Raw genomic sequence first — 227211 nt, forward strand, 5'->3', positions numbered from 1 at the left:
GGTTCGCGCTGATCGTGGAGGGCGTCTTCGAGATCGTCGAGCGGCTGGCGCCCCGCTGGGCGAGGGGGACGCGATGAGGCGACGCGCGGCGACGGCCCTCGTCCTCCTGCTGACCGGCTGCTCCACGGGCCCCTCCCTGGAGAACCAGAGCGCGGTCACCGCCGCTCCCGGCGACAGCCACCAACTGACGGTGGGATCCGCCGGGTTCACCGAGAGCGACCTGCTCGCCCAGATGTACGCGCTGCTGCTGGAGCAGGCCGGGTACAGGACGTCGCTGCTCACCGTCGCCAACCGCGAACTGTACGAACCGGCCCTGGAATCCGGCCAGATCGACGTCGTGCCCGAGTACGCGGCCACCTTCGCCGACTGGCTCAACGCCAAGACCAACGGCGCCGACGCGGCCCCGGTCGGCTCACCCGACCTCGACGCCACGATGACGGCCCTGCGCCGACTGGCCGCGCCGCGCGGACTGACAGTCCTGGACGCGGGCAGGGCCGTCGACCAGAACGCCTTCGCCGTGAGCGCCTCCTACGCCCGGCAGCACGACCTGAAGACCCTGAGCGACCTCAGCCGCTCGAGCCTGAAGGTCCGGCTCGCCGCCGGTGACGAGTGTGTCCAACGGCCCTACTGCGAACCGGGGTTGAAGAAGACCTACGGCATCGACGTCACCGGCGTCGACCCCAAGGGCGTCGGCACCACCCAGGCCAAGAAGGCCGTGCAGAGCGGCCAGGACCAGATGGTGCTGACCACCACGACCGACGCCACCCTCACGGACTTCGGCCTGGTCCTCCTCGCCGACGACAAACACCTCCAGAACGCCGACTACGTCGTCCCCGTCGTCAACCGCTCCCGCGCCGGCAGCGACGGGGTCACCAAAGCGCTCGGCAAGCTGAACGACGTCCTGACGACGGCCGACCTGGCTTCCATGAACCAACAGGTCGACAGCTGGCGGCGGTTGGCGAAGGACGTGGCGCGGAGCTACCTGGAGGACAAGGGGCTGCTGACGTGAGATGTCAGTGGGGCGCCGTACATTGCGCGCATGGGTGTCTATCTGGTGAGTGTCGACGCACAGGACTGGCGCGGTGACCACGAGGGCGGCTACGGCGAGATCGCCTCGGGGCTCGACGAGGAGTTGAGCAGGCGCGGTCTGCCGCCGTACCCGTCCGTTCCGCGGGAGAGCCGCGCCCTCGAGTTCGGGGAGAAGCTGAGCCCTTCCATGGACGGCTTCGTCGAGCTGTGCCGTGCGCATCTGACGCGCGACGAGGAGGAGACGCTCTGCGGCTGGTCGGTCCTGGTGCCGGTCTCCCTGGACGAGGAGATACCGCTGCCGGTCGGCTCCGCCTACACCGACACGACCGTGGTCGCGGGAGCACCCCAGGTGCTCGCCCTCGCCCAACGGCTGGCGTCGGCGATCGGACTGCCTCCCATGCTGCCCGTCATGAGCGGCAATCTCAGCCTGACCTCCTGGTTCCTGGACGGATCGGCGAAGGAGACGGTGGCCGCCCGCCCCGGACCGTGGGGTCAGGACCTGGACGCCTCCTTCTACGTGGCGCTGTACCTGCGCGCCGCCCAGCACTCCCTGCGCCGCGGCTGCCCGATCGTCTACAGCTGACGTGACGGCTCCGTGACGACGGTGACCGTACTGGTGCGGTGGGGAGGCTTCCCGGGGCCCGGCCGCGCGGGTACACCCGGTTCATGGGGGACAACAACGGGGGAGACCGCCATCCGTGGTGGCGGGGAATGCGTGAATCGGTCGAAGGGGCGGACACCGAGCTGCGGCCCGGGGGACTCGTCGACGTGGTGCCGGCCGGCTTCGACCGTGCCTATGTGCAGTTCGGCGATCTGTATCCCGAGCACCAGCTCCAGCTGCAACTGCTCTACGGGGCCTCGCAGCGCGCCTTCGAACACCGGACCAGGGTGTCGGCGCGCGTGACCGTGGTGCGGGTGCTCGGCAACGCGCTGACGGACCCGCGGCTCGGCGACCAGAAGCCGAACGAACATCTGGCGGAGTACCTCGACCAGGAGATCGCCGACCTGCGGGGCCGGCTGGCGCAGGACAGCGCGACGGCCGTCAGCCGGGGCCTCAACATCGGACTCGGTCTGGGCTCCGCCCTCAGCCTGCTGCTGCTCGCCGCACCGCTGCTGTGGGGCGTGGACCTGCTCGGGGCGATGGGCGTGACGCTCAACTGCACCAACCGCTGGAGCCTGCTGGGCGCCTTCGTGTGCGGAGGCGTCGGCGCGTTCGGCGCCGTCCTCAGCGTCCTCGTACGGCTGCGCGGCAGCGCCGACCAGCTCGCGCGCCGGCAGACCAACGGGCGCGAGGGCGTGGTCGTCCCCGGCCAGATGGCCCGCGGCATGCGCCACGAGGGCCTCTACCGGGTCTTCGTCGGCTGGGTCCTCGCGCTGGCCGTCTACTTCCTGCTCAGCGGGGGCATCGTGCCGGTCTTCCAGACGCCCGCCACGGCGGCCGAGATCTGCCCGGCCCCGGGCAGCCCCGGCTCCGCCGTCAAGGGCACCGACTTCTGGGGCTTCTGGTGCGCCATCGGCTTCGTGGCGGGCTTCAACGAACGCTGGGCCTTCGGCATCCTGGGCCGCGACGCGACCCGCCGGCCGGGCAAGGGCTCGTGAGCTACGCGCCCGCGTCCACCTCGTAGTCGAACCACACCCGGTGCGTGCCGTCCTCGTCGACCGCCATGCCACCGGACCCGGTGATCCCGCTCAGCGCGCCCGTGCCGCTGCCCGGGACCACGACGAAGAACTCGTTGCGCCTGTCCGTGCCCAGGGTCGTCGCGGAGTGCGCGAAATTGAACGCGCCCGCCCGCCCGTTCAGCGAGCCCTCGAAGGACTCCATCGCCACATACGTGCCCACCCCGGAGCCCTGGTCGTACGCAGCCGTGAACAAGGTCGCCGACCGCCCGACGACCTCCCCCTCGTACTCCTTCTCCATCGTGGCGACCCCGACGGGCACGGCCGTCTCGATCGCCGGGGCCGGCACGGAGGCAGGCGTGAAGTCCGCAACTTTGAAGGTTCCCGAAGCTCTCATGCCGCAAGAGTAGGACGCCCCACTGACAACGGCTCACGGACGGCAGGCACCGCGGGGCCCGCAGGGCTCCCGCAGGGGCGCGGGGAACTGCGCGACCAGCCACAACGAACCCGCGGACGACAACCGACCCCCACAGCGCACCACCCCACCGCCCCACCCAGCGGAGCGCCTACGCATCGGCCACAGAGTCGAACCGCACCTGATCCCGCGCCACCCCGCGCGCATCCGCGTCCACCGACCTCCGCAGCGCCTCGTGCAGCTTCGCCGGAGTCAGCACCCCCAGGAGGCGCGCCCCGTCCAGCACCGCGACCCACCCCGCGTCGTGCTGGAGCATCACGCCGAACGCCTGCTTCAGCGGCGCGCCCACCGGCACCCAGGCGTTCATCCGGTGCGCGCGGTCGCCCACCGTGCCGCCCGCCCCGAGGTCGTCGACCCCGACCCAGCCGTGCAGTTCGCCCCGGTCGTCCAGGACGACGGCCCAGCGCGCCCCCTCCGCTCCCAGCCGGGCCGCCGCGGTCCCGGCCGGTTCGTCCGGGCGGGCCAGCGGCGGCTGTTCCAGGTCGTCGGCCTCGATGTCGGTGACCGAGAGCCGCTTCAGCCCACGGTCGGCGCCCACGAACTCGGCCACGTACGGCGTCGCCGGCGCCCCGAGCACCGTCCCGGGCGTGTCGAACTGCTCGATCCGGCCCTGCCCGTACACGGCGATCCGGTCGCCGAGGCGTACCGCCTCCTCGATGTCGTGCGTGACCAGCAGCACCGTCTTGCGCACCGCGGCCTGCATCCGCAGGAACTCGTCCTGCAACTGCTCCCGCACCACCGGGTCGACCGCGCCTGGGGGCACCTCCCACGCCCGTTCAGGGCAGTGGGGGAGGTTCGTCCATCAGCAGCACCGGCGGATCGGCGGCCAGCGCCCGCGCCACCCCGACCCGCTGCCGCTGTCCGCCGGACAACTGGTCGGGATAGCGGGGCCCGTACAGCTTCGGGTCCAGGCCCACCAGATTGAGCAGCTCGGCGGCGCGCGCCCGCGCCTTCGCCCGCTTCCAGCCGATCAGCGCCGGCACGGTCGCCGTGTTGTCGAGGACCGTGCGGTGCGGGAAGAGCCCGACCTGCTGGATGACGTACCCGATCCGGCGCCGCAGCCGCACCGGGTCGACGGCGGCGATGTCGTCGCCGTTCACGAGGATCCGTCCGGAGGTGGGTTCGATGAGCCGGTTGACCATCATCATGGTGGTCGTCTTGCCGCAGCCGGACGGGCCCACGAGCGTGACGAGCTCACCCTCGGACACCTCGAAGCTCAGGCCGTCCACGGCCGTCGTGCCATCCGGATACCGCTTGCTGACCTGCTCGAACCGGATCATGCACTCACGCTAACGGCGCCCGTCGCGCACCGCCTTCCCGTGCGGTCCCGCCGGCTGGCGACGTCACGGCGTGACGATGGCGAAGTCGGGGTCCGGATCGCTCAGGTGGCCGAGGAGTTCGGTCAGCCGTCCCGCGTCTCCGCTGACCTTGACACCGCTGCGGGCCGCGAGGTCGGCGGGGGAGACGGTGCCGAGCAGTACGGCGCGCAGATCGGCCTCGGTGAGGCTGATCTCGACGTCCGGGTCCGCCGCGGCCGGACCGGTGCCGGTGACATGGGTGAGCACGCCGTTGCACAGGCGCAGGGTGACGGGGTCACCGTCGGCGACGTTCCAGCGCACGGTGATGTCCGCGTCCCAGCTGCGCGGCCCGTCCACCCGGATGGCGAGGGCGTCGAAGAGCTGGTCCAGCGACAGTGCCGCCAGCAGGTCCGGCCCCACGGTCGAGGCCGGTGTGCCGACCGAACCGTGGCGCAGCTCCAGGGCGCCCATGAGGAAGAAGTTCCGCCACGTCCCGTTCTCGCTGCCGTAGCCGAGCTGCTCCAGGGCATCGGCCTGGAGCTCGCGGGCCGCGGCGTTGTCCGGGTCCGCGAACAGGACGTGGTGGACGACCTGGACGACCCAGCGGAAGTCACCGTCGGCGAAGGACTGCCGGGCGCGGCGCAGTACTTCGTCGGCGCCGCCCATGAACTCCACGTACCGCCGGGCGGATTCGACCGGCGGATGCTCCCACAGATGCGCCGGGTTGCCGTCGAACCAGCCGAGGTAACGCTGGTAGACGGCCTTGGTGTTGTGGCTGACGGAGCCGTAGTAGCCATGGGTGTGCCAGGCCCGCTCCAGTGCCGGGGGCATCTCGATCAGCTCGGCGATCTCCGGCCCGGTCAGGCCCTGGTTGAGCATCCGCAGGGTCTGGTCATGGAGGTAGGCGTACAGGTCCCGCTGTTCGGACAGGAACCGCACCACCCGGTCGCGGCCCCAGACGGGCCAGTGGTGCGAGGCGAAGGCGAGGTCGCAGGAGTCGGCGAACAGGTCGACGGCCTCGGTGAGATAGCGGGCCCAGATCCGGGGATCGCGGACCTGGGCACCGCGCAGGGTGAGCAGGTTGTGCAGGTTGTGCGTGGCGTTCTCCGCCATGCACAGCGCCGCGTGGTCCGGGAAGTGGATGTTCAGCTCGGCCGGCGCCTCGGTGCCGGGGGTGAGCTGGAAGACCATCCGGATGCCGTCGACGGTCTCCGTCTGCCCGGTACGGGTGATGTCCCTCGTGGGCGGGATCAGTCCGACCGCGCCGGTGGCGGTGGTCTGACCGAGACCCGCGCCGATCTGCCCGCGCGGGCCCTTGGGAAGCGCGGCGCCGTACATGTAGGCGGCGCGACGGTTCATGGCCGTGCCCGCGTACACGTTCTCGCTGACGGCGTGCTCCAGGAAGCCCTCGGGGGCCAGCACCGGCACGCCGGCCGCGACCTCCTCGTCGGTCACGACGCCGCGTACGCCGCCGAAGTGGTCGGCGTGGCTGTGGGTGTACAGCACGCCCGTCACGGGCCGGTCTCCCCGGTGGCCGCGGTACAGCGCGAGGCCCGCGGCGGCGGTCTCGGCGCACAGCAGCGGGTCGATGACGAGGACACCGCGCTCACCCTCGACGATCGTCATGTTCGACAGGTCGAAACCGCGCACCTGGTAGATGCCCTCGGTCACCTCGAAGAGGCCGTGGTCGGAGCAGAGCCGGCTCTGCCGCCACAGGCTCGGGTTGGCCGTGTCCGGGCAGTCCTGGTCGAGGAACCCGTAGGCGTCGAGGTCCCACACCGCACGCCCCTCGGTGTCGCGGATCACGTTGTCCCGGGCCGTGCCCATGAAGCCGCGCCGCGCGTCATCGAAGTCCTGGTTGTCGTCGAACGGAAAGCGCTGAAGCACCGCCTGGTTGGCCCGCGCCACCCCTGGTGCCGCGGGCTTGGACTCGGTGGTCTGGGGCATCTCGGTCTCCCTCGCGGACGACGCAGGACTCGGCCAGTGCCACCCTCACCCGGCCGCCTCCCGCCCACGACCCCGTGTACGCCGTACGGCTGAACGCCGGGCGGACCGGTCCGCGGTTCCCACAAGGCGCCGGCGGACGCCCCGGCGGGTGTCACACCGACGGCCCGCCACGGCTGGCCCGTGCGCCCGCCGCGTCCGACACTCGAGGTTCCCTCCGGTGAACCGGCGACCGAGGAGGCCGATGAGCACGCAGCACTCCGCGCGTCCGCCCCTCCCGGGCGGGCCCGGCGCCCATGCCGCGGCGACCGTCCTCCGGCACCGGCGCGGATCCCGCCCGCCCGGCTCCGGCCGCTCGTGACGCAGCCCCCGCGCGCCCGGCGCGCGCACAGCAGCGGCAACCACCGGGCCCGACGCGCCCGCAGCCCAGGCGCCGCACTCCTGGTGGTGGCCGCGGGGGCACTTCTGGGCCGGGTCCTGCCTCGCAGGGAACGGCACCGGCCCGCGGACGGCCTGAGCTTCGACGCGTCCTCCGCCCAGGCGACCCTCGCCGCGGTCTCCGGAGGCATGATCACGCTCAACGGCTTCGTCGTCACGGCCATCGCCCTCGTCGTCCAGACCGTCACCGGCGTCTCGAGTCCGCGGGCCGTACGACGACCGCGGGCCCTGCTCGACCGGTTTGCGGCGGCCGCACCCGCCGACCGGAGGGAACCCGTCGTCGAGCACCGCGATCCCCTGGACCGGTCGGCCGTCGGCATGCCGGCCGATCCCCTGCTGAGCCCGGACCGGAGGAGACTCGGCGGAGCGGCGGCCGAGGGCACGCTCGGCGACCGGCGTTTCTTCTCACCCTGCGCATGATCGGGAGGCGGCATGGCGTGGACCGAGCGGCTGGAACGGTTGCGTACCGGCGCCGAACGACGCTTTCCCGTCGTCGCCGAACTCACGAGCCGGCTGCTGTCCGGGAACCTGCTGGACGCCGGGACCAGACTGGCCGCACAGGCGTTCCTCGCCGCCGTGCCGCTGCTGCTCGCCATCGCCGCGTTCACCCCGCAGAGCGTGCGCGACCAGCTCGGCGAGTCCTTGCGCGCCATGTTCGGTCTGACGGGCCGGTCCGGCCAGGAACTGGACCAGCTGCTCGGCGGCACCACCGACCCGGGCTTCCGCGAGACCGGTGGCGCCATCGGCGTGGTGGTGGCGTTGATCTCCGCGACCAGCTTCAGCCGTGCCATGGCCCGGGTCTGCGAGCGCGCGTGGCGACTGCCGAAGGCCGGCACCCGCGTCGCCGCGTGGCGCTGGGTGGCGTGGCTGCTCGCGATGACGCTCGTGATCCTCATACAGGGCCCGGTCCGCAGCGGTTTCGGCGCCGGCCTCTGGCTCGGTACGCCGCTGCTGTTCCTGATGGGTATCGGCGTGTGGCTCTGGACGCAGCGTCTGCTGCTGGCCGCCCGGGTGCCCTGGCTGCCGTTGCTGCCCGGCGCCGTCCTGGCCGCGGCCGCGACGACCGCGCTCGGGCTGACCGCCCGCCTCTACATGCCCGCCGCGCTGAACCGGGCCCTCGGCACGTACGGCTCCCTGGGTCTGGTCCTGGTCCTGCTGTCCTGGTTGATCGTCCTGTGCGCCGCGGTCACCTTCGCGGTGACCATCGGCGCGGTACTGGCCGAGTCGCCGCCCCTCGACCGGTACCTGACGGCGGGAGACACCGGCGGGCCCGCCGCGCGCGCGGCGCCCGGGCCGACCGGCCGGTGAGTGCCTGGGGACCGCCGAGCGCTCAGCCCACCAGCACGACCTCCAGGGTGCGCGGACCGTGCACTCCCTCGACCCGGTCCAGCTCGATGTCACTGGTCGCCGAAGGACCGGAGATCCAGGTCGACGGACGGGTCGGGTCGAGGCGTTCGAGAGCCTGGGGCACGGAGGAGACGACCTGCTCCGGGACCCGTACGACACAGATGTGGTGGTCGGGGACGAGGGTGATGCGGCGGCGGCCCTGGTCGGGGGAGCCGTCCAGCACGATCGTGCCGGTCTCGGCCACGGCCACCGCGCACGCCGTGACGACACTGTCGATCCGGTCCAGCTCGTGCGGGGTGCTCTCGATCCGGTCCGGCACCTGCTCCGCCTCGGTGTCGGCGAGCCAGGACGGGTCGAGGCCCGGCGGCACGAGCACCGTCCTCGCGCCCCGCGCGGCCAGCATCCCGGCGATCGTCAGGGCCAGTTCGTCGGCGGTGCAACGGTGCACGATCGCACGGTAGTCGGCGAGGTTCTCGGCCAGCAGATCGACGGTCCGCGCGACGCTCCGGTCACCGTGCTCGCGCAGATAGTCCCGCGCGACCGCCTGGTCGTACGGTGTGTCGTCGTGCGGGACATCCGCCAGCGCGCGCCGCACCCGGCCCAGGATCCGTTCCCTGCTGCTCACTTCGCACCGCCCTTTCCACCGTTCGTCCGCTGCCACCAGTCCCGGAACGGCTCGGCCGGCAGCGGCGGCAGATCCCGGGTGCCGCTCCACGCCTTGCCGGGACCCGGCAGTTTGCGCGGGTGCAGACGGCGGGTGCGGGAGGCGAGGCGCTGGCCGGTGCGCAGGGCGCCGGGGTGGGCGAAGGCCCAGCGGGCCGCCCGCATCGCCGCCCGCTCGGCGGCATGCCCCTTGGCCGGCTTGAGGACGACCTTGTTGCCCTCGCGGACCACCGGGCCGCCCTCCACGATCCGTTCCCGCAGATGCACCAGGACCTCGGGGATGTCGATGGCGACCGGGCACACCTCGTAGCAGGCCCCGCACAGCGAGGACGCGTACGGCAGCGAGGCGTCGATCTCGCTCTGCGTGCCCCTCAGTTGAGGGCTGAGGATGGCGCCGATCGGGCCCGGGTAGACCGATCCGTAGGCGTGGCCGCCGGCCCGCTCGTAGACCGGGCAGACGTTCAGGCACGCCGAGCAGCGGATGCAGCGCAGGGCCTGGCGGCCGACCTCGTCGGCGAGGGTGTCGGTGCGGCCGTTGTCGATCAGGACCAGGTGGAAGGCGCGCGGACCGTCCTCGTCCGACGTGCCGGTCCACATCGAGGTGTACGGGTTCATGCGCTCGGCCGTCGACGAGCGGGGGAGTGTCTGCAGGAAGACCTCCAGGTCCTGCCAGGTCGGCAGGATCTTCTCGATGCCGACGACCGAGATCAGCGTCTCGGGCAGGGTCAGACACATCCGTCCGTTGCCCTCGGACTCCACGACCACCAGCGTGCCGGTCTCGGCGATCATGAAGTTGGCGCCGGAGACACCGACCTTGGCGCGCAGGAACTTCTCGCGGAGGTGGAGGCGGGCGGCTTCGGCGAGTTCGGCGGGCGTGTCGGTGAGGCCGTCGGGGGCCGGGCGCCCCCACTCGCTCATCTCGCGCTCGAAGATGTCCCGGATCTCGCCCCGGTTGCGGTGGATCGCCGGCACGAGGATGTGCGAGGGCCGGTCCTTGCCCAACTGCACGATGAGCTCGGCGAGATCGGTCTCGTAGGCGCGGATTCCCTCCTCCTCCAGCGCCTCGTTGAGCCCAATCTCCTGCGTGGCCATCGACTTGACCTTGACGACCTCCGACTCCCCGGTCTCCTTGACCAGTCGGGTCACGATCCGGTTGGCCTCGTCGGCGTCGGCGGCCCAGTGGACGATGCCGCCCGCGGCCGTCACCGACTCCTCCAACTGCACGAGGTACCGGTCGAGATGACGGAGTGTGTGGTCCTTGATGCGCTTGCCCGCCTCGCGCAGCTGCGCCCAGTCGGAGACCTCGGCGACGGCCTTCTCGCGCTTGCCGCGGATGGTGTGCGTGGCGTGCCGCAGATTGCCGCGCAGGGTCTGGTTGTTGACGGCCTCGTGCGCGGCTTCGGGAAAGGCCGGCATCCCTACGAACGTTCCGCTCATGCCGCCGGCTCCTCCTCTGTGCCCGCCAGGATCTCCGCGATGTGCACCGGCCGCATGTCCGTGCTCAGCCTGGCCATGGTGCCGCCGATGTGCATCAGACAGGAGTTGTCGGCCGCGCACAGCACCTCGGCGCCGGTCGACTCGGCGTTGCGCACCTTGTCCGCGCCCATCGCCGCCGAGACATCGGCGTTCTTCAGCGCGAAGGTGCCGCCGAACCCGCAGCACTCGTCCGCACCCGGCAGCTCCACCAGCTCCAGCCCCTTCACGGCCTGGAGCAGCCGCCGGGGCCGGTCGCCCAGCCCCAGGCTGCGCAGCCCGTGGCAGGTCGGGTGGTAGGTCACCTTGTGCGGGTAGTACGCGCCGACGTCCGTGACCCCGAGGACGTCCACCAGGAACTCCGTGAGCTCGTACGTCTTCGGGATCACGGGGGCCAGCGTGGTCGCGAGGCCGTCCCCGCGCCCCTCGGCCCGGGCCCGCTCACCCATACGCGGATACAGCTCCCGCACCATCGCCCCGCACGATCCGGACGGCGTCACGATCGCCTCGTACTCCCCGAAGACATCGGAGAAATGCCGGGCCATCGGCTCCGCCTCATGACGGTAGCCGGTGTTGTAGTGCGCCTGTCCGCAGCAGGTCTGGGCCATCGGGAAGTCGACCTCGACGCCCAGCCTGGTCAGCAGTTTCACCACGGCGCGCCCGGTGTCCGGATAGAGCGTGTCGTTGACACAGGTCAGGAACAGGGCGACACGCATCGCGGCTCCTTGGGGTTGATCATCGGATGAGTGAAGCGTAGTGGGGCCGGCGGGTGTGGGGGAGACCCCGCTCACCGGTTGGCGAGCCGGGCCTCCGCCTCGCGCCACGGGGCGGTGTCCCCCTGGGGCTCGTACCGGGTCAGCGGCTGCGTACGGGTGAGCAGCCGCCGTCCGTCCGCGAGGTCGCCGACGAGCCCGTGGGCCCGGGCCTGGACCAGGACGTTCCCGAGGGCCGCCGCCTCCGTCGGGCCCGCGACCACCGGCAGCCCGCAGGCGTCGGCGGTCAGCTGGCACAGCAGCGCGTTGCGGGTGCCGCCGCCCACGACGTGCACGACGTCGACCGGATGCCCGGCGAGCCGCTGTGCGTCGGCGATCGCCCTGCGGTGGGCGAGGGCCAGCGAGTCGAGGATGCAGCGTGTGATCTCGGCGGGGGAGGCGGGCACCGGCTGCCCCGAGGCACGGCACGCCTCGGCGATCCGCTCCGGCATCCGCCCCGGCGCCAGGAACGCCGCGTCCCCCGCGTCCACGACCGACCGCAGCGCCGGCACCTTCGCCGCGTCGAGGAGCAGCGCCCCCAACTCCGGTTCGCCCCAGGCCCGTACGCACTCCTGGAGCAGCCACAGCCCCATGATGTTCCGCAGATACCGGACCGTGCCGTCCAGCCCCAGCTCGTTGGTGAAGTTGGCGGCCCGGCTCTCCTCGGTCAGCACGGGCGCGTCCAGTTCGAGGCCCGCCAGCGACCAGGTGCCGGTGCAGATGTAGGCGAACCGCTCGCCCACCGCCGGTACGGCGGCCACCGCGGACGCGGTGTCGTGCGAACCGACGGCCGTCACCGGCACGGGGCCGGCGAGCCCGGTCTCCTCCAGCACCTCGGGCCGCAGCACACCGGCCCGATCGCCGGGCTGCCGCAGCGGCGCGAAGAGGTCCAGGTCGATCCCGAGCCGCGCGGCGATGTCGTACGACCACGCGCGCGTCCGGGGATCGATCAGCTGGGTCGTCGAGGCGTTGGTGAGTTCGGTGCCCTGCTCGCCCGTCAGCCAGTACGTGAGGAGGTCCGGGATGAGCAACAGCCGTGCGGCCTGCGCCAGTTGAGCCGACGAGCGGGCCGCCGTGAGCTGGTACAGCGTGTTGAAGGGCGCGTACTGCAACCCGGTGGCCGCGTACAGCTCCTCGGCCGGCACGGTCGCCCAGACCTTCTCGGCGACGCCGTCGGTCCGGGAGTCCCGGTAGTGCACGGGGTTGCCGAGCAGTGCCCCGTCCGTGTCGAGGAGCCCGTAGTCCACGGCCCAGCTGTCGATGCCGACCGAGTCGACCTGCCCTGCCGCCCGGAGTCCGTCCAGGACACCGCCGTGGAGCGAGAGAATGTCCCAGCGCAGCCCTTCCGGGGTGCGCACGGGCCGGTTCGGGAAGCGGTGTGCCTCGGCCAGCTCCAGGCTGTCCGGCCCGACGCGGCCGACCATGACACGTCCGCTGGACGCGCCGAGGTCGACCGCGGCGTACGACTTCACGCCCGTCACCGCAGGAAGGCGGCCGCGACGCCGGCGTCGACCGGGATGTGCAGACCGGTGGTGTGGGTCAACTCCCCGCCGGTCAGGGCGAAGACGGCGTTGGCGACGTGCTCGGGCAGCACCTCGCGCTTGAGGATGGTCCGCTGCGCGTAGAACTCGCCCAGCTTCTCCTCCTCCACGCCGTACACGGCGGCCCGCTGAGCACCCCAGCCGGCGGCGAAGATCCCGGAACCGCGCACCACGCCGTCCGGGTTGATCCCGTTGACCCGGATGCCGTGCTCGCCCAGCTCGGCGGCGAGGAGTCGCACCTGGTGGGCCTGGTCGGCCTTGGTGGCGGAGTAGGCGATGTTGTTGGGGCCGGCGAAGACGGCGTTCTTGGAGGCGATGTAGACGATGTCGCCGCCCAGCTCCTGCGCGATCATCACCCGGGCGGCCTCGCGCGAGACGAGGAACGAACCCCGGGCCATGATGTCGTGCTGGAGGTCCCAGTCCTTGGCCGACGTCTCCAGGAGCGGCTTGGAGATGGAGATCCCCGCGTTGTTGACGACGAGATCCACCCCGCCGAAGGCGAGCGCGGCGGCCTTGAAGGCCTCGGCGATCTGCTCCTCGGAGGTCACGTCCACGGTCACGGCGACGGCCTTGTCGGGGCCACCGAGCTCCTCGGCGACCGCGGCGGCGTTGTCACCGTTGAGATCGGCGACGACCACGCAGGCGCCCTCGGAGACGAGCCGATGCGCGATCGCCTTGCCGATCCCGCTGCCCGCACCCGTCACCAGGGCGACCCGCGTCGCGAGCGGCTTGGGCTTCGGCATCCGCTGAAGCTTGGCCTCCTCCAGTGCCCAGTACTCGATACGGAACTTCTCGGACTCCTCGATGGGCGCGTACGTAGAAACGGCCTCCGCGCCGCGCATCACGTTGATGGCGTTGACGTAGAACTCTCCGGCCACCCGCGCGGTCTGCTTGTCCTTGCCGAAGGAGAACATGCCCACGCCCGGGATCAGCACGATCGCCGGGTCCGCGCCGCGCATCGCGGGGGAGTCGGGCAGGGCGTTGCGCCGGTAGTAGGCGGCGTACTCCTCGCGGTAGGAGGCGTGCAGCTCCTTCAGCCGGGCGACGGCCTCGTCCAGCGGCGCGGCCGGCGGCAGGTCGAGGACGAGCGGTGCCACCTTGGTCCGCAGGAAGTGGTCCGGGCAGGACGTCCCGAGCGCGGCGAGCCGGGGGTGCTCGGCGGAGGCCAGGAAGTCGAGCACCACGTCGGAGTCGGTGAAGTGCCCGACCTGCGGCTTGTCCTGGGAGGCGAGGGCACGCACATAGGGCGCCAGGGCGGCGGCCCGCTCGCGCCGCGCCGAGGCCTCCAGCGCACCGTAGCCCTCGATCACCGGCCCGAAGGGCTCGGCCCTGCCACGCTCCTCCAGGAACGCCTCGGCGGTGCGGATGATGTGCAGCGAGTTCCGCTCGCACTCCTCGGAGGTGTCCCCCCAGGCGGTGATCCCGTGCCCGCCGAGGATGCACCCGATCGCCTGCGGGTTGGCCTCCTTGACCGCGGCGATGTCCAGCCCGAGCTGGAACCCGGGCCGCCGCCACGGCACCCACACCACGGTGTCCCCGAAACACTCCGCGGTGAGCTTCTCCCCGTCGGCGGCACAGGCCAGCGCGATCCCGGAGTCGGGATGCAGATGATCGACATGCGCCGCCTCGACCAGCCCGTGCATGGCGGTGTCGATCGACGGAGCCGCCCCGCCCTTGCCGTGCAGGCAGTAGTCGAAGGCGGCGACCATCTCGTCCTCGCGCTCGACGCCGGGATACACCTCCACCAGCGCCCGCATCCGGTCCAGCCGCAGCACGGCCAGCCCACCCTCGGTCAGCGTCCCGAGATCCCCACCGGACCCCTTGACCCACATCAACTCCACATCACCCCCGGTGACGGGATCGGTGTCGGTGCCCTTCGCGGACGCGTTACCACCGGCGTAGTTGGTGTTACGGGGATCAGCACCGAGCCGATGGGACCGGGCCAGCAGGGCGGCAGCTTCGGGATGGGTTGCCATGACGTTCAGTCCTTCTGAAGAAAGGGGAAGTGGAGACACCTAGGGGCGCGGGGCTGTATCAATTTGCGGCGCCGCCGCGTGGGCGCGACCAGCCACAAACGGCCCGCAGCCCGCGACGGACAGATTCCGGCAGACGCTTACGCACCCCATCCGGCCTGCTCGCCGCCAACACGCTCAGCAACGATCTTCTCGGCCCACCCGGACCGGGCGTACGCGGCGATGGGATCCGCATCCAGCCCCATCTCCTCACGCACCTCCCGCAGCAGCGGCCGCACGTCCGTGTTGTACGCGTCCATGATCACGGCGTTCGCCGCGAGCACGTCCCCCGCCGCCTGCGCGGCGGCCAGCGCCTCCCCGTCGACGAGCAACGCCTTCGCCGTGGCTTCCTGCACATTCATCACCGAACGGATGATCGCGGGAATCTTCGCCTCGATGTTGTGGCACTGATCGAGCATGAACGCCACGTCCGGCGTGAAGCCGCCACCACGGATCACCTCGTACATGATCCGGAACAGCTGGAACGGATCAGCCGCACCCACCATGAGGTCGTCATCCGCGTAGAACCGGGAATTGAAGTCGAACGCGCCGAGCTTCCCCTCCCTGAGCAGCGTCGCGACGATGAACTCGATGTTGGTCCCGGGAGCGTGGTGCCCGGTGTCGACCACGACCTGCGCCTTGGGTCCCAGCTTCAGGCAGTGGGCGTACGCCGTGCCCCAGTCCGGCACGTCGGTGGTGTAGAAGGCCGGCTCGAAGAACTTGTACTCCAGCAGCATCCGCTGCCCGTCCCCGAGCCGCTCGTACACCTCGGCGAGACCCTCGGCCAGCCGGTCCTGGCGGGCCCGGATGTCGTCCTGCCCGGGATAGTTCGTACCGTCGGCGAACCACAGCTTCAGATCGGCGGAGCCGGTGGCGTCCATGATGTCGACGCACTCCAGCAGGTGATCCACCGCCTTGCGCCGCACCGCGGCCTCGGGGTGGCAGATGCTGCCGAGCTTGTAGTCGTCGTCCTGGAAGGTGTTGGAGTTGATCGCGCCGAGCTTCACCCCGCGGTCCTCGGCGTGCTTGGCCAGCGCCGCGTAGTCGTCGACCTTGTCCCACGGAATGTGCAGGGCGACGGTCGGTGCGACGCCCGTGAGGGCGTGCACCTGCGCGGCGTCGTCCAGCTTCTCCTGCGGGGTACGCGGAACACCCTGTTGCGCGAACACCTTGAAGCGGGTTCCCGAGTTCCCGTACGCCCACGACGGCGTCTCGACTGCCTGTGTCTTGAGCGCGGCCTTCACCGCGGCGAGCTCGGTCACTTCGGGGCTCCTGTGACGTCGGGTCGAAGCGTTCTTGAAAGGTTCCAAGAAACGTTCCGAGAGAGCTTCTGTATGAAACGATTCAAGAGGGGAAGTTATGAGCCGCCCGCAGAGGTGTCAACCCCTGCGACCAAGCCTGTTGCTCGTGACCCGGCTGTGACCTATAGGCATCGAAAGTTTTTCGACACGAACCCATTGACGTGACATGCACTGCATGCCTAACGTCCCGGCAACCAAGTTGAAACCTTTCACGACGCCGTGAGGCAGGGCCCGGGCGTCGTCGAGGAGCCCCTCATGACCCACCCGTCCGACGCGGGTCCCGCCCCGGTGCTGGCGCTCAAGGACATCTCGAAGTCCTTCGGCGCCGTACGCGCCCTGCGGGACGTGTCCCTGGAGCTGTTCCCCGGCGAAGTGCACGCACTCGCCGGCGAGAACGGCGCGGGCAAGTCGACCCTCATCAAGACCCTCGCGGGGGTGCACCGACCGGACGCCGGTCAGGTGCTGCTCGACGGCGCGCCCGTCGTCTTCCACGGCCCCGGCGACGCCCGCGACGCCGGCATCGCCGTGATCTACCAGGAGCCCACCCTCTTCCCCGACCTCTCGATCGCCGAGAACATCTTCATGGGCCGCCAGCCCCGGCGCGCTCTCGGCCGCATCGACCACAAGGCCACCCACGCGGCGACAGCCGCCCTGATGCAGCGGCTCGGCGTCGAACTCGACCCCGACCGCCCCGCGCGCGGCCTGTCCATCGCGGACCAGCAGATCGTGGAGATCGCCAAGGCGCTCTCCTTCGACGCCCGCGTCCTGATCATGGACGAACCGACCGCGGCCCTGACCGGCAGCGAGGTCGCCCGGCTCTTCGGCGTCGTCCGCACCCTGCGCGAACAGGGCGCCGCGGTGCTGTTCATCTCCCACCGGCTCGAGGAGATCTTCCAGATCTGCCGGCGGGTCACCACATTGCGCGACGGGGCCTGGATCGCCAGTGAGCCGATCGAGGGCATGACCGAGGACGACCTGGTCCGCCGGATGGTCGGCCGCGACCTCGACGAGCTCTACCCCAAGCAGGACGTCGAGGCGGGCGAGGTGGCGCTGAGCGTGCGCCGGCTGACCCGGGAGGGCGTCTTCACCGACGTCTCCTTCGACGTGCGGCGCGGTGAGATCGTCGGCCTCGCAGGACTCGTCGGCGCCGGCCGCACCGAGGTCGCCCGGGCGGTCTTCGGCATCGACCGCTGGGACGCGGGGGAGGTCGACGTCGACGGCAAGGCCCTGACGAACGGCGCCCCCTCCACCGCCATGGCCTCCGGGCTCGCCCTCGTCCCCGAGGACCGGCGCGCCCAGGGCCTGGTGATGGACATGTCCATCGAGCGCAACATCGGCCTCACCGGACTCCGTACGACCGTGAAGGCCGGCCTGATGGACCGCGCCGCCGAGCGCAGCCGCTCCCTCGACTGGGCGGTCAAGCTCCAGGTGAAGTACGCCCGCATCGCCGACACGGTCAACACCCTGTCCGGCGGCAACCAGCAGAAGGTCGTCCTCGCCAAGTGGCTGGCCACCGGCCCCAAGGTGCTGATCGTCGACGAGCCCACCCGTGGCATCGACGTCGGCACCAAGGCCGAGGTGCACCGGCTGCTCAGCGAACTCGCCGCCGACGGAGTGGCCGTCCTGATGATCTCCTCCGACCTGCCCGAGATCCTCGGCATGGCCGACCGCGTGCTGGTGATGCACGAAGGCCGCCTCACCGCCGAGATCCCGCGCTCCGAAGCCACCGAGGAAACCGTGATGGCCGCAGCCACGGGGAGGGCCGCCGCATGACGGTGACCACCACCGACAAGACCCCCGCCGTCGAGGTGTCCAAGTCCAGCGGCACCCGGCTGGTCGACCGTGTCTTCAAGATGCGCGAACTCGCCATCCTGGTCGTCTTCCTGGTGATGATCGGCGTCACCCAGGCCGGCAACAGCGAGTTCCTGTCCGAACAGGGCATCAAGGACCTCCTGCTCAACGCGACCATCCTGGTGCTGGTCGCCACCGGCCAGTCGCTCGTCGTCATCACCCGCAACGTCGACCTGTCCGTCGGCTCCATCCTCGGCATCAGCGCCTTCGCCGCCGGTACGTACCTCCAGGGCGGCGGCAACTCCGTCGTGGCGATCGCGCTCGCGGTCCTGCTCGGCATCGGCTGCGGACTGGTCAACGGACTGCTCGTCAGCCTCGGTCAGGTGCCCGCGCTCGTCGTCACCCTCGGCACCCTCTACATCATCCGCGGCATCGACTCCATCTGGGTCGGCTCACGTCAGATCACGGCGGCCAACCTTCCCGACGGGTTCATCGACTTCGGCTCCGGCGGCATCTCGGCGGTGCCCTACCTGGCGCTCATCGCGCTGGCGGTGCTGGTGGCCACCGCGTACTACCTCAAGCACTTCGGCAGCGGCCGTGAGCTGTACGCCCTCGGCTCCAACCCCGAGGCCGCCCGGCTCGCCGGCATCCCCGTCCGCAAGCGGATCCTCGCCGCGTACACCTTCTGCGGGGCCCTCGCCGGACTCGCCGGCGCGATGTACCTGGCCCGGTTCGGCAACGTCGACTCCGGCACCGGCAACGGCTACGAACTCACCGTCGTCAGCGCGGTCGTGGTCGGCGGCGTCGTCTTCACCGGCGGCTCCGGCAGCGTCTACGGCGCCGCCCTCGGCGCCCTGCTGCTGACCTCCATCAACAGCGTGCTGCCCGCCCTCGGCGTCAGCTCCGTGTGGGTGCTCGCCATCAACGGCATCCTGCTCATCCTCGCCATCGCGGTCGACCGGGTCGTCGCGCTGCGCGTGGCCTCGGCCCTGAAGAAGAGGAACGCCCGCCATGCCTGAGTCCCTCAGCCGCGCGATCCGGTGGGACACGATCGTCGGCGCCGTCCTGATCGTCGTGCTCCTGCTGTCCTTCGGAACGGTCGACGGTTTCGGAAACGCCTTCAACCTGTCGTTCCTGATCGGCAGCACCCTTCCGATCGCCCTGATCGCCCTGCCGATGACCCTCCTGGTCGTCTCGGGCGAGATCGATCTCTCGGTCGCCTCCACCGCCGGTCTCTCCGGCGCCGTCATGGGCGCCCTGTGGAACCAGGGCATGACGATCGAGACGATCATCCCGATCTGCCTGTTGCTCGGTGTGGTCTGCGGCCTCGTCAACGGCCTGCTCGTCACCCGGCTCGGGCTGCCCTCCCTCGCCGTCACCATCGGCACCCTCGCCGCCTACCGGGGCATCGCACAGATCGTGCTCGGCTCCGACGCGGTGACCGACTTCCCCACCCAGTACCTGGACTTCGCGTCCGGACGCATCGGGGACACCTTCATCCCGTACGCCTTCCTGCCCTTCCTCGTGCTCTTCGCGATCGCCCTGGTCGTCCTGCACGCCACCCCGTTCGGACGGTCCACGTTCGCCATCGGCGCGAGCGAGGAGGCGGCGCGGTTCGCCGGCATCCGGGTCAAGCGGCAGAAGCTGATCCTGTTCACGGTGACCGGCCTGATGGCCTCGCTCACCGGGATCTTCTGGGCGTTCCACTACGCGAGCGCCCGCTATGACAACGCGACCGGGCTCGAACTGTCCGTCATCGCGGCGGTGCTGCTCGGTGGCATCGACTTCGACGGCGGCAAGGGGACGCTGGGCGGCGCGATCGCCGGAGTGTTCCTGCTCGGGGCGCTTCAGAACGTGATGAGCCTCCAGGACGTCTCCGCGCAGTCGCAGATCGTCGTCACCGGTGTCCTGCTGGTGCTGTCGGTGCTCGGGCCGCGCGTCGCCAGGCAGATCGCAGTCGCCAGGGCACAAAGGCTCACGTTGTAGGGCGACTTGAAGCTGCCGGTCCGTCGTGGCTGGTCGCTCCCACGCGGCCGAGCCGCACATTGATACAGCCCCGCGCCCCCAAGGGCGTTTCCGCTCACCCTCGTCAAAAGGAAACCGTCATGCGCAAGTCTTCCCTCCGCCGTAGCTGTGCGGCTCTCGCCGCCGGTACCTCGCTCGCCCTGGCCCTGACCGCCTGTGGTGGCACCACCAAGAAGGACGTCGCGGACGAGGGTGCCTCGGCCGCCTCCACCGCCAAGGCGGACCCGAACGCGGCCACCAAGAAGGGTCTGACGGTCGGCTTCCTGCCCAAGCAGGTCAACAACCCCTACTTCACCTCCGCGGACAAGGGCGGCGAGGCGGCCCTGAAGGAGCTGGGCTCCAGCTACAAGGAGGTCGGCCCGTCCAACGCCACCGACACCGCCGGCCAGGTGAGCTACGTCAACACGCTCACCCAGCAGCAGGTCGACGCGATGGCCATCTCCGCGCAGGACCCGGGCGCCCTGTGCACCGCGACCAAGCAGGCCATGAAGAACGACATCAAGGTCGTCACCTACGACTCCGACACCAAGGCCGACTGCCGCAACGCCTTCGTCTCGCAGGCCTCCGCCGAGGACCTCGGCCGCACCGAGGTGCAGCTGCTCGCCGAACAGATCGACTACAAGGGCGAGATCGCGATCCTGTCCGCCGCGCAGACGGCGACGAACCAGAACACCTGGATCGACTTCATGAAGGACGAGCTGAAGGACCCCAAGTACAAGGACATCAAGCTCGTCAAGACCGCGTACGGCAACGACGACGCCCAGCAGTCCTTCCAGCAGACCCAGGGCCTGCTCCAGGAGTACCCGAACCTGAAGGGGATCATCTCCCCGACCACCGTCGGCATCAAGGCGGCGGCCCAGTACCTGTCGGGCTCCAAGTACAAGGGCAAGGTCAAGCTGACCGGCCTCGGCACCCCCAACGACATGCGCAAGTACGTCAAGAACGGCACCGTCGAGGCGTTCGAGCTGTGGGACCCCTCCAAGCTCGGCGCGCTGGCCGCGCAGACGGCCGTGGCGCTGGTCTCGGGTCAGATCACCGGCAAGGAAGGCGAGACCTTCAAGGCCGGCGGCACCACCTACACCATCGGCAAGGACGGCGTGATCAACCTCGGCAAGCCGACCGTGTTCAACGCCAAGAACATCGACCAGTTCAACTTCTAGTCCCCTCTGTCCCGCTGGGAGCTGGTACTTCATGCAGCGCGTCTGTTTCCTGCTCAAGGTCCGTCAGGACAAGCTCGCCGAGTACCGCGAACGGCACGCCGCCGTGTGGCCGGAGATGCTCGAAGCGCTCTCGGCCACCGGCTGGCACAACTACTCGCTCTTCCTCAGAGACGACGGCCTGTTGGTCGGCTACCTGGAGACCGAGGACTTCCAGGCCGCCCTCGACGGCATGGCGGCCGCCGAGGTCAACGCCCGCTGGCAGGCCGAGATGGCCCCGTTCTTCGAATCCCTCGACGGAACCCGCCCCGACGAGGCGATGAAACCGCTCACCGAAGTGTTCCACCTCGCCTGATCCCACCCGCGCTTCCCGCTCGCCGACAATGGAGTCCCCCGAGATGAAGAGACGTACGCTGCTGGGCGCCGCCCTCGCCGGTGCCGTGATGACCCCCGCCCTCGGCGCCGGCACCGCCCGCGCCGCCGACCCCGGCCCCTCGGTCACCCGGACCGGCACCACCACGCTCGACAGCCAGGCCGTCTTCTTCGTCTCCTACGACGGCCTCGTCAACAACAACTCGTTCCAGAAGAACGGTCTGCTGACCTACAAGGGCTACCAGTACGCCGTCTGGTACACCGCCGACAAGAACGCCGTCGTCGGACGCCGCGTCCTCGGCGGCAGCACCTGGTCGACGGTCCAGGTCGGTCACACCCTCAAGGCCAGCGACTCCCACAACGTCATCTCCATGGGCGTCTCCAAGGTCGACGGCCGCCTCCACCTCAACATGGACTCCCACAGCGACGGCTTCACCTACGTCAAGTCGGTGGCCGGGCTCATGGACAACCCGTCCGGACTGAGCTGGACCGCGAGCCGGTTCGGCGCGCCGCAGTCCACCCTCGACGGCCTCGCCCTCACCTCGCAGTTCACCTACCCGCAGTTCATCTCCACCCCCGACGGCAAGCTCCAGCTCAGCTACCGCGTCGCCATATCCGGAAACGGCCGCAACGCCCTTGCCGAGTACGACGGTTCGACCTGGACGAACCTCGGCGAGTGGTCCAGCTCCACCGGCACCTACACCAGCGAGCACGGCTCCTCCACGGCCCGCAACATGTACCTGCACGGCATCGACTACGACGTCAACGGCCGGCTGCACTCCTTCTTCACCTGGCGCGAGCAGAACGGCGCCGTGATGTGCTCCAGCGGCGGCATCACCAACCACGACACCGGCTACGTCTACTCCGACGACCGCGGCCGCACCTGGCGCAACAACGCCGGCACCGTCGTCGGCACCACCGGCGGCTCCGACAAGGTCGCCGTCACCGACTCCGGCCTCGTCATCGACGCGCTCAACCCGGACCACTCCCTGATGAACCAGGAGAGCCAGGCCACCGACTCCGCCGGCCGGCCGCACGCGATCATCAGCTACGTGCCCGGGCGGTTCGGCCAGTGCACCACCAACTACGTGTCCGACCGGACCGCGAACGGCCGGGCGTTCCACCTCCGCAAGAACGCGTCGGGCACCTGGCAGAAGACCGAGATACCGGTGGTGCTCGGCTCCAGCCAGCGCACCAGACTCGTCCTGGACAAGTACGACAACGCGTACGCGGTCTTCCCGTTCGGCCGGATCGCCGGAGCCTCCGCGGCCTCCGGATACACCGACTGGAAGATCCTCTTCGACGGCAGCGGCCTCAACGCGTTCGGCGAGGTCGTGATCGACGAGATGCGGATCAAGGCCGACAACGTCCTGTCCGTCATGTACCAGGAGAAGTCCAGCGGAACCACGCCCTCGGCACTGCACGTCGTCGACTTCGCGCTGCCCGCCTGACCGAAGTCGTCCTGGAGCGGCGTGCCGGTACTGTGAAGGCCTGCCCGCCGCTCCTTGTTCACCTGGAGGTCCCTGCCCGATGGCCCAGTCGGTGGGTATCAAGGACGTCGCCCGTGCCGCCGGAGTCTCGGTGGGCACGGTGTCGAACGTGATCAACCGTCCGGACTCCGTCGCCACCGAGACCCGGGCCCGGGTCCTGTCCGCGATCGACCGGCTCGGTTACGTCCGCAGCGAGTCCGCGCGCCAACTGCGCGCGGGCCGCAGCCGGATCATGGGGCTGCTCGTCCTCGACATGGGCAACCCGTTCTTCGTGGACGTCGCGCGCGGCGCCGAACGGGCCGCCCGTGACGCCGGGCTCGGCGTGATGGTCTGCAACAGTGCGCAGAGCCCCGGCGAGGAGGCCGAGTACCTCTCGCTCTTCGCCGAACAGCGGGTCCGGGGCGTCCTGCTCACCCCCGCCGACGCGACCGGCCGCAACATCGAGAGCTTCCGGCGCCACGGCATCCCCTTCGTCCTCGTCGACCGCGTCGCGGAGGGGACCACGGAGTGCTCCGTCTCCGTCGACGACGTCGCGGGCGGCGCCCTCGCCGTACGCCATCTCATCGACGCCGGACACCGCTCCATCGCGTACGTCAGCGGCCCGCCCGGCTTCAACCAGGTCCGCGACCGTCGCACCGGCGCCCTCAACGCGCTCGCCGAGGCCGGCCTCGCCCCCGGCGTACTGCGCGAACTGCCCACCGAACGCCTCGACGTCGCCGCGGGACGGGACGCCGGCGCCCGCCTTCTGGGCCTCGCCGACCGCCCCACCGCCGTCTTCTGCGCCAACGACCTGCTGGCCCTGGGTGTGCTCCAGGCGATGTACGCGGCCGGGATAAACGTCCCCGACGACCTCGCCATCGTCGGCTACGACGACATCGAGTTCGCCGCCGCCGCGGCCGTCCCGCTCACCTCGGTCCGCCAGCCCGCCGTCACCATGGGCGCCCTGGCCGCGGAACTGCTGCTGGAGGAGACGGAGACGGAGACCGTGACGCGCCGGCACGAACACCGGCGAGTGGTGCTCCAGCCGGAACTGGTCGTACGGCGCTCGAGTCTCTCCGCCCGCTGATCCACCGGTCCGTACGATTTCATGATCCCGGGGATCGGATATCGGACGGCCATGTGCTGAACTGGGACGTGCCTGAAGTAGTCCGTCCGTCCCGGGAGCCCTGTTGACCGCGACCTACCGCCAGCCCGGCGTCGTCCTCACCGACCGCCGCTTCACCGTGCCGCTCGACCACGACGACCCCACGGGGGAGAAGATCGAGCTCTACGCCCGTGAGGTGGTCGCCGGGGAGAAGGCGCAGCAGAACCTGCCGTGGCTGGTCTACCTCCAGGGCGGACCCGGCTTCGGTGCGAACCGCTTCGTCGGCAGGCCCGCCTGGCTGGGCCGTGCCCTCAAGGAGTTCCGGGTCCTGCTCCTGGACCAGCGCGGCACCGGCCACTCCACACCCGCCAACCGCCAGACGCTCCCGCTGCGCGGCGGCCCCGCCGAGCAGGCCGACTACCTCACGCACTTCCGCCACGACTCGATCGTCCGCGACTGCGAGGCGATCCGCCCCCGGCTCACCGGCGGCGCCCCCTGGACCGTCCTCGGCCAGAGCTTCGGCGGCTTCTGCGCGGTGAACTACCTCTCCACCGCCCCCGAAGGCCTCGCCGCCGCCGTGATCACCGGTGGTCTGCCCTCCCTCGACGCCCACGCCGACGACGTCTACCGCGCCGCCTACCCGCGCATCGAGCGCAAGGTCGCCGCGCACTACGCCCGCTACCCGCAGGACGTCGAGCGCGCCCGCCGTATCGCCGACCATCTCCTCCACCACGAGGTGACCCTGCCGAACGGCTACCGCCTCACCGTCGAGGCCTTCCAGTCCCTCGGTATCCTCCTCGGCGGCGGCGAGGGCAGCCATCGGCTGCACTTCCTCCTGGAGGAAGCCTTCGTCCGCACCCCGAACGGCCCGGCGCTCTCCGACGCCTTCCAGGAAGAGGTCCAGGGCCTCCTCTCGTACGCGGGCCACCCGCTCTACGCCCTCGTCCACGAGGCGATCTACGGCCAGGACGCCCGGCCCACGAACTGGTCGGCCGAGCGTGTGCGCGCCGAGTTCCCGCAGTTCGACGCCGCCAAGACGCTCGCGGGCGACGGACCGCTGCTGTTCACCGGTGAGTCCATCCACCCCTGGATGTTCGAGACCGACCCGGCGCTGCGCCCGCTGCGCGAGACCGCCGAACTCCTCGCCGCCCGCACCGACTGGACGCCGCTGTACGACAGTGCCCGGCTCGCCGCCAACGAGGTCCCCGTCGCCGCGGCCGTCTACCACGACGACATGTACGTCGACACCGCCCACTCCCTGGACACCGCCCGCTCGATCCGCGGCCTGCGCACCTGGGTCACCGACGAGTTCGAGCACGACGGCGTCCGGGCCGGCGGCCCCCGCGTCCTGGACCGACTGCTGGCACTCGCGCGCGACGAGGCGTGACGCCGGGGGCGCGGATTAGTCTCGGACCATGACAGAGCCGACGCCCACTCAGCTTCTGCCCATGCCCGAGGACTGGGAGCGCGCCCTCGCGGTCGTGGCCCACCCGGACGACCTGGAGTACGGCTGCTCGGCCGCGATCGCCGCCTGGACCGACGGTGGCCGAGAGGTCGCCTACGTCCTCGCGACCCGCGGCGAGGCAGGCATCGACACCCTGGAGCCCGACAAGTGCGGTCCGCTGCGTGAACGGGAGCAGCGGGCCAGCGCGGCGGTCGTCGGGGTGTCGACGGTGGAGTTGTTCCTCGACCACGAGGACGGTGTGATCGAGTACGGCCTCGCCCTGCGCCGCGACATCGCCGCCGCGATCCGCCGCCACCGTCCGGAACTGGTGATCACCCTCAACCACCGCGACACCTGGGGCGGCGTCGCCTGGAACACCCCGGACCATGTCGCGGTGGGCCGCGCGACCCTGGACGCGGCCGCCGACGCCGGCAACCGCTGGATCTTCCCGGAGCTGCGGGAACAGGGCCTGGAGCCGTGGAACGGCGTCCGCTGGGTGGCCGTCGCGGGTTCGTCGACCCCCACCCACGCGGCGGACGCGTCGGCCGGTCTGGACCGCGCGGTGCGCTCACTGCTCGAACACCGCACGTACATCGAGGCGTTGACGAGCGAGGACCCGGAGACGTATGCCCGCGGCTTCCTGAGCGGGAACGCCGAGGCGACGGGCGAGCGGTTCGGCGGAAAGCCGGCCGTGGCGTTCGAACTGTTCAGTCGGTAGCGAGAACTGACACCCCTGTACGTGTGTGCGAGCGGCGCGGCTATCCTCGTTCGACCGATGAGCAGGGCGACCACGCCCGTGTGCAGGACGAGGGACCCGGAGTTGAGTCGGATACGTGTCGCGCTGGGGCTCGGCGCGGTCTCCATGGGCACGGCGTGGGCCATCGGTGGGGTGGCGGGTCTGCGGGAGGTCGTGGCCGTCCTGTCGGTGGCGGTACCGGCGGTGCTGGTCCTGGCTGGCGTCGTGCTGGTGCTGCGGGCGGCCGTGCCGCGCGGGCAACTGGGAGGACCCCTGGCCCTTATGGGCGTAGGCATCGCTGTCCTCGCGCTCAGATTCGACGTGCCGCACGTGCCGGACCTGTCGCGTCAGGCTCCGGTCGTACTCATTCTGGGGGGAGTCTTCGTGGCGCTGTTCCGTGGACGGCCCGGCACCGGCATCGACACCGGGGTCAGGCGATACACCTCGCTGCTCTACCCACCCGCCCGTCCGCCGATGGCGGGCACCGCGCCCAAGAAGCTCATCCTGCGGGCCCTGCTGTTCGGCACGGTACGCATCGACCTCTCGGGCAGCGACTTCCCTCTGGAGCCGCGCCTGGTCGTCGACATCACGGTCCTGTGGGCACGCGTCGAGATCAAACTGCCCTCCGACTGGACGGTCCTGGCGGGGCGGGTCGAGCTGACCTCCGGGGTGAGGTTCTCGGGGGACCTGTCGCAGCCGGACTTCGCGTCCCCACTTCCGGCCCAGGGCGAGGCGAAGACAGTCGTGGTGAACGTACAGGGGCTAGGCGGAGCCGTCTCCCTGACCCGTGGCGCCTGAGGCGGGGCAACTGGGATCCGGGTGATCGTAGGCAACGCCGAGAAGCTCGTCCTTGGCCAGTGTCTTGGGGCTGGCGAAGAACTCCGTGAGCACCCTGTTCCACTCGTACTCCTCAGCCGGAGTGGAAGGAAGCTTGAGGTGGAGCGCCGTCAGCATGTCGAACCGGTGCAGGTCGAACGCGGCGGCCAGTAGCTCCCCGTGATCGGCAGCCACCCGCATGGAGCCACGATAGGCCGCGACGCTCAACAATGCGGTCACGAACGGTGCCAGGCTCCAGGCGTCGAGTCGGCCCAGCAGGGGAGCGCCGGCCAGAGTGGCGAGCGCGAAGCAGACGCTCAGCGCGCAGGTGGTGTCGAGCAGGTCCAGTTGCTGGTTGACGGCGGTGGTGAGCTTGGGGGAGAGCTGCGGATACAGGCGGTGGGACACGCTTGCCAGATCCAGCCCGTACCGCCTGCCGCTCGTGTCCTCGCCCTCCCGCAGGATGTTGCCGAGCATGGTCGGCATCAGCCTGTCGTCGTCACCCTCGGCGGCGCTGGGGATCGGATGCGGACCGGTGGGATAGCGCAGCATCCGGTTCTCAGCCCGTGCCGCGATACGAGCGGCTCGGCTCCTGCGGCGCGCGAGGTCCACCACGTCGGCGAAGTCTGTTCCCGATGCGTCGGGTACCGCGATGTCGCTGACCACCACGGCCGTGTGCAGGCGTCGCCGGTGCCGCTCGGTGGCGAACGCCGCGGCCACCTCCGGGACCGCCCGTCCCTGCCAGTAGCCTTCGAGTATCTGCACGAGGGCGACCTGGAAGGGACGCAGCAACAGTCCGACGAGGAGGCACCCGAAGGCAGCGAGGGCGAGCCAGGTGGGATCCTGTTTCACCACGTGAGCCAGATGGACGGCGTCACCCGCGTACGCGCCGGAGGTGACCAGCGCGGTCACATAGCCGGCGAGGACGGCGACGGGCAACACGCTCACCACGGTGAAACGGGCGCCGCCGAGAGCCTTACCGGCAGCCTGCGAAAGCCCGGACAACACAGGTCTCATCCTCCAGACGGCGACTGCGGACCGGCCGAGCCGTCGGGGACCATCGGCGTGCCGCACCGCGGACAACTGGGAACGCCGGGACGCCCTTTGGGGGACGAGCCCGTACCGCCGCAGGCCGAGTCAGGGCAGCTGTAGACCCGACGGCCCGCCCCGCGCCGACCGCGCGACATGCTCGAGTCCCCGTACCTGAACACGAGCACGCCCAGCACCGCGACGAGGCGAATCCCCAACGTGACGCGGAACCGAACGCGCACCTCGTGCTCCCCCGGGCAGAACGGCAGTGCGCCCAAGTATGCGACGTGTACATGCCTCCCGGTAAGACGTTTCCGCGGTCTGACTCAGGCGGCCACGACCAGCGTCCCGACCGCACGCTGCGGGCTCACCACCCGGCCGTCCGGGAGGAGTTCGCCGGTGTCGTCGAAGACGATCGTGCCGTTGCACAGCAGGTGCCAGCCCTGTTCCGGGTGGGACGACACGATGATCGCGGCGTGGTGGTTCGTGCTGTCGGCGGTGGGGCACGCGGGCTGGTGGCTGCACATGACGTCTCTCCACGGTTTTCGGGCGGGGTGGTTCTCCTGGTTCCGTCGGCCTGCTTCTCAGTGGTAGCCGACTTTGTTTTCTCTTGTATGTAGAGACCCCCACAGGGCGAGAAATTCATCGGTGAGGTTTGTTCCGTATGCTGGAAACATGCAAGATCACATAGTCGGCCCCGCCGACCTGCGCGGCGACTGTGCGAGCTGTTTCGGGCTGTGCTGCGTCGCCCTGCCCTTCACGGCGTCGAGGGACTTCGCCGTGGACAAGCCGGCCGGCACGCCCTGCTCGAACCTCCAGGACGACCACCGCTGCGGCATCCACGCCCGGCTGCGGCAGAAGGGCTTCACCGGCTGCACGGTCTACGACTGCTTCGGCGCCGGACAGAAGGTCTCCCAGGTCACCTTCGGCGGCCGGGACTGGCGCACGCTCCCGCGCGAGGACGCCCGCCGCATGTTCGACCTGTTCCCGGTCGTCCGCCAGCTGCACGAGCTGCTCTGGTACCTCACCGAGGCCCTCACCCTGCCCGCCGCCGGTCCGGTCCACGCGGACCTGCGCCGCATGCTGGAGCGGACGGAGCGGCTCACGCGCCAAACCCCGGAGGAACTGGGAGCGTTGGACGTGGCCGGGCACCGCCAGGACGTCAATGTGCTCCTGCTGAGGACCAGCGAACTGGTCCGCGCGGGCACCCGCGGCAAGAAGAAGGACCGCCGGGGCGCCGACCTGATGGGCGCCCGCCTCAAGGGCGCCGACCTGCGTGGTGCCAACCTCCGCGGCGCCTACCTCATCGCCGCCGACCTCACCGGTGCCGATCTGCGCGGCGCGGACCTGATCGGTGCCGACCTGCGTGACGCCGACCTCACCGACGCCGACCTGACGGACGCGTTCTTCCTGACGCAGCCGCAGCTGAACGCGGCCAGGGGCAGCGCGGGCACGAGGCTGCCCGGCTCAGTCACCCACCCCGTGCACTGGGCACCGCGGCTCTGAGACCGGCGCCTCCCCGTCGGCCGCCGGCTCCGTCGCGGGGCCGGTGGTGGCGGACCCCTGCCGCCGCTCCAGTCGCAGCCGCAGCCCCTGCGGCATCAACGTCAGCCGCTCCGTCACCCGCAGCCGATAGTCCGGGTCGGCCCCCAGCTCGTACCGTCGCAGCAGCAGACCCAGCACCAGCGTGGCCTCGTGCAGCGCGAACTGCCGGCCGATGCACGCCCGGGCGCCCGTGCCCCACGGCTTGAAGGCGTGCGGGACCCGGGTCCGTACGGCCTTCGGGTCGAACCGGTCCGGGTCGAACCGCTCGGCGTCCGCACCCCACACCTCGGGATCGCGGTGCAGCATCGGCGTGAGGACCAGCGTCCACGCACCCCGCCGCATCGGATGCTTCCCGGCCAGCACCGTGTCCTCGAGCGCCTCGCGGGCGAAGGCGGGCGCCGTGGGCCACAGCCGCAGCGACTCGTCCAGCACCCGGCGTACATAGCGCAGCTTGGCCACCTGCTCGTAGCCGGGCACGGCCGTGTCGCCCCACACCCGGTCCACCTCGGCACGCGCGCGTGCCGCGACGTCCGGGTGCCGGGAGAGGTAGTGCAGGGCGAAGGAGAGCGCACCCGAGGTGGTCTCGTGACCGGCCACCAGGAAGGTGATCACCTGGCGCCGGACGTTCTGCGCGGACAGCCGCTCCCCGGTCTCCGGATGGGCCGTCTCCAGCATCCGGTCCAGCAGGTCCCCGTCACCGCCCCCGCTCGCCGCACGTCGCTCCTGGACCAGTTCGTCGACCGTCCGGTTCAGATAGGCGATGTCGGCCTCGTTGCGCCGCCCCGCTTCCCGCAACAGCCCCGGCCAGGGCACCGTGTTGAGCCGCTGCGCGTATGTCAGCGTGCCGACCATCGCCGTGATGAACGGATGCGGCCGGTCCCGCTCGAAGGAACCGAAGTCGTGCCCGAACCCGGTCCGGGCGATCGTCTCCAGCGTCAGCTTGGTCATGTCCCCGGGAACGTCCACCGCGCGGTCCGCCGCGGTCTCCCGGTCCCAGTGGTCGGTCAGCCGCTCGGCCACGGCCAGCATCATCGGGTGGTAGGCCGCCATCGCCTCACGGCTGAAGCCCGGTGCCAGCACGTCGTGTGCCAGCTGCCAGTTCGGTTCGTGGTTGTACGCCGTGAACAGCCCGTCCCCGGCGACCGGCCGCAGATTGGCGATGCCGAGCCCCACGTGCTTGGCGAAGCGCGTCTCGTCGGCGAGGTCGGCCGCGAGTTCGGCGCCCCACACGAACACGAACTCCCGGTTGAAGGCCTTGCGCCGGTAGATCGGCCCCAGCATGCGGCCGTACTTGAGGGAGTCCTGCAGCGGTGTGCGCCGGTTGGCGCCGAGTACGTCGCCGAGGAGGGGGAGCCGGCGCGGCGGGTGCGGGATGCGGTGCAGCTCGGGCCAGCCGTGCTCCGCGCTGCGGAATCCCCTGGGCAGAGCGGTCCCGGTCGTCGTCCTCGCCATGACGCCATCTCCCTTGCAGCACCGGCGGATCGAGCGTGTTGTACGTGAGTTCAATAGCGTGCCTCAGTCTGATCCCGTTGTTGAACCGGCGTCAAGTAAAGTGCTGCCATGGCCGCCGAGCAGGGCGCACGCACACGCCGTCGCCTCAGCACCGAGGAGCGCCGTGAGGAGCTCCTCGCCGTCGGCGCGCGACTGTTCTCGGAGAGTCCGTACGACGACGTGTGGATCGAGCGCGTCGCCGAGATCGCCGGGGTCTCGCGCGGGCTCCTGTACCACTACTTCCCGACCAAGCGGGACTTCTTCGCGGCGGTCGTCGAGCGGGAGAGCGGGCGGATGCTGCGGATGACCGCGGCCGTGCCCGGCATCCCCGTGCGCGAACAACTGACGGCCGGACTCGACACGTTCCTGGAGTACGTCGAGGCCCACGCGCACGGTTACCGTGCCTTCCACCGGGCCGACGCGGCCGGGGACCAGGCCGTGCGCAAGGTCTACCAGCGGGCACTCGCCGCGCAGGAGCGGCAGATCCTGGCCGCACTCGCCGCGGACCCGGAGTTCGGGGCGGTCCTCGAGACGCGGCCCGACACCAGGCTCGCCGTGCGCGGCTGGCTGGCCTTCACCACCGCTGTCTGCCTGGAGTGGCTGAGGGGCTCGGATCTCTCCCGCGAGCAGGTGCGCGACCTGTGCGCACGGGCTCTCTTGGGCGTCGTCGCCCCCTGACCGCGCCCGCGTACGCGGAATAGGACACGCAAAGGATCAGGCCGCTGGTTGGCGTACACCCCACTCTCGGATAGGTTAGGCAAGGCTTACCTAAGAGGAGGTTTCGGGATGGGTGCTGGGATGGATGAACACAGCTGGGCGGCCGCGCCCGCCGCGGCGGAGCGGGCGCGCTCGGTGCTGGCCACCGCGTGGTCCTGCGCGGTGACCGCGGACGGCGGCCGAGAGGAGTTCGTCGGCGCGCACACCGTGACCGAGGACGGCCGGCTGCGGCTGCGGGTGCCCGAGGACAGTGCCCTGCTCGCGGCCGCGATCTGCGCGCCTCGCGGAGAACCGTCCGCCGTGCTGGAGTTCGCCGACGTCTCGCCCGTCCCCGTGCGCAACCGTATCCGGGCCCGCCTCTGGCTCGCCGGCTGGTTCGTCCCCGAGGACGGCGACCTGGTGTTCCGGGCGACGCGGGTGGTGCTGCGCGAGGCGTCCGGTGCCGTGGTCGTCGACCTCGACGAGTTCGCCGCCGCCGCTCCCGACCCCCTCGCCACGGCCGAGGCCCGGCTGCTGACCCACCTCGCCGACTGCCACTCCGACGCGGTCGAGCGGCTCACCCGGCTCGTCGAGCCCGACAGCCTGCACGGCGCGGTGAAGGTCCAGCCGATCGCCGTCGACCGGCACGGACTGACGCTGCGCATCGAGCGCACCCGCGCTCAGGGCGACGTACGCCTGCCGTTCCACCGTCCCGCCGACGATGTCGCGCAGCTCACCGAGCGGATGCACGTCCTGCTCGGCCAGGCCGCCTCCGCCTCCTGCCCGCGCGCCCTACAGCGGCAGCGCACAGACGGCGACGGGTGACGCGAACGGCTTTCCCGCGAGCCGCAGTTCACCGTTGTCCTCGTCCACCCGGAACACGCTCACCGTGCTGGAGCGCTGGTTCGCCGCGAACAGCAGCGCTCCGTCCGGCGAGAAGGCGATCTGCCGTGGGAAGTCCCCGGACACCGGCACGGTGTCCAGCAGCCTGAGCCGGGCGCCGTCCGCCTCGACCGCGTAGCGCGTGAGGCTGTTGTGGCCCCGGTTGGCGAGATAGGCGTAGGACCCGTTCGACGTCACCAGGAGCTGTGCCGGGTAACTGGTGCCCGGCCCCGTCCCCGTGGACTGTGCCGCGCCGATCGTGAGGCGTCCGGTCCTCGTGTCGTAGGCGCAGACGGCGACCGTGTTGTCGGCCTCGTTGGCCAGGTAGGCGTACCGGCCCTCGGGGTGGAAGGTCAGATGGCGCGGTCCGGCGCCCGGCCGGGTGTGCGCCTGCGCGACCTCGGTGAGCTTTCCGGTCCGCTCGTCGAGGCGATAGGTGTAGACGGTGTCCGTGCCCAGGTCGACGGCGAGGACATGGCCGCCGTCGGGACTCGTCACGATCTGATGGGCGTGCGGGCCCTCCTGGCCGGGCCCGGGCTCCGGGGCGGAGTGGGTGAGGAGGTCGGCGCGCTCGCCGATCGCCCCCGAGGCCTCGATCGGGTGCACCGCCACGCTGCCCGAGCCGTAGTTGGCGCTCAGCAGCCAGCGTCCGCCCGGATGCACCGACGCATGACAGGGCGCACTGCCGCCCGTGCCCCGGCTGCCCAGCACCGTGCGGTCGGACAGCCGTACGGCGGTCACGGCCCCCTGCTCCCGCTCGTTCACCGCGTAGAGCGTGCGGCCGTCGGGATGCGCGGCGAGATACGACGGGTCGCCGACACCGGCGAGCGGCCTGCCGACGGTCACCTCGCCCGTCACCGGGTCGTAGGTGGCGAAGCCGATGCCGGTGCCGCCGCCCTCGACAGAGGTGTATGTGCCGAGGTGGAGCGGGCGGGGACCGGTCGGCGTCGGTGAGGCGCTGGGGGTGGCTGCCTCAGCTGTTCGGGGCGCCTCGGACGCCGAGGCCGTGGCGGACGTCGTGGGCGCCGACGCGGCGGGGCCCGGCGACTCGCCGCAGCCCGCCGCCGCGGCTCCCGTCCCCACGAGGGCGGCGACGAATCGCCTCCTGCTCCAGTCGCCCCTGCCCATGCACGCACCTCGGATGGTCGGTTGCCTCAGCCGTCACCACCTTGACGTGGACCACCCCGCACGTGCAAACGGCGCTACCAGTCACCGTCCCGCACCGGCGTGCCCGGCGCGTCCTTGAGCGGCAGCACCTGCGAAGGGTGCGGCGCCTGCCAGGGTTCGTGATCGTCGCCGAGCCAGTCGCCGACCGGCTTCACCCCCTCCAGGGTGTCCGCGGGGGCGAGATCCTCCGCGTCCTGGTCGTAGTAGTCGTACCAGGGCAGCCCCGCCTGCGTGTACGCCGAGCGGTCCACGGGCGACGGCGGGGGCTCCTCGCCGGTGATGCGACGCCACTGCGGAGGCGTCACCAGGTGCACGAAGACCCGGCCGCCGGGCCGCTCGGCCCAGTCGGACACCGGACGGTCGTCCTTGTAGACTTCCTGGCGCATCGAACCGCCGACACCGAGACCCATACCGGCCGCGGCGGCCGGCGCCGGGGCGGCCATCATCTGCGGGGCGGCCCCGAAGGAGAGCGCGTGCATCGGCGCCCTGGCGGTGCGCTCCCGCTCCCGCGACGCGCGCCACCGGGCCAGCGGCTCGTCCTTGAGCGGGAACGACTGCAGCTGTACGCCGCCCCACACCTCCTCGCCGGTGACCTGCCCCTCGACGGTCGCACCCAGGCCCAGCGGCACCGCCACGAACTGCTTGACCGTCCCCGTCCCGGAGTTGATGCCGTCCAGCCACGGCTGCCGGGGCAGTACGACGTAGTTCTGCGGCTTGCGTGAGAGCCGGTCGCTCCACGGCTTGCCCGAGACCGCGCACACCTTGCCCGCCCCGACCTGGAGCGCGGCCGGCTCGATGGTGCCGCCGAAGCTCAGCCACATCGCCTCGCGCAGATACACGGGCAGCATCACCCCGCCGCGCGCCCGCCATGCCTCGGGCACCCGGTCCGCGTGGTCGGCGACCCGGCGCAGCGGGAACTCCCCGAGCCCCGGCGGCAGTGGATGTGTGCCCGTCTCCGGCAGGCGCAGGGTGCGGATGAACCGCACCGCCACCCCGCCGGGCAGCCTCAGCGTGTTCCCGTCGATGCGTACGCCGGTCATCCTGCCCGCCCCCTTGGTCAGCCCTTGGTGACTACGTCACCTAGAACGACGGGCGAGGGCGGCACGGTTCCTGCGCAGCCGTTCCTGAAGCCGGGTCAGCCGCGGCATCCGCTCGCGCTGCTCCTGGGAGGTGCGGTCCAGCTCCTCCAGGAGCCGACGCGAGCGGTGCTCGGTGTCCAGCTCGTCGAGGATGCGGTTGACCTCCGTGAGCACGGCGCCGTGCAGCTGCCACTGCCGGGCGTCGCGCTGGACCTCCTCCAGGAGCAGCTGGGCGAGCTTGTCGCGGGTGGCCGCGGCGTGCCGGAGCTGGGAGGCGAGCCGCTCCTCCGCCGACTCGGCGCTGCGGGAGACGTCGGTGGTGACCAGCACCGCGAAGCTCACCACGGCGTCGGCGATCTCCGACAGCAACTGCTCCACGGCGGCGCCCGCCTGTCGTGCGAACAGCCGCTCGGACTCACGTTCCTTGGCGAGGTCGGTCAGGGTGCGCGCGAGCACCCGCAGGACGACCGTGCAGATCTCCAGCGTGTCCAGACCGGTGCGCAGCACCACCCGGTGCAGCAGCCCCTCGCGGACGCGCGGATTGAGCCGCAGACTGTCCTCTGCCTGCTTGAGGGCCGCGTCCACCTCGACGATGTCGTGGTCCAGACGCCGCGCCTCGTACAGCCGCTCGGTGGCGCGCTCGACCGGCGTACGGCCCGCGGCCTCCTCGCCCATGCTCAGCATCAACTGCCGCACCCGCCGGGCGAGTCCCTCGATCGACTCGCCCGCCTCGTCCACCCACACGGGCGGCGCGAACAGCAGATTGCAGCCGAGCCCGACGACCGCGCCGATCAGCGTCTCCAGCACCCGCGCCCACGCGGTGTCCCCGACGGTCGTGACCCCGAGGACCAGCATCGCGCTGATCGCCACCTCGGGCACGTACTCGTTGACCTTGACCAGATGCCCGACCCCGAGCGAGGCCAGGATCAGCAGTCCCAGGCTCCACCAGGTGAGCCCCACCAGCAGGCTGAAGGCGATGGCGACGAGGACACCGGCCACCACGGCGTTCACCCGGCGGACGCCGTTGGTGAGCGTCGCGTAGAGGGTCACCTGGACGACCAGCAGCGCGGTCAGGGGCGCCGTGAGCGGGGCGGCCTCGGGACTCAGGCGCAGCGCGATGACGTAGGCGATCGTCGCCGCGGCCGCCGATCGCAGCGTCTGTACGACCACCGGGTCCCTGCGTCGCTTCACGAAGCGCACCAGGGCCGCCATCCACTCACGTACATCTTGCATCCTCAGGCTGTTCCTCTTCCACAATTGCCCGCGTTCACACATTGCGGACCGTAACTGTCCGCAACGACGCCTAGGTTGTTCGTACGAACCTGCCGACAGCAAGTGGGGAGAGCAGTGATGACGGACACCCGGGACCTCGAGGTTCTCACGGAAGCACACGACTACCTGCGCAAGGTGGTCGCGGCCGTGCCGGAAACGGCGTGGGGAGCGCCGACGCCGTGCACCGAGTGGACGGCCCGGCAGGTTCTCAACCACGCCCGCATCGACCAGCAGGGCTATGGCCTCGCGATCACCGGGGGCCGTCCGGATTCCGACCCCTTCGCCCCGGCCGACGCACTCGCCGCGGACCCGTCGGCGGAGCTGGAGGAGGTGCTGCGCCTGGTGGCGGACGCGTACGCCGGGCTGCCCGCCGACGCGGACGAGGTGCCGACCCCGCTCGGACCGATGCCGCTGCCACAGGCCGCCGCGGCGGCCGCGATGGACGCGGCCGTGCACGCCTGGGACATCGCGGTCGCGACCGGCCAGGACGCGCCGTTGACGGAGGAACTGGCCGAGGGGATCTGGCCGCTCGCGGAACGGCTCGTGGACCATCTCCGGGACTCCTACCGGGTGTTCGCACCCGCCCGGAAGGTCCCGGACGGCGCCGGCAGGGCCGACGCGCTGCTCGCCTTCCTCGGCCGCGATCCCCAGTGGCGACCGGGGGGTGCACGCACTGCGTGACGGAAGGGGGGCCGCCTTCAACGAGTGGAGGCGGCCCGGCTGCGGGAGCGGTAACCGGAGACCTTCGCCAGGTTGCCGCAGCGCTCCATCGAGCACCAGCGGCGGCGCCGGGCCTGGGAGTCGTCGAGGAACAGCAGGGAGCAGTCCGGGTTCCCGCACTCCTTGACCCGATCGATCAGGGACCCGCCCGCCAGCAGTACGGCGTCCCGGGCCACCGTCGCCAGGGCGGCCCGTGCCGGATGCCGGGCCGTCCAGCGTGTCTCGCCCAGCTGGGGTGCCAGATCGGGCTTGGCCGCCGCGTCGTTGACCAGGGCGACATCGGCCGCCTCCGGCTCCCGCCCGGCCATCGCGGCTCGTACGAGCCGGTTGACGGCCTCGCGCAGCACGCGCGCGTCGGCGAGATCCCGCGCGGTGACATGCGCCGGTTCCCCACCCACGGTCAGTTCCGCCTCCGTCAGCCAGCGGGCCAGCGCGGCGGGGTCCGGCAGCCGCTCCTTGGGCGTGGCGTGCCGCTTGCCGAGCGTGGCCACGAAGTCCAGACAGGGGCGGCCGCCGACGAACGGAAAGGCGAGCGCGGGGTCGGTGCTGGTCATGAGGGTGAGCTTACCTGCCGCCCGTGTCTCTTGACACCGCTTGAACAGGTGTCGCAGAGTGACACCTGTTCAAGCGGTGTCAGTCACGACGGGAGCGGGTGGGGTATGCGCGCGGTGCGGATCGAGGAGTTCGGCGGACCCGAGGTGCTGGTGGAGGCCGAGCTGCCGGATCCGGTGGCGGGCCCGGGGGAGGTGCTCGTGCGGGTCGCCGCGGCCGGTGTGAACCGGGCGGACGCCCTGCTGCGGGCCGGCGTCTACCACCGGGCCGGGAAGCCCCCGCTGATCCCGGGCGCCGAGGCGGCCGGTGTCGTCGCCGCGGTGGGGGAGGGGGTGAGCGACTTCGCGGTCGGGCAACGGGTGGTCGCGCTGGACGGGGTGAAGTCGCCCGGGTTCTATGCCGAGTTGGCGGCGGTGCCCGTCACCCAGGTGGTCGCCCTGCCGGACGGGGTCGAGCTGACCGAGGCGGCGACGCTGCCCATCGCCTGGCTCTCCGCCTGGTACTGCGTACGGCATCTCGCCAAGGTCACCAAGGAGGACACCGTGGTGGTGAAGGCCGCCGCGAGCGGGGTGGGCACCGCGGCCGTGCAGATCGCCGCCGAGACCGGGGCCCGCGTCATCGCGCTCGCCGGGTCGGCGCAGAAGGCGGCCTGGGCCGGGGAGTTCGGCGCCCACACCACCCTCGACACCTCCGCCTACCCCGACGAGGCCGAGGTCGAGGAGGTGCTGCGGCTCACCGACGGGCGGGGCGCCGACGTCGTCCTCGACATCGTCGGCGGCGCCGCCTTCGCACGGAGCCTGCGCCAGGTCGGACACGGCGGCCGGGTCGTGGCGCTCGCCAACGTCGCCCTGGCGCCCAGCACCATCGACACCCGCGACTTCTACCCGAAGAACGCGGCGATCCTCGGCTTCCAGCTCACCAACCGCCAGCGCCACGGCTGGGACGCCCGCGCCGACCTGCGTGAACTGGCCGAGCGGGTGGCCGCGGGAGCCTATCGCGTACCGGTGGAGACCGTGCTGCCGCTCGCGCGGGCGCGCGCCGCCCACGAGCAGCTGGAGCGGCGCGGGAACCGGGGCAAGATCGTGCTCTCCGTGGACTGAGTCAGGAGTGGACCTTGTCGATGAAGGAGGACAGATTGCCCGTGGTGCGGGCGATCTGCTCCTCCAGCGTCAGACTCTCCTCGATCCGCAGGGTGCTCTGCGGGGCCTTCCTGCCGCGGACGTAGAGGGAACAGGCCATGTCCGTGCACATGTACAGACCGACGGAATTGCCCTCCCGCCCGGCCGCGCCCGCCTTGCGCGCCGTCATGAGCGAGACGCCGCCGCCCGGATGGGTCGTCAGACACAGCGAACACATGCTGCGGTGCAGGAAGCCCCGGTGTCCGGAGGTCAGGCGCAGCGTCAGACCGACAAGGCGGCCGCCCCGCTCGGTGACGAGATAGCTGCGGTCGGGTGCCCCCGGATCTCGCCAGCCGAGGAAGTCGAGATCGTCCCAGGGCCGTTCGTCGAGATCGCGCGGCACGGCCACGCGTTTGGCCTCCCCCTTGGAACAGTTCACAAAAGAGTCGCGGATGTCGTGCTCGGTCAGTGATCTCATCGGGGGAGCCTCCTGGGGGCGTCATGTTGTTGCCGAAACCTGAGGGTAAAAAAACTAGTGCCCCTAGGTTCAGCCAGGATAGACGGCCCCGGCGAGGAGGAGCCAGTGAATTTCGAGAACGTCCGCTCAGCACGGGCGAGGGCGGCGCTGCGGCACGTGGCGCAGCGGTCGGCGGGGCCGCCCGTCGCCCCGGACCTCTGCGTCACGCTCAACTTCCACCCCGACCGGCTGACCGGCGGCGTGGGCATCCTGGCGGCACTGGCGCGGGACGGCGCCTACCGGTCGCAGTTCGTGACCGGCACCAGCAATGGCGGCCTCACCGCGCACCCAGGCGGCGACCGGTGGCGCTGGGAGAGCCGGATCTTCGGCGGCGCCTACGACGAGGCCACCGCGGCCGACCGGCCCGTGTACGGCGCACTGGACTTCCGGCGCCAGGTGGTCGGCGCCGCCCCGCGCTTCGGCTCCTCGTACTTCCGGCTGACCGGTGCGGCTCTGTCCCGGGCCACCTTCTGCTACCCGGACAGCGCCGCCGAGCCGGCCCACTTCGGCGTCGCCGCCGGCATGTCGCTGGTCGCGCTGGCGGAGGCGGACGAGCAGGACGCCCTCAACGACTACATCGAGGCGCAGGTCCACGGGGGCGTCTTCCTCGCCACGGACGTGACGGTGCTCGTACTGGACGCCTGCTACCGCGGCACCCCCGTCGAGGCGGCGGCGCGGCTGCTGCCCTGCCCCGTCGAGTGGCACCCCGGGTACCGGATCACCGTGGGGGAACTGCGTCGGCACGCGGACTACCGCGGTGAGGAGTACGCCGAACTGGGCGCCCGGATCGCCGAGGACGGGCGGATCGACCCGCGGATCATCGGGGACGCCGCCCGCACGGGCCGGTACGCACTCCAGGACCTGAAGATGGTCTGGCACACCCTCGCCCGCTTCGGAGCTCCGGAGGGCGCGGGCACGGCCTACGCGGGCGTCACCACCCCCAGCGCATAGGCCCGGGCGACCAGTTCCGTACGGGTGCCCGCGCCCCACCGCGCGGACAGCCGCCGCAGGTGACAGGTGACGCCGTCCGAGGTGAGCCCGGTCTCGCGGGCGGCCCCGGCCGTGGTGGCGCCCCGCAGAGTGAGGTGCGCTTCGTGCGGCACCGCATCGCCGCCGAGGCCGAGGAGGTCCGGGGCCTGCTCGCCACGGGAACCCGGGTGTACTTCTGCGGGGACGGTTCACGGATGGCGCCGGGTGTCCGGGAGGCGTTCCGTACGCTGTACCGGAAGCACACGGCGGACGCCGACGAGACGGCCGCCGCGGAACGGCTCGACGGGCTGATCGCGGACGGGCGTTACGTCGAGGACGTGTGTGCGGCGGGCTGACCGAAGTGTGGCGAAGGGGAGAGGCGGGCGCACGGTGGTGGACTCCTGGGCACGGGCGCGGCGCATCCTGGAGGAGGCGGGCCTGCCGCCCGGACACCTCGTCGACCTGCGCCCGCTGACCGGCGGCACCTACAACACGGTCGAGGAGCTCGTCCTCGCCGACGGCAGCCGGTATGTGCTGAAGGTGCCGCCCGCCGAGACCGTCCCCGGACTGAGTCACGAACGCCGACTCCTCGTGGCGGAGGCCGAGTTCTACCGCGGGGCCGCCGAGGTGGACGTGCCGGCACCCCGGGTCGTGATCCTCGGACAGGAGGATCTGCTGATGACGGCCGTCCCCGGCGATCCCTGGGACGGCCGGCTCACCGGCGCCGAACAGGCGCTCCTGCGTACGGAGTTGGGCCGTCAGGTGGCCCGCCTCCACCGTGTGACCGGCCCCGCCTTCGGCTACCCGTCGGGCGCCCTCGGCCCGCTCGCCCCCGACTGGCGGAGCGCGTTCACGGGGATGCTCGACGCGGTCCTCGACGACGCCCGCCGCTACGGTGCCGAACTGCCCCGCCCCGCCGACGAGGTGGCGGACGCGCTCCGTCCCGCGTACGGCGCGCTCGACGAGGTGACCGTCCCGGGCCTCGTCCACTTCGACCTGTGGACCGGCAACATCCTGGTGGAGCGCACGGCGGAGGGTGCCCGGATCGGCGGGCTCATCGACGGCGAGCGCATGTTCTGGGGCGACCCCCTCGCCGACTTCGTCTCCCTCGCGCTGCTGGGCGACATCAGGACCGACGAGGCCTTTCTGGCCGGCTACCGGGAGGAGGGCGGCCGCGTCGAGTTCGACGTGGCGGCCCGCCTCCGGTACGCCCTCTACCGCGCCTATCTCCACCTGATCATGCTCGCCGAGACGGTCCCGAGGGAGATGGGCGAGGGCGATCGGCGGTGGCGACAGGAAGCGGTTGCACCGGAACTGCTCGCCGCGTTGACCGAGATCGCGGAGCTCTCATAGTTCACATCGTGAATTAAGGGGTCGTGGAAAGTGCTCCCGCAGCGGTATGTTGCAGGTCGGACAGGGTTCGAAGGGGGCCATACATGGCAGGGCGGAACGGGCGCACGGTACGCGATCTGAGGCGGGCCAACCGCACGGCCGTGCTGCAAAGGCTCTACTTCGACGGGCCTCTCAGCCGCTTCGAGCTCGGCCCGGCCACGGGTCTGAGCTCCGGCTCGGTGAGCAACGTCGTCGCCGATCTGGTCGCCGATGGCCTGCTGGAGGAGGCCGGCAGCGTCGACTCCGACGGTGGCCGCCCCCGCACCCTGCTGCGGGTGGCACCCGGCAGCGGCCACATGATCGGTGTCGACGTCGGCGAGACCCGGGTGCGGATCGAGCTGTTCGACCTGACCCTCACCGAACTCGCCCGCGCCGAACGCCCGTTGACGCGCCAGGGCTACGACGTCGAGGTCATCGTCGGCCACATCCGCGACGGCGTCGCCGAGGTGCTCGACACCGCCGGCATCGCCCCCGACCACCTTCTCGGCGTCGGCATCGGCGTCCCCGGCATCGTCGAGCACACCCCGGACCGGGGCGCCGTCGTCCACGGGCAGACGATCGGCTGGGACGCCGTCCCGCTGGAGGAACTGCTCCGCTCCACCTCCCGGCTGCCCGACACCGTCCGGTACTTCATCGACAACGGCGCCAAGACGCTGGGCCAGGCCGAGATGTGGTTCGGCGGCGGACGCGGCGCGCACAACGCGGTCGTCGTCCTCTTCGGCTCCGGCGTCGGCGCGTGTCTCGTCACCCCCGAGGTGGACAACGGGCGGGCGGTCGAATGGGGTCATCTGACGGTACGGGTCAGGGGACGCCGCTGCCGGTGCGGTGCGCTGGGCTGCCTGGAGGCGTACGCGGGCGCCGAGTCGCTGCTCGACCGCTGGCGCGAGGAGGGCGGACAGCCGCCCGAGGGCGCCGACGAGGAGACCGCGCTGACCGCGATGCTGGCCGCCGCGTACCCGGCCGAGGGCGGTGCGCCCGACCCGGTGGCACTGGCCGTGCTGGAGGAGACCGCCGAGTACCTGGGCGCCGGCCTCTCCGACCTCATCAACCTCTTCCAGCCCGAGCGCATCCTCATCGGCGGCTGGGCCGGCCTCCAGCTGGGCACCCGCTTCCTGCCCGCCGTACGCCGCCACGCCTCCTCCTACGCCCTGCGCCACCCGGCCGAGAAGGTCACCATCGACCTCGGCCGGCTCGGCCCCGACGCGGTCACCGTCGGCGCCGCGATCCTGCCGCTGGCCGACTTCTTCGCCCGCGGCGGCCGCCGCCCCGAGCCCGCGCCCGAAGGACCGCACCCGGCCTGGCGCACCGCGCTGGAGGAACGGGCTCCGCACTGAGGTTTCGCCGGTGGGGGCGGAGGTACCCGCGAGTCGCCCGGACCACGCGAAGGGAGGACGCCATGGCCGACTACGACGGCAAGCGCCCCGGAGACGAGCCCGTACCGCGGGACATGCCGGACCAGCAGGCGGGCGAGGGCGAGGACCCCTGGGACGCGGATCCCGAGGCGGCCGACAGGCAGGAACCCGACGCCGAGGTCCCCGAAACCGACGAGGCGGGCACCGGCCGCCAGGGCGCACCGCGCCAGGCGGGCACCCACTCCGAGCAACCGGTACCGGAGGAGCCCACCGGCTGACCCCGGCCGCGCGCCTCGACCGCCCGCACATACGCCTGTGCCGTCCCAGGACGGCACAGGCGTCGGTCTGTCTCAGCCCACCTTCCGCCCCCGCAGCGGTTCCGTGCTCGCTCCCGCGCCCTGCTGGAGGCCCTTGAAGAACTCCTCCAGCACCTCGTTCGCCGTGTGCTCGGGGTTCCAGCGCAGTTCCGTACGGGCGCGGGTGCAGTCCATCAGCGGGAGGCGCAGGACCGCGTCGAAGAGATGCGGCGAGGCCGGGAGGAGATGGAGGCCCCAGGCGGCGGCGAGTGCCGAGCGGGCCGCGGTGCGGGGCAGCCGGAACCGCCGGTCGACGCCGAGCATCTCGCCGAGCAGTTCCGCGTCGACCGGTGGCTCGGCCGCCAGGTTGAAGGCGCCGCGCAGATCGCAGTGGACCGCGAGGCGGTACGCCTTGGCCGCGTCGTCCGTGTGCAGGGCCTGGACCCGCAGCCCTGGGATGTCGGGCAGGAACGGCAGGAGCTCCGGACGGGCCAGCGGGCCCGGCAGGAAGCGGCCGCCGAAGATCCGGCGCTGCTCGCTCGCCGACTCCCGCTTGAACAGGAACGCCGGCCGCATCCGCACCACCCGCACCTCGGCGTGATCACGCTCGAAGGTGTCCAGGGCCCGCTCCAGATACGCCTTCTCCCGGCAGTACGCGGCATCCGGCCAGCCGTGCGTGGGCCACGACTCGTCCACCGCCTCGTCCTTCGGTCCCGGCGAGTACGCGCCGACCGACGACGCGTGCACCAGCGCGGGCACCCCGGCGGCGGCCACCGCCTCGAAGACCCGGATGGAGCCCAGCACGTTCGTCCGCCAGGTCGTCGCCGGATCGTGCGTCGGCTGGAACGCCCAGGCCAGGTGCACCACCGCGTCCGCGCCCGCGAACTCCTTCTCCAGATCTGCCTGCTGCGACGACAGGTCCACCGCCGACCAGTCCGTCTTCGGCAGCGACCAGTCGGGGATCCGGCGCGCCAGCCCCAGCACGGAGTCGACCTCCGGATCCTCCGACAGCAGACGCACCACGCTCGTGCCGACGTTTCCGGTGGCGCCCGTGACAACGATCCTGCTCACGTCCGGCTCCTCTCGGGCTTGCTCTGCGACGGGGCGGACCGAGTACCCGGACGCAGAGGATGCAACGCCGTCTTGCGCCCTCGGTATGGTTCATACGGTTGACGCATGAGGCCGGGTAGGGTCGGTGGGGTGGGACTGTCCTTGGGAGAACGTGTGAGGTCTTCGGTCGCCGCGCTGATGCACGCGACGGGTGAGTCGCAGGCGGAGGTCGCCGTCGCGCTCGGGGTGAGCCAGGCGCAGGTGAGCCGCCGTCAGTCGGGCAGCGCCGCCTGGAGCCTGGCCGACTGCGACGCGCTCGCCGCGCACTTCGGCATCGATGTGCTCGATCTGCTCGCCGGGCCGACCCGGGCCTGCGAGACGCTGCCCGTGCGGCGGCGCCGGACCGCGGGACCGACGGCGGTGACCCGATGACGGACTTCGAGGCGATCGACGCACTCCTGGCGGCCGCCCGCCAGGAGGTGCCGCTGCCACCGGCCGACGTGCGGCGCGAGCTGCGGGAGAGCCTCAACCTCTCCCGTTCCCAGGTGGCCCAGGCGCTCGGCGTCAGCCCCTCCACCGTCGGTGGCTGGGAAGCGGGGCGGGACCCGGGCGGGGCCGTGCGCGAGAAGTATGCCTACTTCCTGGAAGGTGCCCAGGCCAAACTGGCGGCGGAGACGGGGGAGGCGGCCGGGACGCCGGGCGCCGAGCACGTCGTAGAGCCGGAGACCGACGCCGACGAGGCCGACGCGTCCCGTGACGGGGCCGCCGAGACGGGTGAGCCGGACGAGGTCGAGGCCCTGCCGGCTCCCCGGCCCTGCGTCCTGTGCGGTATGCCCGCCCGGCACCAGGTCGCGGGCTTCCCCCAGCACCTGGACCCCGCCGGCTGCGGTACGCCGGCGCCGGAACCCGTGACGTCGCCGGCCGCTCCGTCCGGGCGTGAGGAACCGGTCCCGGCCGAGAGCCGCAAACCGGCCCCCGCGCGGCGCGACCGCGCCGCCGATCCGGTCCGTGTCGTCCCCGTCGGACGCCGTATGCAGACCGCCTCGCAGGAACCGGATCTGATCGGCGCCGCGGTGGCCGCCGCCCTGGAGAAGCACGACGGCGACCTGGAGGCGGCGACCGCGGCCCTGGTCAAGCGGGCCATCCCGGACGCCATGGCGCTGCTGGACGAGACCCGCAAGGGCGGCCGGTACGACGTCGTGGCGCACCCCTGGATCCCGGACGTGCTGCGCAAGCAGTCCGCCCGCGGCGCGGACCGCATCTGGGAGGCCCGCCCCAAGTGGGCGCGGACCGAACTCCCCTCCGGCGCCCACGAGGTGACCGCCCTCGACATCAACGGCGCCTATCTGTCGGCGCTCAAGACCCATCTGCCGATCGGCCAGTTGGAACACTCCACCGGCTTCGACCACGACCGCCGACGGGCCGGCGTCCATCTGATCACCCCCTCCGAGTGGGACCACGACGCCCACCTCCCCAACCCGATCGGCAACCGCGACGAGCCCGGACCGCTCTGGGTCACCGAACCGACCCTGCGCCTGCTGCTGCGCCTGTCGGGCCCGAAGTACGGGCTGTGCGACCCGCCGGAGATCCACGAGTCGTTCACCTCCGGCGCGACCGAGAGCCTCCTGGAGAAGTTCCGCGTCGCGCTGAAGGACGCCAGGGACCGGGCGATCGCCGAGGACGACGAGGTGACGCTGGAGTACGTGAAGGCGATGTACTCCAAGTTCGTCTCCACCATGGGCGAGTCCAACTACAACCGGGAGCTCTACCGCCCCGACTGGATGCACCTCATCCGCTCCCAGGCCTTCGCCAACCTCTGGATGAAGGCCTACAAGGCCCACGAGGAGGGCCTCATGGTCGTCCGCGCCATGGGCACCGACGAGCTGCACGTCATCGGCGACTGGCGCCGCGTCTTCCCGGAGGGCCGCGGGGTCTCCGACGTGAAGGTCAAGGAGACGTACACCGTCGGCGAGGACACCGACCCCACGGCCGCGGGGGAGGCGGACGACTGACGGTGAGCACCGTCATCGACTTCTTCGCGGCGCCGGACGACACATCGGCCGCCATGACGCTGCGGGCCCGGCCGGGGCCCGCCCTCGAGCCGCTTTCCCTCGGCAACTTCGACGTCGAGGAGGCCGTGGTCGAGTGGGAGTGCCTCCTCGTCGGCGGCACGTTCGCGGACCTCGTGGCGGCCGGGGAGCCCCGTACGGTCGCCGACCGGGACGAGGACGAGTGCCTCGTGTTCGCGCTCTCGCCCCGGCTGTGCGCCGCACTCGCCGCGGCCGGGGAGTCCCGGCTCCGTGACGTCGCCGCCTCGTGGGTGGACCTGCGGGCGCGGGACGGCGAGGTTTTCGACGCGCGGACCGCCCACCGGATCGTGGGCGGTCTGGCGGCTCTCGCCGGCCGCGCCCGACGTCGCGAGCAGGGCGTCTACTGCCGGGTCGGGTAGCGCTCGGGTCAGGCGTGGAACGCGTTCACGCCGGTCAGTTCCGCCGAGAGGTCCCACAGTCGGGCGGCCTGTTCCGGGTCGGTCGCCCAGGCCTTGACCCCGCTGCTCTGGTCGCCGTCGACAGCGGGCTCGGCGATGTCGCAGTCCTCCAGGTAGACGCCGCCGAGGCCGTCGAGCTGAGGTGAGGTCGCCGCCCACACCTGGGTGGCCGCGCCCTGCTCCGGGGTCTTGAAGCCCTCGGGGTTGAGGAAGTTGCCGTCCTCGTCGATCCAGCCGCGCTCGACCATCTCGGCCTTGGGGATGTGCCGTTGCAGCGGGGTGAAGATGCCGCCGGGGTGCAGCGAGAAGGCGCGGACACCGGATTCCCGGCCGAGCCGGTCCAGGTGGACGGCGAACAGGACGTTCGCCGTCTTGGCCTGTCCGTAGGCCTGCCACTTGTCGTAGTCCCGTGTCCACTGGACGTCGTCCCAGCGCATGCCCGAGAAGTGATGGGCGCGGGACGAGACGGAGACGACCCGGGCGCCGGGGGCGATCGCCGGCCACAGCCGGTTGACCAGCGCGAAGTGACCGAGGTGGTTGGTGGCGAACTGCGCCTCCCAGCCGGGGCCGACCCGCGTCTCCGGACAGGCCATGATCCCGGCGTTGTCGATCATGAAGTCGATACGGCGGTCCGAGGCGAGGAACCGCTCGGCGAAGGCGCGCACGCTGTCCAGGTCGCCGAGGTCCAGCTCGTCCACCTCGACGCCGTCGATGCCCGCCACGGCCTCCCGGGCGACCGCGGGACGGCGGGCCGGTACGACGACCCGGGCGCCCGCCTTGGTGAGCGCACGCGTGGTCTCCAGGCCGAGTCCCGAGTAGCCGCCGGTGACGACCGCGAGCTTCCCGGTGAGGTCGAGGCCGGCGAGAACGTCGTCGGCGGTGCTGCGGGCGTCGAAGCCCGATCCGATCTTGTGCTGTGCAGTGCTCATGCCGGGAACGCTACGAATTGGAGTGCGCTCGAAGTCAAGCGGAGCCAGCCGGGAAAGGGTCCGGGCAGAAGAAAGCCCCGACCGGACGGGGGAATCACGGTCGGGGCGGCTCTGATGTGGGCGCGGATGGCGGTCGCCTCTCGGCGAAAGGCTCCACAGGGCTTCAGCCGAACGATCGTCCCTGTGGGCAAAAGGTGAGGCCCGGGGACACTGTCCCATCCGCACCCACGTGTGGTTCAACGGGCAACCACCCTTGGGTGTTCCCCGGCCTGTCGCGTTATGGCGTGATCTGCGTCACCGCTCGGACGGCACCCGGGCGAAGGGACTGTCCGCGAGGGACGCGAGCAGCTGGGCGGGGTCGTCGTAGATCGCCTCCGCTCCCGCCTCCACCAGGTCGGCGCGCGGGATGCCGCCGCACAGCACGCCCACGCAGCGCACCCCGGCCCGGCTGCCCGCCTTCATGTCCCACACGGTGTCGCCGACGAACAGCGCCCGCTCGGGCGGCACACCCGCCAGTTCCAGGGCGTGTTCGACGGGCTCCGGCGCGGGCTTGCCCTCGCTTACGTCGTCGGCGCTCGCGGTGGCGGTGATGGCGTCGTCGGCGCCGATGGCGCGGCGCAGCGCGGACAGCTCCGCACCGCCCGCCGAGGTCGCCAGCACCACCGCCCAGCCCTCGTGGTCCAGGCGCCGCAGCAGCCGCCCCGCGTCGCGCAGCGCGGGCAGCCGGTCGAAGTACTGGCCGTAGAGGGCCTTGTGCGCGGAGCTCAGCGCCTCCGCCTCCCGCTTCGCCCGGTGCTCGCCGATCAGATGCGCGACGAGGTCCTCGGACCCCAGGCCCACCGCCCGGTGGATGGCGTGCATGGGCACGTGATGACCCGCTTGGCGGAACGCCTCCCACCAGGTCGCCACATGGAGATGGTTGGTGTCGACCAGCGTCCCGTCGACGTCGAACACCGCCGCGCGTTCCATATTCCGTCCTCCTCGCACCGCACCGCACACCGCGGCGCACGAGTACCACGTCAGGGGCCTGTCACTCCGGCGGGCACCCGGCGTTCCCGGGTCCAGGCCAGCAGCTCCTCCAGGGACCAGGCGGTGATCACCCGCTCGTCGGGGACCCCGCACTCCTCGGCCCGGGCGCAGCCGAGGATCTGCCAGTCGAGCTGGCCGGGCGCGTGCGCGTCGGTGTCGACGGAGAACAGCACGCCCGCCGCCACGGCCTGCCGCAGCAGCCGCCGGGGCGGGTCCAGCCGCTCGGGCCGGCTGTTGATCTCCACGGCGGTGCCCGACTCGGCGCACGCGGCGAACACCTCCTCGGCGTCGAACTCCGACTCGGGCCGGCCCTTGCCGGTGACCAGCCGTCCGGTGCAGTGACCGAGGACGTCCGCGTGCGGATTGCGTACGGCGGCCACCATGCGCCGGGTCATCGAGCGGGCGTCCATGCGCAGCTTGGAGTGCACGGAGACGACCACGACGTCGAGCCGCTGGAGCAGCTCCTCCTCCTGGTCGAGGGAACCGTCGTCGAGGATGTCGCACTCGATGCCGGTGAGCAGCCGGAAGGGCGCCCAGCCGGCGTTCAGTTCCGCGACCACGTCCAGCTGCTCGCGCAGCCGCTCGGGGGACAGGCCGCGGGCCACGGTCAGTCGCGGGGAGTGGTCGGTCAGCACCGCCCACTCGTGCCCGAGCTCGGCCGCCGTCCGGCCCATCTCCTCGATGGGGCTGCCGCCGTCCGACCAGTCGGAGTGCAGATGGCAGTCGCCCCGCAGCTTCGCCCGCAGCCGCTGCCCACCCCGCACGGCCGGCCCGGCGGGCGCCTCCCGCTCCAGCTTCTCCAGATACCCCGGCACCTCACCGGAGAGCGCCTCACGCACCACGTTCGCCGTCTTCGGCCCGACCCCCTTGAGCGACTCCAGCGTCCCGGCCTCCGCCCGCTCGCGCACCTCCCCCTCGGGCAGTGCCGTCAGCACCCGGGCAGCCGTACGGAACGCGCGTACGCGGTACGTCGGCGCCAGGGACCGCTCCAGCAGGAAGGCGATCCGGTCCAGTGCCTCGACGGGGTCCATCGCCACCTCCTCCTCCAGGGTTCCCCAGCCGTGCGGGGCTCGCACGGCGGACGCGGGGGTGTCTTTGTCCTCTCATGTCCCTCTTGCGCAATGCGTTCTACGCTCTATTGCATGACCGAAATCGCGAGCCCGTACATCTCGAATCCGCGCATCCTGGTGCTCGGGGTGCAGCCCGGTACCCCGCCGTTCCGGATCGTGGAGATCGACGGAGAGGTGGTCGGCGAGGCGAAAGCCGTCACCGATGTCCTGGAGGCCGCCGCCGCGTGGGGCATCACGGTCCACGACCTCGACGACCCGGACGTGGTCCGTTGGGTCGGCGGCGACAAGTTCACCTGGACCCGGCACTAGGAACCGGGGCCCGTCAGGGGTGTGCGGGACGTTTCGGTGTTCGCCGAAGCGTTCGGTTTCTAAGCTCCCCTCATGGAAGATCCCGGAGAGCTGTTCGCCGTCCTCGCCGCGGGCCTCGGTGCCGGTGCCGTCAACGCGGCCGTCGGGTCCGGGACGCTGATCAGCTTTCCGGTGCTGCTCGCCGTCGGCCTGCCACCGGTCACGGCCGCGGTCTCCAACGCGCTCGGCCTGATCCCCGGTTCGATCAGCGCGGCCATCGGATACCGGCGCGAACTGGCGGGCCAGCGCCGACGCATCCTCACGTGGAGCGCCGGCGCCCTGGTGGGCGGCCTGACAGGCGCCACGCTCCTGCTCGCCCTGCCGGCCTCGGCGTTCGAGCGGATCGTGCCGGTCCTGGTGGGCCTCGCGCTGGTGCTGGTCGTCCTCCAGCCGCTGATCGGCCGACGACTGCGCGAGCGCCGTACCCGCGAAGGCCGCACCCCGCCCGCCGACGGCGGCCCGCCGCTGATCGTCGGACTGACCCTGGCCAGCGTCTACGGCGGCTACTTCTCCGCCGCCCAGGGGATCATCTACGTCTCCCTGATGGGACTGCGCCTCGACGACGGCCTGCAGCGCCTCAACGCCGTCAAGAACGTCCTCGTCGCCGTCGTCAACACCGTCGCCGCGCTCTTCTTCCTCGTGGTCGCCGACTTCGACTGGACCGCCGTCGCCCTGCTCGCGGTCGGCTCCGCCGTGGGCGGGCAGGCCGGAGCGGCGGCAGGCCGCCGTCTCCACCCGGCGGTCCTGCGCGGACTGATCGTGGTGGTGGGTACGGCGGCCATCGTCCAGTTGTCCGTCCGCTGACGTCAGCGGTGCACCGCCCGGCTCAGCCGCCGCCCCAGCAGGACGTAGCCGATCAGTGCCCCGGTGGTGTTGAGGATGACGTCGTCGATGTCGAAGGCCCGACCGGTGATCATCGCCCCCTGGGCGAACTCCACCAGCAGCATCACGACAGCCGTCAGCAGGAGCACGCGCAGCACACCACGGGTCTGCGGGGCGACCACCGGGACCAGCACGCCGAAGGGGATGCCCAGCAACAGGTTGCCGCCGATCTGCTTGCCGGCGTCCCGCAGTTCCGGCTGATCGAGGTAGGCCCGCAGGGAACGGCCCGGGTGCAGATTGGTGTGGGTGAGCGCCTCCGACGCGGGCGAGGGCTCCAGAGTCAGCCGGGCCAGCACGACGGCGAACGCCACCATGAACGCGAACGCGGCCACCATCGCCACGAAGCGGCGGACGAGGGCGAGGAAGCTGCGCTTCTCCTCCGGAGCGGTCCGCTCCTCGGGAGCCCTCTCCTTCGAGGTCCTCTTCTTCGGAGCCCTCTTCTTCGGATCGGTCCCGGACTTGGCGGACTTCGGCTCGGCGGTCCCGGTCTTGGCGGTCCCGGTCTTGCCGGTGCGCAGGCGGAACGCGGAACGCGGACGTAAGGCTGTACGGGCCATGCGGTCCTCCAGTCTTCAACTTCCCTGCGACGTAAGGCGATTACCCGCGATCGAGCCGACAATGCGGCCGCGCCCCGGCGGGTCGGGAGCACCCGCAGTTTCCCTTCGTGCGGGCGGGGCACTCCGGCACGGACCCGCGCGCGCCGCCATCGCCCGCCCCCGCCACGGTGTTTGGATGGCGTGAAAGCCGCACCAGGGGTCATTTCGGTGGCGGCGGGGCCCGAGGAGGTGGCGCATGGACCGGCGTACGACACTGCTCACCGCGGCCGAGATCCTGGCCTGGTGGACCGCGCTCACCGTGCTGTGGCTGGTCCTCGTCAGCACGGTCGACACCCTGGAGTTCGCGGTCGGCGCGGCCGCCGCGGCCGTGGCGGCGCTCGCGGCGACCGCCGCACGGCGGGTGGTGACCCTCCGGTGAACGGCTGGACCCTCGTCGCGACCGTCGCCCTCGGCGCGGGCGTCGGGGCGACCGTGTGGGGCGTCGCCACCGGACCGCTGCGCCGCCGGGTCGTGGCCCAGAACCTGTCCACCGCCCTGGCCTGCCCGGCCCTCCTGCTGCTCGCGCAGGGCTACGACCGTCCGTCCTACGTCGATCTCGCCCTGGTCCTCGCCCTGCTCGGCCCGGTCGGCACCCTCGTCTTCGCCCGGCTGCTCGCCGACGAACTGGCCGACGACCCGCCGCGCGCCTGGGGACTCACCTGGGCAGCGGCCGGGTTCGGCGCCGCGGTCGTCCTGGCGCTCTGCGTGGCCGAAGGGCCGAGCCGGGCCATGGCGAAGCTCCTGGCCACCGGCGCGCTGCTGATCGGCGGCAACATCGTCGCCTCCCGCGCGCTGACCGGCGGATTCGGCGGGGTGCGCCGTGGCTGACGCCGTCATCGTCGTCGTCCTGCTGCTCGTCGCCGCGACCGCCACCACGGCCGTCGCGGTCCGCGACCCCGTACGCCAGGCCCTCGTCCTGTCGGTCCTCGGCGTGGTGCTGGCCGTGCTGTTCACCGTGCTCCAGGCACCCGACGTCGGACTCTCGCAACTCGCGGTGGGCTCCGCGCTGACCCCGCTGCTGCTCCTGCTCGCCGTCCACAAGGTCAGGCGGCGCGCGCGGCGGAAGGGACGCCAGGAGTGAACCGGCGCACCCGGCTCGGGCTCGTGGCCGTCGGCACCGCGGGGCTCGCCGCGCTGCTCGGCGCCGCCTGTCTCGAACTGCCCGCCTTCGGCGGCGACCGGCACCCCTACGGCGACCGGGCCGTACAGGTCTCCCTCGCCCGGCACACCGCCAACACCATCTCCTCCGTCAACTTCGACCAGCGGGCCTTCGACACCCTCGGCGAGATGAGCATCCTGTTCGCGGCCGTCCTCGGCTGTGTCGTCCTGCTGCGGCAGACCCGCGACGAACACCGCGGCCGCCCCGAACCCGAGCCCGTGGCCCTGCCCGTGCGCCGGTACGCCCTGGCCGTCCTGCCCGTCGCCCTGCTCACCGGCCTCTACGTCATCGCCCACGGCCAGCTCAGCCCCGGCGGCGGCTTCCAGGGCGGGGTCGTCGCCGCGACCTCCCTGCACCTGCTCTACCTCGGCGCCGACTACCACGCCCTGGAACGCATCCGCCCGGTCGGTCTGTACGAGGTCGGCGACGCCCTCGCCGTCTCCGCCTACCTCGTCACCGGCATCGCGGGCCTGATCGGCGCGGGCGCGTTCCTCGCCAACACCCTGCTGCCGTACGGCACCTTCAACACGCTCTCCTCCGCGGGCCTGGTCCCGCTGCTCAACGCGGCCATCGGCATCGAGGTCGCCTGCGCGGTCGTGGTGCTCCTGGCGCGCTTCCTGGACCAGGCCGTCGAGATCGAGGAGGGGGAGGGAGAGGGGACATGATGAACGTCCTTCCGTACCTGGTCGCGGTATGGATCTTCCTGGTGGGCTGCTACGGCCTCGCCACCAGCCGCAATCTGATCCACGCCGTCGGCTGTCTGTCCGTGTGCCAGTCCGCCACCTACGTCCTGCTGCTGGCCGTCGGCTACCGCGACGACGCCACCGCACCCGTCTTCTCCGATCTGAGGCCCGGCTCCCGTCCCGTCGTCGATCCCGTCGTCCAGGCGCTGGCCCTCACCGACGTCGTGGTCGGCGCCACCGTCACCGCCCTGCTCCTCGCGCTCGTCGTACAGGTCTCCAAACGGCACGGCACGATCGACCCGGACGAACTCTCGGAGCTGCGCGGCTGATGAACGACCTGCTGCCCCTCCTCGTCGCCGTCCCGCTGCTCGGAGCCGCCCTGCTGGTCGCCGGGGGCCGCCGACTGCCCCGGGTGGTCGCGGAGTCCACGGGCTGCGCCGTCTCCGCCGGCACCGCCGCACTGGCGATCGTGCTGCTCCTCAACTCCTCGCCGCCCATGGTCGAGTGGGCCGGCGGCTGGGTCCCCGTGAACGGCGAGAGCGTCGGCATCGTCCTGATCGGGGACGGCCCGGGACTCGGCATGGCCGCCCTCGCCTCGCTGCTGACCCTCGCGGCCCTGGTCTACTCCTGGCACTACTTCGACGAACCGCCACGCCGCCACGCCGGGTCCTTCCCCGGGCTGATGCTGCTCTTCCAGGGCGGCATGTGCGGGTTCGCGATCGCGGGCGACCTGTTCAACGCGTTCGTCTGGTTCGAGCTGATGAGCGTCGTCGCGTACGCCCTGACCGGCACCCGCGTCGAGGAGGCCAGGGCGGTGCAGGGCGCCCTGACCTTCGCCGTCGTCACCTCGCTCGGCGCGTACGCCATGCTCATGGGCATCGCCCTGCTGTACGCGCGCACCGGCCAGCTGGCGATGACACAGATCGGCCGGGGGCTCGACGCGCACGGACCGCCCGACGCGCTCGTCCTCGCCGCCTTCGTGCTGGTCCTGACCGGGCTCCTGGTGAAGGCCGCCGCCGTACCGTTCCACTTCTGGCTGCCGGACGCGCACGCCGTCGCCCCGACCCCGGTGTGCATGCTGCTGTCGGGTGTCATGGTCGAACTCGGCACGTACGGCGTCTGGCGGGTGTACACCACCGTCTTCTCCGGACCCGGCGGCGTCCCGGCCGCCGACCTGACACGGCTGCTCGTCGTGCTCGGCGTGCTGACGGCGGCGATCGGCGCGGTCATGTGCTGGTACCAACGGCACATCAAACGGCTGCTCGCCTACTCGACCGTCGCCCACACCGGACTGTTCCTCATCGGCGTCGGCGTCCTCAAGCCCGAGGCCGACGACGGGGTCGCCCTGTATCTGCTGGGCCACGCCGGAGTGAAGGCGGCCCTGTTCGCCTGCGCCGGCATCCTCCTCGACCGCTGCGGCAGCGTCGACGAGCACGCGCTGCACGGAAAGGCACGCCGACTGCGGGGTGTCGCCGTGCTGTTCACCGTCGGCGCGCTCGGTCTCGCCGGGCTGCCGCCCTTCGGCACGGCCCTCGGAAAGGCCGTCACCGAGGAGGCCGCGGGAGGTCCGCTGACCGTGCTGTACGTCGTCACGAGCGCGGTGACGGCCGGCGCGGTGCTGCGGGTCGCCGCGCACGTGTTCCTCGGACTCGGCCCGAAGCCGGACGAGGACGGCGCGTACGAGACGACCGGTACCGGGGAGCGGCCCGAGACCGGTGGGCGACTGCGCCGGGTGCCGGACACCATGACGGTGGTCCCGGCGGTACTGCTCGCCGGGGCGCTCGCCGCCGGGGTGGCACCCGGCTTCGCCGACGTGGTGGCCCACGCCGTGAACGAAGCCGGGTCCGGGGGTGTCGTCGTCACCTCCGTGCACTGGACGCCGGTCGGGGTGCTGCTCGGACTCGTCTCGACGGCGCTGGCCGTGGGCCTCGCCGCCGTGGCGGTCACCCGCCCGGAGCTGCTCGCCGCACCGGGCTGGGCGCTGTCGCTGCGGCGCCTTCAGTCCGGGCACATCGGGGACTACGTGGCCTGGTTGCTGGTCGGCGCCGGGCTGCTCGGCGCCCTGGCCCTGCCGGGGATCCTGACCCCCTGATCACGTCGTGAAGGAGGCGGTCAGGTCCCGAACGACACGCGCACCTCCTTGAAGCCGAGGGAGGTCAGCAGGCCTTCGAGCATGTCGGTGGTGTTGGCCTCGGCGCGTTTGGTCAGCCCGCTGTCCTTCGCCGCGTCACCGATGTGCTTCGTCGCCAGCTTCTGCACGGCCTGTTCGCCGTTCGGGTTGTCCGAGAACAGGTCGCCCAGCCGGTCCAGGAGACCCCGCTGCTTGGACACCGCGTAGGAGCGGTCGGTGTCCAGGGCGGGCTTGCCCAGCTGCGCGTGCGGCAGGTGCAGCGTGGCCGTCGTGCGGTCCTCGTTGACCGTCACGTCGTCCTTGGCCACCTTGCCGAGGTCGACATACGCGTCGACGGTGCCCGCCCCGACGTACAGGGTGCGGGTGCCGCGGATCGCGTCGGGCAGGTACTTGGCGTCCTTCTCCAGGTCCACGACCACCTGGAAGTTGCCGGAGGCGGCGTCGTAACGGCTGAGGTCCTGGATGGACTCCAGCAGTGCGGGGCCCGAACGGTCATGCGTCTCGGTGCCGAACAGGTCCTTGAGGCCCGGGAGCACGCTCAGCCGGATACCGGCGAAGAACACGATGAGCACCAGTACGACGGCGCTCACCAACTTCGCCCAGCCGGGCATGCGCTTGGACATGCGCCTGATGGGAGTCGTCATGCGACGGCCCTCCTTCCTACTGTTCGAATTCCCTCCAAAGCCCTTGTCAGACCGAAGTGTTGGCCGATTGCCACCGCTGACGGGGGCACGGACGGCGCACTAGCGTGGAAAGCCTTCCCAACCGGCGCTTCTGGAGACCCGGATGAGTCCAGACAGCACGACCCGGCCGCTCTGCCCCATGCACCGCATCAGCCTCCCCGAGCACGGGCCGCCCCGCCTCGGCACCCTCGCGACCGGCACCCCGGTGTGGCTCGTGACCCGGTACGCCGAGGTGCGTCAGGTGCTCATGGACCCGCGGTTCGACCGGAGCTCCCTGCACGCCCCGAACGCCCCGCCCCTGCTCGTCGTCCCCAACCTGCTGGACGACCCCGACGGCCTGATCAACCAGGACGGTCCCGCCCACCAGCTGCTGCGCGGCACCGTGCAGCGGGCGTTCACCCCGCGGGCCATCGCCCGCTGGCGGCCCTGGGTGGGCTCGGTGGTCACCTCGCTCCTCGACGACTTCGCCGCACAGCCGCAACCGGCCGACATCATCGAGGGATTCACCCGGCCGCTGCCCGTGTCGGTGATCTGCCGGCTGATGGGCCTGGACCACGTGGACCGCGAACGGATCCGGCACTGGGCCGACCACGCCCTGTCCGGCGGAGCGCACCAGGCAAGCGAAGTGATCGAGGCGATGACGGAGTTCGGCATGTTCGCCGCCGGGCTGATCGCCGAGCGGCGCAAGGAACCGGGCGACGACCTGGTGAGCGGTCTCGTGGCAGCCGGCGACGAGCTGGGCATCGAGGAGCGGCGGCTGATCACGCTGGTCTGCGGGCTGGTCGTGGCCGGACACGAGACCACCATGACCTCGCTCGGCAACGCCGTCGTCTACCTCCTCACCGACGGACGGGACGGATGGCCGCTGCTCGCCCGCGACGAGGAGTCTGCGGCGGTGGCGGCCGAACAGCTGCTGCGCACCGTCCCGCTCAGCGAGGGGAGGGTGCTGCCGGGTCTGATCCGGCGCGCGGTCGAGGACGTCGAGGTCGGCGGGGTGCTGATCCCCGCGGGCGCTGTGGTCGCCCTCCAGACCAACACCGCGAGCCGCGACCCCGACGTCTTCCCGCCGGGCCTGCCCGACCTCTCCGCACCCCTGACCGCGCCGAGCATCACCTTCGGTGCCGGCCCCCACCACTGCCTCGGTGCCTGGCTCGCCCGTCTCGAACTCGAACTCGCCCTGCACCAGTTGGCCGTGCGCTTCCCGGGGCTACGGGCCGAGTTCACACCGGAGACGATCGAATGGCGGGTGGGGCAGATGACACGCAGTCCGCTGCGTCTGCCCGTGTCGTGGTGACCGGGAGGCCTCATGGTGACAACACGCCCTACTGGGACCGCAGTTCGCGGTCACCGGAGGGACGCGACCACCACACCCCCTCCCCGTGCGTCAGCCCCGGCAGCCGCAGCTCGGCCTCGCGCACCCGCCGGGCCGCGATCTCGCCCGTGATCACCCACGCCGTGCTCCCGCCCGTCGTGCCGGTGAACTCGGCGCCGAGCGAGGCGAGATGGGCGGTGACCGGGGCCAGCGCGTCCAGCGGGACCTCCGTCTCGAAGGCGTGGTACGGCTCGTACAGCCGGGTCCGCGCCCGCTCCAGGGCCCGGCGCAGCACGTACGGGGTGAGTCCGCGGAAGTCCGCGGCCGTGCTCAGCGGCGCGACGAAGCCGGAGCGGACGAGGGTCACCCGGTAGTCCGTCACGGCTGCCCCGAAGAGCCCGGTCCGCATGCTCGTGTGGACCGTCTCCTCGATGGCCGAATGGAACGCCCGGGGGAGTGCGCCGAGTTCCGTCTCGTACGCGAACACCCCGCCGGAACCCCGCGGTCCCGGCTCCACCCGCAGCCCGATCGTCGCCCAGAAGCGGGTGCCGTCGTGCCACGGCCGCTCCTCGACGTCCTCGCCGACCCCGCGCGGCCGCTCCAGGAACCGGACCCGCCCGGGTGCGAAGTCGGCCTCGACACCGAAGTCCTGGGCGAGGGTCGCGGCCAGGACCTCCATCTGGACCTCGCCGTACAGCAGGAGCGCGGTGGTGCCGGCGTCCGTCGGGCGGGCGTGGATCAGCGGGTCCTGGTCGGCGAGGGTGAGGAGCGCGGAGCGCAGTCGGGCGGCCTGCTCGGGGCGCCGGGCGCTGACCTCGGTCTCCAGGCTCGGGGGTGCGAACTGCGGGGCGCGGTCGGTGAGTTGGCCGAGCCGGTCGCCGACGCGGACACCCGCGAGACCCGTGAGTGCCGCGATGTTCCCGGCGGTGAGCGGGCCGCTGCCGCCGCCGGTCACGTCGAGGCGCGTCACACGGCCGGACACCTCACGGGTCCGGCCGTCGGCGTCGCGCCGCCGGAACGTCAGCCGTTGACGCTCCGTCACCTCACCGTCGTAGAGCCGGAGATACGCCGTGCGCTCGCCGCCCGGTCCCGGCCGGACGGCGAACACCGTGCCGCGCGGGGTGGTGCTTCCGGTCGTCGGTGCGGGCGGGATCAGCCGGACCACGCTCTCGACCAGGTCGGACACGCCCTGGCCGCCGAGGGCGGAGCCGAAGAGGATTGGGTGGAAGGAGCCGTCGGCGGTGTGGGCGGCGAGGGCCTTGTGCAGGTCGTCCGGTGTCGGCGCGGGGCCGTCCACGACGGCCGCGAGGAGGTCCGGGTCGATGTCGGCGAGGGATTCGGCCAGTTCGTCGCCGTAGCGCGGGGGCGTCACGCGGGCGTCCGGCGTGCCGAGCCCCCGGACCGCGCCGATCGGCGCGACGTGCGGGGTCAGCTTGCGGCGGATGTCCTGGAGCAGGCCCTCGGCGCGGGCCCCCGGCCGGTCGATCTTGTTGACGAAGACGAGCGTGGGCAGCCGCAGCCTGCGCAGGGTGCGCATCAGGACGCGGGTCTGCGCCTGGACGCCCTCCACGGCGGACAGCACCAGGACCGCCCCGTCCAGGATCTCCAGGGCACGCTCGACCTCGGCGATGAAGTCCGAGTGCCCGGGGGTGTCGATGAGGTTGATCCGGGTGTCGCCGACGGTGAACGCGGCGACCGCGGAGCGGATGGTGATCCCGCGCCGCCGCTCGATGGCGCCGTCGTCCGTCCGGGTGTCACCGGCGTCGACGCTGCCGAGCCGGTCGATCGTGCCGTGGTCGAACAGCAGCCGCTCGGTGAGGCTGGTCTTACCGGCGTCGACGTGGGCCAGAATTCCGATGTTCAGGGTGTGCATACGGGGTCGCGTCCTCGAGAACCGTGGGCCTGTGGGAGGGCTGGTGGATTCCGAGGAGTCGGCGCATGCGGGTGGTCCTGACGTGAGGGAATGCGGACGTGGTCATCATGGCCTGAGCCGGGTGCGGCGCCGCAACCGGATTTCCCGGTCAGTAGCATGGCTCCGGCAGCCCGAAATGATCATGCTAGGAGTGGATCGTGCGAGACATCGCCGTGTTCAGCGGTAGTGCCCACCCCGAGCTGGCGGCGGAGGTCTGCGCACACCTGGGGGTGCCGCTGAGCCCCACGCGGGTCAGCCGGTTCGCCAACGACTGTCTGGAGGTGCAGCTCCAGGCCAACTGCCGGGAGCGGGATGTCTTCCTCATCCAGCCGCTGGTCAAGCCGGTCCAGGAGAACCTCGTCGAGCTGCTGCTGATGTGCGACGCGGCGCGCGGGGCCTCGGCCCGCCGGATCACCGTCGTCATGCCGCACTACTCCTACGCCCGCTCCGACAAGAAGGACGAGCCCCGTATCTCGCTGGGCGGGCGGCTCGTCGCGGACCTGCTGGTGTCGGCCGGTGCGAGCCGTGTCCTCGCCATGACGCTGCACTCGCCGCAGGTGCACGGGTTCTTCTCGGTCCCGGTCGACCATCTGCACGCGCTGCGCGAGCTGGCCGCGCACTTTCAGCAGTACGACCTCTCCCGCACCACCGTCGTCTCCCCGGACCTCGGCAACGTCAAGGAGGCGGCCGCGTTCGCCCGGCTGATCGGCGCGCAGGTGGCGGCCGGCGCCAAGCAGCGGTTCGCGGACGACCGGGTCAGCATCAACTCCGTCATCGGCGAGGTCACCGACCGGGATGTCATCGTGCTGGACGACGAGATCGCCAAGGGCAGCACCGTCCTGGAACTCCTGGAACGGCTGCGGGAGTTGAAGCCGCGCTCGATCCGGGTCGCCTGTACGCACGGTCTCTTCGCGGCGGGCGCGCTCAAGCGGATCGGCGAGCAGCCCGACATCCTGGAGATCGTCTGCACCAACACCGTGCCGGTGCCCGAGGAGGAGCGCACGGAGAAGCTGCGGATCCTGTCCATCGCCCCCGCGCTCGCCGAGGCCGTGCGGCGCATTCACAACGGCGAGTCCGTCAGTGCCCTGTTCGACGCGCCGCGGAGCGAATAGACATGGAGGGGTAGCCGGGTGACGCCCGGCATCACTCAGGTGACCTGGAGGCCCCAGTGGCGAAGGCGAAGTTCGAGCGGACCAAGCCGCATGTGAACATCGGCACCATCGGGCACATCGACCACGGCAAGACCACGCTCACCGCGGCCATCACGAAGGTGCTGCACGACAGGTATCCGGACCTGAACCCGTTCACGCCCTTCGACCAGATCGACAAGGCGCCCGAGGAGCGGCAGCGCGGCATCACCATCTCGATCGCGCACGTCGAGTACCAGACCGAGCACCGGCACTACGCGCACGTCGACTGCCCGGGTCACGCCGACTACATCAAGAACATGATCACCGGCGCGGCCCAGATGGACGGCGCGATCCTGGTCGTGGCGGCCACCGACGGGCCGATGCCGCAGACCAAGGAGCACGTCCTGCTCGCCCGGCAGGTCGGTGTGCCGTACATCGTCGTGGCCCTCAACAAGACGGACATGGTGGACGACGAGGAGATCCTCGAGCTCGTCGAGCTGGAGGTGCGCGAGCTGCTCACCGAGTACGAGTTCCCCGGCGACGACGTGCCCGTGATCCAGGTGTCGGCGCTCAGGGCGCTGGAGGGCGACGAGCGGTGGGCCCGGTCGGTGCTGGATCTGCTGGACGCGGTCGACTCGGCGGTCCCCGAACCGCAGCGCGACGTGGACAAGCCGTTCCTGATGCCGATCGAGGACGTCTTCACGATCACCGGACGCGGCACGGTCGTCACCGGCCGGATCGAGCGCGGGGTTCTGCACGTCAACAAGGAGGTCGAGATCATCGGCATCCACGAGGAGAAGACGAGGACCACCGTCACCGGCATCGAGATGTTCCGCAAGCTCCTCGACGAGGGCCGGGCGGGGGAGAACGTGGGCCTGCTGCTGCGCGGCGTCAAACGGGAGGACGTCGAGCGCGGACAGGTCGTGATCCAGCCGGGCACGGTCACCCCGCACAAGGAGTTCGAGGCACGCGCGTACGTCCTGTCCAAGGACGAGGGCGGCCGGCACACGCCGTTCTTCGACAACTACCGCCCGCAGTTCTACTTCCGCACGACGGACGTCACCGGTGTGGTGACCCTGCCCAAGGGCACCGAGATGGTCATGCCGGGCGACAACACGACGATGCTCGTGCAGCTGATCCAGCCCATCGCCATGGAGGAGGGGCTGAAGTTCGCCATCCGTGAGGGCGGGCGGACCGTGGGCGCCGGTCAGGTCACCAAGATCCTCAAGTAGAGGCGTTCACAGCGAGCCGGACGTGGCCTCGGACTGTCCCAGGGCCGCGTCCAGCGTCGGGTGCGCGGGCAGCAGCCGGTGCAGGCCGGTGACCCGCATGATGCGCAGGGTCAGGGGATCGGTGCAGACCAGGTGTAAGCGGCCGTCGTGGTCGAGGACCCGGGTACGGGCGCGGTAGAGCAGCCGCAGTCCGGAGCAGTCGAAGAACTCGACCTGTCCGAGGTCGATCACGATCCGGGCGCCGTCGCGTCCGGTCACCCGGTCCAGGTACGGGACGATCTCCAGCGCCGCCGCGATGTCGATCTCGCCGCGGAACTCCAGCACGGTGTGTCCGCGGTCCTGGTGGATACGCAGATGCCGGCTCAGCGGTGCAGGGTCCTGCTGCACGACGACATCGCCTCCAACCAGCTCCTCAAGCCGCGGGTTCGCAGGTCACCGGGGGCCGGGGTGACGTCGTGCAGCGAGCGTACGAGCGCAGCCATGTCCCCGGGTCCCGAGTGAGCGCAAATCCTTGCCCCGCACTGCAAGTTACCCTCGATGGAGTGAATTTGAGCATGTTCGATTGACATATGTCTGTGAATTGAGACGGGGCCTTACGACAAGGCGTGCCAGGCCCTGGTCAGCGACTGACGGAACTGCTCGGTCTGGTGCGTGGTGAGATCGCGGACCATCCGCTCCTCCAGCTCCCGCACGGGCTCCGCGTGCCGGGCGAGGAGCTCGCGGCCGGCGTCGGTGAGCAGGATCAAGAGCTCCCTGCGGTTGCGCGGATTGCGCTCCCGGCGCACCAGTCCGCGGTTCTCCAGCGACCGTACGAGATCGGCGATGGACTGGGCGGTGACGAACGAGTCGCGGGCCAGCTGTGCCGCCGACAGCCCGTCGTGCCGCTCCAGGACCGTCAGGGCGGTGTACTGCAACGCCGTGATCCCGGACGGCTTGACCAGCTCGTCGAGGTGGGAACGGACGACGAGTTCCACTTGTTTGACCATGTAGAGCAGTGACGGGGCCGCCTTGGCCGCCTGGGTCTCGAGCATGAGTTCAGCCTAGAGCATTGACAGGAATCCTGTCCGTAATGAGACTGCGAACCAACAGGAAACCTGTTTGTTGAAATCTTGGCAATGGAGCTGAGGAGCGGTGATGACCACCTTCGAGATCGAACCCGGGCGGCTGTTCATCGGGGGACAGTGGCGCGAGGCCGCGGACGGAGCGCGCACCGAGGTGGTCGACCCGTCCCGGGGCGCCGTGGTCACCACCGTCGCCGAGGCGGGCGCCGCCGACGTGGACGCGGCCGTGCGCGCCGCACGGGAGGCCTTCGACGACGGCTCCTGGTCCGGTCTGAGCGGCCGGGAGCGCGGTCGCATCCTGCACCGCGTCGCGGAGCTGATCCGCGAGAACGCCGACGAGATAGCCCACCTGGAGAGCCTCGACGTCGGCAAGCCGATCACGCTGGCGCAGGCCGTCGACGTGACGAACGCGGCCAACGACTACGAGCACTTCGCCGCCCTCGCCCACACCCTGCACGGGGCCAATCGCGACACCCCCATGAACGCCCTCGCCTACACCCGGCGCGAGCCGCTCGGTGTGGTCGCCGCGATCACCCCCTTCAACTTCCCGCTGATCCTGGCCGGCTCGAAGATCGCCCCGGCGCTGGCGGCGGGCAACACGGTCGTGCACAAGCCGGCCGACGAGACCCCGCTCAGCGCCCTCTACATGGCCCGCCTCTTCCAGCGGGCGGGGGTCCCCGACGGCGTGGTCAACGTCGTGACCGGCGCGGGCCCGGTCGCGGGCGAGGCGCTGCTGCGGCACAGCGGCGTCGACAAGATCGCCTTCACCGGCTCCACCGCGGTCGGCCGGCACGCCGCGAGCGTCGCCGGCGAGGCCCTCAAGCCGGTCACCATGGAGCTGGGCGGCAACGCGGCCCACGTCGTCTTCGAGGACGCCGAGCTGGAGAAGGCCGTCGGCGCGATCATCAAGGGCTTCGTCTTCAACTCCGGCCAGTTCTGCATGGGCGGCCCGCGGCTGCTGGTGGCCCGCTCGGTCTACGCCACCCTGCTGGGCATCCTGGAACAGGCCGTGCCCGGCGTCCCGCTCGGCGACCCCCGGCTGCCGGAGACCGTCATCGGGCCGATGGCGGGGGAGAAGCACCTCAAGAAGGTCGAGGAGTACGTCGAGCTGGCCCGCAAGGAAGGCGGCCGCATCGTCTGCGGCGGCGAACGCCTCGATCTGGACGGCGGCTTCTACTACAAGCCCACGGTCATCGCCGACCTGCCGAACGACTCCCGGGTGATCCAGGAGGAGATCTTCGGACCGGTCCTCACCGTGCAGCCCTTCGACTCCGAGGAGGAGGCGATCCGGCTCGCCAACTCCACGCCGTACGGCCTGGCTTCGGGCATCCAGACGTCCAACCTCGCCCGCGCCCACCGCATCGCCGACAAGCTCCAGGCGGGCATCGTCTGGGTCAACGACTGGGCGATGCTCGACCCCGCGGTCCCCTTCGGCGGCGTCAAGGACTCCGGATTCGGGCGGGAGTACGGCCCCGAGGCCCTCGCCGCCTACACCAGGACCAAGTCCGTCGTCGTCTCGCTCGACTGAACGCGCCTGAAACCCAAGGGAGTTACCGCGATGCCCATCACCACCCGCGCCGCCGTCGTCGAGTCCGGCGGAGCACCGTTCACCCTCGCCGACGTCCAACTGGACGACCCCGGGCCGCACGAGGCCGTCGTCCGCATGGTCGCCACCGGTCTGTGTCACACGGACCTCGGTGTGGCGAGCGGCGGGCTGCCCTTCCCGCTGCCCGGCGTCCTCGGTCACGAAGGCGCCGGTGTCGTCGAGGCGGTCGGCCCGGCCGTCACCGGCGTCGAGCCCGGCGACCACGTCGTGCTGTCGTTCACGTCCTGCGGCGAGTGCGGCAACTGCAACGGCGGCCACCCGGCGTACTGCGCGACCTGGCTGCCGCTGAACCTCATCGGCGGCCGGCGGGCCGACGGCAGCAGCACCATCAGCCGGGACGGCGAGGCGCTGGGCGGCCACTTCTTCGGCCAGTCCTCCTTCGCCGAGAGAGCGCTGGTCGACGAGCGCAGCCTCGTCAAGGTCGACCCCGACGTGCCGTTGGAGTCGATCGCCCCGCTGGGCTGCGGCGTACAGACCGGTGTCGGCGCCGTGTGGAACGTGTTGAAGCCGGACACGGGCAGCACGATCGTGGTCCTCGGCGCCGGGGCGGTCGGCCTGTCCGCCGTCATGGCCGCCGCCCTCACCCCCGCCACCACGATCGTCGCCGTCGACCGTGTCGGTGAACGCCTCTCCCTGGCAAGGGAGCTGGGCGCCACCCACACGATCAACGCGGGTGAGGCGGACCTCGTGGAGGCCCTCGCCGCGATCACCGGGGGACAGGGCGCGGACGGCGTCGTGGAGACCACCGGCAACGTCACCGTGCTGCGGCAGGGCGTCGACGCGCTCGGAGCCCGCGGCACCCTGGTCGTCGTCGGCGCCCCGCCGTTCGGCAGCGAGGTCGCCCTCGACGTCAACGGGCTGCTCGGCGGCAAACGGATCGTCGGCCTCACCCTCGGCGACGCCGAGACGCAGTCCTTCATCCCCGCCCTGGTCGACCTGGTGAAGTCGGGGCGGCTCCCGCTGGACCGCCTGATCAGCACCTATCCGTTCGCGGACATCGACCAGGCGGTGCGGGACATGGGCGCGGGCAAGGCGATCAAGCCCGTGCTGACGTTCTGACCCCGGTCAGTCCACCGTCAGGACCAGCTTCCCCGTGGTCCGGCCGGTGTCGCCGAGCCTGTGTGCCTCGGCGGCCTCGGCCAGCGGGAAGGTGCCGGCGATCGCGGGGCGCAGCTTCCCCGCCTCCACCAGCTCCGCGATCGCCTTCATCCCGGAATGGGAGGCGTCGACCAGCATGCGCAGCGACCGCACGCCCAGCCGCTCCGCCTCCTCGATGAACTCCTGCGATCCGACCGGCAGGATCGAGACCACGAGCCCACCCGGACGCAGGACACGCAGCGAGCGCACGGACGTGTCGCCGCCGATCGTGTCGAGCACGACGTCGACGTCCTTGACGGCCTCGGCGAAGTCCGTCTCCCGGTAGTCGATCGTCTCGTCCGCGCCGAGCCCGCGCAGGAACTCGTGCTTGCCCGCGCTCGCCGTGCCGATCACATACGCGCCCCGCGCCTTGGCGATCTGCACGGCCACATGTCCGACCCCGCCCGCCGCGGCATGGATCAGCACCCGCTGTCCCGGCCGGACGTCGGCGTACTCCACCAGCGCCTGCCAGGCGGTCAGGGAGACCAGCGGCAGCGCGCCCGCCTCGGCATGGCCGATCGACGCCGGCTTGTGCGCGAACGTCCGGGCCGGTGCCGTGACGTACTCGGCGTGCGAGCCGTGTCCGTAGGGGTACGACAGCATGCCGAAGACCTCGTCGCCGGGCTTGAAGCGGGCGACGCCGATCCCGACCGCCTCGACCACACCCGACACGTCCCAGCCGAGCACGAAGGGCGGCTCGCCCAGGAAGCCGCCGGTGGCGCGGTGCTTCCAGTCCGTCGGGTTGACGCCGGCCGCCCGCACCCGGACCAGTACCTCGTTGGTGCGCGGCTCCGGCCGCTCCAGCTCGACTTCCTTCAAAACCTCGGGACCGCCGAGGACGTCCTGGCTGATGGCTCGCATCGTCTTCACAGTGCTCATGGTGAACCAGCGTGCCCGCGTCCGCCCGCACGGAAAATGGCATGATTGCCAACCTTCGATAGGATCGTGCCATGCGTGACATGCAGCGGGTCGAACGAGTCGTGGTCCTGGCTCTCGAGGGCGTGTACCCCTTCGAGCTCGGTATCCCCAGCCGGATCTTCAGCGCCGCCGGCGGCCGGTACGAGGTGCTGACCTGTACCGTCGACGGCCGCCCGGTGCGCACCAACGCCGACTTCACCATCGCGGTCGACCATGGCCCAGAGGCGCTGGCCACCGCCGACACGGTGGTGATCGCGCCCGTCTCCGCGGACCGGGTGACCGCCGAGCTCTCCGACGAGGTGAGCTCCGCCCTCGCCCTGATCCCCGCCGGCGCGCGGATCGTGTCGATCTGCACCGGCGCCTTCGTCCTCGCGGCGGCGGGCCTGCTCGACGGCCACCGGGCCACCACCCACTGGCAGCTCGCCGACCGGTTCCGGGAGATGTTCCCGCACATCGCCCTCGACCCGGACGTCCTCTTCGTCGACGACGGGCGGATCCTCACCTCGGCCGGAGCGGCCTCCGGTGTCGACGTCTGTCTGCATGTGGTGCGCACGGACCACGGCAGCGAACTGGCCAACTTCGTCGCCCGCTGCTGTGTGGTCCCGCCGTTCCGGGACGGCGGCCAGGCGCAGTACATCGAGCAGCCCGTGCCGGAACCCGGGGCGACGAGCACCGCCGCCACCCGGGAGTGGGCGCTGGCGCGCCTCGACGAACCACTGACCCTCACCGACCTCGCCGCCCACGCCCGGATGAGCCTGCGCACCTTCGCCCGCCGCTTCCACGACGAGGTCGGCCTCAGCCCCGGCCGCTGGCTGATCCAGCAGCGGGTCGCCCGGGCCCGGCACCTGCTGGAGTCCAGCGACCTGCCGGTGGACCAGATCGCCGGCCACGTCGGCTTCGCCACCGGCGCCTCCCTGCGCCAGCATCTGCACGCGGCCATCGGGGTGTCGCCGCAGGCCTACCGGCGGACGTTCCAGACGACCGCCCGCTGAACCGAACGTTTCCCGCCCCTGCCGCGTCCGAGGACCAGGACCGCGGTCGGTGAACAGGAGTGGGGATGCGCAGAGGCTTGGTGGCACTGACGGCACTGATGGCTGTGGCCGCCGCGGGGTGCGGCAGCGGGACCGAGGAGGACATGGTCGTCGAGGGCGCGGCACCGCCCACGCCCTACAGCGGACCGATGTACATCCACGGCAAGGCGTGGGACGAGGAGAAGGACGACCGCGCCGACCTCGTCGACACGGGCGCGGCGGCCCGGGCCCTGGAGTGCGACGGGGAGATCTTCACGGCCGGCGGCAGCGAACCGTGGAGCAAGGGCGACGGAGGAGACACGCCGGAGGGAGGCCTCAAGGCGTACTTCGACATCGAGCAGCCCGAGGTACCGCTCGAGGGCTACCGGGTGGAGCGCGAGGAGGGCGGCCGGGTCCTCTTCTCCTACGACGTGGACGGCCGGACCAAGGTGGCGGTGATCGTCGCCAAGGACCGCAAGAACCGGCCCGGTTGGGGCCCGGAGACCAGCGCCTCCTGCGACCCGGCGGAGTTCCCGGCGAGCTGGACCGACTCCAGGGAGTACGAGGTCTGGACCGACCGGAACGGCAAACGGGTGCCGATCACCGTCATCAGCAGCTCGGTCGGCCCCGCCCACTGCGACTGGCAGCAGGCGCACTTCCTGGGCACGGGCGAGGGCAGGGACCGCGTCCTGTACGCCCGTGATCCGGACGGCGTGCTCGGCGACGAGATGCTGGAGACCCCCTACCGGGGCGACGTCACCATGCCCGCGGACGCCAAGGACACCGGATACCGCCTGGGGGACTGGAAGCTGTGGCTGACGGACGACAAGAAGACGGCGTACGTCCGCACCTCCGACGGAGTGGAGGCCTGGCCCCGGGTCAAGCAGGACATGGGCTGCGCGTGAGGCGTCACCGGCTGGCGTGCAGGGCGACCAGCAACTGCCAGACCTGGTCGGCGATGTCCTGCGGGCCGCCCTCCAGCAGGCCGTGCAGCCAGTCGCCCAGCACGCCCGCGAACGTCGCGGCGACCGCCGAGGCCACCAGCGGGGCGTCGGCGGCACCCGCGAGTTCGCGCTCGCGGAGACTGTAGGCCCGCAGATCGCGGTGGAGGACCCGCCCCAGCGGGCCGCCGCCGCCCGGGCTGAGCAGGGCCCGGTACAGCGCGGCATGGGGGGCGAGGGAGATGAAGAACGCCGGCAGCGCGGGCGGCGCGTGCACCGGGTCGGGCCGCCCGCGCCAGGCGTGCAACGCCTCCACGGCCTCGCGTACGACGTCCGCGCAGGCGTCGACGGCCAGCGCCTCCAGGCCGTCGTAGTGGACGTAGAACGTGGCCCGTCCGACCCCCGCCCGGCGTACCAGCGCGGCCACGCCGACCTCCGCGAGCGGGCGCTCGGCGCACTCCGCGAGCAGCGCCTCGCGCAGCTTCGCCCGGGTGCGCGCCGCGCGGGGGTCCTCGGGTGCGGTGCGGGTCATCGGGCCAGCAGGACCGCGCCCAGGGCGAGCGCACCGGGCAGGGCCTGCGCGGCGAGGATGCGGATGTTGGCGGTGACCGCGCCGTACACGCCCGCGACGACGACGCAGGACAGGAAGAACACCTGGGCGCGGAAGCCCGTCGGGTCGGCGGCGACCAGACCCCACACCAGGCTCGCGGCGAGGAAGCCGTTGTAGAGGCCCTGGTTGGCGGCCATCGGCGCGGTGGCCTTGGCCATCTCGCGGTCGAAGCCGTGGAAGGACATCCCCGGCTTCTTCTGCCACAGGAACATCTCCATCACCAGGATGTACGCGTGCAGCACGGCCACCAGGGCCACCAGCACGTTCGCTACCGCTTCCATGATCTCCCTCAGTTTCTTGGACAGGCGTCCACTATAACTGGACAGGTGTCCAGGATGTCAGCGGCTCCCGATACCCTCCGGGCATGACTGATCAGGACGTGACGGTGCGGCGCGCTCGCGCGGAGGACATAGCGGGACTCGTCGCCTCCAGCGCGCGGCTCTTCGCGGAGGACGGCGGCACCCGGGACGCGACCATCAACGTCCACTGGCCGCGCGAGCACGGGGCCGCGGCGTTCGCTGCCGCGCTCGAGGACCCGGAGCGCCTCGTGCTCGTCGTGGACCATCAGGGGCGGGTGGTGGGACACCTGATGGGTTCGGTCACCGAGGCCACGGCCAGGCGGCTGGTCAAGTCCGCGACCCTGGTCAGCATGTATGTCCGCCCCGAGCACCGGCGGGCCCGCGCCGGTGCCGCTCTGGTGACGGAGTTCCTGGACTGGGCGCGGGGACAGGGCGCGGAGGAGGCCGAGGTGACGGCGTACGCGGCCAACACGGACGCGGTCCGCTTCTACGAACGGGGCGGATTCGCACCGCAGTTGGTGACCCTGCGGCAGACGCTCGGAGGCGGCAAAAAGAAAGGGCAAGGGGACTGAGCCCTCCTTGCCATGTTCAACATATAGCGCACCGGGGGGCTTGCGGCAAGGCCCCCGTGGTACCGCAGAATCTCCGCTCGAAGCCGGAAGACGCGGAGAACGGGGAGTCACGACGTGCGAGTTCTGTTGTCGACGTACGGGTCGCGCGGGGACGTCCAGCCGATGGCGGCACTCGCCGTGGAGCTGCGGGCGCTCGGCGCGGAGGTACGGGTGTGCGCGCCGCCGGACGAGGAGTTCGCCAAGCTGCTGGACCGGGTCGGCGTGGAGTCGGTACCGGCCGCCGACCCGGTGCGCGCGGTGGTGACGGGGACGGCGTCGCCGCTGCCGGGGGGCCTGGCGCAGCGCGCGGCCGCGATACTCGCCGCACAGTACGAGGCGGTCGGCGCGGCGGCCGAGGGATGTGACGCGGTGGTGGCGACCGGCCTGCTTCCGGCCGCGGCCGGTGCGCGACTGGCGGCGGAGCGGGCGGGCGTCCCCTACGCCTTCGTGGCCTTCTTCCCGGGCTACCTGCCGTCGCCGTACTTGAGGCCGCTCACCCGCCCGGGGCAGACGTTCCCGCCGGAGGTGACCGACATCCCGGCGCTGCACGACCTGGACGCCCAGTTCATGAACGAGGCGTTCGGCACGGGGCTCAACCTCCACCGGGCCTCGCTCGGGCTGCCGCCGGTGGACGACTTCCGCGGCTACGTCCTCACCGGCCGGCCCTTCCTGGCAGCGGACCCGGCCCTGGCACCGTGGCAGGAGCCGACGCCTCTCGACGTGATGCAGACCGGCGCCTGGATCCTGCCGGACGATCGCCCGCTGCCGGACGAGCTGACGGCGTTCCTGGACGCCGGCGAACCGCCGGTCTACGTCGGCTTCGGAAGCATGCCGATGGGCGGGACGGATGTCGCCCGGGTGGCCGTGGAGGCGGTGCGCGCGCACGGCCGCCGCGTACTGGTCGGGCGGGGCTGGGCCGACCTGGCTCTCATCGACGACCGGGACGACTGCTTCGCCGTCGGCGAGGTCAACCACCAGGCGCTGTTCGGCCGCCTCGCCGCCGTCGTGCACCACGGCGGCGCGGGCACCACCACGACGGCCGCCCGGGCCGGCGCGCCCCAGGTCGTCGTGCCCCAGCTCGCGGACCAGCCATACTGGTCCGGGCGGGTGGCCGAGCTGGGCATCGGCGCGGCACACGAGGGGCCGACGCCGACCGTCGCGTCCCTGTCGGCCGCGCTCGGCACCGCCCTGGCCCCCGAGACCCGTGAGCGGGCGAGGGCCGTGGCCGACGCCGTCCGTACCGACGGGGCGACGGTGGCCGCGAAGCACATCCTCGACATCGTCGGCCAGGAGAGGACCACCGCGTCCGGGTGATCCACACGTGACCCCGGGCCGGCACTCACACCTGCGGCGACGCGCCGACCACGGCCACGGCGCGTCGCCCGGCTCGACCCCGGTCCGTCGAGTCGCCCTCGCACACCCAGCCGCGCGCCATGGCCGCACGCGACCTCATATCGGAGCTGATTACTTGAACACCCTGCCCACCAGCGCGTTCGACCTCCCCGACCGTCTCTCGTCCAAGGCCGACCCGGCACTGATCGCCGGCGACGAGCAGTACTTCGCGGCCCTCGCGGAGTGCCTCGAGCAGTCCATCGCCGAGGTGTCCGGGCAACTCGACGCCGCGCGCAGGGCACCCGGCGGCATGGGCCGGCACGCGATGGACCGGGACACGGAGATCCACCGGCTGACCGCCCGCCTGCGCACCCTGCGCCGGTTCGGGCTCGACCTGTGCCTGGGACACATGGTCTCCGCCGACGACCCCGAGCCCCTCTACATCGGACGGCTCGGCCTGACCGACAGCTCCGGCCGCCGACTGCTGGTCGACTGGCGCTCGCCGGCCGCCGAGCCGTTCTTCGGCGCCACCCACGGCAACCCGATGGGGCTGACCAGCCGCCGCAGGTACCGCTGGACCGGCGGCCGGATCAGCGACTACTGGGACGAGGTGTTCACGGCCGACGGGCTGGAGCACCACGCCGCGCTCGACGACCAGTCCGCCTTCATCGCCAGCCTGGGCAGCAACCGCTCGCCCCGGATGCGGGACGTCCTCGGCACCATCCAGGCCGACCAGGACGCCATCATCCGCGCGAGCTCGCGCGGCGCACTCGTCGTCGACGGCGGTCCGGGCACCGGCAAGACCGTCGTCGCCCTGCACCGCTCCGCCTACCTCCTCCACTCCGACCCCCGCCTCGGTCACCGTCGCGGCGGCGTGCTCTTCGTCGGCCCGCACCGGCCGTACCTGTCGTACGTCTCGGACGTCCTGCCCAGCCTCGGCGAGGAGGGCGTGCAGACCTGCATCCTGCGGGACCTCGTCGCCGAAGGAGCCGCGGCAGGCGTCGAAGCCGACCCGGAGGTGGCCCGGCTGAAGTCGTCCGCGGCACTGGTGGGGGCGATCGAGAAGGCCGTCCGGTTCTACGAGGAGCCGCCCGCCAAGGGGATGACGGTCACCACCCACTGGTCCGACATCCCGCTGAGCGCCGGTGAGTGGGCGGTGGCGTTCGACGCGGCGGAACCCGGCACCGCGCACAACGAGGCGCGCGACCAGGTCTGGGAGGAACTGCTCACCATCCTGATGGACAAGCACGAGGGCGACGTGTCGCCCGATCTGCTGCGCAAGTCGCTGCGGCAGAACAGGGAGCTGCGCACCGCCTTCGACCGCGCCTGGCCGCTGCTCGAAGCGACCGACCTCGTCGGAGACCTGTGGACGGTACCCGCCTACCTGCGGATGTGCGCCCCCTGGCTCACCCCCGACGAGGTGCGCACGCTCCAGCGCGCGGAGGCCCAGGCCTGGACCGTGTCCGACCTGCCGCTCCTGGACGCGGCCCGGCAGCGGCTCGGCGACCCGGAGACGGCCCGGCGCCAGGTCCGGCACAAGGCCGCCCTCGCCGCCCAGCGGGAGCAGATGACACGGGTCGTCGACACGCTGATCGAGGCCGTCTCCAACTCGGGCGCCGACGGGGACGACGGCGAAGGCCTGGTGAAGATGTTGCGCGGCGAGGACGCCAAGGTCAGCCTGGTCGACGAGTCCGAACTGGCCGTCGCCGACCCGGACCTGCTCGCGGGCCCGTTCGCGCACATCGTCGTGGACGAGGCCCAGGAGCTGACCGACGCCGAGTGGCAGATGCTGCTGCTGCGGTGCCCGTCGCGGAGCTTCACCATCGTCGGGGACCGCGCGCAGGCCCGGCACGGGTTCACGGAGTCGTGGCAGGAACGGCTGGAGCGGGTCGGGCTCGACCGGATCGAGATGGCCTCCCTGAGCATCAACTACCGCACGCCCGAGGAGATCATGGCGGAGGCCGAGCCGGTCATCCGGGCCGCGCTCCCCGACGCCAACGTGCCGACCTCCATCCGCAGCAGCGGTGTCCCGGTCGTCCACGGAGCGGTCACGGAGCTGGAGTCGGTCCTGGACACCTGGCTCGCCGCGCACGCCGACGGCATCGCCTGTGTCATCGGGGACCCCGCGTTCCGCGCGACGTCGAGGGTGCGGTCGCTGACCCCGGAGCTGTCGAAGGGGCTCGAGTTCGACCTGGTCGTCCTGGTCGACCCGGAGAAGTTCGGCGAGGGCGTCGAGGGAGCGGTCGACCACTACGTGGCGATGACCCGGGCCACCCAGCAGCTCGTCGTCCTCACCGGCTGACCCGCTGCCGCGCCCTCCTCCGGAGGGCGCGGCGCCGCCGGCCCCCGTCCGATCCCAGAACTGTGCTGGTCAGTATGGGCATTTGTCGATGTGTGGTTGCTGGCTGAGGGTGACGGAACCCTCACTTCCGCCCGGGTCGTGAGGTTGATCTTTTCGGGTTCAAACCCGATAAGCTCCCCTCTGACGCCGCGAGTTGACCCACTCACCACCGGTCGTCGCGCGACGCGTCCCACTCGGTGCGATTCCCCTTGCACACCCCCCGTTGTTCGATTGTGTTGCTTCGAAGGATGCAGATGGAACTCGCCACTCCGCCACCGGCGGCGCGGGCCCCTGTCGCCTGGTACGGCTGGTGGCTCATGCCACTGGCCTTGGGAGGCGGGACGGTTGCCGCCACGTTCATGAGCTCGGAGGGCATCACCGCGGCCGTCGCCGGGGCCGCTGCGACGGCGGCGAGTTCCGTGTGCGTCCGCCTCCTGGTCCGCACCCGCAAGGAGTTGCGGCGGGCCGAGGGATCCTTCCGCACCTCGCAGGCCGAGCACTCCCAGCAGTGGCAGCAGCATGTGGCCGCCCTGGAGCGGAAGTTCGCCGCCGAGTACACCGCCCAGGACCACCGGCTGGCCGAGCGGTCCGCCGCCTACGAGTCCCAGCTCGCCGAGCAGGCGCGCGCCTACGAGCAGCGGCTGACCGACCAGGCGGCCTCGTACGAGTCCCAGCTCGCCGACCGGGCCGAGATCTGGCAGGAGCAGCTGGCGCACCAGCTGTCCGCGGTCGCCCGGCTCGCCGACGAGCAACTCCCGCAGGCACTCGCACAGTTGCGGGCCGGCGATGCGATCGACGATCTGCTGCCGGCCACCGAACAGTGCGCCAAGGTGAGCGCCGAGCTCCAGGCCGAGCTGCGCAAGGTCATGAGGACCTCACTGATCGGTGTCGAGCGGGAGTTCGACCGCTCGACCGCCGCCGAGCAGGCCGTGATCAGCATCGGCAACCGTATCCATGTGCTGACCAGCAAGCTCCGTGGCCGTCTGCACGAGATGCAGGGCGAGCACGGCCGACTGCCCTCCGTGGCACGCGGGCTGATGGAGCTCGACCAGGAGATCGGCCCCGCCGACTGTCTCGCCGCCAGCATCGGTGTGCTGGGCGGCTCTGACCGGCCCGGCCGGCAGTGGCAGGAGCCCCAGCGGCTGCTCAGCGTGGTCCGCGGCGGCATCGGCCGGATCAAGGAGTTCCAGCGGGTCGACGTACGCCATCTGCCCGAACTCGGCGTCGACGGCGGCCTGGTGGACCACCTCACGCTGATCTTCGCGCATCTCCTGGACAACGCGGCCCGCTACTCGCCGCCCACCGAACCGGTGATCGTCTCCGGCAAGGAGGTGCCCAACGGCGTCGGCATCGAGATCCAGGACTCCGGCAAGGGGCTGAGCGAGCAGAAGAAGCTCGAGGCCGAGCAGGCGCTGGCCGGGACCGGGGCCGGACCGGGCCTCGGCGGCATCACCGAGGACGCCACCATCGGCCTCAGGGTCGTCGGCATCCTGGCCCGCCGCTACGGCATCCGCGTCACCTTCGCGGACTCGCCCTGGCTCGGCACCTCGGTGGTCGTCGTGGTCCCGCACAAGTACTTCAGCCCGCTGCCCGCGGCGGCACCGGTGGCGCAGCCCGCCGCCCCCGCCAGGGCAGCGGCCCCGCAGGCACCGGCCGGGGAAGCGGCGGACACCACGCCGGGCGGACTGCCCCGGCGCCGCAGCAGGCGCGGTGAGGAACAGCCGCAGCCGACGGCCGAGCGCACCGAGGCGACCACGGAGGCGGGCGTCTTCGCCGTCCCTCCGGACGCGTCGTTCGCCGGCCTCGCCGCGTTCGCCACCGCCGGACGGGAGTCCCAGGAGGCGGCCGGCCGGCCCGACGGCCGCGAGTCCACCGAGCACCGCACTGAAGAGAGCGACAAGTCCACATGACGCAACAGGGAACCGACGTGAGCTGGGCGCTCCGGGACCTCGTGGAGTCCATCCCGGAGATCCGCTTCGCCCTGGTGGCCTCCAGCGACGGCAAGGCCATCACCTCCTTCGGCGCCGAGGACCCCGACGACGTGGACCGCTTCGCGGCGGTGGTGGCGGGTCTGCAGGCGCTGGCCCAGCCGGTCGCGGAGCAGTTCGTCCGGCCCGGCGGACAGCGGGGACAGCTGCGGCTGGCGATGATCGAGGTCGACGGCGGTCACCTCTTCGTCGTCCGCGCGGGGGTGGAGACGTATCTCGGTGTGCTCGCCCGTGAAGGCCTCGACCAGGGACTGCTCGGGCACCAGATGAGGGACCTGGCCCGCAGGATGGGCGAGCTCCTCGGCACCTCTCCGCGTCTGGAGGAGCACTCTGGATGAGTGCTCGTTCCGGGCCCACGGACCCGTCCGGTCTCGAGCGTTACTACGTCCTCACCAGGGGGCGCAGCGGGCCGGCCGGGTCGGCGTCGAGCCTCGATGTGGCGACCCTCATCGTCTCCCGCACCGCCCCCGTTCCGGGGCTGCAGCACGAACACGAGGAGATCCTCCGGCGCTGCCGCGAGCCGCTGTCGGTGGCGGAACTCGGCGCCCACCTGGGACTGCCCTTCAACATTCTCGCGGTGCTGCTGACCGACCTGCTCGAGGCCGACCGCGTGGAAGCCCGTGACCCCGTCCCGGCGCACGACGCCCGTCGCGGGCCCGACCTCGCGCTCCTTGAGGAGGTACTCAGTGGACTTGAACGGCTTTGACCGGCTCGGCCGGCCGGACGACGGGGAGACCCGCTCGGTCAAGGTGATGATCGCCGGTGGCTTCGGCACCGGGAAGACCACGCTGGTCGGCTCGGTGAGCGACATCAGGCCGCTGACCACCGAGGAGACCCTCACCGAGGCCAGCGCCGGCGACGACCGCCTGATGGGGGTCGCCGACAAGACGGAGACCACCGTCAGCCTGGACTTCGGCAAGATCCGCCTCAACGACAGCCTGATGCTGTACCTGTTCGGCACGCCGGGCCAGGAGCGGTTCTGGTTCCTGTGGAACGGCCTGTTCAAGGGAGCGCTCGGCGCGGTCGTCCTGGTCGACACCCGGCGTCTGGCCTCCAGCTTCCGGGCGATCGAGGAGATGGAGCGGCAGGACGTCCCCTTCGTCGTCGCCCTGAACATCTTCCCGGACTCCCGGCGCTATCCGGTCGAGGAGATCCGGGACGCCCTGGACATCCCCGCGCACATCCCGGTCGTGGCCTGCGACGCCCGGGACCGGGACTCCAGCCGTGACGTCCTGGTCGCCCTGATACGTCATGTGAAGGACCGCTTCGCCGTCGCCCTGGAGCCCCGATGAACGAGCAGACTCCACCCGGCCCCGACGCGCCCCGCGGGTGCCCCGTCGCGCACGGCGGGGCGGAACTCACGCGGCTGTACGGTCCGGACACGGCCACCGACCCGCAGGCCGTCTACGAGCGGCTGCGCAAGGAGCACGGCTCCGTCGCACCGGTGCTGCTGGAGGGCGATGTCCCCGCCTGGCTGGTGCTCGGCTACCGCGACAACCGGCGGGTGCTGGACAACCCCCGTCAGTTCAGCCGGGACGCCCGCATCTGGCGGGACTGGCGGGAGGGCCGGATAGCGGAGACCTCGCCGCTGGTGCCGATGCTGGGCTGGCGGCCCGACTGTGTCTCCCAGGACGGGGAGCCGCACCGCAGGCTGCGCGGCGCGGTCACCGACGGACTGCTGGCCGCCTCCAGCCGCGGCATCCGGCGGCACGCCACGTACTTCGCGAACAGACAGATCGACATGTTCGCCGCCGCCGGGCGCGCCGACCTGGTGGCCGACTACGCCGAGCACCTGCCGATGCTCGTGCTCACCCGGATCCTGGGCCTGCCCAAGGCGGACGGGCTCCGCCTGATCGAGTCGTGCGCCCAGGTCTTCAAGGGCGGTGAGGGCGCCCTCGTGCACAACGAGCGCATCATGCAGATCCTCGGCGAACTCGCCCGGCGCAAGCGGTCCGAACCGGGCGCTGACTTCACCACCGCCCTGCTGGAGCACCCTGCGGCGCTGGACGAGGACGAGGTGGTCAGCCATCTGCGGCTGGTGCTGATCGCCGCCCACACCACGACCAGCAACCTGTTGGCCCGGGTGCTGCAACTGGTCCTGACGGACACGGCGCGGCTGTCCGGGCTGATCAGCGGTCAGCTGAACGTGTCCGCCGTGGTGGAGGAGGTCATGTGGAACAGCCCGCCGCTGGCCGTCCTGCCGGGGCGGTTCGCCACCACCGAGCTGGAGCTCGGCGGGCACGGCATCCAGGAGGGCGATCTGCTCCTCCTCGGCCTCGCCCCGGGCAACGCCGACCCGGAGATCCGGCCCGACGAGGGCGTGGCGGTCCAGGGCAACCAGTCGCACCTGGCCTTCAGCGCCGGTCCGCACGAATGCCCCGGGCAGAGCATCGGCCAGTCCATCATCGAGGTCGGTGTGAACGTCCTGCTGCACCGGCTGACGGGCCTGAGCCTGGCCGTGGCGCCGGAGGAGCTCAGCTCGACCGCCTCCACCTGGGAGTTCCGGCTGGACAGCCTGCCGGTCGAGTTCGCCGTCTAGGGCCCGCCGGGGGACCGCTGCCCGGCCGGATTCCGGCCGGGCAGTACCGCGTCTGGAGGAACAGGACCGAGGCGTCAGCCGTCGAGCCAGTCGCCCTCGACGGCGGTGGGGCGGTATCCGGTGGCGTTCCAGAGGAAATGCGGGTGGGCGCCGGCGAACATGTAGGCGAGCAGTGCGGTGTCCTCCCTCCCGGTCCGAGGGTCGTGCAGGGTGTGGAACCGCTCCGATCCGACCACGCCGGAGTCCTGCTGGACCTCACGGGCGCGGGCCGTGGACGGTGCGGCTCTGGATGCCTCCACGGCGGCGACGTAGGTACGGCGCAAGATCTCCCAGGTGCTGTCGACGTCGCCGTACCAGGGGCCGTGCAGTGCTTCGAAAGCATGGAGCTCGGCGTCGAAGAGGGGCCAGGTCCCGGGGTACCGGTCCCGGCAGCGTGCGGAGAGCTCGGCGGTCCGGGTGCTCAGTGCCGGCGCGGTGGGCCGCTGGGCCATGGTGAGGGTGGTGCCGTGGGTGAGGATGCCGGTGCACGCGTTGGGCTGCAGGTCGCACAGGGGGCACGCCTCGGCCGGGGGGAGGCCCTGGGTGATGCCGTCGAACCACAGGGCGTGGCGGCCGGTGAGCCCCATCCAGACGATGGTGGTGGTCATCAACCAGGTGTTCCACATCGGTTCGTGCGCCTCGGGCATGCAGCCGTACTTGACGAGGGCTATGGCGCAGGCGGCGTAGAGGGCCTTGGTGTGGGAGGGCAGGTCGGCGAGCCAGAAGTTGCTGATCTCGCCGGTGAGGGCGTCGGCCCGTACGTCGGTCATGTCGTCGATGACGCGGCACAGCAGCAGGGAGGCGAGGTTCTCCTCCTGCCAGAGTTCGCTGTCGGGAGCGACGTGCCAGAACAGGCAGTCCAGCATCTGCAGGACCGAGTAGGCGCTCTGGGTCAGCGGGTTGGTCTGGGGGAGTGTTACGCGGCCCGAGGCGTGCTGCTGGAGCCAGTACTCGTCGACGGAGCGTTTGTGGGCCGAGAAGAGCCCGCTGACCAGGGCTCGTGCGCTGTTGGTGCTGAAGTTCTCGGCCAGTCGGCCTTCGACGTGTCGGGTGAGGCGCGTGGTGTCGATGGTTTCGATCACGCGTTTGTACTCGTGGAAGACGAGGATGTCGTCCTCGAAGCGGTGGCGGTGGCCGAGGTCTCGTTCGAGGTCGTTCAACTGCCGGGTCCAGGACCAGCCACCGGTCAGGACGCTGTCGAGTTCCCGGCGGTGCGGCCAGGTCTTCACGGTGAGGGGACGTCCTGCGCTCTGCCGCCAGCGGTAGTCGTCCAGCGTGCGGGCGGGGGGCGTGGGTATCCGACGGCACAGCGGGCAGGTGCAGACGGTCGTCCGCTCCTCCGCGCGCGGTGGGGTGAGCGCCCGGCTCCGCCAGGCCCCTTCCAGCATCGCGCAGGTCAGTCGGCAGAGCTCGACGTCGGTGCCGACCTGGGGGAAAGCCGCTTCGATGACGCGCAGGCCGGTGTCGAGGCGCCTCAGCCTGGCCTGGCCCTCCGCGTCGGGCGGGAGGAACGCGGGCTGTGCCTGCTGGAGTGCTCCCTCCAGATGGAGCGTGGTGCCGGGGTGACGGGACCCGAGTGCGTCGAGCCGCTGCCGTGCGGCGTTCCGGGACTTCCGGGACTGTTCCGTGCTCCCCTTGATCCGCTTCTCCAGGAGGCGGGCCAGGGTGTCGCCCGCCTCCGCGGACCGGACCTGGGCGGGGGTGTCGAAGGGGAGGCCGAGGATGGCGTCCTGAGGCATGCGGTTCCTTTCGGGAGACGGCGCGCAGAGCCCCCCGCCCCTGCGGACGCGGGCGGCAGGGGAATCGCCCGCGCGCTCGAACTGGGCCTCCCGGTACGGAAGTTGAACCGAAAAGCGGAACGAGACTCCCCAGAGAGTAAATGATCTACGGCATGCCCCGGCGGTGATCTCCGTTACTGCTCAGGCCTCTTGAGCTGCGTACACTCCCACCCCTCCCACATAGGTGAGCGCCACCCTCGTCCCCGCGACGTCCTCAAGCGGACGATCGAACGGGTCCCGGTCCAGGACCACCAGATCCGCCAGCGCGCCCACCCGCACCCGCCCGGAATCGTCGAGGCGGTTCACATACGCCGAGCCCGCGGTGTAGGCGGTCAACGCCTCGGTGAGACCGATGCGTTCGGCGGGCAGGAACACCCGGGCGCCCTCCCCGTCCGGGGCCACGCGGTTGACCGCGACATGGATGCCCTCCAGCGGATCGGGGCTGCTGACCGGCCAGTCGCTGCCCGCGGCGAGCCGGGCCCCGGAGCGCAGCAGCGCGCCGAACGGGTACTGCCACGCGGCCCGTTCGGGACCCAGGAAGGGAATGGTGAGCTCGTCCATCTGGGGTTCGTGGGCCGCCCACAGGGGCTGGATGTTGGCGGTGGCGCCGAGCCGGGCGAAACGCGGTACGTCGTCGGGGTGCACGACCTGAAGGTGTGCCAGATGGGGGCGGGTGTCGCTCGGTCCGTTGGCGGTGCGGGCGGCCTCGATCGCGTCCAGGGCGTCGCGTACGGCCCGGTCGCCCAGGGCGTGGAAGTGGCACTGGAAGCCGAGCGCGTCCAACTCGGTGACGTACTTGGGCAGTTGTGCGGGATCGATGAAGCTCGTGCCCCGGTTGGCGGTCGCGCAGCCGCACTTGTCCAGATACGGGTCGAGCAGCGCGGCCGTCCCGGTCTCGGCGACCCCGTCCAGCATCAGCTTGACCGTGCCTGCCCGGAACCGGCCATGGCTCAAGGCGGCCCGCAGCTCCACGAGTTCGGGGATCTGCTCGGCCCCGCGCTCGCGGTCCCACCACAGGGAGCCGACGACACGCGCGGTGAGTGAGCCGTCCCGGGCGGCCGTCAGATACGCGTCGGAGGGGTCGTCCATGCCGAGGAAGGTTCCGACGAGGGCGTCCTGCCAGGCGGTGACGCCGAGGGAGTGCAGATGGCGCTGGGCGTGCAGCAGGGCGGCGAGCCGGTCGGCCGGTGTGGCCTGGGGAGTGAGGCGCCCGACGAGCTGCATCGCGCCTTCCTGGAGCGTGCCGCTCGGCTCGCCCGAGCCCGAGGCGTCCCGCTCGATCCGTCCGTCGGCGGGGTCGGGCGTGTGCCGCGTGATGCCGGCGAGTTCGAGGGCGCGGCTGTTGACCCAGGCGCCGTGATGGTCCCGGTTGGGCAGATAGACCGGCCGGTCGGGGACGACGGCGTCCAGCAGCTCCTTCGTCGGTGTACCGCCCTCGAAGGCCTCCATCGACCAGCCGCCGCCGGTGATCCACTCCCGCTCCGGATGCGCGGCGGCGTACGCGCGCACGGCGGCCACGGTCTCCTTCGCCGTCCTGGTCCGGGTCAGGTCGCACTGGGTGAGTTCGAGACCGGCCGGGACCGGGTGGATGTGCGCGTCCTGGAAGCCGGGCAGCAGCAACCGCCCCGCCAGGTCGACCACTTCGGTGCGGGGCCCTCTGAGGTCCAGGACCTCGTCGTGTCCTACGGCGGTGATGCGGTCGCCGGTGACGGCCACGGCGGTCGCGGTGCGGCCCTCGGGGGTGAGGACGGGGCCGCCGGTGAAGAGGAGGTCTGCGTGCATGTTCCGTTCCTGTGAGGTCGGTCGGGTGTGACTGAGCGGACCGGGCGGAGTCCGATGCCGGGTACGGCAGAGCCCTTTCAGAGGCGCGGAGTGCTGCGCGACAAGCCCCCACCTGCCAGCGGACGAGTCACCGCGCCTCCAGTGAAGTGCTCAGCAGCTGCGGCGCGTCCGCGTCCGTCCCTGAGCCCGTTCGGAAGTACGGCGAGCGCCGCACCCACCTGGCCCACGCGGCGGCCACGAACCCCGACGCGATCATCGCCAGGGGGGTGCTGAGCAGGAACCAGCCGTTGTCCGCGCTGAGTGCGAAGTGATCGGTGGAGGTGTAGAAGGACCAGCCGAGATAGCCGCCGAGCCCGAGCAGGGCCAGCGCGCTCAGGGTGGGCAGCACCACGGCCCGCACGCCCTGCTTCCAGTCCTCGCGCAGCAGCGAACGGAAGCGCACCGCCGCCGCGAGGGCCGTCAGGGCGTACGACAGGGAGACCACGATGCCGACCGCGCTCACCGTCGCCATGATCATGTCCGCGAGCCGGGGGATGACCAGGGCGAGGGCCGCGACCCCCGCCGCCAGGGCGCCGATCAGCACGGTTCCGGTGGCCGGAGTCCCGTACCGGGAGCTGACCTTGGACCACACCGGGCCGAGCGTACGGTCCCGGCTCATCGCGAACATCCCCCGAGCCGTCGGGATCACCCCGGCCTGGAGCGAGGCCACCGCCGAGAACATGAGCGCCACCAGGGGCAGCGCGGCCAGCGGCTGCGAGGCGATCCGGTCGCCGAAGTACGCCAGCCCCTCGGCCCCGTGCCCCGCCAACTCCTTTTCGGACAGCACCCGTTGGAAGGCGACCGAACCGAGCAGGAACAGCACCAGCATGGTCACCAGGGTGGTGAGGCCGGCACGGGAGGCGTCCCGTGGGTCGCGCACCTCCTCCGACACGCTGAACGCGCTCTCGAAGCCCCAGTAGCAGAACACCGACAGCAGCATGCCCTGTGCCAGCGCGGTCGCCGACGGGATCGCGAACGGGTCGAACCAGCTCAGGCTGAAGGGGTGCGGGCCGGTGACGATGCCGTATCCGCAGAAGCCCAGCAGGACGACGTACTCGAAGACCAGCAGCCCGCCCTGCAGCCGGGCCGCGGTCCGCACCCCCGTGACGGCGGTCAGGGTGACCGCGACCAGGACGAACACGCCCAGCGCGGTCGTCTGCGCCGTCGATCCCGGGTCCAGTGCGAGGCCGCCCAGCCGGTGCAGTCCGGCGTCGCCCGCCAGCTGGATCAGCGCCGAGCCGGTGACGGCCGTGGTGTAGGCGAGGAAGGCCACCGTCGCCACGATGTTCACCCAGCCGACCATGAAGCCGAGCCAGGGACTGAGCGAACGGCCCACCCATACATAGCCGTTGCCCGCGTTGGGCTCGACACGGTTGAGCCGGGAGTAGGCGCCGGCGATGCCGAGGACCGGCAGGAACGCCAGCAGCATGATCGCCGGCAGATGGAGGCCGACGACCCCGGCCGTGACACCGAGCCCGATGCCGATGCTGGTGGTCGCGGCCGTGCTGGAGGCGGCGATGGCGACGCCGTCGAGGACGCCGAGGGACTTGCGCAGGGTGGGCCCTGTGGAGGGGGCGTGGTCGGGCATGGCCGGTTCTCCGCTCGCACCGGGGGGCCTGACAGGCCCCGGTGAGCCGACATGAAACTGTCCCGGGGCTTAACAGGTCAACGGTGTTGTCATAAGGTGCGGCCACGAGCCGGCGACCAGGGCCCCCGGAGGCACCCATGAGCGACCGCGTCGTCCCGCCCGCCGCCCGGCGGCGCAGGCGCCCCACCAAACAGGGCGTCGTCCTGTCCGAGGAGCTGATCGTCGAGACCGCGCTCAGGCTGATCGAGGAGCACGGCGCCGACGCCCTCTCGGTGCGCCGCCTCGGACATGCCCTGGGCGCCGACCCCAGCTCGCTGTACCGCTACTTCCGGCACACCGACGACCTGATGCTGGCCGTCGCCGACGAGCTCATCGGCCGGACCCTGCGCATCTGGCGCCCCACCGGCGACTGGCGCGCCGACCTGCGCGACCTCGGCCTGCGTATGCACGCGGGCGCGCTCGCCCACCCCCGCGCGGCGGTGCTCAGCTCGCACCGGGTCACCGGCCGCGGTCACGAGATCCAGGCTGTGGAGACCATCCTCGGCGTGCTGCGCGATGCGGGCTTCCCCGACGCCGACGCGGTGCGGATCTACCACGCCTTCGTCGACCAGTCCCTCGCCTTCGCCGCCCTCGACTCGGCGAGCACCGCGCTGCCGAAGCCGGCCCGGGACGCGGAAGCGACCGTGTGGCGGACGACGTACGCCAAGCTGCCCGCCGACACCCACCCGCACATCGCAGCGACCGCACGCCACCTCGTGACCGACATGCCGCGCAGCTCCTACCCGGCCGCCCTGGACATGCTGCTGAGCGCGGCGGCGGCCCGGCTCGCGGAGATCGGCGACCGGCGCGAGGCCATGCAAGCCACACTGGGTACGTCCGTCAACACCGCCCCGACAGGAGAGCGTTCACCCATGACCAACCCGCCCGCACGCCCCGCCGAGCAGCGCAAGCAGGACACCCTGAACCGCCTGGAGCACGACGAGGACGTGTGGGTCGCCACCGCCGACGCGGACGGGGGAGTGCCGTTCCTCGTGCCGCTGTCCTTCTGCTGGGACGGCTCGACCCTGCTCCTGGCCACCCCGGCCGGCAGTCCCACCGGCCGGAACCTGAAGGCGACGGGCAGGACCCGCCTCGGCCTCGGGCCGACCCGGGACGTCGTGATGATCGAGGGCACGGTCGAGACGTTCACCGCCGCCGAGCTGGGCGAGGGGGAAGCCGACCGCTTCGCGGCCGCCACCGGCTTCGAGCCGCGTGAACTCGCCACGCCCTACCTGTACTTCAGGGTCCGGCCGACCCGGGTGCAGGCCTGGCGCGAGGCCAACGAGCTCGCCGGACGCGAGCTGATGCGGGACGGCAAGTGGCTGGTCGCCGACTGAACCTGACGGTTCGGGATATCCGGGAGGTGGAGGGCGGCGGGACAGGAACGTTCCGCGCCCCGGACCGTTCGGAGGAGACATGGCACTGGTCAAAGCAGGCCTCGTGGTGCTCGACTGCGCCGAACCGGAGAAGCTCGCCGGGTTCTACAAGGAACTGCTGGAGGCCGAGGAGACCCACGAGAGCGCCAACCGCGTGGAGATCCTGGGCGCCGGAGGGACCCGGCTCGCGTTCCGCCGGGACATGAACGCGACGCCGCCGAGCTGGCCGCGCCCCGAGAACTCCCTCCAGGTCCACCTCGACTTCGTCGTCGAGGACCTGGACGAGGCCGAGCGCAAGATCGTCGGGCTGGGCGGGCGGCCCCTGGAAACGAAGGACGCCTCCGGCCCGCACGAGGAACGCGGGTACGCCGACCCGGCGGGACACTCCTTCACCCTGCGCTGTGTCCCGCCGACGGCGCCCAAACAAGGCTGACGTCAGTCCCGGCCGCCCTTGTCGTCGGTCGGCCAGACCCCGGTGGACCGCTCGATGGCCTTCGCGCCCGTGCGGTCCACCGCGCTGCGCACCACCGCGAAGATGGCGCCCTGGACGGCCGCGGCCACCAGGATCTCTCCCCAGCCGCGATCCCGGTCCAGCGCGTCGGGAGCGTCGTCCTCGTGGCGTATCGCCTTCCACGCCTTCTGGAAGGCGAGGCCCGCCAGCGCACCGCTCGACCAGCCCAGCGCGAACCCGACGGGCTTGTAGAGGAGGGGGAGCTTCAACTTCTTCTTCTTGGCCATGTATGTCTCCTTGTGTTGGTGTCGGTCAGTGCCGGTCGGTGTCGTCCGGCACCGGGTCCGGCGGTGTCCCGTCGCCGAACGGCCGACCGCCCAGCTCCTCGCGGTGATGCGCGGTCAGCCAGCCCTCCGTGTCCGGTCCGAGCGGCACGATGCCGGTCGGGTTGATCCCGGAGTGCACCTGGTAGTAGTGCCGTTTGATGTGGTCGAAGTCGACCGTGTCACCGAAGCCCGGCGTCTGGTAGAGGTCGCGGACGTACCCCCACAGCACCTTGTTCTCCGTCAGCTTCCAGCGGTTGCACTTGAAGTGACCGTGATAGACGGCGTCGAAACGGACCAGTGTGGTGAACAGCCGGATGTCCGCCTCGGTGATCGTGTCGCCGACCAGATAGCGCTGCCGTGCCAGCCGCGGCGTCAGCAGCTCCAGGCGCCTGAAGACGCCCGCGCAGGCTTCCTCGTACTCCTCCTGTTCGGTGGCGAAGCCCGCCCGGTACACACCGTTGTTCACATCCTCGTAGACGTCCGCCATCACGCTGTCGATCTCGTCGCGCAGCGCCCTCGGGTACAGGTCCGGGGCGCCGTCGCGGTGCAGGGCCGTCCACTCGGTGGCGAGGTCCAGGGTGATCTGCTGGTAGTCGTTGGTGACCAGCTTGCCGCTCGGCACGTCCACGATGGCGGGCACGCTCACCCCGCCGGGGTGGCCGGGCTCGCGCCGCTCGTAGGCCTCGCTCAGGAAGCGGATGCCGAGGACCGGGTCGCGGTCGTCCGGATCGAGGGTGAAACGCCAGCTGCGGTCGTCCTGGATCGGGTCCGCGACGGCCAGTGAGATGGCGTCCTCCAGACCGAGCAGCCGCCGCGACACCAGGGACCGGCTCGCCCACGGACAGGCCCGGCTGACCACCAGCCGGTAGCGGCCCGCCTCCACGGGCCATCCGTCACGGCCGTCCGCGGTGATGCGGTCGGTGAAATGGGCCTTGGACCGCTTGAACGTCTTGCTGCCGTACGCGCGGTTGCCGCTCATGCTGCCTCCTGCCTTGCGGGCACTCCACCCACCGCGTTCCCAGAATTCGGCGTGTGAGCCGCCCTGCCGGGGGCAGTCGGCGAAGGTGAGCGGGACATCCACCGAAAACTCCGAAACCAAGGCCGACCGGCGGACACGGGTCACCGTGCTGGTCGCGCTGCTCGCCAACCTGGTGATCGCGGTCGCCAAGGCCGTCGGCGGCCTGATCGCGCACTCGCCGGCCCTGCTGTCGGAGGCGGCCCACTCCGTGGCAGACAGCCTCAACGAGGTCTTCCTCCTCGCCGCGCTGCGCCGCAGCCGCCGCCCCGCCGACCGGCGCCACCCCTTCGGCTACGGCAAGGAGCGCTACTTCTGGTCGCTGCTCGCCGCCGTCGGTATCTTCGTCATGGGCGGCTGCTTCTCCTTCTTCCAGGGCTTCGAGGCCCTGCGCGGCGGCGCCGAGGAGGAGCTCAGCGGCTACGTCGCGGGCCTGATCGTGCTCGGGGTCGCCCTCCTCGCCGAGGGCGGCTCCCTGGTGCGGGCCCTGTACCAGGTGCGGCGGCAGGGCGGCGTCGGCGACGGCGTCCGCGACCCGGCCCTGCGCACGGTGATCGCCGAGGACGGCACGGCGGTGCTCGGCGTCACCCTCGCCATGGTGGGCATGGCCCTGCACATGATCACCGGGGAGGTCGTGTGGGAGGCGTCCGCGTCGCTGGCGATCGGGGCGCTGCTCGTCTTCGTCGCCTACCGGCTCGGCCGCGACGCACGCGACCAGCTGATCGGCGCCGCCGCCGATCCGCAGACCAGCGACCGGATCCGGTCCCTGCTGGCCGCGCAGCCCGAGATCGACAGCGTGGAAGCGCTGTTCACGATGCAGACGGGGCTGGAGTCCTGCCTGGTGGCCGCCCGGGTCGACCTGATGCCGGGGCTCGACAGCGAACGGGTCGAGGAGGTCGCCGTCCGTATCAAGCGGTCGGTCGCCGCCACCTTCCCCGAGACGGACCAGATCTTCCTGGACATCACCGACCGGCCCGCCCGGGAGGCACGAGAAAGCCCCGCCGCGACGGGGGAACGCGGCGGGGCCTGAGGCTCAGGTGCCCGGCGGGTGGAGCTTCATGCGTACCCGCGCAAGAATTTTATTCGAGGGCGGGGACGCGCGTCCGGATCAGTCGGTGGCGGCCGGTTCGAGCACGAAGACCGGGATCTCCCGGTCCGTGTTCTTCTGGTAGTCGGCGTACGGCGGATAGGCCGCCACCGCGCGCTCCCACCACTCGGCCTTCTCGGCGCCGGTGACCTCGCGGGCGGTCATCTCCCGCTTCTCCGGCCCGTCCTGGAGCTCCACCCGGGGATCGGCCTTGACGTTGTGGTACCAGACCGGGTGCTTGGGCGCCCCGCCCAGTGAGGCGACGGCGGCGTACCGCCCGTCGTGCTCGACCCGCATCAGCGGAGTCTTGCGGATCTTGCCGCTCCTGGCACCCAGGGTGGTCAGGATGATGACGGGCATTCCCGTGTCCTGCAGAGTGGTGCCCTTGGTGCCGCCGGAGCTCTCGTACAGCTCCACCTGCTCGCGCACCCACCCGGTAGGACTGGGCTCGTACTCGCCCTCGAGAGGCATGGCATCCGTCCCATCGTCGTCGTGTACTACGGCTTGCTGACTGCCATCGTGCCTCAACACCGGAGCCCCGGGGATTCATCCGTTCCGGAGATTCGGGTTCGACCGGTCTCCATGACCTCGGAGGTAATCGCGCACGGCCGGCCCCGCGGGCACAGTGAGACCCGGCCGAAGGAGAGGAACACCGATGACCACCACCGCCACCACCGCGACGACCCGTGCCGTGACCGAGGAACTGCTGCGGCGCATCGGCGCGGGCGACCCGGAGCGGATCGCCGAGCTCTACGCCGATCAGAGCGACTGGAAGCTGAACTGGCCGCAGGACGAGCACGGCAGCCCCGCCACCCCGTGGATCCGGCCCCGCTCCAGCCGGGCGGACGCCGCCGCCCACTTCCGCGAACTGGCGGCCCATCACCTCCCGGGCCATGCGGCCACCGAGATCGAGCGCATCCTCGTCGACGGCGCCGACGCCGTGGTCCTCGGCGAGATCCGGCAGACCGCCCGGGCGACAGGGCGTCCCTATCGCGCCAGGTTCGCCCTGCACCTGACCGTCGAGGACGGCCTGATCGTCCGTCACCACGTCTACGAGGACAGCCTCGCCGTCGCCCGCGCCTTCGCACCGTGACCGTCACGACGGCAGCATCATCCGCACGGCCAGCCCCATGATCACGCCGCTCGACACCACGGCCGTCACCAGCCGCCCCCGTCTGCCGGTCAGCACCCTGCCGAGCAGTGCGCCACCCCCGGCCAGCAGCAGCTGCCAGCTCGCGGAGGCGAGGAAGGCCGCCGCGACGAACACCCCCTGTTCCAGGGGGCGGACCGCGTCGGTCGTGCGGGTGCCGAGGACCAGGGCCGCGAAGTAGATCACGGTGGTCGGGTTGAGCAGGGTGATCCCGAGCAGCGCCAGATACGCCCGCGCGGGGCTCGGGGGAGGCGGATCGGCGCGGGTGGTGAGCCGGCGTCCGCGGTACTGCCGTACGGCGATGACCGCACCCCGTACCGCCAATGCGAGCAGCAGCAGGGCGGAGGCCCAGCGCAGCGGCCCGAGCGCCGGACGCAGAGCGGCGGCGAGGGCGGCGCCCCCGACCGTGGCCAGCAGGGCGTACAGCCCGTCGGCGGTCGCGACGCCGAGAGCGGCGCAGACCCCGGTGCGCAGGGAGGTACGGGCGGTGAGGGAGACGAGGTAGGTCGCGACCGCGCCGACGGGCACGGCGATGCCGTATCCCGCGAGCAGCCCCGCGACGAGCGCGGCGGTCACGACGTGGGAGGCGTCGGTCCCCACGGTCGGCCGGACTGCTGCTGGAACCGCACCGGACGAACGGCGGCGGTCAGCGGCAGAAGGACATCGAAGGTGGACATGGCCGGAGTCTGCGGCCGGTCGGGACCCGGCGACAACCGAATTACAGGGACGATCCCCGGCCAGATCGCGCATCCGGGGGATCTGGCCGAACTTGCCGTCCCACAACTAGATGCCCGGGGCATCCAATGAGGGCAAGTGCAAGGCACCCTTCGTCTGCGAGGTCTTCCATGACGGAAACGGAACCCGTCGCCTTCCCCCAGGACCGGACCTGCCCCTACCACCCGCCCGCCGCCTACGCACCCCTGCGCGCCTCCCGCCCACTGACCCGGATCCGCCTCTACGACGGCCGTCCTGCCTGGTTGGTGACCGGACACGCACTCGCCCGCGACCTGCTCGCCGACCGACGGCTGTCCGCCGACCGCACCCACCCCGACTTCCCGGCCCCCACCGAACGCTTCGCGGCGGTCAAGGACCGGAAGACCGCGCTGCTGGGCTACGACGATCCCGAACACCAGACCCAGCGCCGCAGGATGATCCCCAGCTTCACGCTCAAACGCGCCGCGGGACTGCGCCCGCGGATCCAGCGGATCGTGGACGAGCGACTCGACGCGATGATCGAACAGGGGCCGCCTGCCGAGCTGGTGAGTGCCTTCGCACTGCCCGTGCCCTCGGCGGTGATCTGCGCCCTCCTCGGTGTCCCGTACGCCGATCACGACTTCTTCGAGGGGCAGTCGCGCCGGCTGCTCCGCGGACCGACGGCCGCCGACACCCGGGACGCGCGCGACCGGCTGGACGCGTACTTCGAGGAGCTGATCGACCGCAAGCGACGGGACCGCGAGCCCGGCGACGGCGTACTGGACGAACTCGTCCACGAGGGCGCCGTGGACCGCGGGGAACTGATCGCCCTGGCGACCATCCTGCTGGTCGCCGGGCACGAGACCACCGCGAACATGATCTCGCTCGGCACCTACACCCTCCTGCAACACCCCGACCGGCTGGCCGAGTTGCGAGCCGATCCGACTCTCCTGCCCACCGCTGTCGAGGAGTTGATGCGACTGCTGTCGATCGCGGACGGCCTCCTGCGCATGGCGGTCGAGGACATCGAACTCGACGGGGTGACGATCCGGTCCGGCGACGGCGTGGTGTTCTCGACCTCGGTCATCAACCGCGACGAGAACGTCTACCCCGCCCCGGACAGCCTCGACTGGCACCGTTCCGCCCGCCATCACATCGGGTTCGGCTTCGGCATCCACCAGTGCCTGGGGCAGAACCTGGCCCGCGCGGAGATGGAGATCGCCCTGCGCACCCTCCTGGCGCGGCTGCCCACACTGCGCCTGGCCGCCCCGGCGGACGAGATCCCCTTCAAGCCCGGCGACACCATCCAGGGGATGCTGGAACTCCCCGTGACCTGGTAAGAGGCTCCGCCCATGCACATCGACATCGACAAGGACGTCTGCATCGGGGCCGGCCAGTGCGCCCTGGCCGCCCCGGGCGTGTTCACCCAGGACGACGACGGATTCAGCGAACTGCTGCCCGGCCGGGAGGACGGCGCCGGCGACCCGATGGTGCGCGAGGCGGCCAGGGCCTGCCCCGTCGGGGCCATCACGACGTCCGGCTGATCACCCGGAACGGGGGATCCCCGCGGAGGCGGCCGTCACGGCCGGGCGAGGTCCATCAGTGACCGGGCCGCCTCCCGCGCCTGTCTGGCCGGCTCGGTGCTCCGGGTGATGCCGGCCGTGACCATCGCCCCCTCGGCCAGCAGGAACAGCTGGCCGGCCAGGGCGTCCGGGAGCCCGGCGTCCGCCACGAGAGCGGCGAGGTAGGCGCGGAACGCCCCTTTGTGCGCCCGCACCTGGGCCGTCACCCGGCTCGACGTCGCGCCCAGTTCGCCGTAGGAATTGATCCACGCGCACCCGCGGAACCCGTCCTCCCCGAACCACTCCTCCAGCCAGTCGAAGACGGCGAGGACCCGCTCCCGGGGGTCCTCTTCGCGCTCCACGTACCGCGCGAGCCGCTCCCGCCACCGCACGTCACGGCGTTCCAGGTAGGCCTGAACCAACTGCTCCTTCGCGGGGAAGAGTTGGTACAGCCGCTTGAGCGAGACCCCCGACGCGCCGCGGATGTCGTCCATGCCGACGGACTGGATGCCCCGGCCGTAGAACAGCTCCTCGGCGGCGTCCAGTGCCTGCTCCCGGGCGGTCGCGCTGTCCATGCCGGGTCACTCCTTGACGTGAGAACGTGCGTTCTCCTACGGTAGCAGCCTGCTGGAGAACGCACGTTCTCCCTTTCTGGCCACGGAGGATGACATGACCGACCGTCCACCCCTGCCGCCCTTCACCCGCGAGAGCGCGGCGCACAAGGTGCAGGCCGCCGAGGACGCCTGGAACACCCGGGACCCGCACAAGGTGGCGCTCGCGTACTCCGAGGACTCGGTGTGGCGCAACCGCGACACCTTCGTCACCGGCCGCGCGGAGATCGTCGGGTTCCTCACCGCGAAGTGGGCGCGCGAGCGGGACTACGCACTGCGCAAGGACCTGTGGGCCTTCGACGGCAACCGCATCGCCGTCCGCTTCCAGTACGAGTGCCGGGACGCGGACGGCCAGTGGTGGCGCGCGTACGGCAACGAGCTCTGGGAGTTCGACGACCACGGGCTGATGACCCGGCGCGAGGCCAGCATCAACGACGTACCGATCGAGGAGAAGGACCGCCGCGTCCTCGGACCGCGGCCCGAGACCGAGCGCGGTAAGACCTTCCCGCTTCAGTAGGGTCGGCGGGTGACCGAACAGGCCGAGAAACCCTTCCTCTACGTCGTCGTCTGCGCCGCCGGGATCGCCGCGGGCGTCGGCGAACTCATCACCGCCGCCCAGGAAGAGGGCTGGGAGGTCGGAGTCATCGCCACCCCTGTCGCGATGAACGGCTTCTTCGACACCGCCGCCGTCGAGGCCCGGACCGGCCGTCCGATCCGCTCCGCCTGGCGCAGCCCCGCCGACCCGCGCCCCTTCCCGCCGCCGGACGCCGTGGTGGTCGCGCCCGCCACCTTCAACACCGTCAACAAATGGGCGGCAGGCCTGGGCGACACCCTCGCCGTGGGCACCCTGTGCGAGGCGTCGGGCCTCGGCGTCCCCATCGCCGTACTGCCGTGCGTGGCCGACGCGTTGGCCGCCCACCCCGCCTACCAGGACAGCCTGATACGACTGCGGGGGATGGGCGTGCGGTTCGGCCCGCCCTTCGCGGGGGAGCCGGGGACCGAGTTCCCGTGGGCGCAGGCGCTGGAGCTGCTCAGACGGTGAGCCGTCGGCTGACACCCGGGCCCCGCGCGCACCTCACGTCGTACGCTCCCCTCCATGACCATCCGGAAGGCGGGAGCAGCAACGATGCAGTACGTGAAGCTCGGTTCGACCGGCCTGGACGTGTCGCGGATCTGTCTGGGGTGCATGACCTACGGCCTGCCCGACCGCGGCGTCCACGAGTGGACCCTCGACGAGGAGGCGTCGAGGCCGCTGATCCGCCAGGCGCTGGAAGCCGGCATCAACTTCTTCGACACGGCCAACGTGTACTCCGACGGCACCAGCGAGGAGATCGTCGGCAGGGCGCTGCGGGACTTCGCGAACCGTGACGAGATCGTCCTGGCTACCAAGGTGAACGGCCGGATGCGCACCGGGCCGAACGCCGCCGGACTGTCCCGGAAGGCGATCATGGCGGAGATCGACCACAGTCTGAGCCGTCTCGGCACCGACTACGTCGACCTCTACCAGATCCACCGCTACGACCCCCACACCCCCGTCGAGGAGACGATGGAGGCGCTGCACGACCTGGTCAAGGCGGGCAAGGTGCGCTACATCGGGGCGAGTTCGATGTACGCCTGGCAGTTCTCCAAGATGCAGTACACGGCCGAGCGGCACGGCTGGACCAGGTTCGTGTCCATGCAGAACCACTACAACCTCCTCTACCGCGAGGAGGAGCGCGAGATGCTGCCCCTGTGCGCGGACCAGGGCGTGAGCGCACTGCCCTGGAGCCCCCTCGCCCGCGGGCGGCTGACCCGCGACTGGGGCACCGTCACCGAACGCAGCGCGGGCGACAACTTCGGCGGCCGTCTCTACCTGGAGGGCGACCGCACCATCGTCGAGGCGGTCACCCGCATCGCGACCGACCGAGGCGTCCCCCGCGCCCAGGTGGCCCTCTCCTGGCTCCTGCACCAGAACACGGTGGCGGCACCGATCGTGGGCGCCGCCAAACCGCATCACATCGAGGACGCGGTGGCGGCGGTGGAACTGGAACTGAGCGAGAAGGAGATAGAGGAGTTGGAGCAGCCGTACACGGCACGTCCGATCTCCGGCCACTGAACATGCCTCAGGGGCGCGGGGCTGTATCGATGTCGGCTACCGCCGCGTGGGCGCGACCAGCCACGATGCTCCCGCATCCGCGATGTGACCTAGTGCGGCCCCTGCGGTGCGAACTCCGTACCGCAAGGGCCCGCACCCTCACTCTCCGCCAGAGCGACGCGGTCACCCCGCATCGACAGCGTCCGGTAGTACCCCCCGATCCGCTCGGCCGACCGCCCCACGTAGTGACCGATGAAGGACCGCCGAAAACGCCGGTCACTGCGATTGGGCTGCGACCCGTGCACCAGGCTCCCGTTGAAGAACAGAACATCCCCCGGTGCCATGTCGACCGGCACCGCCGCCAGTCCCGCCGGCGGCGGCACGTACTCGCGCGCGAACGACACCCCCTCGTCCGCCTCCTCGGGACAGAACAGGTCCATCCGGTGCGTCCCGGGCACGACTTCGAGCCCTCCGTTCTCCCGGTCGATGACATCGCACGCCACCCACGCCGCGACACACGTCCCCGGCTCGACCCGCAGATAGAAGTTGTCCTGGTGCAGCGCCTGCCCCCGTGCCCCCGGCGGCTTGAAGTAGAACATGCTCTGCGCGGCCAGCACCTCCTCGCCGAACAGCGTCTCCAGCACCTCCCGCAACCGCGCGTCGAGCAGCACGTCCCGGGCGCGCGCGTTGATCTCGTGCGGCTGCATCACCCGCGGGTACACACCCAGCGGATCCGTGCCGCCCCGCGGCTCGAAGTGCCCCGGCACCGCCCCGGCCGCGTGCAGCGCCGCGAACTCGCCGCACAGCCGGTCGATCTCGTCGTGTCCGAACAGTCCCCGTACGACGGTGAACCCGTCCTCCCGGAACTGCCGCAGCCCGGCCTCGGTCAGGACGGGGGTGCTGCCTGTGACGGTCATGCGTTCACTCCTCGCTCGGCTGTCCTCGGCATGTCACGCTAGGTCGGCCCACCTCCCGGGAGGATGCCCGTGACCGCCGACCGACTGCCTGAGACTGCTGCGCCGGACGTCCCCGCGCCGCCGCCGGGCCTTGTGATGCTCGGCTGTTTCGACGAGGCGCGGGGCTACGACATCAACCGGCCCCGGGGGTCGGCGAGCTGGCTGTTCACCTGGACCACGGGAGGCCGGGGGAGGCTGCGGCAGGGAGCGACCACCGCACAGGCCGCGGCAGGGGACCTGGTCGTGCTCGCGCCGGGTGTCCCGCACCGCTACGGCGTCGCACCGGGCGCGCGGCACTGGCGGTTCTGGTGGGTGCACTGCCAGGCCCGGCCGTCGTGGCTGCCCTGGCTGCTCCCGTACGGCACCGGCGACGGGGTGTACGCCGTCACCTCGACCCCGGCCACGCCGCGGGACCGGGTCGAGGCGGCGTTTTGCCGGATGCTCGTCGACGCCCGCCGGCCGGGTGCGGTGAAGCCCGCGGCCGGGCCGGACGACCGGATCGCCGTGGCGCACGACACCGCTGCCCGTGAGCTCGCGCTGTGCGCCCTGGAGGAGGTCGTCCTGCTCATGGCCGCCGGTGCGCGGGAGCCGGCGCCCGCACCGGGCCTCGACCCCCGGGTCCGCCGGGTCCAGGAGCTCCTCGCCGCCGACCCGGGTGCCGCGCACACCGTTGACTCGCTGGCCGCGCACGTCTCGCTGTCGCCCTCCCGGCTGGCGCACCTGTTCACCCGCCAGGTCGGTGAGTCCCCGATGCGAGCGCTGCGCGAGGCACGGCTGCGGCACGCCGCGCGGCTCCTCGAAGGCACCGGCCTGCCCGTCGAACGGGTCGCGGCGGCATCGGGCTTCGTGAGCCCCTTCCATTTCCACCGGGTCTTCCGGGAGCGATTCGGTATGACGCCCGGCACGTACCGGGCGGGCGGCCCAATGGTTGGAGCGTGACGTGCGTAGACCGGCCGTACGCGGGGTGGGGTGGCCGTTCAATGGTTTGGGACCGACGCCTGGTGAAAATCGTTCTCCATAACAGCATCGATAACGCGTCATGGATCGGTTCTAAGTATTGACGAGCTGTCAATAGAGCTGGCTGCGCACGCAATGCACAAAACTGAATGATCTCTTGTTACATCTCGCTGACCTGTGCAAAGGTTATGCCTTGTCGGCGTGCAGACATTAGAATCCGCCCGCCTTGACCGCTCCCGTACGTCCCCCACGCTTCACAAGAGCTGTCGTCGTCGGGACCGCATACCCCTTGGTATGGACTTAGTTTTGTATGCCCCCGAGAGGAATGCAGCCGTGAATGCCGACGCCACGGACGAACAACTCAGCGCTGAGCTGAAGAAGTGGACCGGGGCCGCACCCGCGCTCCATCCCGTCGGTGAACTCCTCGACCGCCACTGGGAGGCGGCCTTCGCCTATGCCCGGCTGTGCACCGACAGTGCGCGGTCCGCCGGAATGCTCACGACTGCGGCTTTCACCCGGCTCTTCGGTGAAACCCTGCGGCAGAACGGGCCCACGGCCGCCTGGCGTCCCCAACTGCTCGTCACCGTGCGCCGGATCGCCGCGGAGTGGGACGGCGACCGCCGACGCGAACAGCTCCACCCCGAACTGCGCTCCGGGACCGGGGACGGGGACCGCGCCGCGGCCCGTCTGCTGCCGCCCGCGGAGCGACGGCTGCTGTCCGGCGCGTTCCAGCGGCTGCCCCAGTCCGCCCGCTGCCTGCTGTGGCACAGCGAGGTCGAGGCCGAGCCGCTGTCCGTTCCGGCCTCCCTGCTGGGCCTGGACGAGGAGGACGCCGGCGTCGAACTGCGCCGGGCCCAGGAGCGGTTGCGCGAGGAGTGCCTCCATGTGCACCGCGAACTCGCCCCGGAACAGGAGTGCCGCAGCTACGTCAGGATGCTGGACGTCACCTACCGGCGCGGTGGCGTCGACGTCGACCCCGACCTGCGCGCACACCTGGACCGCTGCAAGCACTGCCGCGACACCGCCGACCAGCTCCAGCAGTTCAACAACGGCCTCGGCGTCGCCCTGGCGGAAGCGGTCCTCGGATGGGGCGGCCGCGCCTACGCGGAATCCCGCACCGCCGTGCGGGACGCGCCGGCTCAGGCGCCCGAGCGGCCGTCGGCCCCGCCCGTCGTGCCGGGTGAGCCCTTCTTCGACGTGACCCCCGCCGGCGCCCCGCGCACGGCACGCGCGGCCCGCGGAGCCTGCCCCTCGCGCACGGCACGCAAGGAAGCCCGCCGCGCCGCCGCCCGGCGCCGCAACATCGCCGCCGCGGTCCTCACCGTCAGCGGTCTGGTCGTGCTGCCCCTGGTCCTGTGGTCGGTCCTCAGCGGCGGGGACGACACCACCTCGGCCGGCGGCACCCAGGCCTCCGAGACGCCCGGCACCGGAGCGGGCAAGTCCTCCTCCGACTCCTCGTGGGTCGGCTCCGGCAAGGACGTGGAGGGCACCCTGCGCGGCCGGCTGCACAACGTCGACTCCGGGCTCTGCATCGGCGTCGTCGGCAAGAAGGCCGTCAAGGACGCGGAGACCGAGGTCACCACGTGCTCCTCGAAGACCGACCAGCAGTGGACGTACGAGACGGACGGCACGCTGAGCAGCGTCGCGGACCCGGACCTGTGCCTGGACTCCCACCTCGGCTACTCGGTGCGGCTGGCCCCGTGCTCCGGCACCGACAAGGCGGAGCCCAAGAACATCCGCTACGACTTCACCCTCCAGGGCAACCTGGTGCCGCGCTGGGACCAGGACCTGGCCCTGACACCGGCCGCCACCGACGGCACGGGCGCCGTGGTCCTCAAGTCCCGTGCCGACATCGCCGTCCAGCGCTGGGTGTTCGACACCTCCAAGACCGACCCCCAGATGGAGGTGGTCAACTGGGACGCGCAGAGCGGCATCGCGCGGAAGACCCCCGTCGCGACCCCCACCCCCACCCCCACACCCACACCGACGAAGAAGAAGGCCTCACCGACACCGTCCCCGAGCCCGTCGACCGCACAGCCGACCCCGACGGGACCGTCGTACCCCAGCGGCATGCCCTGCTACGGGTACTACTGCTCCTGGGACGGCCAGTACGGCGGCGGCTACGGGTACGGCGGGTACGGCGGCCGGCGCTGACCGCCCGGCTCACACCCCGACGACCTGGAGCGACACCCACAGGGCCAGCGTGGCCGGCACCAGCGCGGCCGGGACGGCGAGCAGACCGAGCCGGGTGAACTCCCCGAGTCCGACCTCGTGCCCGTGGCGCTGCACGATCCGCCGCCACAGCAGGGTGGCGAGCGATCCGGCGTACGTCAGGTTCGGGCCGATGTTCACCCCGATCAGCGCCGCGAGCACCGCCCCGGGACCGGCCGTGGCGGTCAGCGGCAGCAGGACCAGTACCGCAGGCAGGTTGTTGATCAGGTTCGCCAGGACCGCGGCCAGTGCGGCGATCCCGAGCAGCGCCACCAGTCCCGAGCCCTCGGGCAGGACGTGCCGCAGCGCGTCGGCGAGCCCGTTGTCGACGACCGCGCGCACGACGACGCCGAGCGCCAGCACGAACGCCAGGAACCCTGGAGCGGCGGACCGCACCACCGTGAGCGGGGTTGCCTGCCGACGGACGAGCGCACGCCCCGCCAGCACCAGCGCGCCCACGAGGGCCACCCACGCCGGGTCGACGCCGATCGCGGACGCCACGACGAACCCCGCCAGCGTGCAGCCCACGGTGACGAGCGCGAACACCGGCAGCGCGGGCGTCTCGGCGCTGTCGGAGTGGGCCGCGGGGGCCTTGAGGTCGTCCTCGAAGAAGCGCCGGAACACCAGATACTCGGCGCCGATCGCGACCAGCCAGGGCAGCGCCATCAGCGCCGCGAACCGGGTGAAGCTCAGCCCGCTCGCCGCGAACGCCAGCAGGTTGGTCAGGTTGGACACCGGCAGCAGCAGCGACGCCGTGTTCGACAGGTGCGCGCAGGCATAGAGGTGCGGTTTGGCCCGGACGCCGCTGCGGGCCGCGGTGGCCAGCACGACCGGCGTCAGCAGCACCACCGTGGCGTCCAGGCTGAGCACGGCCGTGATCGCCGACGCGAGCGCGAACACCGCGGTCAGCAGCCGGCCGGGGCGCCCGGCGGAGCTGCGGGCCATCCACGCCCCGCAGGCCCGGAAGAGCCCCTCGACATCGCAGAAGTGGGCGAGGACCAGCACCGCGGCCAGGAAGCCGACCACCGGTCCGAGCCGCTCGGCCTCCGCCCACGCGTGGTCCGGGGAGATCGCCCCGGTGGCGATCACCAGCCCCGCCGCAGGGACCGCGAGCACCGCCTCCGGCAGGCCCTTGGGGCGGACGACCGCCCAGGCGAGCACGGCGACGAGCAGCGCTATGGACAGGGTTTCGGCGAGCGGGGTGTTCAGCGGTGATCCTTAGAGCGTGGTCGAGCCGTGCCCGTCCATGAAAGCAGGCCCAGGTAAGAGCCCCCTTACCGGGTCAGGGGCCGGGGCCCCGGTCGAACACCGTGATGGACACCGTGGACTCGTTGCCGGACACCGGCACCTCACCGGCCGACCACGACACCTTCAGCGGGTCCCGCTCGTCCGGCGGGGTCACCAGCAGCGCGTCCGGGTTGGCGGTACGGGCCCCGCTGATCTCCGGGTTGGAGAACGTGATCCCCGACCACGCGTTCTGCCCCGGCGCCAGCTTCACGGTGGCCGGCGTGCCGGGGATACGTTTCGGGTCCGGTCCCAGCTGCCTGCCGGAGGCGTCGACGAACGCGGCGCCCGGATAGCCGTGGAGGGTGCAGGTACGGGACGAGGTGTTCGTCAGGATCACGGGGAAGTTCTCCTGCCCCGCCCCCGGGTCGTTGCGGCCGAGCGTGGCCTCCAGCTCGGAGGTGTGACAGCGGGCACTTCTGCCGGGCTTGCCGGGCGTGCTGCCGGCGGGGGAGGGCGGCGCGGCTGTGGCGGGCGGCTCCACCGAGGGCGCGGCCGTCGTTCCGTCGGTGGTGGCCGGGGCGGCGGTGCCGGGCAGTGTCTTCGGCGCGGACGCGGAGTCGCCGCCGTCACCGCAGGCGGTCAGCAGGCCCAGCAGTGCGGCCGCACTCACGAACAGGGCCGGCCGGTAGGTGTTCGCCATGACTCTTCACACTCCTCGTACCGCGCGGTGTGCCCCGTCATGGAGGTCCGATGCGGGCGCGACCGGAAAAGTTCGTGCGTTCAGCCCCCGACCCGGACCGAGCCGAGGACACGCCGGACGCCCTTCGGCTCGCCCTGCTGCCGGATCTGCACGTACAGCTGCGGCTGGCCGCTGCCGTCCGGGGGAGTCAGCCCGGCCTCGACGACGGAGCCACCGCCCGGACAGTCGCTCCATGTGCGGACCCGGCCGAACCACACGGGCAGGGTGTGGTCGCGGGCCCCGTCGTAGTGACAGCCGGGATGGGTGAGGGCGTTGACCAGGGCCGTGATCTCGCCCCGCCCGACCATGCCGACGAACATCCCGTCGACGTCCGCGCCCAGATCCTGCCACCGCGCCAGATCGTCCGCGACGGCGAAACCCGGCTGATGACCGGCGGGCAGCCCCAGCACGCGCGGATCCCATCCCGAGCCACGCACCTGACCGGCCCACGTGGCGGGCACCACGGCCGCGACCCGGCCGGTGGCGTCCTCGATCCGCAGCTCGGTCGGAGCCGGCCCGTGGTCCATGTGCGTGAAGGCCATACCGGCCACGGCCGCCCCGGCCGTCAGACCGAGCAGCCGGTGGCGCCTCCGCCGGGGTTTCGGGCCCCTCGCCAGCCGCTCCAGTTCCTCGGCGAAGGCCCGCGCGTCGGGCCGGCGGCGCTTCCGGTCGGTCCGCAGCGCCCGCATCAGGGCCCGCCGCACACGGGGATCCAGGCCCGGGCGCAGCCGGTCCGGCCGTACGACCTTCCCCGGCGGGCCCGGCGCGCTGCCGGTGACCAGGTGGTAGCCGACCGCGCCCAGGCTGTACACGTCGGCCCGCGCGTCGACGCCCGCGCTCGGCTCGGTCTGCTCGGGCGGCCGGTAGCCCGCCGCACCGGAGGCCGTGGTGAGCCCGGACGCCTCGGCGAGCGTCCTGGCCGGTCCGAGGTCGGCGAGGACGACCTCCAGGGCGCCGTCCGGGCCGGTGCGCAGCAACAGGTTGGTCGGCTTGATGTCCTGGTGCACGATCCCCGCCTCGTGCAGCGCGGCCGCGGCACGGGCCGCCAGCGCGGTGAGCCGCAGGGCCTCGGGGACGGGGAGCGGAGCGTCGTCGAGCAGGTCGGCGAGGGTGCCGCCGTCGGCGTACTCCATCACCAAGTACGGTCTGTCGTCGGGCAGTTCGCCGATGTCGTAGACCTGCACCACCCGAGGCGAACCGGCCCGGCTCAGCAACCTGGCCTCGGACAGGAAGCGTTCGCGGACGTCCGGTCGGTGCGACCAGCTGTCGGCGAGGACCTTCACGGCCACCGGCATGTCGAGTGTGTCGTCGTGCGCGAGCCATACGGTCCCGAACGCGCCGGTGCCCAGGGGGCGTTGGATCCGGTAGCGGCCGATGCGCTCGACGGAGTGCATACGACCATCATGCCTGCACTGCCGTGCGGACGCGGAGGAGGCGGCGCAGGATGTGCTGCACCAACTGGCCTGCAAATGCCGCTCGTTCGAGGGTCGCAGCCGTTTGACGGACCGGGGCCGAAGGCTGCGCGGGCGTCCGTCAGGCGTCCTCGTCGAGCAGACCGATCTCGGCCCAGATCGTCTTGCCCTCGGTGGTGTGCCGGCTGCCCCAGCGCTGGGTGAGCTGGGCGACCAGGAGCAGTCCGCGGCCGCCCTCGTCCCAGGTCTTGGCGCGCCGCAGATGCGGGGCCGTGTGGTTGGTGTCCGACACCTCGCAGATCAGCGTGGTCTCGTCGTGGATGAGCCGCAGCCGGATGGGGTGCGCGCCGTAGCGGATGGCGTTGGTGACGAGCTCGCTCACCACCAGCTCCGCGGTGAACGACGCCTCCAGGAGGTCCCAGGTGCCCAGCTGGTCGACGACCTGTTTGCGGATCGGGCCGACGAGCGCCGGGTCGGCGGGGATGTGCCAGGTCGCGACCTGGGCGGCGGGCAGCCCTCGGGTGCGGGCCAGCAGCAGCGCCACGTCGTCGGCGGAGCCGCCCGCCGGGAGCAGGGTGTGCAGGACCCGGTCGCAGGTCTCCTCCAGCGACTCCGAAGCCACCGACAGGGACTCGCGCAGCAGTGCGTGACCGGCGTCGGCGTCCCGCTCACGGGACTCGATCAGGCCGTCGGTGAAGAACGACAGCACCGTGCCCTCCCGCAGCTCCAGCTCGGCGGACTCGAAGGGCAGCCCGCCCACGCCCAGCGGTGGCCCGGAGGGCAGGTCGACCAGCTGCGGCGCACCGCCCGGCGTGATCATCACCGGCGCGGGATGTCCGGCGCGGGCCAGTGTGCAGCGCCGCGACACCGGGTCGTAGACCGCGTACAGACAGGTGGCGCCGACCTCGCCGGGGCTGCCCTCGCCGCCGGCCTCCGCGGAGAGCCGGACGACCAGGTCGTCGAGGTGGGTGAGCAGTTCGTCGGGGGCGAGGTCGATGTCGGCCAGCGTGCGGACGGCGGTGCGCAGCCGGCCCATCGTGGCCGAGGCCTGGATGCCGTGGCCGACCACGTCCCCGACGACCATCGCGACCCGCATCCCGGACAGCGGGATCACGTCGAACCAGTCGCCGCCGACCCCGGCCCGCGCCGCCGGGAGATAGCGCGAGGCCGCGTCCACGGCGGCGGTGCGCGGCAGCTTGCGGGGCAGCAGACTGCGCTGCAGGGCGAGGGCGGTCTCCCGCTCGCGGGAGAAACGGCGGGCGTTGTCGATGCAGACGGCCGCGCGGGCCGTCACCTCCTCGGCCAGCAGCACGTCGTCGGGTGTGAACGGGTCAGGCCGCCGGAACCGTGTCAGCACGGCGACTCCGAGGGTGAGACCGCGGGCCTGGATCGGCACGGACATCGTCGCGTGGATGCCGTACTCCTGGACCCGCTCGCTGCGCGCGGGGTCCCAGGACAGCCACTGGTCGAGCTCCCCGGAGGCCACGGTGGCGACGATGGTGCCGCCCGCCACCAGCGAGTCGGCCTGCGGTGAGGTGGCCGGATAGGACTCCAGCTGTCCGGGCTTGACGACGGCCTCGGGGGTGCCGGGGTTGACCGACTGGTGCGCGGCGCGGCGCAGCCCGACCGGTGCGGTGAGCACCGGCGGCGGGTCGCCGTTCTCCTGGGGGTCCAGCAGGTCGATGCTGACGAAGTCGGCGAGCGCGGGCACACAGACGTCGGCGAGCTCCTGCGCCGTCCGGGTGACGTCGAGGGTGGAGCCGATGCGCACGCTCGCCTCGTTGACCAGCTGGAGCCGCTCCCGGGCGAGGTAGTTCTCGGTGAAGTCGTGCGCCGCCAGGCACACCCCCCGCACCCGCCCCTCGGCGTCGGTGACCGGGGCCATCCGGGCCAGCCACGCGTGCGCGGACCGCTCCCCGCCGGTCCGCATGTACGTCTGGACGTCCTCGGCGCGGCCCGAGGCGAGCACCCGCAGCAGATGCCGCTCCAGCTCCGCGCTCTCCGGCTTGCCGCCGATCTCCGACAGTCTGAGGCCCCGGATGCGCTCCTCGGGCAGTCCGATCACCTCCGCCATGGCGTCGTTGACCCGTCTCAGCCGCAGCCGCTCGTCGTAGACCGCGACGGCACAGGGCGACTGGACCAGCGCCGCCGTGGCGAGAGGGCCGTCCGGGGGGGCGGTGACCTCCAGCGGGGTGACCACGAGCCAGTGACCCGGGCGGCCGTCCCGCGAGCGGCTGTGGTGGGCGAGCAGCCACACCGACACGGTGCCGCCGTCGCGGTGGCGGAGCGTGACGGTGCCGTCCCAGCGGGGGCCCCCGGGCGTGAACACCGCCTCTGGATCGTCGCTGACCAGCAGATTCGCGGCGGGGTGACCTACGACCTCGGAAGCGGGGCGGCCCAGCAGGCGCTCGGCGCCGCCGTTCCACTCCCGGACCGTGCCGAGGTCGTCGATGACAGCCCGTGCCGTCGCGGCATCGTCGAACGGGTAGTCCGGGCTCATCGTCGCCACTCCATCGCGGACACTCACAGTGAACAGGTGCGTCACTTGAGTTCCAGACTAGTCCGTCACGCTCGCGCGCGGACGGGAACCCCCTGCGTACCCGGGGCACTGGCAAGAGGGACATCCGGCCGTTGTGACGCGCGGGGCAGCCGTGTGTGAGCGCACTCTTGACGGTCAGGTGTGGCGCGGCGTCAGAATCTGTGTGTTCACGATCAGTTGTGAGTACTTCTGGGCCCTGATGAGGGAGAGCCGCACGCCATGACGGTCACTCGCAGATCTGTCCTGATCGCCTCCGCCGCCGCGCCGACGGCCGGAGCGTTCCTGAGTCCCTCGGCGGCACTGGCCGCCGAGGCCGCCGCCGGGGGCGCCTCGGGCCGCGGCACGGTCGCCCTGCGCGACGGCTGGCGCTTCGCGCTGGTCAACCCGGGCGGGATCACCGATCCGACCGGCGCCTACGCCGGCGCCGCCGACCCCGCCTACGACGACTCGGCCTGGCGCCAGGTCGCCGTGCCGCACGACTGGAGCATCGAACTCGCCCCCACCCCACAGAACGGCACCACCAGCGGCACCGGCTTCTTCCCGGGCGGCCTCGGCTGGTACCGCCTCGCCTTCACCCTGCCGCCCGCCTACGCCGGCAAGCGGATCTCGGTGGAGTTCGACGGCGTCTACATGGACGCGTACGTCTACTGCAACGGCACCGAGGCCGGCCGCCACCCCTACGGCTACACCGGCTTCGCCCTCGACGTCACCGACCTGCTGCACACCGACGGCACCACCGAGAACGTGATCGCGGTCAAGGTGCAGAACCGGCTGCCCAGCAGCCGCTGGTACTCGGGCAGCGGCATCTACCGCGAGGCCCGCCTCGTGGTGACCGAGCCGGTGCACGTGAAGCGCTGGGGCACCTACGTCACCACGCCGGACGTCACCGGGGAACGGGCGGTGGTCCGGGTGGAGACCTCCGTGGCGAACGAGTCGGGCGCCGCGAGCCAGGTCGAGATCAGGTCGACGGTCAAGGACGCGCGCGGCCGGACGGTGGCCCGCGGGGCGACCACGGCGGACATCACCGAGCAGGCGACGGAGATCCATGAGCTCACGGTTCCCGAGCCCAGGCTGTGGGACTTCGGCGACCCCCACCGCTATACCCTGCTGACCGAACTCCGCGTGGCAGGCCGGACCGTCGACACCTACCGCACACCCTTCGGCATCCGCACCTTCCGCATCGACCCCGACGAGGGCTTCCACCTCAACGGCACCCACGCCAAGTTCAAAGGCGTCGACCTCCACCACGACCTCGGCGCACTCGGCGCCGCCGTCAGCGTCGACGCGATCCGGCGGCAGATGACCCTCATGAAGTCGATGGGCGTCAACGCGTTCCGCACCTCCCACAACCCGCCCTCGCCGGAGATGATCCGGGTCTGCGAGGAGCTCGGCATCGTGATGCTGGTGGAGGCGTTCGACTGCTGGAAGACCGGCAAGACGCGTTACGACTACGGCCGGTTCTTCGACGAGTGGTGCGAGAAGGACGCGACCGAGATGGTGCTCGCGGCCCGCAACTCGCCCGCCGTGCTGCTGTGGTCGATCGGAAACGAGATCCCCGACTCCACCTCCACCGCCGGACTCGCCATGGCCGACCGGATCATCGACGCCATCAGGGCCGTCGACGACACCCGCCCACTGATCATCGGCTCCGACAAGTACCGGCGGCTGCCCGCCAAGGGCTCGGCGGCCGATCTGATGCTGGCCAAGCTGGACGGCCTCGGCCTCAACTACAACACGGCCAAGTCGGTGGACCAGTTGCACGAGGCGTACCCGCATCTGTTCCTCTTCGAGTCCGAGTCGTCCTCCGAGACCTCGACCCGCGGCGTCTACCAGGAGCCCGAACACCTCAACACCGGCGAGAACCACACCCCGGGCAGACGGGCCGTCTCCTCGTACGACAACAACCTCGCCTCCTGGACCATGAGCGGCGAGTACGGGCACAAGAAGGACCGGGACCGCAAGTGGTTCGCGGGGCAGTTCCTGTGGTCGGGCATCGACTACATCGGCGAACCCACGCCGTACGACGTCTTCCCGGTCAAGGCGTCCTTCTTCGGGGCGGTCGACACGGCCGGCTTCCCGAAGGACATGTACTACCTCTTCCGGAGCCAGTGGACCAGTGAACCGATGGTCCATCTGCTGCCGATGACCTGGAACCACGCGGAGGGTGACACGGTCGAGGTGTGGGCGTACGCCAACGTCGCCACCGTCGAGCTGTTCCTCAACGGGAAGTCCCTCGGCACCCGGACCTTCGACACCAAGAAGACCGTCGACGGCCGGCAGTACCTGGAGACCACCGAGGCCACCGGCGACGACAAGACCTTCACCGACGGTCCCTACCCCGGCAGTTACACCAGCCCGGGCGGCAGCGCGGGCAAGCTCCATCTGACCTGGAAAGTGCCGTACCGGCCGGGGGAGTTGAAGGCGGTGGCCCGCCGCGGCGGCAAGGTCGTCGCCACCGACGTGCTGCGCACGGCGGGCCCGGCGCGTGCCGTACGGCTGACAGCGGACCGCAAGACGCTTTCGGCGGACGGGCGTTCGCTGGTCTTCGTGACCGCGGAGATCGTCGACGCCCGCGGAGTGGTCGTACCGGACGCGGAGAACCTGATCTCCTTCGAGGTGAAGGGCGGCTCCCTCGCCGGGCTCGACAACGGGCGCGAGGAGAGCGCCGAGCGCTACCAGGCCAGCACCCGGACCGCCTTCCGCGGCAAGGCGCTCGCGATCGTCCGGGCGGGCACGGAGCCGGGCGCGCTGAAGGTGACCGCCCGCGCGGAGGGCCTCAGGACCGGCACCGCGAACCTGCGCACCAGGCCGGCCCGGTCGGTCGCGGCCACCCCGGCGGCCGACTTCACCCCCGATCACCCGGCACCGCCGAACTATCCCTACGCGGACGCCAGTTACTCCGGCCGCCCCGACACCCTGCCCGCCGCCATGCTCGACGGCGACGCGGCCACCGGCTGGTCCAACGCCTTCAGCAAGGCCGCCACGGCCCTTCTGCCGCTCTTCGACGGGGCAAGGGCCGAGGACTGGGTCTCCGTGGACTTCGGCCGCACCCGGACCTTCGACCGCGTCGAGGTCTCCTTCACCCTGAGCGCGGTCCACAGCCTGCCCGCGGCCGTCGAGGCCGAGGTGTGGGACGGCAAACGGTATGTGCGGGTACGGGGCGCGGCGGTCGCGTGGGCCACGGCCTCGGACGAACCCACGCTGGTCACTTTCGAGGCGATCGAGGGCTCCCGGTTGAGGCTGACCTTGACCAGCGCTCACCCGGGGGACGCTCGCGGGGCGATACGCATCAGCAAGCTGGAGGTACCCGCCGCCTGAATCACGTCACCGTCCGGGCGAACGGTTCGGCAACGCCCTCAGGGGCGCGGGGAACTGCGCGACCAGCCACGATGGCGCCGCAGCCGAAAATCGCGCCACCCCGCGGAGTGTTTCGTCTCGTCCGGACCGTTGACGTGGTGTCATGCCTGCAACAAGCATGACCGTCGACCGTCTTTTGGGAGCGCTCCCATATCGACCGCACCCGCAGCTCACCGAGGAGCCCGGACGTGAAAAGACGCAGAACCGCCCTGTTGTCCCTGACGGCCCTGCTGGGAGCGGCACTTGTCGCCTCCCCGGTGTCCACGGCCGCCGCCGAGGAGGTGGAGCAGCTCAAGAACGGCACTTTCGACACCACCACCGAGCCGTGGTGGGCATCCAGCAACGTCACCGCGGGTGTGTCCGACGGACAGTTGTGCGCGGACGTGCCGGGGGGCACGACCAACCGCTGGGACGCCGCCGTCGGCCAGAACGACGTCACCCTGGTGAAGGGGGAGTCGTACAAGTTCAGTTTCACCGCGAACGGTTCGCCCGCGGACCACGTCGTCCGCGCGATCGTGGGCCTCCAGGTCGCGCCGTACGACACCTACTTCGAGGTCAGCCCCCAGCTCAGCGTGTCCGGCGACTCCTACGCGTACACCTTCACCTCACCTGTCGACGCCACCCAGGCCCAGGTCGGCTTCCAGCTCGGCGGCAGCGCGGACCCCTGGCGGTTCTGCGTCGACAACGCCTCGCTCCTGGGCGGCGTGCCGCCCGAGGTGTACGAGCCGGACACCGGGCCCCGGGTGCGCGTCAACCAGGTCGCCTATCTGCCCTCCGGTCCGAAGAACGCCACGCTGGTCACCGACGCGACCGCGAAGCTGCCCTGGCAGCTGAAGAACGCCGCGGGCCGTGTGGTCGCCCAGGGTTCGACCACGCCGCGCGGTACGGACGCCTCGTCCGCCCAGAACGTCCACTCGATCGACTTCGGTTCCTACAAGAAGCAGGGCAAGGACTTCACCCTGGTCGCCGACGGTGAGACCAGCCGCCCCTTCGACATCGGCACGAGCGCCTACGAGCAGCTCCGCACGGATGCCGCGAAGTACTACTACACCCAGCGCAGCGGCATCGCGATCCGTGACGACCTGCGCCCGGGCTACGGCCGCGCGGCCGGCCACGTCGACGTCGCGCCCAACCAGGGCGACGGCAAGGTGCCCTGCCAGCCGGGCGTCTGCGACTACACCCTCGACGTCACCGGCGGCTGGTACGACGCGGGCGACCACGGCAAGTACGTCGTCAACGGTGGCATCTCCACCTGGGAGCTGCTGAGCACCTACGAGCGCTCCCTGCACGCCCGCACCGGGCAGCCCGCGAAGCTCGGCGACGGCACCCTCGCCATCCCGGAGAGCGGCAACAAGGTGCCGGACATCCTCGACGAGAGCCGCTGGGAGCTGGAGTTCCTGCTGAAGATGCAGGTGCCCGCAGGTCAGCCGCTGGCCGGGATGGCGCACCACAAGGTCCACGACGAGGCGTGGACGGGCCTGCCGCTGCTGCCGAGCGAGGACCCGCAGAAGCGCGAACTGCACCCGGCGAACACCGCGGCGACCCTGAATCTGGCGGCGACGGCCGCACAGGCGGCCCGCCTCTACCGGCCCTACGACAAGGCGTTCGCGTCCAAGGCGCTCGCCGCGGCCCGCAAGGCCTGGACCGCGGCCCTCGCGCACCCGGACATCTACGCCGACCCCAATGACGGCACCGGCGGCGGCGCCTACCCCGACAGCGACGTGACCGACGAGTTCTACTGGGCGGCGGCCGAGCTGTATCTCACCACGGGGGAGAAGACCTACGCGGACCACGTGCTGGCCTCGCCGGTCCACACCGCCGACATCTTCGGCCCCATGGGCTACGACTGGGCCCGCACCGGCGCGGCCGCCCGCCTGGACCTCGCCACGGTGCCGAACAAACTGCCCGGCCGGGACAAGGTGCGCCAGTCGGTGGTCAAGGGTGCGGACCGCTACCTCGCGACGCTCAAGGCACAGCCGTACGGCATGCCGTACGCCCCCGTCGACAACCTCTACGACTGGGGCTCCAACCACCAGATCCTGCACAACGGCATCGTCATCGCCACCGCGTACGACATCACCGGCGGCTCCAGGTACCGTGACGGTGCCGTGCAGTCCATGGACTACATCTTCGGTCGCAACGCGCTGAACATGTCGTACGTGACGGGCTACGGAGAGGTGAACTCCCACAACCAGCACGCCCGTTGGTACGCCCACCAGCTCGACCCGAGCCAGCCCAACCCGCCGAAGGGGACCCTGGCCGGCGGCCCGAACTCGAGCATCCAGGACCCCTACGCACAGAGCAAACTCCAGGGCTGCGTCGGTCAGTTCTGCTATATCGACGACATCCAGTCCTGGTCGACCAATGAGCACACCATCAACTGGAACTCCGCCCTGACCCGGATGGCGTCCTTCGTGGCCGACCAGACGTAGCGCGGAAACGGCTCACCAGGGGCTCCATGACCCTCTCACGAGGTCATGGGGCCCCTTGCGTTCAGGTGCCCCGGGACCGGGCCGTGGGCACGGCCGACGGGAGGGTCCTCGGCCGGCTCGCGGTACCCCTGTGCGCTTGCTCTGAGCAGGGAGTATTTACGAGTAAGTACCTCAGCGGTACCGTGAAGGACATGCCAGCTCTCAACGTGGAGTTCAGTGATCGCGAGCTAGAGGACCTGCGGCAGATCGCCAAGGAGCGCGGTACGTCGATGAAGGCCCTCGTGCGGGAGGCGGCCGCGGCCGACATCGCTCGGCATCGCGCGCTCCAGGAGGGCGCGGAGGCCTTCCGGCGGTTCTTCGCCTCCCACGCGGACGAGTTCGCCGCGGCGTTCCCCGACGACGAACCGGCGGTCAAGGGCGAGGGACGGGTCGTCTGACCGATGGCTCCCGTCATCCACATCGACGTGCCCTGGCTGCTCCAGCGTCACGAAGAGGTTCTGCCCGACCAGCCCACGGTCAACGACTTCTCCGCCTTGGTGGCAGCCGTCGCCCGCCATCGTGTCGACCCGCCCCGCCTCGGCGTGGACTCCGACCCCGCCTGGCGGGCCGCCGCCCTGCTGCACACGCTCGCCCTGCTCAAGCCCCTGCCGTCGGCCAACGCCCGTTTCGCCTGTGCGACGGCGGTGGCCTACATGTTCGTCAGCGGCGCCGGCATCGACCCGCCCTACGGCGCCCTCGTCGACCTCGTCCGCGATCTGGTCTCCGGCAAGAGCGATGTGTACGGCGCGGCCGACCGGCTGCGCTCCTGGCAGATATAGGACCCGGGCGCCCGCGCCCCCGGCCGGGACAGACCCCGGCCGCCCTCGGGGCCGCCGACCGAGGGCGGGAGGATCGGGGTCGGCGGCCGTTTCGCGCAGGAGAGCCGCCGTCTTGCGCGTGGCCTCCGAGGGGCCGGTACCAGTGCACTACGGGGTGGCGCGCGCCGGGAGCGTGCGCGTCGCTCCGGCGCGTGCGCGTGTTTCACACGGGGCGCCTGAAATGCCGTGAACCCACGAGGACGACCTGCGTGACGGCCGTTTCTGACTTTCCTTCAACGGTACGTATGTTGCCCGGGTGCCTTGTTGGTCATGACAGTGTTGTGCAAGGGTGAACTACCCGTGCGGGGGGTAATGGCCGGGTCTTCTTTCGTCCGGTGGGGAACCCGGGCGGACGGTTCGTCGGTGAATTCGTACTCCCCGCGCCTCGCCAAAAAGGTATACACCAATCCCCGACTTTTTCGGCGAGCAGAACTTCTCAGAGTCACCCGCGCGTGGGAAGGAATCCGCTCAGTGCCCACCCCCCACCCCCCTCGCCCTCCTTACCCGCCGCCAGGCGGCGTTACGGGGGAATCCGACGACGACCTCGCCTCCCTGCTCAGGGGTCGTCCGGACGGCGAGGCGGCCCAGTCGGCCGCGCTGTTGATGGCGCGGCACTGGCCGGCCGCCCACGAATACGCCGTCATCTGTCTCGCCTCCCGGTCGGACGTCGCCTCCATGGTGACCGCGGCCGCCTTCCACCAGGTCCTGGACCGGCTGGCACTCGGCGAGCAGGCAACCGCTCTGCGCCCGAGGCTTCTGGTGCGTGTCCGCGACACCGTCCGTGAGTGGTCGGCCGAGGACCGGATATCCGGTGTTCTGCCGGACCTCGGGAAACCGGCCGGCGGGCGCGGTATGCGGGCGGCGAAGTCCATGACGCCCGAAAACCGGAAACTGGCCGAGCGTTCTTTCCAGGTTCTGCCCGGACTCGCCCGCTGTCTGCTCTGGCACACCGAGGTCGAGGCCGAACCGATTACCGTCCCCGCCGGTCTGCTCGGCATGGACACCACCACCGCGTCGGCCGCTCTCGAACAGGCGCGGGAAAAATTCCGCGAGGGTTGTGTACATGCCCATCGGGAACTCGCGCCGACCAAGGATTGCCGGTTCTACAACCGTCTCCTCGACGTCCCGATACGCCGGGGCGGAGCCTTGCTGCCGGATGTGCAGCAGCATCTGACCGAGTGCCGCTACTGCCGTTTCGCCGCCGAGCAACTGAGCCATTTCGAGGGCGGCCTGGGCACGCTGCTCGCCGAGGCGGTGCTCGGCTGGGGCGCCCGCCGCTACCTCGAGTCCCGTCCGGGACGTACCGAGCCCGGCCCGCGCGGTCGTGGCGGCGCCCGGCACGGTGGTGGACGCCGTGGCCTCCTGTCCCGGATCCCGTCCCCCGGCCGCCGCCCCCCGGAAGGGCCGCGGCCCTCACGGGTGCTGCTCACCGGGGTGGGCCTGGCCTCCGCCGGACTCCTCGCCAGCGTGCTGGCCGCGAACCTGTGGTCGGACGACGGCGGCGTCGAGCCGGCCGCTTCCACCAGCGCCTCCGGGGGCCGCGCGTCGACCTCGGACGGAGTGTCCTCCTCCCCGCCGGGCACGGCCCAACTCCCGCTGATCCCGCAGCAGTCCAGACTGCGCAACCTCGCCGCCGACCTCTGCCTCGACATCCGGGGCGCGGTGAGGAAGGGTGCGGCCACCGAGCTGGAGACCTGCTCGGACGCGGAGAGCCAGAAGTGGACGTACGACGACGACGGACTGCTGCACAGCGCCGCGAACCCCGAACTCTGCCTCGACTCGCACGTGGACGCCGGTGTGGTGATCCTCGGGACGTGCGCGGACGAGAAGAGCGAGCGCGCGGACGACGTGCGCTACGACATCACCGTGCAGGGCGAGTTGCTCACCCGCTGGGACGAACAGCTCGCCCTGACCTCCACCACCGGGACGGCGGACGCCGACATCGTCGTCAAGGTGCGTGACGGTTCGGGCGGGCAGCGCTGGGTGACCGACCCGGTGGTGCCGACCGCCGGGGCGCTCTCGGTCCCGGACAGCGGCACCCCCTCGGCCCGGGCGGTCGGGGGACCCGTCTAGTTCACGACGTCGCGGGGCGGGTCGCCCGCCAGATGGCCGGCCACGTTCTGGACGGCGGCCAGGGCGATCCGCACCAGCGTCTCCCGGGTGACACCTCCGACGTGCGGCGACAGCACCACGCCCGGGGCCCGCAGCAACCGCAGCGCCGGCGTGGGCGGTTCGGGGTCGAAGACGTCGATGCCCGCCCCGGCCAGGGCGCCCTTCTCCAGGGCGTCGGCGAGGGCGTCCTGGTCGATCAGGGCGCCCCGCGCCGTGTTGATGACGAACGCGGTGGGCTTCATCAGCGCGAGCCGGCCGGCGTCGAGGAGCTGCCGGGTCTCCTCGGTCAGCGGCACGTGCAGGGACACGTAGTCCGACGTGCGCAGCAGTTCGTCGAGGGGGACATGACGGGCGCCGCCCAGCTGTGCCTCGGTCTCCTGCGGCAGTCGGCGCCGTCCGGCGTAGACGACGCTCATGTCGAACGCGACCGCGCGCCGCGCGACCTCCCGCCCGATCTGCCCCAGTCCCACGATGCCGAGGGTCTTCCCGGACAGTTCGGTCAGGGACCGCTGCAGCCGGGGCAGCGCCCAGTCGGCCTCGACGAGCGCGGTGTGCGCCGGGACGAGCTGCTTGGCGAGGGCGAGCATGAGGGCGAAGGTCTGCTCGGCCACGTTCTGCGCCTCGGCGCCGCTGGAGCCGATGGTGCAGACGTCCACCGCGCGGGCCCGCGCCGCCTCCACGTCGACGTAGTCGAAGCCGTGGCTGGCGCACTGCACCAGCTCCAGCTCGGGCGCGGCGGCGAGGTGTTCGGCCGTCACGGGGGAGAGCGCCGTGATGATCACATGCGCCGCGCGCAGCGCCCGAGGGTCCTCGTCGGTCCTCTCCACGACGGTCACGTTCGCCTCGCCCGGGAACAGCGTGGCGAGCCCGGCCCCGGAGGTGCGGCCGCCGACATGGGGCGCGACGACGGCGAGCACGTTCTTCGGGGTCGTCATACGGGGTCCTCGACCAGGTCGGCGGGTCCCACGGTGGTGGGGGAGGCGTGCCCGGACAGGGCGAGGGTGAGGTCCAGCTCGGCGAGCAGACAGCGGATCACGTGCTCCACGCCGGGCTGTCCGTCCAGGCCCAGGCCGTAGACGTACGGCCGCCCGACGAGCACCGCCCGTGCCCCCAGCGCGAGCGCCTTGAAGACGTCGTCGCCGGTGCGGATCCCGCTGTCGAAGAGCACGGTCAGCCGGTCGCCGACCGCCTCCGCGACCCTCGGCAGCGCGTCGGCCGCCGCCACGGAACCGGCCACCTGCCGGCCGCCGTGGTTGGACACCACCACTCCGTCCATCCCGGCGTCCGCGGCCGCCCGTGCGTCGTCCGGGTGCAGGACGCCCTTGAGGACGATCGGCCCGTCCCAGTGCTCCCGCAGGAACGCCAGGTCCGGCCAGGTCTTGCCGGGGTCCGCGAACATGCCGACGAAGTGCATCACGGCCGCGTTCGGATCCTCGGCCACCGGCTTGGCCAGGCCCGCCTGGAACGCCGGGTCGGAGAAGTAGTTGGCGGTGCCCACCCCGTGCAGGAACGGCAGATAGGCCTGGTCGAGGTCGCGCGGCCGCCAGGCCAGCAGCGGGGTGTCCAGCGTGACGACGAGCGCGGTGAACCCGGCGGCCCTGGCCCGGTCGAGGAAGCTGAGGGCCACCTGGGGGTCCTTCGGCCAGTACAGCTGGAACCAGCGCTCGGCGTCCCCCATCGCCTCCGCGACCTGCTCCATCGGGGTGCTGGACGCCGAGGACAGGATGTACGGCACGCCCTGTGCCGCGGCGGCCCGGGCGGCGGCGGACTCGGCGCCCGGGTGCATGATCGACAGCACGCCGACCGGTGCCAGGGCCAGCGGGGCGGGCAGCGCGCGGCCCAGCACCTCGACCGACAGATCCCGTTCGTGCACGTCCCGCAGCATTCGCGGCACGATCCGGCGCCGCTGGAGCGCGGCCCGGTTGGCCCGGGCGGTGCTCCCGTCACCGGCGCTGCCCGCCACGTACCCGACCGGGCCGGGGCCGAGGCGCTGCTCGGTGAGCTCCTCCAGCCGGGTCAGATCGGTGGGCAGCCGGGGTACGGCGCCCGACATGCCGTTCAGATAGATCTCGTACTGGAAGTCGGCCCAGTGCTTCGCCATCCGTACGTCCCGCCTCTCGTCGCTGAGAACGCGTTGCGCTCCGACGATACGGGCGAGTAAACGCCGGTCAGAACACCGGGGTCAGCCGCCGTTCGCCACCGCGACGGGCTCCGGCTCGCCGGACTGCGCGCCCGGTCCCGTGATCGGCGGCACCGGCACGTCGACGGTGCGGGCCAGCCGCGCGCCCTCGGGCCCGTACACCGCCCGGGGCTCGGGGAAGAGCCGCAGCAGCGACAGGAACAGTGCCGCGGCCACGACCAGGGACAGCGGCAGACCGATGTCGACGCCGTGGGCGAGGTCGCCCAGCGGACCGACGAACTGGCCCGGGATGTTGGTGAACAGCACACCGATCACCGCCGCCACCCACCAGGCGGTCATGCCCCGCCAGTTCCAGCCGTGCGCGAACCAGTAGCGGCCGCCGCGCTGACGGCGGTTGAAGACCTGGAGGGCGTCGGGGTCGTACCAGCCGCGGCGGGTCCAGAAGCCCAGCATCATCACGACCATCCACGGTGTGGTGCAGGTGATGATCATCGTGGCGAAGGTCGAGATCGACTGCACGAGGTCCAGGCCGAACCGGCCGATGAAGATGAACGCGATCGACAGGACGCCGACGAAGAGCGTCGCCTGCACGCGGCTCAGCCGGGGGAAGACGGAGGAGAAGTCCAGGCCGGTCCCGTACAGCGCGGTCGTGCCCGTCGACATGCCGCCGATCAGCGCGATCAGACACACCGGCAGGAAGAACCAGCCCGGGGAGATCGCCAGTAGGCCGCCCACGAAGTCGGGGGCCGCGGGGTCGACGTAGTCCGGCGCCTTGGCGGCGATGATGCTGGCGGTGGACAGGCCGAAGAGGAACGGCAGCAGCGTGGCGATCTGCGACAGGAAGGCCGCGCCGATCACCTTGCGGCGCGGGGTGCTCGCCGGGATGTAGCGCGACCAGTCCCCGAGGAACGCGCCGAACGACACGGGGTTCGAGAGCACGATCAGCGCCGCGCCGATGAAGGACGGCCAGAACAGCGCGTCGGTGGCCGCGTCCGCCGAGTCCGTGAAGACGCCCGCGTACGACGGGTCGAAGTCGCCGGCGAAGGCGACCGCGCCGAGCAGGAACAGCAGGCTCGCCGCGGCCACCGCGACCTTGTTGACGAACAGCATGAACCGGAAGCCGTACACGCACACCGCGAGGACCAGACAGGCGAACAGCGCGTACGCCACGACGTACGACAGGTCGCCGCGCGGCAGGCCGAAGAGCCGGTGGGCGCCGCCGACCAGGGCGTCCCCGGAGCTCCACACCGAGATGGAGAAGAACGCGACCGCGGTCAGCAGCGACAGGAACGAGCCGATCACCCGGCCGTGCACCCCGAGGTGCGCGGACGAGGACACGGCGTTGTTGGTGCCGTTGGCCGGACCGAACACCGCCATCGGGCACAGGATCAGCGCGCCCGCCACGACTCCGAGCAGAGTGGCCGCCAGGCCCTGCCAGAAGGAGAGGCCGAACAGGATCGGGAAGGCGCCCAGCACACAGGTGGAGAACGTGTTGGCGCCGCCGAAGGCGAGCCGGAACAGGTCCAGCGGGGTCGCGGTGCGCTCGGCGTCGGGAATGCGGTCGACGCCGTGGGTCTCGACCTCGGTCAGGGACGGCGCGGGGGAGGGGGCGGGCTGCGAGGACAAGGGGGCTCCAGCGAGGGGACCGGCGGTGGAGCGCGTCGTGACGCGAGCGGGTCGGGGTGAGGGGCCGGCGCTCGCCTCGGCGGGGGTGGGCGGGCGAGGGGATGCCGTCCTCTCGGGGGTCTGCCGACGGTAAGGCCGGGGTCAAGAACCACACCAGAGGACGGTTCATCCATCTTTCGTCTCGTGGCTGTACGAAACCTCCATCACTCGGTGTCCGGGGGCGTGTCCTCCGCTTCGGCGTCGGGACCCTGGGCCCGTACTCGCTGGACGTGTTCGAGGGAGTCCCGCAGCTCGGCGAGCCAGTCGTCGGTGTGCTTCTGGACCAGGCGCACGCACCAGGCGAGCGCGTCGCTGCGGCTGCGCGCCACCCCGCCCGCGATGAGGGTGTCGAGGACCTGGCGCTCGGGCTGGCGCAGCCGGGTCATGACGGGTGCGGACACATGGGTGAACAGGGTGCGCTCCCCGTCGCACTCCACGCCCCAGGAGACCTTCCTGCGGAACCGGTGCTCGGCCTCGACGGCCACCTCGATCCGGGCCTGCCGGGTGCGCTCCCGGAACTCCTGTACGCGGCTGTGCACGGCGGCCTCCCGCTCGGTGGCCGAGACGCCCTCGGCGAGCCGGGGCGCGGGGATGCGGCCGATCACGGTGATCTCCTCGCGGTCGACCGTCAGCTCGGCCAGTTCCTCGAAGAGGTCGTCGGGCAGGCGGCCGGCGAACCAGCCGCGCAGCTTCTCTCGCTGCTCTGTCGTAATCATGTAATGACGATTACTCGACTGGAACGTGAACGCAAGGAGTGTGCGGAGGGTCCGCCGAGAGCTCAACCGGAATGTTTCAGGCCTATTGCGGAGGCGGGGTGAACCGGCCATTCGGTCGGTCGAGACGATCAAGAACCCCATGGTTCCGGCGCTGACACGTTCGAATTACGTGACTTCACGCCACTGATTCAACACGCAAGGTTACTGAAACCCGTGGGGTCGATGTGAGATTCGGGCGCGGACTCGGCAGACTCCCGCTCGCCGGTCCGGCACCGATCGCGCCGGGCCCGGTACCACCCCCGTATCAGCGGAAGGATGCACACAATGCGGAACACCGCGCGCTGGGCAGCGACCCTCGCTCTGACGGCCACCGCCGTCTGCGGCCCCCTCACCGGGACCTCGCTCGCCGCCCCCGCCTCGCTCTACGCCCCATCGGCCCTGGTGCTCACCGTCGGCCACGGTGAGAGCGCCGCCCTCGCCACCCCGGCCCGCGCGGTCACCCTGACCTGCGCCCCCACGTCCTCCGGAACCCATCCCGCGGCAGCCCTCGCCTGTGCCGAACTGCGCGGCGCCGGCGGGGACTTCGACGCGCTGACGGGCCGGGGCGACGTGCTGTGCACCAAGCAGTACGACCCGGTGGTCGTCACCGTCGACGGTGTCTGGCAGGGCAAGCGCGTCTCCTACGAGCGGACCTTCGCCAACGAGTGCGTGAAGAGCACCTACGGGACCAGCCTCTTCGCGTTCTAGAGACCGGGGTCGCAGGGACCCGCACCGACAGCGGCTCGTGGCTGGGGAGCGCGAGTCCTGACGCGGGGATCCCTCGCGATCTCGTACGGGGGCCGGCCGGGCGGAGTGGGGCCGCCCGGCCGGCCTTCGGATCAGCCCCGCCGCTCCGGCAGCTCCGGCAGCGGCGGAAAGCGGCCCAGTAACCCCGAGGCGCGCAGGAGTCGCCGGATGCGCTCACTCCGCGCGACGATGCGCAGCCGCCCGCCGTGCTCCCGCGCCCGGGAGTCGGCCCGGCACAGGACCCGCAGCCCGGAACAGTCGAAGAAGTCGACCGTGCGCAGGTCGACCAGGACGTCCGGTCGCGTGCCCGCGGTCGCCGCGTCCAGATGCTCGGCCAGGCAACCCGCGGTCGCCATGTCGATCTCGCCCGCGGCCTCGACCACCGTGAAGGGGTCGCGCCGGTAGGTGCGGGCGTACGGGTTCGCGGCCGGGGGCCCGGATCCGCCGGACTCCGACTCCGGTGTCATGTCGGCTCCACCTCGGCAGGGGCGGGTGTTCGATCTCGGTAGCTACCCCGGTGGGGTGCGAGGCATCCCTGAGAGATCCGGCACAAGATCTGGTTCACTCGGCAAGGTGAATTTCGCGAGTGGTTATTGACTTTTAGTCGGCTTTTCTGAAAGTCGGTGCCCTGTTCAAGCGGTTGGCGCCGCCGTAGAGTCACCGTGCCGCCCCGGCCCCCGGCTGCGCCGCTGTCGCGCCACAGGGGGTGAAACGTGGGTTCGCCGGTACACGCGTCCTCCGACGGGTCTCCGCTGCTCACCCAGTTCGGGCTGCCGGCACCCGCGCTGGAGATGGAGTTCACGGCGCACTTCGCCCGTCGCGGCGGCGAGGTGGCGGCAGGCGCGGCGACGGCCGCGGTCACCGGGGTCGTCGAGGCACCGGCGTGGTTCCTGGCCTCCCTGCTCGACGCCGGCCGGCGGGTGAGCAGCTGTCTGCTGGCCCGGACGACGGCGGACGTCTGCCGGATCATCCTGACGGCGGACGGCGGCGGCATCAGGGTGGCGGGCACGGACGACGTGCTGATCTCCCAGGACCGGGTCCACCACGACGGAACGACGAAACTGCCCCTGCTGGGAGAGGTCGACGGACTGCGGATCCATCGCGGCTCCGAGGGGCGGATCTGGGTGGTGTGGGAAGGGCACTGGTGCCCGGCCGGTGACCCGCGGGGCGGAGCCTAGGAGCGCTCGCGGTGGCTGGTGTCGCACCAGGGATAGCGGCGGCTGCGGCGGCAGGTGCACAGGGCGACGCGGAAACGGTCGGAGGAGACCGTGGTCCCGTCCTCCAGCTCCACCTCGACGGGGCCGTCCATCAGCAGCGGACCACGGCGTTCCAGCCGGACGCGGCAGGGCGGATCAGCGGGTGACTTCGGCACGGACCACCACCACTTCCTCGTCGTCGACACCCGGTGGAACCGGCGTCATGCGGCTCGGGTACCCCGGCATTCAGGAGATATGGGAGGTTTCGGAATCGAGGGGTGTCCGCAGGGACGACCGGCCCGAGCGCCAGGCGGCCAGGAGGTGGTCGGCGAAACGGTCCTCGAGGTGCCCGGTGGCGTCGACGCCGAAGGCCACGTCGGACGCCAGGTGCGGCTCCTCGGCGAGCAGCCCGCCGATGATCTCGTGGCGGACGACCTGCTCATGGACCGCGTCGGCCTCGACATGCTCGTCGTAGAAGTGCTCGGCGGCCGCCCCGGCGCCCGTGCGGCGCATGGCCTCGGCCAGTCGTCGGGAACCCGGCGAGGAGGAGACCTCCACCGCCGCGAAGTGGCCCACGAGGGCGCCCCGCAGGGCTCGGTGCAGACCGAAGAGGGACATGAGGTTCACCGTCGCCAGGACCTCCGCGCAGGCGGCGTCCAGGTAGTGCCCGTACGTCGTCTCCAGGCCCAGGTCCGTCATCAGGTCCGCGAACAGCTGTGCGTGCACCCGGTCGGGGCGGCCGCCGCCGTACTCGTCGAACTCGACCGCCGCCATGCCCGCCTTGGCCCGCCCCCACAGCCGCGGCAGCACCCAGGCATGGGGGTCGGCCTCCTTGAGGTGGTACAGCGAGCGCTGGGCCGCGTACTCGCGCAGCTGCCACAGTTCGCCCTCGTCGCGCAGATAGTGACTGGTGCCCGTGCCGTCGACGGGCTCGACGAGGAGTTCCCCCAGGGCGTCCTCGACGCTGTCGTGCACCGGGGTGTCGGCGCGCAGTGCCGTCAGGAAGCGGTGTTCCAGTGCGGCCCGGGTGCGCAGCAGGGCCGGATCCCACTCGGAGTCAGGCGAGACGCCCGCGAAGCCCCGGTAGTGCAGCTCGTAGCAGAGGTAGAGGGCGAGCTGGAGGTCGTCGCCGTAGACGGGCGCGCGCGCCACGTCGGCGTCGCCCGGCAGGGGTCCGGCGTCCAGCAGATACTCCGAGACGGCTGCGGAGACCGGCCCCCGGGAGGGGGGCAGCCGTGGTCCTTGGGGGTCCTGTGCCATGCGCCCCGGGTACCCGGGAGGCACGAGGTCATCCGTCCGTGGCGGGCTGGCCTGCGGGTTGTGTCGTGGCGGCCCTCCCGTACGGCGTGGCGCGGGCCCCGTGACTCCTGTCGGGCCCGCCGTCCGTGCGGTGCCGTCAGTCGCCGGTGGACTCCTCCTGGGCGCGGGTGTTGGGCGTGATGGCGTCGCCCGCCTCACCCCGGCGCCGTCGCTGCTCCTCGGAGTCCGAGGTGCGCCGCTCGGCCTTCTCGGCTTCCTGGAGGACTTCCTCCAGAGCGGTCTCGGGGCGCTTGCTGTCGTCGGACTGGGACATGATGTCTCCTTTCGCGGCGGTGCTCGCCTTGGTCAGTTCCGCGCGGCTGCGATACGCAGGGGCATGGGTCCCTGGGGGGTGTCCTCCTCCTCGAGGCGGCTGACCTCGGTCCACCAGGAGGGGCCGTCCTCGATGCGGCGCAGCAGGACGCCCTCACGTATCGCCCATGGGCACAGGGTGACCGTCTTGATGCCGGTCAGCTTCATCGCCGTGTGCCCGACCACCGCGCCGGCCAGGCTCTGGGCGGCGCGCGGCGCGGAGATGCCGGGCAGCCGGGAGCGTTCGGCGGCGGGGAGTGCGGCGAGGCGGACGATCGCCTCCCGCAGGTCCGAGCGGTGCAACCGGCGTTCCGTGAAGGGCCCGTGCCGTCCGGGCGGGGCCCCGCACAGTCGCCCCAGCTGCTGGAAGGTGCGGGAGGTGACCACCGCGGTGTGCGGCCCCTCCCAGCGGATCCGGGCGGCGACGTCCCGCAGTTGGTGGCGGACCCGGCGGCGCAGCGCCCGCACCAGGTCCGGCGTCGGCTGGTCCTGGCCCTCGAAGAACTCATGGGTCAGCCGTCCCGCGCCCAGCGGCAGCGAGGCCACGAAGTCCGGCAACCGGCCTCGCCCGAAGGCCACTTCGAGCGAGCCGCCGCCGATGTCGAGCAGGGCCAGCGGACCCGAACGCCAGCCCATCCAGCGCCGCGCCCCGAGGAACGTGAGCTCGGCCTCCACTTCGCCCGGCAGGGTGTACAGCCCGACTCCGGTGCGCGAGCGCACCTCGCGCAGTACCTCACTGCGGTTGGAGGCGTTGCGTACCACGGCGGTCGCGAAGGCCTGCGGGGGTGCCGCGCCCCACTTCGCCGCGGTCCTGCTCGCCTCGGCCACCGCCACCACGAGCCGTTCGACGGCCCCCTCGGGCAACGGGCCGCCGGGGCTGACCTGTTCGGAGAGTCTCAGGCGCCACTTCGCGGTGTGCACCGGCAGTGGCACCCCGCCCTCCGCGTCGGCCACCACCAGCCGGACCGTGTTCGAGCCCACATCCATCACGCTGAGTCGCATGAGGTCGTGAGTACCCGTTTGAGGGCGTCACTCACCGTGCCAGGGTGTGAGCCGGGACAACCAGCCAGGCACGGCACCGCGGTAACGCGCGTACTGTGCGCCGAACCGGTCGGCGAGCGCGGGCTCCTCGTACCACCGCGCGAACGCCCACATCAGCGCCCAGGCACCGGCGCCGTAGCCGAACAGCACCGGCCGGGCGAGCAGCAGACCCTGGCCGCCGATCGCCGCGACCACGGCGACGTACATCGGATTGCGCACATGCCGGTACAGCCCGCCCACCACCAGGTGCTCGGTCGGCGCGACCGGCGCCGGCGTGCCCAGGCCCTCGCGCACGAACCGCACGAAGGCGGCCGAGACCACGGCCGCGCCCGCGAGGAGCGGAAGCAGACCGAGCAGACGGACGGTCAGCCACCAGTCGCCGGACCGCCAGTCGGTCAGCCACCACGGCAGCAGCCCGGCCACCGTGCCGGGCGCGAGCGCGAAGAAGACCGTGCTGCCGAAGGCCGCCGCCGGTGTGCGCATGCCGCCACCATGACAGCGAGGAGGGGCCGCCGTCTCCCTGCAGACGGCGGCCCCTCGGTTCAGGTGGCGGTCACATGTGGACGACGGGTGCGGCGTCCGCGTCCTGCTCCGGAACCCCGCGCCGGTAGAGCAGGAAGGCGATCAGCGCACCGGCGGCGAAGAAGCCCGCCGACCACCAGAAGGCGGTGGTGTAGCTCTCGATCGTCGCCTGCGCCTGGACCAGCTTGCTGCTCGCGTCCTTGCCGGCCAGGTAGTCGGTCGCGGCGCTCGCGGCCAGCGTGTTCAGCAGCGCCGTACCGATCGAACCGCCCACCTGCTGCATGGCGTTGACCGTGGCGGAGGCGACGCCCGCGTCCTCGGCCGCCACCCCGCTGGTGGCCAGCTGCATCGCCGCCGGCATGACCAGACCGAGACCGGCGCCGATGATGATCAGCTGGGGCAGCACGGCGGTGAGATAGGCGGTGTCGTTGCCGATCCCGGTCAGCCAGGCCATGCCCACCACGGAGATCGCGAAGCCCAGCGGGACGACGGTCTTCGGGCCGATCCGAGGCACCAGCACGGTCGTGCCGAGCTGAGCCATCACCATCAGCGCGGCCACCATGGGCAGGAACGCCACACCGGTCTTGGTCGGGCTGAATCCCAGGTTGAGCTGGAGGTAGTAGGTGAGGAAGAGGAAGACGCCGAACATGCCCGCGCCGGAGATCAGCACCGCGAAGAAGGAGGCCGCGCGGTTGCGGTCGAGCAGGATGCGCAGCGGCAGCAGCGGGTGCGCGGCCTTGGTCTGCCACCAGGTGAAGGCGGCCAGCAGCACACCGCCGGCGATCAGGAAGCCCCAGGTCTCGGGCGAGCTCCAGTCATGCGTCTCGGCGTTGGAGAAGCCGTAGACCACGGCGAACAGGCCGGCGGCGACGAGGATCGTGCCGGGCACGTCCAGCTTGGAGTTGGCGGCGTCGCGGTGGTTGTTGAGCAGGAACCAGCCGCCGACGAAGGCGACCACGGCGATGACGACGTTGACGTAGAGGGTCCAGCGCCAGTCGAGGGCGTCGGTCAGGACGCCGCCGAGCAGCAGACCCACCGCGCCGCCCGCGCCGGCGATGGCGCCGTAGACGCTGAACGCCTTGGCGCGCTCCTTGGCATCGGTGAACGTCGTGTTCAGCAGCGAGAGCGCGGCGGGTGCGAGCAGCGCGCCGAAGGCACCCTGGAGGGCGCGGGCGGTGACCAGCATCTCGAAGTTGGTGGCGGCACCGCCGAGCGCGGAGACCGCGGCGAACCCGACGACACCGATCAGGAAGGCCGGCTTGCGGCCGAAGAGGTCGGCGATCCGGCCGCCGAGCAGCAGCAGGGAGGCGAAGGCCAGCGCGTACGCGGTGACGATCCACTGCCGGTTGCCGTCGGAGAACCCGAGGTCGGCCTGGGCCGAGGGAAGGGCGATGTTCACGATGGTCGCGTCGAGGACCACCATCAGCTGCGCGAGGGCGACGACCGCGAGGATCCACCACCGCTTGGAGGTGGCCTCGTGTGACGCTTCGAGCCCGCCTGCCTCGGCGTTCTCGGTCAGGGTCTTCTGGGACATGGCGGAACCACTCCAGGGAAGTCGTTCGGATTTTACGAAGTCGTAAACGAAACTGTTTCGTACACCTTGAGGCTAGAGCACTTTTAGCGAAACGGCAAAGTTTCGATGAGCGGCGCAGCTGATTGTGATCAGCGCCACTTCGGGGTCGACGACGCGCGTGCGGGCGACAAGCCTCCGGCGTTCGGTATGCCTTGACTGGCATATAACTGTGGAGGCATATTGGAGTCATGTCCGACGCCGCGCTCTGGACCGCGCTCGCCGATCCCCACCGGCGGACCATCGTCGCGCTGCTCCTGGAGCGGCCGCGGTCCGTCGGGGAGATCGTGGAGGGATGCGGTCTGAGCCAGCCGAGCACCTCGAAGCATCTGAAGGTGCTCAGGCAAGCGGGTCTGGTCCGGGTCCGCCAGGACGCGCAGCGCCGCGTCTACGCCCTCGACCCGGCCCCGATCGCCGCACTCGACGCCTGGCTGGCCCCCTACCGCAGGCTGTGGAACACCAGCCTGGACGCACTGGGCCGCCGCCTCGACGAGACCGCGCCGGACGCCCCCGAGGAACCCTCTCCGAAGGACTGATCCCCATGTCCGCAGACCTCACCGGCACCTATCTGACCCTGGACGACGGTCGCCCGGCCGTCCGCTTCAGCCGTATCTACGACCATCCCGTCGAGCGCGTCTGGCAGTTCGTGACCGACACCGACGAACTCGCCCACTGGTTCCCGTCCCGCGCCGAGATCGACCCACGTCCCGGCGGGGAGATCACCTTCAGCGGCGACCCGAACATGGCGGACTCCACCGGCCGGGTCCTGTCCGTCGACGCGCCCCGGCACCTGTCCTTCGAGTGGGGCGGCGACGAACTCCACTTCGACCTGGAGGCGCTGGACGACAAGCGCACCCGCTTCACGCTCACCAACGTGCTGAGCGAGGCGAACACCGCCGCCCGAAACGGCGCCGGCTGGGAAGTGTGCCTCGCCGCCCTCGACGCGCACGCGCGCGGAGCGGACTTCGCCGGACCGCACGCCGGAGTGGACGCGCCCTGGAAGGAGTTCTACGACGGCTACCTCGAGGCCGGCGTCCCCTCTGGGGCCCCCGTACCCGGCCTCGACTGACCCCTCACGCCAGCTGCCGGCGCACCAGCTCGTGCAGTCGCCCGCCCGTGTCCGCGAGCAACTGCGCGGGCGGCCCCTGCTGGGCGACCTTGCCGTCCTCCATCACGATCACACGGTCGGCGTCCAGCACCGTCGAGAGGCGGTGCGCGATGACGATCCGGGTGGCGTTGAGGGCCTTGGTGGACTCGATCACCCTGCGCTGTGTCTCGTTGTCGAGGGCGCTGGTCGCCTCGTCGAAGAACAGGATGCGCGGCCGGCGGATCAACGCCTGCGCGATCATGAGCCGTTGGCGCTGGCCGCCGGAGACCGCGCCGCTGCCGGAGACGATCGTGTGCAGCCCCATCGGCATCCGCTTGATGTCCTCCGCGAGCCCCGCCATCTCGGCCGCCACCATGACCTCCTCCGGCGTGAACGGCTCGGTCCCGCAGATGACGTCCATGATCGAGCCGTTGAACGGCTGGGCGTGCTGAAGCACCACCCCGCACTGCCGGCGCACCGCCGACTGGTCGAGCGCCGCCAGGTCCTGACCGTCGTACAGCACACTGCCCGAGACCGGCGGATCGAAGCCGATCAGCAGCCTGAGCAGCGTCGACTTGCCGCAGCCGCTGGGGCCGACGACCGCCACGAACTCACCGGGGCGCACCTCGAACGACACGTCGTCCAGCACGAGCGGGCCGTCGTCGGAGTAGCGGAAGGACAGCCTGCGCGCCTCGATCCCGCCGGACAGCGGACCCGGCCGGGTGGTGGCCGTGCGCACCTCGGGGGCGGCGTCGAGGACCGGCTTGATCTCCTCGAACAGCGGCAGCGCGCCCACCGCCGAGACGAAGGAGCCGGTCAGCTGGGTGACGGAGGTCAGCACCATCGTCACCGAGGTGTTGAAGGTGAGGAACGCCGCCGCCGACATCGAACCGCGTGCGGGGCCGGCGAGCAGCATGAACATCAGCAGGGTGCAGACGGGCAGATAGACGGCGCCCATCACCGTGGTGAGGTTCTTGATCCGGCCCACCTTCTGCTGGAGCTCCCGGCTGCGCGCGAACTGCGAGGCCCAGGCCGCGTACGCGTAGTTCTCGGCGGCCGCGACCCGCAGCTTGGGCAGCCCGCGCAGGGTCTGGAAGGCCTGGTTGTTCAGCTTGTTGCCGAGCACCACCAGGCGCCGCTGCCAGCGCACCTGCCACAGCCCGAGCCCCAGGAACACCCCGGCGATCACCACGAGCATGCCGATCGCCGCCATCGCCATCGAGGCGCTGTACCAGAACAGCAGCCCCAGGTTCATCGCACCCACGGTCACCGACTGGGCGACGACGGGCCCCACCCCCGCCAGCAGCCGGCGGATCGAGCTGATCCCCATCGCCGCGCTCGCCAGCTCACCGGTCGAGCGCTCGGTGAAGAACTTCGTCGGCAGCCGCAGCAGCCGGTCCCACACCGCAGGTTGGAGGGTCGCCTCGATACGGCCCTCCAGCCGCAGGATGGTCAGGTTCTGCAGCAGCATGAACGCGGCCGCGACGAAGCTGCTGATCATCACCGCGAGACAGACCTGCACGATCAGGTTCGTCTGCGCCTTCGGCACGAACTCGCCCAGGATCTTGCCGGTGGCGATCGGCACGATCGCCCCGATCGCCACCGTGACGAGCCCGCTGAGCAGGAGGTTCGTCAGGTCCCCGCCCATGCCCTGCATGCTGAACCGCAGCAGCCGGAGCGGAGTGAGCCGCCGCTCGGGCAGCGGCCGGTAGAACATGACGGCCCGCGGCTCGAACTCCTCCGCGTTGGCCTTCTCGACCGGCGTCTCACGGCCCGTCGCCGGATGCACCGCCACATAGCCGCCGCGCCGCCACAGCAGCGCGACCGGCGCACCGGACAGCGCGCGATGGCCCACCAGCGGGCCGACGTTGTCCCGCCACCAGCTGCCGTCCAGACGCACGGCCCGGGCCCGTATGCGGGAGGCCAGCGCGATCTGCTCGACCGGGTCGAGACGGTCGCTGCCGGTGCCGCTCTGCGCCGGGTCGGCGAGCGTGATCCCGGCGGCCTGGGCGACCAGTCTGCACGCCGCGTAGGAGGCGTCCGCGTCGGCGGGCGTCGTGCGCTTGCCCGAGGACTTGCCGATCGACGCGAGCAGGGTCCGGTCGGCCTGGGCGCGGACCGCCTCACCGGCCTTGATGCCCTCGGCCGTCCGGTTCTCGTGGGTGCGTTCCAGCTGCTCGATCCAGCGGTCCAGCGTGGTCAGCAGCCGGTACTGCTGGTCGACCATGCTCTGCCAGACGACGGGATCCATCAGCAGATCGGCGGCCGCGTCGGCGCCGTACAGCGATCCGTACTGCACGCTGCCCGGCGGCACCTGCATCCAGAAAACGTCGTCGTCCGTGACTTCGGCGGCCCGCTCGCTGGCCATCGGCGCCTGGAAGAGGATCGAGAGGCTGCGGCCGACGCCGAGGGCCAGGGCGTACTCCAGCGGGCTCGTCGTCGGCGGTACGTACTGGGGGTTGCCGTACTCGTCGTAGGACCAGGTCTGGGTGTTCGCGGGCTGGTACAGCTCCCGCAGCCCGATGCGGTGGACCACGCAGTCCCTGAGCGGGCGGGCGACCAAGGTGTGCTGAGGGCCGGGGCCGGGGCCGAGGATCAGGGAGCCCGCCTCCAGGCGGCCCAAGTGGTGCCAGTGGCCCTGCTGTTCGACGTCCACCGCGAACAGGTCCACGGCTCCGGACGCGACCAGCCACAGCACCTGCGGGCCTTCGAGGTCGAGGCGGTTGAACCCCGAGCAGTCGATGGGGGTGCCCATGGCGCCGAGGGCGGTGAGGACGACGTCCCCTTCGTGTGCGGTCGTCATCTCATCGCTCCCTGACCAGCGCCGCGTACGCACCGCCGCGCGCCACCAGCTCCTCGTGCCGCCCGCGTTCCACGATCGTGCCGTGCTGGAGTACGACGATCTCGTCGCTGTCGCGCACGGTGCTGAGCCGGTGCGCGATCACCACACACGCACAGCCGCGCCTGCGGAGGTTGTCCATCACGATCTGCTCGGTCTCCGCGTCCAGCGCGCTCGTCACCTCGTCCAGCACCAGAATGCTGGGACGGCGGACCAACGCCCTGGCGATCTCCAGGCGTTGGCGCTGGCCGCCGGAGAAGTTGCGCCCGTCCTGCTCGACCCGGCTCTGGATGCCGCCGGGGCGGCGCATCACCACGTCGTACAGCGCCGCGTCCCGCAGCGCGTCGACCACCGCCTCGTCCGGGATCGACGGGTCCCACAGCGCCACGTTGTCGCGGATCGAGCCCTCGAAGAGGAAGACGTCCTGGTCGACGAAGGAGACGGAGGAGGCGAGCGCCCCGCGCGGGATGTCCTCCAAACGCTGTCCGTCGATGCGGATGACGCCCTCCCAGGCCGTGTAGAGGCCCGATATCAGCCGGGAGACCGTGGACTTGCCGCTGCCCGAACCACCGACGAGGGCGACCTGCTGGCCCGGGCCGACGGTCAGGTCGAAGCCGGTCAGCAGGGGCTTGTCGAGCGGGTTGTAGCCGAAGGTGATGTTCTGCAGCTCGACATGGCCGTGCAGACGGCGTGTGGAGTCACCGGCGCCCTGGCGGCCGTAGAGCGGGTCCGCCTGGAAGTTCTCCACGTCCTTGAGACGGGCCACGTCCGCCGCGAAGTCCTGGATGCGCCCGGCGACTCCGTTGAGCCGGGTGATCGGGGCGGTGAAGCGGGTGACCAGCGCCTGGAACGCGACCAGCAGACCGACCGAGATACCGCCCTCCACCGCGCGCATGCCGCCGATCCACAGGATCAGCGCGCTGTTGAGCGAGGCCAGTGTCGGGGCGACCACACCCAGCCAGGCGCTCGGCACGCCGAGCCGCTGCTGCTCCTCCAGCGTGGTGGCGTGCTGTCCGGCCCACTTGCGGAAGTAGCCGTCCTCGCCGCCGGTCGCCTTCATCGTCTCGATCAACTGCAGGCCCGTGTAGGCGGTGTTGGTGAGCCGGGCGCTGTCCGCGCGGAGTTTCGCCGTACGGGTGGCCCGCAGCCGGATGACGACCCGCATGGCGACGACGTTCAGCAGGGCGACGCCGATGCCGACGAACGTGAGCTGCGGATCGTAGGTGTAGAGCAGCAGGGCGTAGAGCACGACCACCACCGCGTCCACGCCCGCCGCCGCGAGGTCGCGGGCCAGCGTCTCGGACACGGCGTCGTTGGACTGGAGGCGCTGCACCAGGTCGGCCGGGCTGCGCTGGGAGAAGAACGTCACCGGCAGCCGCAGCAGATGGCGCAGGAAGCGGGCGCTGGAGAGCGTGGAGGAGATGATGCGGCCGCGGAGCAGGTTCGCCTGCTGCAGCCAGGTGAGCACGAGAGTGAGCAGCACGCACGTCCCCATCGACGCGAACAGCACGCCGAGCAGGGAGGTCTGCCCCCCGATCAGGAACATGTCGATATAGGTACGGCTCAGCGCGGGCACCGCCGCGCCGACCAGTACCAGGAGCAGGCTCGACAGCACGGCGGCGGGCATCGTGCCCGCGGTGCCGCGCAGCCGGGCCGGCATCGCGCCGAGCACTCCCGGTTTGCGCCCGCCCCGGGTGAAGTCGTCGCCCGGCTCCATCACCAGGACGACACCGGTGAAGCTGGAGTCGAAGTCCTCCATGGGCACGAACCGGCGGCCCTTGCCGGGGTCGTTGATGAACACCCCGCGGCGGCCGAAGCGGCGGCCCATGCCGTCGTAGACGACGTAGTGGTTGAACTCCCAGAACAGCACGGCCGGCGTCCTCACCTCGGCGAGGGCGGCCGTGTCCATCTGCATGCCCTTGGCGGTCAGGCCGTAACTGCGGGCCGCCTTGAGGAGGTTGCTCGCGCGGGAGCCGTCGCGCGAGACACCGCACGCGATGCGCAGTTCCTCCAGCGGGACGTGCTTGCCGAAGTGGCCCAGCACCATCGCCAGCGAGGCGGCACCGCACTCCACGGCCTCCATCTGGAGGACGGTGGGCGTGCGGACGGTCTTCACCCTGCCCTTGGGGACGGGCCGTTTGGGCGGCGGGGTGGCGCGGCGTCTGCTGCGGGTGTCCTGTGCGGTGCTCACGGCAGCAGCCAATCGACGGGGCGCTGGTCGGCCAGCCGGATCGAACCCGTGGCCACGGTCATGGAGGTCAGGGTGAAGGGCGGCCCGTCCTTCGAGGACCACTGGTAGCCGCTCTTGGTGCCGGAGGCCTTGTCCAGCTTCACCAGGACGGCCACCGGCCTGCCGTCCTTGGTGAACTGCTCGCCGAGCTGGCTGTCCCCGAGGAACGCGGAGATCTGCTGCGCCGACTGCGCGGAGCGGTCCACCGACTTCACGTGGCCGCGCAGCACGCCGTACTCCTGGGTGGGCACCGAGGAGACGGTCAGGTCCACGGCGGCGTGCGCGGGGATGGAGGCCGCGTTCTCGGCGGGCACGTACACGGTGGCGTAGAGGGGGTCCTTGGTGTGCGCGACCTTCTCCACGGCGGCGACGTTCGCCCCTGTCTGGATGATCTGCCCGATGGTCGCGGCCAGCGCGGTGACCCGCCCCGCGGCGACCGAGCGGACCACGGAGGCGCCCTGGGAGGTACGGACCTTCAGTACGGGGGAGTTGGCCGGCAGCTGCTCGCCCTCCTTGGCGAGGACCGCGGTGACCTGGCCCGCGACCGGGCTTTGCAGGATGTAACTGCCCTGCCCGTGGGTGAGGATCGCGGGCGCGCTCACGGTGGAGGCGACCGAACCGGTCACCGCCCACACGGACGCGGCGGCCATGACGACCACGGTCACGGAGAGCGCGAGCCAGCCCTGGGGGCGGGCGAAACGCACCGGGAGGTCGAGCTCCTCCGGTGACTGGAGCTTGGCGAGGGCCTGTTGGCGGAACTGCACGGGACTTTCCCCCACCTGAAAATGACAGTGGACCGGCTCCTGGGAGCCGGTTGCTTCAGGGCATCCGTGAGTCCCGGAGCCGGGAAGCGGCTCCGGGACTCAGGACACAAGGTGCGATCAGAGACCGGCGACCAGGTTCGTGACCGGGGCCACGGAGAGGCCGGTGACACCCTCGACGGTGCCGACGGCCGTGTCGACCAGGCCGGAAACCGGGGCGACGCCGTCCACCAGGCCGGTGACGGTGCCCAGGGCGTTCAGCTGCAGGCCGCCGGAGACGTTGTCGAGCTCCGCGTCGGAGATCTCGACGGTCTCAACCTGGGGGGTGGAGTTCATGATGGAACTTCCCTTCATATGGGTATTCACAAGGGGGAGCGGTGACCCCTCTGGGGACGGCCGCGACCGCAGGCGCCCAGCGCCCGTTTCCGAAGCCCTGTGCGGCTCCTGCGGTGCGATGGATCAAAGCACGCGGCGGCCGTGCCCTTCCAATCAACCCATGGCCTCACCAGGCAACTTGAGCCCCACGAGCACCGAACCGTGCAGGACTGCGCACGGCGCGGTGGCGACTTCTTCACACCTGGCGCGCGTTCCGTTCATACGCGCCCTTGCGGCCCGGGAAGCGAATCCGACACTCCCGCCCCAATGACGTACGGGGCCGCGCGGGCTTGTGCAGAACCACCGCGCCCGGTGACCTCGGTGAGTATGGGATGTGCAGATTCCCTGAAGCCAGGATTCGGCGCGCAGTTCGGAACGGACCGTCGCCGACCGGTCGCGGACCGTGTCAGCCCAGCAGCGCGTACACCGTGCTCGCGCGGGCCGCGAGTTCGCCCGACTCCGCGTCGGTCATCGTGATGTCGGCGAACGCCATACGCCGGCCCAGCTTGGTGACGACCGCCTCGATCAGGACATCTGAACCGGCCACCGCACGCTGGAACGACGTCGACTGCTGCACCGTCGTCATCGGCCCGTAGGCGCCGCGCGCCGCCGAGACCGCGATCACCGTGGCCGTGTCGGCGGCGGCCATCAGCGCCTGTCCCGACAGGGCCCCGCCCTCCCGCGACAGACGGTCCGACCAGGGCAGACGCAGGGTGGCGCGGTGGTCGTCCAGGGCCTCGACCGACAGGCCCAGTTCAAGGACCCAGGGGGCGAAGTTGTCGGCGAGGATCTTGTCGGCTTCGGCGGTGGTCATCGTCATATAAGGGATTGTTCCCGCTCCCCGCCCGCCGGACGCGGAGCCTGGCCGATTCGCGGTTGCGTAAAGAGATTGCCTGCAAACGGAATTGAACGCCCCACGTGACTCCTGCGTACCCACTGCCATCCAGGCGCCCCGACAAGCCGCCGACGACCGGCGGCACTGACCCCGTCCTTCAGGAGGTCGAGTAGTTTGAGTCACAAGCGAATTCCGAAGCGCAAGGCCGCGATCGCAGCGGGCGGCGTGGTGGCGCTCGGAGCAGCCGCAATTCTCCTGCCGCAGGCGAACGCCAACCAGGACGGCTCCTCGGGCCAGACCGCAGCACCCAAGACCCTCAAGGCATCGGACGCCTCGGATCTCGCCTCCCAGCTCGCCGACCTGCTCGGCGAGTCGTTCGCCGGTTCGTACTACGACACGGACCAGCAGCAGCTCGTCGTCAACGTCGTCCCGGGCGACAACAACAATGTGATCGTCCAGGCGAAGAAGGCCGGCGCGCAGATACGCGAGGTCGACAACAGCCTCGCCGAACTGGCCGCCGGCGCGCAGACGCTGAAGTCCGACGCGACGATCCCGGGCACGGCCTGGGCCGTGGACCCCCGGACGAACAAGATCCTCGTCACCGCCGACAGCACGGTCACCGGCGGCAAGTGGGACCAGCTGGAGTCGACCGTCCAGACCCTCGGCTCCGGCATGGCGACCATCAAGAAGTCGGCCGGCACCTTCAAGACGTTCCTCTCCGGCGGCGACGCCATCTTCGCCGGCGGCGCCCGCTGCTCGGCGGGGTTCAACGTCACCGCGGGCGACGGCACCCCGGCCTTCCTGACCGCCGGTCACTGCGGGGTCGCGGCGGCGGAGTGGTCCGACGCGGACGGCGGCGCGCCGATCGCCACCGTCGACCAGGCCACGTTCCCCGGTGACGGCGACTTCGCACTCGTCAAGTACGACGACCCGGCGACCGTCGCGCCGAGCGAGGTCAACGTCGGTGACCAGACCGTCGCGATCTCCCAGGCCGCGGACGCCGCGGTCGGCCTCCAGGTGTTCCGGATGGGCAGCACCACCGGTCTCAACGACGGCCAGGTCCTCGGACTCGACGCCACAGTGAACTACCCGGAGGGCACCGTCACCGGGCTCATCCAGACCAACGTCTGCGCCGAACCCGGCGACAGCGGCGGCTCGCTGTTCACCCAGGACGGCCTGGCCATCGGCCTGACCTCCGGCGGCAGCGGCGACTGCACGGTCGGCGGCGAGACCTTCTTCCAGCCGGTCACCACCGCCCTGGAGGCGGTCGGCGCGACCCTCGGCGCGGGCGACGCGGCGGGCGGCGGCGAGGCCGGCGCGGGTGACGAGGCCGGTGCCGGTGCCGGTGAAGAGGCCGGAGCGGGTGCCGGTGAAGAGGCCGGAGCGGGCGAGGAAGCGGGCGCGGGCGAGGAAGCCGGTGCCGGTGAAGAGGTCGGCGGCGAAGCGGTCGGCGGCCAGGAGGCCGGTGGCGAAGAGGTGGGCGGCGAAGAGGTCGGCGGTCAGGAGGTCGGCGGCGAGGACGCCGGCGCGGGCGCGGAGGACGGCTCCTCCGGTCAGACCGAGACCCACTGACCCACAGCCCCGCAACGCCCGACCAGCAACCCACGGACACGGTCCGGCCCTCCGGCGGGAGGGTCGGACCGTTCGTGCGTCCCGGCACCACGGCGAACGCCGGCGCTTACCCCCTCGGCCCCCTCCCATGCCCCCACAGTCGAAGCGCGCGGCGGCGTACGGGCTCCGGAAGTGCGCCCCCACGCACCCTGTTGGCCGGTTCTTCGCGCCCGGGAAAGGTGCGGGTCGCGAACAATGGGGCACGCGCTCCTCACCCCATGGAACCGGCGCACAGTGAGTCGAAGGGACGGGCAGTTGATCCGGGTTCTTCTGGTGCACGACGAGTGTCTGGTCAGATCGGTTCTGGCGGAGTGGCTGCGCCGGGAGCCGGACCTCGGGGTGTTCGACGCCCCGTGGCGCAACGCACCGAACCGGCTGCGAACCGTGGCGCCGGACGTCTGCGCGGCCGACCTGGAGTGCTCGGACACCTACGGCATACCCCCACTGCGCGACCTGGGCGCCCGCCAGTCCGACGCGCCACCGCCCCGCCTCCTGGTCCTGGCCAGCGCCAACCGGCCGGGGCTCCTGAAACGCGCGGCCGAGGCCGGAGCGCTCGGCTATGTCGACAAGGAGGGCTCACCGGAACGCCTGGTGCGCGGCATCCGGCGGGTCGCCGAAGGGAAACGTTTCGTCGACGACTCACTGGGCTTCGGCTTCCTCAGGGCCGCCGAAATGCCGCTGACCAGACGGGAGTTGAGCGTGTTAGGGCTGGCCGCCGAGGGGGCCTCCATCGCGGAGATCGCGAGGAGCCTGCATCTGTCCCACGGGACGGTGCGCAACTACATGGCGGCCATCACCCGCAAGACCGGGGCCCGCAACCGCGTCGACGCGATCCGGATCTCCCAGGGCGAGGGCTGGCTCTGACGGCACGGGCGTCCAACTGCCCACGAGATCCCGGTAGAGCGCCGAGCGCCGCATGAGCTCGCCATGCGTCCCGTACGCCGTCTCCCGCCCGTCCATGACCAGGACCCGGTCCGCGCGACGGGCCGAACTCATGCGGTGCGCCACGACCACCAGGGTGCCGCCGGGCCGCTCGGCGAAGGCCCGCTCCGCACGCTCCTCGGCCTCCGGGTCCAGATGGCAGGTCGCCTCGTCGAGCAGGACGAGCGGGGCGTACGACAGATAGGCGCGGGTCAGCGCCACGAGCTGCCGCTCGCCATCGGAGAGCGCGGTCGGATCGACCGTCGCGCGCGGTCCGCCGAGCGTCTCGAGCAACGGCAGGAGTCCCACCGCCCCGGCCGCGGCGAGCAGTTCCGCCTCGGGCACGGGGTCCGGTCGCAGGTGTCCGAGGTTCTCGGCGAGGGTGCCGGTGTGAACGTAGGCCTGCTGCGGGATGAGCACCCGGCACGCGGCCGCCTCCGCCCCGGGCACGGGGTGCCCGCACACCCGGACCGAGCCCTTCGTGGGCTCCAGCAGCCCGGCGACCAGTGCGGTGAGCGTGGACTTCCCGATGCCGCTCGGGCCCACGACGGCGAGGTGGGCGCCTGGGGCGAGGGTGAGGTGGAGGTCCTGGACGACGGGGGCGGCGGCGGGGCCGTAGGCGAAGGTGAGCGAGGTGACGGAGAGGGCGGGGGCGTCGGACGGGTCGCCGGAGGGGCGGGGGAGCCGGGCGGGCGGCGCGCCGCCGGTCCGCGGCGGCCCCTCGGACGGTTCGCGCGCGCTGCCCGCCGTCGCACCGGTCTCCCGTGTGCTGTCGCGGAGCAGTCGCCGCACCACGACCACCAGCCGCGATCCGCTCGTGCCCAGCCCGTGCACCAGGTTGCTCAGGGCGGGCAGCAGCGACTGGGTGACATAGGCGAGGGCGCCGACCAGGGCGCCCGTGGTGACGCCGTTGCGCAGCAGCCAGGGCGCGGTGGCGAGCAGCAGCACGATCGGCACCTGGCCGCCGACCGCGAGGGACACCACGCGCAGCACACCCCAGCGGGCCAGGGAACTCGCGGCCCGCAGTTCGGCGTCGACCCGCTCCCCGGTGCCCTCGGCGACCTGTTCCTCCGCACCGGCCGCCGTGATGTCCCGCAGCCCCGGGCAGACGGCACCGAGCCGCTCCGCCAACTCCTCGTCGGCGACGAGGAACGCCTCCTGACGGCGGGCCAGCGGCCGCAGCGTCGCCGCGAACAGCACCACCCCGGCGAGCAGCGGGATCCCGACCACCACGAGGAGCAGCGGGGCGAGCGAGAACAGGCCGACGAGGGCGCCGGCCGCGGTGAACACGAACGAACGCGACACCATCACCAGGCCGGCGAACGTGTCCCGCGCGATCTCGGCCTGCTGGGTGAGCCCGGACAGCGCCCCGGCGTCCCCCTCCCGGACCCCGCGCGCGACGACCCGCGCCACCAGCCGGTCCCTGAGCGGTTCGACGAGCGCGGCGACCGCGGCGTACACCCGCACCGTGCCGTACGCCCCGACGAGGACACCGAGCCCGGCCACTCCCAGCCACACGAGTCCCGTGCCCACCCGTCCCGCCAGGAACCCCTCGTCCAGGGCGCGGGCGGGCGCGTACCCGGTGAGGAAAGTCTGCCCCGTCTCCAGCACGGACCAGGCCCCGAGCCGCAGCACGACCCGCCACCGCTCCCACAGAAAACGCAGACCGGGACGCAGAACCCTCTCCGCCGGCTGCGCTCCGGCGCTCCCGCCCTTCACATCCCCTCCCCGCCCGCGAACACCGCCCGGTACCCCGGCATCCGCCACAACTCCTCGTGCGGTCCGACCGCCCGGATCCGTCCCGCATCCAGCCAGGCCACCGCGTCCGCGCGGGCCGCCGTCGACGCTCGGTGGGCGATCAGCAGCCGGGTGCCGTCCGTGCCGGCGCCCACCAGGGACTCGGTGATCCGGGCCTCCGTCACCGTGTCGAGGCTGGACAGGGCGTCGTCGAGGACGAGGAGGCGGCCGCCGTGGGCGAACGCCCGGGCCAGACCCAGGCGTTGGGACTCGCCGCCGGAGCGCGGGGCGTCGGCGCAGCGGGTCGCGTACCCGGCGGGGAGCCGGCTGACGAAGTCGTCCGCGTGGGCCGCGCGGGCCGCTTCCCGGATCCGGGCGGGGGAGGGGGCGGTGAGGCCGAGGCCGATCTCCTGCGCCAGGGTGCCGCCCAGCAGGGCGGGTCGTTCGAAGGCGTGGCCGATCGCCCGGCGCAGCTCGTCACGGGTCAGCTCCCGCAGCGGCACCCCGTCGAGCAGGACCTCCCCGGCGTCCGGGTCGGCGAGGCGGCCGGCGAGCGCCGCCAGCAGCGACTTGCCCGCGCCGGACCGGCCGACCACGGCGAGGGTCGTCCCACCGGGCACGACGAGGTCCACGCCGTCGAGCACGGCCCGTCCGCCGCGCCGGGCGGTGACACCGCGCAACTCCAACCGGCCGGGGCCGCAGGGCAGTCGGCGTTCGCCGTGCTCAGGGGCGGGCTCCGCGAGCACCTCGGTGAGCCGTCCGGCGGCGGCCCGGGCGCGGGCCAGGCCCGCGAGCTGTCCCACCAGGACACCGACGCCGGTCGCGAGCACCGCGTAGCGCGAGGCCGCGAGCACCTCGCCCACCGTCAGCCGGTGCCGGGCGAGCAGGACGCCGGCCACGGCGACGACGCCGAGCTGGAGCAGCGGTGCCACGGCGACGGACTGGCCGGCCGCCCGGCCCTGCACCCGCCACATGCGATGCCCGGCCGAGGAGAGTTCGGGCAGCGGTCGCAGGATCCGCGCCGTCTCGCGGTCCGCCGTCCCGGCCGCCGCGATCGTGCGGTGTCCGCCGACGGCCTCGGAGAGCGCCGCCGCGATCCGCCCCTGCGCCTCCTGGTAGCGCGTCACGCATTCCCGGGTGTCGCGGGCGAAGGCGCGCAGCAGCAGCGCCAGGACCGGTGCTCCGGCCAGCCATACGGCCGCGAGCCACGGATCGATCAGGGCGAGGGCGACCAGGCCGCCGACCGGTCCGGCCAGCGCGGAGAGCAGGGCGGCGCGGGAGGTCGGCGCGGTGCCGGCCTGCGCGGCGTTGCCGACGAGCCGGGCGACGAGATCGCCGGGTCCGAAGCGGGCGGTGGCGCGCGGTCCGACGGCCAGGACATGAGCGGTGAGGCGCCGGCGCAGCCAGGCGGTGGTGCGGGCGTCGACCGTGCCGCCGAGCACGGTCTCGCAGGCGTCGAGGAGAGCGATCAGCAGGACGAGTGCGGCGCAGTACAGCACCCAGCGGGTCGCCGGGTCGTGCGCGAGGAGCAGGTCCAGGGTGCGGCCCAGCGCGGCGGGCAGCAGCAGCGCGGCGCCGGTCGCCGCCGTGCTCGCCAGGCACAGGGCCAGCCAGCGGGCGGGGGCCGGACCGAACGGCCCGTGCGGCGTGCCGACGTTCTCAGCCATGTCACCCCTCGATGTGCGGGGCTCCGGGCGGCCTCTCCCTCGCGGGAGCGGCCGCCCGGATCCTAGATACGCAGGGTGCTCGTCAGAGACAGAGCGTGACGCTCGCGGCGCTCACGCAGGACAGCAGGCTCAGGGTGCTGTTGCCGCCGCCGGTGAGCTCGTCGGACTCCATCGTCTGCAGGTCGAGAAGTGCCATGTCGCTTCCTTCCATCGGTGTCGTCCACCCGTGGGGACGGGGTTGGGTTCACGGCTCCGTCAGTTCGCGGAACCGCGCTGTGGGGGCCGCCCGAGCGGCGGCAGGAACGGCAGGTGCGCGTGCGTACCGCTGTCGAGGGCCGCGCCGAGCGCGAGCAGGCACCCTGCCGTTCCGGTGCCCAGGTCCATCGACAGCCGCATCATCTGGTGTCCGGGGAAGGCCAGTTGGCCCTGGTAGTCCATCGCGAACCAGCCGAGCCCGGCGATCTGGCCGGCGAGCCGCGCGTCGCCGGTGCGGGCCAGGTGCAGGATCAGCCCGGCACGGCCCTGGAAGAGGCCGGGCTGCACATAGAAGCGGCAGGTGGCGGCCGTCAGGATGCCGTCTCGCGCGTGGACGAACTCCTCGCCGGGGCCGTCGGCATGGGCGAGGTAGTCGTCCAGGACCATCCCGATGCCCGCGCTGCCGTCGCCGAGATACGGCAGCGTGCGCCAGCCCTCGTCGACCTCCATCGCACCGCCCTCGCGGGTCGCGCAGCACTCCAGGTCACGCCGCAGCGCCACCTCGGCCGCCGCCAACAACCGCTGTTCACCGGTGTGTTCGTACTGCCGCAGCAGGAACAGCGCGGCCCCGCTCGCACCCCGCAGCAGTCCGGCCCGTCGCCGCCGGGGCGCGTCTGGGACCGGCTCCGCGAGACGTCGTACGAGGATGTCGGCGGCCTCCGCGGCCCGGTCCCGCAGCTCCGCCTCGCCGGTCGTGCGGGCCAACTCGCCCAGCACCAGGCCGAGTCCGGCCAGCCCGCCGTGCAGGTCGGAGGAGAGGTTCTGCCAGCGCTCGGCGAGGATCGAGTCGGTCAGGTCGAGCGCGCGCTGGCGGTGCCCGAGCCGGTCCAGGACGTGGGCGACGCCCGCGAGCCCGTCGTAGAGGCCCAGCGGTGTGCCCCTGGGCGGCGGCGCGGTGCGGGCCAGGAGCCAGCGTTCGCCCTCCTCGTACCGCTCGGCGCCGATCGCGTCCAGCGCGTACAGCACCCCGGCCGCGCCGTGCGCGAGGCCCAGGCCGCCGCCGTCGGAGAACTGCGCGATGTCGCCGGGGAAGAGCCGGTCCTCGCGCTCCGGGGTGGCCGAGGCGAGGATCGCCTTGACCATCGAGTCGCGGCTGAACGGCCAGTCGCCCGGCTCCACGTAGGACGGCGCGCGCACCGGCGTCTCCCGGGTGATCTCCGCGACCGCCTCGTCGAGGAACTCGCGCGGCACGTCCGGGAACTGACGGGTGATCACCTCCGCCAGATGGGCCGCCTTGCCGCGGTCGACCACGAACAGCGTGGTGACCGGCAGGAACAGCGCGAGCCGCAGGCACGCCAGCGCGTACCGGTCGACGTCGATGCCGGTGCGGTCCGGCGGAGCGAAGAACCCGGGGTGGGCGACCACTTGTCGGCCGTTCTCGCTGACGGGCGCGGCCGCCTCGAAGTCGAGCAGGGACACCGACTCCTCGTCCGGGCCGACCATGATGTTGAAGACGTGCAGGTCGTTGAAGACGATCCCGCGCGCGTGCACCGCCGCCACCGCCCGCTCCACGGCCCCGTGGATGCGCACCGCCCACGCCGTGTAGTCCGCCACGGCCTTCGGATCGGGATCCGGGGTGAGCAGCGGGTGCCGCTCCGCGAAGAACGAGTTCAGCGGGCGCCCTTCCAGGAAGTCCATGACGAGGAACCGGTGGTCACCGAGCGTGAACCAGTCCCGCACCTCCGGCACCACACCCGTCCCCGCCACCTGTTCCAGGGCGTACTTCTCCCGCTCCAGCCGCGAGATCGCGTCCGCCCCGTCCGCGGCCAGCCCCGCGTGCGGCCGCCCCTCCTTGAGGACGACCTTGCTGCCGTCCCGGGTGTCGGTGCCCGCGTACACCCCGCCGCCGTTCGAGAAGTGCAGCGCCTTCTCGATCCGGTACGGCAGGTCACCCACCGTCGTCGTGTTCCGCGCCGCCAGATGCGGCTCCAGGAACGCCGGCAGCGTCACCCACTCGGGCACCTGGAAGGACGGCGCCCGCCGGTCCGGGATCAGCTTCCCCGCGCCGTCCCGCACCGCCGGCACCAGCGAGCCCCGCTCGTCGACCACGAAGGTGCGGGCGAACGCGCCGTAGCGGACATAGAGCGGGCCGTCGTACCAGCGCAGATCGGTGAGGATGTAGGGCCCCTCGAAGCCTTCGAGGAGCTTGCCCAGCTCACGCAGGACGGTGTGCAGCTGCTCCTCGTCGGCCGGGTAGATCGTGACGAACTTGCCGCTGGTGTCGCGGCCCGCGTACTTGGTGTTGCGCAGGTGCAGCAGATGCGGTCCCGGGACGAACTTGAACGCGATGCGCCGCGGCACGCAGTAGTCCCACACGATCGCCGCGATCCGCTCGGCGTTCGCCCGGGTGGCCGAGGCGTGGATCTTCCATCCCTGGGCCGGCCCCGGCGCGGGGGCGCCGTCCGCGCCGAGCGGTGTCAGCGCCAGCCAGTCGCCGATCCGCGAGGCGTCCCAGCCGCCGGGCACCTCGCGGCGCGCCGTCTCGTACTGGGGTGCCGCCTCCGTCACTCCCGCGGACAGCCGGTCCGGCGTCTCGTAGAAATGCCGGTCGGCGAGCGCGTACACCTCGTACCGCTTGTCCATACGACCCCCTCCGTGGCCCGGCATCGAGCTTCCTGCGGGGACGGTGGGCACGGACAGTCATGCCTGTCACGAGCTCACCGTGCGAAACGCATGGGTCAAGACTTGTTCGGTGGGTTTCGAGCGTGAGCACCCCGGAGCCACCGCGGGAACTCCACGGAACGGTCACAGGGGCTGCGCGGGTGTCTCATAAGCGCTGTAATGGCGGACGTGGTCAGTGAGGGCGCCGCGGGACGCAGAACGGGAACCCCGCGTGCCGAAATCGCCCTCAAAGCGGTCACGGCCGATCCGGGCTCACCCGAGCGGCTGCGGCGCGTCCTGGAGCAGGTGCTCGTCTTCGCCAGGGCCTCCTTCGCCGCCGTGTACACGCCGAGCCCGGACGGCGAGCTGCTGTGCCTGGCGGAGTCGGTCGGAGTGCCGCGGACCCTGTACGGCGTACGCGACGGCTATCCCGCCTCCGGACGGTCCCCGGTGGCCGACGTCCACCGCACCGGCAAGGCCGCCTGGCTCGGCCCCGAGGAGCTCGCCGAGGCCGCCGAGGCGCGGCGCACCCCGGCGGGGGACTTCTGCCTCGCGGCCCTGCCCGCCCGCGGGGGCGGCGGCGGGGGCTGTCTGGTCGCGGTGAGTGAGCGCCCCGAAGGCTTCGACGCCGACGACCGCGCATGCCTGGAACTCATCGCCGACGCGGTGGCCTACTCCGCTCCGGCCCGGCCCGCCGAGGGCGAGGAACTGCCCGCCAACGCGTTCACCCTCGCCATGGACACCGGACGCGTCGAGGTCGGCGTCGACATCCTGCAACTGTTCCGCATGGGCCGCGAGGACTTCGACGGCCGGGTCGAGACCCTGCTGGCGCTGACCGTGCCCGAGGACCTGCCCTCCCTGATGTCGGTCGTCGAGGCCGACCACATGTCCATCGGCGAGCGCGAGCTGGAGTTCCGGGTCCTCCAGCCCACCGGACCACCCAAATGGCTCAGACTGCGCGGCCGCCTCCTGCCGGGCGGCGAGGGCCGCCCCGCCCGTCTGGTGGGCACCGTCGCCGACGCCTCCACGCTGCGCTCCGACGTCACCGACGTGGCCCGCGTCCAGCGCCTGGCCGCCGCCCTGGCCGCCGCCGGCACCGTCCGTGACGTCAGCCAGGCCGTGGTCGCCGCCCTGCGCAAGCCCCTCCAGGCCGACCGCATCGCGCTCGCCGAGCTGGAGGGCGACCGGCTCATCGTCACCGTCCTGGACCCGCCCGAGGCGGAGTCCTGGCCCGAGCTGTGGCGCCTGGAGTGGCGCACCGAGTGGCCCGACGCGCCGGTACGCGCCATGCCCACCCTCGCCGCGGCCCTGAGCGAGGGCCGCGCCCACATCTGGCCCGCCGGCACCGCCCTGGAACCCGCCCTCGCCGAGGTCGGCCCCGGCGGCCTCGCCGTGCTCCCGCTGCCTGGCGGGGGCCGCATGGTCGGGGCCTGTCTGATCGGCTGGGACACCCCGCACGACTTCGGCCCCGACGAACGCGCCCTGCTCACCGCCTCCGCCGGTCTCGCGGGCCAGGCGCTGATGCGCGCCCACGCCTTCGACGCCGAACACGAACTCGTCGGCATGCTCCAGCGCCAGCTGCTGCCGCGCCGCCTGCCCAAGCTGCCCGGCGCGGTCGCCGTCGCCCGCTATCTGCCCAGCACCACGGGGCTGGAGCTGGGCGGCGACTGGTACGACGTGATCCCGCTGCCCGACAACCACGTGGCCCTCGTCATCGGCGACGTCCAGGGCCACAGCGCGGCCGCCGCCACCCTGATGGGCCAGATGCGCACCGCCCTGCGCGCCTACGCCGTCGAGGGGCACCCCCCGGACGTCGTCGTCTCCCATGCCAACCGGCTCCTCATGGACATGGAGACCGACCTCTTCGCCACCTGCTGCTATGTCGACGTCGATCTGGAGGAGGGCTCCGCCTGGTACGTGCGCGCCGGACACCTGCCGCCGGTGCTGCGTCACCCGGATGGCGGTACCGAGATCGTCGAGGCCGAAGGGGGCCCTCCCCTGGGTGTGGTCATGCAGGCGGACTTCCCGATGACCCCGCTCAGACTCCAGCCCGGCACCCTGATCGCCCTGACCACCGACGGCCTCGTGGAGTCCGTCGACTCCGACATCGACGAGGGCATGGACCGCTTCGCCCAGGGGCTGTCCGCCTCCGACCCCGCCCACCTGGGCCTCGTCGCCGACGCCCTGCTCGGCAACGCCCGCCGCAGCGACGACGTCGCCCTGCTCCTCATGCGCTACGACGGCATGGCCACCCGTCCGCAGCGCGAGAGCTGGACGGTCTGGCGCGTCCCCCAGGCCGTCGGACACGCCCGGCGCTTCACCCGGCGCACCATGCGCGCCTGGGGCGTGCCCGACGACGCCCTGGACACCGTGCTGCTCGTCGTGTCCGAGCTCGTCACCAACGCCCTCGTGCACACCGACGGCCGGGTCCGTCTCGAACTCACCCTCGTCAACGACCGGCTGCGCGTCGCCGTCGCCGACTCCTCGCCGCGCACCCCCGCGAGGGCGACGCGTATCGGCTGGGAGGCCACCGGCGGGCGCGGCATCCTCCTCGTCGAGGCCATGTCGGACGTCTGGGGGACGCTGCCGGTCAGCGGGGGCAAGCAGGTGTGGAGCGAGATCTCACTGGAGCGGTGAGTGCCGGCCGGCGCCGACGGACACCCGGCGCCCGACAACGCCGAGCACCCGTGCAGCAGAAGGAAGATGAACCCCGCGGTGGCCGCGCGCATGCCCGGCCGCGGACGGCCACATCGTCAGGGGTGAGGGCTGACGCCTGGGGCTGACCACTCGTACGAGTGCACCGGGAACTGATCGAACACATGGCGAGTTGATCGAATACACCCGTGTCACCACGGGCTTTCCGCACACGCAAGCCATAGGCGAACGGTCCGTTACCGGCGAACCAGACTAAGGTGAACCAATATGAAGGCTCTTGTCCTGTCTGGTGGCGCCGGTACGCGATTGCGGCCGATCACCCACACATCGGCCAAGCAACTCGTTCCCGTGGCCAACAAACCCGTCCTCTTCTACGGCCTGGAGTCGATCGCGGACGCCGGGATCACCGAAGTCGGGGTGATCGTCGGCGACACCGCCGAGGAGATCGAGGAAGCCGTCGGAGACGGCTCGAAGTTCGGCCTGGAGATCACCTACATCCCCCAGGACCGCCCGCTCGGGCTGGCCCACGCGGTGCTGATCGCACGGGACTTCCTCGGTGACGACGATTTCGTGATGTACCTCGGCGACAACTTCATCGTCGGCGGCATCTCCGAACTGGTCGACGAGTTCCGCGTCAACCGGCCCGCCGCCCAGATCCTCCTCACCCATGTGCCCGACCCGCGCTCCTTCGGCGTCGCCGAACTCGACTCCGCGGGTCAGGTGATCGGCCTGGAGGAGAAGCCCGAAAGCCCCAAGAGCGACCTCGCCCTGGTCGGCGTCTACCTCTTCACGCCCGCGATCCACGAGGCGGTCCGCGCCATCGAACCCTCCTGGCGCGGCGAGTTGGAGATCACCCACGCCATCCAGCACCTCATCGACCTCCACGCCGACGTCCACTCCACGGTCATCAAGGGCTACTGGAAGGACACCGGCAACGTCGTCGACATGCTGGAGGTGAACCGGACGGTCCTGGAGACCATCGAGCACCGCGTCGACGGCGAGGTCGACGAACGCTCCGAGCTCGTCGGCAGGGTGGTCGTCGAGGAGGGCGCGCGGGTCACCGGCTCCCGTGTCGTCGGACCCGTGATCATCGGCGCCGGGACGGTCGTCATCGACTCCTACGTGGGCCCCTTCACCTCGGTCTCCGAGAACTGCCGGATCCAGGACAGTGAGTTGGAGTTCTCGATCGTGTTGCGGGACTCCTCGATCCAGGGCGTCGGGCGTATAGAGTCCTCCCTCATCGGCCGTCATGTCGAGGTGACCCCGACGGTCGGTATGCCCACTGTCCACCGCCTCGTGCTCGGAGACCACAGCAAGGTGCAGATCCATTCATGAATCTCCTCGTCACCGGCGCCGCCGGCTTCATCGGCTCCCAGTACGTGCGCAGACTCCTCGCCTCGGAGACCCCCGACGCGCCGCGGATCACCGTGCTGGACAAGCTGACCTACGCGGGCACCCTGGACAACCTCGAACTCGACCATCCGCGGCTGGAGTTCGTCCAGGGCGACATCCGTGACGCCGAGCTGGTCGACAAGCTCATGGCCGACGCGGACCAGGTCGTGCACTTCGCGGCGGAGTCCCATGTGGACCGCTCGATCGCCGGGGCGACCGACTTCGTGATGACCAACGTGGTCGGCACCCAGACCCTGCTGGACGCGGCCCTGCGGCACGGCACCGGCCCGTTCGTGCACGTCTCCACCGACGAGGTCTACGGCTCCATCGAGCACGGCTCCTGGCCCGAGACCCACCCGCTGCAGCCCAACTCGCCGTACTCGGCCTCCAAGGCCTCCTCCGACCTGCTCGCCCTGGCCTACCACCGCACCCACGGCATGGACGTCCGGGTCACCCGCTGCTCCAACAACTACGGGCACCACCAGTTCCCCGAGAAGGTCATCCCGCTCTTCATCACCAACCTTCTCGACGGCCTGAAGGTCCCGCTCTACGGCGACGGCCGCAACGTCCGCGACTGGCTGCACGTCGACGACCACTGTCAGGGCGTCGACCTGGTGCGCACCGGGGGCCGGGCGGGCGAGGTCTACAACATCGGCGGCGGCACCGAACTCAGCAACAAGGAACTGACCGGACTGCTCCTCGAAGCGAGCGGCGCCGACTGGGACATGGTCGAGTACGTCGAGGACCGCAAGGGCCACGACCTGCGTTACTCCGTCGACTGGACGAAGATCCACACCGAGCTCGGCTACCAGCCGCGCCACGACTTCGCCACCGGCCTCGCCGAGACCGTCGCCTGGTACCGGGAGAACCGTTCCTGGTGGGAGCCGCTGAAGCGGCGCGTCGCCCAGGAGCACGTATGAAGTGGCTGGTCACCGGGGCCGGCGGAATGCTCGGCCAGGACACGGTCGCCGAACTGACGCGCCGCGGCGAGCAGGTGACGGCCCTGGACCACGCCGGGCTCGACATCACCGACCCCGACGCCGTCGACGCCGTCCTCGCCGGGCAGCGCCCCGACCTCGTGGTCAACTGCGCCGCCTACACCGCCGTCGACGACGCCGAGACCGACGAGAAGCAGGCGCTGCTGATCAACGGCGACGGGCCGCGGAACCTCGCCCGCGCCTGCGCCGCCCGGGGAGCGCGCCTGGTCCACGTCTCCACCGACTACGTCTTCGCCGGCGACGCCCGCAGCGCCCCGTACCCCGAGGACCACCCGACCGCTCCGCGCACCGCCTACGGCCGCACCAAACTGGCCGGGGAACAGGCCGTGCTGGAGGAGCTTCCCGAGTCCGGCGCCGTGCTGCGCACCGCCTGGCTCTACGGCGCCCACGGCCGCAACTTCGTCAGCACCATGATCGCGCTGGAGGCCTCCCGCGACACCGTCGACGTCGTCGACGACCAGCGCGGGCAGCCCACGTGGAGCGCGGACGTGGCGACCCGCATCGCCGACCTCGGCCCCCGCATCGGCCAGGGCGCGAGCGGTGTCTTCCACGCCACCAGCTCCGGCGAGACCACCTGGTACGGACTGGCCCAAGAGGTGTTCCGGCACCTCGGTGCCGACCCCGGCCGGGTGCGGCCGGTGGGCAGTGCCGCCTACCCGAGGCCCGCACCCCGCCCCGCGTACAGCGCGCTGGGTCATGCGCGCTGGGAGCAGGTCGGCCTCACCCCCATCCGAGACTGGCGGGAGGCGCTGGCAGCGGCCTTTCCGTCCCTGGCGTGACCATCACAGAGGGAGATTCCGGAGCATGTCGATCAAGTCGGCCGTGAAGAAGGCCGTCAAACCCGTCGTCGGTGAGCGTGGCTGGGAGACGCTGCGCAAGGTCAAGCAGCGGACGGTCGGCCCCCAGCCGAAGCCCAAGCCGAAGGCCCTCACGGGTGTCGCCGCGATCTCCGACGACCTGTGCAAGCTGGCCGCGCACTACAAGACCGACAAGTGGGGCGCCCACAAGTACGCGAAGCACTACCAGCGCTACCTCCAGCACCTGAAGAACAAGGAGTTCAACCTCCTGGAGATCGGCATCGGCGGCTACGCCCGGGCCGGTCAGGGCGGTGCGTCGCTGCGGATGTGGAAGGCCTTCTTCCCCAACGCGCAGATCCACGGCGTGGACATCCAGGACAAGTCGTTCGTCGACGAGGACCGGATCACGACCTACATCGGCGACCAGTCCGACCCCGACTCGCTGCTGTCCATCGCCGGGAAGATCGGCAAGCTCGACGTCATCATCGATGACGGCAGCCACCGCAGCCCGCATGTCATCACCACGTTCAAGACCCTGTTCCCGCTGCTCGCCGAGGGCGGCATCTACGTGGTCGAGGACACCCAGAGCTCCTACTGGCCCGAGTGGATGGGCAGCGAGGACCTCGACTCCCCGGACACCAGCATGGGCCTGCTCAAGCGGCTGACGGACGGGCTGAACTACGAGGAGTTCGTGGACGAGGACTACAAGCCCACCTACACCGACCGCAACATCGTGGGCGTGCACTTCTTCCACAACCTCGTGATCATCGAGAAGGGCGTGAACGCGGAGGGCAGCAACAAGCGCCAGGCCCTCAAGGCCCGCTACGGCACCCCCGCCGCTCCCAAGGCGACGAAGACGTCGTAGGACGCGGGGCCGTGCCCCTTGCGTGACAGCAGTGGACCCCGTCCTTCGGATCGAAGGACGGGGTCCACTGCTGTCACGCCTCGGCGAAGCGCCGTCAGTCAGTCGCCGGGCCGCCCGGCGCGCAGCCGCTCGTAGTAGGCGGAGCACTCCTCGTACGACGGAAGCAGTCCGGACCGCTCCGCCTCGGCCAGCGACGGCGCCTGGTCGTCCTTGTCCGACAGCACCGGCGTGATCCCCTCGGGCCAGGCGATGGCCAGCTGCGGATCCAGCGGGTGCACCCCGTGCTCACGCCCCGGCGCATATCCCGTCGAGCACAGGTACACCACGGTGGCGTCGTCGGTCAGTGCCATGAACGCGTGCCCGAGCCCCTCCGCGAGGAACACGGCGTGCCGCGTGTCGTCGTCGAGCCGCACCGCCTCCCAGCTGCCGAAGGCGGGCGAGCCGACGCGGATGTCCACCACCACGTCCAGGACGGCGCCGCGTACGCAGGTGACGTACTTGGCCTGACCGGGCGGCACGTCCGCGAAGTGAACTCCGCGCAGCACACCCCGCTTGGAGACCGAGCAGTTCGCCTGCGCCAGCGACAGGTCGTACCCGGTGGCCTCGCGGAACTCCTCGCCGCGGTACCACTCGTGGAAACTGCCCCGCTCGTCCGGGAAGACCTTGGGCTCCAGTACCCAGGCGCCCTCTATGCCCAGCGGTCGCACGCCGCTACCTCCTGCCGTTCTTGATCCGGGATGTCGCACCGCGCAGCACCCTGCCGAGCTTGCGGCGGACCCGGCGGGCCAGCCGCTCCAGGCCACCGGGGTTGGGCGCGCGCACCGCGCGGACCGTCTCGCCGGTGACGCGCAGGGCGAACGGCAGGACGAGGAAACGCGGTTCGGCCGCCTCCGGGACGGGACTCAGCGCGACCCGCCAGGTGGAGGCCCTGAGTTCGGCGAGGGGCAGCTCGGCCTCCAGCACCGATCCCGAACCGTCCGCGGCGGGGGAGAGGGTGCCGGGCACGTCCACGATGCTCCCGGAGCCGAGCCGCAGCACGACCTTGCGCTCACCGGACACGTGCAGCGGCAGCGGTACCTGGATGTGGTCGTCGGAAACGGTGACGGTTCCGGGCGTGGCCTGGTCCAGGCCGAGCCGTTCGGGCGCGCGGTCCACGGCGAGGGCGAGGTTGCCGTGCGGGTTGGTCCAGTACGGCAGGACCGTGCGGCCGCCCGCGAGGGCCGCCTGCGGTGCGGGCCGGTCGTGCGCCGGGGCGGGGCCCAGCCGGCACTCCTTGGTCCAGCCGCCGAGGCGGACGCGGACGAAGGCGTCCCACAGGCCGCCGGCCGGGGGCGCGCCGCCCGCCGCGGTGGCCGGGTCGACCGTGGCCGTCACCCTCAGCACCAGCCGCACCTGGTCGCCGTCGCCTTCCGGCACCGTCTCCCGGGTGACCTGCACCGACTGGAAGTGCTGCGCGGCGCTGGCGCGCTCGCGCAGCAGCAGGTCGCCGCTCGCCGTGCCGAAACGCGCGACGGAGTCGGCGGACACCCACGCGATGGCCTCGGTGGCGTCCAGCGGCGGACCGCCCGTGGCGGGGACGCCCTGGGCGGGGAAGAGCATCGGCTCGCCGCCCGAGGTGAACTCGGTGCGCAGGGCGACCCGCAGCGTGCCGTCCTGCCACTCGACGCCCTCCGGGACGGCCCGCAGGGCGATGCCGGCCTCCCACTCGGCGAAGGCGACGACATCGGCGTAGCGGTCCGCGGCGATCAGTTCGGCCACGACCCGCTGGGTCGGCGGGAGCCCCGCCGCGACGCCGGGACCGAAGCGCTCGGTGACCGTGGCGTGGATCTCCGTGAACAGAGCGCGGCGGTAGTCCTCGGGCACCGCCAGCAGGCGCTTGCCGCGCATCCGCTCGACCATCTCGTTGCGCAGCCAGCGGCGGAAGAGACGGTCCCGCAGGTCTCCCGGCTTGGTGTACGTCTCGACGACGTCGAGGGCCTCGCGCAGGTTCTTGAAGTACCCCGCCGGTTCGAACTGCTGGAAACCGGCGTTGGAGGCGTCGTCGCGGCGCACGTGGTAGTAGCACACGTAGTCACTGAGCACGGAGACGTTGTCAGCGCGCAGATACGCCTCGGCGATGAACACGTGGTCCTCGAGGCGCCGCCGGCCCTCGGGGAAGCGCAGTCCGATGTCGTCGAGGAAGGCCCGGCGGAACATCTTGTGCGGGGTGAGGCTGTCGATGAGCGGAGCGTTCTCGACGGACGCGCGCGGGTGGTTGCGGCGGAACAGCTCGACGGGGACGGGACGTCCCTTGCCGGCCATCTTCCCCACGATCACATCGGCGCCGTTGGCCACGCCGTAGTCGTACATCCGCTCGAGGGCCTCGTCGCCGAGGTAGTCGTCGTTGTCGACGAACATGACGTACTCGCCCCGGGACGCCTCGATCCCCACATTGCGTGGCTTGCCCGACCACCCGGAGTTCTCCTGGTGGATGACATGTACGCGGGCATCCTCGGCAGCGAGCTCATCGAGCCGGGCTGGTGTTCCGTCGGTGGAACCGTCGTCGACGAAGACCACTTCGAACTCGTCGGGAGGCAGCGACTGCCTCTTCAGAGATGCGATGCAGTCCTCGATGTACACCCCGGGGTTGTACACGGGGACGACGACGCTGACCTTGACCGGCATGAGGCTCGGTCCCCCTTGGGTCGCTTGTCGTTTCTGTCATGGTGCGGTGCTTGTGGCCAGATGCTAACCCGACGACACCACGGTTCTCGCTTCGGCCACCGCCCAGATCGCATACCGATCAGGTGAACGTTGACGATCTCCCACCGATAGTCTGACCGCGTGCGTCTGCTCCTCATGTCCGACACGCATCTCCCGAAGCGGGCGAAGGTGCTGCCGGCCCCCCTGCTGGCCGAACTCCCGCGCGCCGACGTCGTGTTGCACGCCGGCGACTGGGTCGACACCGCGACCCTCGATCTGCTGGAGCGCCTCAGCGGGCGCCTGGTCGGGGTGTACGGCAACAACGACGGACCGCAGTTGCGCGCCCGGCTGCCGGAGGTCGCGTACGCCGAACTCGGCGGTCTGCGCTGGGGGGTGGTCCACGAGACCGGTCCCGCCCAGGGCCGCGAGGCACGCTGTGCCGCGCGCTTCCCCGACCTCGACGTGCTCGTCTTCGGGCACAGCCACATCCCCTGGGACACCACCGCTCCCACCGGCCTGCGCCTGCTCAACCCGGGCTCCCCGACGGACCGCCGCCGTCAGCCGCACTGCACGTACATGACGGCGACCGTCGACGACGGCCGGCTCATGGACGTACGACTGCACGAACTGCCGCCGCGGACGGCCTGAGAAGGCAGCGGCCACCCGCCGGCGCCGGTCCCGACTCCCTAATTCGTTGGACGCCGGAGGCGCCGCCCGGCTGAGATGGACGGCGTGCCGATCGACACCACGCTCGTACGCCGTCTGCTCACCACCCAGTTCCCGCAATGGGCCGACCTCCCCCTCGCCCCGGTTCAGCAGTCCGGCATGGACAACGCGACCTTCCGGCTCGGCGACGACCTGTCGGTACGGCTGCCCCGATACGCACACTGGGCGGGCCAGGTGCACCGCGAGCACCGCTGGCTGCCGCGGCTGGCCCCGCGGCTGCCGCTGGCCGTGTCCCAACCGCTCGCGATGGGCGCGCCCGGTGAGGACTACCCGTACCCGTGGTCGGTGTACCGCTGGCTGGACGGCGAGACCGTGACCACCGAGGGACTGACCGACCCGGTCCGGGCCGCCCTCGACCTCGCCGGGTTCATCAACGCTCTCCAGGACATCGACCCGACGGGCGGACCCGGCCCCGAGCGGAGCAACGCCTTCCGCGGAGTGCCCCTGGGCGATCCGCGTGACTCGATCGCCGCCGAGGCACGGGTGCGGCCCAAGCTCGAGGCCCTGCGCGGCACGGGGCTCGTCGACGTGGACGCGGTGACGCGGGTGTGGGAGGCGGCTCTCGCGGCGCCTACCTGGGAGAAGGAGCCGGTGTGGATCCACGGCGACCTCGCGACCGGCAATCTGCTGAGCCGGGGCGGCAGGCTCAGTGCGGTGATCGACTTCGGGACACTGGCCGTCGCCGACCCGGCGGTCGACCTGCTGCCCGCCTACAACTTCCTGCCCCCGCGGGCCCGGGACGCCTTCCGTGAGGCGGTCGGCGCCGATGACGCCACGTGGGCCCGCGCGCGCGGCTGGGCCGTCGCGGGCTCGCTCCCGGTGCCCGACGACCCGTACTTCCAGCAGGACCCGGCCCGCGTCACCAGGGCCCTCGGCCACCTGGAGCAGGTGATCGCGGACCACCGCCGGGACCGGGCCTAGCGGCGCCGCCACCGCCGTAGCACCACCACCAGCGCGACCACCACGGCGGCGGCGGCCGCCGCGCGCTTGGCGACCGGCACCCCGGCCGTGCGGAACAGGTCCAGTGGCTCGTCCACCACCGGCGGTGTCTCCTGCGGCTCGTCGCCCAGTCGCTCGGCCAGGTTCTGTGCGAACCGGCCGATGATCCGGTCGCCCACCTCCGCCATCACCCCGCGTCCGAACTGCGCCGGACGCCCGGTGACCGTCAGATCGGTGCGCACCGACACGGCCGTACCGCCGTCCTGTTCCGTGAGCGTGCCGGTGACGGTCGCGCGGGCGGTGCCCTGGCCGCGGGTCTCGCGGCCGCTCGCGACGAGGACGATGCGACGGGCGTCCTCGTCCTGTTCCTCGAAGACGGCGGTCCCCTGGTACGTCACCGTGATCGGGCCGACCTTGACCTTCACCGAGCCGTTCACCGTCTTGCCGTCGTAGTCCTGCACGGTCGCCCCCGGCATGCACGGCGCGACGCGCTCGATGTCCAGGAGCGCCCGCCAGGCCTCCTCGACCGGGACGGGCACGGTGAATTCGTGGTGCAGTTCCATGACTTCCTCCGTCAATGGGGCGTCAATGGGGATGGATGGCTCCCGCGGTCGCGGTCAGCGGGGCTCCCGTGCCGCCCCACCTCAGTGCGACGATCTCGGCGGCGACGGACACGGCCACCTCCTCCGGTGTGCGGGCGCCGAGGTCGAGCCCGACCGGGGAGCGGAGGCGGGCCAGTTCACGGTCCGTGAGCCCGGCCTCGACCAGCCGCTTCATCCGGTCGTCGTGCGTACGGCGGCTGCCCATCGCCCCGATGTAGGCGGCGGGCCGGCGCAGCGCCTCCTCCAGGAGCGGGACGTCGAACTTGGGGTCGTGGGTGAGGACGCAGATCACCGTGCGCGCGTCGGTGTCCGTGTCCCGGAGATAGCGGTGCGGCCAGTCCACGACCACTTCCACGCCCTGCGGGAAGCGTTTGGGGGTGGCGAAGACCGGGCGGGCGTCGCACACGGTGACCCGGTAGCCGAGGAAGTCACCGATACGGGCGACCGAGGCGGCGTAGTCGATCGCGCCGAAGACCAGCATGCGCGGGGGCGGCGCGAAGGAGTGCAGGAAGACGGTGACCGCGTCCTCGCGGCGCTCGCCGCGCGGGCCGTAATGACGCAACCCCGTTGCTCCCAGGGCGAGTTCGCCGCGCGCGTCGGCGGTGACCGCCACGTCCAGACCGTCGGTGCCGAGGCTCCCCGCGACCCGGTCCGGCCACACCGCGAGGCTCGCCCCGCGCGGCGCCGGTCCGTCGGTCACCGTCGCCACGGTCACCGGGCGGCCCGCCGCCACCGACTCGGCGACCTCGCCGAAGACCGGGTCGGTGGCCGGGGAGACGGGACGCACCAGCAGGGTGATCTCCCCGCCGCAGGTCAGCCCCACCGCGAACGCGTCCTCGTCGCTGTACCCGAAGGTCTGCAACCGCGCCTCGCCGCTCTCCACCACCTCCTGCGCGAGCTCGAACACCGCTCCTTCCACACAGCCGCCGGACACACTGCCGACGACCTCGTCCCCGGGCCCCACGGCCATCGCCGCACCGGGGTCGCGCGGCGCGCTGCGGCTCACGGCGACCACGGTCGCCAGGCCGAACGGCACTCCCGCCGCGTACCAGGCGCTCAGCGCCGGGAGAATCTCACGCACGATCCGCTCCTCTCACCACCGCCGCCAGGCTCTCCAGCGCGGCCAGGCTGTGCCCGTCGACGAACGCGTCCACGCTCGGCAGCGCCGCCGCCATACCGGCCGCCAGGGGCGCGTACCCGGGGCGTGCCCTGCGCGGATTGGCCCAGATCACCCGGTGGGCCAGCCGCCGCAAGCGTCGCATCTGTGCCGCCAGCACCTCCGGATCGCCACGCTCCCAGCCGTCCGACAGCACCACCACGACCGCCCCGCGTGCCATCCCGCGCTGCCCCCAGCGGTTCAGGAACTCGCGCAGCAGCACCCCCAGCCGGGTACCCCCGCGCCAGTCGCGCACAGCCGCCGCGACCGCCCTCATCGCTAGGTCTGGGTCGCGGTGGGAGAGTTCGCGGGTCACCCGGGTCAGCCGGGTGCCGATCGTGAACACCTCGGTGCGCGGACCCCGGACGGCCGCGTGCGCGAACCGCAGCAGCGCGTCGGCGTACGGCGCCATGGAGCCGCTGACGTCCACCAGCAGCACGACCCGCCGCGGCCGCTCGGTCCGCGCGTGCCGCCGCAGCCGCCCGGGCTCTCCGCCGCGGCGCAGCAGCTCCCGCACCGTCCGGTGCGGATCGACCTCCCCGCGCCTCGCGGGCCGCCGCCGCGCACTGCGCCGGGACGCGCCGTGCAGGGTGAACGCGGCCAGCAGGCGGCGCAGTTGCGCGCGATCGGCGGCGGCCAGCTCGGCGATGTCGCGGTGGCGCAGGACCTCGGTGGGGCTGGCGAGGGAGGCGGTGGGCGGTCCTTCGTCGTCGCCGGCCGATGTCGTACGGCGCTCGGCGGCGTCCCGTACGACCAGCCGCAGCCGGGACGGTGGAGGTACGGGCGTCGCACGTCCCGTCCGTGCCCCGGTACCGAAGTACGCGGCGAACGCGCGCTCGTAGCGCTCCAGGTCGTCCCGGTCCCCGCACAGCGTCAGCCGTCCCGCCCAGTACACGTCGGCCCGCGGCGCGGGACCCAACTCGTCAACGGCCCGCAGAAAGGCGTGCAGCCGGTCGGCGCCGGCGTCGACGCCTGCCGAACGCAGGGCCCGTGCGAAACCGACCAGTACGGCGTCGCCCCCAAGGGGCGCGGGGCTGTGTCCATGTGCGGCTTCGCCGCGGGGCGCGACCAGCCACGACGATGCCGCAGACGACCGACGACCCCTCACTGCTCTTCCACCGAAGCACCGAGTACCGCCGCGAAATCCAACCCCCGCGCCCGCTCCACGTCCTCCCGGTATTTCAGCACCGACCCCAGCGTTGTCACCGCCAGCTCCGCGTCCACCTCGCTCGCGCCCAGGGCGTCCAGGGCCTCGGCCCAGTCGATGGTCTCGGCCACGCCGGGCGGCTTGAGCAGGTCCTGCGCGCGCAGGACCTGCGCCAGCGCGGTCACCTGCTCCGCCAGCCGCGCCGACACCCCGGGCAACCGCCTCCGCACGATGGCGAGTTCGCGGGCGAACCCGGGATGGTCGAACCAGTGGTAGAGGCAGCGCCGCTTCAGGGCGTCGTGCACCTCACGGGTGCGGTTGGAGGTCAGCACGACCACGGGCGGCGACTGGGCCCGCAGGGTGCCCAGCTCCGGAACGGTCACCGAGTACTCCGAGAGCAGCTCCAGCAGAAACGCCTCGAACTCGTCGTCGGCACGGTCGATCTCGTCGACCAGCAGGACCGACGGCTGTGTCTCCAGGGCGCGCAGCAGCGGCCGGGCGATCAGGAAGCGCCGGTCGTACAGCTCGCTCTCCAGCCGGCCGGCGTCACTGACCCCGGCGGCCTCGGCGGCGCGCAGGTGCAGCAGCTGGCGTGGGAAGTCCCAGTCGTACAGGGCCTGCGAGGCCTCGATGCCCTCGTGGCACTGGAGCCGGATCAGCGGGGCGTCGAGCGCCTCGGCGAGGGCGGAGGCGAGCGCGGTCTTGCCGACGCCCGCGTCGCCCTCGCAGAAGATCGGCCGGGCCAGCCGGAGGGCCAGGAAGCAGGCGACGGCCAGCCCGTGGTCGACGAGGTATCCCGTCTCCTCCAGGCGGGCCCGCACCTGTTCCGGGCCGTCGAACCCGGTGATCGCCCCTCACCCCATTCCGGCGGCGGTGAGCACCGCCCGCTTGGTGAGGACCCGCGCCAGATGCGCCCGGTACTCGGGCGAGGCCGAGATGTCCTGCGACGGCTGGGTCCCGATCGCCGCCGACTCCGCGGCCCGTGCCACCGCCTGTGGGTCCCCGGCGCCGCTCAGGGCCTCCTCGGTCGCCGTGGCGCGCAGCGGGGTCGTGCCCATGTTGGTCAGTCCGACCCGGGCCTCGGCGATGTGCCCGTCGTCGCGCCGCACCAGGGCGGCCACGCCGACCATCGCCCAGGACTGGGCGACCCGATGGAACTTCTCGTAGTGGAAGCCCCAGCCGTCGGACTTCGGTATCCGCACCTCCACGAGCAACTCGTCGGGTTCCAGGGTGGATTGGAGGTAGTCGACGAAGAACTGCCGGGCGGGGACGGTCCGTCGTCCGCGCGGGCCCTGCGCCACCAGCTCGGCGTCGAGCGTCAGGACCACCGCGGGCAGGTCACCGGCCGGGTCGGCGTGTGCCAGGGAGCCGCCGAGAGTGCCCCGGTGGCGTACGGCGGGATCCGCGACGGTCGCCGTGGCGGCGGCGAGCAGGCCCGCGTGACGGCGTACCAGCGGGTCGCGGATCACGTCGTGGTGGGTGGTCATGGCGCCGATCACGAGGGTGTCGCCGTCCTCGCGGACCCCGCGCAGTGCGGGGATGCGGCCGACGTCCACGACCAGTTCGGGGAAGGCGAGGCGGAGCCTGAGCAGCGGCAGCAGGCTCTGGCCGCCGGCCAGTACCTTTGCGTCCTCGCCGCCCCCGGCGAGTGTGCGGACCGCCTCGTCGATGTCGGCGGGACGGGCGTAGTCGAATGCCGGGGGGATCATGCCGAGGCCTCCTCGATGGCGCGCCACACCCGTTCGGGGGTGCAGGGCATCCGTACCTCCGTCACGCCCAGCGGGCGCAGCGCGTCCACGACGGCGTTGACGACGGCGGGCGTGGACGCGATCGTCCCCGCCTCGCCGACTCCCTTGACGCCCAGGGGGTTGGTGGTCGACGGCGTCTCGGTGCGGTCCGTCACGAACTCGGGCAGGTCCGGCGCGGACGGGACGAGGTAGTCGGCCATCGTGCCGGAGACGAGGTTGCCCTGGTCGTCGTAGACCGCCTCCTCGTACAGCGCCTGCGCGATGCCCTGGGCGAGGCCGCCGTGCACCTGGCCCTCGACGATCATCGGGTTGACGACCTTGCCGACGTCGTCGACGCAGACGTAGGACCGGATGTGGGTCCGTCCCGTCTCGGTGTCGACCTCGACCGCGCACAGGTGGGTGCCGTGCGGGTAGGAGAAGTCGTCCGGGTCGGTGACGTGTCCGGCGTTGATGGTGGGTTCCATGCCGTCGGGCAGGTTGTGCGAGGAGAACGTCTCGAAGGCGAGTTCCTGGAGGGTCTTGCGGGCGTCGGGTGAGCCCTTGACCGAGAAGACGCCGCCGGTGAACTCCAGGTCCTGCTCGCTCGCTTCGAGCAGATGGGCGGCCACTTTGCGGGCCTTGTCCACCACCTTCCGCGCCGCCTGGTGGACGGCCGTGCCGCCCACCACGAGGGAGCGTGAGCCGTAGGTGTCCATGCCCTGCGGGGCCGCCCTGGTGTCGCCGTGCACGACCTGGACGTCCTCGAACGGCACGCCCAGGACGTCGGCGGCGATCTGACTCCAGCACGTCACATGGCCCTGGCCGTGCGGACTGGTCCCGGTGACCACCTCGACCTTGCCGGTGGGCAGCACCCTGATGCTCGCCGCCTCCCAGCCGCCGGCCGCGTACCGCAGGTCCCGCAGCACCCGGCTCGGCGCGAGCCCGCACATCTCGGTGTAGGTCGACACCCCGATGCCGAGGCGTACGGAGTCTCCCCGGCGGTTGCGGTCCGCCTGTTCGGCGCGCAGCTTGTCGTAGTCGAACAGGGCGAGCGCCTTCTCGGTCGCGGCCTCGTAGTTGCCGCTGTCGTAGGTCAGACCCGCGATCGTCGTGTACGGGAACTCCTCGTGCCCGATCCAGTTCCGGCGCCGCAACTCCACCGGATCCAGGTCGAGTTCGACCGCCAGCTCGTCCATGACGCGTTCGATGGCGTACGTCGCCTCCGGGCGCCCGGCGCCACGGTAGGCATCGGTCGGGGTCTTGGTGGTGAAGACGCCGGTGACGTTGAGCTCGTAGGAGCCCATCTTGTAGATCCCCGGGTACATGAACGCGCCCAGGATCGGGATGCCCGGCGTGACCAGCATCAGGTAGGCGCCCATGTCGACCAGCAGGTCGGCCTTGAGGCCCAGCAGTTCGCCGTCGCGGTTCGCGGCGATCTCGACGTCCTGGATCATGCCGCGGCCGTGGTGGGTCGCGAGGTAGCCCTCGGAGCGGGACTCGGTCCACTTGACCGGGCGTCCGAGGCGGCGGGCGACGGTGAGGGCGATGGCCTCCTCGCCGTACACCTGGAGCTTGGAGCCGAAGCCGCCGCCCACGTCGGGGGCGATCACCCGCAGCTTGTGCTCGGGGACCCCGGTGACCACGGCGAGCATGATCCGCAGGATGTGCGGGATCTGGGTGGAGGAGTAGAGGGTGTACTCGCCGGAGGCGGAAAGCGGGGTGACGACGACCCCGCGCGGTTCCATGGCGTTGGCGATGAGCCGCTGGTGGACGTAGCGGCGCTTGAGGGTGACCTCGGCGCGCCGGCGCACCGCGTCGAAGTCCTCGCCGGTCCTCAGCGGCCACAGGTAGCTGCGGTTGGTGCCCTTGTCGGAGTGGACCAGGGGAGAGTTCTCGGCGAGCGCGGCCTCCAGGTCCAGAACGGGAGGCAGGGGCGTGTAGTCGACCTCGATCGCTTCGAGGGCGTCGGCGGCCGCGTACCGGTCGCGGGCCACGACGACCGCCACCGGGTCACCGGCGTACCGCACCTCGTCGACGGCGATCGGCGGGTGGTCGGGCAGCACGATGTCCTCGGTCACCGGCCACGCGCAGGGCAGCGATCCCATCCCCTCCGCGAGGTCGCTGCCGCTGAACGCCGCGACGACGCCCGGGCGTTCGAGCGCTGGCGTCACGTCGACACGGTCGATGTGCGCGTGGGCCATGGGGCTGCGCAGGATCGCCAGATGGAGCAGTCCGCCCACGCTGATGTTGTCGGTCCAGTTGGTCTGCCCGGTGAGCAGGCGCGCGTCCTCCTTGCGGGGGCGCGAGCGGCCGACCTCGCGCTCCGCGGTCCCGCTCATGTCCGCACCTCCTGTTCGGAGGCGTCGAGCACCGCGCGCACGATGTTCTGGTAGCCGGTGCAGCGGCAGAGATTGCCCTCCAGGGCGTGGCGCACCTCGTCGGAGGTGGGGTGGGGGTTGTCCCGCAGCAGGTCCCGCGCCGCCATGAGCATGCCCGGAGTGCAGTAGCCGCACTGGAGTGCGTGCCGCTCGTGGAAGGCCCGCTGGAGGCCGGTCCACTCCCCGTTCGACGTCAGGCCCTGGACGGTGGTCACTTCGCTCCCGTCCGCCTGGACGGCGAGGACCGAGCAGCTCTTGACGCTCGCACCGTCCAGGTCGACCGTGCAGGCCCCGCAGTTGGAGGTGTCGCAGCCCACGGGGGTGCCGGTCAGGCCCAGCCGGTCACGCAGGTAGTGGATCAGCAGAAGACGGGGTTCGACCTCGTCCTGGTAGTTCGTGCCGTCCACCTTCACCGAGATACGGGTCATGTGCCCTCCCAGGGAACCGTGCGAGGGATAGCAGGGGGCTGGCGGGGAAAATCGGCCACCTGACGTGATGGGCGTCACTCTAGGACCGGCCGGGGGAGGGGGCGAGGGCTGGGACGCGGCTTTGTTGAGCGTTAATTCGTTGGCGCCCGGTGCGCGGATCTGCTGCACTGCGAGGGACCCGTAGGCGATCGATGGAGGAGCGCGGTAATGCGAGGAGCACGCATGTCCACCCAAGAAGGAATGACCCCCCTCTTCGAAGGACATGACGCTTCGTGCACTTGCTCAACCTCGGGATCCTCGCCCACGTAGACGCCGGTAAGACCAGCCTCACCGAGCGGCTGCTGCACTCCGTCGGAGTCATCGACGAGATCGGCAGCGTCGACGCCGGCAGCACCCGCACCGACTCCCTCGCGCTGGAGCGCCGGCGCGGCATCACCATCAAGTCCGCCGTCGTCTCGTTCGCGGTCGACGACGTCACCGTCAATCTCATCGACACCCCCGGCCACCCGGACTTCATCGCCGAGGTGGAACGGGTGCTCGGCGTCCTCGACGGCGCCGTGCTGGTCGTCTCCGCCGTCGAGGGCGTCCAGGCGCAGACCCGCGTCCTGATGCGCACCCTCCAGCGGCTGAGGATTCCCACGCTGGTCTTCGTCAACAAGATCGACCGTCGCGGCGCCCGGTACGACGGTGTCCTGCGCGCGCTCCGAGAGCGGCTCACGCCCGCGGTCGTACCGATGGGGCGGGCCGTCGGGCTCGGCACCCGCAAGGCCGCGTTCGCCCCGGGCCAAGTTCCCGTCGACGTCCTCGCGGACCACGACGACGCACTGCTCGCGGCCTATGTCGAGGGGACGCTCTCCGAGGACCGGGTGCGCGCGGCTCTCGTCGCCCGGACCCGCGAGGCCCTCGTCCACCCGGTGTTCTTCGGCTCCGCGGCCACCGGTGCGGGCGTTCCCGAACTCATCGTGGGGATCAAGGAGTTGCTGCCCCGCGCGGACGGTGACCCCAAGGGCCCGGTCTCCGGCACCGTGTTCAAGGTCGAGCGGGGCCCGGCGGGGGAGAAGGTCGCCTACGCGCGGATGTTCTCCGGAACGCTGCGCACCCGCGACCGGGTCCCCTTCGGCGACGCCCGGACCGGCGACGCCCGCGACGAGGGCCGGGTCACCGCGGTGAGCGTCTTCGACCACGGCACCGACATCCGCGAGGACGCCGTCCCCGCGGGGCGGATCGCGAGACTCTGGGGTCTCGCGGAGGTGCGGATCGGCGACGCGATCGGCGAACCCCGCAAGGCGCACGGGCACTTCTTCGCCCCGCCGACCCTGGAGTCCGTGGTCGTACCGGGCCCGGACACGGACCGCAGGGCCCTGCACCTCGCGCTCGGTCAACTCGCCGAACAGGACCCGTTGATCGGGCTGCGCCACGACGAGGTACGCCAGGAGACCTCCGTCTCCCTGTACGGGGAGGTCCAGAAGGAGGTCATTCAAGCCACTCTGGCGGAGGAGTTCGGGCTCGCGGTCGGCTTCCGGGAGACCACGCCGCTCTGCATCGAGAGGCCCGCGGGCACGGGGGCCGCCGCCGAGTTCATCAAGAAGGGCGCGAACCCGTTCCTCGCGACCGTCGGCCTGCGCGTCGACCCCGCCCCGCCCGGAACCGGCATCGCCTTCCGGCTGGAGGTGGAGCTGGGTGCCATGCCGTACGCCTTCTTCAAGGCCGTCGAGGACACCGTCCGCGAGACCCTCGGCCAGGGCCTCAACGGCTGGCAGGTCACCGACTGCACGGTCACGATGACCCACTCCGGCTACTGGCCCCGCCAGAGCCACGCCCACCAGGGCTTCGACAAGAGCATGTCCACCACCGGAGCCGACTTCCGGGGCCTGACACCGCTGGTGCTGACCGAGGCGCTGCGCAGGGCCGGGAGCCAGGTGTACGAGCCGATGCACCGCTTCCGGATCGAGGCCCCGGCCGACACCCTGGGCGCCCTGCTGCCGGTGCTGGCCGCGCTCCAGGCCGTGCCGCAGACCACCGAGACGCGCGGGGAGAGCTGCGTCCTGGAGGGTGCGGTGCCGGCCGCCCGCGTCCACGCGCTGGAGCAGCGGCTGCCCGGACTCACGCGGGGAGAGGGCGAGTTGGAGAGCGGGTTCGACCACTACGCGCCCGTCGTGCGCGGTGACGTGCCGAGCCGTCCGCGCACCGATCACAACCCGCTGAACCGCAAGGAGTACCTGTTGAACGTGACGCGTCGAGTGGGCGGTTGAGGTGGCTGAGAAAGAACGTGTGAAGAAAAGCTGACACTTACTCATGAGTCAGAAGTGTTGACGGTGTCCGGAAATCACCCGACTGTAGTGAACATGCCGAATATCCGGTTGCGTTTGCTGGCGGTTCTGGTCGTCCTCTTCGGATCTCTGACGGTGGCGGGCGCCGGGCCCGCCACCGCCGCCGTCCCCAACTCCCTCTGGTTCGACGGCACGGCGCTCACCGTGTCGAACGGCCGCTTCGTCGACGGCCAAGGCCGCGAGGTGGTTCTCCGCGGTTACAACGTCTCCGGCGAGACCAAGCTCGACGAGAACCACGGCCTGCCCTTCGCCTCCGTGGCCGACGCGAAGAAGTCGGCGACCGCGCTGAGAGCCCTCGGCGGCGGCAACTCGGTCCGCTTCCTGCTCTCCTGGGCCTATGCCGAGCCGGTGCGCGGTCAGCTGGACACGGCCTACCTGGCCGCCGCCACCGCACAGATGGGCGCCTTCCTGGACGCGGGCATCCGTGTCTACCCCGACTTCCACCAGGACCTCTACTCCCGCTACCTCTTCGACCCGGACAGCTGGTACACGGGCGACGGCGCCCCGCAATGGGCGGTGGATCTCGGCAACTACCCGGACGAATCCTGCGGGATCTGCTTCCTCTGGGGCCAGAACATCACCCAGAACGGCGCGGTGAAAGCCGCCCAGTACGACTTCTGGCACAACGCCCACGGCCTTCAGGACTCCTTCCTCACCACGGCCCAGAAGACCATGGCGTACATCAAGCAGAACCTGTCCGCCGAGCAGTTCACGGGCGTCCTCGGCTTCGACCCCTACAACGAGCCCTACGCCGGCACCTACGAGTCCGGCCAGGCCAGCCGCGCCTGGGAACGCGATCTGCTGTGGCCCTTCTACGTGAAGTTCCGGGCCCGGATGGACGCGGCCGGCTGGACGGACAAGCCCGCCTTCGTCGAGCCGAACCTGTTCTGGAACGGCAACGTCAGCAAGGAGGAGGGCGGCCTGCTCGACGCGGGCGCCATCGGCTCGCGGTACGTCTTCAACACCCACTTCTACGACCAGAAGGCCATCTCCGGCGTCCTCATGTGGGGCAACGCCTCGGACGGCCAGTACGTGAGCGACTTCGCCACGGTCCGCGACCGGGCCTCGGCGCTCGGCACCACGGCCGTCGTCAGCGAGTTCGGCCACCCCCTGAACGGCTCCACCGCCGGCAAGGCCCCGACCGTCCTCAAGGCCATGTACCAGGCCCTGGACTCCCGGGTGAAGGGCGCCAACTGGTGGACCACACCCGCCACGTCCGGTCCGGTGCTGTCCGGCTCGCAGTGGCAGTGGGACATCTACAACGGCCGCCACAGCGAGCTCATGAACGGCAACCCCGACAAGGTGCTCACCACCGGGGACGCCTGGAACGACGAGGACCTGTCCGCCGTACGCCTCGACGACTCCGGCAAGGCGGTCCTGCGACAGGACGCCCGGCTCCTCGACCGCGTCTACCCGAGCGCCACCTCGGGCAGCACCCTCGCCTTCACCTACGAGGACCGCTCCCGCGACGGCTCCACGACCCTGACCTGGAACCCGGTCCCGAGCAGCCTGCCGAACGTGTCCTCGCTGGTCGGCTCCGGCCAGTACTCCTTGCTGGTGTGGCGCTCCGGCAGCGGCTCGGCACCGACCGAACTGCACCTCCCGGCGTCCTTCCCGAACGCCTCCACCACCGTGGTCTCCGACCTCGGCACGGCGTACGCCCCGCCGGCGTACACCTCGACCACCCCGGTCGGCACGACCACCGAACCGGGCGGCACCGGAAGCCGCCGCCTTCTGCTCACCGACACCGACAGCGCCACCCTGCACTACGCGCTCGTCACCAACGGGTCCGCCTCACCCTCCGCCACCGTGCTGAACGCGGCCAGGTCCGAGCTGGCGGCCTGGATGGCGTCGAAGTTCGCTTGACCCTCTCCTTACGTCAGGGTTGAGGCTGGACCCCGACGAAAGGGCAGGTGAATGAGCTACTCCGTGCGGCAGGTCGCGTCCTGGGCCGCGGTGACGGTGCGCACGCTCCATCACTACGACCGGACCGGCCTGCTCACGCCCAGCAGCCGCAGCCGGGCCGGGTACCGCCTCTACGACGAGACGGACCTGGCCCGGCTCCAGCAGATCCTCTTCTACCGCGAACTCGGCTTCTCCCTCGACGAGATCGCCGCCATCCTCAAGGACCCGCAGGCCAACGCCCTGGATCAGCTCCGGGCCCGGCAACGGCAGCTGAGCGAGGAGATCGCCCGGCTCCAGCGGCTCTGCGAGGTCGCCGAGCGGGCCATCGAGGTCCAGCGGACCGGCGTCACCCTCACCCCGCAGGAACGCTTCGAGGTCTTCGGCGAGATCGGCTTCGACCTCAGCTACGCCACCGAACGGCAGCTGAAGTGGGGCGACTCACAGGGACAGCGCGAGTCGATGGCACGGGCGGCCGCGCACACCAAGGAGGACTGGCGCCGGCTCATGGCGGAGGCCGGCGAGTGGCGCACCCGGCTGCTCGCGGCCTTCGACGCGGGGGAGCCCGGCGACGGCGAGGCGGCCATGGACCTCGCCGAGGAGCACCGCCGGCACATCACCCGCTGGTTCACCACCTGTCCGCCCGCCATGCACCGGCGGATCGCGGACGACTTCGTGGCCGACCCGCGCGCCTTCGCCCTCGTCGTGCCCCCGTCGCAGCAACGGCCCGGCCTCGCCTCCTACCTGGGCAAGGCCGTGCACGCCAACGCGGCCCGCAACGACTCCCCGGAGGACAACAGATGAGGATCCTGATCGCCGCGGCCGGATCGCGCGGCGACGTGGCGCCGTACACGGGACTCGGCAACGCGCTCCTGAGGGCCGGGCACGAGGTCGCCCTCGCCGCCCCGGACGCCTTCGCGCCCCTGGCGCGGGAGGCGGGGCTGGAGTTCCGTGGTCTTCCCGCCCGCGCGGAAGGCGGTGGGGCGGCGACCAAGCGTGAACTGATGCGCACGGCGGCCGCGTTCGTCACCGAACTCGGTCGGGGATTCGCCGCCGCGATGGACCGGGGGACGGATCTGCTCCTGCTGTCGACGACCACGGCTCCCCTCGGCTGGCACCTGGCCGAGGCCACCGGCACCCCCGCGATCGGCGCGTACCTCGTGCCCGCCGCGCCGACCGGCGACTTCCCGCCCGTGGTCACCGCGGCCCGCTCACTGGGTCGCCCCGGCAACCGTACGGCCGGGCGCTTCGCGCTGCGCATGGCCGACCGTCTCTACACGGGAGCGGTCGCGGACCTCCGCCGCAGCCTCGGCCTGCCCCCGCTCACGCCGCGTGCGATGCGCCGCCGACAGGAGCGGGCGGACTGGCCCGTTCTGCACGGCTTCAGCACGGCACTGGTGCCGCGCCCCTCCGACTGGCGGCCGGGGCTGGAGGTCGTGGGCACCTGGTGGCCGTACATCGACGAGGCCCGGCGGCTGACCGCGGAAGTGGAGGACTTCCTCGCGGCCGGAGCGCGGCCGGTCTTCATCGGGTTCGGCAGTATGGCGGCCGGGCAGGGGGAGCGGCTCGGCGACATCGCCGTACGGGCCCTGCGGCGGGCCGGGCTGCGCGGGATCCTGCAGACCGGCGCGGCCGGACTGGCGGCCGACGGCGACGACGTCCTGACCGTCGGGGACGTACCGCACGCGCTGCTGTTCCCCCGGGTCGCCGCCGTGGTCCACCACGCCGGGGCGGGCACCTCCGCGGCCGGACTGCGCGCCGGGGTACCCGCGGTGCCCGTGCCGGTCGCGGCGGACCAGCCGTTCTGGGCGGGGCGGCTGGCCGCACTCGGGGCCGCCGACGACCCGGTCCCGTTCAGGTCGCTCACGGCCGAGACGCTCGCCGACGCGCTCGGCCGTGTCGTACGGCAGCAGTCCTACAGCCGTGCGGCCGTGACCGCCGCGCGGCTCATGGCCGCCGAGGACGGGGCGGGCGCGGTGGTCAAGGCCGTGGAGCGGGCGACGGACTGAGCCTGATCAGGAGGCCGGGCTCGTCCAGTTCGGCGCGACATGGCCGAGGCGGACGCGCTGGGGGTGGTCGCCGACCGGGACGGACACCGTCTTGCGGCCGGTGGCGAAGTCGATGGCCGTGACCTGGTCGGTGCCGCTCTCGGAGACCACGCAGAGCTTGCCGTCGCCGCTGACCGTGGCCCAGTAGGGCTTGGAGGCGGTGACGAGCGGGCCCTCCTGGAGCGTCGTGCGGTCGACGACGGTCGCGTAGTCGTCCATGGTCCCGGCGATGCACAGCTTGGTGCCGTCGGGGCTCATCGACATGCCGTGGTGGCGGGAGTCGTTGACGAACGTGGTGCGGTCGTCGCTGGTCGCCGGGTTCTTCGGGAGGGTCTTGGTCCGGGTGATCTTGTCGGTGGCGAGGTCGTACTCGAAGAAGCCGTTGAAGAACGACACCTGGAAGTACAGCTTGGACTCGTCCGGGGAGAACACGGCCGGGCGGACCGCGTCGGAGTAGTCGGTGAGACCGATCGCGTCCAGCTTCGGCCGCATGTCGATGACCTTGACCTGCTGGTACGTCGTGGCGTCGACGACCGTGATGCGCCGGTCGCCCTTCGTCCAGTCCAGCCACGCGGCGTCGGTGCTGGTGTTCACGTCACCGATCGCCATGTTGTAGATGTACTTGCCGTCCTTGGTGAAGATGTTCTCGTGCGGCTTGTCGCCGGTGGCGAACTTGCCGAGCTGCTTGCCGGAGTTGATGTCCAGCACGTGCACGGTGTTCGCGGTCGAGGCGGACACCGCCACCCGGGTGCCGTCGGGGGAGACCGCCATGTGGTCCGAGCGGTAACCCGACACGGGGAACCGCCAGTTGATGGCCCCGGTGGACAGGTTGATCGACACCACGTCGGCGAAGCTCGGCCGGGAGACCACGACCGACGCGCCGTCCGGTGTGGTGTACATGTCATCGGCGAACTGGTCGTGGCCCTCGCCGACACCGTTGCGGATCGCCATGAAGTAGATCCACTTGATCGGATCGGCGTTGATCTCCGCCATCCGCGCGTCCTTGTCGGGGATGACGTTGATGCGGCCGATCTTCGCGAGATCGCCCGTGGACCTGAGGACGTCGGCGGTGCCGTCCCAGTTGTTGCCGACGAACAGCACCTCGCGCAGTGCGGCGGCGTCCGCGGCGTCCGTGGCGGTGGCGGCGGTCGCCGGGGCGGTGACGGTCAGGACGACGGCGGCGGCCAGAACGCCGAGGTGCCTGGCTCTGAAAGCGGGCATGACGGCTCTCTCCTCTGAGTGGGGTTCATGAGTAGGACATGCCAAGGCGGAGCTGGTGAATCTGAACACAGACGCTTTCAGAATCAACTTACTGAAAAGTAAGGAAGGGGCGCCCTGTCCACAAGACCGCGGACACGATAAAAATTGGCGCGTCGAAGGACGATCAACGGAGGTGACCGTGGCGGGCAGGCTCAAGGCGCCGACCGGCCGCTACGGCGGCAAGACGGCCGAAGAACGGCAGGCGCTGCGGCGCGGGCGTTTTCTGGACGCGGCCCTGCAGCTGTTCGGCGACACCCCCGGCTACCGCAACACCACGGTCGCCGCGCTCAGCGAGGCCGCGGGCCTGTCGACCCGGCAGTTCTACGAGGAGTTCCGCACCCTCGAGGACGTCCTCGCCGCCCTCCACCTCCAGGTCAACGGCTGGGCCGAGGAGGCGGTGCTGACAGCGGTGGCCGACGCGGGGCCGCTGCCGCTCGCCGAACGGGTGGCGGCGATCTTCCGTGCGTACGCCGCGAACGTCACCGGCGATCCTCGCCGTGTCCGCATCACCTTCGTCGAGATCATCGGCGTCAGTCCGCGCCTGGAGGAGCAGCGCCTCGCCCGCCGCGCCGGGTGGATCGACCTGCTGTGTGCCGAGGCGAACGCGGCCGTCGCGCGGGGTGAGGCGGTGCCGCGGGACTACCGGATTCCGGCCGCGGCGTTCATCGGCGCGGTCAACGGTCTGCTGCACGACTGGAGCGCCGGATGGGTGGACGCGACGCTGGACGAGGTGGTGGAGGAACTGGTGCGGCAGTTGCTGGCGATTCTGCGGCCGGTCGAGTGGGGATCCGCGGGCAGGTGACGGCTGGTCGCGCCCGCGCGGCGTAGCCACACCGCCGTTCAGCGCGTCAGTCCGTTCACCGCCTCCACCACCGGCCCGACCCCGTCCTCCTCGCGAATCCGCTCCCCCAGCGCCCGCGCCCGCTCCCGGTACCCCGGATCGCGGGTGACCCGCGTCAGCGCCGAGGCCAGCGTGTCCGTGTTCAGTCCCCGCAGCGGTACCGCCCGCGGTGCCACGCCCAGCGCGACCAGCCGCGCGGACCAGAAACCCGCGTCGAACTGGACCGGCACCGGTACGGCGGGCACCCCGGCCCGCAGTCCCGCGGCGGTGGTGCCCGCGCCCGCGTGGTGGACGAGCGCCGCCATGTGCGGGAAGAGCGCCGAGTGGGCGACCTCGCCGACGGTCAGCATGTCGTCGCCGTCGGCCGCGAGGCCGCCCCAGCCCTGCTGGATCACCCCGCGCAGCCCGGCCCGGCGCAGCGCGCGCACGATGTCGGCGCTGAGCCGTCCGGGGTCCGGGACCGTCGCACTGCCCAGACCGACGAACACCGGAGCTTCGCCCGCGTCGAGGAAGTCCCGCACCTCGGGCGGAAGTTCGCTCTTCACGTCGTACGGCCACCAGTAGCCGCTCACGTCCAGCCCCGCCCGCCAGTCGCGTGGCCTGGCCACCACCAGCGGGCTGAAGCCGTGGTGCACCGGCCACGCCTGCCGCTCCCGGGCCCGCAGCGCCGCCGTGGTGCGGACGCGGGGCATCCCCAGCCGTCCGCGCACCGCCGGGACGGTCGCGGCGAAGACCTGCTCCACGGCCAGGCCCACGCCGTGCCCGGCGAGCCGGTTGCCGGCGGCTCCCCAGGAGCGGCCACCGAGCAGGGGAGGGCCGAACTCGCGGGTGGGGGCGATGGGTTGGAGATAGACGCCCATGCTGGGCAGCGACAGCCCCTCGGCGACGGTGTGTCCCAGCGGTGCGAGCGAGCCGGACAGCAGCAGCACGTCGCTGCCCCGCGCGGCCGCCAGCACGTCGTCGGCCATCTCCCGGGCCAGGGTCCGCGCCATGCGCACCACCCGCAGCAGCTTCCCCGTGCCCGTCGCACTGTCGTGCAGCGCCCGCCCGCGTGAGGACTCCAGCTCCGCCCGGGGATCGAGCGGCAGGGCGTGGAATCCGACCCCCGACCCTGCCACCAACGGCTCGAAGGAGCCGTGCGTGACCAGGGTGACCTCGTGTCCGGCCCGCACGAGGCCGTGCCCCAGTCCGGTGAACGGGGCGACGTCGCCCCGGGATCCCGCCGTCATGATCGCTACGCGCACAACGGCCAGTATGGCGCGGCGGCGTGCCGCGACGGGTGAACGACCCAAGGGGACCGGCTACTTCACGCCTGTCGCACCCGTTGACTTCGCCCTCGCGGGGCTCTACTTTCGGCGCGCGACGCGTTCGAAACGCCGATCCATGTTCGAAATATCGTCGCCACCCTTGAGTGTTTCCCCGCACGAAGGAGCCGCATGTACCCCCCACCGAGTTCCGTACGCCGCCTCAGAGCCGCCGCCGTACGCGCCCTCGTCCTCGCCCTGACCGCCACCGCCGCCCTGCTGTTCGCGCAGCCGGACCAGGCGGAGGCGGCGACCAGCCGGCAGATATCCGTGCCCGCCGCCCCCATGGGCTGGGCCTCCTGGAACAGCTTCGCCGCGAAGATCGACTACAGCGTGATCAAGCAGCAGGTCGACGCGTTCGTCGCCTCGGGTCTGCCGGCGGCGGGCTACCAGTACATCAACATCGACGAGGGCTGGTGGCAGGGCACCCGTGACAGCGCCGGCAACATCACCATCGACGAGGCGGAGTGGCCCGGTGGCATGAAGGCCATCGCCGACTACATCCACAGCAAGGGCCTCAAGGCCGGCATCTACACCGACGCCGGCAAGGACGGCTGCGGCTACTACTACCCGACCGGCCGCCCCGCCGCGCCCGGCTCCGGCAGTGAGGGCCACTACGAGCAGGACATGCTCCAGTTCTCGCAGTGGGGCTTCGACTTCGTGAAGGTCGACTGGTGCGGCGGCGACGCCGAGGGCCTCGACGCGAAGACGACGTACCAGGCCATCAGCGACGCGATCACGAAGGCCACGACCACGACCGGCCGCCCGATGACCCTGTCGCTGTGCAACTGGGGCCGGCAGAACCCGTGGAACTGGGCCCCTGGGCAGGGGGCGATGTGGCGGACCAACGACGACATCATCTTCTACGGCAACAAGCCGTCCATGACCAACCTGCTGACCAACTACGACCGGAACCTGCACCCCACGGCCCAGCACACCGGCTACTACAACGACCCCGACATGCTGATGGTCGGCATGGACGGCTTCACCGCCGCCCAGAACCGCACCCACATGAACCTGTGGGCGATCTCCGGCGCCCCGCTCCTCGCCGGCAACAACCTCGCCACCATGACCACCGAGACCGCGAACATCCTCAAGAACCCCGAGGTCATCGCCGTCGACCAGGACGCGCGCGGCCTCCAGGGCGTCAAGGTCGCCGAGGACACCAGCGGACTGCAGGTGTACGGCAAGGCCCTGTCCGGCGCCGGCAACCGCGCGGCCGTCCTGCTCAACCGCACCTCCTCCGCCCAGAACATCACCGTCCGCTGGTCCGACCTCGGCCTGACCAACGCCAACGCGACCGTCCGTGACCTGTGGACGCAGCAGAACATCGGCTCGTACGGCACGAGTTACACCACCAGCGTCCCGGCGGGCGGCTCCGTGATGCTCACGGTCAAGGGCGGCACCGAGGCCGCGAGCAGCACCTACACGGGCACGTCGAGCTTCTCCGGCGTGGTCGCCGGGAACACCGGCCTGAAGACCGTCGACGTCGCCTACACCAACACCACCTCGACCGCCCGCAAGGCCACCCTCAAGGTCAACGGCCAGGGCCCGACGACGGTCTCCTTCCCGCCCACGGGCTCCAGCCAGGGCACCATCAGCGTCCAGGTCGCCCTCTCCAAGGGCTCCTCGAACACGCTGACCTTCACCGGCGCCCCGACCCTCGCCGACATCACGGTCAGACCGCTGCCCGGCGCCAACGGCAGCCTGGTCGTCGGCACCCAGTCGGGCCGCTGCGCCGACATCAACGACAACACCCTCACCAACGGCATCCAGGCCCAGCTCTGGGACTGCAACGGCGGCCAGAACCAGGCCTGGACGTACACCTCCCGCAAGGAACTCGTGGTGTACGGCAACAAGTGTCTGGACGCCTACGACCAAGGCACGGCCAACGGCACCAAGGCCGTGATCTGGGACTGCAACGGTCAGAACAACCAGAAGTGGAACGTCAACACCGACGGCACCCTCAGCAATGTCCACTCCGGACTCTGCCTGGACGCCTACAACAACCAGACGGCCAACGGCAGTCAGCTGGTGCTGTGGGCCTGCGGCACCGGTGACAACCAGAAGTGGACGCTGAACTAGCGGAGGCGAACCCACGCCTGGGCGAGGCCGTGTCCGGCACGGCCTCGTCCTCCACCCCACGGCGCGAACCGGTCAGTCGGGGAGGTTCCCCTCGCCGCCGAGGTTCGCGACCATCCGGCGCAGGACATCGACCGTCACCGCGTAGTCGGCCGGGTCGATCCCGTCGTGCGTCCGCTCATGGACCGGCAGGGTGCGCTCCCGGGCTCGGACGCGTCCCGCTTCCCCCGCCTCGGTCAGGCGCATGCCGTCCGGCTCCTCCGTGAGCCAGCCGCGGGCGACGAGGTCATCGAAGACGCCGTCGAAGTCGATGCCCTGGTCGTCGTACGGAGCCAGCCGCTCGACGAGCGCCGCACGGGTCCACCGTCCGGGATCCCGGGCGGCGTGGTTGAGCGTCCACCAGTGGGGCTGCGTCAGGTTCTCCACGGCCAGCTGTGCGCGGATTTCTTCCACCACCCGGCGGTACACCTCACCGCTCCACGCCCCGATCGGCTGAGCGGCCAGTTCCTCCTGCGAGTACTCCTTGATCGCCATGTGACGACTGTAGAACCTCAACTTTGCTCGAGGTCAAGACCGGAGCTGGGGGACGAGACACACCACCAGGACACCGAAGAGCCCGGCACAGCCCAGCAGTCCACCCGCCAGCAGTCTGCGTCGCAGCTCGTGGTACTTCGCCTCGTACTCGTCCCGGAGCTTTCCGGCGCGCACGGCGGTGTGCTGCCAGGAGTCGCGGGCGAGGGCGAGGTACTCGGCTTCGAACCGCCGCTCCACCTCGGTCCGTTGGGTGTCCGTGAGCCAGGGCAGTGGGGCGGTGAAGCGCTGGGCGGCCGTGCGGCCCTCCTCGCGGGTGGCGGCGAGCAGCAGATGGCCCTCGACGTCGGCCAGGAACTTGCTCACAGAGCGGTCAACTCCCTCTGCTGCTCGGTGGTGTGGTGCAGGTCGAACGCCGGGGATTCGCTGCGGATCCGCGGCAGGGTGAGGAAGTTGTGCCGCGGGGGCGGGCAGGATGTCGCCCACTCGAGCGAGCGGCCGTAGCCCCACGGGTCGTCGACCTCGACCTTCTTGCCGTACTTGGCCGTCTTCCACACGTTGTAGAAGAAGGGGAGCAGTGAGGCGCCGAGCACGAACGAGAAGATGCTCGACAGTGTGTTGAGCGGGGTGAGCCCCTCCACCGCGAGATAGTCCGGAATCCGGCGCTGCATACCGTTCACGCCCAGCCAGTGCTGGACCAGGAAGGTGCCGTGGAAGCCGATGAACAGCGTCCAGAAGGTGATCTTGCCGAGGCGCTCGTCGAGCATCCTGCCGGTGAACTTGGGCCACCAGAAGTGGAAGCCGGAGAACATCGCGAAGACGACGGTGCCGAACACCACGTAGTGGAAGTGCGCCACCACGAAATAGGAGTCGGAGACCGCGAAGTCGATCGGTGGTGAGGCGAGCATCACGCCGGTCAGACCGCCGAAGACGAAGGTGACCAGGAATCCCGTCGCCCAGAGCATCGGTGTCTCGAAGGACAGTGAGCCCTTCCACATCGTTCCGATCCAGTTGAAGAACTTCACACCCGTTGGCACGGCGATGAGGAACGTCATGAAGGAGAAGAACGGCAGGAGCACGCCGCCGGTGACGTACATGTGGTGCGCCCACACCGTCACGGACAGACCGGCGATGGAGATCGTCGCGGCGACCAGGCCCATGTAGCCGAACATCGGCTTACGGGAGAAGACCGGGATCACTTCGGAGATGATGCCGAAGAACGGTAGCGCGATGATGTACACCTCTGGATGGCCGAAGAACCAGAAGAGGTGTTGCCATAGCAGCGCCCCGCCGTTGGCGGAGTCGAAGACATGCGCACCGAACTTGCGGTCCGCCTCCAGGGCGAACAGCGCGGCCGCCAGGACCGGGAAGGCCAGCAGGACCAGCACCGCGGTCAGCAGCACGTTCCACACGAAGATCGGCATGCGGAACATGGTCATGCCGGGTGCGCGCATGCAGATGATCGTGGTGATGAAGTTGACCGAGCCGAGGATGGTGCCGAAGCCGGAGAAGGCCAGGCCCATGATCCACAGGTCGGCGCCGATGCCGGGGCTGCGGACCGCGTCGGACAGCGGGCTGTAGGCGAACCAGCCGAAGTCGGCCGCGCCCTGCGGGGTGAGGAAGCCACCGACCGCGATGAGCGAGCCGAACAGGTACAGCCAGTAGGCGAACATGTTCAGCCGGGGGAAGGCCACGTCCGGCGCGCCGATCTGCAGCGGCATGATCCAGTTCGCGAAGCCGGCGAACAGCGGCGTCGCGAACATCAGCAGCATGATCGTGCCGTGCATCGTGAACGCCTGGTTGAACTGCTCGTTCGACATGATCTGCAGACCGGGACGGGCCAGCTCGGCGCGCATGAACAGCGCCAGCAGACCACCGATGCAGAAGAACGCGAACGACGTGACCAGATACAGCGTCCCGATCGTCTTGTGATCCGTGGTCGTCAGCCACTTCAGGTGCCTCATGCCCCGCCTGTGTCCGCGCCCGGCCCGGACGTCACACTTCAGGGACGCGACGAGAATCACGGAAACGGCTGTGACGATCCCGAGGGTGCCGGACACGAACGGAACATGAGCGACGACGACAACTTCGCCGCTGCCTATCGCGAGCACTACTGGGCGGTCAGCCGCTATGTCGCGCGGCGACTGGACGGGCGCATGAGTGACGTGGAGGAAGTGGTGGCGGAGGTCTTCACCGTCGCCTGGCGCCGCCGGACCGACCTCCCGGACTCCCCGCTGCCCTGGCTGTACGGAGTGGCACGGAACTGCCTGGCCAACGCCGTGCGCGGACAGGGGCGCCGACGGCGACTGGTGGACCGGCTGGGCAACGACGACACGGCACACGGGCGGCACATCGAGGCCGGACCCGACGCGGAGAGCCCCGGCGCCTGGGTGCACGACGCGCTGGCCCGGCTCTCCCCGGCCGACCAGGAGGTGCTGCGGCTCACGGCCTGGGAGGAACTGGACACCGACGAGGTGGCGGTCGCCCTCGGCTGTGGCCGGCGGGCCGCGGCGATGCGGCTGCACCGCGCCCGGCGCCGGCTGAGAGCCGAGATCGACCGCCTGGGCCCCACGACCGCCGCCGCCCTGAAGGAGAACGGCCATGGCTGACGAACTCGACCTCCTGCGCCGCGCCAACCCGGTGCCGACCGACGGCCCCCACTTCGGCGACGGCCCTCTCGACCACCACGCCGAGCGGCGACTGAACCGGCTCATGCGGCAACGGCCCTCCCGCCGCCCCCGGCTGCTCTGGGGCCTGGCGGCCACGGCCGTCGTCGGCGCGCTGGTCGCGGCCCTGCTGTTCACCGACCAGACCACCGCGCCGGCGGTCGCCGCACCCCGCCCGCTCGTGGTGCGGGCCGACTCCACCCCCGTATCCCTTCAGACCCTGGCGGCACGGGCGCGAGCGGCCGACGGTTCGCCCGAGCTCACCAAGGGCACCCATGTGAAGTCGTGGAGCCTCGGCATGAGCGAGGACAAGCCTCCGATCACCTACCCGGAGGAGCGCATCGTGCGGTGGAACGCCGACGACAGCCACACGGTGATCGTCGACGACGGCCACGACCGCACCACGCAGACCTATCCGCCCAGTTGGAGCGACGCCCCGCCGCAGTCGCGGCCCCCGCACGACGTCGCCCGGCTGCGCGCCTACCTCCAGGAAGCCACGTACACCGGCACCGCTCTGGACACCGGGCAGCTGCTCGACGGCGTCCGGGTGCTCCTCGACACCTGGCACCTCGGCGCCCGTGAGTCCGCGACGGTGGCCGAGATGCTGGCGGACGCCGAGGGGCTCAAGCCCGTCGGACAGGTCACCGACCGGCTCGGGCGGCGCGGACAGGCGTATGTGTACCAGCAGTCGGCCACCCGCCGGATGTTGATCATGGATCCGGCCACCGGCGCCGTACTCGGCCTGGAGACCACCTTCACGAAGGCGGATCCCGAGTACGGCGTCAAGGCCGGTGACGTCATGGACTACAGCGCCTGGATGCGCTGACTCAGATCCCGAGCTGCCGGGCCGCCGCGTCGACCGTCTGCTCCAGCAGCGTGGCGATCGTCATCGGACCCACACCGCCCGGCACCGGGGTGATCAGCGAGGCGCGTTCCACGGCGGAGTCGAAGTCGACGTCACCGACGTTCCCCTCGTTGTAGCCGGCGTCGAGCACGACGGCGCCGGGCTTGATGTCCTGGCCCTTGATGAGCCGCGCCCGGCCCACGGCGGCGACGACGATGTCCGCCTCGCGGACGGCCGCGGACAGGTCCGCCGTCCGCGAGTGGCAGTACGTCACCGTCGCGTCGCGCGCGAGCAGCAGCATCCCGGCCGGCTTGCCGAGGATCGCGCTGCGGCCGACGACGACGGCCCGCTTGCCGGACGGGTCGACGTCGTACTCGTCGAGCAGCCGCATGATCCCGCCGGGCGTGCACGACACGAAGCCCGGCAGGCCGAAGCTCATCGACGCGAACGAGGCGAAGGTGACACCGTCGACGTCCTTCTCGGGCGCGATGGCCTCGAACGCGGCCCGCTCGTCGATGTGCTCGCCCATCGGATGCTGGAGCAGGATGCCGTGTACGGCGGGATCGGCGGAGAGCCCCTTGAGCGTGCCCACCAGTTCTTCGGTCGTGGTCGCCGCGGGCAGTTCCACGTGCCGGGAGGCGATACCGGCCTTGCGGCAGCGGTTCTGCTTCATCCGGACGTACGTCACGGAGGCGGGGTCCTCGCCGACCAGTACGGTCGCGAGACACGGTGTGCCGCCGGTGCGTTCGGTGAGGTCGGCGGCGCGCTTGCCGGTCTTCTCCACGATCCGCCGCGCGAGCGCCGTGCCGTCCATGAGCCGGGCCTGAGACATGATCCACTCCTGGGCTGGAAGTCGGTTCGCCCAGGCGCACGGCATCAGATTCCGCGGGACCGCTCCCCGGTGGTGCTCCACCTCAGCGCCAGTCACGGCCCGCCGCCAGCCTAACCGAGCGGTGGCGTCCCGCCGAGCGCCGAGTGGTGTAGCAGCCATACGGCCGTGTGGCTCCGCTCAGGGCCGAGATGAGGATGGCCGGCCGGCTCACCCCGCCGCAGCGCGTGCTGCTCGCGGGCGTCAGCACCCCGATCCGGCGCCCAGGCGACCGCATCGGCCAACTGACCTGCGGAGTCGCAAACCCCGAGCCGCTGCACCCCTCGGCGGGACACCGCTGACCGAGCCGGTCCTGGGGCCAGGGCCCCGGCGCCCTACGACGGTTGGGACCCGCTCTCCTGCGGTGGGGCCGTCGGGTCGGCTCCGGCGAGGAAGCCGGTCGCCTGGGCGTGGAGGTGGCCGGCGCCGATCGCCTCGGCCCAGCGGGCGATCTCCTTCGCCAGTGCGGTCGCGCCGCTCTCGTCACCCGTGTCGCGGGCCAGCACCGCCAGCAGCATCTGCTGGGTGAGCACCCCGGGGATCATGCCCGCGCGTGCGCCCAGCGCGGTGGCCCGCTCCCAGCGCTCCAGGGCCCGCTCGTGGTCGCCGGCGTCGTGGTCGTGGTCACCGAGGTGCCGCAGCGCCTCGCGGACCAGCAGGTCGTCGCCCGAGCCGCCGGCGCGCAGGGCGGCCTCGTAGTGGGCGGGCGCCGCGCCGCGCTCGCCGAAGAGGTTGTCGGCGATCAGCCCCAGGTACATCGAGGCCCAGCCCCGCCGCACCTCGTCGGGGGCGGCCTCGCGCAGGTCGTGTCCGCGGCGCCGGATCGCCTGAAGTGCCGCCGGGTCCTTGCCCTCGGCGCCGTGCCGGGACGTGCCGTCGGGGCGGAACAGCCGCAGATAGTCGTGGCGCAGCCGTACGAAGTCCAGGTCCCAGTCGTCGCCCGGGGATTCCTTCTCCGCTTGCTCGACGCGGGCGGCGGTGAGCCGCGTACCGCCGAACCAGTCGCTCTCCAGGGCGACTTCGGCCGCCGCAAGGGCGAGGCGGGCGCGGTCCTCGGGAGCGTCGCACGTCGTCGCGTCCAACAGGCGCAGCGCCCGGTCCCACCGTCCTGCCAGCGACAAGTCCCTTGCGGAGGAGAGGAGTTCGTCGAGTTCGGCGAATGTGCTCGTGGTGTTCGTCATGTCAGGGGAAGGTAGTGAGATGGAAAACCATCCACAAGAAAACCACTGCGCGGAGCAGATGACGCAGGACTGGGTCGACCGGCACGTCGCGCAGTGGTCCAAGGAACTCACCTGGATGGACCCGGTCAAGGAAGCGATCTATGTGCGGCTGGCCAAACTCGCCCGGCACGCGTCCCAGGCGCGCCGCGACGCCCTCGACTCCGACGGGCTGCGGCACTGGCAGTACAAGGTGCTGCTGGCGCTGCGCCGGCACGGTCCGCCGTACACCGCGAGCCCCTCGGAGCTCGCCGATCGGCTCGGGCTGACCCGGGGCGCCCTGTCGGCGCGGCTGGCGCCGCTGGAGGAGGCCGGGCTGATCGGCCGCACGCACGGGAGTGCCGACCGGCGAAGGGTGCTGGTCCGGCTCACCGACGCCGGATACGCCGCCTTCGAACAGCATGCGGCGGCGGAGGAAGCGGACGAGGTCGCGCTGCTCGCAGCACTGACCGCAGAAGAGCAACGGACGCTAGCCGACCTGTTGCGGAAACTGGTCGTGGCCGCGGAGAGTGGACCGGACGGGCTCGCACCGCGAAGGTCCAGGTCAGCCGAGTCGTGATCTGGACCTTCGGCAGTCCTCTCCTCACTCGTCCCATGCCTGGATCATGATCTGTTCGGCGATCTTGCCGTCGCGCAGCGTGATCATCGACTCGGACAGGACACGGACCCCGTCCGAGTAGCGGCAGGACTCGCTGAAGGCGGCGGTGTCGCCTTCCATGACGCAGTGCTCCAGCTTGTGCGTCATGTCGCGGCTGTAGACGTCCTCGAGGAGTTCGCCGATCTCGTCACGGCCGTGCAGGACCCTCGGGCTGCTCGGCTGGGTGTTGCGGTCCACGACGCGCAGTTCCGCGTCGTCCGCGTAGAGCGACAGCAGATTCGCCGCCGTGTTTCCCTCGATGCTCCGGCGCAGTGTCTCGGTGTTGAACGCGGTGCCCATGATTGACCTCCGGTGAGGCCCGCGGTCGAACGGGAGCGGGCCGCGAGGGCCTCTCCTTCGAGACTCCTCCGCCCCGCCGGGCTCGGCAAGCGCAACGGCGACACTCCGCCTGACGGGTGAGCGGCGCCCGGTGCCCGTGTCCGGCGCGGGTCCGCCGGCGTTGCTGAAAACATGATCTCCACTCGACGTATCGCCGCCGTCGTCGGTCTCGCCGTCGGCGTCACCGGTCTCGCCGCCCCGCTGGCGAGCGCGGCCCCCGAGGACAAGGGCGCCCCCCTGAGCCCGATGGCCACGCTCGACTCGCTCACCGTGAGCGACCTGCCCGCGGAGTACAAGGACGCGCTTCCGCGGCCCTCCGCGCAGCTGGCGGAGCTGAACAAGCTGAACGACCTCCAGCAGCTGACCCAGGTGACCGACCTGGCCGCCCCCGTCACCCAGCTGCTGCCAGGCATCCAGTACTGATCGACACGCGTAGGACCGCACCGAGGGCCGCCCGGCCACAGAAAGCCAGCACAGCCGGGCGGCCCTTGACATTGTTGCCGGGTGAACAGAGCATGCGCTTAGAAATGAATCTTGGTTCACGTGGCGAACAAAGAGGTCCGCATCATGCCCATCACCCGCGAACTGTTCATCGGCGGCAAGGACGAGCCCGCCGCCTCCGGCCGTAGGGCGGAGGACGTCAACCCCTACACGGGCGAGGTGTATGCGACCGTCGCGGCCGCGGGCACCGAGGACGTACGGCGGGCCGTGGACGCGGCCGAGGCGGCGTTCCCCGAGTGGGCCGCGCTGGCCCCGTTCGCCCGGCGCGCGATCCTGCTGAAGGCCGCCGACCTCCTCGACGGCAAGGGCGACCAGGTCGCCGAACTGATGGCCCAGGAGGCCGGCGGAACCCGGCCGTGGGCGCACTTCAACGTCTACCTCGCCGCGAACATGCTGCGCGAGGCCGCCGCCGCCGTGACGGCCCCGCGCGGCGAGGTCCTCACCGCTCAGGAGCAGGGCGCGCTGGGCCTCGCGGTCCGCGAACCGGTGGGCGTCGTCGCGGCGTTCGCTCCCTGGAACGCGCCCGTCATCCTCGGCGTACGTGCCGTCGCGGCGCCGCTGGCCGCAGGCAACACCGTCGTCGTCAAGGCGAGCGAGGACGCGCCGATCGCGTGCGCCCTGTTCGTGGCCGACGTGCTGCGCGAGGCCGGGCTGCCGGACGGGGTGCTCAACGTCGTCACCAACGCCCGGGAGGACGCGGCCGAGATCGCCGAGGCGCTGATCGCCGACGAGCGGGTCCGCGCGGTGAACTTCACCGGCTCCACCAACGTCGGCCGGATCATCGGTGAGCACGCGGCCCGTCATCTCAAGCCCGCCGTACTGGAGTTGGGCGGAAAGAACTCCGTCATCGTGCTCGACGACGCGGACGTCGACTACGCGGTGGACGCCGTCACCTTCAGCGTGTTCATGAACGCCGGACAGATCTGCATGTCCGGCGACCGGATCCTCGTCCACGAGTCGCTGGCCGAGGAGTTCACCCGGAAGTTCACCGCCAAGACGGCCTCGCTCCAGGCCGGTGACCCGAACCACCCGCACACCGTGGTCGGCCCGCTCGTCGCCGCCTCCGCCGCGCAGCGCGTGGCCGCTCTGGTCGAGGACGCCGTCGCCAAGGGCGCGAAGGTCCTCACCGGCGGCGGGAAGCCCGACGGAGCGGTGCACCCGGCGACCGTGCTCACCGATGTGCCGAAGGATGCCGAGATCTACCACGCCGAGGCGTTCGGGCCGGTGTGCGTGGTCGAGACGTTCTCCGACGACGACGCCGCCGTGGCCGTCGCCAACGACACGGAGAACGGTCTGACCTGCGGCATCATCACCGAGAACGCCACCCACGGACTGGCCGTCGCCCGCGGCGTCCGTACCGGCATCGTGCACATCAACGACCAGTCGGTGGCCGACGAGCCGCAGGCTCCCTTCGGTGGCTTCAAGGCCTCCGGATACGGCCGCTTCGGCGGACGCTGGGGCATCGAGGCCTTCTCCAACACTCGCTGGGTGACCATCGCCACCCAGCAGGCGCACTACCCCTTCTAGGGGCCTGTGGTGACCTCCGGCCCGGCGTCCAGGAAGTGGAAGCCGGGCCGCGGGTGCATCAGGAAGTCGTGGTGGGAGATGTTCCACGCGTAGGCGCCGGTCAGCGCGAACACCACCCGGTCACCGGCCCGCAGTCCCGCTGCGGGGACCCGGCGGGCGAGAACGTCCTTCGGCGTGCACAACTGCCCCGCCAGCGTGACGAGTTCGTCCTCCGCGGCCGGTCGCGGCCACGGATGCGGCCAGTCGTCCACCGTCAGCACCGAGCAGGGCTGGTCGTGGCCCTTCGTCGCCGGGGTCCGCAGATGGTGGGTGCCGCCCCGGACCACAGCGAACTCCTCGCCGTGGCTGCGCTTCACGTCCAGCACCTGCGTGGCGTACCAGCCGCAGTACGCCGTCAGCGCCCGCCCCGGCTCGATGCGCAGCGTCAACCCCGGGTGCGCCGCGGTGAGTCGGGCGAGCCCCTCGCCGTACGCGGGCCAGTCGAAACGCCGGTCCGGGTCCGCGTAGTCGACGTGCATACCGCCGCCGACATTGACCTCCGCGACCGGGACCCCGAGTCCGGTGGCCCAGGCCACGATCGCCTCGGCCACCGCGAGCTGCTCCGGGGCTTCGAGACCGCTGGCCAAGTGGGCGTGGACGCCCCACAGTTCAAGATGCGGGTAGGTGCCGTCCGTGAGCGCGCGGACCACCTCCAGCGCCTGCTCCGGGTCCATGCCGAACGGGGTCGGACGCCCGCCCATCGCCAGCGAACTGCCCGCCAGGGAACCGTCGGACAAGGGCAGGTTGACCCGCACCAGCACCGCGACCCGCCGCCCCGCCCGCCGGGCCAGCTCGCCCAGCATCCGCAGCTCGTACACGCTCTCGACGTGGAAGCGCTCGACTCCCTGCTCCAGAGCGGCCGTCACCTCGTCCGGCGTCTTGCCGGGGCCGCCGAAAGCCAGCGGACGCCCCGGCACCGCCTTGGCCACATGAGCGAGTTCACCGCCCGAGGAGACCTCGTAGCCGTCCACGTACGGACCGAGCGCGGCGAGGATCTCCGGCTCGGGGTTGGCCTTGGCGGCGTAGTACAGCTCGACCCGCTCGGGGAGGGCGGTACGTATGGCAACTGCGTCTGTCCGCAGAGCCGCCAAGTCGTAGAGATACGCGGGCAGTTCGGCCGACGTGAGGGCGAGGGCGCGGTCGTGGACGGCAGGGGTCATCGGGTGCTCCCGGTCAGGATGTCCTCGGCGAGCGGGGACGGCAGACGGACGTAACCGGCCTCGCGGTCGGCCTTGCGCTCCCAGCGGGTCAGCAGGTTCGCCTTCGCGGGCAGCGGTACACCGGCGAGCAGGGCGGAGAGGCGGGGCGGGCAGCCGCTCCGGTCGGCGTACGACCGGAGGGTGGAGCGGACGCGGCCCCACAGCTCGGCCTCCGTCTCCGGGTGCAGATCGGCCAGGGCGGCGAGCAGCTCCGCGACGTGGTTGACCAGGAGGCAGTAGACGACCCGGTCCCAGCCGCGCTGCGCGTCGTAGGTGATCGGGCCCGCAACCTCGGGCGGCAGTGCCGCGAGGGTGTCGGCGTGGTGCTCGGGGACGAGCTTGGTGCCCTCCAGGTCGCGGAAGAGCACCTGGGCGGGCATGCCGGCGCCGTCCACGCACACCAGGACGTTCTGGAGGTGGGGTTCCAGGACCAGACCGTGGTCGAAGTAGGCGGCCAGGACCGGTGGGACGAGCAGACCGAGGTACGCCGACCACCAGTCGAGGGCCGCCCGGGCGTCGGCACCGTCGAGCAGACGGGAGATGTGGGCGCCGCTGCTCGGGTACTCGTCGGCGACGGCGGCGGCCAGCAGGGCGGTGGTGCCGGGCGCGAGCCTTTCGGGGAGCCCTTCGCGGACGATCACACCGAAGCCCTCGAACAGCGACTGGTCCGGACGGCCGTCGGGTCCTGGCAGGGCGAGCGTGCGGTAGGCGGGCTCGCGCAGCACCGCGCTGCCCGGGAAGCGCTCGGCGAGATCGGCCAGGGCCGGGGCCAGGACACGGGTCAGGGCGACGGCACCGGACAGCTCGTAACTGCTGTTCTTGCGCAGGCAGTTGGTGATCCGCACGTTCAGGCTGAACTTGAGGAAGGTCTCCCCGTCGTAGAGCGTGCGCACGGACGCCGTCGCCGCGAAGGGCTGCCCGCCCGGACCGAGGTCGAGGACATCGCCGTTCGCGAGCGCCGCGCTCAGCGCCGGGTGCTCGCGGAGTGTGTCGTACTGCCAGGGGTGGGCGGGCAGCAGACGGTACCCGGCCGGGACGCCGGCCCGCAGCCGGTCCAGGGCGGCGGTGGCCGACAGCTCGGCGGCCTCCTCGGCGATCAGATGCTCCCGTACGGCGAGGTGCCGCAGCGGGAAGGCGGCCCCCGTCTCCGGCGCGTACGCCGACCAGGCGCGCGGGTCGCCGGTGCGGGCCTTGGGCGTGGGATGGAAGCGGTGGCCGAAGAACAGGGACTGCTCGGAGGCGAGGTAGGCGTCGGTGTTCCGCGAGGCGCCGGTCGCGGTGAGGGCGGTCGTCACGGCCTCGTGGCTGGAGGCGATCTGCTCCAGGAACTCCTCGTTGCGCACCCCGGTGCGCAGCGACAGCTCGTCGTGCGTGTACTGCGCGAGGCGGCGCCAGTCCAGCTCCGCCCAGTCGCCGTCGCGCTGCTCGTGCACGGGGCCGGTGAACCGGTGCGCGCCGAGCAGCGAGGTGCGGCGCAGGGTCACGCGGAGCAGCACACCGCGGCGGGGCAGCCGCAGCAGGAGCCGGCCGTCGGTGACCACGCTCTGGTGCTCGGGCCCGGAGACCTCCCGCAGCAGACAGTTCAGGAGCGTGTGGGCCACCACGTCGTCGGCGGTGGGCAGATCGGTGCGCGCGGGCGTGTCGGCGAGGGAGGGCATCAGCGGCTCCAGCGGGGGGTCATGGAGGGGAGGAGGGTCGCCACGGCGGTGACGGCGGCAGCGGCGGCGCCGGTCAGCACCGGGGCGGCGGGGCCGAAGCGGACGCTGCCGGCGGCCGCGGCGAGACCGGCGGCGACCGCGCCGGCCTTGGAGAAGAACTCCAGCGAGCCGAACAGCCCGCCGGGCGCGCGGCCCTGGGCGCAGTCCGCCGCGAGCACCTGCAGACACACCAGGCCGAGCGTGAGGCCCGCACCGAGCAGCAGCCGTACGGCGATCAGCGCGGGCAGCGAGTCGACGACACCGTGTCCGGCGAGGCCGAGGGCGATGAGGACGAAGCCGAGCACGATCCCGGTCTTGGGACGGTCGCGGAACCTGGAGTGCACGGCCAGCGCCGCCACCAGATAGCACAGGTGGGGGAGGGCGAAGAGCACTCCGGACAGGGTCGGCGAGGTGCCCGGGAGTCGGTCGTCGACCAGGGCGATGAGATAGGGGAAGGAGATGACGGTGGAGAAGACGAAGGCGAACTCAAGTGCGTAGAGCGCCTTGAGCGACACCACCGGGGGTGTGAGGTCCGCGGTGGCGGTCGCGCTCGTGGTGCGGGCGACCGGCGCCGGTTCGGGCAGGGCGGCCAGCAGCAGCGCGGCCGTGAGGGGGAGTACGGCGAGGAGTGCGTACTGCCGGTGCGGGGGCAGCCAGCCGGACAGCGCGCCGACCACGATCGGTGCGAAGACCAGGGCCGCCCGGGCGCTGCCCTGCATCAGGGTGAGCGCCTTGGACAGGGCCGGGCCCTCCAGGGCCGCGCCCAGATAGCCGTTGGAGGCGGCGAAGGTGCCGCCCAGGATTCCCTGGAGGACGAGCGCGACCGTGAAGGTGGCCAGCGAGTCGGCCCACCCGGCGAGCAGGAACGCCACCGCGAGCCCCAACTGGGCGCGCAGCAGCAGCCGTTTGCGGCCGTAGCGGTCGGCGAGCCGTCCCCACATCGGGGCCGCGATGCCCCCGAACACGGTCGGGACGACATAGAGCACGCCCGCCCAGCGGGCGTCGCGGTCGCCCAGTCCCGGCAGGATCTCGGTGAGGTACGGGGGCAGGCCCAGGGCCGCGAAGGACGCCACGAAATAGCAGGCGGCCACCGCGTGCACCTGACCGCGCCCGGCGGTGGACCGCGTCATCCGCAGGGCCCCGGCGCTCATGCCGAACCCCCTTGTCGCAGCAGGTAGTTGGGTCCGGTCGTGTAGTGCTTGTTGATGTCGGCCGCGCCGGACCGCTCCTTGGACAGCAGTGAGCCGGCCGTGACCATCGCCTTCACCGGCAGCCGCGGCGCGTCCAGCACCCGCTCGCGCAGGACGGCGGCCGCGTCCCCGCCGAGCCGGTCCACGGCTTCGGCCAGCCGGTCGCGTACGAGATCGAGCAGGGCCCGCCGGTGCCGGGGGAGGCCGAACGCGTAGGCGCCCGCGCACAGATGGACCGTAATGGTGGCGAACAGGTCGGCGACCGGCCCGTCCCCGGAGACATAGGTCCGTGTGTCGTCGAAGCCCCACGGGCCGGGAAACACCGCGCCGAGCCGGTGCGTGTTGACGCGGGGCCCGTCGTTGTCCTTGAACAGCAGCCGCAGACTGCCGGGCCGCAGGACGAGCGAGATGTTCTGCTGATGCGACTCCAGCGCGATGCCGTACCCGAACAGTGTGGTCTGCCAGTCGAACAGCAGGGTCAGGAAGGCGTCCAGCAGGGCCAGCGGGTCGCCGCCGTAGAACCGGTCGGCGAGGTGGTCGACGACCAGCCGCCCGTCCGGGGCGCCGGCGAGCAGGGCGGCCAGCGGTACCACCTCGGCGCCGTCCGGATCGGCCGGGAAGCGCCGGCACAGGACGGCCAGCAACTCGTGCCCGGCATGGGCGTACGTCGCCTCGTCCGCGTGCAGGATCGTGCCGTGGAATCGGGGCTCCCGGGCGATCACGGCCTCCAGCAGCCGCTGTCCGGCAGCGCCGTCCACGAGCGTGCCGGGCTTGACGGTCCGTTTGTTGCGCAGACCCAATGTGGCTGTGGCGAGCGGGAGTTTGAGATGCACCGACGGGTTCACGGCCACCGTGCGCATCGACAGCGTCGGTACGACCTCCAGATGGGCCCGCTCGGCGAGCACCGCCCCGTCCGGGAGCCCGGCGTCGAGCAGGGCGCCGACCGTCAACGGATGCACCGGCAGCACCACGTGCGTGCCCTCCGCCCCGGCGAGACCGAGCTGCCGGGGTGTGGGCCAGAAGTCGGGGAGCGTGCCGGTCAGGGTGACGGTCTCCCGGCGCAGGGCGATCCAGCGCAGCGCGAAACGCGGGTGGAACTCCGGTGCGTAGGCCTGCAGTTGCAGCTCGCTGAGGCCGGAGCGGCCGCGCGCGGTCGGATAGACCGGATGGTCGAGCCGCGCGGCGAGGGTGTCGTACGCGAGCGAGGGCCACCGCGCCGAGTCGTCGCCGAGCCGCCCCTCGACCTCGGTCCGGGTGGCCGTGTGCAGTCGCAGCGTGGCCAGGGTCTGCCGGCACTCCTCGGCGAAGGCGTCGTACCCGCCTCGGTCCACGGGGTCGGCGAGTGCGCGCAGGGCTGCGAGGACGGTGTCGTAGGAGGTGAGCTCGGCGCCGTCCGACTCACGGACGAGCAGGGGCAGCCGGGCGGCGTACTCGCACTGGAAGCCGTCCTCGACGACGGGCAGGAGCAGCGCGTCGCCCTCGGCCGGCAGGCGCAGCCAGGGGCCGTCCGGGCGGTGCAGGAGTGTGCTGCCGGTGCGCAGCCCCACCACGTCCTCGCGGAGCAGGGCGCTGAGCACGCGCGTGAGCAGTTCCTCCTCGCAGGCGTCGGTCCTCGCGGTCGTCGCGGGCGTCACGGCTGGATCTCCCAGCGCAGATCGGCCAGGAAGTCCGCCGCCACGCGGTCCACCGTCGGCTGGTCGGTGCCCGTGGCGCGCAGGACGCCGAGGTAGTCGCGGTTGGTGCCGTACAGTTCGTGCCGCTCGCCCGTCGCGCGCAGCGGTCGGTACGTCAAGTGGACGCCGTCGAGGGTGAGTTCCGTGGCCGTGGGGGCGTCGGTGAGGGTGCCGGGGCGCTCGGCGCAGGGGTAGTCCAGACGGGCGGCGCCGTCGCGGCGGGCGCCCAGGTCCGCGGGGAGCGGCTCACCCAGGTGGGCGCGGAGGATGTGCTCGAAGAGCGGGATCTCCAGCAGCCGGGCCAGCAGCAGGTCGCACTGGTCGCCGATGGCGCGGTAGTTGACCTCGATGAGCCTCGCCCGGCCCTCGTGCACCACGAACTCGGTGTGACAGGTGCCGAACCCGACGCCGAGCGCGTCCAGTTGGGCAAGGACCTGCTCGACGACCGGCTCGGGGTGGGCCGGCACGAAGGTGAGGCGTTCCTCGATGAAGTACGGCGGCGGCGACAGCTCGGTGTGGAAGCCGCCCAGGACGTGCCGGGTTCGCCCGTCGCCCAGCGTCTCCACGGTGTGGAGCTCGCCGGGGAGGTACTCCTCGACGACCAGGACGGTGCCGGGGCGCCGGTCGAAAATCTCCTTGGACCGGGTCGCCAGGTCCTCGGCGGTGTCGACGAGGACGACGTCCTCGCTGGCCACACCCTCGCGCGGCTTGACGACACAGGGGTACGGGGCGTCCGGCAGGGCGGTCGGTCCGGTGAGCTCGGTCGACCAGACCGTGTCCAGGCCCGCGTCGGCGAGGCGGCGGCGCATCTCGGCCTTGTCCTTGCATCGCAGGGTGGCCCGCCAGTCCTTGCCGGGGAGCCCGAAGTAGGCGGCGGCCAGGGCGGCTTGGGTCTGGAGGTGGTCGCTGTTGGTGAAGACCGCGTCGGGGCGGTGGTGGGTGGAGACGCGGGTGACGACGGCCCGGAAGTCGCGGACGTCGCACGGAAGGATCTCGATGTCCGGGTAGGTCGCGCGGTGGGCGTCGGGCTGGTCGGTGAGGACGGTGACGTCCAGTCCCAGGCGGGCGGCCGCGGGCAGAAAGCCCTCGGTGACGGAGTCGGTCGGGTTGAGGGCGAGCAGGTACAGACGCATGGGTGGCTGTGAACTTCCGCTAGCGGGTGGGGGGTTGAAGGGGCGGGCCTGAGCCATGACGGGGCCCGCCCCGGTTCAGCGGGAGTTACTTGGCAGGAAGCGGCACACCGGTGGCCTTGGCCACGTCCGCGAGCATCTGCTCGGCGGCCTGGACACCGATGCCGGACATCCACGTCTCGTCCGGGACCTCGAAGACCTTGCCGTCCTTCACGGCGGGCAGGGACTTCCACACCGGGTTCGAAGTGACCTGCTTCTTCTGCGTCTTGTCGTCCACGTCCGCGGAGGTGACGAAGACCAGGTCGGCGTCGGCCTGGTCGATCTGCTCGGGGCTGACGTCCTTCATGGTGACCTCGGGGTCGTTCGAGACCTGCGAGGAGGGCCGCTTGAAGCCGATGTCGTTCAGGACCACACCGCTGTAGGAGTTGGACTGGTACAGACGGGTCGGACCGGCGATGAAGCGGACCACGGACGCGGTCGGCATGGCGCCGCCGTCCTTCTTCCTGATGGCCTCACCCAGCGCCTTGGCCCGCGTCTCGTACTCCGTCAGCTTGGCCGCGGCCTCCTTCTCCAAACCCAGGGCCTCGGCGTGGACCTTCAGGTTCTCCTTCCAGACACCGCCGGTGGTCTCGGTGAAGACGGTCGGGGCGAGGGCGCTGAGCTTGTCGTAGACCTTCTCGTGCCGGACCTTGGAGGACAGGATCAGGTCGGGCTTGAGCGAGGCGATCTTCTCCAGGTTGGGTTCCAGGAGCGGGCCGACGTCGGCGGTGTTCTTCAACTCGCCCTTCAGGTACGTCGGGAAGCCGCCCTCGGTCTTGAAGTGCGGGGCGACCGCGCCGACCGGGTCGATGCCGAGCAGCGTCACGTCGTCCAGCTCGCCGGTATCGAGCACGACGACGCGCTTCGGCTGGGAGGGGATCCTGACGTCGCCCATGGCGGTCTTGAGGGTGCGCGGGAAGGCGCCGCCCCCATCGGCGGCGGGCTTCGCGGAGGCGGAGTCCTCGGACTCCGAGCCGCAGGCGACCAGGACGGCGGTACCAAGTGTCACGGTCAGCAGGGAGGCCAGAACCCGGCGGATTCCGGGCATGGCGGAGCGGTGGGACATGGGGGGTTGGTTCTTCCTGTAGGAGTGGATCAGGCGGTGGCGGCGGAGCGCCGTACCGCGCTGCTTCTCGGGACCACCAGGGGGGTGCCGGTCTCCGGGTCGGGGATGACCCGGCAGTCCACGTCGAACACGGACTTCACCAGCTCCGCGTCGAGGACGTCCGCCGGGGCTCCGGCGGCGGCGAGCCGGCCGTCCTTGAGGACCACCATGTGGTCCGCGTAGCGGGCGGCCTGTCCGAGGTCGTGCAGCACCATCACCACGGTGCGGCCCGCCTCGGCGTGCAGGGCGGCCACCAGGTCGAGCACGTCGAGCTGGTGCCGCAGATCGAGGAAGGTCGTGGGCTCGTCGAGCAGCAGCAGCTCGGTGTCCTGGGCCAACGCCAGGGCGATCCAGGCGCGTTGACGCTGACCGCCGGAGAGCTGGTCCACCGGCTGGTCGCGCAGGGACGTGGTCCCGGTGCGCTCCAGGGCCTCGTCCACCGCCTGCTGATCGGCGGCCGACCAGGGGCTCAGCAGCCGCTGATGCGGATAACGGCCCAGCCGTACGAGCGCCTCGACGGTGATCGCCTCGGGTGTGACCGGCTGCTGCGGCAGCAGACCCATGCGCAGCGCCAGGGACTTCGCGGGCATGCGGTGGATGTCGGAGCCGTCGAGGGTGACGGTGCCGGCGGCCGGGGCCAGCAGCCGGCTCAGTCCGCGCAACAGGGTGGACTTGCCGCAGGCGTTGGGGCCGACGATCGCGGTGACGGCTCCCCCGGGGAGGGTGAGGTCGAGGCCGCCGACGACCAGCCGGTCGCCGTACCGGAGGTCGAGGCGCTGCGTCGAGAGCTGGTTGGCGGTGGTCATGCGCGGCTCCTGTACGGCGGTCTTGAGCGGGTCCCGGGCCGGCTTCTGCGCGCCGGTCATGCGTGGGTCCTCCTCACGGGCGAGCTCTGCCGGAACATCAGCACCAGCAGCCAGGGCGCGCCGAGCGTGGCGGTGACCGCGCCCACCGGCAGCCCCTCGATCGGCAGCAGGTGCTGCACCACCAGGTCGGAGGCGAGCAGCAGCACCGCCCCGGTGAGGCCGGCCAGCGCGAGCGAGACGGCGGTGGGAGGGCCGGTGACGAACCGCACGATGTGGGGCACCGCGAGCGCCACGAACGTCACCGGACCGGCGAGCGCGGCGGCGAGCGAGGCCAGCACGACCGCGAGGACGAGCAGGTGGAGGCGTGCCGTGGAGGTGTTGAGGCCGAGGGCGCCCGCGGAGTCGTCCCCGAGGTCGAGCACGGCCAGCCGGCGATGCAGGACGAAGGCGGCGGCGAGCGCGAGCACCATGGCGCCGCCCGCTCCCCACACCTCCGTCCACGTCCGCCCGTACACCGAACCCGTGGTCCACTGCAGCGCCGATCCGGCCAGTTCGGCCGGGAAGCGCACGATCATCAGGTTCACGGCGGCGGCGAGCCCCGCCTGGACGGCGAGCCCGGTGAGCACCAGGCGGGCGACGGCGAGCCCGGATCCCCAGGCGAACACACCCAGCAGCAGGGCCGCGAGGAGACCGCCGCCGAGTGCTCCGAGCGGGACCAGCGTCTGGGAGGCCCCGGCGGCGATCAGCGCGACCGCGCCGAGCGAGGCCCCGCCGGTCACCCCCATGACGTCCGGGGAGGCCAGGGGGTTGCGGAACAGCCGTTGCAGCACGCAGCCCGCCACGCCGAGCCCGGCGCCGCCGACGATGGCCGCCATCGACCGGGGCGCCCGGAACTCCCGCACCACGAGGACGTCTCCCGCGTCGCCGAGCCCGATCAGGGCACGCAGCGCCGTGGCGGCGGGGATCCGCATCTCACCGGTCGTCAGGGAGACGGTGAGCAGCACGCACAGCGCGACGAGACCGGAGACGGCGAAGACGAGAACGCGCACACGCGTCCTGGACCGGTTCACCGGGTCGCCACCTTCCGGGCCAGCAGCGCCAGCAGGGGCGCGCCCAGGAACGCGGTCACGATGCCGACCTCCAGTTCCGAGGGGCGGATCACCATCCGGCCGAGCACATCGGCCGTGAGCAGCAGCAGTGGGCCGGCGATCAGACAGCCGGGCACCAGCAGTCGGTGGTCGCCGCCGAGCAGCGGACGTACGAGATGGGGTGCCGCGAGCCCGATGAAGGCGATCGGTCCGGCGACCGCGACCGCCGAACCCGCCAGCAGGACGACCGCGATGCCGCCGGCCAGCCGGATGCGGGTCACCGGGACGCCGAGGGCCTGCGCCGAATCGTCGCCCAGGGCAAGGGCGTTGAGGGCGGGGGCGACGGCCAGCGCGATGACGATGCCGAGCAGCAGGGTCGGCAGGACCGGCCACAGGGTGTCGAGGGGGCGCCCGGACAGGGAGCCGGCGAGCCAGAAGCGGGCCTCGTCGAGCGTGCGCTGGTTCAGCAGCATGACCGCGGACGTCCAGGACAGCAGTACGAGTTGGAGCACGGTGCCGCCGAGGGCGAGCCGTACGGGATCGATGTCACCGGCGCGGCGGGCCAGCGCCTGTGCGAAGACCGCGGCGGCCGCGGCTCCGGCGAACGCGAACCACACGTACTCCACCGGGTCGTTGAGCTTGAGCGCGTAGATCGCGACGACGACCGCGAAGCCCGCGCCCGCGTTGATGCCGAGCGTGGTGGGGGAGGCGAGCGGGTTGCGGGTGATGCCCTGCGCGACGGCCCCGGCGGCACCGAGCGCGGCACCGACCGCGAGGCCGATGACGGTGCGCGGCAGCCGCAGCCCGGTCACCACAAGGACGTCGCGCCCGTGGCCGTGGCCGAACAGGGCGTCGGCCACGGTGGACAGGGGGATCGAGCGGGCGCCGAGGGCGAGGCTCAGGGCGGTGCAGAGGGTCAGGGCCGCGAGGCCGGTGAGGAAGAGCGGTATGTGCCTGAAGGCACGAAAGGACACACCTGTGGGGGGTGCGCCCCGATGGGTCGCAGTCACGAGGCGTGAGCTTAGGTGAGGCTTGCTTTAGTTTTCAACTGACTGTGCGATTCCTTTGAGGTGGCTTGACGTGCGGCTCCCTTGATCAAGCTAAGGTAAGCCTTGCCTATCAATCATCTCCTGAAACCCGCGCACCTGGAGCACGTCGATGTCCCTGGCCCTCAAGACCACGCCGGACGGTGCCGTCTCCCGAGCCCTCGGTGACGTCTACCGACGGCTGGCCGGCATCTGCGAAGCGCTGGACGCGAGAGTCGCCGAGAGCGGCGGAGCGGGCGTGACGGCCGACCGGTTGGCGTCGGACCGGTCCGTGCTGGACGCGTTCGTCGAAGCCGAGGCGGCCCGCATCCGCGACCGCTACGGAGTCGCCGTACGCCCCGACGTCGCCGCCTCCCGCGCCCTGCACGGCTACGCCTGGTCCGTCGGTGTGCTCATGGGCGGCACCTGGTACCTCGAGCGGAGGGTGCCCCGCATCCGCCCCGAGGACCTGCGTCTCGACCTCGCCTCGGGGACGTACGAGATCACACCCGGCACCGAACTCGCCTGTCTGCCCGGCGACCCCGTGGCCGTACTCCCCGGCGTACTGACGCTCCCTCAGGAGGACCAACTACGCGCCCGGTTGCGCATGTCCCTCGCCGAGCACATGCGCCCCCTCCTCGCCGCCCTCGGCCCTGTCGCGCGCCGCCGGTCACGCGCGCTGTGGGGGATGGTCTCCGACGACCTCGTCTCCGCCCTCTGGTACCTGGGCCGGATGCTGGGCGAGGAGGGCGCCGCGATCAGGGCCGCCACCGAGGTGCTGCCGAACTCCGTGCCCCCGTATCCCAGCGGCGCCGACTTCCGTCATCTGGTGGGCGACGACGGCACCCGCCACGCCACCCGCACCCGCACCGGCTGCTGCATGTTCTACGCGATCCGCCCGGCCGAGGCCTGCTCCACGTGCCCGCGCACCGGTGACGCGGAGCGGCTGCGGAGGCTGGAGACCTCCTAGCCGTCCGGCTTCTCGCGGTGAAGGGTCAGTTGACGCATCGCCGCCCGGTAGATGTCCGGGTGGGGCTTGCGTCGGCCCACGTCCACGGAGAGGACGACGGCGGCCATGGCGTCGATCACTCCCCTCGCGGCCAGGAGCGCTGACAGCCGGCGCGGGATCATCCGGGGATACTGCCAAACCCCCTGCGTGGCAGGTCCGTTCAGTCCGCCGTCGTCAGGAACTGCGTGGCCGCCAGCTCCGCGTACAGCGGGTCCGCGGCCACCAGTTCCCGATGTGTCCCCACCGCCCGCACCCGCCCCGCGTCCATGACCACGATCCGGTCGGCCATCGTCACCGTGGACAGCCGGTGGGCGACGACCAGCACGGTCGTCGTCCGGGCGACATCGGCGACCGTGTCGCGCAGCGCGGCCTCGTTCACCGCGTCCAGCTGCGAGGTGGCCTCGTCGAGGAGGAGCAGACGGGGCCGGCGCAGCAGGGCGCGGGCGATGGCGACGCGCTGGCGTTCGCCGCCCGAGAGCCTGGTGCCGCGGTGACCGACGAGCGTGTCGACTCCGCCGGGCAGACGGGCCACCAGGCCGTCCAGACGGGTGGTCTTCAGAACCCGCGCCAAGGCCGCGTCGTCCGCGTCCGGATTGCCCAGCAGCAGGTTGTCGCGCAGCGAGCCCGACAGCACCGGGGCGTCCTGCTCGACATAGCCGATCGCCGAACGCAGCTGCGGCAACTCCCAGTCGGCGAGGTCGCGGCCGTCCAGCGTGATCGTCCCGGACTCCGGGTCGTAGAACCGCTCGATGAGGGAGAACACCGTCGTCTTCCCGGCACCGGAGGGGCCGACGAACGCCGTCATGCCCTGGGCGGGCACCGAGAAGGTCACCCCGTGGTGGACGTAGGGGAGGTCGTCGGCGTAGCGGAACCGTACGTCGGTGAAGCCGACAGCGGCGGGCTCCGCGCCAGCGGCGGGCAACGGGGCGGGCGCAGCGGCGGGTTCGGCGGGCAGCCGCAGGGCCTCCTGGATCCGGGCGAGGGCCGCGGCGCCCGTCTGGTACTGGGTGATCGCGCCGACGACCTGCTGGATCGGCGACATCAGATAGAAGACGTACAGCAGGAACGCCACCAGCGTGCCGACGTCGATCGACCCGGTCGCCACCCGCGCCCCGCCCACCGCGAGCACCGTGATGAAGGCGATCTGCATCGCCAGTCCCGCCGTGTTGCCCGCGGCCGCCGACCACTTGGCGGCCCGCACGCTCTGCCGCCACGACTCCTCGGCGGCCGCGTGCAGCGTACGTTCCTCCCGGTGCTCCGCGCCGGACGCCTTCACCGTGCGCAGCGCGCCGAGAATCCGCTCCAGCGAGGCCCCCATCACGCCGACCGCGTCCTGAGCCTGTCTGCTGGCCTTGTTGATGCGCGGCACGATCACCCCGAGGATCGTGCCCGCGCCCGCGATGACGGCCAGGGTGACGGCCAGCAGCACCGGATCGACCAGCCCCATCATGACCACCGTCGCCACCAGCGTGAGCCCGCCGGTGCCGAGGCCGACCAGGGAGTCGGTGGTGACCTCGCGCAGGAGCGTGGTGTCCGAGGTGATGCGGGCCATCAGGTCGCCCGGTTCGCTGCGGTCCACGGCCGTGATGCGCAGCCGCAGCAGGTACGACGACAGCGAGCGCCGCGCACCGAGCACGACCGACTCGGCGGTGCGCCGCAGCACGTACGAACCCAGCCCGCCCACCGCCGCGTTGGTCACCACCAGGCCGGACATGACGAGCAACGTGCCCGTGATGGTGCGGTCGTGGGAGAGGTCGTCGATCAACTCCCGGGCCACGAGCGGCAGCAGCAGCCCGGTGGCGCCCGTGACCAGCGAGAGCAGGGCGCCCGCCAGCAGGGCCCAGCGGTGGGGTCGGACGTATCCGAGGAGCAGCCGCCAGGTGGGCGGGGATTGCTCGGTCGCGGCGATGCTCACGGCGCTCCTTGCGGGTCGGGCGGAGCCTTCAGGCTACGTCCGACACCTTGCGCAGGGCTCGCCAGTTCCGGGTCACGGAGAGAAGCAGGGGACGGCCGGCCCCGCGGGGCAGACAGGCGTCGAGCATGCCGGTCAGGACCTCGCCGGGGCCGAGCTCGACGTAGGTGGTCGTGCCCTCGGCGTGCAGCCGGGCGACCGCGTCCGCGAAGCGGACGGGCCGGCGCAGGGCGCGTACCCAGTAGCCGGGTTCGGTGGCCGCCTTGGTGACCGGCTCGGCGGTGGTGTCGGACAGGAGCGGGATACGGGGGACATGGAGCTCCATCGTGAGCAGGACGCGGTGGTAGTCGGCGAGGAGGGGCTCGAAGAGCGGGGAGTGGGGAGCCGCGTCCACGCGCAGCACATGGGTGCGGCGGCCGCGGGCCGACCACCGCGCGCACACCGCCGTCACCGCCTCGCGGTCCCCGGCCACGACGACGGACCGGGGCCCGTTGACCGCCGCGACCACCACGCCCGGCCCCAGGCGCAGTTCCTGCGGCCCCGCCTCCACCGCGGCCATGCAGCCGCCCTCCGGCAGGGTCCGCACCAGCCGCGACAGTGTGCCGACCGCACGGCAGGCGTCGGCCAGCGAGAACACCCCCGCCGCGTGGGCCGCCGCCATGTGCCCGGCCGAGTACCCGAACAGCACGTCGGGGCGCAGCCCCTGGCTCTCCAACAGCCGGTACTGGGCGACCTGGAGCGCGAAGATCGCCGGAAAGCCGTACGCGACCCGGTCGAGCAGCGCCGCGGTGCGCGTCCCGGCCGGGGCGAACATCACGTCCCGCAGCGGCAGGTCCAGGTAGGGGGCGAGCATGACGCACACCGCGTCGAGCGCCTCGGCGAACACCGGTGACGTGGCGTGCAGTTCGCGCCCCATCCGCGGCTGCTGCGAACCGGCCGCCGAGAACAGGAACGCGGTCCGGCCCCGCGGCACCCGCACCGGGGCGTCGGCCACCGGCGGGTCCGCCAGCCGCGCGAGCACCTCCTCGGCCGACCGGCACACCACGATCCGCTCCAGGTCCCCGGGACGCAGGAACCCCTCGTCCCCGGCGTGCTCCAGGAAGGACAGCAGCGGACGGTAGAAACCGGACGGATCGAGCAGCAGGCACGGTTTGCGGTGCAGGCCCAACTGGGCCCAGGACAATGCCTCGAGGAGCTCCTCCGCCGTGCCCAGCCCGCCCGGCAGCGCCACGAACGCGTCGCCCGACTCGGCCATCCGCGCCTTGCGTTCGTGGAGGTCCGCGACCACTTCGAGCTCGGTGAGCCCGGTGTGGGTGATCTCGTACGGCAGCATCGCGCGCGGCACGACCCCGGTCACCGAGCCGCCCGCGCCCAGCGCCCCGTCCGCGACGGCGCCCATCAGACCGGTGCGGGCGCCGCCGTAGACCAGTCGTATCCCGGCCCTGCCCAGGGCGCGGCCCAGGTCGGCGGCGGCGTGCAGAGGGGCGGAGCGGTGTCCGGCGGACGCACCGCAGAAGACGGTGACGGCACTCACGCCCACAGCCCGTACCCCCTGGTCAGGATCTGCCGCGGGTCGTACTGCTCCTTGGCACGGGCGAAGCCCGCCCAGTCGGGGCCGAAATGGGCCCGCCAGTCCTCGGGCGTCATCGGCAGCGCGCTGACGGGATGGAGGACCCCGCCCACGGCCCTGGCCCGCTCGTACAGGCCGCGATTGGCGGCGACCATGCGCTGTACGGTGCCCGGATCGGTGGGCGGTGCGGTGCGCATCAGGGAGAGCAGGCACAGGAGTTCGCCGGGTGGCCTGCGCAGCAGCGGCGCGCGGAGCACGCTGCCGCGGAGCGGACGCAGCTGCACCACGCCGCAGCACCTGAGGCTCTGCTGGCCGGCCTCGGCCAGCACCGCCGGGACGAAGGCCGCGGCCGCCGCCTCCGGGAGCAGCAGCGTGAGCCAGGGATGCGGGCGGTCCCACTCGCCCGTGGCGCGCAGCAGCCGTTCGTCGCGGTCCAGGCGGTGCAGGTACTCGGCGTACGACAGGTCCTCGATCTCCTCGGTGTCCCGGTCGTGGTCCAGGTCACCGATCAGCAGGTCGTCTCCGGTCGGCAGGTGGTCTGCGGTCAACAGGGCGTCGGCGCGGGGGAGGCCGGCGTCGTAGGGAGTCACCGCCTCGATCATGTACCGCCAGGTGCCGCCGAGCGCCGGGCGGGCCTGGCCCGCGACATGACTGAACCGGCTGTCGCGGGCCAGCCTGCGCTGGTCGGTGAAGAAGCCTGCGGGATCCTCGTGATAGAGGCGATAGCGGCGGACGCGCACCGGCGCGGGCACCAGCCGGATGGTGGCCCGTACGATCAGGGCGCACTGGCCGAGTCCCGCCAGGACCGCGCCGAACAGGTCCGGATGCCGCTCGGGCGAACAGACCAGCCGCTCGCCGGTGCCGGTGACCACCTCCAGCTCCCGCACCCAGTCGGCGACCAGCCCGCGGCGGTGGCTCGACCCGCCGAACCCGCCCGTGCTCAGCACCCCGCCGACGCTGGCGCCCAGATGGTCGGGGAGCACCGGCGGCGCCAGCCCCTCGGCGAGCGCGGCCCGCACGACCTCGCCCCAGGTCGCGCCCGCCCCGGCGACCAGCGTCCGGTCGCCCGGCACGCAGCGCACCTCGTCGAGCCCGCCCATGTCGACGACGTATCCGCCGTGCGCCTGGCCCTGCCCGTACGGGGCGTGTCCCGAGCCGCGGGCGGCGACGGGCAGCCCCCGCGCGCCGGCGAAGGAGACGATTTCCTGGACCGCGCCACCGGAACGAGGCCGCACGACTCCGAGCGGGCGGGATTCGACGATGTGGCCGAAATCGTGCGAGGCGAGTGCCATGTCCTCCCGCGTCGCATTCACGCCGCACCCTCCAGGAGGTCGCCGTCGAAATCGTCGAATCCCCAGGCCGCTATTCGACTGTCGAAAATTTCGGAGAACACGCGGTGCTGGAGAAAGCCGTGCTCGGCATGCCGTTCGGCTATCAGCGCGGCCATCCGGTCCAGTACGTGTTCCGAAAGTGGTTGCCGGTCGACGGACTCCACATCCAGCGCGTACTTGGCGCAGCATTCGAGGACGGCCTCGAAGCCGTTGACGGAGGCCGCGAACATCCGCCGGCGCGGTTCGCGCCACAGCGCGGCCAGCTCTTCGAGGAGGCTGTGACCCGGAGCCTGCGGGGCGAGCATCTCGCGTGCCCTGCGGGCGAGGGCAGCGACGTACTCGTCCCGGCCGGGCGGGGACAGCAGGCGGACCGACAGCCGCCAGGACAGCTCGGCCCGCCGGGCGGCCAGCTCCCGCAGCAGGGAGATCGAGCCACCCTCGACGATCACCGACCGGTGCCGGGCGCCGAGCCGCTCCACCAGCGCGATCAGGGTGTCCGTCGCCTCCGCCGCGCACAGGTCGCCGTCGGCGAAGGTGCGGTCCCCGAGCCAGTACCGGCACACCCCCGGCACATCGGCTCCGGCGCGGGCGCTCGTGGTGGCGAGGTCGGTGAAGCACTGGAGGCGATCGGCGACCACGATCGGGACTCCGGTGGCCCGGGCCAGTCGGGTGGCCGCCGCACTCTTGCCGACACCGGTCGGTCCGGCGATGAGATGGACCGACGGACCGGTCGCCGGGCGTGTGTCGCTCTGGGCCATGGCGGGATGTCCCCTTCCGCTTCTTCCGACAGGGAGAGACGCCCATCAAGGTAAACGCGGCGGTCCATGGTCAAGAGCCAGGCGGACACCTGGACCGGGCAAAGAGACGTCCACATTCCTGTGAGCCTGTTAAAGGTGGTGAATTACAGGGGTGGGCGACGCGAGTGCAGGGAATCCAGGCCGATATGAGTGACCGTCGAGCCTTTTTCCTAACGAATTCTTGACGAGCCTAAAGAATGAACTCACCTGGAGGTCGTCCCGTGCACTCCGACATGCTGATCGCCGCCGCCGAATCCCTTCCGGACGCCCCGACGAGCGGCACCGTCCTCGTCGGCTACGGAGCGGTGGAGGAACTGACCAGACTCGCCGCCACCCCCGGGTGGACCGTGCACGTCCCAGGCCACCCCGCCGAGGTGCGCCGGGCCGTGCTGGCCGCGGTGGCGGGCGGCGAACGGGCGTACATCCATGTCTGTGCCGACTCCAACACCGAGCCGCGCGGAGCGACGGAAGGGTTCGAACTCGTCCGGGAAGGCCTCGACGGTGTGGTCCTCGCGGTCGGCTCCACCCTCGACCCGGTGCTGCGCGTCACCGCGGGCCTCGACCTGACCGTCCTCTACGCGACCACCGTGCGGCCCTTCGACGAGATCGGCCTGCGCACGGCCGCCCTCGCCGCCGACCGGGCGGACCTGGTGCTGGTCGAGCCCGGCCTTCCGGGGACCTCGGCCCGGCAGGTCGCCGGGACCCTGGTCCATGTGCCGCACCGGCTGCTGGCCCTGGGCGGCGCCGACGCCCGGGACGAGGAGGCACTGGGCCGGGCCGTCCGGGGCTTCTTGCGCTGACGGATCCGCTCCCGTGCCGCTACTGATCAGTTGCACGTAGGGTCGAGGCGACGGACACCGGCGGAAGGAAAGGTTCACCACCATGGCGCAGGAAGTTCGCGGCGTGATCGCACCGGGCAAGGACGAGCCGGTCCGGGTGGAGACGATCCTGGTGCCCGACCCCGGCCCGGGGGAGGCGGTCGTCCAGGTACAGGCCTGCGGGGTGTGTCATACCGACCTGCACTACAAACAGGGCGGGATCTCGGACGACTTCCCGTTCCTGCTCGGCCATGAGGCGGCGGGTGTGGTGGAGGCGGTCGGCGAGGGCGTCACCGACGTCGCCCCCGGTGACTTCGTCATCCTCAACTGGCGGGCCGTGTGCGGGAATTGCCGGGCCTGTCTGCGGGGGCGCCCGTGGTACTGCTTCAACACCCACAACGCCTCGCAGAAGATGACGCTCGCCGCGACCGGACAGGAGCTCTCGCCCGCGCTGGGCATCGGGGCGTTCGCGGAGAAGACGCTGGTCGCGGCCGGACAGTGCACCAAGGTGGACCCGAGCGTGGCGCCGCAGGTGGCCGGACTGCTGGGGTGCGGGGTGATGGCCGGGATCGGCGCCGCCATCAACACCGGCAATGTGGGCCGGGGGGACACCGTCGCGGTGATCGGCTGCGGAGGCGTGGGAGACGCGGCGATCGCCGGTTCCCGGCTGGCGGGTGCGGCGCGGATCATCGCCGTCGACATCGACGACCGCAAGCTGGACACGGCACGCTCGATGGGTGCCACCCACACCGTGAACTCCAAGAACTCCGACCCGGTCGAGGCGATCCGCGAGCTGACCGGCGGCTTCGGCGCCGACGTCGTCATCGAGGCGGTCGGCCGCCCCGAGACCTACCAGCAGGCCTTCTACGCCCGCGACCTCGCCGGCACCGTCGTCCTGGTGGGTGTGCCCACCCCGGAGATGAAGCTGGAGCTGCCGCTGCTGGACCTCTTCGGCCGCGGCGGTTCACTGAAGTCCTCCTGGTACGGCGACTGCCTGCCCTCCCGCGACTTCCCGATGCTGATCGACCTCCACCTGCAAGGCCGCCTGGACCTCGGGGCGTTCGTGACCGAGACGATTCGGCTCGACGAGGTCGAGAAGGCCTTCGAGCGGATGCACGGCGGCGACGTCCTGCGTTCGGTGGTGGTGTTCTGATGACCGCCCGCATCGAACGCCTCGTGACGTCAGGACAGTTCAGCCTCGACGGCGGTACCTGGGACGTCGACAACAACGTGTGGATCGTCGGCGACGACCACGAGGTGATCGTCATCGACGCCGCGCACGACGCCGAGGCGATCGCCGCCGCCGTGGGGGAGCGCCGGGTGACCGCCATCGTGTGCACCCACGCGCACAACGACCACATCGACGCCGCGCCCGCCCTGGCCGACCTCACCGGTGCCACCATCTGGCTGCACCCCGACGATCTGCCGCTGTGGAAGCAGACCCACCCCGACCGCGAGCCCGACGCCCACCTCCAGGACGGCCAGGTGATCGAGGCGGCCGGAGCCGACCTGCGGGTGCTGCACACCCCGGGCCACGCCCCCGGCGCGGTCTGCCTCCACGACCCCGGACTGGCGACGGTCTTCACCGGCGACACCCTCTTCCAGGGCGGTCCCGGCGCCACCGGCCGCTCCTTCTCGCACTTCCCCACGATCGTCGACTCGATCCGCGACCGGCTGCTCACCCTGCCGCCGGAGACGAAGGTCCTCACCGGCCACGGTGACCCCACGACCATCGGCGCGGAGGCCCCGCACCTGGAGGAGTGGATCGCGCGCGGCCACTGACGAGGTCGCGGCGCCGCACGTCGCCGTGAAGCCGCGCGGCCGGGTGACGCCTGAGAGGATCCGGGTGACCCGGCGAAAAAGGTGACAGAAGATGTCCGGCTTACCCGGCACCGTGGGATCGACCACGACAACACGGGAGGCCGGACATGTCACAGCCGCTGAAGGGCAAGGTCGCACTGGTCGCCGGTGCGACCCGAGGAGCCGGGCGAGGGATCGCCGTGGAGCTCGGGGCGGCCGGCGCCACGGTCTATGTGACGGGGCGCAGCACGCGGGACCGGCGCTCGGAGTACGACCGCCCCGAGACCATCGAGGACACCGCCGACCTGGTGAACGAGGCGGGCGGCACGGGCATCGCCGTATCCGTCGACCATCTCGACCCGGCGCAGGTGCGCACCCTGGTCGACCGGATCGCGGACGCCGAGGGCCGTCTCGACGTGCTCGTCAACGACATCTGGGGAGGCGAGAAGCTCTTCGAGTGGGAGAGCCCCGTCTGGGAGCACGACCTCGACAACGGGCTCAGGCTGCTGCGCCTCGCGGTCGAGACCCACGCGATCACCAGCCACCACGCCCTGCCGCTGCTGCTGCGCAACCCCGGGGGACTGGTCGTCGAGATGACGGACGGCACCGCCGAGTACAACGGCGCGACCTACCGCAACACCTTCTTCTACGACCTCGCCAAGACGTCCGTCCTGCGGATGGGCTTCGCCCTCGGCCATGAACTCGGCCCGCGCGGAGCCACCGCCGTCGCGCTGACGCCGGGCTGGCTCCGGTCGGAGATGATGCTGGAGCACTTCGGGGTGGGCGAGGACAACTGGCGCGACGCCCTCGACCGCGTCCCCCACTTCGCCATCTCGGAGACCCCGCGCTACGTGGGCCGCGCCGTCGCCGCCCTCGCCGCCGACCCCGACGTGGCCCGCTTCAACGGCCAGTCCCTCTCCAGCGGCGGCCTGGCCCGGACCTACGGCTTCACCGACCTCGACGGCAGCCGCCCGGACGCCTGGCGCTACCTCGTCGAGGTCCAGGACGCGGGCAAGCCGGCGGACACCACCGGCTACCGCTGAGGTCAGGGCTGATCCACCGTCGGGAACTGCCACCGCACCGACAGGCCCGGTGGCAGTTCCAAGTCGTCGCGTACGGCGGCGTAGTAGCCGTCACGTCCGACGCGGTGCCGCTCCACCAGCGCCTGCCAGGCCGCCGGATCGCGTGTCCTGCCGCGCTGGAACTGTTCCATCTCCAGCACCACGGTGACCCAGGCCCGTGCCTTCTCCACCACGTTCGGGCTCCCCAGCAGAACCAGCGCTTCCCCGGCCGGGTCCCGGGCGAGGGTGGCCTCGGCCAGCAGGGGCGCGGCCTCCTCGGGGGAGAGGGGATGCGGATGAGGGTCGTTGCCCAGGTGGGACGCCGCCCGGCAGGCCAGCGTGACGGTCTTCTTGAGCGTGCTCGCGTAGTCGGCGTACACCGCGAGCCGACGCTCCTCCCAACGGGCCGTCTGCTCACGGCGGAAACGGGCGCCGTCGCTGCGGACGACCGCCAGATACGAACCGAGCGCCCCGATCACGACACCGATGAGCGCGGGCAGTTGCTGTATGAACGCGGACATGGGCGCACGGTATCTGCCCGGTTGATCGACAGGGCGCTACGGTGCGGACCCATGACGGACACAACACGCTTCGAGGGGTACGGGGTTCTCATCACCGGCGCGGCGCGCGGCATCGGCGCAGCGACCGCGCGGCGGTTCGCGCAGGAGGGGGCGCGGGTGCTGGTGACCGACATCGACGTGCCCGCGGCCGAGCAGACGGCGGCGATCCTGCGCGAACAGGGCCTGGTGGCCAGGGCGTTCGGATGCGACGTGGGGGAGCGGGCCGACGTGGAGGCGGCCGTCGAGCATGCCGTCGGCGTCTTCGGTTCGCTGGACGTCCTGGTCAACAACGCCTGTCACTGCACCCCGGACGCCCCCCTCTTCGAGGACGAACCGGACGACGAGTGGACGCGCGACCTCGACATCACCCTCACCGGCGCCTACCGCTGCTGCCGGGCCGCCCTCCCGCACCTGGCCGCTTCGGGACGCGGCGCGATCGTCAACGTCGGCTCCGTCAACGGCCTGACCGACTTCGGCAACCACGCCTACAGCGCCGCCAAAGCCGGCCTCGGCTCCCTGACCCGCACCCTCGCCGGACATGCCGCCCCCCGTGGCGTCCGCGTCAACCTCGTCGCCCCCGGCACCGTCCGCACCACCGCCTGGGAGGGCCGCGAGGAGGACCTGGCACGAGCGCGCGAGCTGTATCCCCTGGGCCGCGTCGGCGAACCCGAGGACATCGCCGCCGCGATCCTCTTCCTCGCCTCCCGCGACGCGTCCTGGATCACCGGCGTCACCCTGCCCGTCGACGGCGGGATCACCGCGGTCGACTCCGGCTTCCGTCAACTGCGCAGCAACGCTTAACATTTGCTGTAGATCTTTTCACTTGTCCTTCCCGGACGGTGTCGGGCAGCGTTCTCGTGTGCCCGACACCCAGCCCGACACCCTGCCCCGCTCCCCTTGGCGTACCGCCGACTTCCGCGTCCTCTTCGCCGCGAGCACCCTCAGTCAACTCGGAACGAACGTCAGCTACGTCGCCGTCCCGCTGCTCGCCGTCACCGCACTGGACGCCGGGCCCGGACAGGTCGGTGCGCTGGCCACCCTCAGCACGCTGGCGTTCCTGCTCCTCGGCCTGCCCGCCGGGGCCTGGGTGGACCGGATGCGGCACCGCCGGGTGCTGATCGTGGCGGACCTGGCCCGCGCGGTCCTGTACGCCTCCGTCCCGCTCGCCTGGTGGACGGACACCCTCACCCTCGGCCAGCTGTACGCCGTCGTCCTGCTGAACGGCGCCGCGACCGTCTTCTTCGACGTCGCCTCCCAGAGCACCCTGCCCCGCCTGGTCGGCCGCGACGCCCTCGTACCCGCGAACGCCGCCCTGGTCGGCCTGCAGGCGGTGGGCAATGTCGCGGGCCGCGGCGCGGGCGGCGCCCTGGTCCAGTTCCTCACCGCTCCGGTGGCCGTCGTGTGCGCCGCGCTCACCTATCTGGCCTCCGCCCTCCAACTCACCATGATCCGGGGCGAGGAGAGGGCCCGAAGCCGGAACCGGAAGACCACGCTGACGGCGGAGATCGCCGAAGGCCTTCGGCACGTCTTCCGCAACCCGGAACTGCGCGCCCTCGCCCTCACCGCCGCCCTCATCAACCTGGGCATGCAGATCGTCAACACGCTGCTCCCCCTCCTGTTCGTCCGCGAACTCGGCCTCCCCGCCAGCGCGTTGGGCCTCTTCTGGGCAGCGGGCGGACTGGGCCTGCTGCTCGGCGCCCGCTGCGCCCGCCCGCTCGCCGCCCGCCTGGGCCACGGCCGTACCCTCGGAGTGGTCGGCGCGATCCTGGCGCCCGCCGCCCTGCTCGTGCCGCTCATCGACCGCGGCCCGTGGCTGTGGATCGCCGGACTGGGATGGACCCTGGTCCTCTTCAAGACCGGCACGGACAACGTCCTCGGCGTCAGCCTGCGCCAGCGGATGACGTCGGACGAACTCCTCGGCCGTATGAACGCCACCTACCGCTTCGTCCTGACCGGAGCGCTCGCGATCGGGGCCGCCGTGGCGGGCGTGCTCGGCGAACTGGTCGGCGTGCGCGCCACGTTGTGGGTGGGCGGGGCGCTGATGACGGCGGCCTTCCTGCCGGTCTTCCTCTCCCCGGTCCGCACCCGGCGCGAACTCCCGCGGCACACCCCGGTCACAGCGCCCGTGCCACAGCCCCGCTGATCCGGTCCACGTCCGCAGCGGACGTACGCCAGTTGCTGAACGCCGCCCGCAGCCCGGGAGTCCCGTCGTACACGGTCGGCGTCACGAACGCCTCGCCGGTGGCCGCCACGGCCCGCGCCAGCGCGTCGACCCGTTCCTGCGTCGGATCGTCGGCCAGGGTGAAGCAGACGACGTTCAGCCGGACCGGGGCGAGCAGCCGCAGCCCGTCCGTCGCGGCGACGCGCTCGCCGAGCTCCCGGGCCAGTGCCACGTTCCGCTCGACGATCTCGCGATGCCCGTCACGGCCGTACGCCATGAGCGAGAACCACGCCGGAAGGGCCCGCAGCCGCCGGGAGTTCTCCGGCGTGAGATGCACGAAGTCGGGCTCGCCGACCGGGAGTCCGAGGTAGGGCGAGGCGTTGTGGAAGACCGCCACCTGAAGATCTCGGCGGCGGGTGAACTGGACGGCCGCGTCATAGGGCACGTTGAGCCACTTGTGCAGGTCGACACAGACCGAGTCGGCGGCGTCGAGACCGTCCACGAGACCGGCGTACGACGGGGAGAGCGCGGCGAAGCCGCCGAACGCGGCGTCCACGTGCAGCCAGAAGTCGTGCCGTTCCCGGAGCGCGGCGACGGCCCGCAGATCGTCGAAGTCGACGGTGTTCACGGTGCCGGCGTTGGCCACCACGATCGAGGGGCGGCCGTCCAGCGCGGACAGCGCGGAGTCCAGCGCGGCGACGTCGACGGCCTCCCGGTTGCCGGGCAGCACCGGCACGGACCGCAGCCGGTCGCGGCCGATGCCGAGCACGGACAGGGCCTTGCCGATGCTGGAGTGCGGGCTGCCGGACAGCACATGGACCGGGCCGAGGGCGGCCGCCCCGTCGCGCGACACGGACACACCGAGCCGCTCGCCCAGCCACTCGCGGGCGATGGCGAGCCCGACGGTGTTGGATGCGGTGGCCCCCGTGACGAACGCCCCGCTGTGTGCCTCGCCCAGCCCGAACAGCTCGCGCAGCCAGCTCACCGTCTCGCGTTCCAGGGCGGTCGCCCAGGACCCCGCAGACCCCGAACCGTTCTGGTCGTACACGCCGGTCAGCCAGTCCCCGGCGAGGGAGGCGGGCGTCGCGCCGCCCGTGACGAAGCCGAGGTAGCGCGGCCCCGCCGAGCCCGAGAAGCCGGGCGCCCACCGCTCGGCGAACCGCGCGAGAGCGCCCTCGGCCCCGGCACCCCCGGCCGGCAGGGCCGCGCGGTCGGGCGCCGTGCCGAGGTGGACGACCGGCCGCTCGGACAGACCGGCCAGCTCACGGGCGGCGAGGTCGCGGGCGGACTGGAGGAGTTCGGGGAGCCGGGAGAGATCGTCGGCGAGAGTGGGGTGCATGAGGGGCAGCGTAGGAGGGAGCCGCCGTCCGTGGCCTGGTCCACTTGAGGCAAACTGGACCGATGACCACGGGATTCGCCGCCGCCCTCGGCACCTGGCGCGACCGGCGAGGCCCACTGGCCCGGACGCTGGCGGCGGCCGTCCGCGAGGCGGTCGTCGACGGCCGGCTGCCCGCCGGGACCAGACTGCCCTCCGAGCGGGAACTCGCCCGCGTCCTCGACATCAGCCGCGGCACGGTCGTCGCTGCCCTCGCCCTGCTGCGGGACGACGGCTGGCTGCACACCCGGCACGGCAGCGGCAGCCTCGTCCGCCTCACCGAACGCACCACGCCCTGGTCTCTGGACCGCGGCGGAGCGGTCGACGCGGACCTCGACCTCACCCTCGCCGTCACCGCCGCACCCCACGAGGCCTACCTCGCCGCCCTCGCGCGGGCCGCCGAGCGCAGCGCGGCCCTGCTCGTCGACTCCGGCATCGCCACCGCCGGACTGCCCCGCCTGCGGGAACTCCTGGCCGACCGCTACACCCGCGAGGGCCTCGCCACCCGCCCCGAACAGATCCTCGTCACCTCCGGCGCCCAGGCCGCCCTCACCCTGCTCCTCGACCACCTCCACACCGACCGCGGACGCCCCGTCGCGGTGGAGAGCCCGTCCTACCCGGGCGCCCTGGCGGTCCTGCGCGCCCGCAAAGCCCGACTCCTCCCCGTCCCCGTCACGTCGGACGCCGGCTGGGACACCGCCCACCTCGCGACCGCCGTACGCACCCGCGACCTCCGGCTCGCCTATCTGATCCCCGACTTCCAGAACCCCACCGGTGCCCACATGGGCGCCGCGACCCGCGCCGCGATCGCCGGCCTCCCGCTCACGGTCATCGCCGACGAGACCATGCGCGACCTCGACCTGAGGGCCGAGCCCGGCACCGAACGGCATCTGGCGGGACCCCGGGTGATCCAGATCGGCTCGGCGAGCAAGACCGTGTGGAGCGGGCTGCGGGTCGGCTGGATCCGCGCCACCGCCGATCTCGTACGCCGGCTGCGCCGGAGCCCTCTCCAGGCACAGCTGTCGCCACCACCCCTGGAACAGCTCATCGCCGCGGAACTGCTCGGCGACGGGCTGGACGAGATGCTCGCCGACCGCCGGGCCAGACTGCGCGCCCAGCGCGACCACCTCGCCGCACTCCTCGACGGCACGGGATGGACGTACACCCTCCCGCAGGGCGGTCTGTCGCTGTGGCCGCACCTCGGCCCGACCACGTCCGCGACGGACCTCGCGGCCCGGGCCGCCCGTCTGGGCCTCGCGGTGACACCCGGCCCGCACTTCGCCGCCGACCGCACCACGCTCACCCACCACCTGCGCCTGCCGTTCACGGCGACGCCGGACGTCCTCGGCCGTGCGGTCCACTTGCTGCGCCGCTGTGCCGAACCGGAAGTTCACCGTTTCGTCACAGCCTGACCCGGCGTACAACCGACGCCCCCGCGCACCTGTCTAGCAGGCAGAACACAGGACATCACAGCTCACAGGACATCACAGCCCAACGGAGGGGCCCGCCATGGGGGACATACGCAGACGAGGGGCCATCGCCCTCGGAATCACCGGACTGATCGCACCGCTCACCCTCACGCTGGGCACCGCGCCCGCGCAGGCGGCCACCGCCTGCACCACACAGACCGGGCCGTACCAGAAGCAGGTCGAGAAGTTCCTCGGCCGCCCCGTCGACGGCAAGCAGTCCGCCGCCGACTGCAAGGCCATCCAGGCCTTCCAGACCAAGCACGGCATCACGCCGAACGCCGGCTACGCGGGCAAGGTCACCTGGGGCGTGATGGACCTGATGAACAAGCAGAAGGCCGTCGGGAACAAGCCCAACAAGGACGGCAAGTGCCCGGTGAACAAGGGCCGTATCGCCTGCGTCAACCTGACACTCCAGCTGAGCTGGATCCAGGACGGGGACGACCTCGTCTACGGTCCGGTGCCCGTCCGCACCGGCCGCAACGGCTACGAGACCCGCACCGGTCTGAAGAAGATCTACTGGCGCGACATCGACCACGTCTCGAACATCTACGACGTGCCCATGCCCTACAGCCAGTTCTTCGACGGCGGCCAGGCCTTCCACTCGGTCAACCTCAGCATGTGGAACCCGCCGGGCTCCCACGGCTGCGTCAACATGACCAAGACGACCGCCAAGAAGTATTGGTCGCTGCTGAAGAAGGGCGACGACGTCTTCGTCTACGGGCGCAAGCCGGGCACCTGACAGTAGGCGCCCGGCTCGCCGTCAGCGCGTCACCGGGGCGCGTCACCGAAGTCCGGGATCTCCAGCCGCGCCCCGCCCTGCCGCGCGGAGTCGTGCGCGACGATGCCCGGCAGGGTGTAGCGGGCGGCCACCCACGCGTTCACCGAGGGCAGGGCGCGGGTGTTGACCGCGGTGACGAAGTCGTCCACGAGGAAGTGGTGGCTGCCCTCGTGCCCGTTGTGGAGGTTGTCGAACTCGCGGGGCAGCCGGGACCGGTCGTGCACGGGGGCCGAGCCGGAGGTGAAGGCGGCCCGCAGGTCCGGTGCGATGTGCTGGAGTGACGGGTCGTCAGGGGACAGGGTGGGCTTGGGTTCCAGCAGTTCGCTGATGTCCTTCACCCCGTTCTTGTCCTGCCACAGCGCGAAGGTGGCGAGCTGCTCCATGCTCCCCTCCGTGCCGAAGAAGCGGAAACGGGACTCACGGATGTGTGAGGGGTAGCCCACCCGCCGGAACTCGTTGGTGCGGAACGATCCGCCGCCCGCCACCTCGAACAGCGCGGTGGCGTTGGAGATGTCGTTGCCGAACTGGCTGACCTCCTTGTCGAAGACGCCGTCGCCCCGGTCGTCGGTCACCCCGATCGCCGACACGCTCACCGCGTGCGTCTGCCAGGCGCCGAGCACACCGCCCACCGAGTGCGTCGGGTACAGCAGCGGGGGATAGCTGGCGGTCGCCTTCCAGTTCTCGCCGCCGCTGTACTGGTACGCCTCGTAGAACCCCAGGTCCATGTCGTGGACGTAGTCGCCCTCGGCGTAGAAGAGGCGCCCGAAGGAACCCTCCGCGATCTGGTTGCGGGCGTGCACGGTCGCCGGGTTGTACTGGCTGGTCTCGCCCATCATGTACGTCAGTCCGGTCGCCCGGACCGCGTCGATGATCGCCGCGATCTCCTGCGTGGTGATGGCCATGGGCACCGCGGAGTACACGTGCTTGCCGGCCTCGAGGCCCTGCACCACGAGCGGGCCGTGGGTCCAGCGCTGGGTGAAGATCGCGACCGCGTCGACCGCCTTCGACTCCAGCATCGCCTCGTAGGAGGGGAAGGTGCCCGACAGGCCTTCGGCGGCGCGGAGTTGCTCGGCCCTTTCCGGCAGGAGATCGGTGACGTAGACGTCGCTGACGCCGGGATGGGCCAGGAACAGTTTCGCGAACTGGCCCGAGAACTGCCCGGCGCCGACGATGCCGAGGGAGAACGTCATGGAAGTGCCTTTCACTGGCCGAGGATGAAGTTGATCTGGTCGTTGGTTTCGGTCAGGCCGCTCACGGGGGCCCCGTTGGCGAAGACGTCCTGCATGGCCGGGCGCATCAGGGCGTAGACGTCCGCCGCGTAGTCGGTGATCGGGAAGGAGAAGGTCCTGGAGTCCTTCTTGTCGGTGACCGGTTCGGTGAAGGCGGACACGTCGATGCCCTTCTTCTTGTACGCGGCCACGGCGGCCTCGGTGCCCGACGGGGTGGCCGGGAAGACGATGCCGTAGCCGCCGACGGTCTTCTGGCACGCGTCGGAGGCCAGGTACCGCACCCACTTCTTCGCGCCCTCCTTGTTACGGGCGTTCTTGGTGACCGAGTCGGCGAGGCCGTTCATCATCGTGGCCCGCTTGCCGCTCGGGCCGGTCGGCGTGGGAGCGGTGCCGACCTTGAGGCCCTTGGTGCCGTAGTACGTCGAGATCATCCAGGCGCCGTCGAAGGAGGCCGCCGCCCGGCCCGAGGCGACCTGGGCGTTGGCCGGGTTGGCGCCGTCGGTGTAGTCGGTGAAGGGGGCGAGGTAGCCCTTCTTCGCCAGGCCGAAGTACCAGTCGATCACCGACTGGAAGGTCTTGCTGTCGTACTGGTACTTGCTGCCCCAGCGCGCTTTGTCCGTGTAGTGCCAGCCCGCCGATTCGACGAACGGGCTCCAGGTGGTCTGCCCGTCGCCGTCGCCCGCGCCGCCCGTGGCGAGGCCGTACACCTTGACGTGGTTCTTGTCGAAGCCGGGTTCGTCGCCGCGCTTGCCGTTCTTGTCGACGGTCAGGTGGGCGATCGTCTTCTCGAAGGTGCCACCGTCCCGCGGGTTCCAGGCGAGGGTGTTGAGCTCGTCGGCCGTCAGCCCGGCGTCCTTGACCATCTTCTGGTTGTAGAAGAGCGCGACGGTGTCCCAGTCCTTGGGCGCTCCGTAGCGATGGCCGTCCTGGCCCGTCCAGTTGGCGCCCAGGCCCGCCTGGTAGGCGGAGTCGTCGATGCCGAGGTCGTCCAGCGGTTCGAGCACCTTGAGGTCGGCGAACTGGCCGAACTTCTGGATGTGGTCGGTGAACACGTCCGGCTCCGTGCCGGCGATGAAGCTCGCGGTGAGCTTGGTCCAGTAGTCGGCCCAGCCCATCTGTGTGATCTTGACGTCGAGGCCGGGGTTCTCCTTCTCGAAGCCCTTCGCGCAGGCCTGGTAGGCGGGCAGCTGGTTGGCGTCCCACAGCCAGTACGTCACGCTGTTGGCGCCCGACCCGGCCGCGCCGCCCTGCGCGCACCCGGACACCAGGGTCAGGGCCAGGGCTCCGGTCGCCGCCGCTACGGTACGAATTCGCATTCCGGTCCCCTTACTTGACGCCGGTGAAGCTGATGGTGCTGACGATGCGGCGCGCGAAGGCACCGAAGAGGACCAGCATCGGGAGGGCCGCGATGAGCGTGGCCGCCATCAGGCCGGACCAGTCGTAGCCGGTCTGCGGGGTCTGCGCCCGGAAGATGGCGAGGGCCACGGTGAGCACGCGCGAGCTGTCGCTGTAGGACACCATCAGCGGCCAGAAGTAGTCGTTCCAGGAGGTGATGTACGTCAGCACTCCGAGGGTGAGGATCGGGGTGGACGCCATCGGCAGCATCACCCGGAAGAAGATCCGGATCTTGCCCGCCCCGTCGAGCAGGGCGGCCTCCTCGACCTCCCGGGGCACGTTCATGAAGAACTGGCGCAGGAAGAACACCGCGAACGGCGTCATGAACATCGTCGGCAGGGCGATGCCCAGCAGGTTGTCGACCAGGCCGAGTTGCTTGATGAGCACGAAGTTCGGCAGCAGGGTGAAGATGGCCGGAACCATCAGGCCGGCCAGGAACAGGCCGAACACCTTGTCCCGTCCGCGCCACCGCAGCCGGGCGAAGGCGTAGGCGGCCATGGCGGAGAAGAAGATCTGGCAGACGGTGATCAGGGTCGAGACAACGACGGAGTTGATCAGATAGCGCCAGAACTTCAGTCCGCCGCCGGAGCCGCCCTGGGCGATGGCCTCCTCGGTGGACTGCAGGCCCAGCGCCCGCTCGAAGCCGCCGGTGGTGAAGTCCACCGGCAGCGGGTCGCCGGGGTGGGCCGCGAGGGCCGTGTTCGAGGACAGCGCGGTGCGCAGGATCCAGTAGAACGGCAGCAGGGTCACGAGGATCATCGCGGCCATCGCCACCCAGGCCACGACCCGCCCCGGGGAGGGGCGGCGTCGGACAGGACGGGTACGGGGCGCCGCAGGTGCGGTCGGCGCGGTCACAGCAGCCATGTCGGTGTCTCCTCTCTCAGCCGAGATCCGTCTGGCCGGCCCGGGTGAGCCGGTACTGCAGGAAGGTGATCGCGCTGAGGACGACCAGCAGGGCCACCGACATCGCGGAGGCGTAGCCGAACTGGAAGCGGCCGAACGCGGCGCCGTAGATGTAGAACTGGAGCACGTTGGTGGCGTTGGCCGGACCGCCGTTGGTCGTCACGGCGACCGTGTCGAAGACCTGGAACGATCCGATCACGGTCATGATCAGCACGACCGCCAGGACCGGTCGCAGCAGCGGCATGGTGATCCGCCAGAACATCCGCCACTCGCTCGCGCCGTCCACCTTGGCGGCCTCGTACATGTCGTTGGGGATGGCCTGGAGGCCCGCGAACAGCAGCAGCGCGGTGTATCCGACGTGCCGCCACACGTTGATCAGGGCGATCGTCGGGATCGCCCAGGTCTCGTCGGCCAGGAACGGGATGCGGTCGAAACCGAGCCCGGCGATGATCTCGTTGCCGATGCCGAGCTGGGTGTCCAGGATCCACAGCCAGACGATGCCCGCGACCACGTTGGACATCAGATAGGGCGTGAGGACGATCCCGCGCAGCATCGCCGACTGGGTGAGCCGCTGCAGGAGGACGGCTATCGCGAGTGCCGAGACCGTCTGGATGCCGATGTTGATGAACACGTACTCGACGGTCACCTTCAACGAGTCCCAGAAGATGGGGTCGTGGACCATCCGCGTGTAGTTGTCGAGGCCCACCCACTCCGCGGGGGTCAGCAGGTTGAAGCGGGTGAAGCTCAGGTAGATGCCCCGCAGCGTCGGCCAGAGCAGGAAGACCAGGAAGCCCAGCAGGGCCGGTGCGATGAACACCGCGGCGAGCCGTCCGTCGCCCCCGCCCTCGCGGGCCCGCGCCTTGCGCGTCCTCGGTTTCGTCGCGGCCTCCTCGGCGCTGCCCAGGGGCAGACGCGACGGGGGGCTGCTGGAGGCGATGGTCATCGGGAGACTCCCTCGTCTGCGGCGGCTCATCCTCGGGCCACTTACTTTTGTGGCGAAAGAATCCAGACGTCAAGGGGCGTGCAAACATCTTTTCCAGGCCACCTTGAGTGACGTAGAGTAGTCATATTGGTTTCATAACGAAAGAAACCTGATGGGGGAGACTGACCTGCATGACCGCAGTAGCCGCCAGCTGGCATCCACTGAGCCCGGGTGAGCGCTCGGTGGCGATCGAGGTGCTCGTCCACGGGCCGCTCTCGCGCACCGAGCTCGCCCGGCGCCTCGACCTGTCCGCGGGCAGCCTCACCCGGCTCACCAAACCCCTCATCGAGTCGGGCCTGCTGATCGAGGTCCCCGAAGCGGGAGCTTCCGCCGAGGTGCGCACCGGTCGCCCTTCGCAGCCACTGGACGTGGTCGTCGAGTCCCGTTCCTTCATCGGCTTCAAGATCACCGACGACATGGTCTACGGCGTGGTCACCACCCTTCGAAGCGACATCGTGGCCCGTCACGACCGCCCTCTGGTCACCCATGACCCGGCCGAAGTCGCCGACCTGCTCGCGGAGATGACCGGCGAACTCGCCCGCGCGCACGGCTCACGTCTCGCCGGCATCGGCATCGGGGTGGGCGGCCTGGTCCGGCGACGTGCCGTCGTGGGCGAGTCCCCGTTCCTGCACTGGCGGGACGTCCCGCTCGCCGAACTGGTCGAGGAGCGCACGGGGCTGCCGGTCGTGCTGGAGAACGACGTCGCCGCCCTGGTCGAGGCCGAGACCTGGTTCGGTGCCGGCCGCGGACTCGAGCGCTTCGTCGTCCTCACCATCGGCGCCGGTCTCGGCTACGGCCTGGTGCTGGGCGGGCGCAGGGTCCCCTACGCCGAGGAGGACCGCGGCTTCGGGCGACACTGGATCGTCAACCCCAACGGCCCGCTCACCCCCGAGGGTGAACGCGGCAGTGCCGTCTCCCTGCTGACCATCCCCAACATCCGCTACCAGGTGCACGCCGCCACCGGCCGCGACCACAGCTACGAGGAGATCCTCGCCCTCGCCGCCGCGGGCGAGCCCATGCCCGCCCGGGTCATCGACGAGGCCGCGCGCGCTCTGGGCACCCTGGTCGCGCAGATCTCCAACTTCGCGATGCCGCAGAAGATCCTGCTCGCCGGCGAAGGTGTCGGCCTGATGGATGTCGCCGGGAAGTCCGTGGCCGAGGCCGTCCGGGCCGGACGGCACCCGCTGGCCGCCCCCGTCGACCTGGAGACCAAGGTGTCCGACTTTCACGACTGGGCCCGCGGAGCGGCCGTCCTGGCGATCCAGGTACTGGTGCTGGGGACGGCGGAAGCGTGAGTTCCGCCACGGTCGGGGTGTCCGAACTGCCCCACCTGGCCTGCCAGATGCACGTGATCAGCGACACGGTCCGAAATGCCCGAATTACTCGTACTTACTCACGTGGCCTTCACCTTCGGAGCCGTATGCTTCACATCATGTCCACCACTGTTGAATCCGCCTTCGATAGAACGGCTGACGAGGTCAACGAGGAGATCAGGGCCCTGTGGCTCCGGTCGGGCGGGACACTGAGCGGCGAGCAGCGCGAGGAGTACCGGCGGCTCGTCCTGGAGTGGGCCGCCGCGGCCCCGCAGTAGGTCTCACGCCTCCACTCGGCAGATCATCGAGGGCACCCGCTCGCTCGGGTGCCTTTTCCATGCCCCGCTTTCCCTGCCCCGGCGCGCGACGCCGGGGCAGCCATCACCTCACGTCGTCTCAGCCCCAGGTCGCCGAGTAGTACCGCTGATACGCCTTGCGGTCCTGCTCGGCGCGGATGAACCGCGTCGCCACCAGCGCGATCATGCTGCCCCCGATCACCAGCAGTCCCGGACCGATGTTCCGGGTGTCCGTGAGCCGGGCCAGCAGCGTCTGCGTGGTCGTGCCGACGCCCGAAGCGGGAGCCGAGGAGCCCGGCGAGGCCGCGCCGGGGGCGATCGCGCCCTGCGTGGCCGCCGCGGACGGCGCCGGAGAGGCACCCTGCTGTCCGGCCCCCGCCTGCTGCTGCGACACGATCATCTGGACCCCGAGGTCACTCATCGCCTTCGTCACCGGCTGGAAGAACGTCGTCCCGCCCGTCGTGCAGTCACCGCTGCCGCCGGACGTCACACCCAGCGCGATCCCCTCGGAGAACATCGGCCCACCGCTGTCACCGGGTTCGGCGCACACGTTCGTCTCGATCAGCCCGGTGACCGTGCCCTCGGGGTAGTTCACCGTCGCGTTGAGCGCCGTGACCGTACCGTCGCGCAGTCCGCTCGTACTGCCGCTGCGGAACACCCGCTGCCCCACCGTCGGATCGGCGGCGCCCGTGATCCGCACACCGTTGCCGTTGCCGATCGCCACGACGTCGGCGCCGTCCCCCGCCCGTCCGCCGTCGTACTGGACGAGGGAGAAGTCGGCGCCGGGGAAGTTCTGCTCGATGGTCTTGCCGATCTGCGTCCGGCCCCGGTTGTCCGCGAACCAGACGGAGCCCGTGGGCCCGCAGTGCCCGGCGGTGAGGATGAAGTCGCTCTGCCCGTTGGTCACGTTGAACCCCGCCGAGCAGCGCCCGCCGGTCGACAGGATCGGCTGCGCCCCGTTGACGCGGGTCGTGAAGGTGCCCTCGGTGCGTTCCATACGGACGAAGCCGCCGATGTTCTCGGCCAGTTCGGTCATCCGGGACCAGTCGGCGGCCGAGACGGTGCTGTCGGCCCGTACCACCACCTCGTTGGTCCGGTAGTCCACGGCCCAGGACGTCCCGGCCACCCGGGGCGCCGAACGCAGCGTGCCCGTCGCCGACTTGAGGTCGTCCATGCTGTGCCGCACCACCTTCGCGGTGGCGCCCGCCTTGCGCACCTGGGCGGCCGAGTCCTTGTCGGTGACGGCGACGACCGGCCGGCCCTCGGCGTCGATCCAGGAGCCCGCCGTACGGGACGTGCCGAGCCGCGACACCAGGTCGGAGCCGGTGGCGGAGGCCGACTGCGCGGTCGTACGCGGCAGGGCGGGGGCGTCCGAGGGCTCGCTCGCCATGGCGCGCGTGACCATGACCGAGCCGAGAAGGAGTCCGCCGACGGCGGCCAGCCGTGTCACTCGCCGGACCATCCGTCGTCGTGCGTGCCTCATGCATGGCTCCCGAACCCCGAACAGCACGGCATCAACACCGCGTGGCGCTCCGGTAGTCGAGCACCCCCCTGTCATACGCGGCCCGGGGCGCCCGCGTTCACCTCTTGCGGCCCACTCCGCCGTACAGGGCCACCTGCCGCGGCTCGGCGCCGCTCGTGCGCTCTGGACGCCAGCGCGAGCACGACACCACGCCCGGCTCCAGCAGGTCCAGTCCGTCGAAGAACCGGGCCACCGCCTCGGGCGGTCGCTGGGTCAGCCGGGGCGTGCCGTGCGCGTTCCAGAACCGCACGGCCTCGTCGACGTCCGGCATCGACGGGTGGACGACGGTGTGCGACAGCACGAGATGGCTGCCGGACGGCAACGCGTCCATGAGGCGGCGCACGATGCCGTACGGGTCCTCCTCGTCGTCGATGAAGATGACCACGCCGAGCAGCAGCAGGGCCACCGGGCGCGTGAAGTCCAGGGTGGCGGCGGCCCGTTGGAGGATCTGCTCCACATTGCGCAGGTCCTCGTCGAGATGGTCGGTCGCCCCCTGAGACGTGCTGGTGAGCAGGGCACGGGCGTGCGCCAGGACCAGCGGGTCGTTGTCGACGTAGACGACCCGCGACGTCGGGGCGAGGCGCTGGGCCACCTCGTGCGTGTTGTCCGCGGTGGGGAGCCCGGTGCCGATGTCGAGGAACTGGCGGATCCCGGCCTCCGCGACGAGATGCCGCACCGCGCGCCCCAGGAACAGCCGGTCGGCGCGCGCGTACTCGCCGATGCCCGGGTGCAGTTCACGGATCCGGTCACCCGCCGTGCGATCGACCTCGTAGTAGTCCCCGCCGCCCAGCCAGTAGTTCCAGATCCGCGCCGTGTGCGGCTGCAGCGTGTTGATCCGCCGGCGCAGGGTCGCGGCGAGGTCCTCGGCGTCCGTCACAGGGCTCGGGTCTCCTGGAATGCCTGGTGGAGTGCATGGCTTACGACGTCAACCGGCAATCTAGACGGCAGTGTTGATGTTTGGTCAGAGGGCTGCGGCACTTTCCGCGTTTTCCGCGAGCGAGGCCCGGCTGCGCGCGTCCCCCCACACCGACGTCGGACCCACGAAGGGGCGCAGCAACGCGATGAGCGCCGGGTCCGCGCGCCCGTTCAGTTCGTCGGACGCCACCTTGCGGGCGATCCCGGCGAGGAAGTCGGCCAGCAGGATCCGCGGGTCCCAGCGCGCCTGCGCCAGCTCCAGACCGGCGAACCCGATCCCGGCCCGCGCCGCCTGCTCCGCGATCCACGCGATGCGCTGCTCGGTGAGCATGTTCTGCCGGTCGTGCACCACCCGCACGGTCCGCCCGCCGGTGCTCCAGTGCGCGACCGTGTGCACGATGGCGGGCAGCAGCGGGTTGAGTACGGGGATCACGGGCGGCCCTTCGAGCAGGCGCGCCCGGTAGGCGTCGGCGCGGGGCCGGGCCGACGCGAGCCGCTCCAGGATCTCCCTGCCGGGATGCGCGCGCCGCAGGTCGTTCACCGTGCGGAAGAACCCGTCGACGGGACCCTCCGCCTCCCCGTTGACCCGTACCCGGAGCAGCCGGTTGGCCGCGTCGAGGAAGTCCCGCCACCGCTCCTCGCCGAACTCCCGCCGCCCCAGCCGGTACAGGGCGAGCGCCTCCGCCGCGTCGCCGAGCAGCAGGTCGACGGTCCGGTCCACGACGAAGTACGCCTTCTCGGTGAGGTGGACATGGGCGTGCCCGTCGAGCGGGCCCGAGGGCGAGAGCAGCCACTCCAGGACGTCCCGGTGCTTCTCCCGCAGCAGATGGTTGGCCTTGTACTCGGTGGCGGGCGAGCGGATCCGGTCCCGGACCTCCTGGACGTACGCGGCGGCGACCTCCGTCGGCATGGACACACTGCCGTGCGCGAACACGTCGGTGTTGCCGCCGGTGAGGTTCTCCCCGTCCGACCCCGACTCGTCGCACACGACCTCCAGCGTGTCGTGTGCGCCGTCCCCAGGTTTCCAGGTCACTGAGAAGCCCCCTGTCCGGTGCGTCACCACCAGCATCCCCCGGACGAAACCGGAGGTGAACCGAATTGTTCGCGCCCCGGGAAGCACCGGCCCGATGATCTCTGCCTAGACTCCCCGCCATGAGCGACACGCCGCTGGACCGGCTCGGTGCCGGGAAGTACCTGCTGATCACGAGCTACCGCAAGAACGGCAGCCCGGTTCCCACCCCGGTATGGGTGGTGCGCGACGGGGACGCCCTCGGCGTGTGGACGGTCGCCGACTCCTGGAAGGTCAAGCGGATCCGGGCCCGCGCCGACGTCCTCGTCGGCCCCTGCGACCTGCGCGGCAATCCGACCGGCGACCCGGTCCGGGCCACCGCCGAGATCTGCGACGCCGAGACCACTGCCCACTACCGCGGGCTCATCGCCCGCAAGTACGGCATCACCGGCCGGCTCAGCCTCCTCGGCAGCCGGCTGCGCCGGGGCGTGAACGGGACGGTCGGGATCCGCGTCACGCTGTGACGGACGCCGAACACGGCCAGGGGGCACGGACCGGCCGGTCCGTGCCCCCTGGCGTTGTACGCGGGTCGGCTACGAGGCGTCCAGCACCGTGCCTGTCAGCACCGGACGGTCCGGCAGCGGCTCGGCCTCGTCGTCGGTGAGCGCGAGGCGCAGCGACTCGGTCGGCTCGGCCAGCTGGTCCTGGATCGTCACGACATCGAAGTCGGCGCTCGTGCTCCCGGCCGGGATGCTGGTCCACACCCACAGGTTCGCCCGGGACAGCGGCCGCTCCGGGTCCGGCACGTCACCGGCGTAGTCCATCAGCCACTGCGGGTCCACGTCCTTGGTGGACAGCTCGGCCCCGTCCGTGACCGGCAGCACCCGCACCGGCTGCCAGATGTCCACGGCCGCGGGCTCGGCCAGCGACAACCGCCACTTGAGCGTCTCGCCCTCGCTCACCCGGTCGGCGACCGGCGTCAGGGTGATCACCGGCTCGGGGTCGTCGTTCTCGACGGTGATCCCGCCGCGGTGGGCTCCCACGACGGCGCCCCGCACCGCCTTCACCGCGATGTCGTGCTGCACGTCGTAGGCGAAGGCGGTGTCGCCCTTGACCTCGACCGGCACGTCGACGGGATCGCTGCCCGGCTTCACCGTGACCAGCTTCTCCGTGGCGGCACCGGTGTCCGGGTCGAGGACGTACACCCGGACCTGGCCGCTGCCGTGCCCGGAGACCCGCACCGGGATCCGGTAGGTGACCGTGCCCGAGTCGCCCTCCTTGACGACCGTGCGGCCGACGTCGACGCGCGGCAGTGCCGCCGCCTTGACCGCCGGGGTACCGGGGGCCCAGCCTCAGGCGTCCATCAGCCAGGCCTGTCCGGAGCCCGAACGCGGGTTGAGCTTAAGGGACTTGACGTGTTTGAGGTCGAGCCCCGCGCGGATGGCGGCGGTGAGCGGCACGCGTACCTCGCGCGCCCAGTAGGAGGAGGGCACGAGAAGGTGCGCGCCCTGCTCGCCGGGGGCGCGATCGGCGAGGTCGTCTCCGTCCATTTCGAGTGGCTCCTCGACACCCGCCACGGCGCCGACTACTTCCGCCGCTGGCACCGGGACAAGCACAGCAGCGGCGGGCTGATGGTGCACAAGTCGAGCCACCACTTCGACCTGGTCAACTGGTGGCTCGCCGACGTGCCGCACGAGGTCTTCGGCTACGGACGACTCGCCTTCTACGGCAGTGCGGCGGGCGAGCGCCACGGGCTGCGCCGCGACTACGAGCGGGCCCACGGCGCCGCCCCGGCCGCCGACGACCCCTTCGCCCTGGACCTCGCGGCCGACGACACCCTGCGCGCCCTCTACCTGGACGCCGAGCAGGACGACGGCTACGTCCGGGACCGCAACGTCTTCGGCGAGCCCGTCACCATCGAGGACGACATGGCGCTCCTGGTCCGCTACACGCGGGGCGCGACGATGACGTACCACCTCACCGCCTACTCCCCGTGGGAGGGCTACCGCGTCATGTTCAACGGCAGCGCCGGGCGGCTGGAACTCGAGGTCGAGGAGAGCCGCTGGCAGCGGCCGTCGACGCGGATCACCTCCGGTACCGGAGCGGTGCACGGGGACACGGCCGCGGAGCACGCCGGGGGTGCGCGGCTCGTCCTGCGGCCGCTGTGGGAACCGCCGGTCGAGGTACCGCTGGTCACCGCGCACGAGGCGCACGGTGGGGGAGACCCGCGGATGCTGGACGCGATCTTCGGTCCCGTGGACGCGCGCACGGTGACGGGGCAGGGGGCGCATCCGACGGCCACGGAGCGCGACGGGGCCCTCGCACTTACCGTCGGGCTCGCCGCCAACCGGTGCTTCGAGACGGGGCGGCCCGTGGCCGTGCGGGCGCTGATCCGTGGGGTGTGGGACGACTGAGCCGGCGCGGGGTGGTCCGGTGGGCCGGGTGGGTCGGTTGACCAGGAGATCCGACCGGGAACGGCGGAGCGGCTCGGCCCGTCAGCTCCAGGCGCGGTAGGGCTCGTCGATCAGCTGGAAGACGGGCTCGCCGCGCACCGGGTCCTTGGCCGCGGACAGCCGCACCCGGTCCCCGCTGTGGATGCCGATGAGCGGGCCCATGACCCGGCCCCGCACGACGAAACCCTCCGCCATCTCGATCATCGACACATTGCGCGCGGCGGGGGTGTTGCGGTGCACCACCGAGGAGTGACGGACGATCCCGACGCCCTCGCTGCGCTCCGTGCGCAGGTCGCTGCCCTGGCAGACCGGACACAGCAGCCGGTGGTACATCGCGGTGCCGCACCAGGTGCAGCGCTGGAACTGCATGGCGTCGGATGCCGGGGCCAAGGGTTCGAGCAGGCCCGCTGCGGAGCCGGATCCCTGACGGACAACGCTGGCTGAGTGGTGGTACACGCTGGTCAACTCCCTGCGTTCGGGCGGAATCCCACATGCCCGGTTAGCTGTGCCACCGTGCACGCCCACAATGTATGGCACTGAGTGCCACCCGTAAAGGTACTGCGTACCCTGAATTTTTCGGAGGTTCCCTCGAGGGATCGGCCCGCGATCAGTCCTCGCCGAGTGTCGCCTCGATCTCCTGGACGACCCGCCACAGGGGCGCCCCGCGCCGGGAGACGAGGACCACGACGTCCTCGGTGCGCTCGGCGTCGGAGGGCGGCGCGCCGAACGCGGAGCGGACGTACCCGAGCGCGTGGTCCATCTCCGTGCCCACGTCGCCCTCGCCGTCCGAGCGCAGCCAGGAACGCAGGGCGTTGTTGTGCGCCGCGGCGACGGCGGCCGCGGCCACGTCGGCCTGGAGGGCCCCGTCGCGCCGCCCGGCGAGCCGCCCGCGTAGGTACTCGGCGAAGGCACGCTCGTACCGCCACACCACGGAGAGCTCGTACGCGCGCAGCCCGGGGACCTGCTTGGTGAGCCGATAGCGCTGCACCGAGAAGGCCGGGTTCTCCGTGTACATCCGCAGCACCAGCCGGACCGCGTCGCAGACCCGCTGCACCGGCTCGTCCGCGTCGTCGCCGGCGGCGAGGAAGGCCGTCACGTCGGCCAGGCAGCCCTCGTGGTCGGGGAAGACCACGTCCTCCTTGGAGGGGAAGTAGCGGAAGAACGACCGTCGCCCCACCCCGGCGAGCGTCACGATGTCGTCGACCGTGGTCTGCTCGTAGCCCCGTTCCGTGAACAGCTGGAAAGCGGCCGCGATCAGGGCGTCCCGCATGGGCGGCTTGGTGGGGGCCGCTTCCGTCTTCTCGCTCATGGACGGGAACGTAGCACCGGAGCGGCATGGACAGCACTCAGTGCGCTCTCCTGGGGAACTGAGTGCCGAAAGTCGGGGCGATCGATCGAATTGAGCGGAAGTGATCGATATGATTGTGGGCGTAGAGTGAGCGATTCGGGATCACGCTCCGCGTAAGTCCCCAGATCGTCCGTCCGGCCTCGCCCCAGGGGGATTCCATGCGACTGCACGTCGACCAGCGCCACGAACGGGTACTCGAACTGGTCCGGCAGCGGGGCAGCCTCCGGGTCGCCGAACTCGCCGCCGAACTCGGGGTCTCTGCGGTCACCCTGCGGCGCGACGTGGAGGCGCTGGCGGCGCAGGGCCGGGTGCAGCGGCTGCACGGTGCGGTGGTGTGGCCGGGGGAGGGGGCGGTCGAGGTGCGGGAGCGGGCGGAGAGCGCTGAGGGCGTCGTGATCGGGATGATCGTTCCGACCACCAACTATGTATTCGTCGATGTTGTCCGCGCCGCTCGGGAGGCCGTCGCCGCCCAAGGTGGCCGCCTCGTCCTCGGGGTGACCGGGTACGTCGACGCCGAGGACGCAGTGCAAGCCGAGCACTTGGTCTCCGGAGGGGCGGAGGGGCTGCTTGTCTCGCCGAGCTGGTTCGGCGGTGTTCCCACGGACGGTCAGGAGAAGTGGCTGCTGGAACATGACGTGCCCGCGGTGCTGGTCGAGCGCTCGGCGCCGCCCGGCAACCCGGCGGCCGGACTCGACCGGGTGCGTACCGATCGTGCGCACGGCGCTGCCGTGGCCGTCGGCCATTTTGCCTCGCTCGGCCACCGCAAGGTCACCGCTGTGATGCAGGAGGGCCCGCACGCCACGCAGATCGCGGCCGGTTTTCAGGCTGCCGTGGAGTCCCTGGGCCTCGACGTCGACGAGGGTGCTCCCAGCGTGCGCGAACACGGGGACTATGAGGCCAGCGTCGATTATCTGATCGACGCGGTGAAGAAGCGCGGCGTCACCGCGGCGCTCGTGCACAGCGACGAGGACGCGATCGTGCTCGTGCCCAGGCTCCAGGCAAACGGGATCCGGGTGCCCGACGATCTGGCGCTCATCGCTTTTGAGGACGAGGTCGCCGGCCTCGCCGACGTTCCGCTCACCGCGGTGGCCCCGCCCATGCGCGAGGTGGGGGCGCAGGCCGCCAGGCTGCTGCTCCAGCGGATCGCTGAGCGCAAGGCCGGTCAGCAGCCGGGTCCGCGTCAACACCTCGACCTGCTCCCGGAGTTGAGGATCCGCTCCTCTTGCGGTGGCGATTCCTCGGCGAGTTGAAGCTGACTGATCGATCGATGAGCGTTGTGCGATCGTTTTGATTGTCTTGCGCGAACGCTCTTGACTCCGATCGTGTGCGCACAAAAGATGTCCTCCGACCGCCTCTTTCCGTACGAGGTCTCGTAGGAGCCGTACATGACGCGCACTTCACGTTCGTTCCGCACCGCAGCCGTAGCCGCCGTCGCAGCCCTGGGTCTGTTCGCCACCGCCTGCGGCGGCGACGGTGACACGTCCGACTCCGCGTCCGACGGCAAGCCGGTCACCCTGGACTACTGGACCTGGACACTCGGCGCCAAGTCGACCGTCGAGGCGTTCAACAGGACCCACAAGGACATCCGGGTCAAGTTCACCGAGATACCGAGCGGCACCGAGGGCTACAGCAAGATGGCCAACGCGGTGAAGGCGGGCAACGCGCCCGACGTGGCGACGATCGAGTACCAGATGGTCCCCGAGTTCGCGAGCCAGGGGAACCTGATCGATCTGACCGAATACGCCGGTGAAACGGTCAAGTCGAAGTTCCCGGAGTCCATCCAGAGCCTCGTGACCTTCGGCGGCAAGACCTGGACCGTCCCCTACGACGCCGCGCCGCAGCTCTACTACTACCGGACCGACCTCTTCGAGAAGTACGGCGTCGAAGTCCCCAAGACCTGGGACGAGTTCAGGAGGGTCGCGGAGAAGGTCAAGAAGGAGGACAAGAATGTCCGCCTGGCCTCCATGCCCAAGAGCGACCCGGCACTGCTGGCCGCGCTGTCCTGGCAGGCCGGCGGCAAGTGGTTCGGCACGGAGGGCGACGCGTGGAAGGCCGGCGTGAACGACGCCGACACCAAGAAGGTCGCCGCCTACTGGGACGCTCTGGTCAAGGACGACCTCGTCCAGACCTTCACCGGCTGGAGCCCCGAGGAGACCAAGGCCCGCGCCTCCGGCAAGACCCTCTCCTTCCTCGGCGCCTCCTGGTCCGCGGGCGGCATGAAGACCTCGATGCCCGACCTCTCCGGCAAGTGGGCCGCCGCGCCGATGCCCAACTGGGGCACCGCCGCCAGCGGCAACTACGGCGGCACCTCCTACGGTGTCCTCAAGGGCAGCGACCACGCCGAGGCCGCGGCGGAGTTCATCACCTGGCTCACCACGGACAAGGTTGGCGTCGAGGCCCGTCTCGCCGACCTGGAATCGCCCAGCAGCGCCCTGCCGGCCAACCCGGAGATGCGTGAGGTGGCGGCCGCCAAGTTCGACACCGCGTACCTGAACGGCCAGGACCTCTACGCGCTCGCCTCCGAGCAGGTCGACACGATCGTGCCCGGCTGGACCTGGGGCCCGAACCAGATGGACGTCTACACCGCCGTCCAGGACGCCACCGCCAAGTCCGGCTTCACGGCGGGCGTCGACGCGGGCCAGGAGAAGGCGGAGTCCGGCATCACGGAACGCGGCCTCAAGCTCGCGAAGTAGCGGACCGGGACGACGGTGACCGCGTCAGCAGCGTCCCGCCCGGGACAGTCCCCCGAACGCACCGCGCGCCGGACCGGACCCACTTGGACCGAAACGCCCGCCCGTCAGGCATGGGGCCGTACCCAAACCCGCGGAGGAGCCCCGCCCCGTACGGCACGACTGCACCCACCGGCCACTCCAGGCAGTGAACCGACCCGAGTGTCTTCCGAACCGACCGCAGTCTCCGGCCACGGGCCCGGCCACTCCAGACACTTGGCTGCACCGGCCCGTTCGCCTCCGGCATCGACTACACGGTCTGGCCACGGGCCCGGCCATTCAAGGCACTTGGCTACACCGGCCCGGTCGGCTTCAGTACCGACTGCAGTCTCCGGCCACGGGCTCGGTCACTCCAGGTACTTGGCTGCACCGGCCCGGTCGGCTCCGGCATCGACTGCACCGTCTGGCCACGGGCCTGGTCACCCCAGGCACTTGGCTGCACCGGCCCCGCCACCCTCTGCACCGACAACACCCTCCGGCACCGGCCTGGTCGTTCCAGGCGCTGCCTCCACCGACCCGGTCGCCTCCGGCACCGACTACACCCTCGCCCAGAGGCCCAGAGGCCCAGAGGCCCAGAGGCCCAGAGGCCCAGAGGCCCAGAGGCCCAGAGGCCCAGAGGCCCAGAGGCCCAGAGGCCCAGAGGCCCACAGGCCCAGAGGCCCACAGGCCCACAGCCCCCCGGCCTCGCCCCCTCCAGCACCGGCGCCGCCCGCAAGCCCCGACCTCAAGCCCCGCTCCGGTGAACCATCGGCCCCGGCCGACCGGCCGTACTCGCTCCGCCAGGCCGCCAGGCCTCTCGCCCGCACCCCCCTCGCCCAAGCCCCACCCACCCCGCCGTCAAGGAGCCCCCGTGGCACTCTCCTCCGCCCGAACCGCGAGCCGGTCGGCCGTGCGTCGGCCCCCGGTCCGGTCGCCGGGCGTCTCGAAGCTGCGACGGAGTCAGCGTCGTACCGCCGCGCTCTTCATCGTTCCGTTCTTCGTGCTGTTCGCCGCGGTGATGGCGGCGCCCATCGGCTACGCGGTGTGGATGAGCCTGTTCCAGGAGCGGTCCTCGGGACTCGGCTTCGGCGGCACCGAGCGCGTCTTCGCCGGCCTGGCCAACTACGCCAACGCCCTGGGCGACGCCGGGTTCCGGAGCGGCTTCGCGCACATCGCGCTCTACTGCGCCCTCTACATCCCGGTGATGATCGGTGGCTCGCTCGCCCTCGCACTCCTCGTCGACTCAGCCCTCGCCCGCGCCAAGCGCTTCTTCCAGCTCGCCCTGTTCCTGCCGCACGCCATCCCCGGACTGATCGCTTCGATCATCTGGATCTATCTCTACACCCCGGGTCTGAGCCCGGTGATCGACGGGATCGGCGCTCTCGGCGGTTCCTGGGACTTCTACAGCAACGACCATGTGCTCGCGTCGATGGTCAACCTGTGTGCGTGGCAGTGGATGGGCTACAACATGGTCATCTTCTACGCCGCCCTCCAGGCCGTCCCGCGTGAAGTGATCGAGGCGGCCGTGGTGGACGGAGCCGGCGCCTTCGGCACCGCCCTTCAGATCAAGGTGCCGATGATCGCCTCCGCGGTCGTCATGACCGTGCTGTTCACCTGCGTCGGCGCGATCCAGATCTTCACCGAGCCGAAACTGCTGGGCCAGCGGGGCGCACCCTCCATCGACACCGAGTGGTCGCCCACCCTCTTCATCTGGAAGGCCGGTTTCGTACAGCACGACTACGGTCTGGCCGCCGCCGCGTCCCTGATGCTCGCCGCGCTCGGCGTGGCCCTCTCCTATCTCGTCACCCGGCTCGGCAACCGGTGGAAGGCGGCCACGTCATGAGCACCCTCACCCACGACACCGCGCCCGCCACCCTGCAGGAGGCCGGTCCCCGCACCCCCGCGCACGCTCGCCGCCGCACCTCCACGGGCACCCTCCTGTCCAGGGGCGCCGTCAACGGCATCCTGCTCGTCGCCGCGTTCTACACGCTCATGCCGGTCAGCTGGCTGCTGTTCGCCGCCACCAAGAACCACCGCGACCTCTTCGCCACCTCCGGCTTCGCGTTCGGCGACTTCAACCTCTTCGCGAACCTCGAGCGCCTCTTCACCTTCAACGACGGCATCTACCTGCGCTGGTTCGGCAACAGCATCCTCTACTCCGTGGTCGGCTCCGCCGCTTCCACGTTCCTGTGCGTCGCCACCGGCTACGCCTTCGACAAGTACGACTTCAAGGGCAAGGAGAAGCTCTTCGGGCTGGTGCTGAGCGGCGTCCTCGTCCCCACCACGGTCATCCAGCTGCCGATGTACCTCCTCGCCACGAAGGCGGGCGTCGTCAACACGTACTGGGCGCTGCTCCTGCCCGCCCTCGTCAACCCCTTCGGTGTCTATCTCGCCCGCGTCTTCTCGGAGGGCTACGTACCGAACGAGGTCCTGGAGGCGGCCCGGGTCGACGGAGCCGGTGAACTGGGCATGTTCGCGCGGATCTCCCTACCCATGCTGGCCCCCGGCTTCATGACGATCTTCCTGTTCTCGTTCACCGCGAGCTGGAACAACTTCTTCGGCGCCCTCGTCATGCTCAACGACGACAAGCTCTACCCGGTCAACCTGGGTCTGTTCATGTGGAACAGCACCACCGCGCAGCAGCCCGAGTTCTACTCGCTCGTCATCACGGGCTCCCTCGTCGCCGTCGTCCCGCTGATCGTCGCGTTCGTCTGCCTGCAGCGCTTCTGGCGCTCCGGCCTGACCGCCGGCGCCGTCAAGTGACGCCGCCCGCCCCGGAAGGCACCCTCCTGAACAGCGTCCACCCGTCGGCCGCCCTGCCCCGCCCGCACACCCTGCTCGCCATGGGCGCCACCATCCACCAACGCCTCCTGACCGAAGGCGGCCTCGACCGGCTCCCGTCCGTCGCCCGCGTCGACACGGCCACCGTCGTCACCGACCTCACCACCGCCGACGCCCGTCAACTCGCCGTGGCCGAGGTCCTCTTCACCCACTGGGGCGCACCGGAGCTCACCGAGGAGGCCCTGCACCGGCTGCCACGGCTGCGCGCGGTCGTGCACGCGGCCGGCTCGGTCAAGCACCACGTCACCGACGCCGTCTGGCGACGCGGCATCGCGGTCTCCTCCGCGGCCGCCGCCAACGCCCTGCCGGTGGCCGAATTCACCCTGGCCGCCATCCTGTTCGCGAACAAGCGCGTTCTGGAGGTGGCCCGCGGCTACGCCACCGCCCGCACCCGGCCCGACCTGCTGCCGTACTTCAGCGGTCACGGCAACTACCACCGCACGGTCGGCATCGTCGGCGCCTCCCGCATCGGACGCCGGGTCATCGAGCTGCTGCGCCCGCACGACCTCGACGTACTCCTGCACGACCCGTACGTCGACGAACAGCGGGCCCGCGCCTTCGGAGTGGAGCCGGTCGGCCTCGACGAACTCGTCCGCCGCAGCGACGTGGTCTCCATCCACGCGCCCCAACTCCCCGAGACACGCCACATGTTCGACGCCCGCCGCATCGCACTGCTCAGGGACGGCGCCACGCTCATCAACACCGCGCGGGGCTCCCTCGTCGACACCGCCGCCCTCACCGAGCACCTGGTCACCGGCCGGGTCCACGCCGTCCTCGACGTCACGGAACCGG

The 227211-nt window shown here is 71.5% G+C and carries 210 protein-coding genes, 8 pseudogenes and 1 riboswitch (2 of these 219 only partly in view); of the genes and pseudogenes, 112 read left to right on the forward strand and 106 right to left on the reverse strand.

Annotated elements, in window-relative coordinates; genetic code table 11:
• The 4 genes and pseudogenes from OG381_RS41020 to OG381_RS41035 all read left to right on the forward strand — a co-directional run.
• Positions 1–77 (forward strand): annotated as a pseudogene (locus tag OG381_RS41020) (ABC transporter permease); it begins 594 nt to the left of the window's first position.
• Positions 74–1009: an ABC transporter substrate-binding protein gene (locus tag OG381_RS41025; protein WP_327721044.1), complete on the forward strand. Its 936-nt coding sequence runs from the start codon at positions 74–76 to the stop codon at positions 1007–1009. The pseudogene OG381_RS41020 and the gene OG381_RS41025 overlap by 4 nt, the downstream one beginning before the upstream one ends.
• Before the next feature lie 30 nt (positions 1010–1039).
• Entirely contained in the window at positions 1040–1612 is a 573-nt protein-coding gene (locus OG381_RS41030; RefSeq protein WP_327721045.1) for a hypothetical protein, read from the forward strand.
• 128 nt (positions 1613–1740) lie between these two features.
• The gene (locus OG381_RS41035; protein WP_327721046.1) at positions 1741–2628 is read left to right on the forward strand and encodes a hypothetical protein; all 888 of its coding nucleotides are present in this window, start codon (positions 1741–1743) and stop codon (positions 2626–2628) included.
• A 1-nt stretch (position 2629) separates the two neighbouring features.
• On the opposite strand, the gene OG381_RS41040 is transcribed toward OG381_RS41035, so the two are convergent.
• From OG381_RS41040 to OG381_RS41050, 3 genes and pseudogenes are all read right to left on the reverse strand, one after another.
• Positions 2630–3043, reverse strand: a complete 414-nt coding sequence (locus OG381_RS41040; protein WP_327721047.1) for a DUF3224 domain-containing protein — start codon at positions 3041–3043, stop codon at positions 2630–2632.
• A gap of 169 nt (positions 3044–3212) precedes the next feature.
• Positions 3213–4401: pseudogene (locus tag OG381_RS41045) on the reverse strand (ATP-binding cassette domain-containing protein).
• A 63-nt stretch (positions 4402–4464) separates the two neighbouring features.
• A complete protein-coding gene (locus tag OG381_RS41050) occupies positions 4465–6366 on the reverse strand; it encodes an alkyl/aryl-sulfatase (protein ID WP_327721048.1) in 1902 nt (633 codons plus the stop codon).
• A 354-nt stretch (positions 6367–6720) separates the two neighbouring features.
• Between OG381_RS41050 and OG381_RS41055 the strand changes: the two genes are divergently transcribed.
• Positions 6721–7221, forward strand: a complete 501-nt coding sequence (locus OG381_RS41055; RefSeq protein WP_327721049.1) for a DUF2254 family protein — start codon at positions 6721–6723, stop codon at positions 7219–7221.
• Positions 7222–7233: 12 nt separating this feature from the next.
• A complete protein-coding gene (locus tag OG381_RS41060; RefSeq protein WP_327721050.1) occupies positions 7234–8109 on the forward strand; it encodes a YhjD/YihY/BrkB family envelope integrity protein in 876 nt (291 codons plus the stop codon).
• Positions 8110–8131: 22 nt separating this feature from the next.
• Here the strand turns inward: OG381_RS41060 and OG381_RS41065 are convergent, their stop codons facing one another.
• The 6 genes from OG381_RS41065 to rhaI form a co-directional block, all read right to left on the reverse strand.
• The gene (locus tag OG381_RS41065) at positions 8132–8773 is read right to left on the reverse strand and encodes a LutC/YkgG family protein (RefSeq protein WP_327721051.1); all 642 of its coding nucleotides are present in this window, start codon (positions 8771–8773) and stop codon (positions 8132–8134) included.
• A complete protein-coding gene (locus OG381_RS41070) occupies positions 8770–10248 on the reverse strand; it encodes a LutB/LldF family L-lactate oxidation iron-sulfur protein (RefSeq protein ID WP_327721052.1) in 1479 nt (492 codons plus the stop codon). Before OG381_RS41070 ends, OG381_RS41065 begins: the two co-directional genes overlap by 4 nt.
• Positions 10245–11000, reverse strand: a complete 756-nt coding sequence (locus OG381_RS41075) for a (Fe-S)-binding protein (RefSeq protein ID WP_327721053.1) — start codon at positions 10998–11000, stop codon at positions 10245–10247. The genes OG381_RS41070 and OG381_RS41075 overlap by 4 nt, the downstream gene beginning before the upstream one ends.
• Positions 11001–11071: 71 nt before the next feature.
• Entirely contained in the window at positions 11072–12508 is a 1437-nt protein-coding gene (locus OG381_RS41080; RefSeq protein ID WP_327721054.1) for a rhamnulokinase, read from the reverse strand.
• A gap of 5 nt (positions 12509–12513) precedes the next feature.
• Positions 12514–14553 carry a bifunctional aldolase/short-chain dehydrogenase gene (locus OG381_RS41085; RefSeq protein ID WP_327721055.1) on the reverse strand — a complete coding sequence of 680 codons (2040 nt, stop codon included), beginning with the start codon at positions 14551–14553 and terminating at the stop codon, positions 12514–12516.
• A gap of 137 nt (positions 14554–14690) precedes the next feature.
• Entirely contained in the window at positions 14691–15851 is a 1161-nt protein-coding gene (rhaI, locus tag OG381_RS41090) for an L-rhamnose isomerase (RefSeq protein ID WP_327721056.1), read from the reverse strand.
• A gap of 294 nt (positions 15852–16145) precedes the next feature.
• Between rhaI and OG381_RS41095 the strand changes: the two genes are divergently transcribed.
• The 10 genes from OG381_RS41095 (at position 16146) to OG381_RS41140 (ending at position 26787) form a co-directional block, all read left to right on the forward strand.
• Complete coding sequence (locus OG381_RS41095; RefSeq protein ID WP_327721057.1) at positions 16146–17663, forward strand: sugar ABC transporter ATP-binding protein; 1518 nt, start codon at positions 16146–16148, stop codon at positions 17661–17663.
• Entirely contained in the window at positions 17660–18700 is a 1041-nt protein-coding gene (locus OG381_RS41100) for an ABC transporter permease (protein WP_327721058.1), read from the forward strand. Before OG381_RS41095 ends, OG381_RS41100 begins: the two co-directional genes overlap by 4 nt.
• Complete coding sequence (locus OG381_RS41105; RefSeq protein ID WP_327721059.1) at positions 18693–19667, forward strand: ABC transporter permease; 975 nt, start codon at positions 18693–18695, stop codon at positions 19665–19667. Before OG381_RS41100 ends, OG381_RS41105 begins: the two co-directional genes overlap by 8 nt.
• A 119-nt stretch (positions 19668–19786) precedes the next feature.
• Positions 19787–20866: a rhamnose ABC transporter substrate-binding protein gene (rhaS, locus tag OG381_RS41110; RefSeq protein WP_046256858.1), complete on the forward strand. Its 1080-nt coding sequence runs from the start codon at positions 19787–19789 to the stop codon at positions 20864–20866.
• Positions 20867–20897: 31 nt separating this feature from the next.
• Positions 20898–21218 carry an L-rhamnose mutarotase gene (locus OG381_RS41115; protein ID WP_307022979.1) on the forward strand — a complete coding sequence of 107 codons (321 nt, stop codon included), beginning with the start codon at positions 20898–20900 and terminating at the stop codon, positions 21216–21218.
• Positions 21219–21261: 43 nt separating this feature from the next.
• The gene (locus OG381_RS41120) at positions 21262–22686 is read left to right on the forward strand and encodes a BNR repeat-containing protein (RefSeq protein ID WP_327721060.1); all 1425 of its coding nucleotides are present in this window, start codon (positions 21262–21264) and stop codon (positions 22684–22686) included.
• A 79-nt stretch (positions 22687–22765) separates the two neighbouring features.
• Entirely contained in the window at positions 22766–23791 is a 1026-nt protein-coding gene (locus tag OG381_RS41125; protein WP_307022975.1) for a LacI family DNA-binding transcriptional regulator, read from the forward strand.
• Positions 23792–23894: 103 nt separating this feature from the next.
• Positions 23895–25196, forward strand: a complete 1302-nt coding sequence (locus OG381_RS41130) for an alpha/beta fold hydrolase (protein WP_327721061.1) — start codon at positions 23895–23897, stop codon at positions 25194–25196.
• A 28-nt stretch (positions 25197–25224) separates the two neighbouring features.
• On the forward strand, positions 25225–25971 hold the full coding sequence (locus OG381_RS41135; protein WP_327721062.1) for a PIG-L deacetylase family protein: 747 nt from the start codon (positions 25225–25227) through the stop codon (positions 25969–25971).
• 102 nt (positions 25972–26073) lie between these two features.
• Entirely contained in the window at positions 26074–26787 is a 714-nt protein-coding gene (locus OG381_RS41140; RefSeq protein WP_327721063.1) for a hypothetical protein, read from the forward strand.
• On the opposite strand, the gene OG381_RS41145 is transcribed toward OG381_RS41140, so the two are convergent.
• On the reverse strand, positions 26752–27810 hold the full coding sequence (locus OG381_RS41145) for a hypothetical protein (protein ID WP_327721064.1): 1059 nt from the start codon (positions 27808–27810) through the stop codon (positions 26752–26754). The genes OG381_RS41140 and OG381_RS41145 overlap by 36 nt on opposite strands.
• A gap of 350 nt (positions 27811–28160) precedes the next feature.
• Positions 28161–28361 (reverse strand): DUF5999 family protein, encoded by a 201-nt coding sequence (locus OG381_RS41150; RefSeq protein WP_327721065.1) that lies wholly within the window; start codon positions 28359–28361, stop codon positions 28161–28163.
• A 148-nt stretch (positions 28362–28509) separates the two neighbouring features.
• Between OG381_RS41150 and OG381_RS41155 the strand changes: the two genes are divergently transcribed.
• Positions 28510–29340, forward strand: coding sequence for a pentapeptide repeat-containing protein (locus OG381_RS41155; RefSeq protein WP_327721066.1), 831 nt, complete (start codon positions 28510–28512; stop codon positions 29338–29340).
• On the opposite strand, the gene OG381_RS41160 is transcribed toward OG381_RS41155, so the two are convergent.
• The gene (locus tag OG381_RS41160) at positions 29302–30831 is read right to left on the reverse strand and encodes a cytochrome P450 (RefSeq protein ID WP_327721067.1); all 1530 of its coding nucleotides are present in this window, start codon (positions 30829–30831) and stop codon (positions 29302–29304) included. The genes OG381_RS41155 and OG381_RS41160 overlap by 39 nt on opposite strands.
• Before the next feature lie 108 nt (positions 30832–30939).
• Here OG381_RS41160 and OG381_RS41165 point away from each other — a divergent pair, with 108 nt between their 5' ends.
• Together OG381_RS41165 and OG381_RS41170 are read left to right on the forward strand one after the other, a co-directional pair.
• Positions 30940–31548 carry a TetR/AcrR family transcriptional regulator gene (locus OG381_RS41165; protein ID WP_327721068.1) on the forward strand — a complete coding sequence of 203 codons (609 nt, stop codon included), beginning with the start codon at positions 30940–30942 and terminating at the stop codon, positions 31546–31548.
• A gap of 120 nt (positions 31549–31668) precedes the next feature.
• The gene (locus OG381_RS41170; protein WP_443061979.1) at positions 31669–32391 is read left to right on the forward strand and encodes a DUF2470 domain-containing protein; all 723 of its coding nucleotides are present in this window, start codon (positions 31669–31671) and stop codon (positions 32389–32391) included.
• Here OG381_RS41170 and OG381_RS41175 read toward each other — a convergent pair.
• The 3 genes from OG381_RS41175 to OG381_RS41185 all read right to left on the reverse strand — a co-directional run bounded on the left by OG381_RS41175 (position 32359) and on the right by OG381_RS41185 (position 35927).
• Positions 32359–33576 carry a lactonase family protein gene (locus tag OG381_RS41175; RefSeq protein ID WP_327721070.1) on the reverse strand — a complete coding sequence of 406 codons (1218 nt, stop codon included), beginning with the start codon at positions 33574–33576 and terminating at the stop codon, positions 32359–32361. The two genes, OG381_RS41170 and OG381_RS41175, sit on opposite strands and share 33 nt — an antisense overlap.
• Before the next feature lie 74 nt (positions 33577–33650).
• Positions 33651–34655, reverse strand: a complete 1005-nt coding sequence (locus OG381_RS41180; RefSeq protein ID WP_327721071.1) for a hypothetical protein — start codon at positions 34653–34655, stop codon at positions 33651–33653.
• A 36-nt stretch (positions 34656–34691) separates the two neighbouring features.
• Positions 34692–35927, reverse strand: a complete 1236-nt coding sequence (locus OG381_RS41185; protein WP_327721072.1) for an FUSC family protein — start codon at positions 35925–35927, stop codon at positions 34692–34694.
• 117 nt (positions 35928–36044) lie between these two features.
• Here OG381_RS41185 and OG381_RS41190 point away from each other — a divergent pair, with 117 nt between their 5' ends.
• Positions 36045–36647 carry a TIGR03086 family metal-binding protein gene (locus OG381_RS41190; RefSeq protein ID WP_327721074.1) on the forward strand — a complete coding sequence of 201 codons (603 nt, stop codon included), beginning with the start codon at positions 36045–36047 and terminating at the stop codon, positions 36645–36647.
• 17 nt (positions 36648–36664) lie between these two features.
• Here OG381_RS41190 and OG381_RS41195 read toward each other — a convergent pair whose 3' ends face one another.
• Positions 36665–37240 carry a CGNR zinc finger domain-containing protein gene (locus tag OG381_RS41195; RefSeq protein WP_327721075.1) on the reverse strand — a complete coding sequence of 192 codons (576 nt, stop codon included), beginning with the start codon at positions 37238–37240 and terminating at the stop codon, positions 36665–36667.
• A gap of 105 nt (positions 37241–37345) precedes the next feature.
• Between OG381_RS41195 and OG381_RS41200 the strand changes: the two genes are divergently transcribed.
• Positions 37346–38338, forward strand: coding sequence for a quinone oxidoreductase family protein (locus tag OG381_RS41200; protein WP_327721076.1), 993 nt, complete (start codon positions 37346–37348; stop codon positions 38336–38338).
• A 1-nt stretch (position 38339) separates the two neighbouring features.
• On the opposite strand, the gene OG381_RS41205 is transcribed toward OG381_RS41200, so the two are convergent.
• A complete protein-coding gene (locus OG381_RS41205; RefSeq protein ID WP_327721077.1) occupies positions 38340–38834 on the reverse strand; it encodes an FBP domain-containing protein in 495 nt (164 codons plus the stop codon).
• 105 nt (positions 38835–38939) lie between these two features.
• Between OG381_RS41205 and OG381_RS41210 the strand changes: the two genes are divergently transcribed.
• Positions 38940–39824, forward strand: coding sequence for a DUF3626 domain-containing protein (locus OG381_RS41210; protein ID WP_327721078.1), 885 nt, complete (start codon positions 38940–38942; stop codon positions 39822–39824).
• Here OG381_RS41210 and OG381_RS41215 read toward each other — a convergent pair.
• Positions 39794–39946: pseudogene (locus OG381_RS41215) on the reverse strand (diguanylate cyclase); the annotation flags it as partial. The gene OG381_RS41210 and the pseudogene OG381_RS41215 sit on opposite strands and share 31 nt — an antisense overlap.
• On the opposite strand from OG381_RS41215, the pseudogene OG381_RS41220 reads away from it, so the two are divergent.
• The 4 genes and pseudogenes from OG381_RS41220 to OG381_RS41235 form a co-directional block, all read left to right on the forward strand.
• A pseudogene (locus OG381_RS41220) lies at positions 39944–40198 on the forward strand (hypothetical protein); the annotation flags it as partial. The pseudogenes OG381_RS41215 and OG381_RS41220 overlap by 3 nt on opposite strands.
• 34 nt (positions 40199–40232) lie before the next feature.
• Positions 40233–41195, forward strand: coding sequence for a phosphotransferase family protein (locus tag OG381_RS41225; protein ID WP_327721079.1), 963 nt, complete (start codon positions 40233–40235; stop codon positions 41193–41195).
• Positions 41196–41278: 83 nt separating this feature from the next.
• A complete protein-coding gene (locus OG381_RS41230) occupies positions 41279–42568 on the forward strand; it encodes an ROK family transcriptional regulator (protein WP_327721080.1) in 1290 nt (429 codons plus the stop codon).
• A 62-nt stretch (positions 42569–42630) separates the two neighbouring features.
• On the forward strand, positions 42631–42864 hold the full coding sequence (locus OG381_RS41235) for a hypothetical protein (RefSeq protein ID WP_327721081.1): 234 nt from the start codon (positions 42631–42633) through the stop codon (positions 42862–42864).
• Between the two features lie 72 nt (positions 42865–42936).
• On the opposite strand, the gene OG381_RS41240 is transcribed toward OG381_RS41235, so the two are convergent.
• The gene (locus OG381_RS41240) at positions 42937–43953 is read right to left on the reverse strand and encodes an SDR family oxidoreductase (RefSeq protein WP_327721082.1); all 1017 of its coding nucleotides are present in this window, start codon (positions 43951–43953) and stop codon (positions 42937–42939) included.
• Positions 43954–44058: 105 nt separating this feature from the next.
• On the opposite strand from OG381_RS41240, the gene OG381_RS41245 reads away from it, so the two are divergent.
• From OG381_RS41245 to OG381_RS41255, 3 genes are read left to right on the forward strand one after another with little or no spacing between them, the layout of a single operon-like run.
• Positions 44059–44364, forward strand: a complete 306-nt coding sequence (locus tag OG381_RS41245; RefSeq protein ID WP_373463676.1) for a helix-turn-helix domain-containing protein — start codon at positions 44059–44061, stop codon at positions 44362–44364.
• On the forward strand, positions 44361–45944 hold the full coding sequence (locus OG381_RS41250) for a helix-turn-helix domain-containing protein (protein ID WP_327721083.1): 1584 nt from the start codon (positions 44361–44363) through the stop codon (positions 45942–45944). Before OG381_RS41245 ends, OG381_RS41250 begins: the two co-directional genes overlap by 4 nt.
• A gap of 2 nt (positions 45945–45946) precedes the next feature.
• A complete protein-coding gene (locus OG381_RS41255; RefSeq protein WP_327721084.1) occupies positions 45947–46381 on the forward strand; it encodes a hypothetical protein in 435 nt (144 codons plus the stop codon).
• An 8-nt stretch (positions 46382–46389) separates the two neighbouring features.
• Here OG381_RS41255 and OG381_RS41260 read toward each other — a convergent pair whose 3' ends face one another.
• The 3 genes from OG381_RS41260 to OG381_RS41270 all read right to left on the reverse strand — a co-directional run bounded on the left by OG381_RS41260 (position 46390) and on the right by OG381_RS41270 (position 49409).
• Positions 46390–47349: an SDR family NAD(P)-dependent oxidoreductase gene (locus tag OG381_RS41260; RefSeq protein WP_327721085.1), complete on the reverse strand. Its 960-nt coding sequence runs from the start codon at positions 47347–47349 to the stop codon at positions 46390–46392.
• A gap of 294 nt (positions 47350–47643) precedes the next feature.
• Positions 47644–48318 (reverse strand): HAD family hydrolase, encoded by a 675-nt coding sequence (locus OG381_RS41265; RefSeq protein WP_327721086.1) that lies wholly within the window; start codon positions 48316–48318, stop codon positions 47644–47646.
• Between the two features lie 50 nt (positions 48319–48368).
• Positions 48369–49409, reverse strand: a complete 1041-nt coding sequence (locus OG381_RS41270) for a PHP domain-containing protein (RefSeq protein WP_327721087.1) — start codon at positions 49407–49409, stop codon at positions 48369–48371.
• A gap of 111 nt (positions 49410–49520) precedes the next feature.
• Between OG381_RS41270 and OG381_RS41275 the strand changes: the two genes are divergently transcribed.
• Positions 49521–49757, forward strand: coding sequence for a hypothetical protein (locus tag OG381_RS41275; protein ID WP_046256887.1), 237 nt, complete (start codon positions 49521–49523; stop codon positions 49755–49757).
• Positions 49758–49829: 72 nt separating this feature from the next.
• On the forward strand, positions 49830–50600 hold the full coding sequence (locus OG381_RS41280) for a sulfite exporter TauE/SafE family protein (RefSeq protein ID WP_327721088.1): 771 nt from the start codon (positions 49830–49832) through the stop codon (positions 50598–50600).
• A gap of 2 nt (positions 50601–50602) precedes the next feature.
• On the opposite strand, the gene OG381_RS41285 is transcribed toward OG381_RS41280, so the two are convergent.
• On the reverse strand, positions 50603–51235 hold the full coding sequence (locus OG381_RS41285) for a VanZ family protein (RefSeq protein ID WP_327721089.1): 633 nt from the start codon (positions 51233–51235) through the stop codon (positions 50603–50605).
• Between the two features lie 235 nt (positions 51236–51470).
• Here OG381_RS41285 and OG381_RS41290 point away from each other — a divergent pair, with 235 nt between their 5' ends.
• From OG381_RS41290 to OG381_RS41315, 6 genes are read left to right on the forward strand one after another with little or no spacing between them, the layout of a single operon-like run.
• Positions 51471–51653, forward strand: a complete 183-nt coding sequence (locus tag OG381_RS41290) for a hypothetical protein (protein WP_327721090.1) — start codon at positions 51471–51473, stop codon at positions 51651–51653.
• Positions 51650–52102, forward strand: a complete 453-nt coding sequence (locus tag OG381_RS41295) for a monovalent cation/H+ antiporter complex subunit F (RefSeq protein ID WP_327721091.1) — start codon at positions 51650–51652, stop codon at positions 52100–52102. The genes OG381_RS41290 and OG381_RS41295 overlap by 4 nt, the downstream gene beginning before the upstream one ends.
• Positions 52095–52355: a hydrogenase subunit MbhD domain-containing protein gene (locus OG381_RS41300; protein ID WP_327721092.1), complete on the forward strand. Its 261-nt coding sequence runs from the start codon at positions 52095–52097 to the stop codon at positions 52353–52355. Before OG381_RS41295 ends, OG381_RS41300 begins: the two co-directional genes overlap by 8 nt.
• Positions 52352–53098: an MnhB domain-containing protein gene (locus OG381_RS41305; RefSeq protein ID WP_327721093.1), complete on the forward strand. Its 747-nt coding sequence runs from the start codon at positions 52352–52354 to the stop codon at positions 53096–53098. Before OG381_RS41300 ends, OG381_RS41305 begins: the two co-directional genes overlap by 4 nt.
• Positions 53095–53445, forward strand: a complete 351-nt coding sequence (locus OG381_RS41310) for a sodium:proton antiporter (RefSeq protein ID WP_327721094.1) — start codon at positions 53095–53097, stop codon at positions 53443–53445. Before OG381_RS41305 ends, OG381_RS41310 begins: the two co-directional genes overlap by 4 nt.
• Positions 53445–55208: a complex I subunit 5 family protein gene (locus OG381_RS41315; RefSeq protein WP_327721095.1), complete on the forward strand. Its 1764-nt coding sequence runs from the start codon at positions 53445–53447 to the stop codon at positions 55206–55208. Before OG381_RS41310 ends, OG381_RS41315 begins: the two co-directional genes overlap by 1 nt.
• A 20-nt stretch (positions 55209–55228) precedes the next feature.
• On the opposite strand, the gene OG381_RS41320 is transcribed toward OG381_RS41315, so the two are convergent.
• The gene (locus OG381_RS41320; RefSeq protein WP_307022909.1) at positions 55229–55891 is read right to left on the reverse strand and encodes a DUF4230 domain-containing protein; all 663 of its coding nucleotides are present in this window, start codon (positions 55889–55891) and stop codon (positions 55229–55231) included.
• Between the two features lie 142 nt (positions 55892–56033).
• Between OG381_RS41320 and OG381_RS41325 the strand changes: the two genes are divergently transcribed.
• Complete coding sequence (locus OG381_RS41325) at positions 56034–57224, forward strand: cytochrome P450 (protein ID WP_327721096.1); 1191 nt, start codon at positions 56034–56036, stop codon at positions 57222–57224.
• Between the two features lie 28 nt (positions 57225–57252).
• Here OG381_RS41325 and otr(A) read toward each other — a convergent pair whose 3' ends face one another.
• A complete protein-coding gene (otr(A), locus tag OG381_RS41330; RefSeq protein WP_327721097.1) occupies positions 57253–59115 on the reverse strand; it encodes a tetracycline resistance ribosomal protection protein Otr(A) in 1863 nt (620 codons plus the stop codon).
• 197 nt (positions 59116–59312) lie between these two features.
• Here otr(A) and OG381_RS41335 point away from each other — a divergent pair, with 197 nt between their 5' ends.
• On the forward strand, positions 59313–60266 hold the full coding sequence (locus OG381_RS41335; RefSeq protein ID WP_307022903.1) for a ribose-phosphate diphosphokinase: 954 nt from the start codon (positions 59313–59315) through the stop codon (positions 60264–60266).
• 56 nt (positions 60267–60322) lie between these two features.
• Positions 60323–61516, forward strand: a complete 1194-nt coding sequence (gene tuf, locus OG381_RS41340; protein ID WP_327721098.1) for an elongation factor Tu — start codon at positions 60323–60325, stop codon at positions 61514–61516.
• A 6-nt stretch (positions 61517–61522) separates the two neighbouring features.
• Here the strand turns inward: tuf and OG381_RS41345 are convergent, their stop codons facing one another.
• Complete coding sequence (locus OG381_RS41345) at positions 61523–61903, reverse strand: anti-sigma factor antagonist (protein ID WP_327721099.1); 381 nt, start codon at positions 61901–61903, stop codon at positions 61523–61525.
• 206 nt (positions 61904–62109) lie between these two features.
• Positions 62110–62547, reverse strand: a complete 438-nt coding sequence (locus tag OG381_RS41350) for a MarR family winged helix-turn-helix transcriptional regulator (RefSeq protein ID WP_327721100.1) — start codon at positions 62545–62547, stop codon at positions 62110–62112.
• 103 nt (positions 62548–62650) lie between these two features.
• On the opposite strand from OG381_RS41350, the gene OG381_RS41355 reads away from it, so the two are divergent.
• Together OG381_RS41355 and OG381_RS41360 are read left to right on the forward strand one after the other, a co-directional pair.
• On the forward strand, positions 62651–64105 hold the full coding sequence (locus OG381_RS41355; RefSeq protein WP_327721101.1) for an aldehyde dehydrogenase family protein: 1455 nt from the start codon (positions 62651–62653) through the stop codon (positions 64103–64105).
• A gap of 30 nt (positions 64106–64135) precedes the next feature.
• On the forward strand, positions 64136–65242 hold the full coding sequence (locus tag OG381_RS41360; RefSeq protein ID WP_327721102.1) for an NAD(P)-dependent alcohol dehydrogenase: 1107 nt from the start codon (positions 64136–64138) through the stop codon (positions 65240–65242).
• Between the two features lie 6 nt (positions 65243–65248).
• On the opposite strand, the gene OG381_RS41365 is transcribed toward OG381_RS41360, so the two are convergent.
• Positions 65249–66199, reverse strand: a complete 951-nt coding sequence (locus OG381_RS41365) for an NADP-dependent oxidoreductase (protein WP_327721103.1) — start codon at positions 66197–66199, stop codon at positions 65249–65251.
• Between the two features lie 80 nt (positions 66200–66279).
• Here OG381_RS41365 and OG381_RS41370 point away from each other — a divergent pair, with 80 nt between their 5' ends.
• The gene (locus OG381_RS41370; protein WP_327722690.1) at positions 66280–67230 is read left to right on the forward strand and encodes a GlxA family transcriptional regulator; all 951 of its coding nucleotides are present in this window, start codon (positions 66280–66282) and stop codon (positions 67228–67230) included.
• 65 nt (positions 67231–67295) lie between these two features.
• Positions 67296–68153 (forward strand): hypothetical protein, encoded by an 858-nt coding sequence (locus OG381_RS41375; RefSeq protein WP_327721104.1) that lies wholly within the window; start codon positions 67296–67298, stop codon positions 68151–68153.
• A 4-nt stretch (positions 68154–68157) separates the two neighbouring features.
• On the opposite strand, the gene OG381_RS41380 is transcribed toward OG381_RS41375, so the two are convergent.
• Together OG381_RS41380 and OG381_RS41385 are read right to left on the reverse strand one after the other, a co-directional pair.
• Complete coding sequence (locus OG381_RS41380; RefSeq protein WP_327721105.1) at positions 68158–68721, reverse strand: TetR/AcrR family transcriptional regulator; 564 nt, start codon at positions 68719–68721, stop codon at positions 68158–68160.
• Entirely contained in the window at positions 68718–69080 is a 363-nt protein-coding gene (locus OG381_RS41385) for a DUF1304 domain-containing protein (protein WP_327721106.1), read from the reverse strand. The genes OG381_RS41380 and OG381_RS41385 overlap by 4 nt, the downstream gene beginning before the upstream one ends.
• An 83-nt stretch (positions 69081–69163) precedes the next feature.
• Here OG381_RS41385 and OG381_RS41390 point away from each other — a divergent pair, with 83 nt between their 5' ends.
• The 8 genes from OG381_RS41390 to OG381_RS41425 all read left to right on the forward strand — a co-directional run bounded on the left by OG381_RS41390 (position 69164) and on the right by OG381_RS41425 (position 77909).
• Positions 69164–69670, forward strand: coding sequence for a GNAT family N-acetyltransferase (locus tag OG381_RS41390; protein ID WP_327721107.1), 507 nt, complete (start codon positions 69164–69166; stop codon positions 69668–69670).
• Positions 69671–69784: 114 nt separating this feature from the next.
• Entirely contained in the window at positions 69785–71023 is a 1239-nt protein-coding gene (locus OG381_RS41395; RefSeq protein ID WP_327721108.1) for a glycosyltransferase, read from the forward strand.
• 154 nt (positions 71024–71177) lie between these two features.
• On the forward strand, positions 71178–73343 hold the full coding sequence (helR, locus tag OG381_RS41400) for an RNA polymerase recycling motor ATPase HelR (RefSeq protein WP_327721109.1): 2166 nt from the start codon (positions 71178–71180) through the stop codon (positions 73341–73343).
• Positions 73344–73636: 293 nt separating this feature from the next.
• Positions 73637–75292, forward strand: coding sequence for an ATP-binding protein (locus tag OG381_RS41405; protein ID WP_327721110.1), 1656 nt, complete (start codon positions 73637–73639; stop codon positions 75290–75292).
• Entirely contained in the window at positions 75289–75708 is a 420-nt protein-coding gene (locus tag OG381_RS41410; RefSeq protein WP_046256912.1) for a roadblock/LC7 domain-containing protein, read from the forward strand. Before OG381_RS41405 ends, OG381_RS41410 begins: the two co-directional genes overlap by 4 nt.
• Positions 75705–76076, forward strand: coding sequence for a DUF742 domain-containing protein (locus OG381_RS41415; RefSeq protein WP_327721111.1), 372 nt, complete (start codon positions 75705–75707; stop codon positions 76074–76076). Before OG381_RS41410 ends, OG381_RS41415 begins: the two co-directional genes overlap by 4 nt.
• Entirely contained in the window at positions 76057–76662 is a 606-nt protein-coding gene (locus tag OG381_RS41420; RefSeq protein ID WP_327721112.1) for a GTP-binding protein, read from the forward strand. The genes OG381_RS41415 and OG381_RS41420 overlap by 20 nt, the downstream gene beginning before the upstream one ends.
• On the forward strand, positions 76659–77909 hold the full coding sequence (locus OG381_RS41425; RefSeq protein ID WP_327721113.1) for a cytochrome P450: 1251 nt from the start codon (positions 76659–76661) through the stop codon (positions 77907–77909). The genes OG381_RS41420 and OG381_RS41425 overlap by 4 nt, the downstream gene beginning before the upstream one ends.
• Before the next feature lie 74 nt (positions 77910–77983).
• Here the strand turns inward: OG381_RS41425 and OG381_RS41430 are convergent, their stop codons facing one another.
• The 3 genes from OG381_RS41430 to OG381_RS41440 all read right to left on the reverse strand — a co-directional run bounded on the left by OG381_RS41430 (position 77984) and on the right by OG381_RS41440 (position 83135).
• On the reverse strand, positions 77984–79687 hold the full coding sequence (locus OG381_RS41430; protein ID WP_327721114.1) for a hypothetical protein: 1704 nt from the start codon (positions 79685–79687) through the stop codon (positions 77984–77986).
• Between the two features lie 180 nt (positions 79688–79867).
• Entirely contained in the window at positions 79868–81508 is a 1641-nt protein-coding gene (locus OG381_RS41435; protein WP_327721115.1) for an amidohydrolase, read from the reverse strand.
• Between the two features lie 127 nt (positions 81509–81635).
• Positions 81636–83135 carry an APC family permease gene (locus tag OG381_RS41440; protein ID WP_327721116.1) on the reverse strand — a complete coding sequence of 500 codons (1500 nt, stop codon included), beginning with the start codon at positions 83133–83135 and terminating at the stop codon, positions 81636–81638.
• A 137-nt stretch (positions 83136–83272) separates the two neighbouring features.
• Between OG381_RS41440 and OG381_RS41445 the strand changes: the two are divergent.
• From OG381_RS41445 to OG381_RS41455, 3 genes and pseudogenes are all read left to right on the forward strand, one after another.
• Positions 83273–83971: pseudogene (locus OG381_RS41445) on the forward strand (TetR/AcrR family transcriptional regulator); the annotation flags it as partial.
• 75 nt (positions 83972–84046) lie between these two features.
• A complete protein-coding gene (locus OG381_RS41450; RefSeq protein ID WP_327722691.1) occupies positions 84047–84511 on the forward strand; it encodes a pyridoxamine 5'-phosphate oxidase family protein in 465 nt (154 codons plus the stop codon).
• Positions 84512–84590: 79 nt separating this feature from the next.
• Positions 84591–84983 (forward strand): VOC family protein, encoded by a 393-nt coding sequence (locus OG381_RS41455; protein ID WP_327721117.1) that lies wholly within the window; start codon positions 84591–84593, stop codon positions 84981–84983.
• A gap of 2 nt (positions 84984–84985) precedes the next feature.
• On the opposite strand, the gene OG381_RS41460 is transcribed toward OG381_RS41455, so the two are convergent.
• Entirely contained in the window at positions 84986–85288 is a 303-nt protein-coding gene (locus tag OG381_RS41460; RefSeq protein WP_327721118.1) for a DUF4235 domain-containing protein, read from the reverse strand.
• Positions 85289–85313: 25 nt separating this feature from the next.
• Positions 85314–86306: a glutathione S-transferase family protein gene (locus OG381_RS41465; RefSeq protein ID WP_327721119.1), complete on the reverse strand. Its 993-nt coding sequence runs from the start codon at positions 86304–86306 to the stop codon at positions 85314–85316.
• Between the two features lie 145 nt (positions 86307–86451).
• On the opposite strand from OG381_RS41465, the gene OG381_RS41470 reads away from it, so the two are divergent.
• The gene (locus tag OG381_RS41470) at positions 86452–87372 is read left to right on the forward strand and encodes a cation diffusion facilitator family transporter (RefSeq protein WP_443062062.1); all 921 of its coding nucleotides are present in this window, start codon (positions 86452–86454) and stop codon (positions 87370–87372) included.
• Positions 87373–87450: 78 nt separating this feature from the next.
• Here OG381_RS41470 and OG381_RS41475 read toward each other — a convergent pair whose 3' ends face one another.
• The gene (locus tag OG381_RS41475; RefSeq protein ID WP_327721121.1) at positions 87451–87900 is read right to left on the reverse strand and encodes a nitroreductase family deazaflavin-dependent oxidoreductase; all 450 of its coding nucleotides are present in this window, start codon (positions 87898–87900) and stop codon (positions 87451–87453) included.
• A gap of 184 nt (positions 87901–88084) precedes the next feature.
• Here OG381_RS41475 and OG381_RS41480 point away from each other — a divergent pair, with 184 nt between their 5' ends.
• Complete coding sequence (locus OG381_RS41480) at positions 88085–88522, forward strand: nuclear transport factor 2 family protein (protein ID WP_327721122.1); 438 nt, start codon at positions 88085–88087, stop codon at positions 88520–88522.
• A gap of 3 nt (positions 88523–88525) precedes the next feature.
• Here OG381_RS41480 and OG381_RS41485 read toward each other — a convergent pair whose 3' ends face one another.
• Positions 88526–89155 (reverse strand): LysE family transporter, encoded by a 630-nt coding sequence (locus tag OG381_RS41485; RefSeq protein WP_327722692.1) that lies wholly within the window; start codon positions 89153–89155, stop codon positions 88526–88528.
• Positions 89156–89424: 269 nt separating this feature from the next.
• Between OG381_RS41485 and OG381_RS41490 the strand changes: the two genes are divergently transcribed.
• The gene (locus tag OG381_RS41490; protein WP_327721123.1) at positions 89425–90612 is read left to right on the forward strand and encodes a cytochrome P450; all 1188 of its coding nucleotides are present in this window, start codon (positions 89425–89427) and stop codon (positions 90610–90612) included.
• Positions 90613–90624: 12 nt separating this feature from the next.
• Positions 90625–90816 (forward strand): ferredoxin, encoded by a 192-nt coding sequence (locus OG381_RS41495; RefSeq protein WP_327721124.1) that lies wholly within the window; start codon positions 90625–90627, stop codon positions 90814–90816.
• 35 nt (positions 90817–90851) lie between these two features.
• Here OG381_RS41495 and OG381_RS41500 read toward each other — a convergent pair whose 3' ends face one another.
• Positions 90852–91409 carry a TetR/AcrR family transcriptional regulator gene (locus OG381_RS41500; RefSeq protein ID WP_327721125.1) on the reverse strand — a complete coding sequence of 186 codons (558 nt, stop codon included), beginning with the start codon at positions 91407–91409 and terminating at the stop codon, positions 90852–90854.
• A gap of 94 nt (positions 91410–91503) precedes the next feature.
• Between OG381_RS41500 and OG381_RS41505 the strand changes: the two genes are divergently transcribed.
• From OG381_RS41505 to OG381_RS41515, 3 genes are all read left to right on the forward strand, one after another.
• On the forward strand, positions 91504–91962 hold the full coding sequence (locus OG381_RS41505) for a nuclear transport factor 2 family protein (protein ID WP_327721126.1): 459 nt from the start codon (positions 91504–91506) through the stop codon (positions 91960–91962).
• 9 nt (positions 91963–91971) lie between these two features.
• Positions 91972–92487, forward strand: coding sequence for a flavoprotein (locus OG381_RS41510; protein ID WP_327721127.1), 516 nt, complete (start codon positions 91972–91974; stop codon positions 92485–92487).
• An 84-nt stretch (positions 92488–92571) separates the two neighbouring features.
• A complete protein-coding gene (locus OG381_RS41515) occupies positions 92572–93540 on the forward strand; it encodes an aldo/keto reductase (RefSeq protein WP_327722693.1) in 969 nt (322 codons plus the stop codon).
• Between the two features lie 89 nt (positions 93541–93629).
• Here OG381_RS41515 and OG381_RS41520 read toward each other — a convergent pair whose 3' ends face one another.
• Positions 93630–94436, reverse strand: coding sequence for a phytanoyl-CoA dioxygenase family protein (locus OG381_RS41520; RefSeq protein ID WP_327721128.1), 807 nt, complete (start codon positions 94434–94436; stop codon positions 93630–93632).
• Positions 94437–94499: 63 nt separating this feature from the next.
• Here OG381_RS41520 and OG381_RS41525 point away from each other — a divergent pair, with 63 nt between their 5' ends.
• Together OG381_RS41525 and OG381_RS41530 are read left to right on the forward strand one after the other, a co-directional pair.
• Entirely contained in the window at positions 94500–95414 is a 915-nt protein-coding gene (locus OG381_RS41525) for a helix-turn-helix domain-containing protein (RefSeq protein ID WP_327721129.1), read from the forward strand.
• A 312-nt stretch (positions 95415–95726) separates the two neighbouring features.
• On the forward strand, positions 95727–97586 hold the full coding sequence (locus OG381_RS41530) for a ricin-type beta-trefoil lectin domain protein (RefSeq protein ID WP_327721130.1): 1860 nt from the start codon (positions 95727–95729) through the stop codon (positions 97584–97586).
• Positions 97587–97595: 9 nt separating this feature from the next.
• Here OG381_RS41530 and OG381_RS41535 read toward each other — a convergent pair whose 3' ends face one another.
• The 4 genes from OG381_RS41535 to OG381_RS41550 all read right to left on the reverse strand — a co-directional run bounded on the left by OG381_RS41535 (position 97596) and on the right by OG381_RS41550 (position 103521).
• Entirely contained in the window at positions 97596–98852 is a 1257-nt protein-coding gene (locus OG381_RS41535) for an arsenic transporter (protein ID WP_327722694.1), read from the reverse strand.
• Between the two features lie 73 nt (positions 98853–98925).
• Entirely contained in the window at positions 98926–99570 is a 645-nt protein-coding gene (locus tag OG381_RS41540; protein ID WP_327721131.1) for a DUF4232 domain-containing protein, read from the reverse strand.
• An 80-nt stretch (positions 99571–99650) separates the two neighbouring features.
• Complete coding sequence (locus OG381_RS41545; RefSeq protein ID WP_327721132.1) at positions 99651–101003, reverse strand: serine/threonine-protein kinase; 1353 nt, start codon at positions 101001–101003, stop codon at positions 99651–99653.
• Between the two features lie 139 nt (positions 101004–101142).
• The gene (locus OG381_RS41550; RefSeq protein WP_327721133.1) at positions 101143–103521 is read right to left on the reverse strand and encodes a SpoIIE family protein phosphatase; all 2379 of its coding nucleotides are present in this window, start codon (positions 103519–103521) and stop codon (positions 101143–101145) included.
• Between the two features lie 258 nt (positions 103522–103779).
• Between OG381_RS41550 and OG381_RS41555 the strand changes: the two genes are divergently transcribed.
• The 5 genes from OG381_RS41555 to OG381_RS41575 all read left to right on the forward strand — a co-directional run bounded on the left by OG381_RS41555 (position 103780) and on the right by OG381_RS41575 (position 112279).
• Positions 103780–106878, forward strand: coding sequence for a glycoside hydrolase family 2 TIM barrel-domain containing protein (locus tag OG381_RS41555; protein ID WP_327721134.1), 3099 nt, complete (start codon positions 103780–103782; stop codon positions 106876–106878).
• A 227-nt stretch (positions 106879–107105) separates the two neighbouring features.
• Entirely contained in the window at positions 107106–109349 is a 2244-nt protein-coding gene (locus tag OG381_RS41560) for a glycoside hydrolase family 9 protein (RefSeq protein WP_327721135.1), read from the forward strand.
• Between the two features lie 191 nt (positions 109350–109540).
• Positions 109541–109786, forward strand: a complete 246-nt coding sequence (locus OG381_RS41565; protein ID WP_266884638.1) for a hypothetical protein — start codon at positions 109541–109543, stop codon at positions 109784–109786.
• Between the two features lie 3 nt (positions 109787–109789).
• Positions 109790–110167 (forward strand): toxin Doc, encoded by a 378-nt coding sequence (locus OG381_RS41570; protein WP_327721136.1) that lies wholly within the window; start codon positions 109790–109792, stop codon positions 110165–110167.
• A gap of 510 nt (positions 110168–110677) precedes the next feature.
• The gene (locus tag OG381_RS41575) at positions 110678–112279 is read left to right on the forward strand and encodes an RICIN domain-containing protein (protein ID WP_327721137.1); all 1602 of its coding nucleotides are present in this window, start codon (positions 110678–110680) and stop codon (positions 112277–112279) included.
• Here OG381_RS41575 and OG381_RS41580 read toward each other — a convergent pair.
• From OG381_RS41580 to OG381_RS41595, 4 genes are all read right to left on the reverse strand, one after another.
• Positions 112276–113253, reverse strand: coding sequence for a 2-hydroxyacid dehydrogenase (locus OG381_RS41580; RefSeq protein ID WP_327721138.1), 978 nt, complete (start codon positions 113251–113253; stop codon positions 112276–112278). The genes OG381_RS41575 and OG381_RS41580 overlap by 4 nt on opposite strands.
• Positions 113250–114419, reverse strand: a complete 1170-nt coding sequence (locus OG381_RS41585) for a lactate 2-monooxygenase (protein WP_327721139.1) — start codon at positions 114417–114419, stop codon at positions 113250–113252. The genes OG381_RS41580 and OG381_RS41585 overlap by 4 nt, the downstream gene beginning before the upstream one ends.
• Before the next feature lie 81 nt (positions 114420–114500).
• On the reverse strand, positions 114501–116084 hold the full coding sequence (locus tag OG381_RS41590; RefSeq protein WP_327721140.1) for a purine-cytosine permease family protein: 1584 nt from the start codon (positions 116082–116084) through the stop codon (positions 114501–114503).
• A 203-nt stretch (positions 116085–116287) separates the two neighbouring features.
• Positions 116288–116839 carry a hypothetical protein gene (locus tag OG381_RS41595; RefSeq protein ID WP_327721142.1) on the reverse strand — a complete coding sequence of 184 codons (552 nt, stop codon included), beginning with the start codon at positions 116837–116839 and terminating at the stop codon, positions 116288–116290.
• A gap of 324 nt (positions 116840–117163) precedes the next feature.
• Between OG381_RS41595 and OG381_RS41600 the strand changes: the two genes are divergently transcribed.
• Positions 117164–117586 (forward strand): protease inhibitor, encoded by a 423-nt coding sequence (locus OG381_RS41600; RefSeq protein ID WP_327721143.1) that lies wholly within the window; start codon positions 117164–117166, stop codon positions 117584–117586.
• A gap of 131 nt (positions 117587–117717) precedes the next feature.
• On the opposite strand, the gene OG381_RS41605 is transcribed toward OG381_RS41600, so the two are convergent.
• The gene (locus tag OG381_RS41605) at positions 117718–118092 is read right to left on the reverse strand and encodes an STAS domain-containing protein (RefSeq protein WP_327721144.1); all 375 of its coding nucleotides are present in this window, start codon (positions 118090–118092) and stop codon (positions 117718–117720) included.
• Between the two features lie 246 nt (positions 118093–118338).
• On the opposite strand from OG381_RS41605, the gene OG381_RS41610 reads away from it, so the two are divergent.
• Entirely contained in the window at positions 118339–118803 is a 465-nt protein-coding gene (locus OG381_RS41610; RefSeq protein WP_327721145.1) for a hypothetical protein, read from the forward strand.
• Here OG381_RS41610 and OG381_RS41615 read toward each other — a convergent pair.
• The 6 genes from OG381_RS41615 to OG381_RS41640 form a co-directional block, all read right to left on the reverse strand.
• Positions 118800–118997 carry a CDGSH iron-sulfur domain-containing protein gene (locus OG381_RS41615; protein ID WP_307022797.1) on the reverse strand — a complete coding sequence of 66 codons (198 nt, stop codon included), beginning with the start codon at positions 118995–118997 and terminating at the stop codon, positions 118800–118802. The genes OG381_RS41610 and OG381_RS41615 overlap by 4 nt on opposite strands.
• Before the next feature lie 70 nt (positions 118998–119067).
• A complete protein-coding gene (locus tag OG381_RS41620) occupies positions 119068–120081 on the reverse strand; it encodes an iron-containing redox enzyme family protein (RefSeq protein ID WP_327721146.1) in 1014 nt (337 codons plus the stop codon).
• A 136-nt stretch (positions 120082–120217) separates the two neighbouring features.
• Positions 120218–120394, reverse strand: a complete 177-nt coding sequence (locus tag OG381_RS41625; protein ID WP_327721147.1) for a hypothetical protein — start codon at positions 120392–120394, stop codon at positions 120218–120220.
• Positions 120395–120426: 32 nt separating this feature from the next.
• Positions 120427–121434, reverse strand: a complete 1008-nt coding sequence (locus OG381_RS41630; protein WP_327721148.1) for a Ppx/GppA phosphatase family protein — start codon at positions 121432–121434, stop codon at positions 120427–120429.
• Between the two features lie 27 nt (positions 121435–121461).
• A complete protein-coding gene (locus tag OG381_RS41635) occupies positions 121462–121956 on the reverse strand; it encodes a methyltransferase family protein (protein ID WP_327721149.1) in 495 nt (164 codons plus the stop codon).
• Between the two features lie 70 nt (positions 121957–122026).
• The gene (locus tag OG381_RS41640; RefSeq protein ID WP_327721150.1) at positions 122027–123529 is read right to left on the reverse strand and encodes an MFS transporter; all 1503 of its coding nucleotides are present in this window, start codon (positions 123527–123529) and stop codon (positions 122027–122029) included.
• Between the two features lie 227 nt (positions 123530–123756).
• Here OG381_RS41640 and OG381_RS41645 point away from each other — a divergent pair, with 227 nt between their 5' ends.
• Both OG381_RS41645 and OG381_RS41650 read left to right on the forward strand, forming a co-directional pair.
• Positions 123757–124101: an ArsR/SmtB family transcription factor gene (locus OG381_RS41645; protein WP_327721151.1), complete on the forward strand. Its 345-nt coding sequence runs from the start codon at positions 123757–123759 to the stop codon at positions 124099–124101.
• 5 nt (positions 124102–124106) lie between these two features.
• A complete protein-coding gene (locus OG381_RS41650) occupies positions 124107–124634 on the forward strand; it encodes an SRPBCC family protein (RefSeq protein WP_327721152.1) in 528 nt (175 codons plus the stop codon).
• 4 nt (positions 124635–124638) lie between these two features.
• On the opposite strand, the gene OG381_RS41655 is transcribed toward OG381_RS41650, so the two are convergent.
• The 5 genes from OG381_RS41655 to OG381_RS41675 all read right to left on the reverse strand — a co-directional run bounded on the left by OG381_RS41655 (position 124639) and on the right by OG381_RS41675 (position 131677).
• Positions 124639–127455: an NHLP bacteriocin export ABC transporter permease/ATPase subunit gene (locus OG381_RS41655; protein WP_327721153.1), complete on the reverse strand. Its 2817-nt coding sequence runs from the start codon at positions 127453–127455 to the stop codon at positions 124639–124641.
• 1 nt (position 127456) lies between these two features.
• Complete coding sequence (locus tag OG381_RS41660; protein WP_327721154.1) at positions 127457–129682, reverse strand: NHLP family bacteriocin export ABC transporter peptidase/permease/ATPase subunit; 2226 nt, start codon at positions 129680–129682, stop codon at positions 127457–127459.
• Positions 129679–130485, reverse strand: coding sequence for an HlyD family efflux transporter periplasmic adaptor subunit (locus OG381_RS41665; RefSeq protein WP_327721156.1), 807 nt, complete (start codon positions 130483–130485; stop codon positions 129679–129681). Before OG381_RS41665 ends, OG381_RS41660 begins: the two co-directional genes overlap by 4 nt.
• Positions 130486–130602: 117 nt before the next feature.
• Entirely contained in the window at positions 130603–130818 is a 216-nt protein-coding gene (locus tag OG381_RS41670) for a type A2 lantipeptide (RefSeq protein ID WP_327721157.1), read from the reverse strand.
• A gap of 445 nt (positions 130819–131263) precedes the next feature.
• Positions 131264–131677, reverse strand: a complete 414-nt coding sequence (locus tag OG381_RS41675) for a PaaI family thioesterase (protein ID WP_327721158.1) — start codon at positions 131675–131677, stop codon at positions 131264–131266.
• Between the two features lie 189 nt (positions 131678–131866).
• Between OG381_RS41675 and OG381_RS41680 the strand changes: the two genes are divergently transcribed.
• Positions 131867–133264 carry a S1 family peptidase gene (locus OG381_RS41680; RefSeq protein ID WP_327721159.1) on the forward strand — a complete coding sequence of 466 codons (1398 nt, stop codon included), beginning with the start codon at positions 131867–131869 and terminating at the stop codon, positions 133262–133264.
• A 234-nt stretch (positions 133265–133498) separates the two neighbouring features.
• Positions 133499–134083 (forward strand): annotated as a pseudogene (locus OG381_RS41685) (LuxR C-terminal-related transcriptional regulator); the annotation flags it as partial.
• Here the strand turns inward: OG381_RS41685 and OG381_RS41690 are convergent.
• The 4 genes from OG381_RS41690 to lanKC form a co-directional block, all read right to left on the reverse strand.
• A complete protein-coding gene (locus OG381_RS41690) occupies positions 134006–135943 on the reverse strand; it encodes an ABC transporter ATP-binding protein (protein WP_327721160.1) in 1938 nt (645 codons plus the stop codon). The pseudogene OG381_RS41685 and the gene OG381_RS41690 sit on opposite strands and share 78 nt — an antisense overlap.
• On the reverse strand, positions 135940–137628 hold the full coding sequence (locus OG381_RS41695) for an ABC transporter ATP-binding protein (RefSeq protein WP_327721161.1): 1689 nt from the start codon (positions 137626–137628) through the stop codon (positions 135940–135942). The genes OG381_RS41690 and OG381_RS41695 overlap by 4 nt, the downstream gene beginning before the upstream one ends.
• An 82-nt stretch (positions 137629–137710) precedes the next feature.
• On the reverse strand, positions 137711–137824 hold the full coding sequence (locus OG381_RS41700) for a SapB/AmfS family lanthipeptide (RefSeq protein WP_327721162.1): 114 nt from the start codon (positions 137822–137824) through the stop codon (positions 137711–137713).
• A gap of 59 nt (positions 137825–137883) precedes the next feature.
• Complete coding sequence (lanKC, locus tag OG381_RS41705) at positions 137884–140466, reverse strand: class III lanthionine synthetase LanKC (protein ID WP_327721163.1); 2583 nt, start codon at positions 140464–140466, stop codon at positions 137884–137886.
• Positions 140467–140664: 198 nt separating this feature from the next.
• Between lanKC and OG381_RS41710 the strand changes: the two genes are divergently transcribed.
• The 5 genes from OG381_RS41710 to OG381_RS41730 all read left to right on the forward strand — a co-directional run bounded on the left by OG381_RS41710 (position 140665) and on the right by OG381_RS41730 (position 147191).
• Positions 140665–143121, forward strand: coding sequence for a SpoIIE family protein phosphatase (locus OG381_RS41710; RefSeq protein ID WP_327721164.1), 2457 nt, complete (start codon positions 140665–140667; stop codon positions 143119–143121).
• A gap of 285 nt (positions 143122–143406) precedes the next feature.
• Positions 143407–144474, forward strand: a complete 1068-nt coding sequence (locus OG381_RS41715; RefSeq protein ID WP_327721165.1) for a glucose-1-phosphate thymidylyltransferase — start codon at positions 143407–143409, stop codon at positions 144472–144474.
• Entirely contained in the window at positions 144471–145451 is a 981-nt protein-coding gene (gene rfbB, locus OG381_RS41720; protein WP_327721166.1) for a dTDP-glucose 4,6-dehydratase, read from the forward strand. Before OG381_RS41715 ends, rfbB begins: the two co-directional genes overlap by 4 nt.
• Positions 145448–146308 (forward strand): dTDP-4-dehydrorhamnose reductase, encoded by an 861-nt coding sequence (gene rfbD, locus OG381_RS41725; protein WP_327721167.1) that lies wholly within the window; start codon positions 145448–145450, stop codon positions 146306–146308. The genes rfbB and rfbD overlap by 4 nt, the downstream gene beginning before the upstream one ends.
• Before the next feature lie 25 nt (positions 146309–146333).
• On the forward strand, positions 146334–147191 hold the full coding sequence (locus OG381_RS41730) for a class I SAM-dependent methyltransferase (RefSeq protein WP_327721168.1): 858 nt from the start codon (positions 146334–146336) through the stop codon (positions 147189–147191).
• A gap of 98 nt (positions 147192–147289) precedes the next feature.
• On the opposite strand, the gene rfbC is transcribed toward OG381_RS41730, so the two are convergent.
• Positions 147290–147898 carry a dTDP-4-dehydrorhamnose 3,5-epimerase gene (rfbC, locus tag OG381_RS41735; RefSeq protein WP_327721169.1) on the reverse strand — a complete coding sequence of 203 codons (609 nt, stop codon included), beginning with the start codon at positions 147896–147898 and terminating at the stop codon, positions 147290–147292.
• 4 nt (positions 147899–147902) lie between these two features.
• A complete protein-coding gene (locus OG381_RS41740; protein ID WP_327721170.1) occupies positions 147903–149855 on the reverse strand; it encodes a glycosyltransferase family 2 protein in 1953 nt (650 codons plus the stop codon).
• Positions 149856–150014: 159 nt separating this feature from the next.
• On the opposite strand from OG381_RS41740, the gene OG381_RS41745 reads away from it, so the two are divergent.
• Complete coding sequence (locus OG381_RS41745; RefSeq protein ID WP_327721171.1) at positions 150015–150521, forward strand: metallophosphoesterase family protein; 507 nt, start codon at positions 150015–150017, stop codon at positions 150519–150521.
• 75 nt (positions 150522–150596) lie between these two features.
• Positions 150597–151520, forward strand: a complete 924-nt coding sequence (locus OG381_RS41750) for an aminoglycoside phosphotransferase family protein (protein ID WP_327721172.1) — start codon at positions 150597–150599, stop codon at positions 151518–151520.
• Here the strand turns inward: OG381_RS41750 and OG381_RS41755 are convergent.
• Genes OG381_RS41755 through OG381_RS41785 form a run of 7 tightly spaced genes read right to left on the reverse strand, consistent with a single transcriptional unit; the run spans position 151517 to position 158976 of the window.
• Entirely contained in the window at positions 151517–152101 is a 585-nt protein-coding gene (locus OG381_RS41755; RefSeq protein WP_327721173.1) for an SRPBCC family protein, read from the reverse strand. The two genes, OG381_RS41750 and OG381_RS41755, sit on opposite strands and share 4 nt — an antisense overlap.
• Before the next feature lie 22 nt (positions 152102–152123).
• On the reverse strand, positions 152124–153221 hold the full coding sequence (locus OG381_RS41760; protein WP_327721174.1) for an XdhC family protein: 1098 nt from the start codon (positions 153219–153221) through the stop codon (positions 152124–152126).
• A complete protein-coding gene (locus OG381_RS41765; RefSeq protein WP_327722696.1) occupies positions 153214–154368 on the reverse strand; it encodes a vWA domain-containing protein in 1155 nt (384 codons plus the stop codon). The genes OG381_RS41760 and OG381_RS41765 overlap by 8 nt, the downstream gene beginning before the upstream one ends.
• A gap of 32 nt (positions 154369–154400) precedes the next feature.
• On the reverse strand, positions 154401–155291 hold the full coding sequence (locus OG381_RS41770; RefSeq protein WP_327722697.1) for an AAA family ATPase: 891 nt from the start codon (positions 155289–155291) through the stop codon (positions 154401–154403).
• Positions 155292–155297: 6 nt separating this feature from the next.
• Positions 155298–156152 carry an FAD binding domain-containing protein gene (locus tag OG381_RS41775; protein ID WP_327721175.1) on the reverse strand — a complete coding sequence of 285 codons (855 nt, stop codon included), beginning with the start codon at positions 156150–156152 and terminating at the stop codon, positions 155298–155300.
• Complete coding sequence (locus OG381_RS41780; protein WP_327721176.1) at positions 156149–158509, reverse strand: xanthine dehydrogenase family protein molybdopterin-binding subunit; 2361 nt, start codon at positions 158507–158509, stop codon at positions 156149–156151. Before OG381_RS41780 ends, OG381_RS41775 begins: the two co-directional genes overlap by 4 nt.
• Complete coding sequence (locus OG381_RS41785) at positions 158506–158976, reverse strand: (2Fe-2S)-binding protein (protein ID WP_046262629.1); 471 nt, start codon at positions 158974–158976, stop codon at positions 158506–158508. Before OG381_RS41785 ends, OG381_RS41780 begins: the two co-directional genes overlap by 4 nt.
• 272 nt (positions 158977–159248) lie before the next feature.
• Between OG381_RS41785 and OG381_RS41790 the strand changes: the two genes are divergently transcribed.
• From OG381_RS41790 to OG381_RS41805, 4 genes are all read left to right on the forward strand, one after another.
• Positions 159249–161228 (forward strand): translation factor GTPase family protein, encoded by a 1980-nt coding sequence (locus OG381_RS41790; RefSeq protein ID WP_327721177.1) that lies wholly within the window; start codon positions 159249–159251, stop codon positions 161226–161228.
• A gap of 93 nt (positions 161229–161321) precedes the next feature.
• The gene (locus OG381_RS41795; protein ID WP_327721178.1) at positions 161322–163172 is read left to right on the forward strand and encodes an endoglycosylceramidase; all 1851 of its coding nucleotides are present in this window, start codon (positions 161322–161324) and stop codon (positions 163170–163172) included.
• A 51-nt stretch (positions 163173–163223) separates the two neighbouring features.
• Entirely contained in the window at positions 163224–164012 is a 789-nt protein-coding gene (locus OG381_RS41800) for a MerR family transcriptional regulator (protein WP_327721179.1), read from the forward strand.
• Entirely contained in the window at positions 164009–165217 is a 1209-nt protein-coding gene (locus tag OG381_RS41805) for a glycosyltransferase (RefSeq protein ID WP_327721181.1), read from the forward strand. Before OG381_RS41800 ends, OG381_RS41805 begins: the two co-directional genes overlap by 4 nt.
• Positions 165218–165223: 6 nt before the next feature.
• Here the strand turns inward: OG381_RS41805 and OG381_RS41810 are convergent, their stop codons facing one another.
• Entirely contained in the window at positions 165224–166477 is a 1254-nt protein-coding gene (locus OG381_RS41810) for a YncE family protein (protein WP_327721182.1), read from the reverse strand.
• 178 nt (positions 166478–166655) lie between these two features.
• Here OG381_RS41810 and OG381_RS41815 point away from each other — a divergent pair, with 178 nt between their 5' ends.
• The gene (locus OG381_RS41815) at positions 166656–167318 is read left to right on the forward strand and encodes a TetR/AcrR family transcriptional regulator (protein WP_327721183.1); all 663 of its coding nucleotides are present in this window, start codon (positions 166656–166658) and stop codon (positions 167316–167318) included.
• A 38-nt stretch (positions 167319–167356) separates the two neighbouring features.
• Here the strand turns inward: OG381_RS41815 and OG381_RS41820 are convergent, their stop codons facing one another.
• Positions 167357–168586 carry a glycosyltransferase gene (locus OG381_RS41820; protein WP_327722698.1) on the reverse strand — a complete coding sequence of 410 codons (1230 nt, stop codon included), beginning with the start codon at positions 168584–168586 and terminating at the stop codon, positions 167357–167359.
• Between the two features lie 207 nt (positions 168587–168793).
• Between OG381_RS41820 and OG381_RS41825 the strand changes: the two genes are divergently transcribed.
• Positions 168794–170746, forward strand: coding sequence for a ricin-type beta-trefoil lectin domain protein (locus tag OG381_RS41825; RefSeq protein ID WP_327721184.1), 1953 nt, complete (start codon positions 168794–168796; stop codon positions 170744–170746).
• A 72-nt stretch (positions 170747–170818) separates the two neighbouring features.
• Here OG381_RS41825 and OG381_RS41830 read toward each other — a convergent pair whose 3' ends face one another.
• The 3 genes from OG381_RS41830 to ctaD are packed head-to-tail and all read right to left on the reverse strand — an operon-like array spanning position 170819 to position 173238.
• Positions 170819–171277 carry a MarR family winged helix-turn-helix transcriptional regulator gene (locus OG381_RS41830; RefSeq protein WP_327721185.1) on the reverse strand — a complete coding sequence of 153 codons (459 nt, stop codon included), beginning with the start codon at positions 171275–171277 and terminating at the stop codon, positions 170819–170821.
• Positions 171278–171310: 33 nt separating this feature from the next.
• Entirely contained in the window at positions 171311–171640 is a 330-nt protein-coding gene (locus OG381_RS41835) for a hypothetical protein (protein WP_327721186.1), read from the reverse strand.
• On the reverse strand, positions 171637–173238 hold the full coding sequence (gene ctaD, locus OG381_RS41840) for an aa3-type cytochrome oxidase subunit I (RefSeq protein ID WP_327721187.1): 1602 nt from the start codon (positions 173236–173238) through the stop codon (positions 171637–171639). The genes OG381_RS41835 and ctaD overlap by 4 nt, the downstream gene beginning before the upstream one ends.
• Positions 173239–173343: 105 nt before the next feature.
• Between ctaD and OG381_RS41845 the strand changes: the two genes are divergently transcribed.
• Both OG381_RS41845 and OG381_RS41850 read left to right on the forward strand, forming a co-directional pair.
• A complete protein-coding gene (locus OG381_RS41845; protein WP_327721188.1) occupies positions 173344–173883 on the forward strand; it encodes an RNA polymerase sigma factor in 540 nt (179 codons plus the stop codon).
• Positions 173876–174766, forward strand: coding sequence for a CU044_5270 family protein (locus OG381_RS41850; protein WP_327721189.1), 891 nt, complete (start codon positions 173876–173878; stop codon positions 174764–174766). Before OG381_RS41845 ends, OG381_RS41850 begins: the two co-directional genes overlap by 8 nt.
• Position 174767: 1 nt before the next feature.
• On the opposite strand, the gene OG381_RS41855 is transcribed toward OG381_RS41850, so the two are convergent.
• Positions 174768–175616, reverse strand: coding sequence for a bifunctional 5,10-methylenetetrahydrofolate dehydrogenase/5,10-methenyltetrahydrofolate cyclohydrolase (locus OG381_RS41855; protein ID WP_327721190.1), 849 nt, complete (start codon positions 175614–175616; stop codon positions 174768–174770).
• A 21-nt stretch (positions 175617–175637) separates the two neighbouring features.
• A riboswitch (ZMP/ZTP riboswitch) is annotated at positions 175638–175722 on the reverse strand.
• Between the two features lie 82 nt (positions 175723–175804).
• On the opposite strand from OG381_RS41855, the gene OG381_RS41860 reads away from it, so the two are divergent.
• Positions 175805–175954, forward strand: a complete 150-nt coding sequence (locus OG381_RS41860; RefSeq protein WP_327721191.1) for a hypothetical protein — start codon at positions 175805–175807, stop codon at positions 175952–175954.
• 33 nt (positions 175955–175987) lie between these two features.
• Here the strand turns inward: OG381_RS41860 and OG381_RS41865 are convergent, their stop codons facing one another.
• Positions 175988–176833 carry a hypothetical protein gene (locus OG381_RS41865; protein WP_327721192.1) on the reverse strand — a complete coding sequence of 282 codons (846 nt, stop codon included), beginning with the start codon at positions 176831–176833 and terminating at the stop codon, positions 175988–175990.
• Positions 176834–176891: 58 nt separating this feature from the next.
• On the opposite strand from OG381_RS41865, the gene OG381_RS41870 reads away from it, so the two are divergent.
• Positions 176892–177428: a MarR family winged helix-turn-helix transcriptional regulator gene (locus OG381_RS41870; RefSeq protein ID WP_327721193.1), complete on the forward strand. Its 537-nt coding sequence runs from the start codon at positions 176892–176894 to the stop codon at positions 177426–177428.
• 24 nt (positions 177429–177452) lie between these two features.
• Here the strand turns inward: OG381_RS41870 and OG381_RS41875 are convergent, their stop codons facing one another.
• The gene (locus tag OG381_RS41875) at positions 177453–177806 is read right to left on the reverse strand and encodes a nuclear transport factor 2 family protein (RefSeq protein ID WP_327721194.1); all 354 of its coding nucleotides are present in this window, start codon (positions 177804–177806) and stop codon (positions 177453–177455) included.
• A 171-nt stretch (positions 177807–177977) separates the two neighbouring features.
• Here OG381_RS41875 and OG381_RS41880 point away from each other — a divergent pair, with 171 nt between their 5' ends.
• Complete coding sequence (locus OG381_RS41880) at positions 177978–178268, forward strand: hypothetical protein (protein ID WP_327721195.1); 291 nt, start codon at positions 177978–177980, stop codon at positions 178266–178268.
• A gap of 144 nt (positions 178269–178412) precedes the next feature.
• On the forward strand, positions 178413–179873 hold the full coding sequence (locus OG381_RS41885) for an aldehyde dehydrogenase family protein (RefSeq protein ID WP_327721196.1): 1461 nt from the start codon (positions 178413–178415) through the stop codon (positions 179871–179873).
• On the opposite strand, the gene OG381_RS41890 is transcribed toward OG381_RS41885, so the two are convergent.
• The 9 genes from OG381_RS41890 to OG381_RS41930 form a co-directional block, all read right to left on the reverse strand.
• A complete protein-coding gene (locus tag OG381_RS41890) occupies positions 179870–181072 on the reverse strand; it encodes a type III PLP-dependent enzyme (RefSeq protein ID WP_327721197.1) in 1203 nt (400 codons plus the stop codon). The two genes, OG381_RS41885 and OG381_RS41890, sit on opposite strands and share 4 nt — an antisense overlap.
• The gene (locus tag OG381_RS41895) at positions 181069–182769 is read right to left on the reverse strand and encodes an IucA/IucC family protein (protein ID WP_327721198.1); all 1701 of its coding nucleotides are present in this window, start codon (positions 182767–182769) and stop codon (positions 181069–181071) included. Before OG381_RS41895 ends, OG381_RS41890 begins: the two co-directional genes overlap by 4 nt.
• Positions 182769–183959, reverse strand: a complete 1191-nt coding sequence (locus tag OG381_RS41900; protein WP_327721199.1) for an MFS transporter — start codon at positions 183957–183959, stop codon at positions 182769–182771. The genes OG381_RS41895 and OG381_RS41900 overlap by 1 nt, the downstream gene beginning before the upstream one ends.
• Positions 183956–185632 (reverse strand): IucA/IucC family protein, encoded by a 1677-nt coding sequence (locus OG381_RS41905; RefSeq protein WP_327721200.1) that lies wholly within the window; start codon positions 185630–185632, stop codon positions 183956–183958. Before OG381_RS41905 ends, OG381_RS41900 begins: the two co-directional genes overlap by 4 nt.
• Positions 185629–186804 (reverse strand): ATP-grasp domain-containing protein, encoded by a 1176-nt coding sequence (locus tag OG381_RS41910; RefSeq protein WP_327721201.1) that lies wholly within the window; start codon positions 186802–186804, stop codon positions 185629–185631. Before OG381_RS41910 ends, OG381_RS41905 begins: the two co-directional genes overlap by 4 nt.
• A gap of 85 nt (positions 186805–186889) precedes the next feature.
• A complete protein-coding gene (locus tag OG381_RS41915; protein ID WP_327721202.1) occupies positions 186890–187906 on the reverse strand; it encodes an ABC transporter substrate-binding protein in 1017 nt (338 codons plus the stop codon).
• Positions 187907–187935: 29 nt separating this feature from the next.
• On the reverse strand, positions 187936–188751 hold the full coding sequence (locus OG381_RS41920) for an ABC transporter ATP-binding protein (RefSeq protein ID WP_327722699.1): 816 nt from the start codon (positions 188749–188751) through the stop codon (positions 187936–187938).
• A gap of 56 nt (positions 188752–188807) precedes the next feature.
• Complete coding sequence (locus OG381_RS41925; protein ID WP_327721203.1) at positions 188808–189821, reverse strand: FecCD family ABC transporter permease; 1014 nt, start codon at positions 189819–189821, stop codon at positions 188808–188810.
• Positions 189818–190813, reverse strand: a complete 996-nt coding sequence (locus tag OG381_RS41930) for a FecCD family ABC transporter permease (RefSeq protein WP_327721204.1) — start codon at positions 190811–190813, stop codon at positions 189818–189820. The genes OG381_RS41925 and OG381_RS41930 overlap by 4 nt, the downstream gene beginning before the upstream one ends.
• Positions 190814–190997: 184 nt before the next feature.
• Here OG381_RS41930 and OG381_RS41935 point away from each other — a divergent pair, with 184 nt between their 5' ends.
• Positions 190998–191834 carry a (2Fe-2S)-binding protein gene (locus OG381_RS41935; RefSeq protein ID WP_327721205.1) on the forward strand — a complete coding sequence of 279 codons (837 nt, stop codon included), beginning with the start codon at positions 190998–191000 and terminating at the stop codon, positions 191832–191834.
• Here OG381_RS41935 and OG381_RS41940 read toward each other — a convergent pair.
• The 5 genes from OG381_RS41940 to OG381_RS41960 are packed head-to-tail and all read right to left on the reverse strand — an operon-like array spanning position 191831 to position 197444.
• Positions 191831–191995: an HAD hydrolase-like protein gene (locus tag OG381_RS41940; RefSeq protein WP_327721206.1), complete on the reverse strand. Its 165-nt coding sequence runs from the start codon at positions 191993–191995 to the stop codon at positions 191831–191833. The two genes, OG381_RS41935 and OG381_RS41940, sit on opposite strands and share 4 nt — an antisense overlap.
• Positions 191996–192033: 38 nt before the next feature.
• Positions 192034–193788 carry an ABC transporter ATP-binding protein gene (locus OG381_RS41945; protein ID WP_327721207.1) on the reverse strand — a complete coding sequence of 585 codons (1755 nt, stop codon included), beginning with the start codon at positions 193786–193788 and terminating at the stop codon, positions 192034–192036.
• A 28-nt stretch (positions 193789–193816) separates the two neighbouring features.
• Positions 193817–195319, reverse strand: a complete 1503-nt coding sequence (locus tag OG381_RS41950; protein WP_327721208.1) for a TIGR00730 family Rossman fold protein — start codon at positions 195317–195319, stop codon at positions 193817–193819.
• Positions 195316–196668 (reverse strand): FAD-binding protein, encoded by a 1353-nt coding sequence (locus tag OG381_RS41955; RefSeq protein WP_327721209.1) that lies wholly within the window; start codon positions 196666–196668, stop codon positions 195316–195318. The genes OG381_RS41950 and OG381_RS41955 overlap by 4 nt, the downstream gene beginning before the upstream one ends.
• On the reverse strand, positions 196665–197444 hold the full coding sequence (locus OG381_RS41960; RefSeq protein WP_327721210.1) for an isopentenyl transferase family protein: 780 nt from the start codon (positions 197442–197444) through the stop codon (positions 196665–196667). The genes OG381_RS41955 and OG381_RS41960 overlap by 4 nt, the downstream gene beginning before the upstream one ends.
• Positions 197445–197704: 260 nt before the next feature.
• Here OG381_RS41960 and OG381_RS41965 point away from each other — a divergent pair, with 260 nt between their 5' ends.
• The 4 genes from OG381_RS41965 (at position 197705) to OG381_RS41980 (ending at position 201144) form a co-directional block, all read left to right on the forward strand.
• On the forward strand, positions 197705–198283 hold the full coding sequence (locus OG381_RS41965) for a transketolase (RefSeq protein ID WP_327721211.1): 579 nt from the start codon (positions 197705–197707) through the stop codon (positions 198281–198283).
• Positions 198284–198365: 82 nt separating this feature from the next.
• A complete protein-coding gene (locus tag OG381_RS41970; protein ID WP_327721212.1) occupies positions 198366–199454 on the forward strand; it encodes an S-(hydroxymethyl)mycothiol dehydrogenase in 1089 nt (362 codons plus the stop codon).
• The gene (locus OG381_RS41975) at positions 199454–200083 is read left to right on the forward strand and encodes an MBL fold metallo-hydrolase (RefSeq protein WP_327721213.1); all 630 of its coding nucleotides are present in this window, start codon (positions 199454–199456) and stop codon (positions 200081–200083) included. Before OG381_RS41970 ends, OG381_RS41975 begins: the two co-directional genes overlap by 1 nt.
• Before the next feature lie 146 nt (positions 200084–200229).
• On the forward strand, positions 200230–201144 hold the full coding sequence (locus tag OG381_RS41980; protein WP_327721214.1) for an SDR family oxidoreductase: 915 nt from the start codon (positions 200230–200232) through the stop codon (positions 201142–201144).
• Between the two features lie 2 nt (positions 201145–201146).
• Here OG381_RS41980 and OG381_RS41985 read toward each other — a convergent pair whose 3' ends face one another.
• Positions 201147–201683, reverse strand: coding sequence for a hypothetical protein (locus OG381_RS41985; protein WP_327721215.1), 537 nt, complete (start codon positions 201681–201683; stop codon positions 201147–201149).
• A gap of 51 nt (positions 201684–201734) precedes the next feature.
• Here OG381_RS41985 and OG381_RS41990 point away from each other — a divergent pair, with 51 nt between their 5' ends.
• The gene (locus OG381_RS41990; protein WP_327721216.1) at positions 201735–202523 is read left to right on the forward strand and encodes an SDR family NAD(P)-dependent oxidoreductase; all 789 of its coding nucleotides are present in this window, start codon (positions 201735–201737) and stop codon (positions 202521–202523) included.
• A gap of 58 nt (positions 202524–202581) precedes the next feature.
• Positions 202582–203865 carry an MFS transporter gene (locus tag OG381_RS41995; protein ID WP_327721217.1) on the forward strand — a complete coding sequence of 428 codons (1284 nt, stop codon included), beginning with the start codon at positions 202582–202584 and terminating at the stop codon, positions 203863–203865.
• Here the strand turns inward: OG381_RS41995 and OG381_RS42000 are convergent.
• Complete coding sequence (locus OG381_RS42000; protein WP_327721218.1) at positions 203837–205222, reverse strand: pyridoxal phosphate-dependent decarboxylase family protein; 1386 nt, start codon at positions 205220–205222, stop codon at positions 203837–203839. The two genes, OG381_RS41995 and OG381_RS42000, sit on opposite strands and share 29 nt — an antisense overlap.
• A gap of 62 nt (positions 205223–205284) precedes the next feature.
• Here OG381_RS42000 and yczR point away from each other — a divergent pair, with 62 nt between their 5' ends.
• Positions 205285–206670, forward strand: coding sequence for an aminotransferase-like domain-containing protein (gene yczR, locus OG381_RS42005; protein ID WP_327721219.1), 1386 nt, complete (start codon positions 205285–205287; stop codon positions 206668–206670).
• 97 nt (positions 206671–206767) lie between these two features.
• Positions 206768–207466 (forward strand): L,D-transpeptidase family protein, encoded by a 699-nt coding sequence (locus OG381_RS42010; protein ID WP_327721220.1) that lies wholly within the window; start codon positions 206768–206770, stop codon positions 207464–207466.
• Between the two features lie 29 nt (positions 207467–207495).
• Here OG381_RS42010 and OG381_RS42015 read toward each other — a convergent pair whose 3' ends face one another.
• From OG381_RS42015 to OG381_RS42030, 4 genes are read right to left on the reverse strand one after another with little or no spacing between them, the layout of a single operon-like run.
• Complete coding sequence (locus OG381_RS42015; RefSeq protein ID WP_327722700.1) at positions 207496–208695, reverse strand: Gfo/Idh/MocA family protein; 1200 nt, start codon at positions 208693–208695, stop codon at positions 207496–207498.
• Positions 208696–208706: 11 nt separating this feature from the next.
• Entirely contained in the window at positions 208707–210050 is a 1344-nt protein-coding gene (locus tag OG381_RS42020; protein ID WP_327721221.1) for an ABC transporter substrate-binding protein, read from the reverse strand.
• 10 nt (positions 210051–210060) lie between these two features.
• Positions 210061–210993 carry a carbohydrate ABC transporter permease gene (locus OG381_RS42025; protein WP_327721222.1) on the reverse strand — a complete coding sequence of 311 codons (933 nt, stop codon included), beginning with the start codon at positions 210991–210993 and terminating at the stop codon, positions 210061–210063.
• Positions 210994–211009: 16 nt separating this feature from the next.
• Positions 211010–211975 (reverse strand): carbohydrate ABC transporter permease, encoded by a 966-nt coding sequence (locus tag OG381_RS42030; protein ID WP_307022660.1) that lies wholly within the window; start codon positions 211973–211975, stop codon positions 211010–211012.
• 170 nt (positions 211976–212145) lie between these two features.
• On the opposite strand from OG381_RS42030, the gene OG381_RS42035 reads away from it, so the two are divergent.
• Together OG381_RS42035 and OG381_RS42040 are read left to right on the forward strand one after the other, a co-directional pair.
• Entirely contained in the window at positions 212146–213309 is a 1164-nt protein-coding gene (locus tag OG381_RS42035) for an ROK family transcriptional regulator (RefSeq protein WP_327721223.1), read from the forward strand.
• A 137-nt stretch (positions 213310–213446) separates the two neighbouring features.
• Complete coding sequence (locus OG381_RS42040) at positions 213447–213605, forward strand: hypothetical protein (protein ID WP_266899973.1); 159 nt, start codon at positions 213447–213449, stop codon at positions 213603–213605.
• Positions 213606–213723: 118 nt separating this feature from the next.
• On the opposite strand, the gene OG381_RS42045 is transcribed toward OG381_RS42040, so the two are convergent.
• The 3 genes from OG381_RS42045 to OG381_RS42055 form a co-directional block, all read right to left on the reverse strand.
• Positions 213724–215106 carry a S1 family peptidase gene (locus OG381_RS42045; RefSeq protein ID WP_327721224.1) on the reverse strand — a complete coding sequence of 461 codons (1383 nt, stop codon included), beginning with the start codon at positions 215104–215106 and terminating at the stop codon, positions 213724–213726.
• A 97-nt stretch (positions 215107–215203) separates the two neighbouring features.
• The gene (locus OG381_RS42050; protein ID WP_327721225.1) at positions 215204–216022 is read right to left on the reverse strand and encodes an SAM-dependent methyltransferase; all 819 of its coding nucleotides are present in this window, start codon (positions 216020–216022) and stop codon (positions 215204–215206) included.
• Positions 216023–216106: 84 nt separating this feature from the next.
• Positions 216107–217093 carry a hypothetical protein gene (locus OG381_RS42055; RefSeq protein ID WP_327721227.1) on the reverse strand — a complete coding sequence of 329 codons (987 nt, stop codon included), beginning with the start codon at positions 217091–217093 and terminating at the stop codon, positions 216107–216109.
• Between the two features lie 119 nt (positions 217094–217212).
• On the opposite strand from OG381_RS42055, the gene OG381_RS42060 reads away from it, so the two are divergent.
• Positions 217213–217593 (forward strand): PPOX class F420-dependent oxidoreductase, encoded by a 381-nt coding sequence (locus OG381_RS42060; protein ID WP_327721228.1) that lies wholly within the window; start codon positions 217213–217215, stop codon positions 217591–217593.
• A 69-nt stretch (positions 217594–217662) separates the two neighbouring features.
• Here the strand turns inward: OG381_RS42060 and OG381_RS42065 are convergent.
• A pseudogene (locus OG381_RS42065) lies at positions 217663–218556 on the reverse strand (hypothetical protein); the annotation flags it as partial.
• Positions 218557–218559: 3 nt separating this feature from the next.
• On the opposite strand from OG381_RS42065, the pseudogene OG381_RS42070 reads away from it, so the two are divergent.
• Positions 218560–219483 (forward strand): annotated as a pseudogene (locus tag OG381_RS42070) (Gfo/Idh/MocA family oxidoreductase); the annotation flags it as partial.
• Between the two features lie 81 nt (positions 219484–219564).
• On the opposite strand, the gene OG381_RS42075 reads toward OG381_RS42070, so the two are convergent.
• Together OG381_RS42075 and OG381_RS42080 are read right to left on the reverse strand one after the other, a co-directional pair.
• Positions 219565–219978, reverse strand: coding sequence for a Zn-ribbon domain-containing OB-fold protein (locus OG381_RS42075; protein WP_327721229.1), 414 nt, complete (start codon positions 219976–219978; stop codon positions 219565–219567).
• Between the two features lie 151 nt (positions 219979–220129).
• Complete coding sequence (locus OG381_RS42080; protein WP_373463672.1) at positions 220130–220831, reverse strand: TetR family transcriptional regulator; 702 nt, start codon at positions 220829–220831, stop codon at positions 220130–220132.
• A gap of 197 nt (positions 220832–221028) precedes the next feature.
• Between OG381_RS42080 and OG381_RS42085 the strand changes: the two genes are divergently transcribed.
• The 5 genes from OG381_RS42085 to OG381_RS42105 form a co-directional block, all read left to right on the forward strand.
• Positions 221029–222120 carry a substrate-binding domain-containing protein gene (locus OG381_RS42085; RefSeq protein WP_327721230.1) on the forward strand — a complete coding sequence of 364 codons (1092 nt, stop codon included), beginning with the start codon at positions 221029–221031 and terminating at the stop codon, positions 222118–222120.
• Between the two features lie 135 nt (positions 222121–222255).
• Positions 222256–223563 carry an ABC transporter substrate-binding protein gene (locus OG381_RS42090; protein WP_327721231.1) on the forward strand — a complete coding sequence of 436 codons (1308 nt, stop codon included), beginning with the start codon at positions 222256–222258 and terminating at the stop codon, positions 223561–223563.
• A gap of 1033 nt (positions 223564–224596) precedes the next feature.
• Complete coding sequence (locus OG381_RS42095) at positions 224597–225421, forward strand: carbohydrate ABC transporter permease (RefSeq protein ID WP_443062063.1); 825 nt, start codon at positions 224597–224599, stop codon at positions 225419–225421.
• On the forward strand, positions 225418–226341 hold the full coding sequence (locus OG381_RS42100; protein ID WP_327721233.1) for a carbohydrate ABC transporter permease: 924 nt from the start codon (positions 225418–225420) through the stop codon (positions 226339–226341). The genes OG381_RS42095 and OG381_RS42100 overlap by 4 nt, the downstream gene beginning before the upstream one ends.
• An 80-nt stretch (positions 226342–226421) precedes the next feature.
• Positions 226422–227211: the 5' portion of a hydroxyacid dehydrogenase gene (locus OG381_RS42105; RefSeq protein WP_327722701.1), read on the forward strand. 188 nt of this gene lie beyond the right edge of the window; only the first 790 of its 978 coding nucleotides appear in the window; the start codon lies at positions 226422–226424; its stop codon lies beyond the right edge, outside the window.

It is taken from the genome of Streptomyces sp. NBC_00490 (assembly GCF_036013645.1).
GTDB lineage: Bacteria > Actinomycetota > Actinomycetes > Streptomycetales > Streptomycetaceae > Streptomyces > Streptomyces canus_F.

What these genes read in the sequence shown, in the direction of transcription:
- OG381_RS41265 (WP_327721086.1), bottom strand. Translation starts at nt 48,318, where the DNA reads ATGGAACGCGCGGCGGTGTTCGACGTCGACGGGACGCTGGTCGACACC.
- OG381_RS41235 (WP_327721081.1), top strand. Translation starts at nt 42,631, where the DNA reads ATGGCCGACTACGACGGCAAGCGCCCCGGAGACGAGCCCGTACCGCGG.
- ctaD (WP_327721187.1), bottom strand. Translation starts at nt 173,238, where the DNA reads ATGAGGCACCTGAAGTGGCTGACGACCACGGATCACAAGACGATCGGG.
- OG381_RS42080 (WP_373463672.1), bottom strand. Translation starts at nt 220,831, where the DNA reads ATGAGCGAGAAGACGGAAGCGGCCCCCACCAAGCCGCCCATGCGGGAC.
- OG381_RS41865 (WP_327721192.1), bottom strand. Translation starts at nt 176,833, where the DNA reads ATGACGAACACCACGAGCACATTCGCCGAACTCGACGAACTCCTCTCC.
- OG381_RS42025 (WP_327721222.1), bottom strand. Translation starts at nt 210,993, where the DNA reads ATGGCTGCTGTGACCGCGCCGACCGCACCTGCGGCGCCCCGTACCCGT.
- OG381_RS41310 (WP_327721094.1), top strand. Translation starts at nt 53,095, where the DNA reads ATGATGAACGTCCTTCCGTACCTGGTCGCGGTATGGATCTTCCTGGTG.
- OG381_RS41675 (WP_327721158.1), bottom strand. Translation starts at nt 131,677, where the DNA reads ATGACGATGACCACCGCCGAAGCCGACAAGATCCTCGCCGACAACTTC.
- OG381_RS41475 (WP_327721121.1), bottom strand. Translation starts at nt 87,900, where the DNA reads ATGCCTCTCGAGGGCGAGTACGAGCCCAGTCCTACCGGGTGGGTGCGC.
- OG381_RS41390 (WP_327721107.1), top strand. Translation starts at nt 69,164, where the DNA reads ATGACTGATCAGGACGTGACGGTGCGGCGCGCTCGCGCGGAGGACATA.
- OG381_RS41350 (WP_327721100.1), bottom strand. Translation starts at nt 62,547, where the DNA reads ATGCTCGAGACCCAGGCGGCCAAGGCGGCCCCGTCACTGCTCTACATG.
- OG381_RS41740 (WP_327721170.1), bottom strand. Translation starts at nt 149,855, where the DNA reads ATGCCGGTCAAGGTCAGCGTCGTCGTCCCCGTGTACAACCCCGGGGTG.
- OG381_RS41060 (WP_327721050.1), top strand. Translation starts at nt 7,234, where the DNA reads ATGGCGTGGACCGAGCGGCTGGAACGGTTGCGTACCGGCGCCGAACGA.
- OG381_RS41085 (WP_327721055.1), bottom strand. Translation starts at nt 14,553, where the DNA reads ATGGCAACCCATCCCGAAGCTGCCGCCCTGCTGGCCCGGTCCCATCGG.
- OG381_RS41990 (WP_327721216.1), top strand. Translation starts at nt 201,735, where the DNA reads ATGACGGACACAACACGCTTCGAGGGGTACGGGGTTCTCATCACCGGC.
- OG381_RS41585 (WP_327721139.1), bottom strand. Translation starts at nt 114,419, where the DNA reads ATGGCGAAGCACTGGGCCGACTTCCAGTACGAGATCTATCTGAACGGC.
- OG381_RS42010 (WP_327721220.1), top strand. Translation starts at nt 206,768, where the DNA reads ATGGGGGACATACGCAGACGAGGGGCCATCGCCCTCGGAATCACCGGA.
- OG381_RS41845 (WP_327721188.1), top strand. Translation starts at nt 173,344, where the DNA reads ATGAGCGACGACGACAACTTCGCCGCTGCCTATCGCGAGCACTACTGG.
- OG381_RS41855 (WP_327721190.1), bottom strand. Translation starts at nt 175,616, where the DNA reads ATGTCTCAGGCCCGGCTCATGGACGGCACGGCGCTCGCGCGGCGGATC.
- OG381_RS42090 (WP_327721231.1), top strand. Translation starts at nt 222,256, where the DNA reads ATGACGCGCACTTCACGTTCGTTCCGCACCGCAGCCGTAGCCGCCGTC.
- OG381_RS41280 (WP_327721088.1), top strand. Translation starts at nt 49,830, where the DNA reads ATGGAAGATCCCGGAGAGCTGTTCGCCGTCCTCGCCGCGGGCCTCGGT.
- OG381_RS41460 (WP_327721118.1), bottom strand. Translation starts at nt 85,288, where the DNA reads ATGGCCAAGAAGAAGAAGTTGAAGCTCCCCCTCCTCTACAAGCCCGTC.
- OG381_RS41920 (WP_327722699.1), bottom strand. Translation starts at nt 188,751, where the DNA reads ATGACCACCGCCAACCAGCTCTCGACGCAGCGCCTCGACCTCCGGTAC.
- OG381_RS41780 (WP_327721176.1), bottom strand. Translation starts at nt 158,509, where the DNA reads ATGAGCGGGACCGCGGAGCGCGAGGTCGGCCGCTCGCGCCCCCGCAAG.
- lanKC (WP_327721163.1), bottom strand. Translation starts at nt 140,466, where the DNA reads ATGGACAAGCGGTACGAGGTGTACGCGCTCGCCGACCGGCATTTCTAC.
- OG381_RS41555 (WP_327721134.1), top strand. Translation starts at nt 103,780, where the DNA reads ATGACGGTCACTCGCAGATCTGTCCTGATCGCCTCCGCCGCCGCGCCG.
- OG381_RS41530 (WP_327721130.1), top strand. Translation starts at nt 95,727, where the DNA reads ATGGACTTAGTTTTGTATGCCCCCGAGAGGAATGCAGCCGTGAATGCC.
- OG381_RS41540 (WP_327721131.1), bottom strand. Translation starts at nt 99,570, where the DNA reads ATGGCGAACACCTACCGGCCGGCCCTGTTCGTGAGTGCGGCCGCACTG.
- OG381_RS41520 (WP_327721128.1), bottom strand. Translation starts at nt 94,436, where the DNA reads ATGACCGTCACAGGCAGCACCCCCGTCCTGACCGAGGCCGGGCTGCGG.
- OG381_RS41775 (WP_327721175.1), bottom strand. Translation starts at nt 156,152, where the DNA reads ATGATCCCCCCGGCATTCGACTACGCCCGTCCCGCCGACATCGACGAG.
- OG381_RS41285 (WP_327721089.1), bottom strand. Translation starts at nt 51,235, where the DNA reads ATGGCCCGTACAGCCTTACGTCCGCGTTCCGCGTTCCGCCTGCGCACC.
- rfbB (WP_327721166.1), top strand. Translation starts at nt 144,471, where the DNA reads ATGAATCTCCTCGTCACCGGCGCCGCCGGCTTCATCGGCTCCCAGTAC.
- OG381_RS41315 (WP_327721095.1), top strand. Translation starts at nt 53,445, where the DNA reads ATGAACGACCTGCTGCCCCTCCTCGTCGCCGTCCCGCTGCTCGGAGCC.
- OG381_RS41275 (WP_046256887.1), top strand. Translation starts at nt 49,521, where the DNA reads ATGACCGAAATCGCGAGCCCGTACATCTCGAATCCGCGCATCCTGGTG.
- OG381_RS41975 (WP_327721213.1), top strand. Translation starts at nt 199,454, where the DNA reads ATGACCGCCCGCATCGAACGCCTCGTGACGTCAGGACAGTTCAGCCTC.
- OG381_RS41890 (WP_327721197.1), bottom strand. Translation starts at nt 181,072, where the DNA reads ATGACCCCTGCCGTCCACGACCGCGCCCTCGCCCTCACGTCGGCCGAA.
- OG381_RS41425 (WP_327721113.1), top strand. Translation starts at nt 76,659, where the DNA reads ATGAACGAGCAGACTCCACCCGGCCCCGACGCGCCCCGCGGGTGCCCC.
- OG381_RS41915 (WP_327721202.1), bottom strand. Translation starts at nt 187,906, where the DNA reads ATGTCCCACCGCTCCGCCATGCCCGGAATCCGCCGGGTTCTGGCCTCC.
- OG381_RS41100 (WP_327721058.1), top strand. Translation starts at nt 17,660, where the DNA reads ATGACGGTGACCACCACCGACAAGACCCCCGCCGTCGAGGTGTCCAAG.
- OG381_RS41700 (WP_327721162.1), bottom strand. Translation starts at nt 137,824, where the DNA reads ATGGCACTTCTCGACCTGCAGACGATGGAGTCCGACGAGCTCACCGGC.
- OG381_RS41115 (WP_307022979.1), top strand. Translation starts at nt 20,898, where the DNA reads ATGCAGCGCGTCTGTTTCCTGCTCAAGGTCCGTCAGGACAAGCTCGCC.
- OG381_RS41550 (WP_327721133.1), bottom strand. Translation starts at nt 103,521, where the DNA reads ATGAGCCCGGACTACCCGTTCGACGATGCCGCGACGGCACGGGCTGTC.
- OG381_RS41980 (WP_327721214.1), top strand. Translation starts at nt 200,230, where the DNA reads ATGTCACAGCCGCTGAAGGGCAAGGTCGCACTGGTCGCCGGTGCGACC.
- rhaS (WP_046256858.1), top strand. Translation starts at nt 19,787, where the DNA reads ATGCGCAAGTCTTCCCTCCGCCGTAGCTGTGCGGCTCTCGCCGCCGGT.
- OG381_RS41175 (WP_327721070.1), bottom strand. Translation starts at nt 33,576, where the DNA reads ATGGGCAGGGGCGACTGGAGCAGGAGGCGATTCGTCGCCGCCCTCGTG.
- OG381_RS41595 (WP_327721142.1), bottom strand. Translation starts at nt 116,839, where the DNA reads ATGATTACGACAGAGCAGCGAGAGAAGCTGCGCGGCTGGTTCGCCGGC.
- OG381_RS41410 (WP_046256912.1), top strand. Translation starts at nt 75,289, where the DNA reads ATGACGCAACAGGGAACCGACGTGAGCTGGGCGCTCCGGGACCTCGTG.
- OG381_RS42085 (WP_327721230.1), top strand. Translation starts at nt 221,029, where the DNA reads ATGCGACTGCACGTCGACCAGCGCCACGAACGGGTACTCGAACTGGTC.
- OG381_RS41655 (WP_327721153.1), bottom strand. Translation starts at nt 127,455, where the DNA reads ATGACGACCGCACACGAAGGGGACGTCGTCCTCACCGCCCTCGGCGCC.
- OG381_RS41025 (WP_327721044.1), top strand. Translation starts at nt 74, where the DNA reads ATGAGGCGACGCGCGGCGACGGCCCTCGTCCTCCTGCTGACCGGCTGC.
- OG381_RS41180 (WP_327721071.1), bottom strand. Translation starts at nt 34,655, where the DNA reads ATGACCGGCGTACGCATCGACGGGAACACGCTGAGGCTGCCCGGCGGG.
- OG381_RS41875 (WP_327721194.1), bottom strand. Translation starts at nt 177,806, where the DNA reads ATGGGCACCGCGTTCAACACCGAGACACTGCGCCGGAGCATCGAGGGA.
- OG381_RS41125 (WP_307022975.1), top strand. Translation starts at nt 22,766, where the DNA reads ATGGCCCAGTCGGTGGGTATCAAGGACGTCGCCCGTGCCGCCGGAGTC.
- OG381_RS41415 (WP_327721111.1), top strand. Translation starts at nt 75,705, where the DNA reads ATGAGTGCTCGTTCCGGGCCCACGGACCCGTCCGGTCTCGAGCGTTAC.
- OG381_RS41545 (WP_327721132.1), bottom strand. Translation starts at nt 101,003, where the DNA reads ATGCACTCCGTCGAGCGCATCGGCCGCTACCGGATCCAACGCCCCCTG.
- OG381_RS41940 (WP_327721206.1), bottom strand. Translation starts at nt 191,995, where the DNA reads ATGATCCCGCGCCGGCTGTCAGCGCTCCTGGCCGCGAGGGGAGTGATC.
- yczR (WP_327721219.1), top strand. Translation starts at nt 205,285, where the DNA reads ATGACCACGGGATTCGCCGCCGCCCTCGGCACCTGGCGCGACCGGCGA.
- OG381_RS41495 (WP_327721124.1), top strand. Translation starts at nt 90,625, where the DNA reads ATGCACATCGACATCGACAAGGACGTCTGCATCGGGGCCGGCCAGTGC.
- OG381_RS41040 (WP_327721047.1), bottom strand. Translation starts at nt 3,043, where the DNA reads ATGAGAGCTTCGGGAACCTTCAAAGTTGCGGACTTCACGCCTGCCTCC.
- OG381_RS41570 (WP_327721136.1), top strand. Translation starts at nt 109,790, where the DNA reads ATGGCTCCCGTCATCCACATCGACGTGCCCTGGCTGCTCCAGCGTCAC.
- OG381_RS41120 (WP_327721060.1), top strand. Translation starts at nt 21,262, where the DNA reads ATGAAGAGACGTACGCTGCTGGGCGCCGCCCTCGCCGGTGCCGTGATG.
- OG381_RS41525 (WP_327721129.1), top strand. Translation starts at nt 94,500, where the DNA reads ATGCCCGTGACCGCCGACCGACTGCCTGAGACTGCTGCGCCGGACGTC.
- OG381_RS41810 (WP_327721182.1), bottom strand. Translation starts at nt 166,477, where the DNA reads ATGCCCGCTTTCAGAGCCAGGCACCTCGGCGTTCTGGCCGCCGCCGTC.
- OG381_RS41820 (WP_327722698.1), bottom strand. Translation starts at nt 168,586, where the DNA reads ATGACGGCGGGATCCCGGGGCGACGTCGCCCCGTTCACCGGACTGGGG.
- OG381_RS41885 (WP_327721196.1), top strand. Translation starts at nt 178,413, where the DNA reads ATGCCCATCACCCGCGAACTGTTCATCGGCGGCAAGGACGAGCCCGCC.
- OG381_RS41200 (WP_327721076.1), top strand. Translation starts at nt 37,346, where the DNA reads ATGCGCGCGGTGCGGATCGAGGAGTTCGGCGGACCCGAGGTGCTGGTG.
- OG381_RS41830 (WP_327721185.1), bottom strand. Translation starts at nt 171,277, where the DNA reads ATGGCGATCAAGGAGTACTCGCAGGAGGAACTGGCCGCTCAGCCGATC.
- OG381_RS42100 (WP_327721233.1), top strand. Translation starts at nt 225,418, where the DNA reads ATGAGCACCCTCACCCACGACACCGCGCCCGCCACCCTGCAGGAGGCC.
- OG381_RS41895 (WP_327721198.1), bottom strand. Translation starts at nt 182,769, where the DNA reads ATGCCCTCCCTCGCCGACACGCCCGCGCGCACCGATCTGCCCACCGCC.
- OG381_RS42040 (WP_266899973.1), top strand. Translation starts at nt 213,447, where the DNA reads ATGTCCACCACTGTTGAATCCGCCTTCGATAGAACGGCTGACGAGGTC.
- OG381_RS41050 (WP_327721048.1), bottom strand. Translation starts at nt 6,366, where the DNA reads ATGCCCCAGACCACCGAGTCCAAGCCCGCGGCACCAGGGGTGGCGCGG.
- OG381_RS41185 (WP_327721072.1), bottom strand. Translation starts at nt 35,927, where the DNA reads ATGCAAGATGTACGTGAGTGGATGGCGGCCCTGGTGCGCTTCGTGAAG.
- OG381_RS41375 (WP_327721104.1), top strand. Translation starts at nt 67,296, where the DNA reads ATGCGCAGAGGCTTGGTGGCACTGACGGCACTGATGGCTGTGGCCGCC.
- OG381_RS41150 (WP_327721065.1), bottom strand. Translation starts at nt 28,361, where the DNA reads ATGTGCAGCCACCAGCCCGCGTGCCCCACCGCCGACAGCACGAACCAC.
- OG381_RS41170 (WP_443061979.1), top strand. Translation starts at nt 31,669, where the DNA reads ATGGATGAACACAGCTGGGCGGCCGCGCCCGCCGCGGCGGAGCGGGCG.
- OG381_RS41625 (WP_327721147.1), bottom strand. Translation starts at nt 120,394, where the DNA reads ATGTCCCAGTCCGACGACAGCAAGCGCCCCGAGACCGCTCTGGAGGAA.
- OG381_RS41160 (WP_327721067.1), bottom strand. Translation starts at nt 30,831, where the DNA reads ATGGCGAGGACGACGACCGGGACCGCTCTGCCCAGGGGATTCCGCAGC.
- OG381_RS41630 (WP_327721148.1), bottom strand. Translation starts at nt 121,434, where the DNA reads ATGCGACTCAGCGTGATGGATGTGGGCTCGAACACGGTCCGGCTGGTG.
- OG381_RS41465 (WP_327721119.1), bottom strand. Translation starts at nt 86,306, where the DNA reads ATGAGCGGCAACCGCGCGTACGGCAGCAAGACGTTCAAGCGGTCCAAG.
- OG381_RS41360 (WP_327721102.1), top strand. Translation starts at nt 64,136, where the DNA reads ATGCCCATCACCACCCGCGCCGCCGTCGTCGAGTCCGGCGGAGCACCG.
- OG381_RS41755 (WP_327721173.1), bottom strand. Translation starts at nt 152,101, where the DNA reads ATGGAACTGCACCACGAATTCACCGTGCCCGTCCCGGTCGAGGAGGCC.
- OG381_RS41380 (WP_327721105.1), bottom strand. Translation starts at nt 68,721, where the DNA reads ATGACCCGCACCGCACCCGAGGACCCCCGCGCGGCGCGCACCCGGGCG.
- OG381_RS41165 (WP_327721068.1), top strand. Translation starts at nt 30,940, where the DNA reads ATGGCCGCCGAGCAGGGCGCACGCACACGCCGTCGCCTCAGCACCGAG.
- OG381_RS41290 (WP_327721090.1), top strand. Translation starts at nt 51,471, where the DNA reads ATGGACCGGCGTACGACACTGCTCACCGCGGCCGAGATCCTGGCCTGG.
- OG381_RS41440 (WP_327721116.1), bottom strand. Translation starts at nt 83,135, where the DNA reads ATGCCCGACCACGCCCCCTCCACAGGGCCCACCCTGCGCAAGTCCCTC.
- OG381_RS41960 (WP_327721210.1), bottom strand. Translation starts at nt 197,444, where the DNA reads ATGGCCCAGAGCGACACACGCCCGGCGACCGGTCCGTCGGTCCATCTC.
- OG381_RS41730 (WP_327721168.1), top strand. Translation starts at nt 146,334, where the DNA reads ATGTCGATCAAGTCGGCCGTGAAGAAGGCCGTCAAACCCGTCGTCGGT.
- OG381_RS41105 (WP_327721059.1), top strand. Translation starts at nt 18,693, where the DNA reads ATGCCTGAGTCCCTCAGCCGCGCGATCCGGTGGGACACGATCGTCGGC.
- OG381_RS41805 (WP_327721181.1), top strand. Translation starts at nt 164,009, where the DNA reads ATGAGGATCCTGATCGCCGCGGCCGGATCGCGCGGCGACGTGGCGCCG.
- OG381_RS42020 (WP_327721221.1), bottom strand. Translation starts at nt 210,050, where the DNA reads ATGCGAATTCGTACCGTAGCGGCGGCGACCGGAGCCCTGGCCCTGACC.
- OG381_RS41385 (WP_327721106.1), bottom strand. Translation starts at nt 69,080, where the DNA reads ATGGAAGCGGTAGCGAACGTGCTGGTGGCCCTGGTGGCCGTGCTGCAC.
- OG381_RS41605 (WP_327721144.1), bottom strand. Translation starts at nt 118,092, where the DNA reads ATGACACCGGAGTCGGAGTCCGGCGGATCCGGGCCCCCGGCCGCGAAC.
- OG381_RS41030 (WP_327721045.1), top strand. Translation starts at nt 1,040, where the DNA reads ATGGGTGTCTATCTGGTGAGTGTCGACGCACAGGACTGGCGCGGTGAC.
- OG381_RS41825 (WP_327721184.1), top strand. Translation starts at nt 168,794, where the DNA reads ATGTACCCCCCACCGAGTTCCGTACGCCGCCTCAGAGCCGCCGCCGTA.
- OG381_RS41935 (WP_327721205.1), top strand. Translation starts at nt 190,998, where the DNA reads ATGTCCCTGGCCCTCAAGACCACGCCGGACGGTGCCGTCTCCCGAGCC.
- OG381_RS41450 (WP_327722691.1), top strand. Translation starts at nt 84,047, where the DNA reads ATGACCAACCCGCCCGCACGCCCCGCCGAGCAGCGCAAGCAGGACACC.
- OG381_RS41565 (WP_266884638.1), top strand. Translation starts at nt 109,541, where the DNA reads ATGCCAGCTCTCAACGTGGAGTTCAGTGATCGCGAGCTAGAGGACCTG.
- OG381_RS41250 (WP_327721083.1), top strand. Translation starts at nt 44,361, where the DNA reads ATGACGGACTTCGAGGCGATCGACGCACTCCTGGCGGCCGCCCGCCAG.
- OG381_RS41635 (WP_327721149.1), bottom strand. Translation starts at nt 121,956, where the DNA reads ATGCGCACACCGGCGGCGGCCTTCGGCAGCACGGTCTTCTTCGCGCTC.
- OG381_RS41800 (WP_327721179.1), top strand. Translation starts at nt 163,224, where the DNA reads ATGAGCTACTCCGTGCGGCAGGTCGCGTCCTGGGCCGCGGTGACGGTG.
- OG381_RS41355 (WP_327721101.1), top strand. Translation starts at nt 62,651, where the DNA reads ATGACCACCTTCGAGATCGAACCCGGGCGGCTGTTCATCGGGGGACAG.
- OG381_RS41795 (WP_327721178.1), top strand. Translation starts at nt 161,322, where the DNA reads ATGCCGAATATCCGGTTGCGTTTGCTGGCGGTTCTGGTCGTCCTCTTC.
- OG381_RS41430 (WP_327721114.1), bottom strand. Translation starts at nt 79,687, where the DNA reads ATGCCTCAGGACGCCATCCTCGGCCTCCCCTTCGACACCCCCGCCCAG.
- OG381_RS42015 (WP_327722700.1), bottom strand. Translation starts at nt 208,695, where the DNA reads ATGACGTTCTCCCTCGGCATCGTCGGCGCCGGGCAGTTCTCGGGCCAG.
- OG381_RS41370 (WP_327722690.1), top strand. Translation starts at nt 66,280, where the DNA reads ATGCAGCGGGTCGAACGAGTCGTGGTCCTGGCTCTCGAGGGCGTGTAC.
- OG381_RS41455 (WP_327721117.1), top strand. Translation starts at nt 84,591, where the DNA reads ATGGCACTGGTCAAAGCAGGCCTCGTGGTGCTCGACTGCGCCGAACCG.
- OG381_RS41405 (WP_327721110.1), top strand. Translation starts at nt 73,637, where the DNA reads ATGGAACTCGCCACTCCGCCACCGGCGGCGCGGGCCCCTGTCGCCTGG.
- OG381_RS42030 (WP_307022660.1), bottom strand. Translation starts at nt 211,975, where the DNA reads ATGACCATCGCCTCCAGCAGCCCCCCGTCGCGTCTGCCCCTGGGCAGC.
- OG381_RS41710 (WP_327721164.1), top strand. Translation starts at nt 140,665, where the DNA reads ATGGCGGACGTGGTCAGTGAGGGCGCCGCGGGACGCAGAACGGGAACC.
- OG381_RS41600 (WP_327721143.1), top strand. Translation starts at nt 117,164, where the DNA reads ATGCGGAACACCGCGCGCTGGGCAGCGACCCTCGCTCTGACGGCCACC.
- OG381_RS41695 (WP_327721161.1), bottom strand. Translation starts at nt 137,628, where the DNA reads ATGGCTGAGAACGTCGGCACGCCGCACGGGCCGTTCGGTCCGGCCCCC.
- OG381_RS41490 (WP_327721123.1), top strand. Translation starts at nt 89,425, where the DNA reads ATGACGGAAACGGAACCCGTCGCCTTCCCCCAGGACCGGACCTGCCCC.
- OG381_RS41190 (WP_327721074.1), top strand. Translation starts at nt 36,045, where the DNA reads ATGACGGACACCCGGGACCTCGAGGTTCTCACGGAAGCACACGACTAC.
- OG381_RS41860 (WP_327721191.1), top strand. Translation starts at nt 175,805, where the DNA reads ATGAGGATGGCCGGCCGGCTCACCCCGCCGCAGCGCGTGCTGCTCGCG.
- OG381_RS41785 (WP_046262629.1), bottom strand. Translation starts at nt 158,976, where the DNA reads ATGACCCGTATCTCGGTGAAGGTGGACGGCACGAACTACCAGGACGAG.
- OG381_RS41070 (WP_327721052.1), bottom strand. Translation starts at nt 10,248, where the DNA reads ATGAGCGGAACGTTCGTAGGGATGCCGGCCTTTCCCGAAGCCGCGCAC.
- OG381_RS41480 (WP_327721122.1), top strand. Translation starts at nt 88,085, where the DNA reads ATGACCACCACCGCCACCACCGCGACGACCCGTGCCGTGACCGAGGAA.
- OG381_RS41320 (WP_307022909.1), bottom strand. Translation starts at nt 55,891, where the DNA reads ATGACGACTCCCATCAGGCGCATGTCCAAGCGCATGCCCGGCTGGGCG.
- OG381_RS41750 (WP_327721172.1), top strand. Translation starts at nt 150,597, where the DNA reads ATGGACGGCGTGCCGATCGACACCACGCTCGTACGCCGTCTGCTCACC.
- OG381_RS41505 (WP_327721126.1), top strand. Translation starts at nt 91,504, where the DNA reads ATGACCGACCGTCCACCCCTGCCGCCCTTCACCCGCGAGAGCGCGGCG.
- OG381_RS41325 (WP_327721096.1), top strand. Translation starts at nt 56,034, where the DNA reads ATGAGTCCAGACAGCACGACCCGGCCGCTCTGCCCCATGCACCGCATC.
- OG381_RS41270 (WP_327721087.1), bottom strand. Translation starts at nt 49,409, where the DNA reads ATGGACCCCGTCGAGGCACTGGACCGGATCGCCTTCCTGCTGGAGCGG.
- OG381_RS41970 (WP_327721212.1), top strand. Translation starts at nt 198,366, where the DNA reads ATGGCGCAGGAAGTTCGCGGCGTGATCGCACCGGGCAAGGACGAGCCG.
- OG381_RS41645 (WP_327721151.1), top strand. Translation starts at nt 123,757, where the DNA reads ATGTCCGACGCCGCGCTCTGGACCGCGCTCGCCGATCCCCACCGGCGG.
- OG381_RS42060 (WP_327721228.1), top strand. Translation starts at nt 217,213, where the DNA reads ATGAGCGACACGCCGCTGGACCGGCTCGGTGCCGGGAAGTACCTGCTG.
- OG381_RS41670 (WP_327721157.1), bottom strand. Translation starts at nt 130,818, where the DNA reads ATGAACTCCACCCCCCAGGTTGAGACCGTCGAGATCTCCGACGCGGAG.
- OG381_RS41515 (WP_327722693.1), top strand. Translation starts at nt 92,572, where the DNA reads ATGCAGTACGTGAAGCTCGGTTCGACCGGCCTGGACGTGTCGCGGATC.
- OG381_RS41910 (WP_327721201.1), bottom strand. Translation starts at nt 186,804, where the DNA reads ATGCGTCTGTACCTGCTCGCCCTCAACCCGACCGACTCCGTCACCGAG.
- OG381_RS42095 (WP_443062063.1), top strand. Translation starts at nt 224,597, where the DNA reads ATGGCGGCGCCCATCGGCTACGCGGTGTGGATGAGCCTGTTCCAGGAG.
- OG381_RS42045 (WP_327721224.1), bottom strand. Translation starts at nt 215,106, where the DNA reads ATGAGGCACGCACGACGACGGATGGTCCGGCGAGTGACACGGCTGGCC.
- OG381_RS41435 (WP_327721115.1), bottom strand. Translation starts at nt 81,508, where the DNA reads ATGCACGCAGACCTCCTCTTCACCGGCGGCCCCGTCCTCACCCCCGAG.
- OG381_RS41715 (WP_327721165.1), top strand. Translation starts at nt 143,407, where the DNA reads ATGAAGGCTCTTGTCCTGTCTGGTGGCGCCGGTACGCGATTGCGGCCG.
- OG381_RS41230 (WP_327721080.1), top strand. Translation starts at nt 41,279, where the DNA reads ATGGCAGGGCGGAACGGGCGCACGGTACGCGATCTGAGGCGGGCCAAC.
- OG381_RS41205 (WP_327721077.1), bottom strand. Translation starts at nt 38,834, where the DNA reads ATGAGATCACTGACCGAGCACGACATCCGCGACTCTTTTGTGAACTGT.
- OG381_RS41900 (WP_327721199.1), bottom strand. Translation starts at nt 183,959, where the DNA reads ATGAGCGCCGGGGCCCTGCGGATGACGCGGTCCACCGCCGGGCGCGGT.
- OG381_RS41245 (WP_373463676.1), top strand. Translation starts at nt 44,059, where the DNA reads ATGAGGCCGGGTAGGGTCGGTGGGGTGGGACTGTCCTTGGGAGAACGT.
- OG381_RS41620 (WP_327721146.1), bottom strand. Translation starts at nt 120,081, where the DNA reads ATGGCACAGGACCCCCAAGGACCACGGCTGCCCCCCTCCCGGGGGCCG.
- OG381_RS41850 (WP_327721189.1), top strand. Translation starts at nt 173,876, where the DNA reads ATGGCTGACGAACTCGACCTCCTGCGCCGCGCCAACCCGGTGCCGACC.
- OG381_RS41095 (WP_327721057.1), top strand. Translation starts at nt 16,146, where the DNA reads ATGACCCACCCGTCCGACGCGGGTCCCGCCCCGGTGCTGGCGCTCAAG.
- OG381_RS42000 (WP_327721218.1), bottom strand. Translation starts at nt 205,222, where the DNA reads ATGCACCCCACTCTCGCCGACGATCTCTCCCGGCTCCCCGAACTCCTC.
- OG381_RS41650 (WP_327721152.1), top strand. Translation starts at nt 124,107, where the DNA reads ATGTCCGCAGACCTCACCGGCACCTATCTGACCCTGGACGACGGTCGC.
- OG381_RS41880 (WP_327721195.1), top strand. Translation starts at nt 177,978, where the DNA reads ATGATCTCCACTCGACGTATCGCCGCCGTCGTCGGTCTCGCCGTCGGC.
- OG381_RS41035 (WP_327721046.1), top strand. Translation starts at nt 1,741, where the DNA reads ATGCGTGAATCGGTCGAAGGGGCGGACACCGAGCTGCGGCCCGGGGGA.
- OG381_RS41365 (WP_327721103.1), bottom strand. Translation starts at nt 66,199, where the DNA reads ATGAGCACTGTGAAGACGATGCGAGCCATCAGCCAGGACGTCCTCGGC.
- OG381_RS41580 (WP_327721138.1), bottom strand. Translation starts at nt 113,253, where the DNA reads ATGACGACCCCGAAGAACGTGCTCGCCGTCGTCGCGCCCCATGTCGGC.
- OG381_RS41640 (WP_327721150.1), bottom strand. Translation starts at nt 123,529, where the DNA reads ATGTCCCAGAAGACCCTGACCGAGAACGCCGAGGCAGGCGGGCTCGAA.
- rfbD (WP_327721167.1), top strand. Translation starts at nt 145,448, where the DNA reads ATGAAGTGGCTGGTCACCGGGGCCGGCGGAATGCTCGGCCAGGACACG.
- OG381_RS41075 (WP_327721053.1), bottom strand. Translation starts at nt 11,000, where the DNA reads ATGCGTGTCGCCCTGTTCCTGACCTGTGTCAACGACACGCTCTATCCG.
- OG381_RS41155 (WP_327721066.1), top strand. Translation starts at nt 28,510, where the DNA reads ATGCAAGATCACATAGTCGGCCCCGCCGACCTGCGCGGCGACTGTGCG.
- OG381_RS41135 (WP_327721062.1), top strand. Translation starts at nt 25,225, where the DNA reads ATGACAGAGCCGACGCCCACTCAGCTTCTGCCCATGCCCGAGGACTGG.
- OG381_RS41500 (WP_327721125.1), bottom strand. Translation starts at nt 91,409, where the DNA reads ATGGACAGCGCGACCGCCCGGGAGCAGGCACTGGACGCCGCCGAGGAG.
- OG381_RS41195 (WP_327721075.1), bottom strand. Translation starts at nt 37,240, where the DNA reads ATGACCAGCACCGACCCCGCGCTCGCCTTTCCGTTCGTCGGCGGCCGC.
- OG381_RS41870 (WP_327721193.1), top strand. Translation starts at nt 176,892, where the DNA reads ATGACGCAGGACTGGGTCGACCGGCACGTCGCGCAGTGGTCCAAGGAA.
- OG381_RS41985 (WP_327721215.1), bottom strand. Translation starts at nt 201,683, where the DNA reads ATGTCCGCGTTCATACAGCAACTGCCCGCGCTCATCGGTGTCGTGATC.
- OG381_RS42035 (WP_327721223.1), top strand. Translation starts at nt 212,146, where the DNA reads ATGACCGCAGTAGCCGCCAGCTGGCATCCACTGAGCCCGGGTGAGCGC.
- OG381_RS41260 (WP_327721085.1), bottom strand. Translation starts at nt 47,349, where the DNA reads ATGAGCACTGCACAGCACAAGATCGGATCGGGCTTCGACGCCCGCAGC.